Origin of the sequence: Serratia sp. BNK-23 (genome assembly GCF_047456145.1) — a bacterium.
Taxonomy (GTDB): domain Bacteria; phylum Pseudomonadota; class Gammaproteobacteria; order Enterobacterales; family Enterobacteriaceae; genus Serratia; species Serratia nematodiphila.
The window spans coordinates 4,028,547-4,256,478 of record NZ_CP179900.1; the positions used below are offsets into that span (position 1 = coordinate 4,028,547).

Here is a 227,932-nt window from a genome sequence, read left to right on the forward strand (position 1 = left end):
TGCGGCGTCAGGGGGCGTGGTTGCGTCATGGCGATTCCCTACAGTTCGATGTTCATGCCGTCCCAGCTCACTTCGATGCCGGCGGCGGTCAGACTTTGCCGCTCTGCCGAGTCTTCATTGAGGATCGGGTTGGTATTGTTAATGTGGATCAGGATTTTGCGTTTGGCGGGCAAGGCGCTGAGCAGGGCCGCCAGCCCGTGCTCTTCCGCCAGCGCCAGGTGCCCCATGTCCTTGCCGGTATTGCGCCCCACGCCGGCGTTGGCCAGCTCGTTGTCGCGCCACAGCGTGCCGTCGATCAGCAGGCAATCCGCCCGGCGCAGCCAGGGCATCAAGTTCTCGTCCGGCTCGCCGAGGCCCGGTGCGTACAGCAGCCCGGCTCCGCGCGCGGTATCTTCGATGAACAGCGCCACGTTGTGGCCCGGCAGCGGACGATCGCGGTACGGCGAATAGGGGGGCGCGTTGCTGAGCAATGGAATGGCGGTGAAGCGCACGTTTGGGCAGACCGCCGTGTGAAAAGGTTCACCGGGCGTTACCGGGTGGTGAATCAACCCGCCGTTCCAGTGGGAGAGCATGGGAAACACCGGGAAACCGGTGCTGAGATCGTCATGCACTTCAGGGGTGCACCAGACGTGGTGCGGGCAGCCCTCACGCAGATTGAGCAAGCCCGCGCTGTGATCGATCTGGCTGTCGGTCAGCACGATCGCGCCGATGCCGGTGCCGCGCAGCACGTCGGGATTGTTCAATTCGGGCGAGGCCAGCAGCTGATGGCAAATGTCCGGTGAAACGTTGCACAGTACCCAGTTTTTACCGTCATCGCTGACGGCGATGGAAGACTGCGTGCGGCGCGTGGCGCTGATGCTGTGGCTGCGAACGCCCCGGCAGTTGTCGCAGTTGCAATTCCACTGGGGAAAGCCGCCGCCCGCTGCCGAGCCGAGAACTTTTATCTGCATGTCTGAACCAGAAAAAGAAGGAAAGAAATGCCCGCGCGAAAGGCGGGCAGACGGGCGATTAACGGTTGGAAATGTACAGCGTCACTTCCAGCCCCAGACGCAGGTCAACAAACTCAGGTTTTTGCCATAACAGCATGATGTTTACCCTCTTTATGTAAAGTAACGGCAGCTAAGCCAAAAAATCCGTTCTATTCCGGCTCAATTCAGGGAGATATCATCAGATATCTCCCTTATTCACTACTACTGCCCGGTATATTCAAAGACCAGAATCGAACCGGGGTTGCTGTGATCGTGCGTAGGATGGTTGGTTTCATCCATAACGTTGCCAAAATTATCTGTCGCTACATAGATTTTCCGCGTATCAGGGCTCACCAACACCGTACGGTAACGATTCGCGGTGTGGAAATATTTAATCACATCCCCCTGCACATCCTTCTTATCCGCATTTAACGGCACTCGGTACAATGCCCCCATTTTCATGGAAGTGATAATAACCGAGTTGCGCCAAGCTTTTATCACGCCATTCTCAGGATAATACGCAATGCTGGAAGGCGCGATTGTCGGCCAACACATATAGGATGAATCGCCCTGACAACTGGCGTTGTTATAAGTAAACCCTTCTCTTACGGTAAAGAAGGTTTTCAACGGCGCTTTGAAATCAGGTGCGCTCCATTCGGTCTCTTTCTGGATCGGTACGCCCGCCGGGATATGGTTCGGATCCCATTGCAGAGACGGGCAATTTTTAGCCTCGGAGTAGTTCGCGTAAACATATGCTTGATCGTCGCGATAGCCTGCGACATGAGGCCAGCCATAGTTGCCGCCGGCTTCGAGGATATTCAACTCATCGTCGGATGAAGGCCCTTGTTCTGTGGCGTACAGCGTATTGCCGACGAAAACGAGACCTTGCGGATTACGGTGACCGTAGGTGAAAAGATGGCTTTTTATCCCGTGAATCACCGGATTATCACTTGGAACAGTGCCGTCGACATTTAAGCGAATGACTTTACCGGCGTAAGAGGAATAATCTTTTTTAGCCAGCTCGGCTTCGGTCGGGATTCGCTGAGCGTCAATTTTCTTGCAGAAATTGGCACCCTGGTTGTGGCCCTGCTCGCCGATCGTGTAATACAACTTGCCATCAGGCCCAAAACGCAGGCGCCCGCCGTTATGATCGTTGCCTGCCGGGAAACCCGCCAGAATTTCTTTCTCATTCCCCAGTTTTTTGGTTTTCTCGTCGTACTCGAAACGGACGATTTTTGCGTGCTCGTCATTGCCATTCATATAGGTATAGGAGGCGTAGACATAGTTATCCCCTCCCGGCTTCATGAAGTTCGGGGACAGCGCCAGCCCCAATACCCCTTCATGCTGCGGCCCGACATGCACGCCGTCAATCTTGATCGCCACCTGCTTTTCACCCGTTTGCGGGTTGATACGAACGATTGACGCAGCCTTGCGCTCCGTTACCCAGAGGTCGCCATCTGGCCCCCAAATCATGTCCCAGGGCGCATCAAGCCCATTAATCAAAACATGGGCCTTGAAAGGTTCTGCCGTTTGAACAACCGATTGTTCCCCTTTCGGCGAGTGAGAAGCATCCGCCGCATAGGCCATACCGCAGGTCATCAGAGATATGGCAATCGCGTTGAACATCACACTGAATTTGTTATTCATAATTTCCCATCCTATGCCCAGAAACTTTTATGGATGAATATAAAGAAAAAAGGCCTGTCGATTTAAGCTCAATCACAGAGCTCTGCGATAAGGGAAAAAACACTAGCATGATGCAACGCAACACATGCATCATGCCAAATATATGCAAAAAAGAGCGTTAGAAGATTACTTCTCGCTCATTTTATTAAAGCTGGTAATCAGATTTCTGTAATCTGGGATATGTGCTGAGAACAGCGCGCCCAATCCTTCAATATCATTACGCCAATCACGGTGCAATTCACAGGCAACGCCAAACCAGGTCATTAACTGCGCGCCAGCCTGAGACATTCTGTCCCATGCGGAGTCACGCGTAAGTTCATTGAAGGTGCCTGATGCATCAGTCACGACGAATACATCAAAGCCTTCTTCCAGCGCCGACAGCGCAGGGAATGCGACGCAAACCTCCGTAACGACCCCGGCGATAATCAATTGCTTTTTACCGGTAGCTTTGACGGCTTTAACAAAATCTTCATTATCCCAAGCGTTGATATTCCCAGGGCGAGGAATAAATGGAGCATCAGGATGGATCTCTTTTAGCTCCGGCACTAACGGGCCGTTCGGGCCAACTTCAAAACTGGTTGTTAACACCGTAGGCAGCTTGAAATACTTTGCTAAATTAGCCACAGCCAGGACATTATTTTTAAATTTATCGGGATCGATATCACGAACGAGAGAAAGCAACCCCGTTTGATGGTCGACCAATAGCACAGCGGCATCATTTTTATCAAGGCGAACATATTTCTTTGACATATCTCACTCCTTTAAATGGACTGAACGGACCGGGTATAGTACTACAGCGCTAAGACCAGCTGAAAGATGACAAAGCATAGAATAAATTTTAGTCTCTTTCAGCAGAGAAGCAAATTGAAGACACAAAATCGGAATATTAACAAAAAGCTGATTAAATAAGCCACTCCATCAATCATTTACCTCCCCCCTGAAAAAAAAATTGGCTTGTCTTGTGAAAAAAATCTTAAAAGAAATCAACGTTTTCTTATATAACCAGGGGGGTTCTCAGCTCTTAAAACCCGGTAAAAATTGAAAAAAATATTTAAAAATCAAATTTTTACCTTTCCATGATCGCCATGTGCATTCCACTGTTTTCAGTCTAATGGAGAGCGTCCTTTTTAATAGGGTTAAACGTGCCATTTTTTTTGCTCAAAGTGACAAGGCATCAAAAGCAAAAGGGGCAATCACCAGACGCCAATTAAAATTAGAATTTAACTATATTAATAATTTACGCATTCCCTCCATGACAGAGACCCGCATGGTGGGATTCATGGCGGTCGTTGAACAATAGCTGTTATTAATCAATGCCGGAAAAGAAACCGTGCCGTTTCTGCTTAGCCGACGAATAACACCGGGTGAAAGCGTGAATGTTTTATCAATCACTCGGCTAAATGCCTGTTGACTATTGAAGCCTAACATAAAAGCAATATCAATTATTGGTATATCTGTTTCCGTCAAAGCATAGTACGCAAAGAGCGCCCTTCTCTCCCTGACATAACCGCCCAGATTGATACCGGCTCGCATTTTAAACACTCGCTGCAGATGCCATTTAGAATAACCTGACTTTCTGGATATGGCATCAATACTCAAATCCCCACCTAAGTTATTATCAATCCAAATAATAATTTCTCGAACGACGCGCTCGCTGATCTTTCCGTTAAATTCGTCAGACATCTTCTCCCTCCTCATTTAATTAACTTCATTGCACAAATAACCAATGGCAGAAAAAGAATGTGCTGTCAAATTACCCCGCAACCTGTCACTCACAGCCTATTGAGTGGCATCCAAAGCAAATTCCGGTTGAAATAATTATCATCACGGCGGTTTACTTAAGCCCCTTAAAACAATCCCCTTTGTATTACATAAGAGAATTTAATGACATCAGAAACATCATCTGATAAATCCCCGTTCAAGCGATGCAATCAACTATAATTTATGATATTTACATCTTAAGACGGAATTTATCTCTTATCATTATAGGATGATGACTTACGGCACAGAGGAAAAGGGCTGCAACTTTAATAAAAGACAATAGGAACATTCCCAGTCAGGTAGTCATTTTTTAGGCAATGTGAGAAAAATAAACGTTAACGGACAACGTAAAATGGAGAGCGGTGCAATGCGAAAGGACAAGTCCTCCTTATTTAACTGGTCAACTGCCGGCATGCTTGCAGAAGAGCGGCTGAGTGAATTTGATCGCCTGCTGAAACAAAGCCTGATCAGCGTTACAACCACCATCGACGATCACTCCCGCTTCTGGTGCCATCTGTCAACGCTCAAGGCCGGGCAATTCTCCATTACTGACATTAATGGTTCAGCCAAACGCTCACAGCGCGACAGAAAGAATATTCTACGTAGCGCCAGCGACGAATACCACCTCGTGTATGCCGGCGCCACATGGCGATTTATCAATCGATACGGCCAAGAGATCACCGTGCCTGCGGGCAGCGCAATCTTGCTCGATACGCGCAAGGAATATATTTCACTTTTGCCGGAGGGTTTCCTTAACCGCACGCTGGCGTTGCCTGCTGAGTGGCTCAACACCTGGGTCGCCAACCCCGAAAAAATGATCGAACAAAACCTGAGCGAGCTTTCAGGCTGGGGGAAAGTATTAGCCGCCTATCTGGAACAGATTTCTCCGCCTTATCTGAGCACAATCGACTTTCAACCGCCAATGATATTGGATCAAATCGGCATGCTGCTCTCGCTGCTCTATCACGATTTGGTTAGCGAAGATGCCTTGTCCCGCAAATTTAGCCGCGATAGAAATTATCAGAAAATCGTGGAAAGTCTGCATCAAAGACACATGAATTTAGTTCTGACCGCAACGGATATCGCGCGAGAGGTCGGCATTTCAACCAGAACATTACACCGCGTGATGGCCAATCAAGGCACCAGTTTCGGCCAGGCGTTAATCAACTACCGCGCCAACTCCGCATTACGTATGCTCAATACCGAAGAATTTGACGAACTCTCCATCGCAGATATCGCCAAACGGGCAGGCTTTGTCGATGTTTCACACTTCAATCGCGTGTGTAAAACCTATTTTGGCGAGTCTCCCGGCAAGATCAGGAAGAAACGCCCTTAAGCGAATCAAAATGTGAGCATTAACGCGCGCCTTGCAGGCCGGCGAGCTCACCATGTTGCATTACGCCGTAGCGTTGGGCAGGCGCACGGTCACGCGGTTATTGGCCGTGGGCAGCTGCAGCGGCGCTTCCTGCCAGCTCACCGCGATAACCAAGACCGGCGGGGCCGGCACGCGCGGCTCACGCCCGTCGGGCCCCACGCTGTAGGCATCCCATTTAATCACGAACACGCCGCCGTCTTGCGGTTCAACTCGTTCAACGAAAAAGGTGGTGTCTGAACCACGCCCACCTGCAGGTTTGTGCGCATAAGAGAGCAGGCAGAACCACTCGCCGGCGAAATAGAGGTGGTACAGGCCATCCACGATATGCTCGCCGCGGAACTGGCAACCGCCGACGCAGAAAGCATCACCCGCCGGGGATTCCGCCACGCGTTCGAGATCGCACACGAAGCGATCGGTCGGCCGGTTATCCAGCCACAACGCATAAGGCGGTGCGTGCAGCAGCGCGGCGGGATCGTCTGCATAGCGCAGAACGGGCGGCAACATCAAACGCGCCGCCAGCGCGCGGCCGCTGGGCAAGGTGATCTCCAGACGATCCGCCGGTTCCTCTATCCACTGCGGCACCCACAGACCGCGCACCTGCCGCAACGGCGTGGCCTCCACCTGCCGACACTTCGCCCGCAGCCGCGCCAGCGCCTCGGCGGAACCGGCGGCTAAGGCTCCCTGCTCACGATCGGTCAGCACGGGCAGCGCGTACATCACCCGGGCGGCAGGCTCGTACACCGTCAGCCCCTCTCCCTCGCGGCTGCGGGTCGGGATCAGGCGCAACCTGCCGCCGTCCACGTCCTGCGGCTCGGCACAGGCGCCATGCACCATCGCCCCGTCGCGCAGCAGCAGCGTCCAAAAGCTGGGGCCGCCCATGCCCAACTCCCCCACGCCGCCTATCTGCCGGTCACAGTCACCGGCGTGCGCCATTTCAATCGGCTGCGAACGCCAGTCGGTCTTGCGCCACTCTGCCGCCTCTTCGGGGTCTTGCGCGCCTTTAGCGGCGTACTTCGCCCATTGCAGCACGGCAAACAGCGCGATGCACAGCACGCCGACAATCGGCTGATCCTGCCAAATCAACACCCAACCGACGATCAAAAGGGCCCAGGCGGCCATGGCGATATCCTTTTCCAAGAGAAAACCGCCTGATTCTAGCGCAGGCGGTTGGAAGGATTGAAAAAAATATCGCTATCACTCCAGGCGCTATTTGCCCTTGGCCTGGAACAGCTGATTCACCAAAGTCGTCGCCGGCATATCCAGCGCGCCGTACAGCTCGCCGGCTTTGGCATCGCCGTTATCTCCCAGCCACTCTACTCCCACCGTACCGTAATCCGTTGGGATCACTCCGGCCTGCACCAGCCGCGCCATGCCCGCCTCATGCTTGGACTGATTGAACGTGCCGGAAGCGTCGATCACCACATAGGTGTCGTATCCCGCCGCTTTGGCCGTGATCGCCGGGAAGCCGGCGCACACTTCCAGCGATACGCCGGCGATCACGATCTTTTTGCGGCCGGTGGCCTCAACCGCTTTGCGCACGTTCGCGTCGTCCCAGGCGTTGACGCTGTGGCGATCGATAATGTTCACCCCCGGCAACGCAGCCTTAAGTTCCGGAATGATCGGCCCGAACGGACCGTTGGCGCCGGTCGAGGTCACGATCACCGGAATGCCCATCACCTGGGCCGCCTTGGCGAGCGCCACGACGTTATGTTTCAGCGTTGCGCTCTCCATGTCGCGCACGCCGGTGATCAGACCGATCTGATGGTCGACCAACAGCAGCACCGAGTTGTGGCGATCCAACAGCTGCAAGGGGCCGGACGCCGGCTGTGCCTGAGTATGCGGCTGTGGCGCTGCCGGCGCCGCGAAGGCCGGTTGCGCCGCCCCGGCCATGGCGATGGCCAGAGCCAAAGTGCGGTAAAGGTTTTTCATGATGTTTATCCTCGTTTCAACAATGGTGTGCCTGCAGGATAAAACCGCATCGATCAGGGTTAAATAGGCGATAATAGAAGCTATCATTGCAAAAATGATCATGATGGAGTGTGTGATGAAGGTGTTTCCACTCGATCTCAACGCCATGTATTTTTTCACTCAGGTGGTTGAGCACAAAGGTTTTACCGCTGCCGGCACAGCGCTGGGCATCCCGACCTCTCGCCTGAGCCGCCAGGTGGCGCAGTTGGAACGTCAACTCAACCTGCGGTTGCTGCAAAGAACCTCGCGGCGTATTCAGCTCACCGAGGTGGGCCGCGAGGTCTATCTGCACTGCGTCGCCATGATGCAGCAAGCGCATCAGGCGCAGCAGACGGCGCTGCGCACGCTGGCGGAACCGAACGGCACCGTGCGCTTCAGCGCGTCGCCGCTGTTGACGGACGAAGTGATCGCTCCGCTCCTGCCGGCATTTATGGCGCGCTTTCCCAAAGTGAACGTAGAAACGCACGTCACCGCCCGGCGGATAGATCTGTTGGAGGAAGGATTGGACTTCACTGTCCGCGGGCTTGGCATCGCCAACGAGGCCGCAGGGCTTATCCAGCGGCGACTCGGCACCGCCAAATGGCTGTTGGCCGCCAGCCCGGCATGGCTGGCGCGACACGGCGCGCCGTCAACACCACAACAGCTGAGCGATATGCCCTGTTTGCTTTACCCGCCACAACAGGGGGCACCGAGCTGGCGGCTCTACGGGCCGCAAAACGCCGTGGTCACCGTGCCCTTCTCACCCCGCTTAAGCAGCGATAATTTGCAGGTGATCCTGCGCGCCGCCCTTGATGGGCAAGGGATCTGCGGCATTCCCTATTACGCCTGCCGCCAGGCGCTTGCGCGTGGCGATTTGCAAGAGGTGCTGCGCGGGTGGCATCCGCAAAACGGCGAGCTGGTGCTGCTTTATCCCTCGCGCCGCGGAGTGCCACCAGCGGTAAAAGCGCTGATCGACTTTTTTTACCAGGAAATACCGCCGTTATTGAACGATCGATAAACGCGGCTCTCGCCGCGTTATTCTTTAATAACTTCAATAATAAGCCTGGCAATATATAATCACTTATCGCATCGTTTATGTGACCATACCACTCACATAAATAACGCCTCATGTAAAATCTCACGTTAAAAACACAACACACTGTATCGCATGGGATATTTCTCTCAACCTAAAAGCAAAAGGCACAAACAAAGAAAAAAAACTGCAATAATTTGTGCATATTCCAAACATTGACTATGTTTAGACAGACTATTTATATGCAGTTGGACAAAGACACTGACAGCAATTAAAAAGTCCGTTTTTTAGCGGGCGGGGAAATATTTTATCAACAATATTCCGAGGAGGCTTTATCTCCATGGAACGGGTCACTTTGCGTTTTATCAAGCCAATAGGCTACACACCGCAATTAATATCATTATTAGCATTCCGGAGACCGACAATGAAAATCGTTACGGGCATTATCTTTACCTCTGTGGCAGCCTTCAGCGGCGCGGCTTACGCGGCCGATGCGCAACCTACCACCGGCAACGCGGAAGTGACGCTGGAACATGTGCACGCCGTGATGGAAAACGGCAGCCCGGCACCGCAGCACGACGCCGCCTGCAAAAAAGAACTCTCCATGCCGGAATCGAAATATATGGGCATGAAGGTTAAAACCGATTACACCATCAACAGCAGCACCATGATGATGTCGGCCAAATCGATGTTCCCATCGCCGGATTCCATGAAACCGATGGAGCTGACAGTCGATCTCTCCGCGCTGGGCCTGGCGGATGTGTATGCCTTCGGCGCCTTTAAACCGGCGGCGCTGCCGCAGGCGTATATTTATTTCACCATCGACAAGAATTTTAAAGATCCGGTCAGCACCTTTATGGTCATTAACCAAGGCAAGCAATATAACTGCGTCATCTCCAGCTCGAATAAAATGATGAGCAAAGAGATGCGCGGCAAGATGATGATGAAGAAACAGTAACGGAATGAAAAACGGCGCTTCCCTTAACAGGAGGCGCCGTCAGAAAAGCATTAAATCAGACCAGGATTGTATTTCTGGTTGAATTTCTCTTCCGATTGGAACAGATAAATAATACCTTCGATAAAGCCGACAATCGCCGGGATCCCCGTCCAGCAGAACAGCAGGTAGAACAGCCCCCACCACTTCATGCCCAGGTAAAACTTGTGAATGCCCAATCCGCCCAGGAAGATGGCCAGCAGGGCCGCCGCGAGCTTGTCTTTTCTGCTCATAGTGCACTTCTCCTAACTTCTCACCGAACCACCGGCATATCCAAAAACGGATGCCGCTCCACAGAGCGCCGCATCGCACTGCTTGAGGAGGAAAACATTCACCCATCAAGGCTCAACAGGGGTAATTATAACAGTGATTAATTAAACGGTTGTTTAACCGGCGAAAGGATAAGCAGAGGGAAGCATGGGAAGTGAGGTTGCAGATACTCGGTTTCGGCTCAAAAAACACGCACGCTCGCAGGATCTCGTCAGCATAATAGATGAACGAACATTATCCCGCAGCAGTCATTGTAAGAGATAAGGTTAAAACAAATTTTCATTGCCTGATATTGGCATACCGTTCTAATTTTTAGTTTCCCTGGTGAATGCCTGCAGACGGCTAAAAGCGGCTCACTTGCAAGTGTTCAAAAAATGATTATATCACGACGCTAAAGCCCATCGCGTTGAGTATTATGCGCCGCGATCGCATTCGCCATAAGTGCATAATCCTTGATGACACCCGGATGACGACGCCCTGAGCAGAAGATAAAATCACAGCGTTGCTCATCTTCGATCAGTTTTTTTGCCAGATGCCTGACTCGCAACTTGGGTGTTGTATTAATTCTGGTCACCCGCTCTCTTTCAGTTTCATTACTTTGCGGATGAACCTTTTCTTCATACTCGCCGATCATCAAGGTTATTTTATTAACGCTTTCAGCGATTGTTAACTTGCCATCAGGAAGCAACGCCCCATTCCCCCACCAGATCGATGGACTGGCCGCCAGATAATTTTGAAACGCGTCAGGATGGTTCAACAGCGTATAAAGTACAAAATGCCCGCCATGTGAATGACCTGCCAGCGTTTGTTTGTCTGTATTGATTGAGTAGTGTGACTCAATCCAGGGCTTAACGCATGTGGTGATAAACTGATAAAATGCCGGCGCTCCGCCACCGTCAATAAACTCCTTATCATCAGAGGGAACCGTATAGTCGCGGGTTCTTGCTTTTAGTATATCCACCCCATCCTGATAGCCGATGCCGACATAAAGAATATTATCGTTACTTCTGCGCCGATGCTGGTCGGTCAGCTTGGAGAATTGAGTATTGGCATCGAGAAAGTAAAGCGCTTTTAAATCGCCATGCGCTTGCTTGTCATGAGCAATAAAAACTCTATAACGTTGACCATTAAAGTTAAAGTCCTTCGTTCTTGAAATCAAACATCCACACATAACAACCTCACTTTATAAATAAGCCAGTGGTTTAACATTGGCGACAATGTCTTTTTCCAGATAAAAAAAGACGGTGAGGTTCAACCGTAGCAACGTATTATTCTGCTTACGACGCTTGCTGGTTGTGTGAATGATTAAACAAACGCGTTTGTATTATACCTTGCAGCGCATTGCCACGTAGCGATAAGCAGAAATATCAACCGCAAACGTTGCAGACGCAAGTGCTGCGTATTTTTACAAGGAAGGCATTGCGAGACTTGAAATGGTGCCGATAATAGGAGTCGAACCTACGACCTTCGCATTACGAATGCGCTGCTCTACCAACTGAGCTATATCGGCATCGAGCCGGGCCTGCGGGGCAAGCCGGAAGTGCGTTGAACAAGGTAGACCTGCGCGCGAAATGAGTCAAGAGCCGCCGGGGCGTTTGGTCGTTTTACAAGCAACCAGACTGTCGTGCAGTCCCGTTTACAAAAACAATCAGGGCGCAGCATGCTGCGCCCTGACCTCTTTATGACCGCAATCCGGCCTTAGCTGCGCACCAGATCGTCGCCGTAGCCGATCCATTTGTAGGTAGTCAGCGCGTCCAGGCCCATCGGGCCGCGGGCGTGCAGTTTCTGGGTGCTCACCGCCACTTCCGCGCCCAGGCCGAACTGGCCGCCGTCGGTGAAGCGGGTGCTGGCGTTGACGTACACCGCCGAGGAGTCCACCGCGCGCACGAAGTGCTCGGCGCTGCTCAGCGAGCGGGTGAGGATCGCGTCGGAGTGGTTGGTGCCGTGGGTGCGGATGTGGTCGATAGCCTGATCGATATCGTCCACCAGCAACACGTTCAGATCCAGCGACAGCCATTCGTCGTCGTAATCCTCCGCATTCACCGGCACCACCGTCGCCGGGCCGCCCTGCAGCAACGGCAGCGCATTTTCCGCCGCGTGCAGCGTCACGCCCACCGCCGCCATTTTGGCGCTCAGCGCCGGCAGGAACTCGGCGGCGATGCTGCGGTTCACCAGCAGCGTCTCCAGCGAGTTACAGGCGCTCGGGCGCTGGATCTTGGCGTTTTCAATCACCGTCAGCGCCTTGTCGAAATCGACGTCGGCATCCACGTAGGTGTGGCACACGCCGATGCCGCCGGTGATCACCGGGATGGTCGATTGCTCGCGGCACAGCTTGTGCAGGCCGGCGCCGCCGCGCGGGATCAGCATGTCGACATAGCGATCCAGGCGCAGCAGTTCGTTCACCAGCGCGCGATCCGGGCTGTCGATCGCCTGCACCGCCGCCGCCGGCAGGCCGCACTGTTCCAGCGCCTGCTGGATCACTTTCACCGTCGCCTGGTTGGTGTTGTGCGTCTCTTTACCGCCGCGCAGGATCACCGCATTGCCGGTTTTCAGGCACAGGCTGGCGACGTCGATGGTGACGTTCGGCCGCGCCTCGTAAATCACGCCGATCACGCCGAGCGGCACCCGGCGGCGCTCCAGCTTCAGCCCGCTGTCCAGCAGGTTGCCGTCCAGCACATGGCCGACCGGATCGTTCAGGCGGCACACCTGGCGCACGTCGTTGGCGATCGCCGCCAGCCGCGCCGGGGTCAACAGCAGGCGATCGAGCAGCGCTTCGCTCATGCCGGTGGCGCGCGCCTGCGCCATGTCTTGTTCGTTCGCCAGCAGGATCGCTTCGCTGTTGGCTTCCAGCCTGTCGGCCATCACCGACAGCACCTGATTCTTCTTCGCCGTGCTCAGCACCGCCAGCTGCCAGGAGGCCTGCTTGGCGGCCTTCCCCATCTGCTCCAGCATGCTCACTCCTTAACTGACAATCATATCGTCGCGGTGCACTGCCACCGGACCGTATTCGTAACCGAGGATCTCGCTGATTTCCTGCGAGTGGTGCCCGGCGATCATGCGCATCGCGTCGCTGTTGTAGCGGCTGACGCCGTGCGCCAGATCGCGCCCCGCCAGGTTGCGGATGCGGATCACTTCGCCGCGCGAGAAGTCGCCCTTCACTTCGCGGATGCCTTTCGGCAGCAGCGAGCTGCCGCGCGCCATCATCGCTTCCACCGCGCCGTCGTCGACGGTGATCTCACCGGCCGGCGGCGCGCCGAAGATCCAGCGCTTGCGGTTTTCCAGCGGGGTTTCCAGCGCGTGGAAACGGGTGCCCACCGGTTTGCCCTCGATCACGTCCGCCACCACGCCCGGCTTGCTGCCGGCGGCGATCACCACGTCGATGCCGGCGCGGCAGGCCACGTCGGCCGCCTGCAGCTTGGTGCCCATGCCGCCGGTGCCCAGACCGGAGACGCTGTCGCCGGCGATGGCGCGCAGCGCGTCGTCGATGCCGTGCACTTCACGGATCAGTTCGGCCTGCGGGTTGTTGCGCGGATCGGCGGTGTAGAGGCCCTGCTGATCGGTCAGCAGCAGCAGTTTATCGGCCCCGGCCAGAATGGCCGCCAGCGCCGACAGGTTATCGTTGTCGCCCACTTTGATTTCGGCGGTGGCGACGGCGTCGTTCTCATTGATTACCGGCACGATGCGGTTGTCCAGCAGCGCCGTCATGGTGTCGCGCGCGTTGAGGAAGCGCTCGCGGTCTTCCAGATCGGCGCGCGTCAGCAGCATCTGCCCGACGTGGATGCCGTAAATGGAGAACAGCTGTTCCCACAGCTGGATCAGCCGGCTCTGCCCTACCGCCGCCAGCAGCTGCTTGGAGGCGATGGTGGCGGGCAGCTCGGGATAGCCCAGGTGCTCGCGCCCGGCGGCGATGGCGCCGGAGGTGACGATGACGATGCGGTGGCCCGCGGCGTGTTGCTGCGCGCACTGGCGCACCAATTCGACGATGTGGGCGCGGTTCAGACGCAGCGATCCGCCGGTCAACACGCTGGTGCCCAATTTCACAACCAATGTCTGGCTGCCGTTCATAGTATTTCTGCCGTGTGTAATGATGAGAAGAAGAGTGCAGAGGTCTTTGTAACAGGAGAGACGCGTTATGCCAACAGGCACAACGCGAAATCAGCACAATACGTGGTCAAACGGGGTCAGGCGGAGAGTTTGATCAGTTTTTCTTTGAAATCATCGGCGGGTTCCAGCCCCAGTTCCATGGTCGCCAGCAGTTCGCCCAGGCGGCGATGGAAGTCGCGCAGGGTGTCTTCCAGTTTGGCGTTCACTTCATCATCCTTAATGTTTTGCGTCGTCCAGTTGCCTTCCTTGTCGAACAGGCCGAATTGGTACGAATAGGTGAAGCGCGCCTCTTCCGCCTGCAGCTCCATCCACCAGCCCCAGAACTCACGCTTCTCCGGAGCGGGCTTTACATTGACGCAGACGGCCAAACAATCAAAGAAAAACCGGTCGTTCTCACATTGCCCTTCACGCAGGTACGGCCCCAAGCTGGCAAAACGTTTCATTAGTCGGCTTTTAGGGTGACCACTCGGTAACGTCATTCTCTAACCTCCTCAATGTAGACCACTCTTTTTAACAAATTGTTAAAATTTAGCAACTAATTAACGCATTTTATCCTTCAGCCAACCGGACATCTGCAGCAACGCCCGGTGGAAGCTGTCGTAAACCGGGGTGCGCGGGATGGCGATCAGCTTGCCGCTCACCGAGGAGGTGACGATCAGCTGCGACTCCTCTTTCGGGCTGAGCGTATCGCGCTCCCAGTAGCCGGAGATCATCGGCGTCGGGCAGCGGCGCCCCAACAGCCCCTGCATTTTCAGCGAGTAGCTGTTCAGCTCCACCTTCAGCACGTTGTCCGAGGCGTTAGCCATGCCCATGCGGCTGGCCAGCACGTCCATATACATGTCCGGCACGTTCAGCTGGGTGCTGCTGTCGCACAGCAGGCGATGCACCACCGGCCCCAGGCAGGCTACGCCGCGCAGCCGCTGCGGCTCCAGGTAGGCCAATCGCACCGCCACGTTGGCGCCGAAGCGGAAGCCGAAGGCGCTCACCCGCTGATGATCCACCCACGGCACCGAGGCCAGCTGGATCAGCACCTGCTGGTGCAGGTAGCTGGAGTCCTGCGTCAGCTTCCATTTGCAGGAAGAACCGATCGACGGCATGTCGAGCGTCAGCATGGCGATGCCGTGCGGCGCCAGGTAGTCGCGGAACAGGCGATGATAGTCGGTCTGCAGCGTATCGAGGCTGCCGCACATCAGCACCGTCGGGAACGGCGCTTCGCCCTTCTCCGGCATGTGCAGGAACCCGGTGACGCTGCCGCCGCCTTCGATGCGAAACTCCAGCTCTTTCAGCTGATACGGCAGCAGCAGCGCCGCCTCTTCGTACGCGCGGTTGGCGAGCATCTCCGCCTGTTCGGCCAGTTCGTCGCCCTTCAGGTGCGGGTAGCCGGCGATGCTGTACAGGCTCGCGGCCTTCAGCCAGTATTCGCCGCCGAGCAGCGGATCTTGCTGCTCCGTCGCCCGCTGTTGCCACTGCATGCCCTGATGGATCCACTCGTAGATCCAGTTGCCGTTGCGGTAGCCCACCACGGTATCCAGCCGCTGCGGATTGCTGCGCTCGGCGTCGGAGGCGGCGATGCGCGCCAACACTTCGTGGATTTCGATCGGGCTGACGCCGCGCCAGGCCCACAGCAGCGGGTTCAGCATGCGGTACCAGCTGCCGGTGGTGTCGCCTTCCAATGCGGAATGCATGGCGGCGCTGACTTTGTTGCGCGCGCGCAGCACCAGCGTCGAGGTTTCAGGGTGTTTGAATTTGGGCTTGAAAAGAATTTCAGAAAGGTTGGCCTGTGCCATGGTAACAACAGCCTCCGTAAATCTGGCGATAGGCCGCAACAGGCCTACTTAACTGGAGGTAGTGTACCTAACTCTGGCGGGATAAACCAAGATAACGCAAACGCCCGGCATAACCGGGCGTCGGGCGGCTGACAAAGAAGGAAACAGCGTGGTTTTTCCTCCTTTGTGGTCAACGGCCGAAAATCAATAAATTGATTTTCCTTATTTTTTATATCTTGCCTTCGGTAAGCCTGACAACGCCATCACGTTTATCCTTAAGCAAACGCCCGGCATAACCGGGCGTTGACTTGGAACTGGCTGGGCTTAGCGACCGCCGATAGGGGGAACGAAGCTGACGCCCATGTCCCACGGCTGTTCGATCCAGGTATCCTGCGGGATGTCGATCACGTAGTCGTCCACCAGCGGACGGCCCGCCGGCTTGGCGAAGATGGTGACGAAATGCGCTTTCGGGTACATGTCGCGGATCGCTTTTGCGGTGCCGCCGGTATCCACCAGATCGTCTACTACGATGAAGCCTTCACCGTCGCCTTCGGCGCGCTTGAGCACTTTCATTTCGCGCTGGTTGTCATGGTCGTAGCTGGAAATGCAGACGGTATCCACATAGCGAATGCCCAGTTCGCGCGCCAGCAGACCCGCCGGCACCAGGCCGCCGCGGCTGACGGCGATGATGCCGGTCCATTTGTCGGCAGGCAGCAGGCGGTGCGCCAGCTTGCGTGCATGTATTTGCAGCATATCCCAGGTAACAACGTATTTTTCGCTCATAGAATCGTGTCCCAGCCGGCTGGTGAAGCGGCTTACTTTATAGTTCAGGGGAAAAAAGGTTGCGCGAGATTATAGAGACTGGCCGCGTTGAATTCCAGCTGTACCGAGGAAAACCTCGCGATTTCCGCCGCGCGGCTTTTCGGTGATTGATGCTGAAAAAGCGAACGTTCCCGCCGCGAAGCCGTGTGATCAAGCGCTTAAACCGCACAATACGGGGCGCGCGCCGCCGGAAATAAAGTGATATTCTCTAACGATCGTGCCACGACGCACAGATACCCGCTCACCTCAACCGCGCGGCACGCCCGTCCTGTCGGAGCCTGCCGTCACAGGAGACTTATAGTGTCTGAATTGTCTCAGCTTTCGCCACAGCCGCTGTGGGATATTTTCGCCAAGATCTGTTCTATCCCGCACCCTTCTTATCATGAAGAAGCGCTGGCGCAGCACATCCTCACCTGGGCCAAAGAGAAGAACCTGCACGCCGAGCGCGATCAGGTCGGCAATATCCTGCTGCGCAAACCGGCCACCAAAGGCATGGAAAACCGCAAGCCGGTGGCGCTGCAGGCGCACCTGGACATGGTGCCGCAAAAGAATAACGACACCGTGCACGACTTCGCCAAGGATCCGATCCAGCCTTATATCGCCGGCGAGTGGGTGAAAGCGCGCGGCACCACGCTGGGCGCCGACAACGGCATCGGCATGGCCTCCGCCCTGGCGGTGCTGGCCGATGACAGCGTTGAGCACGGCCCGCTGGAAGTGCTGCTGACCATGACCGAAGAAGCCGGCATGGACGGCGCCTTCGGGCTGCAGCCAAACTGGCTGCAGGCAGACATCCTGATCAATACCGATTCCGAAGAAGAAGGCGAAATCTACATGGGTTGCGCCGGCGGTATCGACTTCATCACCACCCTGCCGCTGCAGCGCGAAGCGGTGCCGGCCGGTTATCAAACCCTGAAGCTGACCCTCAAGGGCCTGAAAGGCGGCCACTCCGGCGCCGAGATCCACGTCGGGCTGGGCAACGCCAACAAACTGCTGGCGCGCTTCCTGTTCGCCCATGCGGCGGCGCTGAACCTGCGCGTGCTGGATCTGAATGGCGGCACCCTGCGCAACGCCATTCCGCGTGAAGCCTCCGCGGTGGTTGCGGTGCCGGCGGAAAAAGCCGACGCGCTGAAAGCACTGAGCCAGGAGTTCCTGGCGGTGCTGCAGAACGAACTCTCCGCCAAAGAGAAGAACATCACCGTGCTGCTGGAGCCGGCCACCAGCGCTTCGCAGGCGCTGAGCGCCGACAGCCAGCAACGCTTCCTGGCGCTGCTGAACGGCACGCCGAACGGCGTGATCCGCATGAGCGACGCGGTCAAAGGCGTAGTGGAAACCTCGCTGAACGTCGGCGTGGTCACCACCAGCGAAAACGAAGCGGAAATCATCTGCCTGATCCGCTCTCTGATCGACAGCGGCAAAGATTACGTGGTCGAGATGCTGACCGCGCTGGGCCAGCTGGCCGGCGCCAAGGTGGCGCCGAAGGGCGGCTACCCGGGCTGGCAGCCGGACGCCGACTCGCCGGTGATGCACCTGGTGCGCGAGCTGTATCAGGAGCTGTTCAACAAGACGCCGAACATCATGGTGATCCACGCCGGCCTGGAATGCGGTCTGTTCAAAAAGCCGTATCCAAACATGGATATGGTATCGATCGGGCCAACCATCACCGGCCCGCACTCGCCGGATGAGCAGGTGCATATCGAAAGCGTCGGTCTGTACTGGAAGCTGCTGACCTCGCTGCTGAAAGCGATCCCTGAGCGCGCGTAATCTGCGCGCTTAACGCAAAAAGCCGGCTAATCGCCGGCTTTTTTATTCCCAAGGCAGCGCCAGCTGCCGCTCCAGCTGCGGATCGAGCAGCGTCACATGTAGCCCCACCAGCCGCACGCCGCGCCCTTCACGCCGTTCGCGCCACGCCTGCCGCGCCACCGCCAGCAAATCCTGCTGATTCAGCACCGGGAACACGTGCTCCTGGGTGGTTTGCTGAAAATCCTGAAACTTCAGCTTCACGCCCTGCCGGGCGATATGCAGATCCGGCTTCACCTTACGCAGCCGCATCTCCAGCTCGGGGTAGAGTTTGTCGATAATCAGCGTTTCGCAATCTTCCCAGTCGTGAATGTCCTCCGCCAGCGTGCGCTCCACGCCCACCGATTTACGCAGCCGCTCCGCCGAGATTTCGCGCCGATCGATGCCCTGACACCGCTCCCACAGCACCCGGCCGAACTTGCCGAAGCGCTTGAGCAGCTGCGCCAAATCGTATTGCTGCACGTCGGCGCAGGTGATAAGCCCCACTTCCTCCAGCCGTTTGGCGGTCACCTTGCCGACGCCGGGGATTTTGCTGAGCGGCAGCTGCTGCAAAAACGCCGGCACCTGCGCCGGGGTGATCACGTATTGCCCATTCGGCTTGTTTATCTCGGAGGCGATTTTGGCGAGAAACTTGATCGGCGCGACGCCGGCCGACGCGGTGAGGTTCAGCTCGTCGGCAATCGCTTGACGGATCTCCTGAGCGATCAGCGTCGCCGAGCCGTTGCATTGCGGGCTGTCGGTCACGTCGAGATAGGCTTCATCGAGCGACAGCGGCTCGATCAACGGAGTATAGCGGGCGAAGATTTCACGGATGTGCAGCGAAGCCTCTTTATAGGCCGCCATGCGCCCCGGCAGCAGGGTGAGATGCGGACACAGCTTGAGCGCCATCGCCGTGGACATGGCGCTGTGTACGCCGTAGCGCCGCGCCGGGTAGTTGGCGGTGCTGATCACCCCGCGCCGATCGGCGCTGCCGCCAATCGCCAGCGGGATATCGCGCAGGCTGGGATCGTCGCGCATTTCCACCGCCGCGAAGAAGCAGTCCATATCGACATGAATGATTTTACGCATCGCACCCTCCAGTAACACTGTATAAGTATACAGTCAGATACCGAAAGCTCAAGGCCGCAGGCTTCGATGAAAGCGCCGTTTCCGCCAGATATTTCCGCGTTGTTAAAAAAGCTTAATTTTTCAATAGTATGATTTCCGCCATCCCGTGCAGCTCACCACAACGATAACGACAAGGTACCCTACATGATCAGATTTTCTTATTTGCTGCTGGCTTCCGCGCTGTCGCTGAGCGCGTTGGCGGCCAGCGCCGCCACCGGTCACGCGCCGGCGATCGTCGCCCATCGCGGCGGCACCGCCGATGCGCCGGAAAACACCCGCATCGCCATCGAAACCGCGCTGAAAAACGGCGCCGACGCCGTTTGGATCACCCTGCAAGCATCCAAAGACGGCGTCATCGTGCTGTATCGCCCCTCGGATCTGAAGGCGCTGACCAACCGGCAGGGCCCGGTCTCTGCCTATACCGCCGCGCAATTGGCCGAGACCGATGCCGGCTGGGCCTTCGCCAAAGGCGATGCACATCCGTTCCGCGGCCAGGGCATCGGCATTCCGCGGCTGGACGAGGTGCTAAAGGCGTTCCCGCACGTCACCTTCTATCTGGACATCAAATCCCCGGACGCCGATCCGGCGCAGTTTGGCCAGGCGCTGCTGACGACGCTGGAAAGCACCGACAGCCTGAACCGCACCCGCGTCTACTCTACCGATGCCAAATACCTGCAGGCGCTGCCGCCGGCCATCCCGCGCTTCGAAAGCCGCGACGAGACCCGCACGCTGCTGGCTAACGTCACCATGGCGCACCAGTGTGATGTCAAACCGGACAACCGACAGCCGCGCTGGTATGGGCTGGAGCTGAAGCGTGAGGTGGAAGTGGTAGAGAAGTACACCCTCGGCGAAGGGCGCTCGAAGGCGTTTCTGACCTGGGATAAAGAGTCGATGGATTGTTTCCGCTCGCAGGGCCCGGCGCACATCATTCTGTTCGGCGTCAACACGCCGCAGGAGTATCAGCAGGCGCTGGCGCTGGGGGCCGACGGCGTGATGGTCAACTCACCGGCCGAAGCGAAAAGCTTCCGCAAGGCGAAATAAAAAAACCCGGCCAAGGCCGGGTTTTCGCTTCGCTACAGAATGCGGTGCTTGTCCAACTGCTCGCGCCGCTGTGCCGCTTTGGCTTCGCGCTTTTTGCGCGCATCGCACGGCTCCGGGCAGTCGCAGACTTTCTCCATGCCCAGCGCGGTGATGCCGCCGCAGCTGCCCTGCAGGCTTTTGCGTTTGAACACGTAACCCAGCGACATGCCGCCGACGATCAGCAGAAACAACACGAAGGTAGCGGCGAATACCGTCAACATAGCAACCTCACGAACGCTTTTTCAGATAGGGTTTGAACGCGTCCGAATAACGCTCCTCAAACCCGTCGGCGGTTTTCACGATCATGAACACCGGGATGCCGAGCAGGTTGGCCAGCGCCATGCCGCGCTCCGGCCCCATCACGTTCAGGCCGGTGGACAGGCCGTCGGCGGTCATGCAGGTCGGGCTCAGCACGGTGATCGACACCAACCGATGATGGATCGGGCGCCCGGTGACCGGATCGATGGTGTGCGAATAGCGCACCCCGTCTTGCTCGAAGTAGTTGCGATAGTCACCCGAGGTGGCGATCGACATCTCCCCGGGTTGGATCACCAGCTGCGCCTGCTGCTGCGTACCGGCGGTCGGGCGCTCGATGGCAATGCGCCACGGCTTTTGTTCGCCGTTATGCCCGCGCGTGCGCACCTCGCCGCCGATATCCACCATGTAGTTTTGCACGTGCTGCGATTGCAGGTATTCCGCCACCACGTCCACGCCATACCCTTTGGCGATCGAAGACAGATCGACATACAGCTCGGGGATGCTTTTCACCAGCGCGCTGCCCTGCACCGACAGTTTGTCGGCGCCGGTCCAGGCGCGGCGGTGCGCCAGCTCCGCCTCGCTCGGCACTTTGTCCGGCCGCCCTTCCGGGCCGAAACCCCATAGGTTGACCAGCGGCCCGACGGTCACGTCCAGCGCGCCATCGGTGACGCGGTTGATGCGCAGCGCTTCGCGCACCACTTCGGCGGTGGCCGGCGAAACCGGGAACGGCCGGTCAATGTCGCGGCTGGCGTTGAAGCGGCTTAGCTCGGAATCCGGCCGGTAGGTGGACATCTGATCGTTCACCTGTTCCAGCCGTTTGTCGATCTCCGCCTGCATCTCGCGCGCCGACGGCGTATCGTCGCCGGTCACGTAACGGATCGAATACGAGGTGCCCATGGTTTTACCCGTCAGATCCACCTGTTCCGGCCCGCAGCCGGTCAGCAGCAGGGTGGCGCTCAGCGCCACGCCCGTCAGCCAGTTCTTCGTCGCCAATGCGCGCAATTTAGCCACCAAAGTCATCCAGCATGATATTTTCGTCTTCGACACCCAGATCTTTGAGCATCTTGATCACCGCGGCGTTCATCATCGGCGGCCCGCACATGTAAAACTCGCAGTCTTCCGGCGCCGGGTGGTTTTTCAGGTAGTTCTCCAGCAGAACATTATGGATAAAGCCGGTGTAGCCGGTCCAGTTATCTTCCGGCTGCGGATCCGACAGCGCCACGTGCCAGGTGAAGTTTTCGTTCTCCGCCTGCAGCTGGTTGAAGTCGTCTTCATAGAACATCTCGCGCAGCGAACGCGCGCCGTACCAGAAAGTGATCTTGCGCTTCGAGTTCAGACGCTTGAGCTGATCGAAGATGTGCGAGCGCATCGGCGCCATGCCCGCGCCGCCGCCGATAAAGATCATTTCGGCATCGGTGTCCTTGGCGAAGAACTCGCCGAACGGCCCGGAGATGGTCACCTTGTCGCCGGCCTTCAGCGACCAGATATAGGAAGACATGATGCCCGGCGGCACGTCCGGATTGTTCGGCGGCGGCGTGGCGATACGCACGTTGAGCATGATGATGCCCTTTTCTTCCGGATAGTTGGCCATCGAGTAGGCGCGCACCGTGGTGTCGTTCACCGTCGAGCGGTAGCGGAACAGGTTGAACTTGTCCCAGTCGCCGCGATACTCCTGCGGCACGTCGAAGTCGGCGTAGCTGATGTCGTGCGCCGGCGCTTCGATCTGGATGAAACCGCCCGCGCGGAACGGCACGTCTTCCCCATCGGGGATCTTCAGCTTCAGCTCTTTGATAAAGGTGGCTTTGTTATCGTTGGAGATAACTTCGCATTCCCATTTCTTCACGCCGAAGATCTCTTCCGGCAGCTCGATCTTCAGGTTCTGCTTCACGTTCACCTGGCACGCCAGGCGGCAACCCTCTTTCGCTTCGCGCTTGTTGATGTGCGAGAGCTCGGTCGGCAGGATATCGCCGCCGCCCTCTTTGATCACCACCCGGCACTGGCCGCAGGAACCGCCGCCGCCGCAGGCCGAGGAGACGAAGATCCCCTGGCTGGAGAGCACGTTGAGCAGCTTGTCGCCCGCCGGCGCATGGAAGCTCTTATCCAAATCGCCGTTGATCTCCACCGCAATGTCGCCGGTATTCACCAGCTTCGATTTGGCAAACAGGATCAGCAACACCAGCACCATCACGATGGTGGTGAACATTGCTACGCCTAAAATAATTTCCATAAATTCTTCCCGCCTTTACAACTGAACACCGGAGAAGGACATGAAGCCCAGCGCCATCAGTCCGGTGGTGATAAAGGTAATGCCCAGGCCGCGCAGTCCCGCCGGCACGTTGGCATATTTGAGTTTTTCGCGGATCCCCGCCATGGCGACGATCGCCAGCATCCAGCCGGTGCCGGAGCCGATGCCGTACACCACCGATTCGGCGAAGTTGTAGTCGCGCTGCACCATGAAGGACACGCCGCCAAAGATGGCGCAGTTCACGGTGATGAGCGGCAGGAAGATGCCGAGCGCGTTATACAGCGATGGGAAGAAGCGATCGAGGATCATCTCCAGAATCTGCACCAGTGCCGCGATCACGCCGATGAAGGTGATGAAGTTGAGGAAGCTCAGATCGACGCCTTCCACCAGCGCGCCGTCGCGCAGGATCAGGTTGTAGACCAGGTTGTTCACCGGCACCGAAATGCCGAGCACGATGGTCACCGCGATGCCCAGGCCAAAGGCGGTCGAGACCTTCTTCGACACCGCCAAGAAGGTACACATCCCGAGGAAGAACGCCAGCGCCATGTTCTCAACGAACACCGCGCGCACAAACAGGCTGATATAGTGTTCCATCGGCCTTTACTCCTTTTCGATCTGCGCCGGCTTCAGGGTGCGCAGCACCCAGATCAGCAGGCCGATGATGAAGAACGCGCTCGGCGCCAGCAGGAACAGGCCGTTCGGCTGGTACCAGCCGCCGTTCTGCACCGTTTCCAGCACCGGCACGCCGAACAGCTTGCCGGAGCCGATCAGCTCGCGCAGGAAACCGACCAGCACCAGGATCACCCCGTAGCCCAGCCCGTTGCCGATGCCGTCCATAAAGCTCTCGATCGGCGGCGATTTCATGGCGTAGGCCTCGGCGCGTCCCATCACGATACAGTTGGTGATGATAAGGCCAACAAACACCGACAGCTGCTTGGAGATCTCGAACGCATAGGCGCGCAGCAGCTGATCGACCACGATCACCAGCGAAGCGATAATCGCCATCTGCACGATAATGCGCACGCTGTTGGGAATGTGATGACGGATCAGCGAGATGAAGAAGCTGGAGAACGCCGTCACCAGCGTCACCGCAATGGTCATCACCACCGCCGTCTCCAGCTTGGTGGTCACCGCCAGCGCGGAGCAAACGCCCAGCACCTGCAGGGCGATCGGGTTATTGTCGAACAGCGGCCCCAGCAGGACCCGCTTTATCTCTTTGGAATCAGCCATTTTTCAGCGCTCCTTCACGAACTTTTTTCAGGAACGGGCCGAAGCCGTGCTCGCCCAACCAGAAATCAAACGTATGCTGCACGCCGTTGGAGGTCAGCGTGGCGCCGGACAGGCCGTCCACCCCGTGCACATCTCCCTGGCGCGCGCCGCCTTTCACCACGCGGATCGCCGGCTGGCCGTTGTCGTCGAACAGTTGCTTGCCGACCCACTGCTGGCGCCAGGACGGGTTCTCGACCTCACCGCCCAGCCCCGGGGTTTCCCCCTGGTCGTAGTAGGTGATGCCCTTGACCGTGTTGCCATCGTTATCCAGCGCCACGAAGGCGTACATCATCGACCACAGACCGGTGCCGTATACCGGCAGCACAATCTTGTTCACCTGGCCGCTTTCATTGCGCACCAGATAGATTTCCGCCTGGTTGCTGCGGCGCTTGATGCCGGCTGGATCGTCGCCCGCCGCCAGCGCCACGCTTTTGGCGTCGTCGCGCAGCGCGGCGCCCAGATCGAACGCCGCCGCTTTGCCGGCGACAAACTCGCCGCTGTTCAGATCCACCAGGCGCGGTTCGATGCGCTCGCTGTACAGGCGCTTGACCTGCTCGCTCTCCATTTTCGGCTGCAACAGGCCGGCTACGTCGAGAATATTGCGCTGCTTATCGAGCAGCTTTTGCTCCTGCTGTTTGGACTTCAGGCCGACGGCGGAGCCCGCCACCACCACTGAACACACCAGACACAGCAGCAGCACTACCAGCAGCGTTTTACCGATGCCGTCATTTTTCGCTTCATTCGCCACGGGCTTTTCTCCGCTTGATGTTGGCCTGCACCACCAGGTAATCGAACAGCGGCGCGAACAGGTTGGCGAACAGGATCGCCAGCATCATGCCTTCCGGATAGGCGGGGTTGACTACCCTAATCAGCACGCACATCACGCCGATCAGAATGCCGTACCACCATTTCCCCTTATTGGTGAAGGAGGCGGAAACCGGGTCGGTCGCCATAAAGATCATGCCGAAGGCGAAGCCGCCCAGCACCAGATGCCAGTACCACGGCATGGCGAACATCGGGTTGGTGTCCGAACCGATGGCATTGAACAACAGGGCGGAAGCCGCCATGCCGAGCATTACGCCGGCGACGATGCGCCAGGAGGCCACGCGGCCGAACAGGATAATCGCCCCGCCGATCAGGATCATCAGCGTGGACACCTCACCGATCGAGCCGGGAATGTTGCCGAGGAAAGCGTCCATCCAGCTGATGGACTGGCCGGTGGCGACGTTGCTCAGGCCGTGCGCCCCGCCCGCGCTCCACTGCGCCAGCGGCGTCGCGCCGGAGAAACCGTCTGCGGAAGTCCACACCAGATCGCCGGAGATCTGCGCCGGATAGGCGAAGAACAGGAAGGCGCGGCCGGCCAGCGCCGGGTTGAGGAAGTTGCGCCCGGTGCCGCCGAAGATCTCTTTGGCCACCACCACGCCGAAGGTGATGCCCAGCGCGGCCTGCCACAGCGGCAGGGTCGGCGGCACGATCAGCGCGAACAGGATGGACGTGACGAAGAAGCCTTCGTTGACCTCATGCTTGCGGATAATGGCGAACAGCACTTCCCAGAAGCCGCCGACGACGAACACCACGGCGTAGATCGGCAGGAAGTAACAGGCGCCCAGCACCATTTTGCTGACCCAGCCGGCGTCGGCCGCCAGCGAGGCGCCGAGCCACTGCGCCAGGCGATAATGCCAGTCGCCCGCCAGCACCTGTTGCAGCGCGTCGCCGCTGTACAGATGGTGCAGCGCCGGGATCGCCTGCTGGCCGACGTTGTACATGCCCCAGAACATCGCCGGGAACACCGCCAGCCACACCAGGATCATCATGCGTTTCAAATCGATGGCGTCGCGCACGTGCGAAGCGCCGCGCGTCACCGTGCCGGGGGTATAAAACACCGTGGTGGTCGCTTCATACAGCGGGTACCACTTTTCCAGTTTGCCGCCCGGCGTGAAGTGATGCTCTATCTTCTCGAAATAATTCTTCAGGCCCATCGGTTATCCTTCCTGCTCAATCTTGGTCAGCACCTCGCGCAGCACCGGCGCGTACTCATACTTGCCGGGGCAAACGAAGGTGCACAGCGCCAGATCTTCCTCGTCCAGCTCCAGACAACCCAGCGCCTGCGCGCTGTCGCTGTCGCCCGCCAGCAGATCGCGCAGCAGCAGCGTCGGCAAAATATCCAGCGGCATCACCCGCTCGTAGTTGCCGATCGGCACCATGGCGCGCTCGCCGCCGTTGGTGGTGGTCGAGAAGGCGAACAGTTTGTTCTTCAGGAAATGGCCCAGCGTGGTGCGGGTAATGGAGAACTTGTTCGGCGACGGCACGATCCAGCCGAACAGCTCTTTGTCGCGCCCTTCTTCCAGCACCGACACCTGCGAGTGGAAACGGCCCAGCCAGGCGTTCGGCCCGGCTGCGTGCATGCCGTTCAGCACCGAACCGGAGATCACCCGGTTCTCGCCCTCTTTCAGGCGGCCGGCGGTCAGCTCATCGAGGCTGGCTCCCAGACGAGTGCGCAGCAGCGCCGGCTGCGTCACCTGCGGCCCGGCCAGCGCCACGACCCGGCGGGTGTCGAGCTTGCCGGTGGTGAACAGCGTGCCGATGGCGATCGCGTCCTGGTAACCGATGTGCCAAACGGTTTTCTTCAGGCTGACCGGTTCGAGGAAGTGAATGTGGGTGCCTGCCAACCCGGCGGGATGTGGGCCAGCGAATTCGCTGTAGGCGATCTGCGGGCCGCTCTGCTGGCCAACTGAGGCGCCGGCGGCATGGCACACGTGCACCTTGCCTGCCGTCAGGCGCGCCAGCACCACCAACCCGGCGTTGAACGCCGCCTGCTGCTCGGCGATGATCACCTGCGGATCGGCGGCCAACGGCTGGGTGTCCATAGCGGTGACGAAAATGGCGCGCGGTTCGCTGCCGGGAGCCGGCGTCTTGCTGAACGGACGGGTGCGCAGCGCGGTCCACAGTCCGCTGGCGATCAGTTCGCTTTCGACCTGTTCGCGCGGCAGCTGGCTCAGTTCACCCAGCGGGTAGTGCGCGAACTCGAGCTGATCGTCGCCGCCGTTTTCCAGCGCAATCACCACCGATTGCAATACGCGCCGCTCGCCGCGGTTAATCGCGGCGATGCGGCCGCTGGCGGGTGCCGTGAAGAAAACCCCGGGGTTTTTCTTGTCTTCGAACAACGCCTGGCCTTTCTTAACGGTATCGCCTTCCTGCACCAGCATGGAGGGGCGCATTCCGACATACTCTTCCCCAAGCAGGGCAACATGCTGAATGTTCGGGCCATCTTGGATCGCCTGAACCGGAGCCCCGGCTATCGGCAGATCTAACCCTTTTCTGATCTTAATCATAGGATTTATACGATGTAGTTTGGTTTACATGTCTGACCGGCCCCAGAGGCGGGTGCGGACGATGCCAGGATTGCCGGGCAGTGCGCATGGCGGCACGCCCAACATGAACTTTCTCGCAGTGAATATATGGGGTAACGCGCATTCCCTTGATTCCCCCCTCTCCGTTATTTGCGTGACAATCGATGTGTTAACGGCCTGTAGCCAAATAACCACCAAAACGGCCGGGTTATATGCCATAACCCCTGCCGCTTCAATCGCTACCGCGCGTTAAATTGAAGAGGGAATATTAACATTGTTCGCAACATTGTTCTGCGTTCCGTCGTGACTTGGGTCAAGCAAACGCAATTAAATTTCGCCTGTTTTTCACTACTTATCGTTAAAATCTGCCGGTCATTTCACTTTTATCGAGCTTTGTCGTTTTTTTATACATATCACGTATTGCTAAAAATAAACGCGCTGGTAATCTGGCGGTGTTTTGCAGCAGTAAAAACAATAATCAGTGGCATGCTGGCCAGGTTGATTGCGCCGGCAGATAAATATAAGCAGGAATTATAATGAGCAAAATCGCGCTGTTGTTTGCGATGCTTGTTTCTATGCCGATGATCACGGCCTGCAGCGCCAGCGAGCAGGTACCCGAAGCGCCGGTAGTTAAACAGCAATTATTAGGTTCGCCGGTCTATATTCAGATCTTCAAAGAGGAACGCAAGCTGGAATTGTATGCCAGAATGGGCAATGAATTCCGCTTGGTCAACACGTTCCCGATCTGTAATTTCTCCGGCGGGCTGGGTCCTAAACGTCGTGAAGGCGACTTTAAAAGTCCTGAAGGCTTTTATAGCGTTGACGCGCGCCATCTGAAACCCGACAGCAAGTATTATCGGGCGATCAATATCGGTTTCCCTAACGATTACGATAAGTCGCAGGGCTATTCCGGCGCTTATCTGATGATCCACGGCGAATGTAAATCGATCGGCTGTTACGCGATGACCAACACCTATATGGATGAGATCTATCGCTACGTCGAAGCCGCCTTCGCCTATGGCCAAAGCCGCGTCGACATCAGCATCTACCCGTTCCGCATGACCGAACAGAACCTGAAACGCCATGCGTCATCCAGCTATATCGCCTTCTGGCGCCAGCTGAAGCCGGGCTACGATTACTTCGCGAAGAACCGCCAACCGCCGACAATGGGCGTGGTCAATGGCCAGTACGTCTTGGGTCAACCGCTGATGAGCAGCGGCGGCATGATGAGGCAGTACGCGTCAGCCAGCCCGACGCCCAACACCAACCCCTTCGCTCAGAACAAGCCGCTCACCGAAGTGAAATAACGCGAACTCGCCTGGCTCAATCTTGTGCCAGGTTTCGTTGGCGGTCAGCGGTTGGGTGGCGATCACCGTGACCACATCGTTCGGTGTGGTCTGTTGCTGAAAATCAATCTCCACGTCCTGATCAAGCAGCGTCGCCTTGCCGAACGGCGCGCGGCGCGTGATCCAATACAGGTTGGTGGAGCAATACGCCATCACGAAGCGCCCGTCCGACAACAGCATATTGAATACCCCTTTCTTGCGCAGCTGGCTCGCCAACAGGCCAATGTAGCGGAATACCGCCGGCCACTGGCTCGGGGTGCGCGGATATTTCAGCGCCAGCTGGTGCAGCAGCCAGCAGAACGCATATTCGCTGTCGGTCTGGCCGACCGGGCGGAACGTGCCGGTATCCAGCTGGCGATAGCCTTTCAATTGGCCGTTGTGCGCGTAGGTCCAGTTGCGGCCCCACAGTTCGCGGGTGAACGGATGGGTGTTTTCCAACGCCACTTCGCCGCGGTTGGCCTGGCGAATATGGGACACCACCGCGCAAGACTTGATCGGGTAGTCCTGCACCAGGCGGGCGATCGGCGAGTTGAAGCTCGGCTGCGGATCCTTGAATGTACGGCAGCCGTTCCCTTCATAGAAGGTAATGCCCCAGCCATCCTTATGCGGCCCGGTGCGGCCGCCGCGCTGTACCAGGCCGGTAAAGCTGAAGCAGATATCGGTCGGTACGTTTGCGCTCATCCCGAGCAGTTCACACATCGCCAGCACTCCTTAACCACACTGACACAGGCTGTGCGGGCACGGCATACATGCGGCGCCCGCAGTCTTATTCATGGGGAGCTGCAGCCCCCCGAAGGCTATTACGCCTTAACCATCTCTTTTTCGATCAGCTGAATCAAGATGTGAATCGCTTTAATGTGGATCTCCTGGATGCGATCGGCGTAGCCGAAGTGCGGCACGCGAATTTCCACATCGGCGGAACCCGCCATCTTGCCGCCGTCCTTGCCGGTCAGGGTGATCACTTTCATCCCCTTGGCGCGCGCCGCGTCGATGGCCTTGATGATGTTGCCGGAGTTGCCGGAGGTGGAAATGCCCAGCAGCACGTCGCCTTCGCGGCCCACCGCTTCCACATAGCGCGAGAACACATACTCATAGCCGAAGTCGTTGCTGACGCAGGACAGGTGGCTCACGTCCGAGATGGCAATCGCCGGGTAGCCCGGGCGGTTTTCGCGGTAGCGGCCGGTCAGCTCTTCGGCGAAGTGCATCGCGTCGCAATGGGAACCGCCGTTGCCGCAGGAAATCACTTTACCGCCGGCTTTGAAGGAATCCGCCAGCAGCACCGCAGCGCGTTGGATGGCGTCGATGTTGGCGTCGTCATTGATAAATTTCGCCAGGGTATCAGCCGCTTCGTTCAGTTCACTGCGAATAAGGTCGTGGTACATGAGGAACCTCTTGTTATCGTCAAATCTTCCGTTCCGCAGTGTACCGGATCGCGGAAACAGCGAGAAGCATTCTCAGCCAAACAGCGCGCCGGTTAAGGAAGCGGAGAGGTTTTTGATGATTGGTGCTGTCAGTTTGTGACCTGAGTTGTAATTAAACTGTAAACGCATTGATAAAAATTCTGCCTTGTACTAAAACCTATTACATACACACAACAGGTCAGACCTCTTACTACTTCGGAGCTTCTTATGATGGTTCTTAGTATTGTCGTTTTACTGGCGCTCCTCGGCGTGGTGTTCTACCACCGAGTGAACCTTACCCTCAGCAGCCTGATCCTGGTGGCGTACACCGCCGCCATGGGCGCGATCGGCCTGTGGAGCTTCTGGCTGTTGCTGCCGCTGGCGATCGTGCTGCTGCCGCTGAACCTTTCCTCTGTGCGTCGCTCTCTGCTCTCCGCGCCGGCGCTGCGCGCCTTCCGCAAGGTGATGCCGCCGATGTCCACCACCGAGAAGGAAGCGATCGACGCGGGCACTACCTGGTGGGAAGGCGATCTGTTCCGCGGTGCGCCGGACTGGAACAAGCTGCACAGCTACCCGAAACCGCGCCTGACGGAAGAAGAGCAGGCGTTTATCGACGGCCCGGTGGAAGAAGCCTGCCGCATGGCCAACGACTTCCAGATCACCCATGAACTGGCCGATCTGCCGCCTGAACTCTGGGCGTACCTGAAAGAACACCGTTTCTTCGCGATGATCATCAAGAAAGAGTACGGCGGCCTGGAATTCTCCCCTTACGCTCAGGCGATGGTGCTGCAAAAACTGGCCGGCGTTTCCGGCATCCTGGCGATCACCGTCGGCGTGCCAAACTCCCTCGGCCCGGGGGAACTGCTGCAGCATTACGGTACTGAAGAACAGAAAAACCACTATCTGCCGGGCCTGGCGCGCGGCGACGAGATCCCTTGCTTCGCGCTGACCAGCCCGGAAGCGGGTTCCGATGCCGGCGCGATCCCGGACGTGGGCACCGTGTGCATGGGCGAATGGCAAGGCAAGCAGGTGCTGGGCATGCGCCTGACCTGGAACAAGCGCTACATCACGCTGGCGCCGGTCGCCACCGTGCTGGGCCTGGCGTTCAAACTGCATGACCCGAACCGCCTGCTGAGCGACAACGAATCCCCGGGCATCACCTGTGCGCTGATCCCGACCAGCACGCCGGGCGTGGAAATCGGCAACCGCCACTTCCCGCTGAACGTGCCGTTCCAGAACGGCCCGACCCGCGGCACCGACGTGTTCGTGCCGATCGATTACATCATCGGCGGGCCGAAAATGGCCGGCCAGGGCTGGCGCATGCTGGTTGAATGCCTGTCGGTCGGTCGCGGCATCACCCTGCCGTCCAACTCCACCGGCAGCCTGAAATCCATCGCCCTGGCGACCGGCGCTTACGCGCACATTCGCCGTCAGTTCAAGATCTCCATCGGCAAGATGGAAGGGATCGAAGAGCCGTTGGCGCGCATTGCCGGCAACACCTATGTGATGGACGCCGCCGCTTCGCTGATCACCTATGCACTGGTGCAGGGCGAGAAACCGGCCGTGCTGTCGGCCATCGTCAAATACCACTGTACGCACCGCGGCCAGCAGTCGATCGTTGACGCCATGGACATCGCCGGCGGTAAAGGCATCATGCTGGGCGAATCCAACTTCCTGGCTCGCGCTTATCAGGGCGCACCGATCGCCATCACGGTGGAAGGCGCGAACATCCTGACCCGCACCATGATGATCTTCGGTCAGGGCGCGATCCGCTGCCATCCTTATGTGCTGGATGAAATGGCGGCGGCGCAGAACAACGATCTGAACGCCTTCGATAAATCGCTGTTCGGCCACCTGGGCCACGTCGGTAGCAACAAGGTACGCAGCTTCTGGCTGGGTCTGACCAACGGCCGCACCAGCGCCACGCCAACCAAGGACGCGACCCGTCGTTACTATCAGCAGTTGAACCGCCTGAGCGCCAACCTGGCGTTGCTGTCGGACGTTTCCATGGGCGTGCTGGGCGGCAGCCTGAAGCGCCGCGAGCGCATCTCCGCTCGCCTGGGGGATATCCTCAGCCAGATGTACCTGGCTTCCGCCGTGCTGAAACGCTTTGACGACGAAGGCCGTCAGAAAGAAGATCTGCCGCTGGTACATTGGGGCGTGCAAGACAGCCTGCATAAAGCCGAACAGGCGCTGGATGATCTGCTGCGCAACTTCCCGAACCGCTTTATCGCCGGCGCGCTGCGCTTCGTGGTCTTCCCGTTCGGCCGCGTGCATACCGCACCGTCCGATCGCCTGGATCATCAGTTGGCCAAGATCCTGCAGGTGCCTTCCGCCACCCGCAGCCGTCTGGGGCGCGGCCAGTACCTGACGCCGAGCGAGCATAACCCAATCGGCCTGCTGGAAGCGGCGCTGGCCGACGTGATGGCCGCTGAGCCGATTCACGAACGCCTGTGCAAGGCAGCCGGCAAAAACCTGCCGTTCACCCGTCTGGATCGTTTGGCGGAGCGCGCGCTGGAAGAAGGCAAGATCAGCGCCGACGAGGCGAAGATCCTGGTGAAAGCCGAAGAGAGCCGCCTGCGCTCCATCAACGTAGACGACTTCGCGCCGGACGCGCTGGCGGCCGCCAAGCCGGAAAAGCCGGCGGCGCAGTCTAAGCGCCAGCAGCAGACCGAAGCGGCTTAAGGTTCACTTCACGCATCCAAGGGGCGATCATCATCGCCCCTTTTTCTTTTGCTTTCATGACAAACTGCGCACCGCGCCGCAGGTTGGCGCAACGGCGGATTTAACGGGAAGGAAGTTCGGGTAGACTGCGCCGCGGGTGCTCTGGATCTTTCTGTCCGGCGCCTTGGCAAAGGAGAGAAAGAGAAAGGCCCCGAGTCGATATTATCAACCCGAGGCCACTCTGATGCCAAGCAACATCAGGTTAGCCTCTTACCCGCCGCAAGGCAAGGATAGGGAGGTCAAAAATGCAGCAAAAACGGGTCGTGCTTAAACTGGTGATCGTCTGTATGACGCTGATCGCGTTCATCTGGCTCACCCGCGGTTCGCTGTGCGAACTGCGCATCAGGTTGGGAGACTCGGAGGTTGCGGCCACTTTGGCTTACGAATCCGAACGGTAAGGCAACCCAACGGCGGGGTTCGCCCCGCCCGTTGGCTGATGATGTCAGGCAGGATCCACGAGCACCCGCCTTTTCAGCCTTGCTGACGAATACGCGCCAACAGCGCATCGATATGCTCGATCTGCGGCGCATTGACGATCAGCGTGCGCCCCAAGCCCAGCGCATGACGCTGACAGCCGAGGCGCATGTCGGCGTCGGCGATGCTGTCCAGATCGGCGACGTGCGCCAGGCCGATAGTGCGCCGAATCAGCTCGGTACCGCAGTACCCTATCGCATCAGTCCAGACCTGCAGCAGGAACTGCTCGGCGTAACCCGGCGTCGCCAGCGCCGCATCGCGGCTTTGCTGATGGCACAGCGCCAGGAAACGATCGGCAAAGATCAGCCACAGCTCGCGCACATCCTGCAGACGCTGCTCGCGCCCGGCGGCGGCGTCGCGCGGCCCGAACAGCCCAGGCTGGCCGCAATAGTTGAGCAGCAGGTTGCCTAACGCAGTGCCGACATCAAAACCGATCGGGCCGTAGAAACCGAATTCAGCGTCGATCGCTTTCAATCGCCCTTCCGCCACGAAGATCGAACCGCTGTGGATATCCCCATGCAACAACGCCTCCGCCTTGCTGAGGAAGCGGTGTTTCAGGCCGGCGACCGCCAGCTTCAGCGGCGCATCCTCACGCAGCGCCTGCACCTGCGGCAACAGCGCCGCCTCGAACTGATTGCGCTCATGGTCGATATAGGGATCGGTAAAGAACAGATCTTCGGTGATCTGGCACAGCTCGGGGTTGGTGAAGCGGCTGACTTCCGCCTTTTTCTGCTGCGCCGACTGATAAAAATCGGAGGTGTGGAACAGCGTCTGCGCCAGGTATTCCGCCAGCTGACCGGCCGCCAGCGGATGATAGTTCCCCTGCACCAGTTCGCTGCGCCAGATGCGATGATCGGAGAGATCTTCCTGCACCATCACCGCCAACTCAGGATCGTGATGCAAGACTTTTACCGTATGCCGCGGGCAGAAACCGCCGTGGATCAACAGCGTTTCCGCTTCGATGCGCGCCCGATCCAACGTCAGCGGCCAGGATTCGCCCACGCAGCGCACGTAGGGCAGCGCCTGTTTGACGATCACCCGGCTCACGCCTTCGCGATCGCGGATCTTGAACACCAGGTTCAGGTTGCCGTCGCCGATCTCGTCGGCGCTGACCAGCGCCTGCGGATCGGCCACCTGCCCGTATTGGCGGGCGTATTCAACGGCATCGGCAGCCGTAAACGTACGATAAAGCGACATTCCCCAACCCCTCTGTTCTCTCTCGCTGCCCCCAGCGATTCTGTTTATTTAGACGTAAAAGCATTTGGACGTCTATACATCTGGAAGTCATGTTGGCAGAATAGCGTTTCAGATGCAATAACCTCGCAACAAGGAATTAACCGCCGATGCAAGCGCTTAACACCACCAGTTTGACCCTGCAGGACAACCGCCTTTGGATCCTCGATCAGCAAGCCCTGCCGCAGGAAAAGCGGTGGCGCGCTTGCGACAGCGTGGAGGAGTTGGTCGGGCACATTCACAGCCTGCGGGTGCGCGGCGCACCGCTGATCGGGCTGTCCGCCAGCCTGTTGTTGGCGCTGCTGGCGGAGCGCGGTCTGCCGCGCGCCGAGCTGGAGCAGGCGCTGCACACGCTGCGCGCCGCCCGCCCGACGGCGGTTAACCTGATGAACAATCTGGATCGCATGAAGCTGGCGCTGGCGGAGTCTGACTGGGCGCCGGCGATGGTGAACGAAGCGCTGCGGTTGGTGGAGGAAGATCGCCTGCTGTGCGATCGCATCGCCGATCGCGGCGCTGGTCTGGTCAAGCCCGGCAGCCGCCTGCTGACCCACTGCAATACCGGCGGGTTGGCCACCGCCGGCGTCGGCACCGCCATCGGCGTGCTGCTGCGCGCCCACCAGCAGGGCAAGGTGCAACAGGTATGGGTCGATGAAACCCGGCCGCTGCTGCAGGGCGGCCGTCTGACCGCCTGGGAACTGGGCGAGCTGGGCATTCCCTATCGCCTGATCTGCGATTCGATGGCCGCCAGCCTGATGGCGCAGGGCCAGGTCGATGCGGTGTGGGTCGGCGCGGATCGCATCGCCGCCAACGGCGACGTCGCCAACAAGATTGGCACTTACAGCCTGGCGGTGCTGGCGCACTACCATGGCATTCCATTTTACGTGGCTGCCCCGCATACCACCCACGATCCGCACTGTCCGGACGGCGCCGCCATCCCGATCGAGCAACGCGCGGCGGCCGAAGTCACCGGCGTTTCAGGCAGCTTCGGCGCCTGCCAGTGGGCGCCGGCCGAGGCGCCGGTCTACAATCCGGCGTTCGACGTCACGCCGGCAAAACTCATCAGCGGGTGGGTGTTCGACAGCGGCGTGATCACGCCGCAACAGGTTGAAGCGGGGATCTTCCGGCGGACGCTGGGTTAACGCCCGCCGGTTAACGATCAGTCCAGACGCGGATAGGCATCGGCGATCTTGTCGCCGGTGAAATGCGCCACCCAGCCTTCCGGGTTGTCGAACACCCGGATCGCGGTAAAGTGCGGCGCCGAGCCCATATCGAACCAGTGGCGGGTGTTGGCCGGCACCGAGATCAGATCGTTCTTTTCGCACAGGATCTGGAAGATCTTGCCGTCCAGATGCAGGCAAAACAGCCCCGCCCCTTCAACGAAAAAGCGCACTTCATCCTCGCCGTGCGTGTGTTCGGACAGGAATTTTTCCCGCAGCGCCTGACGCTGCTCGTGGTCCGGCCGCATGCTGATCACGTCCCAACTCTGGTAGCCCTTTTCCGCCACCAGCCGGTCGATCTCATGCTGGTAGGCGGCGATCACCGCCTCCGGCTGCGGGTTGTCGCCCAACTCGCGATCCGCCTGCCAACGCTCAAAACGCACGCCGATCTGCGCCAGCTGGCGCTGGATTTCCTGCGCGTCGCGGCTCTGCCACAGCGGCTGCTGCGGCGCTGTATCACTGAAAATGGTCAATCCACTCATGAGACAAACTCCCCTAAATCGATGTGATCAAAACGGCTGACCTGCGGATGCCGGCTCTGTGCGTCCGCCTCATCGCGGATCAGCTGGCAGGTATGCCAGCCGGCGGCCTGCGCCGCGTCCAGCTCCTGGTGGATATCGGACAGGAACAGCAGTTCGTCGGGCGCGATGCCGATAGCCTGCGCAATGTTGCGGTACGACGCGGTTTCACGCTTGGCACCGACGTGCGTGTCGAAATAGCCGCTGAACAGCGGCTGCAGATCGCCGGCGTCGCTGTGGCCGAACAGCAGCTTCTGCGCCTCCACCGAACCGGAGGAATAGACGTAAAGCTGCAGCCCCTGACGCTGCCAGGCGGCCAGCTGCCCCGCGACCTCCGGGTACAGATGCCCGCGAAAATCCCCTTCGCGATAGCCGCTACGCCAGATGATGCCCTGCAGCGCCTTGAGCGCGGTGGATTTGCGGTCTTCATCCATAAAGCGGTACAGCGCGGCGATCAGCGCGTCGAGATCCGCCTGTGGCTGGTCAATTTCAGCGCGCAGCGCCGCCAGCGGCGCGGCGACTTCGCTCTCCGTGGCGTGACGGCGAACAAAATCCGCCAGCCGTTCACGGGCATAGGGAAACAGCACCTGATGCACGAAGCGAATATCGCTGGTGGTGCCTTCAATATCGGTCACGATAGCGCGGATCATTTCGCCTCCAGCAAGCGACGTTGCAGTTCACACTGGAACAGGAATTCCAGCCCTTCGAGATGGCGGCGGGCTTCCGCCACCTGGCTTCCCCAGCAATAGAGACCGTGGCCGCGCACCAGAAAACCGTACTGCAGCGGCGTGACCTCGGCATAGGCCGCCACGCGCGACGCCAGGCGGGGAATGTCCTGATCGTTATCGAAAATGGGGATCGCCACGCCGTCCAGGTGGCTGCGCTGGCCGGCGAGCGACTTTTGCATTTCGTACCCCTGCAGCACCAACGCATCGCCGCGTTCCACCCGCGACAACACGGTGGCGTTGACGGAATGGGTATGCAGCACCGCACCAAGGTGCGGGTACAAGCGATAGAGCAGCGTATGCAGCCCGGTTTCCGCCGACGGCGTACGGCCGCTCGGCACATGATTGTCAGCAATATCCACCCGCAGAAAATCGGCGGCGCTCAGGCTGCCCTTGTCTTTGCCGGACTCGGTAACCAGGCATTGACGTTTGTCGAGGCGCAGCGACATGTTGCCGCCGGTCGCCGGACACCAGCCTTTGTCGCCAATCCAGTGGCAGGCCGCCAGTAACGCGGCAATTTGCGGATTCTCCGTCATTATTATCGTTTCCCGTTCGCTAAAGCAGTCAGCAGGCAGGCTAAGCACTTTTTCGCATTTAGCCATCTAAGCGTCTTGATTGCCAAATACTAGCATCGTGTTATATTGACGGCAATATAAGCGCCTGGAGTATTCACCTGCTATGAGCACTTCCGCATTGATTCCCGAAAGTAAACTGCCTGCCCTGGGCACCACCATCTTCACCCAGATGAGCGCGCTGGCGCAGCAGCATCAGGCGATCAACCTGTCGCAGGGCTTCCCCGATTTCGACGGGCCGGACTACCTGAAAGCACGCCTGGCCTGGCATGTCGCCCAGGGCGCCAACCAGTATGCACCGATGACCGGCGTGGCGGCGCTGCGCGAAGCCATCGCCGACAAAACCGCCGAGCTGTATGGCTGGCAGCCGGACGCCACCGCCGAAGTGACCGTCACCGCCGGCGCTACCGAAGCGCTGTTCGCCGCCATCACGGCGCTGGTTCGCCCCGGCGATGAGGTGGTCTGTTTCGATCCGAGCTACGACAGCTACGCGCCGGCGGTGACGCTGGCCGGCGGCGTACTCAAACGCCTCGCCCTGCAGCCGCCCGCGTTTGCCGTGGATTGGCAACGGTTCGCCGCCGCGCTGTCGCCGCGCACCCGCCTGGTGATCGTCAATACGCCGCACAATCCGTCCGCCACCGCCTGGCAGGCGGAAGACATGCAGCAGCTGTGGCACGCCATCGCCGAACGCGAGATCTACGTGCTCAGTGACGAAGTCTACGAACACATCTGCTTCGCCAAAGGCGGGCACGCCAGCGTATTGGCCCACCCGCAATTGCGCCAACGGGCGATCGCGGTGTCCTCCTTCGGTAAAACCTTCCACATGACCGGCTGGAAAGTGGGTTACTGCGTGGCGCCCACCACGCTGAGCGCCGAGGTGCGCAAGGTGCATCAATACCTGACCTTTTCGGTTAATACTCCGGCGCAGCTGGCGCTGGCGGATAGCCTGCGCGCCGAGCCGGAGCACTGGCGACAGCTGCCGGCATTCTACCGCGCCAAGCGCGATCGCTTTGTGCAGGCGCTGGCGAGCAGCCGACTGGAAATTTTACCCTGCGCCGGTACATACTTCTTGCTGGCGGACTACAGCGCCATCTCCGATCTGGACGATGTGGCGTTCTGCCATTGGTTAACCGAGCACGTGGGCGTGGCGGCCATTCCGCTGTCGGTCTTCTGTGCCGATCCTTTCCCTCATAAATTGATCCGGCTGTGCTTCGCTAAGCAGGACGCCACGCTGGATGCAGCTGCGGAGCGGTTATGTCGACTTTAAAAATTACCCTGTTGCAGCAACCGCTGGTCTGGCGCGACGGCCTTGCTAACCTGGCCGCCTTCGACGCGTTGCTGGCGCCGATCGTCGGGCGCGATCTCATCGTCTTGCCGGAAATGTTCACCACCGGTTTTGCCATGGATGCCGGCGAGAGCGCCCTGCCCGAACAGCAGGTGATCGACTGGCTGCACGGCTGGGCGGTGAAAAGCCACGCGTTGATCGGCGGCAGCGTGGCGCTGAAAACCGCCGAAGGCGCGGTCAATCGCTTCCTGCTGGTGGAGCCGGGCGGCCAGGTGCATGCCTATGACAAACGCCATCTGTTCCGCATGGCCGGCGAACACCTGCACTACCAGGCCGGCAACCGGCGTGAAATCTTCGAGTGGCGCGGCTGGCGCATCCTGCCGCAGATCTGCTACGACCTGCGTTTCCCGGTCTGGGCGCGCTATCAGCAGGATTACGATCTGGCGCTGTACGTCGCCAACTGGCCGGCGCCGCGCAGCCGCCATTGGCAAACGCTGCTGGCGGCGCGGGCGATTGAAAATCAGGTGTATGTGGCGGGCTGCAACCGGGTGGGCGACGATCCGAACGGCCTGAACTACAGCGGAGACAGCCTGATCATCAGCCCGCAGGGCGAGATCCTGGCGGATGCCGAGCCCGGCGCAGCCGCGCGGCTGGACGCCGAGCTGTCGCTGGAAAGCCTGCAGAGTTACCGCAACGCCTTCCCGGCCTGGCGCGATGCCGACAGCTTTCTGCGTCTTGACTGATCAAACACTCTCCCAGCCGGCGATCATCAGGCAATAGGCCTGGATCGCCAGCGCTACGTCCGCCTGCCGCACCGCTTCGGCCGGATGATGGCTGACGCCGCCGGCGCAACGCACAAACAGCATGCCGACCGGCCAGTGCGCCGCCACGGCGATGGCGTCGTGTCCGGCGCCGCTCGGCAGCGCCAGACTCTGCCCCTGTACCTGCTCGACGGCCGCCTGCCAGCGGCGCTGCAGATCGCTATCGCAGGCGGTGGCGTCGATGCGATAAAACGCCTCGCTGGCGAAGCGCACTCCGCGCCGCGCGCAGATCGCTTGCGCCTGCGCCAGCAACGCCGTCAATAGCGTCGCCAGCGGTGCATCCTGCGGGCCGCGCACGTCGAGCGTCAAGCGCACCTCGCCGGGGATCACGTTGACCGCGCCCGGCAGGCTCTCGATGCAGCCCACGGTGGCCACCAGGTGCGGATCGGCGGCGCAGGTCAGGGTTTCTACCGCCATCATCCATTCCGCCGCGGCCACCAGCGCATCTTTACGCTGCCCCATCGGCACCGTGCCGGCGTGGCCCGCCTCCCCGCTAAAGACACAGTTAAGCCGACGCGCGCCGTTGATCGCCGTCACCACCCCCAGCGCCAGGTCGGCCGCCTCCAGGCACGGGCCCTGTTCGATATGCAGCTCAAAATAGGCGCGGATGTCGTGTGGCACACGGCGCGCCTGTAGAATCGCCGCCGGATCCAGCCCGAAGTCGCGCATGGCCTGCGCGATGCTCACCCCGTCCGCGTCAGTCTGCGCCAGCCATTCTTGCGGCCATTGGCCGGTCAGGCCGCGGCTGCCCAACAGCGTCACGCCGAAGCGCGCCCCCTCTTCATCGGCAAAGCCGATCACCTCCAGCGCCAACGGCAATCGGCGCCCCTGGCGGTGATAGCGCGCCACCACTTCCAGCGCCGTAAGCACGCCGAGCATGCCGTCATAGCGCCCGGCGTTACGCACCGTGTCCAGATGCGAACCGAGCAGCAGCGCGGGGGCGCCGGGCGTTAAACCTTCATAGCGGCCGCAGATATTGCCGACGCTGTCCTGCCAAACCGCCATGCCGCTCTCGCGCATCCATTCGCCAACCAGCCGGTTGGCGCGCCGATGTTCCGCAGAAAGATAAAGGCGCGTGAGCCGATCGGGCTCCGCGCTGATCGCCGCCAGCTCGTCACAGCGCGCCATCACTCGTACGGCGGCCTGCTGCGCCTCCAGCGGCGTCATCCATGATGTCCCGCATCATAAACGTTCCAGGCGGCCTGCAATGCCTCGCCCTGCCTGCTGGCGAAACCGAGGCGGTTCAACACCGCCTCCAGCGCCGCCAGCGTTTGCAGCACGCAATCCTTGCGCGCGTTGTAGCCCATGGTGCCGATGCGCCAGATTTTTCCCTGCAGCGGGCCGAACGAGGTGCCGATCTCGATGGCGAAGTCGTTCAGCATCATCTGCCGCACCTGTTCGCCATGTACCTGCGGCGGGATCATCACGCCGAGCACGTTATTCATGCGGTGTTCAAGATCGCCGAATACCGCCAGCCCCATGCCCCGGATGCCCGCCAGCAGCGCCGCGCCGTGCAGCCGGTGGCGGGCGATGGCGTGCTCCAGCCCTTCTTCGAGGATCACCCGCGCACATTCCCGCGCCGCGAACAGCATGCTGGTGGCTTCGGTATGGTGATTGAGGCGCTCCGGTCCCCAATAATCCATGATCATGCCGATGTCGAAATAGTTGGAGTAGATCATCTCGTCGTCGCCGTCGGCGTGCTCGGCGGTTCGGATCCCCTGCTCCACGCATTTACGGCGGCGCACGATATCTTCAAACTGCGGGCTGAGGGTGACCGGTGAACTGCCGGAGGGGCCGCCCAGGCACTTCTGCAGCCCGGCAGAGACCGCATCCAGCCCCCAGGCGTCGGTCTCCAGCGGGTTGCCGCCGAAGGAAGCGGTCGCATCGGTGTAAAACAGCACGCCGTGGCGGCGGCAGATATCACCCAGCTCATGCAGCGGCTGCAACATGGTGGTGGACGTGTCGCCCTGCACCGTCAGCAGCAGGCGCGGACGCACCCGCTTAATCGCGTCTTCGATGCGATCGGCGCTGAACACCTCACCCCACGGTACCTCGATCGTATGCACCTCGGCACGGCAACGGCGGGCGATCTCGCACAGCAGATGTCCGAAGCGGCCAAATACCGGCACCAGCACCTTATCGCCCGGGCGAATGGCGGAAACCAGCAGCGCTTCGATGCCGGCGCGCGAGGTGCCGTCCACCAGCATCGTCCAGCGGTTTTCGGTGCGGAACAGCGCGCGATACAGCGCCATGACCTGATTCATGTAACCGGTCATCGCCGGATCGTACTGGCCGATCAATTGGCTCGACATGGCGCGCAGCACGCGCGGATCGGCATTGATCGGCCCCGGCCCCATCAACAGGCGCGCCGGCGGGTTAATCTGATCGAATTGCGAGATATCCAACATGTTCATTCCCTGTCAGCTTAGTAAGTTATTGAGTTATGCCTTCAGCGTCGACATGACGTTTGTTTGCTGCCCAACAGCCTACTCCCGATAGGGATTCAGTTGAAACAAAAGATTCTTATGATCAATTAATGAAACAAAAGTAACAAAATGAGGTGACCGATCCGCCTTAAACGGCGGAGGGGGAAGGAAGGAATATGATCTGCCGTGCTTAACGCAGCTCCAGTTCGTCCAGCGTCTGGAACAGTTCAGCGACGTGATGAATGCGCTGTCGCCCCTGCGCCAGCCTCTCATGCAGCAACGCATTGCTGAGCAAACTGGCCAGGCTCATGGCGGCGGCATAGCTGTCGAAGGCCGACACGCTGTCGAGCGGCACGGTCAACTGCCAGCTGGCCAACGAAAACAGCGCCTGCGCCTGCGGTTCGCAGATCAGCAGCGTCGGCACCCCGCGGCTTTGCAACAGCGTCAACACCGCCTTTATCTGGCGCGGCCGGCGGCGGAACGCCACCACCACCGCCATGTCCTGCGGTGTCAGCCCCGCCAGATCTTCCGCCAGCGTCTGCCCCGGCTGCGGCGCCAGCAGCACCTGTTCACGCACCTGCATCAGTTGCTGACGCAGGTGCATCGCCACCGGATAGCTGTTGCGCAGCCCCAACAGCATCACGCCGCGCGCCCGCGCCAGCGCGGCGATGGTCGCACTGAACTGTTCGGCATCGATCTGCTTTACCCAACGGGTGAGATTGGCCATTTCCTGCTTATAGTGCCGCGCCAACAGCGTATCGCCCTGCACCGCATCGCGGCTATCGGTCAGCGGCATGCCGCTCTGGCGCAGGGTGCGCAGCTCATCGCGCATGGCGCGGTAGTTGGGGTAGCCCAGCCGTTTGAACAAGCGGCTGACCGTGGCTTTGGAAACGCCGCTCAGGCGCGCCAGCTCGGCGCTGTTGTAGCCGATCAAATCGTCATAGTGATCGAAGATGAAGTCGGCCACCCGCTGCTCCTGCGGGGTCAGCTGTGGGTAGTCGCGGCGCAGACGTTCGTCGAACCGTTGCATTATCGTTCTCGCTGTAACCTTTGTTTCAGCGGAACATAGCACGGCCGAACTACCCGCTGGCAAGCGATTATTCGTTGATGGGAAATAACCGCGGCCAGCCCCTCTCCGGCAGCGTCGCCGGAAAAGGGCGGCGCATTCAGCACCAATAGGCCATAAAGTTAACGGTAGCGCGGTCCAGATCGCGTTCGCCGATCAGATAACGCCGCAGGGTTTTCACCGCCGAAGACTCGGCCGCCACCCAGGCATAGAAAGCGCTGCCGCCCGCCGCCCGCTCCCACAACACCTCATCGCTCAGGCTGCTTTCCGCCAAAGACTGCGCTTGCGCGCACGCCGAAGCGGGAATATCCACCCGCTGGCGCACCGCTTCCGCCAACAACGTGCCATGCGCCAACTGGCGGCCCACATCGCGCGGCAGCCAGTAAACCTCGGCGAACGGGAAGCGGGTCAAATCCAGGCAATCCCCCGCCTGCGGCACTTCGAAGAATGCCTGCACGCGCGGCGGATTGGTCTGCTGCGCCAATTGCTCCAGAATGCCCATCGCCGCCGGCACGGCCGTTTCATCGGCGATCAACAGCGCCTGCTGCAACTGCGCCGGCGGCGCCCATTCGTAGCCGCCGCTGTCGCCGTCGAAGTCAGCGTTGGGGGCGACGGTCTGAATGGCATCACCCGGCTCGGCGTGAGTCGCCCAGGCGGAGGCCGGGCCGTTCACGCCATGCAGCACGAACTCGACGTCCATCTGATTCTGCTCACGGCGCAGCGCACGCAGCGTATAAGTGCGCATCACCGGGCGCCGCTCTTTGGGGATCGCCATGTAATCGCCATACCAGTCCGGGCTATTGGCCAACTGCGGGATCTGGCCGTCCGCCGCCGGGAACAGCAGTTTGATGCGCTGATCCGGCGCTTCCAACTTCATCCGATGAATATCCGCACCTTCAAACACGCAGCGCACCAGCGAAGGTGAAATCAGCGTTTTGCTTTTCAAGGTGATATCAAAAATTCTGTAGCTGGCGGACATGTTCTCGTTTCTCCGGCAACGGCTGTCGCTTGCACCTATGGCCGATCGGCTGCCGTGTTGACGGTGTGGGTTGCTCGATCGCGCAGCGGGTAAAATGTTAATAAAACTAATTAATTACGTTAATGTATCGCAAAAAATCATATCATGATTTTATTGATAACAAGAAACGTTATTGATAAAAGAATCATTCTCAAAAATAACGCAATAACAATATCACCTGGGAAATAAATAACGATGAAACGCAAACACCTTTGGGTTTTGAATCCTTGTCTGCTGGCGATGCTTGCGCCGACGGCTTGGGCAGAAGGTCAGAAAGCCGGCGCCGAAGAGCAGATGGTGGTCTCCGCCAGCCGTTCACACCGCAGCACGGCGGAAATGGCGCAAACCACCTGGGTGATCGAAAGCCAGGAGATCGAACAGCAGGTTCAGGGCGGCAAAGAGATCAAGGACATGTTGGCGCAGCTGATCCCCGGCATGGACGTCAGCGGCCAGGGCCGCACCAACTATGGTATGAATATGCGCGGCCGCTCAATGATGGTGATGATTGACGGCGTGCGCCTGAATTCATCGCGCAGCGACAGCCGCCAGTTGGATTCGATCGATCCATTCAATATCGATCATATCGAGGTGATTTCCGGCGCGACCTCGCTGTACGGCGGCGGCAGCACCGGCGGCCTGATCAATATCGTCACCAAAAAAGGACAACAGGAACAGCAGGTCGAGTTGCAGGTCGGCGGTAAAACCGGCTTTGGCGGCCATAACGATCACGACGAGAACGTGGCGGCGGCGGTCAGCGGCGGCAACGACAACGCCTCTGGGCGCCTGTCCGTTTCTTACCAGCGCTATGGCGGCTGGTATGACGGCAAAGGCAATGAGGTATTGATCGACAATACCCAAACCGGCCTGCAGTATTCCGATCGCCTCGACGTGATGGGCACCGGCACCCTCAACATCGACGATCATCAACAGCTGCAGCTGACCACCCAATACTACAAAAGCCAATCCGACGGCGATCACGGCCTGTTCCTGGGAGAGAACTTTGCGGCGGTGACCGGCAACGCCAAGGCATATAACAGCGGTAACTTAAATTCCGACCGCATCCCCGGCACCGAGCGCCACCTGATCAACCTGCAATATTCCAACACAGATTTCCTCGGCCAGGATCTGGTGGCGCAGGTCTACTACCGCGACGAAACGTTGACCTTCTACCCGTTCCCGACGCTCGCGGGCAAAGCACCGAACTATTACGTCAGCAGCATTGGCGCTTCGCAGCAAAAAACCGATTTCTACGGTGGCAAGCTGACGTTAAACAGCAAACCTGTCGATGCACTGACGCTGACTTACGGCATTGACGCCGAGCATGAAAGCTTCAACGCCAACCAGCAGTTCTTCAACCTGGCTAAGGCTCAGCAGTCGGGCGGCATGACGCTGGAGAACGCTTACAGCACCGGCCGCTACCCGAGCTATACCACCAGCAACCTGGCGTCGTTCCTGCAGGCCAGCTACGACATCAACCCGATCTTCACCCTGAGCGGCGGCGTGCGTTATCAGTACACCGAAAACAAGATTGATGACTTCGTCGGTTATAACCAGCAGCAGGCAATCGCCACCGGCGCCGCGACGTCCGCCGACGCTATACCAGGCGGGAAAACCGACTACAACAACGCGCTGTTCAATGCCGGCCTGCTGGCACATCTGACCGAGCGCCAGCAAACCTGGTTCAACTTCTCTCAGGGCTTTGAGATCCCGGATCCGGGCAAATATTACGGTAACGGCACCTACGCGTTGAACGGCGGACATTACCAGTTGCTGAAGAGCGTTAACGTCGGCGATTCCAAGCTGGAAGGCATCAAGGTCAATGCCTACGAGCTGGGCTGGCGCTATACCGGCGATAATCTGCGCACGCAAATCGCCGCCTACTACTCGCTGTCCGACAAGAGCATCGCCATCAACAAAACCGACATGACCATTAATGTCAATGCGGATAAGCGCCGCATCTATGGGCTGGAAGGGGCGGTGGACTACTTCTTTGAAGACAGCGACTGGAGCGCCGGCACCAACTTCAACGTTATCCGATCCGAAACCAAGGTCAACGGCGAATGGAAGAAGCTGGTAGTCGATACCGCCAGCCCATCGAAAGTCACCGCTTATGTCGGCTGGGCGCCGGGCGACTGGAATCTGCGTTTACAGTCGCAGCAAACCTTCGACGTGTCGGACGATGGCGATTACACCAAGGCCAATTCCACCCAGGGCCGCAAAATCGATGGCTACAACACCCTCGATTTCCTCGGCAGCTATACCCTACCGGTAGGGAAAATCAGCTTCAGCGTGGAAAACTTGCTGGACAAGGAATACACCACCGTTTGGGGCCAACGCGCGCCGATCCTGTACAGCCCGACCTACGGATCGCCTGAGCTGTACAGCTATAAAGGCCGCGGACGCACCTTCGGCTTGAACTATTCGGTGTTATTCTGAGGATAAGGGGCCGGTCTGCCGGCCCCGTTCATTGGGCCACGCCGTTTTTCAGAGAACGGAAACGACGAAGCCCTGAGTTATCGCTAACTCAGGGCTTCTGAATAGTGGCGGAACGGACGGGGCTCGAACCCGCGACCCCCTGCGTGACAGGCAGGTATTCTAACCAACTGAACTACCGCTCCGCGCCATTCCCTCTTGCGGGGGAACGAGGCGCATATTACGGACGCCTCTCGGTTCCGTCAACGCCTTTTTCTCCGCAAATGAACCGTTTGCACAGTTTTTCAACGAAGATTCATCCAGTGAGGTTTTTTCACGCAAAAACGCCGTTATTCCGCCGGCGCCCCGCGCCACAGGCAGCTACCGCCCTTCTTCGCCACCAGATCCAGACGCGCCTCATGCGCCTTCACTTCTTCGTCGCTGGCGTAGACCACTTTCATCGCCGTCGCCGGGCGGACAATGCGTTGTATCTCTTGCGCGGCGTCATTTTGCTGGGTATCCCCCTCCATCTGGAACGCTATCGAGGTCTGACCGCCGGTCATCGCCAGATAAACTTCCGCCAGGATCTCGGCATCGAGCAATGCGCCGTGCAGCGTACGCTTGCTGTTGTCTATCTCATAACGGCTGCACAAGGCATCGAGGTTGTTGCGCTTGCCCGGGAACAGGCGACGCGCCATCAACAGGCTGTCGGTGATGGTGCAGAAGGTCTCGGTCTTCGGGATGCCCTGCTGCAACATGCGGAATTCGTGATCCATAAAGCCGATATCGAACGCCGCGTTATGGATCACCAGCTCGCCGCCGCGGATAAAGTCGAGGAATTCCTCGGCAACCTGATCGAAGGTCGGCTTGTCGGCCAGGAAGTCGTCGCTGATGCCGTGTACGCCGTAGGCTTCCGGATCCACCAGCCGATCCGGCTTGATGTATACGTGGAAGTTGCGCCCGGTCAGGCGGCGGTTAATCACCTCCACCGCACCGATTTCGATGATGCGGTGCCCTTCGTAGTGCACCCCAAGCTTGTTCATACCGGTGGTTTCGGTATCGAGGACAATCTGTCTGGTGGTTGTAGAGATCATATTGCAGTGCTCACAGCGCTCGTTTATGTCAGACTTGGCTTTTATAAAACTGATAGGAAGAGTCTACCAGAGATGCTCAAACAGGTAGAAATTTTCACCGACGGCTCCTGCCTTGGCAACCCCGGCCCCGGTGGCTACGGCGCGATACTACGCTATAAGCAGACGGAAAAAACCTTCAGCGAAGGATTCCGTCTGACCACCAATAACCGCATGGAAATGATGGCGGCGATCGTGGCGCTGGAAGCGCTGACCGTGCCCTGCGCCGTGACGCTCAGCACCGACAGCCAGTACGTGCGCCAGGGCATCACCAGCTGGATCCATAACTGGAAGAAACGCGGTTGGAAAACTGCCGACAAAAAACCGGTCAAAAATGTCGATCTGTGGCAGCGGCTGGATCAGGCCATTCAGCGCCACGAGGTGAAGTGGGAATGGGTCAAGGGCCACGCCGGCCATCCGGAGAACGAACGTTGTGACGTGCTGGCGCGCGAAGCGGCCGGTAAACCGACGCAGGAAGACGTCGGTTACCAACCGGAAGCCTAAGGCAGCTTGCGATAGCTCTTGGTCGCGCCCACCGCGCGGCTGAGAGACGGCTTTCTCGCCCCCAGTTTCATCGGCGTGGGCGTCAGCGGCAAGGTGCGCTTACGCGCCACAATCACGCTCATGCAGCCCAGCGCCGGCAAATGGGTGCATAAAAATTTGCCGCCCTTGCGGTGCCACGGCAGTACGTGAAAACGCGCCTGGTGCAACACCTCGTAATTCAGCAGGCTGAGCCAATCCAGCAGCCGCATCTGGGTAAACATGCGGCTGACATAGGGCTGGCGACGACGCAACCCGGGCGCCAGCTTGCCCAACCCCAGCAGGCTGAACGGATTGAAACTGCTGATGACCAACCAGCCGTCATCGATCAACACCCTGTCCACCTCACGCAGCATGCGGTGCGGATCGTCCGCATAGGACAGCGTATGTGCCAACAGGCAGGCATCTACCGACTTGGCGGCAAACGGCAGTTGATAAGCGTCGGCGACCACCTGCAGCCCTTCCCCCTCCAACCCTACGTTAACCTGATGGGAGATTGCGCATTTATCCGTGGCCAGCTCGGCGCTGAGCATGCCCATCTTCAGCAGATGGAAACCGAACAGCTTGGGCCACCAGGGTTGCAACTGCCGCTCGAGCGCTTCACGATAGTACTCCCCCCACGGCAGCTCAGCCCAGGACTGCGGGCCGGTGAGCTTTTGTAGAGTATGGGCTGGTTTCATGATTTATTATCTTCTTTCAAGCCGTTGCCAACGAGAGGTACACCATGAATCTTATCAGCATTCCCGCCTTCCAGGACAATTACATTTGGTTATTGGATGACCGACAGGGGCGCTGCATTATCGTCGATCCGGGTGAAGCGCAGCCGGTACTTGAAGCGTTGCAGCGCCTGCAGCTGGCGCCGGCGGCGATCCTGCTGACCCACCATCATCACGATCACGTCGGCGGCGTGGCGCAGATTGTCGCGCAGTACCCCGGCCTGGCCGTCTATGGGCCGCAGGAAACCGCGGACAAAGGCGCCAACCACATCGTCCATGACGGCGACACCTTTGATATCGATGGCCGCCAATACAGGACTATCGCCGTTCCCGGCCATACGCTGGGCCATGTGGCATTCTATAGTGCCCCTTATCTGTTCTGCGGCGACACCATTTTCTCCGCCGGCTGCGGCAGGCTGTTTGAAGGCACCGCCAAACAAATGTACAACTCATTTCAACAACTCGCGCAACTTCCCGATAACACCTTAATTTGCTGCGCGCATGAATATACTCTTTCAAATCTTAAGTTTGCGCGGGCTATTTTGCCGGAAGATCGAGAGATTGAAACATATCAACAACATGTTGAAGCGTTAAGGGCAAAAGGCCAAGCCAGCGTGCCGACTACATTGCAATTAGAGCGCAAAATTAACCTGTTTTTACGTTGCCATGACACTGATTTACAAAAGAAATTAGGCTTTAATTCACCACCGAAAAGCCTTCATTCAGTTTTTTCCGAATTACGCCTGCGGAAAGATAACTTCTAAGCTTTTAGTTGTGTTATTTGGCGAAGCAAAGTATTATTGCTCGTCTTTTAAGCAACTACATTGACACACACATGAAGGCTAAAGCGATATTTCTCGCCTCAGTCTTGCTAGTGGGTTGCCAGTCGTCCAGGCAGGACGCACCGGCGCCAGAACAGCATGCACAGAGTTTGTCTTCGGCTGGTCAAGATGGTGAAGCAGGAGAGTACACAGCAAATGGCCGAGCGAGCTCGGCGCGGTGGTTGGATAACAACAGTCCCGCCGCGCAACAGGACCTGTGGAACTTCATTAGCGACGAGCTGAAGATGGAGGTTCCGGAAAATTCCCGGATCCGTGATCAGAAAAGAAAGTACTTAAAAAGTAAGAGCTATCTCCACGATGTAACATTACGGGCAGAGCCGTACATGTACTGGATAGTCGGGCAGATTAAGAAACGTAATATGCCGATGGAACTGGTACTGCTACCCATAGTGGAGAGCGCTTTTGACCCACACGCCACGTCAAGTGCCAACGCCGCAGGGCTATGGCAAATCGTGCCGCAAACGGGTCGCAATTATGGTTTGAAAAACAATCAGTGGTATGACGGCCGACGCGATGTCGTCGCCTCGACAACCGCTGCGCTTAACATGATGCAGCGCTTGAACCGCATGTTTAACGGCGACTGGTTACTGACCGTAGCCGCCTATAACAGTGGTGAAGGCCGCGTGATGCAAGCGGTGAAGGCAAACAAACGCCAGGGTAAGCCAACCAATTTCTGGGCATTGTCGCTTCCGCGTGAAACGTCAATCTATGTCCCGAAAATGCTGGCGCTGAGCGACATCATCAAGAACAGCAAGAAGTACGGCGTGAAACTCCCGAAAACGGATGAAACCCGTGCGCTGGCGCGTATCGATGTCGGACAGCAGATCCAGCTGACTCAGGCGGCTGAGATGGCAGGGCTTTCAGTCACCAAGATGAAAGCGTATAACCCAGGCTACAAAAAAGGCGTTACGGCACCCAACGGGCCCCATTACATCATGGTTCCCAAAGGACATGCCGAGCAACTGAAAGACTCACTGGCCGATGGCCAGATCGCCGTGACTCAGCCAACGACGCAGTTGGCGAAGAACAGCGGTTTGACCGGTGGCAGTTCGTATAAAGTGCGCTCCGGCGACACCTTATCGGGCATTGCCAAGCGGCTGAACGTTAAAACCAGCGATTTGCAGAGTTGGAACAACTTACGCGCCAAGAGCGCCATAAAAGTTGGGCAAACCCTGCAAGTGGCCAGCAATACTGGCAGTAACAGCAGTATCACCTACCAGGTTCGTAAAGGTGATTCGCTCGCCAGTATCGCACGTCGTCACGGCGTCGATATTAACGACGTGATGCGTTGGAATTCAACGCTCGCCAAAGGCAACCTGCAGCCAGGTCTGAAGCTGACCCTGTTTGTCGGCAACAAGCTAACACCGGATACTTAAATGTTCGGCACAAAAAAAGCACCCTTCGGGGTGCTTTTTTATTAGCTGCGATTCACCATACCGGCGAGTCTTTCTCCGGATGAAACTCCACCAACAGCGGGTTGTGATCCGACGCGCTGGTCACCAGCACCGACGCCTCCACCACCCCCAGATTGCGGTAAAATACGAAATCCAGTGGACGCCCGAAGGCCTTGCGGCGATGGTCGTCGGTGAAGCTCACCTCGCGCAGCGCCATCTCTCCGGCAAAGTCATACAGCGCATTGATGCGCTTGCGGCTCCAGGCGTTGAAATCCCCCGCCATAATCACCGGCCCCCGGTGACTGGCGATCTGTTCGCCTATCGGCCCCAACTGCTTGCTGTAGACGTCGACGCCCAGGCTAAAGTTCACCGCATGGATGTTTACCACCATCAACAGCTCGCCGTTGTACAGCGGATAAACGGTGATCAGGGCCGACTTGGACAGCCGCAGCAGCGGCTCTCGCTCGCGCAGCGGGCAACAGTAAACAGGATGAGCGGCCGCCAGCGTCATCACGCCGGAAGGGTGCTGCGGTAGCACAAAGGCCGGCACCTGATCGGCCGCCAGATAGTTGGCGGTAGCGTAGCTCACCAACTCTGGCGTGGTTTGCGCCTCTTGCAACAATACCAGCTGCGCGTCTTTGCCATGGTTTTTCAGCACCGAAAGCCAGTCGGCTCGCTGCTGTTTGAAAATATTCCACACCATAACGCGCAAGGCGCCGGTCGTCGGCAGCGCCGCCCCTGGCGGCAACGGCTGGTTAACGGCGCCAGGAAAGATTCGCTCAACTGGCTGACCTGCAACATACCTCATTGCATAAGTTCGTTTCGGCACGCGATTCGCCTATTACCCATTAACATGAAAACTGGCGATGAACACTCGCCAACGATGAATTGATTATACGCCTACCCTGCATAGAGGGCATGGCTTTTGCGGGCAATCACCTTTTCAGTTATAGGGGCCGCCTGCAGCGATTTCAATCTTCTGACGGTATAGCTGTGTAAAGGTGAGGGATAATAGGTGAAAAATGCGAAAAGGCCCGCAAAATGCGGGCCAGGCAGCAAGGGTTTTACGAATTAAGCCGTTCGCAGCTGAGACTTTTTATCCAGGCGGCCACTGAGGCTAACCAGCAACAATGCAACCACCACGATCAGCGCGCCAATCCAGGGGGTCTGCGCCAGCCCCAGTGAGGCAACAGTCTGGCCGCCTATCACCGAGCCGAGCGCAATGCCGATGTTGAACGCCGCGATGTTGAGACCGGACGCCACATCCACCGCATTTGGCGTGTATTGCGCGGCTTTCTGCACCACATACACCTGCAGCCCCGGCACGTTGCCGAAAGCGAACACGCCCATCACAATCACCGTCAGCAAAGCGGCAATACTGTGGCTGGCGGTAAACTGGAACACCAGCAACAAAACGGCCAGCGCGGCAAAGATAAAGCTCAACGCACGCACGGCCCCATGACGATCGGCCAGCTTGCCTCCCCAGATGTTACCCACCGCCACCGCGACGCCATAAGCCAACAGTATCCAGCTCACGGTCGGAGCAGAGAAGCCGGCCAGTTCCTGCATCATCGGCGCAAGGAAGGTAAAGGTCGTGAAGACCCCGCCGTATCCCAATGCGGTAATCGCGTAAATCAGCAGCAGACGAGGATGAGTCAGCACTTTCAGCTGTTCCCGCACGCCGGCGCTGCCCTGGTTCTTGATATTGCTCGGCACCAAAATAATGCTGGCCAGCGTGGCGACAGCGCCAATCAGAGAAACGGCCAGGAAGGTCTCACGCCAGCCAAACTGCTGGCCGATGAACGTCCCCAGCGGTACGCCGGTCACCAGCGCCACCGTCAGGCCACCAAACATGATGGCGATGGCGGAGGCCGCCTTCTCTTTCGCCACCAGGCTAGTGGCGATAGTGGAACCGATAGAGAAGAACACGCCGTGCGCCAGGCCGGTCAACAACCGAGCCACTACCAGCGATTCATAACTGGGTGACTGCCAGGCCAGCAGGTTGCCGAGAGTGAACAGCACCATCAGGCCAACCAGCAACAGTTTGCGCGGTATGCGGCTGGTCAGGGCCGTCAGCACCGGCGCGCCGATGGCCACGCCGAGGGCATAGATAGTCACCAGCAACCCAGCGGACGGTACGGTCACTCCCAACTGCTCCGCGATAGTCGGAATCAACCCGACAATCACGAACTCGGTCGTGCCGATAGCAAAAGCGCTGATGGTTAAGGCAAGTAATGCGAGTGGCATTTTTTACTCCGAAATAGCATTCAAGTTGATGACGGCTATTATCGGCCTATGCTTAAATGATAAAAATGCTCAAAATTTCAAATTAACTTTGCCATTGGAGCAAAAATGAAAGCAAACTCAGACGAGCTGATCACCTTTGTCACCGTCGTGGAAAGCGGCAGTTTCAGCCGGGCGGCTGAACGCCTGGAACAAGCGAATTCCGTGGTTAGCCGAACGGTGAAAAAACTGGAAAGCAAACTGGGCGTTACGCTGCTCAACCGCACCACGCGCCAAATCAGCCTGACTCAGGAAGGAGAGAATTACTTTCGCCAGGTGCAGAAGGTACTGAACGATATGGCCGCGGCAGAAAATGCGCTGATGGAAAGCCGTCAACGCCCGCAAGGCCTGCTGCGCGTCGACGCGGCAACGCCGGTGGTGCTGCACATGCTGACGCCTTTAGTGGCGGAGTTCCGCGAACGTTATCCTGAAATGTCGTTATCGCTGGTGTCTTCGGAAAACTTTATCAATTTGATCGAGCGAAAAGTGGATATTGCGATCCGCGTAGGAGAGCTGACCGATTCCACGCTGAAAGCGCGCAAACTGATGACCAGCTACCGGCATGTGCTCGCCTCCCCCGCCTATCTGGCGCAGCACGGCACGCCGCTAACGGTAGAAGATCTTGCACATCACTGCTGCATCGGCTTCAACGACCTGCCCAGTTTGAACCGCTGGCCACTGGCTTGTTCAGATGGCAGCCAGTTGGAAATCACCCCCGGCTTGACCACTAATAGTGGAGAAACCCAGCGCCATCTCTGTCTGCATGGCAACGGTATCGCCTGCCTGTCGGACTTTATGAGCGACGAAGATATCAAACGTGGAGATTTGGTTCCGATTCTGGTGGAAGCGACACTGCCGGTCGCCATGCCGATCAACGCGGTTTATTACAGCGACAGCGCCGTCAGCAACCGTCTGCGCAGCTTTATTGATTTTGTGAGTGAATACCTGAAACGATAAAAAAGGCGCCCTGATGGACGCCTTATGCTGACCACTGCGAGGAAAGATTAATCCCAGTTTGGCGCCAGGCCTTCCGGGCTAACCAGACGGCCGTTGCACTCCAGTACGGCGATCTGCGCCATATCTTCGTCGGTCAGCGCCAGTTGCTGCGCCAACAGGTTGCTCGCCAGGTTTTCTCGCTTGGTCGAGGAAGGAATAACTGCATAGCCCAGCTTCAATGCCCAAGCCAGGACAACCTGTGCTGGAGTTGCATTGTGACGAGCGGCGATGCTTTTAATCGTTTCATCCTGCAGCGCTTTGCCATAGGCCAACGTCATGTAAGAGGTGATGGCGATGCCGTGCTGCTGCGCGAATTCTACCACCTTGCGGTTCTGCAAGAACGGTGACAGCTCGATTTGGTTGGTGGCGATTTCATCGGCGCCAATCGCGTCAATCGCTTGCTGCATCAAGTCGATGGTGAAGTTAGATACGCCAATTTGGCGAGTCAGCCCCAGCTTTTTCGCTTCCAGCAACTCAGCCATAAATTCGGCAACTGGCACTTCGTCGTTGGGTGACGGCCAGTGGATCAGTGTCAGATCAACGTAGGAGGTTTGCAGTTTTTTCAAGCTTTCTTGCAGGCTTGGGATCAGTGTGCCTTTCGCCAGATTCGCGATCCAAATCTTGGTGGTGATGAACAGGTCTTCACGTTTCACGCCGCTGGCAGCGATAGCCTGGCCAACAGCCGCTTCGTTTTCATAGATCTGCGCGGTGTCGATAGTGCGATAGCCCAGCTCAAGTGCAGTGCTGACAGAATCGATAACAACCTGATCCTGAAGGCGGAAAGTACCTAAACCAAATGCAGGGATGCTCATAATGTTTTCTCTCATTAACAGGTAGATGTGGTATGAGGAAGATTATGGCAACTTTTTTATTGATCAAAAACGCCTAGTTCGGCATAAGACTTTTGATCTAAAGGCAATAATATGGAGAAAGGCGAGGCGGTAAAGAGGAACAATTCCAGACTGAAAAGCGCAAAATACAGATATGAAAAAGCCCTGAGTCGAAACTCAGGGCTTATCAATTAAGTGGCGGAACGGACGGGGCTCGAACCCGCGACCCCCTGCGTGACAGGCAGGTATTCTAACCAACTGAACTACCGCTCCACCGATTCTTTTACGTTGTATCTTTCGATACCGGCAATATCGCGCTCTGCGACTTGCGCATTACCAGTCGTCACACTGATAACGTTTATTTGATGCCTGGCAGTGTCCTACTCTCGCATGGGGAGACCCCACACTACCATCGGCGCTACGGCGTTTCACTTCTGAGTTCGGCATGGGGTCAGGTGGGACCACCGCGCTATTGCCGCCAGGCAAATTCGTTTTATTCCAACCGCTTCACTCTCGTGTCGCCATCAGAACCAATCTCGGAACTTCGCTGAAAATCTCTCTAAAAACACCTTCGGTGTTGTAAGGTTAAGCCTCACGGATCATTAGTACTGGTTAGCTCAATGCATCGCTGCACTTACACACCCAGCCTATCAACGTCTTAGTCTTAAACGTTCCTTCAGGGACCTTAAAGGTCCAGGGAAGACTCATCTTGAGGCAAGTTTCGCGCTTAGATGCTTTCAGCGCTTATCTTTTCCGCACTTAGCTACCGGGCAATGCCATTGGCATGACAACCCGAACACCAGTGGTGCGTTCACTCCGGTCCTCTCGTACTAGGAGCAACCCCTCTCAATCTTCCAACGCCCACGGCAGATAGGGACCGAACTGTCTCACGACGTTCTAAACCCAGCTCGCGTACCACTTTAAATGGCGAACAGCCATACCCTTGGGACCTACTTCAGCCCCAGGATGTGATGAGCCGACATCGAGGTGCCAAACACCGCCGTCGATATGAACTCTTGGGCGGTATCAGCCTGTTATCCCCGGAGTACCTTTTATCCGTTGAGCGATGGCCCTTCCATTCAGAACCACCGGATCACTAAGACCTACTTTCGTACCTGCTCGAGCCGTCACTCTCGCAGTCAAGCTAGCTTATGCCTTTGCACTAACCTCACGATGTCCGACCGTGATTAGCTAACCTTCGTGCTCCTCCGTTACTCTTTGGGAGGAGACCGCCCCAGTCAAACTACCCACCAGACACTGTCCTCACCCCGGATCACGGGGCCGAGTTAGAACATCAAACATTAAAGGGTGGTATTTCAAGGATGGCTCCACGCAGACTGGCGTCCACGCTTCAAAGCCTCCCACCTATCCTACACATCAAGGCTCAATGTTCAGTGTCAAGCTATAGTAAAGGTTCACGGGGTCTTTCCGTCTTGCCGCGGGTACACTGCATCTTCACAGCGAGTTCAATTTCACTGAGTCTCGGGTGGAGACAGCCTGGCCATCATTACGCCATTCGTGCAGGTCGGAACTTACCCGACAAGGAATTTCGCTACCTTAGGACCGTTATAGTTACGGCCGCCGTTTACTGGGGCTTCGATCAAGAGCTTCGCCTTGCGGCTGACCCCATCAATTAACCTTCCAGCACCGGGCAGGCGTCACACCGTATACGTCCACTTTCGTGTTTGCACAGTGCTGTGTTTTTATTAAACAGTTGCAGCCAGCTGGTATCTTCGACTGGCTTCAGCTCCATCCGCAAGGGACTTCACCTACATGCCAGCGTGCCTTCTCCCGAAGTTACGGCACCATTTTGCCTAGTTCCTTCACCCGAGTTCTCTCAAGCGCCTTGGTATTCTCTACCTGACCACCTGTGTCGGTTTGGGGTACGATTTAATGTTACCTGGAGCTTAGAGGATTTTCCTGGAAGCAGGGCATCAACTACTTCTGCACCGTAGTGCATCGTCATCACGCCTCAGGGTTAGTATGCAACCGGATTTACCAGGTCACACCCCCTACACGCTTAAACCGGGACAACCGTCGCCCGGCTAGCCTAGCCTTCTCCGTCCCCCCTTCGCAGTAACACCAAGTACAGGAATATTAACCTGTTTCCCATCGACTACGCTTTTCAGCCTCGCCTTAGGGGTCGACTCACCCTGCCCCGATTAACGTTGGACAGGAACCCTTGGTCTTCCGGCGAGCGGGCTTTTCACCCGCTTTATCGTTACTTATGTCAGCATTCGCACTTCTGATACCTCCAGCAACCCTCACAGGCCACCTTCAACGGCTTACAGAACGCTCCCCTACCCAACAACGCTAAGCGTCGCTGCCGCAGCTTCGGTGCATGGTTTAGCCCCGTTACATCTTCCGCGCAGGCCGACTCGACCAGTGAGCTATTACGCTTTCTTTAAATGATGGCTGCTTCTAAGCCAACATCCTGGCTGTCTATGCCTTCCCACATCGTTTCCCACTTAACCATGACTTTGGGACCTTAGCTGGCGGTCTGGGTTGTTTCCCTCTTCACGACGGACGTTAGCACCCGCCGTGTGTCTCCCGTGATAACATTCTTCGGTATTCGGAGTTTGCATCGGTTTGGTAAGCCGGGATGGCCCCCTAGCCGAAACAGTGCTCTACCCCCGAAGATGAGTTCACGAGGCGCTACCTAAATAGCTTTCGGGGAGAACCAGCTATCTCCCGGTTTGATTGGCCTTTCACCCCCAGCCACAAGTCATCCGCTAATTTTTCAACATTAGTCGGTTCGGTCCTCCAGTTAGTGTTACCCAACCTTCAACCTGCCCATGGCTAGATCACCGGGTTTCGGGTCTATACCTTGCAACTAATCGCCCAGTTAAGACTCGGTTTCCCTACGGCTCCCCTATACGGTTAACCTTGCTACAAAATATAAGTCGCTGACCCATTATACAAAAGGTACGCAGTCACACCACGAAGGTGCTCCCACTGCTTGTACGTACACGGTTTCAGGTTCTATTTCACTCCCCTCGCCGGGGTTCTTTTCGCCTTTCCCTCACGGTACTGGTTCACTATCGGTCAGTCAGGAGTATTTAGCCTTGGAGGATGGTCCCCCCATATTCAGACAGGATGTCACGTGTCCCGCCCTACTCATCGAACTCACGACCTGTGCATTTTAGTGTACGGGGCTATCACCCTTTGCTGCGCGACTTTCCAGACGCTTCCACTAACACACAAGCCGATTCAGGTTCTGGGCTCCTCCCCGTTCGCTCGCCGCTACTGGGGGAATCTCGGTTGATTTCTTTTCCTCGGGGTACTTAGATGTTTCAGTTCCCCCGGTTCGCCTCATGCCACTATGTATTCATGACATGATAGTGTGTCGAAACACACTGGGTTTCCCCATTCGGGTATCGCCGGTTATAACGGTTCATATCACCTTACCGACGCTTTTCGCAGATTAGCACGCCCTTCATCGCCTCTGACTGCCTAGGCATCCACCGTGTACGCTTAGTCACTTAACCTCACAACCCGAAGATGTTTCCATCGTTCGCGCTGCAAACATTTGAGAGACTCTATGACAGGTTACTCTTTATCCCAGTACTTCTACGGAGGGACAAATTTCAGCCGTCATGTTTCAATTTTCAGCTTGTTCCAGATTGTTAAAGAGCAATATCTTAAACATGACTCGGAAGTCATCTTTAAGATATGGTGTATCGTCAGATACTGAAGACCGCCGCTTTCACCGGGTGGGTCGGAAGCTTGGCGTCCCCTAGGGGATTCGAACCCCTGTTACCGCCGTGAAAGGGCGGTGTCCTAGGCCTCTAGACGAAGGGGACACGACACCGTACTTTTATGACGCTTTTGCTCGTTACTTTTTCATCAGACAATCTGTGTGAGCACGCCACGCGAACTAATATCTTTAGGTAAGGAGGTGATCCAACCGCAGGTTCCCCTACGGTTACCTTGTTACGACTTCACCCCAGTCATGAATCACAAAGTGGTAAGCGCCCTCCCGAAGGTTAAGCTACCTACTTCTTTTGCAACCCACTCCCATGGTGTGACGGGCGGTGTGTACAAGGCCCGGGAACGTATTCACCGTAGCATTCTGATCTACGATTACTAGCGATTCCGACTTCATGGAGTCGAGTTGCAGACTCCAATCCGGACTACGACGTACTTTATGAGGTCCGCTTGCTCTCGCGAGGTCGCTTCTCTTTGTATACGCCATTGTAGCACGTGTGTAGCCCTACTCGTAAGGGCCATGATGACTTGACGTCATCCCCACCTTCCTCCAGTTTATCACTGGCAGTCTCCTTTGAGTTCCCGGCCGAACCGCTGGCAACAAAGGATAAGGGTTGCGCTCGTTGCGGGACTTAACCCAACATTTCACAACACGAGCTGACGACAGCCATGCAGCACCTGTCTCAGAGTTCCCGAAGGCACCAAAGCATCTCTGCTAAGTTCTCTGGATGTCAAGAGTAGGTAAGGTTCTTCGCGTTGCATCGAATTAAACCACATGCTCCACCGCTTGTGCGGGCCCCCGTCAATTCATTTGAGTTTTAACCTTGCGGCCGTACTCCCCAGGCGGTCGATTTAACGCGTTAGCTCCGGAAGCCACGCCTCAAGGGCACAACCTCCAAATCGACATCGTTTACAGCGTGGACTACCAGGGTATCTAATCCTGTTTGCTCCCCACGCTTTCGCACCTGAGCGTCAGTCTTCGTCCAGGGGGCCGCCTTCGCCACCGGTATTCCTCCAGATCTCTACGCATTTCACCGCTACACCTGGAATTCTACCCCCCTCTACGAGACTCTAGCTTGCCAGTTTCAAATGCAGTTCCCAGGTTGAGCCCGGGGATTTCACATCTGACTTAACAAACCGCCTGCGTGCGCTTTACGCCCAGTAATTCCGATTAACGCTTGCACCCTCCGTATTACCGCGGCTGCTGGCACGGAGTTAGCCGGTGCTTCTTCTGCGAGTAACGTCAATTGATGAACGTATTAAGTTCACCACCTTCCTCCTCGCTGAAAGTGCTTTACAACCCGAAGGCCTTCTTCACACACGCGGCATGGCTGCATCAGGCTTGCGCCCATTGTGCAATATTCCCCACTGCTGCCTCCCGTAGGAGTCTGGACCGTGTCTCAGTTCCAGTGTGGCTGGTCATCCTCTCAGACCAGCTAGGGATCGTCGCCTAGGTGAGCCATTACCCCACCTACTAGCTAATCCCATCTGGGCACATCTGATGGCAAGAGGCCCGAAGGTCCCCCTCTTTGGTCTTGCGACGTTATGCGGTATTAGCTACCGTTTCCAGTAGTTATCCCCCTCCATCAGGCAGTTTCCCAGACATTACTCACCCGTCCGCCGCTCGTCACCCAGGGAGCAAGCTCCCCCGTGCTACCGCTCGACTTGCATGTGTTAAGCCTGCCGCCAGCGTTCAATCTGAGCCATGATCAAACTCTTCAATTAAAAGCTTGATTTGCTTCCACTCGAGAAGCGATGCTCAAAGATTTACTGCATGAATTTTACTTCAGTTAGTCACTCTTCAAGACTTGATATTTTTTTGCATCCGAAGATGCTGGATATCGTCTTGTGGAGTGCCCACACAGATTGTCTGATAAATTGTTAAAGAGCAGTGCCGAGAAACTCATCGGCGCGGGCTGCGTATACTACGCTTTTCGCCCGGAGAGTCAAGCGTTTATTTCGCTTTCTTCTCGCTGACCCGGCGGCTTGTCAGTCGTTGTTCCCGGTCAGTGGAGGCGCATTATAGGGAGTTCTCGGCAGGCCGCAACCCCTAATTGCAAAAAACTTTTCAAGCGTTCAAATAATCACCAAAAATGCCTTTTTAGGATGTTTATTAGTCAAAAAACACCGGTTTTAGCGCAGTAATAGCGGCAAACCCTGTAAACAGGAGCAAACGAAGATAAAGAAAAGGGAGCGGTCACCCGCTCCCTTTCATCTTTAATAGGCTTAATTGCCGTTATTGGCGTGCAACGATATGGTCGTTTTCCACATCCAGCGTCACCAGCTTGCCGGGGATCAGCTTGCCGGACAGGATTTGCTGCGCCAACGGGTTCTCGATCTCCTGCTGAATAGCGCGTTTCAACGGACGCGCACCATACACAGGGTCGTAACCGGTTTTGCTCAACAACGCCAGAGCAGGCTCGGTCATGGTTACTTCGTAACCGCGCTCTTCCAAACGCTTGTACAGACGCGACAGCTGAATCTTGGCGATCGCAGCAATGTGTTTCTCGCCCAGCGGATGGAACACCACCACTTCATCGATACGGTTGATGAATTCCGGACGGAAGTGGTGACTCACCATCTCCATCACCGACTCTTTCATCTGCGCGTAGTTCATCTGACCGAAATGCTCCTGGATCAGATCCGAACCCAGGTTGGACGTCATGATCACCACGGTATTGCGGAAATCGACGGTACGGCCCTGGCCATCGGTCAGGCGGCCGTCATCCAACACCTGCAGCAGGATGTTAAACACGTCTGGGTGCGCTTTCTCGACTTCATCCAGCAGGATCACCGAATAAGGCCGGCGACGCACGGCTTCCGTCAGGTAGCCGCCCTCTTCATAACCGACATAGCCCGGAGGCGCGCCGACCAGACGAGAGACGGAGTGTTTCTCCATAAACTCGGACATATCGATACGCACCATGGCGTCGTCGCTGTCGAACAGGAACGAAGCCAGCGCCTTGCAAAGCTCGGTTTTCCCCACCCCGGTCGGGCCAAGGAACAGGAACGAACCGATCGGCCGGTTAGGATCGGACAACCCGGCGCGGCTGCGGCGGATAGCATTAGAGACCGCGCTGACCGCTTCGTCCTGGCCGATCACCCGCGAATGCAGCTCTTGCTCCAGGCGCAGCAGCTTGTCGCGCTCGCCTTCCAGCATTCTGGCCACCGGGATCCCGGTCGCGCGCGCCAGCACTTCGGCAATCTCCGCATCGGTTACCCGGTTACGCAGCAGCTTCATGCTCTTGCCTTCGGCCTGCGTGGCAGCGGCGAGCTGTTTCTCCAGCTCAGGGATCTTGCCGTATTGCAGTTCCGACATCCGCCCCAAATCGCCGACGCGGCGCGCCTGCTCCAGGGTGATTTTGGCCTGCTCAAGTTCCGCCTTGATGTTCTGAGTACCGGAGAGTGACGCTTTTTCCGCTTTCCACTCTTCTTCCAGCTCCGAATATTCGCGTTCTTTCTGCCCCAGCTCATCGCTGAGCATTTCCAGGCGTTTCTTACTGGCGTCGTCCGACTCTTTATTCAGCGCCTGCTGTTCCAGCTTCAACTGAATGATGCGGCGCTCAAGCCTGTCGAGCGATTCAGGCTTGGAGTCCATCTGCATGCGAATGCTGGACGCCGCTTCGTCGATAAGGTCAATAGCCTTGTCCGGCAATTGACGATCGGCGATATAACGGTGCGAAAGCGTTGCCGCCGCCACGATGGCCGGATCGGTGATCTGCACGTGGTGGTGCAGTTCGTAACGCTCTTTCAGGCCGCGCAGAATAGCGATAGTGTCTTCCACGCTCGGCTCCGCCACATACACTTTCTGGAAACGACGTTCGAGGGCCGCATCCTTCTCTATATATTGACGATACTCATCCAGCGTGGTGGCACCGACGCAGTGCAGCTCGCCGCGCGCCAGCGCCGGTTTGAGCATGTTGCCCGCATCCATTGCGCCATCCGCCTTACCGGCGCCGACCATGGTGTGCAGTTCGTCGATAAACAGGATCACGCTGCCTTCCTGCTTGGCCAGATCGTTGAGCACGCCTTTCAGACGCTCTTCAAACTCGCCGCGATATTTGGCGCCGGCGATCAAAGCGCCCATATCGAGGGACAATACGCGCTTGTGCTTCAACCCTTCCGGCACTTCGCCGTTGATGATGCGCTGCGCCAGGCCTTCGACGATGGCGGTTTTACCCACGCCAGGTTCGCCGATAAGTACCGGGTTGTTTTTGGTGCGGCGTTGCAGCACCTGAATGGTGCGGCGGATCTCTTCGTCACGGCCAATCACCGGGTCAAGTTTGCCCTGCTCGGCACGTTCGGTCAGATCGATGGTATATTTCTTCAATGCTTGCCGTTGGTCTTCGGCGCCTTGGTCTTCCACGCTGTCACCGCCTCTCATTTGTTCAATGGCTTTGCTGATTTTGTCGGCCGTTACGCCGGCCGCTTTCAACAAGTCGGTCAACGAGCCGCGGTCTTCCAGCACCGCAAGCACAAACAGCTCGGAAGAAATGAATTTATCCGCGCGCTTCTGCGCCAGCTTGTCGCACAGGTTCAGGACGCGCACCAGCTCGTGGGACGGTTGAACGTCGCCACCGGTGCCTTCTACCTGCGGTAAACGGGACAGCGCCTGTTCGATTTCGGTGCGCACGCGCCCGGCATCGATACCTGCGGAAGTTAATAGTGGACGAACCGTGCCCCCTTCCTGATTGAGCAGGGCGCTCATCAGATGTAGCGGTTCAATAAACTGGTTGTCGTGCCCAAGGGCTAGTGACTGGGCATCGGCGAGGGCAAGCTGGAATTTGTTGGTAAGACGATCCAGACGCATAACACCTCCAAGATGGGTCGAAATTGCTACTGGAGATTAAATGAGGTCATCCCTCAAATTTTCAAGGTTATCTCGACGCTAAATTTTCGGTACAACGCCATGCGTCGTTGGATCGTCCTAATTCAATAGGTTATATCAGCCAGATTAAACTTGCCATACGTCCGGTTATTCCATCGCGCCGATAGGAGAAAAAATGACTCGTTTCGTTAACCGTACAGCGGTCGCCGCCATAGATGGCCTGCACGCCCGCTCGCAACAAACGTTGGCGAGCCAGCAAGTAGATATTAGCCAAAAACTTATCGCCGTGCGGGGTAAACGCCGCTGCGGCTTCGGCGTCTTCCGCCATGAAAGCGGCGCGCACCTCCGGCCCGACCTCAAACTGCTGTGGGCCGATCGCCGGCCCCAACCAGGCACTAATTTGGCACGGTGCAGCGCTGAACGCCGCCACGGTTTGCTCCAGCACGCCGTGGCACAATCCGCGCCAGCCAGCGTGGGCGGCAGCTACTTCGTCACCGTGCTGCGAGCAGAACAACACCGGCAGACAATCCGCCGTCATCACGGCGCACACCTGCCCCGGCACGTTGCTGTACACCGCATCCGCCCGCAGATCGGCGGGCGCTTTCCCTGTCAACGTCACCACGCGAGTGCCGTGCACCTGCTCGAGCCACACCGGCATCTGCGGCAAACCGGCGGCGGTAACCAAACGTTCCCGATTGCGTGTCACCGCTTGCGCCTCATCACCGACGTGGGTGCCGAGGTTCAGCGAGTCATAAGGCGGCAGGCTAACGCCGCCGCCACGCGTGGTGCTGCAGGCCTTAATGCCGGTAGGCAACGGCCAGTCAGGCAGAATGAGCGAGCTCATTACCAGTCCATCTGATCTTTGAATTCTTCGGTGTCCGCCTTCAGCGCATTGATCAGATCGACCATGTCCTGCGGCAGCGGCGCATGCCACTCCATCTGGATGCCGCTGATCGGATGATACAAACGCAGCATGGTGGCGTGCAGCGCCTGGCGGTCAAAGCCGCGCAGCGTGTTGATGAAGGCTTCCGAAGCGCCCTTTGGTGGACGCGGACGGCCGCCGTACAGCGGATCGCCCACCAGCGGATGGCTGATGTAAGCCATGTGCACGCGGATCTGGTGAGTACGGCCGGTTTCCAGGCGCAGGCGCAGGCGGGTGTGCGCGCGGAAGTGTTCCATGATGCGGTAGTGCGTTACCGCCGGTTTACCCATCGGGTGCACCGCCATATGGGTACGCTTGGTGGAATGACGCGCGATAGGCTCTTCTACCGTGCCGCCGGCGGTCATGGTGCCGATCGCCACCGCTTCATATTCACGGGTGATCTCACGCGCCTGCAGCGCTTCCACCAGCCGGGTTTGCGCCGGCACGGTTTTCGCCACCACCATCAGGCCGGTGGTGTCTTTGTCCAGACGGTGCACGATGCCGGCACGCGGCACGTCGGCAATTTCCGGGTAGTGATGCAGCAGCGCATTGAGCACCGTGCCGTCCGGGTTACCGGCGCCAGGGTGCACCACCAAATCGCGCGGTTTGTTGATCACCAGGATGTCGCTGTCTTCATAGACGATATCCAGCGCGATATCCTGTGGCTCCCAACGCGCCTCTTCTTCAATCTGTGCATCGATGGCGACGGTCTCTCCGCCCAGCACCTTCTCTTTCGGTTTGTTTGACGTTTTGCCATTGACCTTCACCCGATCGCCCAGGATCCACTCTTTTATGCGAGATCGTGAATAATCAGGGAACAATTCGGCCAAAGCCTGATCTAAACGTTGTCCGAGTTGAGATTCGGCCACCGTTGCGGTGAGTTGTACTTGTTGTGCCATATGCAGCTTCTTCGTTAACGTTGGGTTTTCACGGCGATGCCGTTTAATATAATGTGCTATTGTACCTGGTCTTTGTCGGGAGCTTAACGGACAGTCTCCCGGAATAACACCCTGAGGATAATCAAAACGTCATGACGCGTATGAAATATCTGGTGGCGGCAGCCACGTTGAGCCTGGCGCTGGCAGGTTGCTCCACATCCAAGGATGCGGTTCCCGACAACCCACCTTCGGAAATCTATGCTACCGCGCAGCAAAAACTGCAGGACGGTAACTTCAAGGGCGCGATTACGCAACTCGAAGCGTTAGATAACCGCTATCCTTTCGGGCCGTATTCCCAGCAGGTCCAGCTGGATTTGATTTACGCCTACTATAAGGCCGCCGACTTGCCGATGGCTCAGGCATCCATCGATCGCTTCATGCGTCTGAACCCGACGCACCCAAACATCGATTACGTGATGTACATGCGCGGCCTGACCGACATGGCGCTCGATGACAGCGCGCTGCAGGGCTTCTTCGGGGTTGACCGTTCGGACCGCGATCCTCAGCACGCTCGCGCTGCGTTCCGCGACTTCAGCCAGTTGATTCAGCAATACCCGAACAGCCAATACGCGACCGACGCCAACAAGCGTTTGGTGTATCTGAAAGACCGTTTGGCCAAGTATGAGCTTTCGGTGGCGGAATACTACACTAAACGCGGTGCTTACGTCGCGGTCGTTAATCGCGCCGAGCAGATGTTGCGTGAATTCCCGGATACCAAAGCGACGCACGACGTGTTGCCGCTGATGGAAAATGCCTACAAGCAGCTGCAGCTGAACGGCCAGGCTGACAAAGTGGCCAAAGTGATCGCCGCCAACCCGCAATAAGCGCGCGTCGGCAACGGCAGAAAAACCAAACGGCAGCCGAGGCTGCCGTTTTCATTGGCGTCGACCTGGTTTTCACTGGAAAAATACACAAGTAAAAACACGGTGTTAGCTAGTACTCCTCACCGGTCAACTCATCGATAATGCGCCATCCGGCGGCAACTCTCAAGCATTAGATAGCCAATTCAAATGCTGAATCACAGATTGAACTAACTTTGCAAAAAGTGACAAAAAATCGTGATTTACATCACGCATTTAAACAAAAAGCGGGGTATGCTGGATTCACCAAGACGGAAAGACAGAGAGGTAAGTTATATGACATTGAACATTACCAGCAAACAAATGGATATCACTCCCGCAATCCGCAATCACGTCGAAGACCGTCTCACCAAACTGGAAAAATGGCAGACCCAGCTGATTAACCCGCATATCGTCTTATCCAAAGAACCGCAGGGGTTTGTCGCCGATGCTACCATTACCACGCCTAACGGCCCGCTGGTCGCCAGCGCCAAACATGATGACATGTATACCGCCGTTAATGAGCTGATCGCCAAGCTGGAGCGCCAGCTGAACAAAGTGCAGCACAAAGGCGAAGCGCGCCGCTGCAACGCCAGCGTGAAAGACATCGTGCCGGAAGTCATGCAAGAGCAGGAATAACCGTCCGACAGCGATTGCCGCATCAAACGCGCCCGAGGGCGCGTTTTTTGTCGGGTATTTTTGTTGACGGGCTAAAGGCCAGCGGTTACTTTAAAACCTGTTCACATTAACCTTAGGTAGACCATGCCACGCACACCGTTTTTCTTCGCATTCTTTTTTACCTTCCCCTGACTGGGAGGCGTTTCGTCGTGTGAGAAAGAATGCGAAGACGAACAACAAGGCCTCCTGGAGACAGGGGGCTTTTTTTATGGCTGTTTTACAACGAATAAGAACAGAAGGCGGAAGCTGATTATGACTGACAACCCGTTATTGGTGCTGCGCGAGCGCATCAGCGCACTGGACTTGAAACTGTTGGCCCTGCTGGCGGAACGCCGTGAGCTGGCGATCGAAGTCGGCAAGACCAAGCTGCACTCTCACCGCCCGATCCGCGACAAAGAGCGCGAACGCGATCTGCTGGATGCGCTGATCGCCGCCGCCAAACCTTACGACCTGGACGGCTTCTACGTCACCCGTCTGTTTCAACTGATTATCGAAGATTCCGTCCTGACCCAGCAGGCGCTGCTGCAGCACCAGCTCAACCCCGTCAGCCAACACTCCGCCCGCATCGCCTTTCTCGGCCCGAAAGGCTCTTATTCGCATCTGGCGGCACGCCAATACGCCGCCCGCCATTTCGATCGGCTGATCGAATGCGGCTGCCAAAAGTTTCAGGATATCTTCGCCCAGGTGGAAACCGGTCAGGCGGACTATGCCATTCTGCCGATCGAGAACACCAGCTCCGGCTCGATTAACGAGGTGTACGATCTGCTGCAACACACCAGCCTGTCGATCGTCGGCGAACTGACCAACCCGATCGACCACTGTGTTCTGGTGGCCGGCGACAGCGACCTGGGCCAGATTGAAACCGTCTACAGCCACCCGCAGCCGTTCCAACAGTGCAGCCAGTTCCTTAACCGCTTCCCGCACTGGAAAATCGAGTACACCGAAAGCACCGCCGCGGCGATGGAGAAAGTCGCCAAGCTGAATTCGCCGAAGGTGGCGGCGCTGGGCAGTGAGGCCGGCGGCGCGTTGTACGGGCTGCAGGTGCTGGAACACAACCTCGCCAACCAGCAGCAGAACATCACTCGCTTCATCGTCCTGGCGCGCAAAGCGATCGACGTATCTGAACAGGTGCCGGCAAAAACCACGCTGATCATGGCGACCGGCCAACAATCCGGCGCGCTGGTCGAAGCACTGCTGGTTCTGCGCGACAACGGCATCATCATGACCAAACTGGAATCACGCCCGATCAACGGCAATCCGTGGGAAGAGATGTTTTATATCGATGTGCAGGCCAATCTGCGTGCCGACGCGATGCAAAAAGCGCTGCGCGATCTGGCGCCAATCACCCGCTCGCTGAAGGTCCTGGGCTGCTACCCGAGCGACACCGTGGTGCCGGTCAACCCATCCTGAAACCATAAAAAAAGGTTCGGCCAAGCCGAACCTTTTACGTTTACCGCCCGCGTTTTACTGCCGGCTGTCGTTAGCCTGCCGCAACAGCGTGCGGCTCTCCACCAGGAAGCGCTGGGCGTAATCGCCGAACCAGTGCTCCACCTTGCGGAAACTGTCGATAAACGCCTGTTTGTCGCCATGCTCCAACAGCGTTATCGCCTCGCCGAAGCGCTGGTAGTAACGTTTAATCAGCGCCACGTTTTCCTCCGACGACATGATGATATCGGCGTAAAGCTGCGGATCCTGCGCAAACAGGCGGCCAACCATCGCCAGCTCCAGCCGGTAGATCGGCGAGGAGAGCGCCAGCAACTGCTCCAGTTGCACGTTCTCTTCCGCCAGATGCAACCCGTAGGCGAAGGTGGCGAAGTGGCGCAGCGCCTGAATAAACGCCATGTTCTGATCGTGTTCGACCGCGCTGATGCGATGCAGCCGCGCGCCCCACACCTGCAGCTGTTCAAGCAGCCACTGGTAAGCCTCCGGCTGGCGGCCGTCGCAGTAAACCACCACCTGCTTCGCCACGCTGCCCACGTCCGGGCCGAACATCGGGTGCAGCCCTACCACTGGGCCGCTGTGCGCCGCCAACATCGCATGCAGCGGGCGGTTCTTCACCGACGCCAAATCCACCAGAATACAGTCGGCAGGCAGCGTCGGCAGGCGGCTTATCACCTGCTCGGTCACGTGGATCGGCACGCTGACGATCACCATGCCGGCGTCTGCCAGCAGCTGTTCCGCCTGCGGCCAATCTTCCTGATCCAGTACCCTGACCTGATAACCCGACAGCGTCAGCAAGCGGTTGAACAGCCTTCCCATCTGGCCGTTACCGCCGATGATGACGATCGGCCGCAGCTGCGGACACAAAGTTTTAAAGCCTTTATCGTTCTCGCTGACGTAGGATTCGCGCATCACGCGGCGCAAAACGTCCTCGATCAAATCCGGCGGCACCCCGAGGTTTTCCGCCTCCTGGCGACGCGAGGCCAGCATCGCGGCTTCGCGCTCCGGTACGTAAACCGGCAGGCCATGACGGCTTTTGACTTCGCCCACTTCCGCTACCAGATGCAGGCGTTTCGCCAGCAGACCCAGCAGCGCTTTATCCACCTCATCGATTTGATCGCGCAGCGCGGTCAGTTCTGCCACCATAACTTACTTTTCTCCCGTACGGGCCGCCAGCGCAGCGCCGAGTTCCTGATGCATATGGCGCAACAGGGTTTCCGTGCTCTCCCAGTTGATGCAGGCGTCGGTGACGGACACACCGTAACGCATGTCTGCACGCGGCTGTTCGGAAGACTGGTTGCCCTCATGCAGATGGCTCTCCAGCATAATGCCGGTGATTGAGCGGTTGCCCGCCTTGATCTGCTCCACCACGGACTCGGCCACCGCCGGCTGACGGCGATAGTCTTTATTCGAGTTGCCATGGCTGCAATCTATCATCAAGGACGGGTGGAGTCCCGCCTCAAGCATCTGTTTTTCACAGGCCGCGACGTGCTCAGCACTGTAGTTCGGCGTTTTGCCGCCGCGCAGGATCACGTGTCCGTCCGGGTTGCCCTGCGTCTGCAGCAGGCAAACCTGGCCTGCCTGGTTGATGCCGACGAAGCGGTGCGGCATAGCGGCGGCGCGCATGGCGTTGATGGCGGTACCCAAGCTGCCGTCGGTGCCGTTTTTGAACCCGACCGGCATCGACAGGCCGGAGGCCATTTCTCGGTGGGTCTGAGATTCGGTGGTGCGCGCACCGATCGCCGACCAGCTGAACAAATCCCCCAGGTACTGCGGGCTGTTCGGATCCAACGCTTCGGTAGCCAACGGCAAGCCCATGCCCACCAGATCCAGCAACAGGCGACGCGCGATATGCAAGCCTGCCTCAACGTCAAACGAACCGTCCATGTACGGATCGTTGATCAAACCTTTCCAGCCGACAGTGGTTCTGGGTTTTTCAAAGTAGACGCGCATAACGATATACAGCTGATCGCTCAAGTCAGCCGCCAGGGTTTTCAAACGACGGGCATAGTCCAGCGCCGCGTCCGGATCGTGGATCGAACAAGGCCCGCACACCACCAACAGGCGATGATCGCGCCCCTGCAAAATGTTGGCGATAGTGTTGCGCGCAGTGGCGATCTCATTTTCGTCGTCGGCGCTGAGCGGGAACTGGTTTTTCAGCTCCTCCGGCGTGATGAGAACCTGTTCTGCACTGATGTGTACGTTATTGAGCGCGTCTTTTTGCATGATGCTATTCCTGTCGTTTGGCGTTATGCGTTGAAATGGAACATTGAGCGTTTCAGGGCTCTACCCTATCACGATATGTAAAGTTTTCAATCCATTTCCCGTAAATAAAAAATTACCGTAATCATCCCGATTAAATCACATCTGAAAAAGGCTTGTAAAAAACAATTAAAACACAATAAATACATGACATTAATAAATCACAAAGCCCGTCCCCCCACATTAGCCACCCGGTCTAAGAAAAACGAACATTCGTAAATAAATCTGTACATCTAGTTTTACAGCGAAAATACGCCGCCGATCTCGGCACCGACGCCAGTGCGAAGCAGGATCAGCACGAAATGCCGCCAAAAGCGATGATTTTAAGTAGAAGAAAAGCGAATAAATGAGGGATAAAAATTAAAAACTTAAGCTAATGGCGGCTATTTTTGTCGCCGAAATGAACCGATATAATGTGACCGTCATCAACAATAACTCCCCTTAACAACTGGATCCAAGATGCTCTCTTCTCGCGCTCGTCGCGCTTTTCCGCTGTATATTTGCTGCTTAACGACTTTCACCAGTGTTTCAGCCCTTGCCGACAATACGCTTTTCACCGCGATGGACGATCCGGCCACCGCCAAGAAACCGTTCGAAGGCAACGTGCAGGCGGGCTACAACGCCCAGTCAGGCAACTCGCAGAGCTCCACCCTGTTGGCCAACACCAACATGACCTGGTTCAACAGCGACGCGGCGTACAGCCTGTGGGGGGCGGCCAACAACACCACCTCCTCCAACGTGCGCTCGTCCGAAAAATACCAGGCCGGTGGCCGTACGCGCTATAACCTGACCGATCGCAACTACCTGTTCGGTCAGGCCAGCTGGCTGAGTGACCGTTTCAACGGTTACGATTCACGCTCCACGCTGACCGGCGGCTACGGCCGTCAACTCCTTAACGGGCCGCTCAGTGACCTGCGGGTGGAATTCGGTCCCGGCGTGCGCCATGACGAATACCATGGCGGCGGCCGCTCGACCAAGGGGCTGGCCTATGGTGCGGCCAACTATTCCTATCAGTTGACCGACAACACCAAGTTCATTCAGGGCGTTTCCGCGCTGGCGAACGAAGAAACCACGCTGAACTCGGAAAGCGCGTTGAACGTGGCGATCAACGATCGCTTCTCATTGCGCGTTGCTTACACCGTGACCTACAACAGCAAACCGCCGGCCTCAGCGCCGAAGAACACAGATACCACCACCTCGGTCACGCTGGTCTACGGCCTGTAATCTCCCCCCATTATTTCTCGAAGCCCATCATCGATGGGCTTTTTTTATGCCGCCCCCTCCCTCTTTTGCACAATCTGCTAAAAATATTCACCTCACCCATTGACGACTTTAGCAAATAGCTTAATACTGTATGCATATACAGTAATTATCATACAGACCAGGAGCATGATGGATATCGATAGCAAGCTGTCTCACATTGATGCCTCCGGCTCCCGAGATTCTGTAAACGAAGCGAGCATAATGCTATGGAGAAAATAACCTCATTCATCACCTACGCCATGGCGCTGTTTCTCGCCTGGCTCGGCAAGCTGTCTCCGCAGGACATTGCCTTTTTAGTCGGTGCGGCGGTAGGCATCGGCACGTTTCTGGTGAACTGGTACTACCGACGTAAAAGCCTGCAGATCTTGAAGGCCATTGAGCGCAATGCGACATCGCGGAGGAAAATTTACGATGAGTGCAACCGTTAAGCGCTGCAGCGTCGCCGCCGTTTTGGCCATCGCCGTGCTGTTGCCGTCATTTGGCGAGCTGCAAACCTCAGAAGCCGGCCTCAGGCTGATCGCCGATCTCGAAGGTTGCCGCCTGTCGCCGTACCAGTGCAGCGCCGGGGTGTGGACGCAGGGCATTGGGCACACCGCTGGCGTCATCCCTGGTAAAGCGATTGATGAACACAAAGCCGCGATGGATTTGGTCGACGATGTTCGCCGCACCGAGCGCGGCATGGCCGCCTGCCTGCCGGATACGCTCTCGCAACAAACCTATGATGCGGCGATCGCCTTCGCCTTCAATGTGGGCGTCAGCGCAGCCTGCCACTCTACGCTAGTCGCGCTGCTGCAACAGCGCCAGTGGCGGCAGGCCTGCGATCAGCTGCCACGCTGGGTTTACGTAAACGGAAAGAAAAACAAAGGGCTGGAACAGCGACGCGCCATGGAACGCGCACTGTGCTTGCAGGGCATTGCCTCATGATGACGAGTTCGCTCGCCAAAGGTGATGCCACACCAATTTCACTTAATTTGTTCAAGGGGGTTCTTATGATGCACTGTCCACTATGCGGTCACGTGGCCCACACTCGCTCCAGCCGCTATCTGAGCGAGTCGACCAAAGAGCGTTACCATCAATGCCGCAACATCAATTGCAGCTGCACATTCGCCACGCACGAGTCCGTCGCGCGGGTGATCGTCAAACCTGGCGATGACATTATCCCGGCTCAGCCTCACCCGCCGGAGAGTCAGCAGAAACACAGCGCCGCAGCGCTGTAATGCAAAAAGCCTGCTTATGCAGGCTTTATTATGTTGGCGGTGCGCAGACGAAATCTCGCAAATGCAACATGTCGAGGTTTTAAGATAAAAAAAGGGGTTGGCATAGGCCAACCCCTGATAACTATTAACTTTTGGATGCAGCGTTAGTTAACGCGGTTCAGACGCTCTTTGATACGAGCAGCCTTACCAGTACGTTCACGCAGGTAGTACAGTTTAGCTTTACGAACGGCACCACGACGTTTAACAGTAATGCTGTCGATTACTGGGGAGTGAGTCTGGAATACGCGCTCAACACCTTCGCCGTTGGAAATCTTACGAACAGTGAATGCAGAGTGCAGACCGCGGTTACGGATAGCGATAACCACGCCCTCGAATGCCTGCAGACGTTTTTTGCTACCTTCAACGACCCATACCTTCACTTCCACGGAATCACCCGGACGGAATGCAGGTACGTCTTGTTTCATCTGCTCTTGTTCAAGTTGCTTAATAATGTTGCTCATAATATGTCTCTTACCCTAGGTAAACTGATATATCGGTCCCGTCTGATGTCAGACGTTTCCTTCATAGTCCTGTTGCCTGGCCTGATGTTCCCGTTGGAACTCAGCCAGCAACACCGCTTGCTCGTCAGTCAGAGCTAGGCTTTCTAGAAGTTCAGGTCTTCTAAGCCAGGTTCGGCCCAGCGACTGCTTTAAGCGCCAGCGACGTATCTCGGCATGGTTGCCCGACAGCAGAACCGGCGGTACCTCCATCCCTTCCAACACCTCGGGGCGGGTATAGTGCGGGCAGTCCAGCAATCCGTCGGCGAAGGAGTCTTCCTCCGCTGAGGCCTGATGGCCCAGCACACCCGGTATGAAACGGGCGACTGAATCAATCAGGGTCATCGCCGGCAGTTCCCCGCCGCTGAGAACGTAATCGCCGATTGACCATTCTTCGTCAATTTCGGTTTGGATTACGCGCTCGTCTATCCCTTCGTAACGGCCGCACACCAGAATCATCTTCTGATTGGCCGCCAGTTCGCACACGCCAGTTTGATCCAGCTTGCGCCCCTGAGGTGACAGATAAATCACCTTTGCTCCCTCGCCTGCCGCTGCTTTCGCCGCATGAATGGCTTCCCGTAAAGGTTGCACCATCATCAGCATTCCCGGGCCGCCGCCGTAAGGGCGATCGTCCACGGTACGATGCCGGTCGTAGGTGAAGTCGCGCGGACTCCAACACTGCACGCTCAGCAGGCCATTTTTTACTGCCCGGCCAGTCACCCCGTAATCGGTGATAGCGCGGAACATCTCAGGAAACAGGCTTACAATACCGATGAACACAAGCCAATCCCCTTACCGTTATTCCACTTGCTTCGACCGTTTGATCCGGGGGTCAAAAACCAGGATCCCAATCTGCCTCAATCACGCGAGCAGTGAGATCGACTTTCTTGATAACCTGCCCATGAAGAAACGGAATCAACCGCTCCTTCATGCCGAACGCATCTTTCAGGTTCGCTTTCACAACCATCACATCGTTCGAGCCGGTTTCCATCATATCGATGACTTTACCCAGCTCGTAGCCGGCGGAGGTGACTACCTGGCAGCCCATCAGGTCTTTCCAGTAGTAATCATCACCCTCCAACGGAGGAAGTTGATCGGAATCCACCATAATCTCGCGATTAGTCAGCAGATTCGCCGCGTCCCGATCGTCAATGCCTTTGACTTTGATGATCAGATCCTGACTGTGGCGCTTCCAGTCTTCCAACTCGATATGCTGCCACTGACCCGCCTGCTGGATAAACCACGGCTGATAGTCAAAAATGCTTTCGGCGTTCTCGGTGGATGAAAACACTCTGAGCCAACCACGAATGCCGTAAGCGGAACCCATTTTACCGAGTACAATCGGCTGCTTAGGCGCTACCGGTTTGAGTTGCTTGCTCATTGCCACCACCGCGACAGATTAAGCTGCTTTCTTAGCGTCTTTGATCAGCGCGTGAACGCGATCAGAAACGGTTGCACCCAGACCAACCCAGTGCTCGATGCGGTCCAGGTCCAGACGCAGTGCTTCAGCCTGACCGGAAGCGATCGGGTTGAAGAAGCCTACGCGCTCGATGAAACGACCATCACGAGCGTTGCGGCTGTCGGTCACTACTACTTGATAGAACGGACGCTTTTTAGCGCCGCCACGTGCCAAACGAATTGTTACCATAACATCCTCTTTAGTTAATAAAACAGCCGGGCCCCATTGAGGGACGGGGCCCGGTTGCAATATAAAAAGCCCGAAAATTTTACTCATTTTGGCGCAAAAAGCAATCTAAAGCGTCGATCGCAGGGGACAACTTTTGCAGCCTGTCAAATTTCGGACGGTTTTCACCGCGAACGGCGAATGCTGAAAGCGCCCGCACTCGGCGTGCGGAAGCCCGTCAGCGGCCAGGGAAGCCCGGCGGCATCATACCTTTCATGCCGCGCATCATCTTCGCCATACCGCCTTTTTTCATCTTCTTCATCATACGCTGCATTTCGTCGAACTGCTTCAGCAAGCGGTTGACGTCCTGCACCTGCATGCCGGCCCCCATCGCGATGCGGCGCTTGCGCGAGCCCTTGATGATTTCCGGTTTGGCACGCTCTTTCAGCGTCATCGAGTTGATGATCGCCTCCATGCGCACCAGCACTTTGTCGTCCATCTGCGACTTGACGTTGTCCGGCAGTTGGCCGGCGCCCGGCAGCTTGCTCAGCATATTGGCCATGCCGCCCATGTTGCGCATCTGCTTGAGCTGCTCCAGGAAGTCGGTCAGATCGAAACCGTCGCCCTTCTTCAGCTTGTTGGCCAGCTTCTCCGCCTGCTCGCGGTCGACCTTGCTTTCGATATCTTCGATCAGCGACAGCACGTCGCCCATGCCCAGGATGCGCGATGCCACGCGATCCGGGTAAAACGGCTCCAGCGCTTCGGTCTTCTCGCCGACGCCAAGGAACTTGATCGGCTTGCCGGTGATATGGCGGATGGACAACGCGGCACCGCCGCGCGCATCGCCGTCGACCTTGGTCAGCACCACGCCGGTCAGCGGCAGCGCTTCGTTAAACGCCTTGGCGGTATTGGCGGCGTCCTGGCCGGTCATGGCGTCGACCACGAACAGGGTCTCCACCGGCTTGATCGCCGCGTGCACCTGTTTGATCTCGTCCATCATCGCTTCGTCAACGTGCAAGCGGCCGGCGGTATCGACAATAAGGACATCGTAGAACTTCAGCTTGGCCTGTTGCAGCGCGCGATTGACGATGTCGATCGGTTTTTCTTTGACGTCAGACGGGAAGAAGTCGATGCCGACGCCTTCCGCCAAGGTTTCCAGCTGTTTGATCGCCGCCGGGCGATAAACGTCCGCGGAAACCACCAACACTTTCTTCTTCTGTTTTTCTTTCAGGAACTTGCCGAGCTTACCGACGCTGGTCGTTTTACCGGCCCCCTGCAGGCCCGCCATCAGCACCACCGCCGGCGGCTGGGCCGCCAGATTCAGCTCGGTGTTGACTTCGCCCATCGCGGCGATCAGCTCGCCCTTGACGATCTTGACGAACTCCTGCCCCGGCGTCAGGCTTTTGTTGACTTCATGGCCAACCGCGCTCTCTTTGACGCGGTTGATGAAGTCGCGCACCACCGGCAGCGCAACGTCCGCTTCCAGCAATGCCATGCGCACTTCACGCAGGGTTTCCTTGATATTCTCTTCGGTCAGCCGCCCGCGGCCGCTGATATTGCGCAACGTGCGCGACAATCGATCGGTTAAATTTTCAAACATCGTCTCATGCTCAACGTGTAATGACAGGCCGCTCCGGCGACACAATTGCGCCGATGATAACACGAAGCGCGCAGGATCTCTGCCTCAGCGTTGGAGATAGGTTGGAGTGAAACGCGCGCAACGCTATACTGACACTCCAATTAACCACGCCGAAGCAAAATTAAACGTTATGCCAGTTTTCTCCATTGTGGCTTTGATGGCCTACCTGCTCAGCCTTGGACTGATCATTCCCAGCTTGTTGCGGAAGAACAGCGCATACCGTCGGCTCGCCCTCGTCTCGGCGGTGGTGGCGTTGATTTGCCACGCCATCGCGCTGCAGCAGCGCATCTTTGACGTCAGCGCCGGGCAGAATCTCAGCCTGCTGAACATTGGTTCTATCGTCAGCCTGATCATCTGTTCGGTGATGACCTTCGTCGCTTCACGCGATCGCGGCTGGTTCCTGCTGCCAATCGTCTACAGCTTCGCGATGATCAATCTGGCCTTCGCCAGCTTCATGCCCGGCGAGTTCATCACTCACCTGGAAGCCAGCCCGGAATTGATGGTGCATATCGGCCTGGCGCTGTTCTCTTACGCCACCCTTATCATCGCCGCGCTCTACGCCTTACAGCTCGCCTGGCTCGACTACCTGTTGAAAAACAAAAAGCTGACCTTCAGCGCCGACATGCCGCCGCTGATGAGCATCGAGCGCAAGATGTTCCATATCACCCAGATCGGCGTGGTGCTGCTGACGCTCACCCTGTGCACCGGCCTGCTGTACATGGATAATCTGTTCAGCAAAGAGAACGTGCATAAAGCCGTGTTGTCGATCATGGCCTGGTTCGTGTATATCGTGTTGCTGTGGGGCCATTACCATGAAGGCTGGCGCGGCCGCCGCGTCGTCTGGTTCAGCTTCGCCGGCGCCTTCCTGCTGACGCTCGCCTACTTCGGCAGCCGTCTGATTCAACAGGTGATGGTGCGCTGAGCCAGCCCGGTTCAACTTTCCCTCTCTATAAGGAATACTGCATTGGAGCATGTGTCGACGGGGACCCTCATCATTATCCTGGTGATCATGATCGTGGTCTCCGCTTACTTCTCCGCCTCCGAAACCGGCATGATGACGCTCAACCGTTATCGCCTGCGCCACCTGTCCAAGCAGGGTAACCGTTCGGCGCGCCGGGTGGAGAAGCTGCTGCAAAAACCGGATCGGCTGATCGGCCTGGTGCTGATCGGCAACAACCTGGTCAACATCCTCGCTTCGGCGCTGGCGACCATCGTCGGCATGCGGCTGTATGGCGATCTCGGCGTGGCGATTGCGACCGGCGTTCTAACCTTCGCCGTGCTGTTGTTCGCCGAAGTGCTGCCGAAAACCTTCGCTGCGCTCTATCCGGAACGCATCGCCTTCCCCAGCAGCGTCCTGCTGGCCCCGTTGCAAAAGGTGATGTTCCCGCTGGTCTGGTTGCTCAACGGCATCACCAGCCTGACCTTGCGCCTGTTCGGTATCCGCACCAACGTGCGCATCAGCGACGCCGTCAGCAAGGATGAGCTGCGCACCATCGTGCGTGAATCCCAGTCGCAGATCTCCCGCCGCAATCAGGACATGCTGATCTCGGTGCTGGACCTGGAAAAGGTGACGGTCAACGACATCATGGTGCCGCGCACCGAGATCGTCGGCATCGACGTCAACGACGACTGGAAGTCGATCATGCGCCAGCTGACCCATTCGCCGCACGGCCGCATCGTGCTGTATCGCAGCTCGCTGGACGACGCGATCGGCATGCTGCGCGTGCGCGAAGCCTATCGCCTGATGACCGAGAAAAAAGAGTTCAACAAAGAGAACCTGCTGCGCGCCGCCGATGAGATCTACTTCGTACCGGAAGGCACGCCGCTCAACGTGCAGCTGGTGAAGTTCCAGCGCAACAAAGAGAAGGTCGGCATCGTGGTCGACGAGTACGGCGACATTCAGGGCCTGGTTACGGTGGAAGACATCCTCGAGGAGATCGTCGGCGACTTCACCACCTCGATGTCGCCGACGCTGGCGGAAGAAGTCACGCCGCAGAGCGACGGCTCGGTCTTGATCGACGGTACCGCCAACGTGCGGGAGCTGAACAAGGCCTTTAACTGGACTTTACCCGCCAATGAAGCTCGCACCGTCAACGGCATGCTGCTGGAAGAACTGGAAGAGATACCCGAAATCGGCACCCGGGTGCGTATCGGCCATTACGATATCGACATTCTCGACGTGCAGGGCAATATGATCAAACAGGTGCGGGTCACGCCGATCACCTCGCTGCAGTCGAGCGTCGGCCATCATTAACCCTCCGCCAGAACGTAAAAAAGACGCGAAATCGCGTCTTTTTTTATCTCTGCGGGCCACGCACGACTAGATATGCAGTTCCTGCAGCTTCTCTTTCGGCAGCGCCAGTTCGTCGTTGTGGTTCACCACCACGCCGTTATCCAGAATGTGCTTGGCGATTTCCTGCGCTTCTTCCAGCGAGTGCATGTGGTAGGTACCACACTGGTACTCGTTCAGCTCAGGGATCTTGCGCTGGTCGGTCACTTTCAGCACGTCTGCCATCGCCGCTTTCCAGGCATCGGCAACGCGCTGCTCTTCCGGCACGCCGATCAGGCTCATGTAGAAACCGGTGCGACAGCCCATTGGGGAGATGTCGATAATCTCCACGCCCTGGCCGTTCAGGTGGTCGCGCATAAAGCCGGCGAACAGGTGTTCCAGCGTGTGAATGCCGCGTTCGGGCATCACTTCCAGGTTCGGGCGGCAAAAGCGCAGATCAAATACCGTGATGGTATCGCCATGAGGCGTTTTCATGGTTTTCGCAACGCGGACAGCCGGGGCTGCCATACGGGTATGATCGACGGTAAAGCTATCCAGCAATGGCATTTCGCTACCTCCTCGTAAAAGAGCATTTATTTCGAAACTTTTTTTCCTAACCGGGAAACCTTTTCCAACCCTGCGAGTCTGAGTATGTGAAAGACGCGCATTTGTTATCATCATCCCTGTCATCAGAGATGCATATTTGGCCACATTGATGTGGCCTTTTTCTTTTTCAGCTTCCGCCGTTTTGCTTCAGGAACGCTTCAAAGCTTAGCGTATCATTGGCTTCTATGTCGCGTTGACGCTGCCAAGAGGCTTCCCGCTCTTTATCCAGCTCGGCTTCGTTCAGGATTTCCAACGGTTCTTCCAGCAATGTCTGGCGATACTGCTCCGCCAGCTGCAGACCGACGCGTCCGGTGCCTTCCGCCTTCATCGCCTTCAGAATGCGCGCGGAGAAAGTCAGCTCAGGATCGTCAAACGCGGCGACCAGCTCATCGCACACCTGCTGGTATTGACGGTTGCCGGCTTCGCCGTCCAACACTTCTGCTACCCGACGCAGATCGGCGAACAGCGCCTTGCCCACTTTTTCCAGCGGTTCATGGCTGGCGCCACAGCCGATGCCGATGGTCTGGCCCGGCTTGCGCCCTTCCAGAATCACCCGGTTCCAGTTCTTGCGCGTGCACAGCAGTTCATCGCTGCTCATCTCCGGCGCATCGGCCAGCGCGCACCACACAAGGAACAGATCCAGGAAACGCGCCTGCACCGCATCCACGCCGATCGGCGAGAACGGGTTGATATCCAACGAACGCACTTCGATGTATTCGATACCGCCGCGCAGCAGCGCGTCTGACGGCGTCTCGCCGCTTTTGGTCACGCGCTTCGGCCGGATCGGCGCATACAGCTCGTTCTCGATTTGCAGCACGTTGCTGTTCAACTGCAGGTAGCGATCACCCTCTTTCACGCCCAGCTTGGCGAACTCTTCGGAAGGCGTAACGATCGCCCGCTTCAAACCGGCCACATAGCTGTGCAGATCGTTGAAGGTAATGCCCAGATTACTCTGCGATTTGTTGGTGTAACCCAGGTCGCTCAAACGCAGCGAGGTGGCGTACGGCAGGTAGCACATCCCCTGCTCGGTGCGTTCGAACGGCAGAGTGGTCTCGCGCCCTTTGAGGAACGAAGAACAAATGGCCGGCGATGCACCGAACAGATACGGGATCACCCAACCGAAACGGTAGTAGTTGCGGATCAGACGGAAATACCCCGCCGAGATCTGCTCTTTACCACTTTCTGCGTCCTGCACGCCAGCCCAGGCCTGCCAAAACTCCAGCGGCAGCGAGAAGTTGTAGTGCACGCCGGAAATGGTCTGCATCAGCGCGCCATAGCGATTCTTCAACCCTTCGCGGTACAGCGTCTTCATGCGGCCGATGTTCGACGAACCGAACTGCGCCAGCTCAATATCCTGCTCGGCTTCGATAAAGCACGGCATGCTGAGCGGCCACATGCGCTCATCGCCAATGTTGCGCGCCACGTAGCGATGAATATCGCGCAGGAACGTCAGCAAGTGATCGATATTGTCATCAACCGGCGTAATGAACTCTAACAGCGCCTCGGCGAAATCCGTGGTGATCCAGTGATGCGTCAATGCCGCCCCCAGCTTTTCCGGATGCCCGGTAGTCGCCAAGGTGCCGTTCGGCGTGACTCGCAGCGTTTCACGCTCGATGCCGCGACGAATGCCTTTTAATGCCTGAGGATGGGCTTCCAACCAAGAAAGCGCCTGTGATACGTCCGGGATCAAATTGACCTCCCGCTTCTAAAAACAATAACTCGTAAGCATACTGAATCCGCACCCGAGAGAATATTGAGTTATATTCACTTGGTTACTGCCACCAGGCGATGCCCTGTACCGTTATCATAGCCAAAACGATGTAACGCAGCGCTTTTCCGATACACAGAAACAGCGCGACAGAGCCCCAGGGCATGCGCAGCCAACCTGCCAACACGCACAACAAATCGCCCACCACCGGCACCCAGCTGAGCAACAGCGCAGCCGGGCCGAAGCGTTGCAGCCACCCGAGCGCCGTTGCCAGCCCCCGCTGTGGTTTCAACGCCGGTAACAGGCGCCCGATAATGACATTGGTCAAGCCGCCCAGCGTGTTGCCCAGGGTCGCGGCCAGCACCAGCAATTCCGGCGAGACGCGACTCTGGGTCAGCAAAGCGACCAGAACGATTTCTGAATTTCCCGGCAGCAGCGTCGCACTGAGGAAGCTGCTGCCAAATAACGATATTACGGCTAGCGTACTACTCACAGCGTGCGAACGTCTACCACGTCCATACCGGCGCTTTTTGCCGCCTGAATGCCGAACTCGGCGTCTTCAAACACCACGCACTTTTCCGGCGGCACGCCGATAAGTTCGGCGCAACGCAGGAAGGTGTCCGGCTCCGGTTTATGGCGCTGTACGTCGTCCGCACCGACGATCGCGTCGAAGCAGTTGAACAGGCCGAGATGACGCAGCAGCATTTCCGCCATGCGGTGCTCGCTGCCGGTACCGACCGCCATCGGACGGCGACCGTGATAGGATTTTACCACCTCGATCAGCGGCAACGGGCGCACGCTGTCCAACAGCATCGCCTCCACCGCGCGGGTTTTCTCCGCGGCCAAGTGATGGGGATCGAGATCGGCCTGGTGGCTGGCGATAATCGCCTGAGCGATGCGCCAGGTCGGTGAACCGCTCAGCGCCACCATAGCCGCTTCATCAAACGTCATGCCATAACGTGACAGCACTTCACTCCACGCTTTGCGGTGCGTTGGCTCGGTGTCCAGAATCGTGCCGTCCATGTCGAAAATAAGACCCTGATAGCGGTCGTACATCGTTACTCCATGATCGTTGAGGAAAGAAAACTACTTTAGCGTAAAGCCGTTGGGTTGTCGCTGACTGCGTCATAGCGGAATGTGCTGTGATCGATCGGGTACAAAGCAGGAAAGGGGGGAAGAGAGAATGGCTAAATGCTGAAAAGCGAAAAACCCGCCAGGGCGGGTTTCTCTTAGATGGTGTATCCGGGAGGATGATTCGGCGCCAACGCCTCACCCTGCGGGCCGTTGCTAAAGCAACGTTATCCTCCCCAAGGACACTTTCTTTTTACCACCCGCATGACGATTTCTCTTCGCGATACGGGAGGTTAAACATGGTGCATCCGGGAGGATTCGAACCTCCGACCGCTCGGTTCGTAGCCGAGTACTCTATCCAGCTGAGCTACGGATGCATGACTGTTTTTGCCGCTTGTCTGTTTCACGAATAACAGAAAAGCAAAAACCCGCTAAGGCGGGCTTCTTTTAGATGGTGCATCCGGGAGGATTCGAACCTCCGACCGCTCGGTTCGTAGCCGAGTACTCTATCCAGCTGAGCTACGGATGCATTACTATTTTTACCGCGTGCCGGCTTTGCTAATAAAGCCAGACTTGAAGAATGGTGCATCCGGGAGGATTCGAACCTCCGACCGCTCGGTTCGTAGCCGAGTACTCTATCCAGCTGAGCTACGGATGCACAGGAATTCTTTTTTGATACCGTATGGTACGTTGTTACTACCCCACCATACTGCAAAATATGGTGCATCCGGGAGGATTCGAACCTCCGACCGCTCGGTTCGTAGCCGAGTACTCTATCCAGCTGAGCTACGGATGCAAATGGCGGTGAGGCGGGGATTCGAACCCCGGATGCAGCTTTTGACCGCATACTCCCTTAGCAGGGGAGCGCCTTCAGCCTCTCGGCCACCTCACCATACGCTTCTTTCGAATTGTGCCTAACTTGCTTTGGAGAAGCTCATCGGCACTGCGTGGCGCACATATTACTTTCTCCGACTTTTAAGTCAAACAATTTTTCCCAACTCATGCGCGTTTGCACAATTCGCACCCAACATGGGCGATTTCACGGCAAAAAGGGCGTTTAATCAACAGGCAACCGCAACGTCTGCAGCAATAAAGCAGGAAACTCACCGGGAAAATAATCACGAAAAAGAGAGGGGAGAACGAAAGAAGTGGGTAAAACGATGCAGTAGCGTCTCGTCTGGCAACGAGACGCTGCTTCGGAATCAGTAAGTCGTCTGCTGAGACTTCTCTGCCTGAATGCGCTGATAGATTTCTTCACGGTGAACTGAAACCTCTTTGGGGGCGTTCACACCAATACGCACCTGGTTGCCTTTTACCCCTAGCACAGTGACCGTAACCTCATCGCCAATCATGAGGGTTTCACCAACTCGACGAGTCAGAATTAACATTCTTTGCTCCTTGAAAGATTAAAAGAGTCGGGTCTCTCAGTTTCCCCGTCATTATCCATCATATGTGGTGAAAACGTAAGCCGCACAATCCACAATAAGTGTAAGCAGACTTGGTCCCACCTCAGATAATGGTAAGTTTAGCCGACCAGAAAAACTTTGTTCCCGCAATTGTAACTAAATTGTGTTAGCACAGTATGAAAACGCCATAATCAACAAAGTATTATGGCGTTTGTCCGTGCTATTTATTTATGTTCACAGCTTTGAGGCCACCCAGGCTTCTACGCTGTTTAACGCCGCTGGCAGAGCGTTGATATCCGTCCCCCCCGCCATCGCCATATCCGGGCGACCACCGCCCTTGCCGCCGACCTGCTGCGCCACGTTGCCGATCAACTCGCCGGCTTTCACGCGGTCAGTCAGATCCTTGGTCACGCCCGCGACCAGGCTGACTTTGTCATCAGCCGTCGTCGCCAACACGATAATGGCCGAACCCAATTGATTTTTCAGGTCATCCACCATGGTGCGCAGCATTTTGGCTTCGACATTGTCCAACTGGCTGACCAACAGCTTCACGCCGTTAACCAGTTTCGCCTGGCTGGACAGCGACGCGCTTTCCTGCGCCGCCTGCTGATCTTTCAGTTGCTGCAGTTCTTTTTCCAGCGCGCGGGTGCGATCGAGCACCGAGCGCACTTTATCGGTCAGGTTGTTGCTGTCGCCCTTCACCAACTGCGCAACGTCTTGCAACAAATCGCTTTGCTGGTGCAGCGTGGCGATAGCGCCTGCGCCGGTCACCGCTTCAATACGGCGGATGCCCGCCGCGGTGCCCGACTCGCTCAAAATGCGGAACAGGCCGATATCGCCGGTGCGGCTGGCGTGGGTACCGCCGCACAGCTCGGTGGAGAAGTCGCCCATGGTCAGCACGCGCACGTTGTCGTCGTACTTCTCACCGAACAGCGCCATTGCGCCCTTCTCTTTGGCGTCTTCCAACGCCATCAGCTCGGTCTGCACCGGCAGGTTACGACGCACCTGCTGGTTCACCAGATCTTCCACCGCGCGGATTTGTTCCGGCTTCATCGCTTCGAAGTGCGAGAAGTCGAAACGCAGGTATTTGTCGTTAACCAGCGAGCCTTTCTGCGCAACGTGATCGCCCAGCGTTTGGCGCAGCGCAGCGTGCAGCAGGTGAGTCGCGGAGTGGTTCAGGCGAATGCTGTTGCGGCGCTCGGCGTCGATCTGCGCATCCACGCGATCGTTCAGCTTCAGCGAGCCCTGCGCCAGTTTGCCTTGGTGGCCGATAGCCTGACCGTATTTCTGGGTGTCATTGACCACAAACTCGGCGCCGGCGGCTTTCAGCACGCCTTTATCGCCGACCTGGCCGCCGGATTCACCGTAGAACGGCGTCTCGTCCAGCACCACCACCGCCTCTTCGCCGGCGTTGATCTGCTCGACCGGCTGGCCGTCACGGAACAACGCGATCACCGTCGCCTGCTGCTCGTCGTGATCGTAGCCGCTGAACTGGCTGCTGCCATCCACGCGGATCAGGCTGTTGTAGTCGGCGCCGAAGCCGCTGGATTCGCGCGCGCGGCGGCGCTGCGCTTCCATCGCTTCTTCAAAGCCCGCTTCGTCGACTTTCAGACCGCGCTCGCGGCAGACGTCAGCGGTCAGATCGACCGGGAAACCGTAGGTATCGTACAGACGGAAAGCGGTTTCGCCGTCCAGAGTATCACCCTGCAGCTTGGCCAGTTCTTCGTCCAACAACGCCAGACCACGCTCCAGCGTGCGGGCAAACTGCTCCTCTTCGGTTTTCAGCACCTGTTCCACCAGCGATTGCTGGCGTTTCAGCTCGTCGGCCGCCGGGCCCATCACTTCGATCAGTGGCGCTACCAGCTTGTAGAAGAAGGTATCTTTCGCGCCCAGCATGTTGCCATGACGGATCGCGCGGCGAATGATACGACGCAGCACGTAGCCGCGGTTTTCGTTAGACGGGATCACGCCGTCAGACACCAGGAAGGCGCAGGAACGAATGTGGTCGGCGATAACGCGCAGGGATTTGTTATCCAGATCGGTCGCGCCGGTCACTTTCGCTACGGCGGCGATCAGGGTACGGAACAGGTCGATCTCATAGTTGGAGTTCACATGCTGCAACACCGCCGCGATGCGCTCCAGACCCATGCCGGTATCCACCGAAGGTTTCGGCAGCGGCAGCATGGTGCCGTCGGACTGACGGTTGAACTGCATGAAAACGATGTTCCAGATCTCGATGTAGCGGTCGCCGTCTTCTTCCGGGCTGCCCGGAGGGCCGCCCCAGATGTGATCGCCGTGATCGTAGAAAATCTCGGTGCACGGGCCGCATGGGCCGGTATCACCCATCTGCCAGAAGTTATCTGAAGCGAAAGGCGCGCCCTTGTTATCGCCGATGCGGATAATGCGCTCGGCCGGTACGCCGATTTGCTTCTGCCAGATGTCGAATGCTTCGTCATCGGTTTCATACACGGTGACCCACAGTCTCTCTTTCGGCAGGTTGAACCAGTTTTCACCGGTCAGCAGTTCCCACGCGTAGCTGATCGCGTCGTGCTTGAAGTAATCGCCGAAGCTGAAGTTACCCAGCATTTCAAAGAAGGTGTGGTGACGAGCGGTATAACCGACGTTTTCCAGGTCGTTATGCTTGCCGCCTGCGCGCACGCAGCGCTGCGAGGTGGTGGCGCGGGAATAGGCGCGTTTGTCGAGCCCCAGGAAAACATCCTTAAATTGGTTCATGCCGGCATTGGTAAACAGCAATGTCGGATCATTGTTAGGCACCAGGGAGCTGCTTGCTACAACCTGATGACCCTTACTATGAAAGAAATCGAGAAACGCTTGACGGATCTCAGCGGTGCTCTTGCTCATAATTTTCCTGGAAAGGCTAGAATAACGACACGTGAGCCGGTGGCGCGTCATCCCGACGATGACAACCAGCTCACGAACAAAAAGTGGGGATAAGATAAATTTTCTTCAGAGGGAAGTAAAACCCCGTGTGCGCTCATTGCGCAAAATCACGGTAAATTGACTGAATTTCTTCCTGGAAGAAACCGCGATAGAGCAGATAACGCTGCACTTTGGCTTTCTCTTTCCAGTCGGTTGGCAACGCATCGCCAAATTTTCGCTGCGCCACCTGTTTCGCCTGTTCGCACCAGTCGATATCGCATTCCGCCAACGCGTCCTGCACCAGCGCTTTATCCACGCCCTTTTGCATCAGTTCGCTGCGGATGCGCTGCGCGCCATAACCCTTGCGGCTGCGGCTGCCGATGTAGCTGTGTGCGAAACGCTTATCATCCAGCCAGTTGTGCTGGTAACAGTAGGCGATAACCTGATCGATCAGCGCAGGATCCACCGGCTCTTCGGCCACCGGCGGTGATGCCGGTGCTTGTGGCCCCTTACCGCCAAACCGGGCTTTCGCCACAAACGGCTGCGCCGCAAGTTTGCGGCGCAGTTCAGCTTCACTATGATCGCGTTGCGACAGCAGGCGCATGGCGCGGCTTAGCAAGTCATTCATCATTCAAGCCTGAATTCAGAGGATATGCGCCACATATACGGCGGCGCACATCTCAGCGATTAGAACTGCTCGCTGGTTTCCGCTTCGTCGTCTTCGAAGTCGTCACCGGAAGCAGCCACCAGCTCACCGCCGCTGTGCAGCAGCAGGTCGCGCAGCTTCTTGTCCAGCTCGGCGGCGATAGCCGGGTTTTCTTTCAGGAAGTTACAGGCGTTCGCCTTGCCCTGACCAATCTTCTCGCCGTTATAGCTGTACCAGGCGCCGGCTTTTTCGATCATCTTGTGCTTCACGCCCAGATCGACCAGTTCGCCGCGGCTGTTGATGCCTTCGCCGTACATGATTTGGAACTCAGCCTGTTTGAACGGCGCAGCGATTTTGTTCTTCACCACTTTCACGCGGGTTTCGCTGCCCACCACTTCGTCGCCTTCTTTGATGGCGCCGATGCGGCGGATATCCAGACGCACCGAAGCATAGAACTTCAGGGCGTTACCGCCGGTCGTGGTTTCCGGGTTGCCGAACATCACACCAATTTTCATACGGATCTGGTTGATGAAGATCAGCAGGGTATTGGCGTTTTTCAGGTTGCCGGCCAGTTTACGCATCGCCTGGCTCATCATGCGCGCCGCCAGGCCCATGTGCGAATCGCCGATTTCACCTTCGATTTCCGCCTTCGGCGTCAGCGCCGCCACGGAGTCGACGATGATGACATCAACCGCGCCGGAGCGGGTCAGCGCATCACAGATTTCCAGCGCCTGCTCGCCGGTATCCGGCTGGGAGCACAGCAGGTTGTCGATATCGACGCCCAGCTTTTTCGCATAGATAGGATCCAGCGCGTGTTCGGCGTCGATGAACGCACAGGTTTTGCCTTCGCGCTGCGCAGCGGCGATCACCTGCAGCGTCAAAGTGGTTTTACCGGACGATTCCGGGCCGTAGATTTCTACGATGCGGCCCATCGGCAGGCCGCCGGCGCCCAGGGCGATATCGAGTGACAGTGAGCCGGTGGAGATCGTTTCCACGTCCATGGAGCGGTCTTCACCCAGGCGCATGATGGAGCCTTTGCCGAACTGTTTCTCAATCTGGCCCAGTGCCGCAGCTAACGCCTTTTGCTTGTTCTCATCAATAGCCATTTTTGCTCCTTCGTTTCGCAATGCCGGTGTTACCCCCACACTGCCACTGAATGTATGTTGTGCAGGAAATGTCACTAATTATACTGTATAGTCATACAGTATCAAGCCTAATTTACAAAAATTCGTCGATGGCGGTTTGCAGCGCGAAAATCGTCGCCTGCAGCCGCACCGCATCGCGGTCGCCCTCGAATTGCATCTTGCGCGAAAGCCCCCGGCCATCGCTGCTGGCAAAGCCGAACCACACGGTGCCGACCGGCTTTTCCACGCTGCCGCCGTCCGGGCCGGCGATGCCGCTCACCGACAGCGCCAGATCGGCCTGCGCCGCCCGCAGCGCCCCTATCGCCATCTCGCGCACCACCTCTTCGCTGACCGCGCCGTGCGCCATCAACGTCGCTTCGCTCACCCCCAGCAGATCATGTTTCGCCGCATTGCTGTAGGTGACGAAACCGCGATCGAAATAGGCGGAGCTGCCGGCGATATCGGTGATGGCCTTGGCGATGCCGCCGCCGGTGCAGGATTCCGCGCAGGTGATCCAGCGGCCCTGCGCCTTCAGTTTTTCCCCCGCCAGCACGCTGAGCCGGCGCAGTTGGTTTTCACTCATAACCCCTCCCTCGCGAATTCAGGTATATGCGCCCGATAGTAGCATTTATCAAGGCGACGCGGCGGCCGGCGCGCAGAAATGCGCAGCGCCTCGCAGGAGGTGCGGTTTTAAGCGCCCGGCCAAGCTGCTAGTATCAAAAGAAGCGCCCCATTGAGCGGCGGCGCACCAGCACAAGGAACATCACGGAGGCGGCGCGCTGCGGCGGCGGCCTCAGGGCGCACCAGAAGAGATTAGGATGATAGCGTGAAAAAAACGTTGGGCGTATTCTTGCCGTTGTACACCACCACCCTGTTGCTGCTGTTGGGCTCAGGCCTGCTCACCACCTATGTCTCGCTGCGGCTGGCCTCCATCCACGTCAGCAGCGCGCTGATCGGCGCCATCATCGCCGCCAACTACATCGGGTTGGTGATCGGCGGCAAGGTCGGCCACTTTCTCATCGCCCGCGTCGGGCATATCCGCGCCTACGTGGCCTGCGCCGGCATCATCACCGCTGCGGTGCTGGGGCACGGTCTGACGGCGTTCATTCCCGCCTGGGTCGCGCTGCGTCTGGTGATCGGGCTGTGCATGATGTGCCAGTATATGGTGCTGGAAAGCTGGCTGAACGACCAGGCGGAATCCAACCAGCGCGGCATGGTGTTCGGCTTCTATATGGCGGCGACCTATCTCGGCATGTCGCTGGGTCAGATAGTGCTGATGCTGCAAAGCAACCTGGGCATCAGCACGCTGCTGGTGATCGCGCTGTGCTTCGCGCTTTGTCTGGTGCCCATCGCTCTCACCACCCGCACCAATGCGCGCCACATGTCGCCGGCCCCGATGGAGCTGCGTTACTTTGTCGGCGCCATTCCCAAGGTGCTGGCTACCACGCTGGTGATCGGCATGGTGGTGGGCTCGTTTTACGGCCTGGCGCCGGTCTACGCCAGTCTGCAATCCTTAACCACTCAGCAAACCGGCCTGTTCATGGCGCTGGCCATCTTCGCCGGGCTGGTGGCGCAGTTCCCGCTCAGTTGGCTGTCGGATCGCTATAATCGCCCGTTGCTGATGCGCCTCAACGCCATTTTTCTGATCGTGGCGGCGCTGCCGCTGGCGCTGCTGCCGCACATCGATTTCCCGCTGCTGCTGGCGGTCGGGTTCGTCGTCAGCATGTTGCAATTTACGCTCTACCCGTTGGCGGTGGCGCTGGCCAACGATCTGATCGAGCCGGAACGCCGCGTCTCGCTGGCCGCCTGTCTGCTGATGGCGTTCGGCGTCGGCGCCAGCATCGGGCCATTGGCGGTCGGCGCGCTGATCGAGCCGCTGGGCGGCAATATCCTGTACGCCTTTTTCGCCCTGTGCGGCGTGCTGCTGGCGGCCCTCAGCCGCACGGCGAAAGCGGAGGAACCGCAGTTGGCGCAGGACGCGCCGGTGCCGCACATTCCGCTGCCGGACAGCCTCACCAGCTCGCCGCTGTCGCCGGCGCTCAATCCGACCTTCGATGAACAGATCATTCACGACACCATGCCGCCGCCGGAAGCGGCGCCCGAGGTCGACGAGCCGCAGCCCGAAGCACAAGAGGCGGAGCCCTTGCCTCAGGGCGCCGATCCGGAAGAAGACACCGGCCTGAAAAAGGCGCACGCCATGCTGTAAACGGCGGCGTTACAGATCCTGGAAGGAGCCCAACAGAAAACCGCGTTCGGCGATCGCCGCTTTCAGCGTCGGCGCGGTCAACACATCCAGCTCGACGAGGCGCGGATGGCAGTATTGGCTCTGCAGGATCGTCGCGTCGAGGAACGCCGGGTGGCACATCATTTCCAATGATTCTGCGCCCTGCTCGTCGGCGCGCGCCAACCTTTGCAGGAACAACGTTTCGGAAATCGTCTCACCGTAGAATCCCGCGTCAAAAGCGTCAGTGCTATAGGGGGCATGCAGCGTGATGCCACGCCGTTTCGCCTCTTCGCGATCGAGACGCAGCGGCAGACCCTGCGCTTGCGCGAACGCCTCCACCAGCGGATAAATTTGCGGCTGCATATGCACATGGTGGTGGCTGTCGATATGCGTCGGCGGCCGGCCGAACAGCGTCACGAAGCGCGTGAACTGGCGCTGCAGCTCCTCGTGAATTTCGTCCAGCTGCAGCTCGCCGGCCTCGGCGCGGCGCCACAGCCATTTGCCCAGTTCGCCATGTTCGTTGACCAGCGAAGGCATGGCGCCCAGCGGCTTGCCATGGGTCAAAACGAAATGCAGCCCAATCGGCAACCCCGGATATTGCCGGCTGAGCGCCGCCGCGTGCTGCGCGCCGCCGCCGTTCACCATCGCCGTGGTGGAGGAAACGACGCCATGCTGATACGCCTCGATGACGCCATAGTTCTGCCCTTTGCTCAGGCCGAAATCATCGGCATTCACGATCAGTAGTTTTTCCATAGAGGCTCCCGCGGGATGGATTTTTGGCAAGGGAAGGCCGACCGCTCGGCGCGGCATTCCCCCTTGTTAAGGTAAAAATCAAATGATTAACCGACCGGCGCCCTGAAGCTCATCGGCATATCGGCGTTGATACTGATCGGGAGCGGCCCTAAAGAGGGCCGTAACACTTTTTTCGGTAGTTGCCTGGGGTCACGTCGGTGAGCCGCTTGAAGTTTTTAATGAACAAGCTGACGTCGCCATAGCCGGAATCGAAGGCGATGTCAGAGACCGAATAGTTGGTGACCTCCAGCTGCGTCTTGGCGAAGTTGATGCGGATCTCATTGATCACCTGCATCGGCGTCTTCTGGTAGTAGCGCCGCATCGCCCGGGTCAGGTACTCCTGGGTTTTCCCCGACAGCGCCACCATGTTCGCCAACGCCTTTTCGCCGAACATCGCCTTGTCATGCATGCCGGCCAGGGTGTTCTTCAGCCACTGCGGGATATCATCGCCGCCGTCGTTTTCTTCTTTATGGTGACGAATGCGGCTTATCACATAGAAGGTCAGCGTTTCGAGAAACTCGGCGAAATCATCCTCGCGAAACTGCGGCGAACTCACCACCGATTCGATATAGGCCAAAAACTCGCTTCTCAGGCTGTAGGCCTGCGAGGCGACAAAGCAACGCGGCAGCTGTTGCAAGTAATGTTCTTCAAAGAACGCTTTGCTGACCGCCACGTTGAAGATTTTCGTCGCGCCGAACTCGTAAAAGCTCTGGTGGTAGGAACCGATAGGGATAAAGACGAAATCCCCGCGCTCCAGCAGCACCCGCTTGCCGTTGATCTCCTGATAGCATTTGCCGCTCAGCACGATGGTGAACTCGTAATAGTCGTGCTGATGCAGCCCGGTGGCGCTTTCCACCTTGTTGTAGATGAACAGGTGAAAGTCTTTGCAGTTAAAGAAATCCTGCTCGCGAATCAGCTTCACGTCGTTGGCACTCAGCGAAATTCGGTTATCGGACACGGCGCCGGCCTCCCGTTAGTCAAATCCGTTGCGTCTGGCCGCCTCGGCAAACCAGTAACCGCTTTTTTTGATGGTGCGCCGCTGATCCGCCCGATCCAGCCGCACCAGCCCATAACGATTCTTGTAGGCATTCAGCCAGGACCAGCAATCGATAAAGGTCCACAGATGATAGCCCTTGCACTGCGAGCCTTCCGCCAGCGCGCGGTGCAGCCACTTCAGGTGCTCGCGAATAAAGTCGATGCGGTAATCGTCCTCCACCCGCCCATCGGCGCCGATAAACGCTTCTTCGCCCTCGACGCCCATGCCGTTTTCCGAAATATAACAGGGCAGATTGCCGTAGTTCTCTTTCAGATCCATCAGGATGTCGTACAGCCCCTTCTCATAGATCTCCCAGCCGCGGTGCGGATTGATTTTGCGGCCCGGCATTGCATAGTAACTGAACAAATCCTCCGGCGATGCGATCGGCCCCTCGGTGCGCCGTCCCTCTTTCGCCTGCACCCTGCGCGGCTGGTAATAGTTGACGCCAAGGATATCCACCACGCCGCCTTCGATCAGCTGCGCGTCCTGCGGTTCGCAGTAGGGCATCAGCCCATGCCGCTCCAGCAGGTGCAACAATGCGGCCGGGTAACGCCCTTTGGTGACCGGATCGAGGAAACTGCGATTGAGCAGCAGATCGGCGTCGTGTGCCGCCTGCCGATCCTCCGGCGCGTCGGAGCGCGGATAGGTCGGGCTCAGATTTAGAATGATGCCGATGCTCCCCGGCAGCCCCCGCGCTCTGAAACGCTGCACCGCCATGGCGTGCGCCAGTACGCTGTGATACGCCACGGTGACCGCCCGTTTGAAGTCCACCACGCAAGGGTAGTGCAGGTCATTCAGGTAACCGGCTTCCACCGGCACGATCGGCTCGTTGAAGGTGAACCAGTGGGTGACCCGATCGCCAAACAGGCCGAAACAGGTATCGGCGTAACGCGCATAGGCTTCGACCACTGCCCGGCTTTCCCAACCGCCGCGCTGTTGCATGCACAGCGGCATATCGAAGTGATAGAGATTGATAAACGGGGTGATGCCCTGCGCCAGCAGCTCGTCGATCATCGCGTTATAGAACACCACCGCCTGCGGGTTCACTTCACCGTCGCCGTCCGGGATCAGCCGCGACCACGAGATCGACGTTCTAAAGGTATTGTGGCCCAGCGTTTTGAGCAGCCCGATATCGGTGCGGAAATGGTCGTAAAAGGTCGAGGCTTCGGTCGGGCCCACCCGCTCGTGAAAGCGCTCGGGCGCGATCTCGTACCAATAGTCGAAGATGTTGCGGCTCTTGCCGTCCCGCGCGGCCGCCCCTTCAGACTGTGGCGCGGAGGTGGCGCTGCCCCACCAGAACCCGTCGGCAAATTGATATTCCATACTCGCGTCCCTCGCGGGGCGGCCACACCGCCCCGTTCCACAGTTAGAATTTCAGCGCCTTGGCGATGTCTTCTTCGCTTTCCGTCGCCGCGTCGATCTGGCTCTGCGCCTTGTTGGAGATCGCCACGAACGGCAGATAGATCACGGTGGCGACCGCCAGGTTGAACAGGCTCAGCAACATGGCCATGATGCTGCCGTTGGTGTTGAAGAACGCCCCCAGGCCGACCGGCATGGTCCAGGGTGCGATGTTGGTGATCGGCGGGATCAGCCCGGAGTAGTAGGCCAGGGAGGTGATAATGGTCAGCACCGGCTGCACCAGGATGAACGGAATGAACATCACCGGGTTCATGATCACCGGCAGGCCGAACAGTATCGGTTCGTTGATCTGGAAGATGCCGGATGGCGTCGCCAGTTTGGCGACCTGGCGGTAATCTTCGCGGCGCGAGGCGATGAAGATGGCGATGATCAAGCCCAGCGTCGAGCCGGTGCCGCCGAGGTAGATGTAGGAGTCGACGAACGGTTTCGCCCACATGTGGAACTCTTTTCCGGCGGCCACCGCCGCTTCGACCGAACCGTATTTGTTGTACAGCTCCACGTTTTCCAGCGCGAACGGCGTCATGATGCCGCTGTCCAGGGCCGCCAGCGCCATGGAACCGTGCACCCCAAAGAACCACAGCAGCGAGGAGAACAGTACGTACACCCAGCCCACCACGCTGCCCATCTTGGCCAGCGGCGCCGAAATGCCGTCCATGATGATCTGGTGGAAGTTGGTGCCCCAGTGCGCCAGCGCGAACGCCACCAGCCCCATGATGGAGAGGATGATGAAACCGGGGATCAGCGCCGAGAAGGAACGCGACACCGAAGCCGGCACGCTGTCCGGCAGGCTAATCACCCAGTTGCGCCGCACGATGAAGGCAAACATCTCGGCCACCACCAGCCCAATCACCATACCGGAAATGATGTTGGCGCCGCCCAACCAGTTGGCCCCCACCGCATAGGCCTCGCCGACATTGAACGGTGTGACGGTCATAAAGGCCGCCACCGCCAGCAGCGCCGAAGCGAGCGGATCGACCTTTCGCTCTTCCGCCAACGCCATGCTGATAAAGAACGGCGTCATCAGGGACATGATCCCCAGCGTGCCGTTGTAAACGCTGCCGCCGATGCTCTTCAGACTATTCAGCGTCTCGATGGTAGAGGCATCCAACCTTACGCCCAGCGAATAGAAGAACGATCCTTCGCCGAAGCTCAGGAACACGTTGTTGATCAACACGAACATCGCCCCGGTCAAGGTCAGCGGCATCAGGCGGATAAAGCCATTCTTGATGGCGTTGACGTGGGGCTGCTTACCGATTTTTACGGCGAAAGGCAGGATAACCTTCTCGAGCGAGGCAATGAGGGTATTCACGGCGGCCTCCTGTTATTGATTGGCTTTCTTGATAGCGGCCACCGCGGCCTTCAGCACGCCCAGCCCATCGACCTTGCCGTACAGCAGCGGATCGATGACTTCCACAGGTTTGTTGGGCAGCTGTTTTTGCACTTCCGGCAAGGTGTAGGCGATCTGCGGCCCCAGCAGGATCAGATCCGCCTCAACGCCTTTCTCCGCAGCCAGCGCTTCCGGATAGGCGGCGATGATCACCGGCACTTCATATTTCTCGGCCTGCGCCTTCATTTTTGATACCAACAGGGAAGTGGACATACCGGCAGAACAAAACAGATAGATTTTTTTCTTTTCCATACCAAGCACCTCAGATAATCAAAAAAACCCCGTGTTATTTGTATGCCAGATGCAATCACGATTGCTTCACGCACATTCCTTATGAAAATTTCCGTCACGTTGCCCTGGTTACGGACAGTATACGGAGCATGAAAAACGGATCGGTAAGCCAGGAGGAGACATAACCGTCTCTCATTGACCTGACGGATTGACCCCCTTCACATTTCGCACAAAAAAATAGTGTGACCGGGCTCTCAAATAACCGATAAAAACTCGGAATATTCGTAATAAATATTCAAATAACAATTATAAACAGCAAGTTACAAACTCACCGAGAATTTAAGGGTTTATTTGCGCCTGAACAAACGAAAAGGGAATAAAAATAGTTCAAGCTTGATTCACTTACAGCTATCCGAACGCGATAGCCGGTGAAGAGGATTAGGTGGGCAGACGCAGCAACTCGATCACCGTGCTCAGCGCCACGGAATGATTCCTGCGGTTGGGGTAATAGAGGTAAAAACCGGTAAACGGCGCGCACCAGTCGGCCAACACCCGCCGCAGCCGCCCGCTCGCCAGGTGTTCTTCTACCTCTTGTTCGATGGCGAAAGCGATGCCGACGTGCGCCAGCGCCGCCTGCACCATCATCCTGCCGTCATCGAGTATCAACGGGCTGTTAACCGCCACGGAAAACCGCTGCTGGCCCTGCTGAAATGCCCATTTGTAGCGCTCGCCCGAAGAGGCCTTGCGCCAACCGATGCAGCGGTGCTGCAGCAAATCCTGTGGATGCGTCGGTTCGCCGTGACGTTGAAAATAGTCCGGCGTGGCGACGATGGCGAAACGCAGATCCGGCGTCAGACGCACCGCGCGCATATCGTTGTGCAGATCCTCGCCGAGCCTAATACCGGCGTCAAAGCCCTGTTCGACAATGTTGGCAAACCCCTCGTCCGCCACCACTTCCAGCGTAATGCCGGGGTACTCGCAGGCCAACCGCTCCAGATGCGGCACGATGGCAAGATCGATGGCCGAACGCGGCGCGTTGATGCGCACCAGGCCGCGCGGCCCTTCGCGAAACACATTCAGGCTCTCCAGCGCGGCGTCGATGTCGGTAAAAGCGGGCACCAGCTGTGCCAGCAGATGCTCACCGGCCTCCGTCGGCGAGACGTTGCGGGTGGTGCGGTTTAGCAGGCGAATGCCCACCTGCGCTTCCAATTCGCGCAGGGTGTGGGTCAGCGTCGGCGGCGTCACGCCCAATCGGGCGGCGGCGCGGCGGAAGCTGCGTTCACTGGCGATAGCCACAAAGGCCGCCAGGCCGGACAGTTCAGGTTTTTTCATGCTATTGATATAAATTATCTAATAGTGAGATGAATTTTTAGCGGATAGTTATCCGTCATCTAACAACATAGCATTGCGATCGACCCCATTACCAGGTATCGATACGATGATTAATGCTACAGCTCCAACTCATGAAACGCCGCGCCGTCTGGCGGACAAAGTCGTACTGGTGAGCGGCGGCGGCACCGGCATCGGCCGCGCCGCCGCGCTGGCCTATGCCCGCGAAGGCGCCAAAGTCGCGCTGGCCGGCCGACGCGCGGCGGAAATCGAAGCCACGGCGCGCGACATCGCGCTGGCCGGCGGCGACGCCCTGCCCATCGTGGCCGACGTCTCTCAGGAAGGCGATATCCGCCAACTGATCGCCACGGTGACCGCCCATTACGGCCGGCTCGACGTCGCCTTCAACAACGCCGGCATCATCGGCAACTTCGCCCCCATCACCGAGCAGACCAGCGAGGATTTTGACCGGGTTATCGCCATTAACCTCAGGGGCGTCTGGCTGGCGATGAAATATGAGATTGAAACCTTCCTGGCTCAGCGCTCGGGCGGCGTGATCATCAACACCTCCTCCTGGCTGACCCACGGCGCGCTGGCCGGCTCATCCAGCTACTCCGCCAGCAAGGGCGCGCTCGATGCGATGATCCGCGCGGTGGCGCTCGAATACAGCGGCCAGGGCATCCGCGTCAACAACATCAACCCCGGCATCATCGACACGCCAATGGCACGCGGCAGCGTGGCTGACAGCGCGGCCTTCGCGCCCTTTATCGCCCACACGCCCGCCGGCCGCCTGGGTGAATCGGAAGACATCGGCGATGTGGCGCTGTGGCTGGCGACGGACGAAGCTCGCTTCATCACCGGCCAAAGCCTGCTGGTGGACGGCGGTTACACCATCGCCGGCATGCGTTGAGGAGACGAGGCCATGAACTACGTTCGGCTTGGCGACAGCGGCCTGAAGGTGTCCCGCCTCTGCCTGGGTTGCATGACCTACGGCGATCCGGCCTGGCGGCCCTGGGTGCTGAAGGAAGATGAAGCGCGCCCCTTTATCCGCGAGGCGCTGGAGGCGGGTATCAATTTTTTCGATACCGCCAACATTTACTCCGGCGGAGAAAGCGAGCGCATTCTCGGCCGCGCGCTGAGGGCGTTCGCCCGCCGTGAAGACGTGGTGATCGCCACCAAGGCCTACTTTCCAATGGACGCGCAGCCGAACAGCCGGGGGCTATCACGCAAGCACCTGCTGCACAGCGTCGACGCCTCCTTGCAGCGGCTGGGAACGGATTACCTCGATCTGTTCGTGCTGCACCGCTTCGACACCGAAACGCCGATCGAAGAAACCGCCGACACCCTCGATGGCCTGGTGCGGGCGGGCAAGATCCGCTATCTCGGCGCCTCCTCGCTGCACGCCTGGCGCCTGATGAAAATGCTGGCCTTTCAACGTCAGCACCGCCTGGCGCCATTTATTTCGCTGCAAAGCCAATACAACCTGGTGACGCGTGAAGATGAGGAGGAGTTGATCCCGCTGTGCCTGGAGGAAGGTCTTGGTCTGACGCCCTGGTCGCCGCTGGCCCGCGGCGTGCTGGCCGGCTCCGGCAGCGGCGGCACGCTGCGCGCCGCCACCGACGAACAGGCGCCCCGTTGGTACGGCGGCAGAAACGAGGTAGAACGCACCGTCGCGGCGGTCGCGGAGGTGGCGGCCGCGCGCGGCATTCCACCAGCGCAAATCGCGCTGGCCTGGCTGTTGGCCAAACCCGGCGTGGTGTCGCCGCTGGTGGGCATGTCCAAGCCGCATCATCTGCAGGATGCGCTGGCAGCGCTCGACCTCAGGCTATCACCGGAAGACGTGGCCGCGCTGGAGGCGCCAATGGCGCATGCTGTCCGCCCTGAGCGCTGGTAGCCCCTTTTCCGTCATTCCAGGAGAGAAGACATGTCATATGCGCTTACCGCGCGAGCGGTGTTGCTCGCCCTCGCTGCCGCATTCACCCTTAGCGCTCCGGTGCAGGCTGCCGTCAGCGCAGACTGCGCCGCAAACAGCATGACGCTGCCGCCTGGCGCGCTTTACCCCAACGGCATCGCCCGTGCGACGGACGGTACGCTGTATGTCGGCTTTGTCACCAGCGGCAACGTGCTGCGCAAGCGGCCGGGTCAAGCGTGGGAAACCTTTTTCCCCGGCGCTGACACAGTGTTCGCCTCAAACGCGCTGCGGCTGGACGAAAAACGCGGGCTGCTGTGGGGCAATTCGCCGGACTTTCTCTCCGGCGGCAAAACGCGCGCCAACCGCATTTACGCGCTGAACGTCGCGGATGGCACGCTCGACCGCAGCCTGGCGTTGCCGACGGGAGAAATGGGTAACGATATCGTGCTCGGCGCAGACGGTACGGTGTATGTGACGGAAACCCGCGGCGGCGGCATCCTGCGCCTGCGGCCGGGCGAGACGGCATTCCGTACGCTGTTTCAGGATCCGCAGTTAGCGGCCCCCAGCGGGCTGGGCGCCGCCGGCATCGTGCTGCTCGACGATCGGCTGATGGCTGTCGCCAATTTCGGCACCGGTAAGCTCTACACCCTCAGTTATAACGCTCCAAAGCCGCAGCTGACGGAAATGCAGCTGCCGCGCCTCATCGAAAACCCGGACGGAATGGGATTGGCGCCGGACGGCGCGCTGATCGTGCTGGAAAACGGGATCCAGAGCGGCCAAGGGCGGATCCTGCGGATCCCGTCACCCAAGGCGGCAGGCATGCACCAGCTTGAGGTCTTACGCGAAGGCATGGAATCGCCGGTCAACCTGACTATCGCTCCGCAAGGCTGCGCCTTCGTCAGCGAATCGCGCATCCGCCACCGCCTGCTGCCCGGCCATGAAACCGAAGTGCCCGACAGTTTCCGCCTCTATCAACTGCCCTTGCCTCTCACCGCCGCGCAATAACCTCTCCACTACTACTGCGGGCGGCGACACTTGCGTTGTTGCCCGCAGGCGAACGACAATCTCGCTTCGTTGCAAACCGGCCTTGCGCAGCGCTTCCCATTTTTACCTGTGACAGCCGATTGCCCGCTGGGCTAGTATAAGCGTCTGTGCAAACCTCGGGTTTGAGCGCGCCGTTTGGCGTATTGATAATTTGATTTGCGCCGCCCGCCAAGCGCTGAATGGGGTGGCGCCTGCTGAAACAATGTGATAGCGAATGACGACAATGAAAATCACAGTTCCCTTTACATTCAATGGATTGGAAAAATAATCGCATGAATAGCACCGATAAACTCGATTCGCACACGCCGATGATGCAGCAGTACCTGCGCCTCAAGGCCCAGCATCCTGAAATCCTACTGTTCTACCGCATGGGCGACTTCTACGAGCTATTTTACGACGACGCCAAGCGCGCTTCCCAACTGCTGGATATCTCGCTGACCAAACGCGGCGCCTCGGCGGGCGAACCGATCCCGATGGCCGGCGTACCGCACCACGCAGTGGAGAACTACCTGGCCAAGCTGGTGCAGCTCGGCGAGTCCGTCGCCATCTGCGAGCAGATCGGCGATCCGGCCACCAGCAAAGGGCCGGTCGAACGCAAAGTGGTGCGTATCGTCACCCCCGGCACCATCACCGACGAAGCGCTGCTGCAAGAACGCCAGGACAACCTGCTGGCGGCGATCTGGCAGGACGCGCGCGGCTTCGGCTACGCCACGCTGGACGTCAGCTCCGGCCGCTTCCGCGTCGCCGAGCCGCAGGATCTGGAAACCATGGCCGCCGAGCTGCAGCGCACCAATCCGGCCGAGCTGCTCTATCCGGAAAACTTCGAACACATGGCGCTGATCGAACAGCGCCACGGCCTGCGCCGCCGCCCGCTGTGGGAATTCGAGCTTGAGACCGCACGCCAACAGCTCAACCTGCAGTTCGGCACCCGCGACTTGACCGGCTTCGGCGTCGAGCAGGCGCACCAGGCGCTGCGCGCCGCCGGCTGTCTGCTGCAGTACGTCAAAGATACCCAACGCACTTCGCTGCCGCACATTCGCGGCATCACCATGGAACGCCAGCAGGACGGCATCATCATGGATGCCGCCACCCGCCGCAACCTGGAGCTGACGCAGAGCCTGTCCGGCGGCAGCGACAACACGCTGGCGGCGATCCTCGACCGTACGGTCACGCCGATGGGCAGCCGCATGCTGAAACGCTGGCTGCACATGCCGACCCGCGACATCAAGGTGCTGACCGCCCGCCAGCAGGCGATCGGCGCATTACAAGAACTGTTCGCGGATCTGCAGCCTTCGCTGCGTCAGGTAGGCGATCAGGAACGTATTTTGGCGCGTTTGGCGCTGCGCACCGCCCGGCCGCGCGATCTGGCGCGCATGCGCCATGCTTTCCAGCAACTGCCGGACATCCGCGCGCTGCTGCAGGATGTGAAAACGCCGCACGTGCAGCAGCTGCTGTCGCAGGTGGGCCAGTTTGACGAACTGCGCGAGCTGCTGGAACGCGCGGTCATTGAATCACCGCCGGTGCTGGTGCGCGACGGCGGCGTGATCGCCCCCGGTTACAACAGCGAACTGGACGAGTGGCGGGCCCTGGCCGACGGCGCCAGCGACTACCTCGATCGGCTGGAGATCCGCGAGCGTGAAAAGCTGGGTCTGGATACGCTCAAGGTCGGCTTCAACGGCGTACACGGCTATTACATTCAGGTCAGCCGCGGTCAAAGCCACCTGGTGCCGATCCACTATGTACGCCGTCAGACGCTGAAAAACGCCGAGCGCTACATCATCCCGGAACTGAAAGAGTACGAAGACAAAGTGCTCACCTCCAAGGGTAAGGCGCTGGCGATCGAGAAAAGCCTGTACGACGAGCTGTTCGATCTGCTGCTGCCGCACCTGGCGGAACTGCAACAAAGCGCCGCCGCGCTGGCCGAGCTGGACGTGCTGGCCAACCTGGCCGAGCGCGCCGATACCCTGAACTACGCTTGCCCGACCATGAGCGAGCAGCCGGGGATCCGCATTACCGAAGGCCGCCATCCGGTGGTGGAGCAGGTGCTGAGCGAGCCGTTTATCTCCAACCCGCTCACCCTGTCGCCGCAGCGCCGCATGCTGATCATAACCGGTCCGAATATGGGCGGTAAAAGCACCTATATGCGGCAAACGGCGCTGATCGTGCTGATGGCGCACATCGGCAGCTACGTGCCGGCCACCAAGGCCACCATCGGCCCGGTGGATCGCATCTTCACCCGCGTCGGCGCGGCGGACGATCTGGCTTCCGGCCGCTCCACCTTCATGGTGGAGATGACCGAAACCGCCAACATTCTGCACAACGCCACCGAGCACAGCCTGGTGTTAATGGATGAAATCGGCCGCGGCACCTCCACCTACGACGGCCTGTCGCTGGCCTGGGCCTGCGCCGAGAACCTGGCCAACCGCATCAAGGCGATGACGCTGTTCGCCACCCACTACTTCGAGCTAACGACCCTGCCTGAGAAGATGGAAGGCGTGGTCAACGTGCATCTGGATGCGCTTGAACACGGCGACACCATCGCCTTCATGCACAGCGTGCAAGACGGTGCCGCCAGCAAAAGCTATGGCCTGGCGGTCGCCGCACTGGCCGGCGTGCCGCGCGACGTCATCAAACGCGCCCGTCAGAAACTGCGCGAGCTGGAATCCATCTCCAGCCACACCGCGTCGGGCAGCGTCGATGCCACCCAGATGACGCTGCTGCAGGAAGAGACCTCGCCGGCGGTAGAAGCCCTGGAGGCGCTTGATCCAGACTCCCTGTCGCCGCGACAGGCGCTGGAATGGATCTACCGGCTGAAAAATATGGTGTAATCTGGCGCCAAACGCGGGCATAAAAAAACGGTGAGCATCATGCTCACCGTTTTTATTTGATGCGGTTCAACAACCGGCGTTATTCGCGGAACAGCGCCTCAATGCTCAGGCCCTGCATCTGCAAAATCTCACGCAGACGGCGCAGACCTTCTACCTGAATCTGACGGACGCGCTCGCGCGTCAAGCCAATCTCCCGGCCTACGTCTTCCAGCGTCGCCGCTTCATAGCCCAGCAGGCCGAAACGACGCGCCAACACTTCACGCTGTTTGGCGTTCAGTTCGAACAGCCATTTGACGATGCTTTGCTTCATATCGTCATCTTGCGTGGTGTCTTCAGGCCCGTTGTCCTTCTCGTCGGCCAGAATGTCCAGCAGCGCTTTCTCCGAATCCCCGCCCAGCGGCGTATCCACCGAGGTGATGCGCTCATTCAGGCGCAGCATGCGGCTGACGTCATCCACCGGCTTGTCGAGTTGCTCGGCAATTTCTTCAGCGCTCGGTTCATGATCCAGCTTGTGGGAAAGCTCGCGCGCGGTGCGCAGATAGACATTCAGTTCTTTGACGATATGGATAGGCAAACGAATGGTACGGGTTTGGTTCATGATCGCCCGTTCAATCGTCTGACGGATCCACCAGGTTGCATAAGTGGAGAAGCGGAAGCCGCGTTCCGGGTCGAATTTTTCCACTGCGCGAATCAGACCGAGGTTACCCTCTTCGATCAGATCCAGCAGCGCCAGACCGCGGTTGCTGTAGCGGCGGGCGATTTTCACCACCAGCCGCAGGTTGCTTTCAATCATGCGGCGGCGGGACGGCACGTCACCGCGCAGAGCACGCCGCGCAAAATAGACTTCTTCCTCTGCGGTCAGCAGAGGTGAATAACCGATCTCACCCAGATAGAGCTGCGTCGCATCCAATACGCGTTGCGTAACGCCTTGAGACAACAGCTCTTCTTCCGCTAAATCGTTCTCGCTGGTCTCTTCTTCTACCAGCGCTTTTTCATCAAACGACTCGGCCTCAGCTCCATTCTCGTCGAAATCCGCATCATCATGTAACTCGTTAACTTTCAGCGTATTTTGGCTCATATGCTGCTCCTACCCGTGATACCGCGAGCAGAATCTCAGCGTATTCTGCCCAATCTATCGCTGCGGAAGATAACGCAGCGGGTTTACGGATTTCCCCTTGTAACGAATTTCAAAATGCAAACGTACTGAACTGGTACCGGTGCTACCCATGGTGGCTATTTTTTGACCCGCCTTCACTTCTTGTTGTTCCCGGACCAGCATTGTGTCGTTATGAGCGTAGGCGCTCAGGTAATCATCATTATGTTTGATGATGATTAGATTACCGTAACCCCGTAAAGCGTTGCCTGCATACACTACGCGGCCATCGGCGGTAGCGAAGATAGGCTGCCCACGGGAACCGGCGATATCGACACCCTTATTCCCACCTTCTGATGAGGAAAAGTTATCAATAACCTTACCGTCAGTCGGCCATCTCCAGGTACTGACCGGAGCGCTGTTGCTGACGGTGCTGCTCACAGGTGGAGCGGCTTCCGGCGCGGTAACAGGCGCAGTCGCGGTCCCAACCGCTGCGGCACCTGCTGCAGGTAACATCTTACCTACATTCTGTTTACCCGAGTTTTCAGAATACGCGTTAGTTGATTGAGAATCAACCGTTGCCGTCTGGATCTGGGAGCTGGAAGGTGGCTTCGGAACACCGCCTTTGGTCGCATCTGTCGTCGCCAACATGCCGCCGCCGCCGTTGGCAGAACCATTACCAAGCTGAATGGTTTGGCCAACATTCAGGCTGTATGGCTCGGGAATATTGTTGCGCTGCGCCAGGTCGCGGAAATCATTGCCGGTGATCCAGGCGATATAAAACAGCGTGTCGCCGCGCTTGACCGTATAAGTTTCGCCGCCGCTGTAGCTCCCTTTAGGGATGGCGTTATAACTGCGGTTATAGACAATGCGGCCCTCTGGGCTGGCCTGCTGCACTCCGCCATTATTATTGCCGGATGGAGCGGCACCGCCGCCCCCCACGCTGCTGATAGGAGCCGACGTCGAGGCCGTATTCGTACAACCCGCCAACCACAAACTTACCATCGTACACACCGCTACCCGGCGTAACGTAATCATTGGGCTTCCCGTGCTCATGCTTCCCCCATGACAGCAATATCAGTGATATATCCAAAATACCCTTTACATCGTAGCCGAGCTTTTGCCACTTCCCAGTTTCTGCGATGTAAAGGCGCCGCCGGCCGATCCCTGAACGCCAGGTCATCTCGCGCCGGAGCATCAAAACGCGCGCCAATGCTAACCACATTGGCGTTGCCGCACCATAAGACAACTACGTAGAAAGGCCAATTCTAGTGAAAATTAGCCTGATTGGAACGAGAAAACCTTATCCGGCCATGATGAAAGTGCAACAGATTTTGCAGACGGTCGAAAATTCAGACAATCGCTAGGCCAATTCGCCTTTCACCAACGGCACAAAGCGCACCGCCTCTACCGCATCGACAACGAAATCGTTGCCATGACGCTGAATGCGTTTGAGGGTTTGGGCCTGCTCGCCCACCGGCAACACCAAAATGCCGCCGTCGTCCAGCTGCTCCACCAGCGCCTGCGGGATCTCCGGCGGCGCGGCAGTGACGATGATCGCATCGAACGGGCCGCGCGACGCCCAACCCTGCCAACCGTCGCCGTGGCGGGTGGAAACATTGTGAAGATCGAGCTGTTTCAGGCGGCGCTTGGCCTGCCACTGCAGCCCCTTGATGCGTTCGACGGAACAAACGTGTTGCACCAGATGCGCCAGGATAGCGGTTTGATAACCGGAACCGGTACCGATCTCCAGCACCCTTGAGGTAGGTTTCAGATTCAGCAGCTCGGTCATCCGCGCCACCATATAAGGCTGGGAAATGGTCTGACCGGAACCGATCGGCAATGCGGTGTTTTCGTAGGCCTTATGATCCAGCGCTTCATCGACAAAACGCTCGCGCGGCACCGCTTCGATCGCCCGCAGCAGCTTTTCGTCTCGGATCCCCTGCTGCCGCAGCTGCGTCAGCAATGTTTGCATGCGCTTATTCACCATTCCCCGCTAACCTCTGCCTTGGTTAACCATGTTTTCACGACTTCTTGCGCCGCGTAGGCGGTTAAATCCACCTGCAGCGGCGTTATCGCCACATAGCCTTGTTCCACCGCCGCAAAGTCGGTATCCGGCCCGGCATCAAATTTATCACCAGGCGGCCCGATCCAGTAGATATTTTGTCCGCGCGGATCCTGCTGGCAGAAGACCTTGTCGGCGGGATGGCGGCTGCCGCAGCGGGTAACGCGCAGGCCTTTGATCTCAGCCAGCGGCAGATCCGGCACGTTAATATTCAGAATTTTTCCGGTACGTAGCGGTTCGCGCTGCAGCGCGCGCAGGATGCGGCAGGTAATGGCGGCGGCGGTCGCGTAGTGCTGGTGGCCGTTCAGCGACACCGCCAAGGCAGGCAACCCCAGGTGCCGGCCCTCCATCGCCGCCGCGACGGTGCCGGAATAGATAACGTCGTCGCCCAAATTCGGCCCGGCGTTAATGCCGGATACCACGATATCGGGCGCCGGGCGCATCAACGCGTTGACGCCAAGATAAACGCAGTCGGTCGGCGTCCCTTGCAACACCGCAATATCCCCGTTGGCCAGCGTCTGCGTGCGCAACGGCGACTCCAGCGTTAAAGCATTGGAAGAGCCGCTGCGGTTACGATCCGGCGCCACGACCTGCACTTCGGCGAATTCCCGCAGCGCCGCCGCCAGCACCTGAATGCCCGGGGCGCTGACGCCGTCATCGTTACTCAGCAATATCCGCATCACTGTTATCCTGCTGCATGATCTCGCGAACCACGCTGGTAGCAAAGCTGCCCGCCGGCAGCCAGAAGCGCAGTTCCACGGTAACGTCATCCCACCAGTTCCACTGCAAATTTTGCGGCTGCAACAGCAGGGCCCGGCGAGCGGGTTCGATACGCTCGCGCTTTAAAAGCGTAAGCAATTCCGGTTGTTCCGCCAAGCATTGTTGTTCAAAAGCCAAGGCTTGGCCGGCGGTGCCTGGCTCACCGTCGCCCGGCAAGGGAGCCGTGATCGCCAGCTCGCCGGCATCCAGCCGTTGCTGCAACGTCTCCAGCTCATCGGCTTTGGCGACGAACCAGCTGCCGCGCCCACTCAGCTGCAGGGCATCCCCTTCCAGCACGGTGCGCTGCAGCCCGTCAGCCAGGCGTTGGCTCGCGATCAGATTGAACAGCGCGCTGCGGCTGGCGGACAGGTAGAAGCTGCGCTTACTGCGCTCTTTGACACGAATTTCGTCGTTCGCCCAGCGGCGCGCCATCACCAGGTTGTTGCCGCCGCGGCCGAAGCGTTGGCTGCCGAAATAGTTTGGCACGCCCTGCGCGGCGATGGCCTGCAGGCGACGTTCCACGTCCTGCCGATCGGAAATCTGGCGCAGCACCAGCGTAAAGTGGTTGCCCTTCAGATTGCCGATGCGCATTTTGCGCAGGTGGCGGGCGAACGAGAGCACCTCGCAGCCTTCCAGCGTAAACCGGGAGAAATCCGGCGTGTCCTTACCCGGCATATGCAGGCAGAACCACTGTTCGGTCACCGCGTGGCGATCCTTCAAACCGGCATAGCTGACGGAACGGGCGTGAATACCGGCGAAGCGCGCCAGATAGTCGGCCACGAACTGGGTATTGCAGCCGTTTTTACGGATATTTACCAGCACGTGCTCACCTTCACCGTCCGGCGCAAAGCCCAGATCTTCGACCACCACGAAATCTTCCGGATTGGCTTTCAACACCCCGGAACTCTGCGGCCGGCCATGCAGCCAGGTCAGATTCGCCATATCCATGCGGTTATTCCTTGATCAGCAAGGCGACCGCTTCGCACGCGATGCCCTCGCCGCGCCCGGTGAAACCGAGCTGCTCGGTGGTTGTGGCCTTCACGTTGACGTCATCCATATGGCACTGCAGGTCTTCCGCCAGGAAGACGCGCATCTGCGGGATGTGCGGCGCCATTTTCGGCGCCTGAGCGATGATGGTGATATCGAGGTTACCGAGGCGGTAACCTTTGGCGCGGATGCGTTTCCAGGCTTCGCGCAGCAGCTCGCGGCTGTCGGCGCCTTTGAAGGCCGGATCGGTATCGGGGAACAGTTTGCCGATATCGCCCAGCGCCGCCGCCCCCAACAGGGCGTCGGTGGCGGCATGCAGCGCGACGTCACCGTCGGAGTGGGCCAGCAAGCCTTTGTCGTAAGGGATGCGAACACCGCCGATCACCAACGGGCCTTCGCCGCCGAATTTATGTACATCAAAACCGTGACCGATACGCATGATGCGCTCCTTAATTGTCTAACTGGGTCAAATAGAACGCCGCCAGCGCCAAATCCTCCGGCCGCGTTACTTTAATGTTGTCCGCCCGGCCGGCGATCAGCAGCGGATGATAGCCGCAATGTTCCAGCGCCGAGGCTTCGTCGGTGACGTTCGCGCCTTCATCCAGCGCGCGCTGCAGGCACTGCTTGAGCAGCGGCAGCGGAAACAGCTGCGGCGTCAGCGCATGCCACAGATCCTGCCGTTCAACGGTGTGGGCGATGGTGTCGCGGCCGGGTTCGGCGCGCTTCATGGTGTCGCGCACCGGCGCGGCGAGAATGCCGCCCACCTTGCTGTGTGCGGTGATCGCCAGCAGGCGCTCGAGATCGTCGGCGTGCAGGCAGGGGCGCGCGGCGTCGTGCACCAGCACCCAGTCCGCATCACCCGCCAGTTTCAACCCGGCCATCACCGAATCGGCGCGCTGTTTGCCGCCCTCGGTGACGGTTACCCGCGGATCCTGAGCGATGGGTAGCCGTTCGAACTGACGATCTTCGGGGCCGATCGCCACGATCACCCGTTCAATGCGCGGGTGGCGCAACAGGGCGTGGATGGCGTGTTCGACGATGCTGTGCCGGCCAATGGTTAAATATTGCTTCGGGCATTCCGCCTGCATGCGGCTGCCGATACCGGCAGCGGGCAGGACGGCAATCACCGAGGGAAAGGTGCCTGCGGAGTGAGTCATGCGTTATTTTTGTGCGTTATTTTGCGAGGAAGACGCCGCGTTGCGTCTGGATTGGTCAGGAACCAGACGATAGAAAGTCTCACCGGGCTTGATCATGCCCAGCTCATTACGCGCACGCTCTTCGATCGCTTCCTGACCGCCGTTCAAATCATCGATTTCGGCAAACAGCTGATCGTTACGCGCTTTCAACTTGGCGTTGCTACCCTGTTGGACCGCAACGTCTTCATTGACTCGCACGTAATCGTGAATACCATTTTTGCCCAGCCACAGTGAATACTGTAACCAACCGAGCAATGCCAGCAATAGCAGCGTAAGTTTTCCCATCTCCGCCCCCTGAAAAACCGACCAATCATCCCACAACTTCTCGTTGGACTCCACACTGAGAGCGGCATTTCAACGCCAAATTCAGAATACGGATGAAGGGTTCCCGTGTTTATCGCCTAATTCCGCTGCGAAAGCGGCAAAAAACGCCCCTTTGGCTCGGCGCACGCGCCGCGTTTTCCAATGAGACACACTCTATCCTACCTCCATTATGCAGCAAGAATCACTGCATCACCGCTTCCTGACACATCGCTTACGCCAAAGCAAAGCAAAAAGTGAATATTTAACACCATAGAGAGAATAATCGTCATGCAGCGGTTGCACTTTCATTCATTGAAGCTTATTTTTATGCACTCATAGTGCATAAATAATTCCAATATATAACCATTCATTATCGGGGATCGCGATGTTAAAACGTTTAGTTCTGATCGGCGCCTGCCTGGCCGCCACCTTCTCCATCGCTGCGTTGGCGGCTGAACCCACCTACGTCGTCGGCTCCGGCGGCACCTATCGGCCATTCGAATTTGAAAACAGCCAAAAGCAGCTGGAAGGTTTCGACATCGACATCATCAAGGCGGTGGCCAAGGCCGAAGGCTTCCAAATCAAACTGATCAATACGCCGTGGGAAGGGATCTTCGCCACACTGAACTCCGGCGATCGCGATATCATCATTTCCGGCATCACCATCACCGATAAGCGCAAGCAGATGGTTGATTTCTCTGCGCCTTACTTCCCGGCTGAGCAGGCTATCGTGGTGCCGCAAGACTCGAAGGTGGACTCCATCGCCGCGCTGAAAGCGCTGAAGGTCGGCGTGGTGAACTCCAGCACCGGCGACATCGTGGTGTCCGACGCGCTGGGTAAAAACAGTACCGCCATCAAGCGCTTCGACAATACCCCGCTGATGCTGCAGGAGCTGTATGAAGACGGCATCGGCGCGGCGGTCGGCGACGTCGGCGTGGCCAAGTTCTATATCAAGACCCACCCTGAGAAAGCCTTCAAGCTGGTGCCCGACGCCAAGTTCGAGCGCCAGTATTTCGGCATCGCCGTCGCCAAAGGCAACGATGAGCTGCGCAACAAGATCAACGCCGGCCTGAAGAAAATCGTCGCCGACGGCACCTACGCCAAGATCTACCAAACCTGGTTCGACAGCAACGTACCGACGCTGCCGGCGGAATAATCCCCTGTCGCCGGCACCCGCAAGGGCGTCGGCGCACCACCGTTTCAGCCTACCAAGAAGGAATACCCCTTGAACTTCCGCTGGGAGATCATCCAGGAATACGCGCCGCTGTTTATGGAAGGCGCCTGGATGACCATCAAATGCACCATTATCTGCGTGCTGCTGGGCACCACCTGGGGCTTGATCCTCGGGCTGGGCCGTTTGGCGCAGGCGCCGCACGGCATCTGGAAACCCATCCTGCATTACGGCGTTCAGTGGCCGGTACGCATCTACATCAGCGCCTTTCGCGGCACGCCACTGTTCGTGCAGATCATGGTGGTGCACTTCGCGCTGGTGCCGCTGTTCATCAACCCGCGTGACGGTCTGCTGGTCACCAGCGGTCTGATGAGCGTCGATTTCGCTCGCGCGCTGCGCGCCGACTACGGCGCCTTTCTCTCCTGCGTGGTGGCGATCACGCTCAACGCCGGTGCCTATGTGTCGGAAATCTTCCGCGCCGGGATCCAGTCTATCGACCGCGGCCAGATGGAAGCCTCACGCTCGCTGGGCATGAGCTATGGCAAGACCATGCGCCAGGTGATCCTGCCGCAGGCCTTCCGCCGCATGCTGCCGCCGCTGGGCAACAACGCCATCGCCATCGTCAAGGATTCGTCGCTGGCCTCCGCCATCGGCCTGGCGGATCTGGCCTATGCCGCCCGTACCGTCTCCGGCGCCTACGCCACCTACTGGGAGCCCTATCTGACCATTTCGCTGGTCTATTGGGTCATCACCTTCCTGCTCTCGCTGCTGGTGCAGCATATGGAAAAGAGGTTCGGTAAAAGTGATTCGCGTACATAACCTGCAAAAACAGTTCGGCGAAAGCCACGTGCTGCGCGGCATTTCTTGCCAGATCGCCGCCAACGAAGTGGTGTGTGTCATCGGCCCCTCCGGCTCGGGCAAAAGCACCTTCCTGCGCTGCATCAACGCGCTGGAAACGCTCTCCGGCGGCGAGATCGAGGTGAACGGCTTCGCCGTCCACGATCAGAAAACCGACCTGAACAAAATGCGGGAAAGCGTGGGCATGGTGTTCCAGCGTTTCAATCTGTTCCCGCACATGACGGTGTTGGAAAACATCATTATGGCGCCGGTGAGCGTGAAGAAACAGCCGCGCGCCGAAGCCATCGCGCAAGCAGAACAGCTGCTGCTCAAGGTCGGCCTGCTCGACAAGATCGACGCCTACCCCAACAGCCTGTCAGGCGGCCAGCAGCAGCGGGTAGCGATCGCCCGCGCGCTGGCGATGGAGCCAAAGATCATGTTGTTCGATGAACCGACCTCCGCGCTCGATCCTGAGCTGGTGGGCGAAGTGTTGGCGGTGATGAAATCACTGGCCCACGAGGGCATGACCATGGTGGTGGTGACGCATGAGATGGGCTTTGCCCGCGAGGTGGCCGACCGGGTGCTGTTTATCGATCAGGGGATCATTCAGGAGGAGGGTGCGCCGCAGCAGATCTTCAGCCAGCCGGCCAATCCGCGCACGCAGGCGTTTCTAAGCAAAGTTTTGTAACCTTCGGCCCCGCTCTACTCCCCTTCGGGCGCCGGCATCGGCGCCCGCTCTCTCACCACCCGGTCAGGAAGCTGAACACCAGCCAGAACAGGCACAGCACAACGGCGCCGGTCAGCAACAGCGTCAAGATCAGACGGCCGCGCAGCAGCATGCTGAGGGTGATGCCGATCAGCACCGACAGCGGCATCAGCGCCAGGAAGAACGGCCAGGTATAGAGCAGGAAAAACAGCGTGTTGGAACCGTAAACCAGAAACGGCAACGCGAACGCCAGCCAGTAGAAAACAAAGCCGCTGACGCCGCCCAGGAAAGAATAAGAAGGCTCCTCTCTCTCCTGTTTTGACTGCTTGGAGTCGATCAAGATAGGCGTGACATTTTGCATAGTGATCCCTGGTTATTCGGCTCGCTCTGCGGCGGCTTAGAGTAAAAAGCGCATGGCGAAAAACGCCACACGCTTTTTTTGAATTCAGGGTTTGATAATAGCCTGACCACGTAACACGTCTAACAATTGCGCAATCAAATTTGTTACCAATTGTTGGCCGTCGAGGTGGATTTCCGGCTGCTGCGGCGCCTCATAAACCGCGTCGATACCGGTGAAATTGCGCAGCTCGCCGGCGCGCGCTTTTTTATACAACCCTTTCGGATCGCGCGCCTCGCAGATCTCCAACGGCGTGTCGACGAACACCTCGATAAAGCGATCGTCGCCGAGCATCTCGCGCACCATTTGCCGCTCGGCGCGGTGCGGCGAAATGAATGCGGTCAGCACCACCAGCCCGGCATCCACCATCAGCTTGGCCACTTCCCCCACCCGGCGGATGTTCTCGCGCCGATCCTCGTCGGAAAAACCGAGATCGCGGCACAGACCGTGACGCACGTTATCGCCGTCCAGCAGATAGGTGCTGACGCCAAGCCCATGCAGCGCCTGCTCCAGCGCGCCGGCGACGGTGGATTTTCCCGAGCCGGACAGCCCGGTAAACCACAGCACCGCGCCGCGGTGGCCGTTGCGCGCTTCGCGATCCGCACGCGTCACCGCATGCGGATGCCAAACCACGTTCTCATCGTCCGGCCCGGTCGCCCTCAGTTCAGCGGCCACCTTATCGGCCACCGAGCAGATCGCGTGCGCCCCAGTGCGGGAAGTGCTTGCGCACCAGCGCATTCAGCTCCAGCTCGAAGGCGCTGAATTCGCCGCGCGCCGCCGGGGCATCCTGCAGCGTTTCACGCACCAGACCGGCGCCAACCGTCACGTTGCTCATGCGATCGATGAAGATCAGCCCGCCGGTGTCGTGATTGCTCTGATAGCTGTCCAGCACCAGCGGTTCGTCGAAGGTCAGCTCCACCAACCCGATGCCGTTGAGCGGCAATGTGTCGGCCGGGTGTTGCGCCAGCGTGTTTATCTCCACCTGATGGCGGATGCTCTCCACGCGGGCGCGGGTCTTTTTGCCGGCGATCTTGATGTCGTAGCTCTGGCCCGGCACCAGCGGCTGCTCGGCCATCCATACCACGTCCACCCGCGCGCTCTGCGCCGCCTGCAGGCTTTCGCCGGCGTCGACCAGCAAATCGCCGCGGCTGATGTCCACTTCATCTTTCAGCACCAGCGTAATCGCCTCGCCCGGCACCGCTTCTTGCAGATCGCCGTCGAAGGTCACGATACGCGCCACGCTGGACTCCACGCCGGAAGGCAGCACTTTGATGCGTTGACCCACCCGCACTACGCCGGCGGACAGCGTGCCGGCATAGCCGCGGAAATCGAGGTTCGGGCGGTTGACGTACTGCACCGGGAAGCGCAGCGGCTGGTTTTCTCGCTCGCTGATCACGTCAACGCTCTCCAGCACTTCCAGCAGCGTCGGGCCGCTGTACCACGGCATATGGGCGCTTTCGCTCGCCACGTTGTCGCCGTCCAGCGCCGACAGCGGCACGAACTTGATGTCCAGATCGCCAGGCAGCTGCTGGGCGAAGGTCAGGTAATCCTGTTTGAACTGCTCGAACACCGCTTCCTGATAGTCCACCAGATCCATTTTGTTTACCGCGACCACCAGATGGCGAATGCCCAGCAGGGTCGCGATAAAGCTGTGGCGGCGAGTCTGATCCAACACCCCTTTGCGCGCGTCGATCAACAGGATCGCCAGATCGCAGGTCGAGGCGCCGGTGGCCATGTTGCGGGTGTACTGCTCGTGCCCCGGGGTATCGGCGATGATAAATTTACGTTTTTCGGTCGAGAAATAGCGATAGGCCACGTCGATGGTGATGCCCTGCTCGCGCTCGGCCTGCAGGCCGTCCACCAGCAGCGCCAGATCGAGCTTTTCGCCCTGGGTGCCGATGCGTTTGCTGTCGCTGTGCAGCGTCGACAGCTGATCCTCGTAGATCTGGCGGGTATCGTGCAGCAGGCGGCCAATCAGGGTGCTTTTGCCGTCGTCGACGCTGCCGCAGGTCAGAAAGCGCAGCAGGCTCTTGTGCTGCTGCGCGTGCAGATAGGACTCGACGCCGCCCTGGTCAGCGATTTGTTGTGCAATTGCGTTGTTCATCCGGCGGCTCCTTAGAAATACCCTTGACGCTTTTTCAGCTCCATCGAGCCGGACTGATCGCGATCGATCATCCGCCCCTGGCGTTCGCTGGTGGTGGAGACCAGCATCTCTTCGATGATCTCCGGCAGGGTTTGCGCCTGCGAATCCACCGCGCCGGTCAGCGGCCAGCACCCCAGAGTGCGGAAACGCACCATGCGCTGGCTGATCACTTCACCCGGCTGCAGATCGATGCGATCGTCGTCCACCATCATCAGCATGCCGTCGCGCTCCACCACCGGGCGCGGTTTCGCCAGGTACAGCGGCACGATGTCGATCTTTTCCAGGAAGATGTACTGCCAGATATCCAGCTCGGTCCAGTTCGACAGCGGGAAGACGCGGATGCTCTCCCCTTTGTTGATCTGGCCGTTGTAGTTGTGCCACAGCTCCGGCCGCTGATTTTTCGGATCCCAGCGGTGGAAGCGATCGCGGAACGAATAGATGCGCTCTTTGGCGCGCGATTTCTCCTCATCGCGCCGCGCACCGCCGAAGGCGGCGTCAAAACCGTACTTGTTCAACGCCTGCTTCAGGCCCTCGGTCTTCATGATGTCGGTATGCTTGGCGCTGCCGTGCACGAACGGGTTGATGCCCATCGCCACCCCTTCCGGGTTTTTATGCACCAGCAGCTCGAAGCCGTACTCCTTCGCGGTGCGATCGCGGAATTCGTACATTTCGCGGAATTTCCAGCCGGTATCGACGTGCAGCAGCGGGAACGGCAGCGTGCCGGGGAAGAACGCCTTGCGCGCCAAATGCAGCATCACGGAAGAGTCCTTGCCGATGGAATACAGCATCACCGGGTTGGCGAATTCAGCGGCGACTTCACGGATGATATGGATACTCTCCGCCTCCAATTGCCGCAAATGAGTGAGTCGTTTTTCGTCCATAACAGGTCCTTAAAAGCCTTGCCTATGCCAAATTCACGACGGCCGGGCGCACGGCCCCTTCCGTCTGCGATTGATGCCCGAACCAGGCGATTTGGTGGTGCAGTTCCACCACCTCGCCGATCACCAACAGCGCCGGCAACGGCGCCCGTTGGGCCAGGTGTTCCAATTGATCCAGCGTGCCGATCTGCACCTGCTGATCGGCGCGCGTGCCGCGGCTGATCACCGCCACCGGCGTCGCAGCGTCGCGGCCGTGGGCGATCAGGCGTTGGCTGATGTCCGCCGCCTTCATGGTGCCCATGTAGATAGCCAGCGTTTGCCGCGTCCGGGCCAGATCGGCCCAGTCCAGGCCATCGCCGTCCGGGCGGCAGTGGCCGGTGATAAAGGTCACGCTCTGCGCGTGATCGCGATGCGTCAGCGGAATGCCGGCGTAGGCGGTCGCCCCCGCGGCGGCCGTGACGCCCGGCACCACCTGGAACGGAATGCCGGCGGCGGCGGCCACCTGCAGCTCTTCGCCGCCGCGGCCAAAGATGAACGGATCGCCGCCCTTGAGGCGCACCACCCGTTTGCCCTGCTGCGCCAGCTCCACCAGCAGCCGGTTGGTCTCTTCCTGGATCACCGAGTGCGCGCCGGCGCGCTTGCCCACGCAGATGCGCTCGGCGTCGCGCCGCACCAGATCGAGGATCTCGCCGCTGACCAGATGGTCATACAGCACCACGTCCGCCTGCTGCATCACCTGCAACCCGCGCAGGGTCAACAACCCCACGTCGCCCGGCCCGGCGCCCACCAGGGCGATCTCGCCCTGTGCGCCTTCATCGCCTGCGGCGAAGCGGTGTAAATCCTGCTCCAGCTGCCGTTCCGCCTGCGCCGTCTGGCCGTTGGCCACCAGCGTGGCGAAACGGCCGCCGAAGGTTTTCTCCCAGAAACGGCGACGTTCGCCGATCGAAGCCAACCGCTGTTTGACCTGGCCGCGCCAGCGGCCCGCGACCTGCGCCATCTGCCCCAAACTGGCGGGCAATAAAGCCTCCAGCTTTTCGCGCAGCAGTCGCGCCAGCACCGGCGCCTGGCCGCTGGACGACACCGCCACCACCAGCGGCGAGCGATCGATGATCGACGGGAAGATGAACGAGCAGCGCGGCTGATCGTCCACCACGTTGGCTAACACCCGGCGTTTATCCGCCTCGGCGAACACCGCGGCGTTCAGCGCGTTGTCGTCCGTGGCGGCGATCGCCAGAAACACGTCGTCCAACTGCTGCGGATCAAAGGTTTTCCCCAGCCAGAGCACCCGCCCTTGCTGACGTTGTTGTTCCAGTTCCGGTGAGAGCGACTGCGCAACTATCCGTATTTCAGCCCCGACGCGCTGAAGCAGGGAGACTTTGCGCGCCGCCACGTCACCACCGCCAACGACCAGCACCGGGCGTTGTTTCAGGTCGGCGAATATTGGTAGATAGTCCACAACAGCCTTTTCATATAACAGAAAGATAGTGTGACTATACGGGCTGAGATTTAGCCTCTGAAATGACGAAAAGGAATGATTAGTTCCTTTATGGAATATAGGCCGCAACGCAGGAGGCAAACGGTAATACTCACGGCGGCGGTTTGCGCGTTCGCGCGAAAATTAAGAGACAGGGAAATTGTGTAATGCCGTCCGGCGTCTCATACTGGGTGCCGAAGAAAAATGATCGGCAGCGCCGATAGCAAAGAAGGATTTTTCGGTATGTTTTCCCGTTTTTACCTGAAGACCAGCCTGCTGGCCCTCGCACTCGGCGGCGTCTTCAGCGTTTGTGCCGCACAGCCCGTAAAAGACGCGCCAATGGGCCGTTTCGCCGCCGAACAGACCCGCCACATCGCCACTTACTTCCCCGGCCGCATGGCGGGCAGCCCGGCCGAATTGCTCACCGCCGACTACCTGAAGCAGCAATTCAGCAAGATGGGTTACCAAAGCGACATTCGCAGCGTCAATACGCGCTATCTCTACACCAGCAAAGACGGCAAGAAGAACTGGAACAACGTCACCGCCAGCTCGGTGATCGCCGCCCGCAACGGCGACAACCCAAAACAGATCGTGGTCGTCGCCCACTTCGACACCTATACGCCGCAGAGCGACGAGGATCTGGATAACAACCTCGGCGGCTTGACGCTGCAGGGCGTCGACGACAACGCCTCCGGCATCGGTGTGATGCTGGAACTGGCGGAACGCCTGAAGAACATCCCCACTGCCTACGGCCTGCGCTTCGTCGCCACCAGCGCCGAAGAGATCGGTTCACTGGGGGCGCAGAACTACCTGCAACGCATGAGCGCGGAAGAGAAAAGCAACACCGTGCTGGTGATCAACCTCGACAGCCTGATCACCGGCGATCGTCTGTATTTCAACGCCGGGCGCAATACGCCGCCGCAAATGGCGAAGCGTTCCCGCGATCGCGCGCTGGATATCGCCCACCGCTACGGCATCGCCGCCGCCACCAATCCGGGCAGCGCACAGCATCCGCAGGGCACCGGCTGCTGCTCCGATCAAGAGGTGTTCGACGCCGCGGGCATCCCGGTGCTGTCGGTGGAGGCCACCAACTGGTCGCTGGGCGACAAAGATGGCTACCAGCAGCGCGCCGTCAGCCCGCACTTCCCGCAGGGCATCACCTGGCACCGTCCGCAGTATGACAATCTGCAGTATCTGGATCGCTACCTGCCGGGGCGGATCGACAAACGCAGCCGCGACAGCGTGCAGATCCTGCTACCGCTGATCAAAGAGCTGGCGCAGGCGCACCCGCCGAAAGCACAGAAGAAAAAGTAGCCCGCAAAAAAACAGGGCCCAGCATTGCTGAGCCCTGTCATGTCAATCACGCCGTTTAGCCTTCGTGCAGGCCACACTCGCGCTTCAGGCCGAAGAAACGCGTCTCTTCCTCGCTCATGCCCGGCTCCCACTTCTGGGTGGTGTGTGTATCACCTACCGACAGGTAGCCCTGCTCCCACAGCGGGTGATAACTCAGCCCGTGTTCGGTCAGATACTGGTAAATCTTGCGGTTGTCCCAGTCGATGATCGGCAGGATCTTGAACACCCCACGCTGCACCGCCAGGACCGGCAGATTGGCGCGGCTGCCGGACTGCTCGCGCCGCAGGCCGGCGAACCAGCTCTGCGCGCCCAGCGTCTCCAGCGCGCGGTTCATCGGCTCGACCTTGTTGATCTGGTTGTATTTTTCAATCCCTTCTACGCCCTGCTCCCACAGCTTGCCATAGCGCGCCTCTTGCCAGGCGGGAGACTGCTCCGCGCGGAACACCTGCAGATTCAGCTTCAGCTGGTCGGCCAGTTGATCGATAAAGCGATAGGTTTCCGGGAACAGATAGCCGGTGTCGGTCAGGATCACCGGGATATCCGGCCGGATGCGCGTCACCAGGTGCAGGCATACCGCCGCCTGAATGCCGAAACTGGACGAGAGTACGAACTCGCCGGGCAGATGCTCCAGCGCCCATTCAACGCGCTGTTCGGCGCTGAGGGTCTCCAGTTGGCCGTTGACCACCGCCAATGCCAGCGCCTGCCCGGATTTGGGCAACGCGTTCAGCGCCGCCAGATCGAATTCAGCCATGTTGTCTCTCCTGATACTTGAAATTATCTGTGCGGCCCCTCTGCCCAGGGGCCGCCCGGCCTCACTCCCAGAAATCTCGCGCCGGATCCAGCACCGGTTTGACGACGCCCGCGCGCACGGTGAAGTCGCCGAAACCTTCGCCAGCGTTGCGCTCCTTCGCCCAGCGCCCCACCAGCAGATCGATCTCGCTCAGGATCTCATCTTCGTTGATGTTCTCGCGGTACATGCGCGGAATGCGCGTGCCTTCGCGGTTGCCGCCCAAATGCAGGTTATAGCGGCCGACCGCCTTGCCCACCAGCCCCAGCTCCGCCAGCAGCGCGCGGCCGCAGCCGTTCGGGCAGCCGGTGATGCGCAGCACGATATGCTCGTCGCCCACCCCGTGCCGATGCATGATCCCTTCCACCTTGGTGACGAACTGCGGCAGGAAGCGCTCGGCCTCCGCCATCGCCAGCGGGCAGGTCGGGAACGACACGCAGGCCATCGAGTTTTTGCGTTGCTCGCTGATCTGATCGTCGATCAGGCCATGATCGCGCGCCAAGGCTTCGATCTTCGTCTTCTCGCTTTCCGGCACGCCGGCGATGATCACGTTTTGGTTCGCCGTCAGACGGAAGTCGCCTTTATGGATCTTGGCGATCTCCGCCATGCCAGTCTTCAGCGGGCGCCCCGGATAGTCCAGCAGGCGGCCGTTCTCGATAAACAGCGTTAGATGCCACTGATCGTCGATGCCCTTCACCCAACCGATGCGATCGCCGCGGCCGGTGAATTCATACGGCCGGATCGGCGCAAAGGTGATGCCGGCGCGCTTTTCCACTTCGGCACGGAAAACGTCCACCCCAACGCGCTCCAGCGTGTATTTGGTTTTGGCGTTCTTGCGATCGGTACGGTTGCCCCAGTCGCGCTGCGTGGTCACCACCGCTTCCGCCACCGCCAGCGTATGCTCGAGCGGAATGTAGCCGAACTCGCTGGCCTGGCGCGCGTAGGTTTTCTTGTTGCCGTGCTCAATGGACAGCCCGCCGCCCACCAGCAGGTTGAAGCCCACCAGCTTGCCGTTTTCGGCGATCGCCACAAAGTTCATGTCGTTGGCGTGCAGATCGACGTCGTTCTGCGGCGGGATCACCACCGTGGTTTTAAATTTACGCGGCAGGTAGGTCGGCCCCAGAATCGGCTCTTCGTCGGTGGTGGCCACCTTCTCCTGATCCAGCCACACCTCTGCGTAGGCGCGGGTGCGCGGCAGCAGGTGTTCGGAGATCTTCTTCGCCCACTCGTAGGCTTCCTGATGCAGCTCGGACTCCACCGGATTGGAGGTGCACAGCACGTTGCGGTTCACGTCGTTGGCGGTCGCCAGCGCGTCCAGCCCCAGGCGGTTCAGCAGCTGGTGCACCGGTTTGACGTTGCCTTTCAGAATGCCGTGAAACTGGAACGTTTGGCGGTTGGTGATGCGAATGCTGCCGTACAGCGTGCTCTCCTGCGCGAACTTGTCGATGCCCAGCCACTGCTGCGGGCTGATGATGCCACCCGGCAGGCGACAGCGCAGCATCATGGCGTGGCGCGGCTCCAGCTTCTGCTCGGCGCGTTCGGCGCGAATGTCGCGGTCATCCTGCTGGTACATGCCGTGAAAACGGATCAGCAGGAAGTTGTCGCCGTTGAAGCCGCCGGTCAGGCCGTCGTTCAAATCATCGGCGATGGTGCCACGCAAGAAGTTACTCTCCTTCTTCATGCGCTCCGCATCGGCCAGTTTGCCTTCGACTACCAAAGGCCCGGGGTGTTTATCACTCATCAGTAAACATCTCGCTGATAACGGCGCTCAAGGCGCAGCTCACTTAAAAATTCATCCGCCTGCTCGGTATCCATGCCACCGTGCTCGGCCACCAGTTCCAGTAATGTGTTTTCCACGTCTTTTGCCATGCGATTGGCATCGCCGCAGACGTAAATGTGCGCGCCTTCCTGAATCCAGCGCCACACTTCCGCGCCCTGTTCGCGCAGTTTGTCTTGTACGTATATTTTATGTTGTTGGTCTCGGGACCAGGCCAGATCGATGCGGGTGAGCAGGCCGTCTTTCACGTAGCGCTGCCATTCGACCTGATACAGGAAATCTTCGGTAAAGTGCGGGTTGCCGAAGAACAGCCAGTTTTTGCCGCCGGCGCCGTCGGCGTCGCGCTGCTGCATAAAGGCGCGGAACGGCGCGATGCCGGTGCCCGGGCCGATCATGATAACCGGCGTTTCCGGGTTGGCCGGCAGGCGGAAGTTATCGTTGTGTTCGATAAACACCCGCACGTCGCCGTCTTCCTCCAGACGATCCGCCAGGAAGCCGGAGGCGCCGCCGCTGCGGGCGCGCCCGTCGATGTCGTAACGCACCACGCCCACGGTGATGTGTACTTCGCTTTCGTTCTCCGCCTGCGAAGAGGCGATGGAATACAGGCGCGGCGTCAGCGGGCGCAGCAGGCCGACCAGCTGTTCGGCGCTCAGATCCGCCGGCGCCTGGCGCACCATGTCGACGATCGGCGTGTTGTGCGCGTACTGCTGCAGCGCGGCTTTATCCGCCAGCAGGCCGATCAGCGTTTCGTCGCGCGACAGCGCGGCGTATTTATCGACGATCGGCGTGGTGTTCTGCGTCAGCTCGAAATGGCTGCGCAGCGCCTGCGCCAGCGGCAGGGTTTGCCCTTCCACCTCGACCGGCTCGTCGCCTTTCAGCCACAACAGCTGCACCAGTTCGTCCACCAGCGCCGGATCGTTATCGAACCATACGCCGAGCGCATCGCCCGGCTGATAGCGCAGGCCGGAGTCGCCCAGATCGATCTCGATATGGCGCACGTCTTTATCCGACGCGCGGCCGGTAATTTTCTGCTTGACCGCCAGTTGGGCGGTGAGCGGCTGTTCCTTGCTGTACGGGCTGCTGTCGATCAGATCGACCGCGCCGCTGGCCAACACGCCCGGCGCGGCGCTTTCCGCCGGCGCGCGCGCCTTCAGCACCGACACCACCTGTTTGCGCCAGGCGGCGGCCAGCTCCTGGTACTCCACGTCGGCGTCCACGCGCTCCACCAGGCGCTCGGCGCCCAGCTCGGCCAGCTTGCCGTCGAAATCCTTGCCAGACTGGCAGAAATTCTCATAAGAGGTGTCGCCCAGCCCGAACACCGCAAAAGCGGTATCATTCAGCTTCGGCGCCTTTTTCGAGAACAGGAATTTATGCAGCGCCACCGCTTCTTCCGCCGGCTCGCCTTCCCCTTGCGTGGAGGCGACGATCACCAGCAGGCGCTCTTGAGCTATCTGCTTGAACTTGTAGTCGCCGGCGCTGATCAGCGTGGCGCTCAGATTGGCGGCCAGCAGATCGTCGCGCAGCTGCTCCGCCAGGCGGCGCGCATTGCCGGTCTGCGAAGCGGAAATGATGGTGATGCCGGCGGCAGCCGCAGGGGCAACAGGCGCAATGGCCACGGCTCCGGGCTGTTGATTGACCATGCCCCAAAAATAACCGGACAGCCACGCCAGCTGCGTCGGCGAATAGTCGCCGATCGTCGCCTGCAGGCGCGCCAGCTGTTCGGGCGTCAGCGGGAGCAAAGATGTTGGAGGAGCCTGAGTCGTCATTGCTGTACTTATTTCCTATACTTAGCGCCTTTCCTGCCAGGCGCGCGCCAGTGTCAGTCGCTGTCTCTTCGCTGCGTCGGGTGTGCGGAAAAGATCAGGAGAGTTTGTAAGGTTACCGAGCAGAATAGCAACGATTAAATAAGGGATAGCAATAAATCATAACCAAAATGACTAAGCTGTTTTTCTGGTAAGGCATAACGCTTAAACCGTTAAACAAAGTTTTTTATCCAGATGAAATTAAAGCGCTTTTTTTCATCGTTTTTTCACCGTTCAACATTTCGGCTCATAACCCCAGCCGATAGGTGCCGCAAACACCAAACAAAAAAAGTGTTAAACGGGCGCGTTGGCCGTGGCGGTAGACCATAACGGTATAAATGGCAAGCAGACGCGCTTTCCGGTACTATGCGGCGGTTTTTGAGTCAATGAGGCCGTAATAATGGCAACCACGCTGTTTAAAGATTTTCAGTTTGAAGCCGCACACCGCTTGCCGCACGTGCCGGAGGGCCATAAATGCGGCCGTCTGCATGGGCATTCGTTTATGGTGCGTCTGGAAGTGACCGGTGAAGTGGATCCCCACACCGGTTGGGTGATGGATTTCGCCGAGCTCAAGGCTGTGTTTTCCCCGATCTGGGAACGGCTGGATCACCATTATCTGAACGATATTCCAGGATTGGAAAATCCCACCAGCGAAGTGCTCGCCGCCTGGATTTGGCAGCAGCTCAAGCCCCAGCTGCCGGAATTGACGGCGGTGATGGTGAAAGAGACCTGTACGGCGGGATGCGTATATAAAGGTTAAAAGAAAGGGCGCCGCAATGGCGCCCTGATTTTAGGCGATGTTCAAATACTTGTGGGTCTGCATCGACAGCCGCCAATTGCGCGCGATACAGGTTTCAATACACAGACGGGTCGCCTCTTCTTTCTGGCTGATCGGCTGCAGTGCGATAATGCGCGCCTTGTCATCCTGCAACGTCGCCAGCAGCGCATCCAGCGCCTCGATGTCGCGCTCGCGCGCCACCGGATGCTTCACCTCGTCGGCGCGCCGCAGCGCCTGATCCAACACCTTCATGCCGCCGCGCATATTCACCTTGGGCGAAACCGTCACCCAGGTGTTGGCGGAACAGCGAATTTCGTGGGTGCCGCTGGTTTCAATCTGGCAACGGTAGCCGTGCTGTTCGAACAGCTCGGTCAGCGGCGCCAGATCGTAGATGCAGGGTTCGCCGCCGGTGATCACCACATGACGCGCGGTGTAGCCTTGCTGACGCATCACCGCCAGCAGCTGCTCGGCGCTGGCATTGCCCCAGGCGTCGCTCTCTTCTGTTTTGACCAGGATCCGTTGCAGGTCGACTTCCCGATGGGCTTCCTTTTCCCAGGTATGTTTGGTGTCGCACCAGCTGCACCCTACCGGGCAGCCCTGCAGGCGGATGAAAATAGCCGGCACGCCGGTGAAAAAGCCTTCGCCCTGCAAGGTTTGGAACATCTCGTTGATCGGGTACTGCATCGGTTTCTCAATCTGGAAAAGTAAAAAACGATTATCGCAGATTCCGGCTCGGCGACCAAACGGCCAAAATTGTATTAAATTTTTTCCTCCGCGCCGCCGCCAGCATATCTCACCGCCAATGGCGTTCATTTAATTTGTTAACCGGTCTTAGGCCTTTCATCCACGGTGCAACCTGCTCCACAGAAAACAACACGAAGTTAACAAATAAGATAATTATATTTGACATAAAGCGCCGACGCGCAGATGTATATACAAGCAAACACAAGCCGAGCATCAGTTTCGGCCACGTACTATTCATCACGACTACATCTGCGTTTAGAGGGTGCCATGACTCATTCCACCAGCGAGTTAAACATTCAACAGGCCATCGACGACAGCAAGTTTTCGCTGTTTCACTGGACACTGATCATTCTCGGATTCCTGATCCTCGCCATCGACGGTTTCGATACCGCCGCCATGGGCTATATCGCCCCCTCGGTCGCCAAAGACTGGGGCATCGTGAAGCAGGATCTGGGGCCGGTGCTGAGCGCCGCGCTGTTGGGGCTGTCGCTCGGCGCGCTGATAGCCGGGCCAATCTCCGACCGCATCGGCCGCAAGCGCGTGCTGGTGTTTTCCTGCCTGTTCTTCGGCCTGTCGAGCCTGGCCACCGCCTACGCCGGCTCGCTCAATAGCCTGACGCTGTGGCGTTTCCTCACCGGCCTCGGGCTGGGAGCGGCGATGCCCAACGCTATCACGCTGATCTCCGAATACGCGCCGCAGCGCTGCCGTTCGCTGGCGATCAATACCATGTATTGCGGCTTTCCGCTGGGCGCGGCCGGCGGCGGCGCCATTTCATCGTGGCTGATCCCGAGCTACGGCTGGCACAGCGTGCTGTTGCTCGGCGCCATTGCGCCGCTGGCGTTGACGGTGTTGCTGATCCTGCTGCTGCCGGAATCGGTCAAATATATGGTCAACCGCGGGCAGGATGCGGCGAAGATCAAACGCATTGCGCAACGCTTCGTCAGCCAGAGCCTCGACGGCGTGACGCGTTTTTACCTGTATGAAGAGAAGCTGACGCAGGCCAAGACCAGCGTCGGGCTGCTGTTCAGTCGCCCTTACCTGCTCGGCACGCTGATGCTGTGGGTGACCTACTTCATGGGGCTGGTGATCTACTACGTGTTGCTGAGCTGGATGCCGATCCTGATGCAGGGCTTGGGCTATCAGCTGGAGCAATCGGCGATGCTCACCTCGCTGTTCACCTTCGGCGGCACGCTCGGCATCCTGGTGGCCGGCTGGCTGATGGACCGCTGGAATGCGCACAAAGTGGTCTCGAGCGGCTTTGTCGTCACCGCCCTGCTGATCGTGGCGATGGCCACCGAAGACAAGCAGATCGTGCTGCTGGGCGCCTTCATCTTCCTGATGGGCGTCACCATGAACGGCGCGCAGTCCGGGCTGCAAACGCTGGCGGCCACCTTCTACCCGACCCACAGCCGCGCCACCGGCATCGCCTGGATGCAGGGCATCGGCCGCTTCGGCGGCGTCGCCGGCACCATGATGGGCGCCCAACTGCTGGCGATGCAGTGGGAAGTGCAGAGCATCCTGATGTTCCTGTGCGTACCGGCTCTGATCGCCGCCATCGCCACGGTGTGCAAGATGAGCCGCAAGCCGATGCTGCAACCGGCTGCCTGAGCCTGGCAAGCCCGCCCACGGCGGGCTTTCTTCCTGCGGTGATAGGGCTTGTTTATCCTCCGCCGCCAACTGTAATCAGTCTGTAAAAATATTGTGACTAGCCGCCCAAAAATGAGTCAATTTTAATTCATTTTTGCCGAACAGCTCACTTTTCTCCGGCTTTCCGTATCTGAGACCGGCGATAAAAAATCGCATATCAACCTGATATAAAAAGAAAATAACTTTTTCTTATGCCACTTTTCAGCGGCAACTGGTCAGTGTTGCATATGCTTGTACATACAAGTATATGTTAATAAGCCCTACGCATTGTTATGCCGTGGTACTCATCCCCACCGCGGCATGGAATCTGCACCGATACTGTTTGAGGAAAATGCTGTGACTACAAATAACAAAGTTCGCAATGTCGATGTACGCGCGCCACGCGGCACACAATTAAACGCAAAAAGCTGGCTGACCGAAGCGCCGTTACGCATGCTGATGAACAACCTCGATCCTGAAGTTGCGGAGAACCCACACGAGCTGGTGGTGTACGGCGGCATCGGCCGCGCCGCGCGCGACTGGGATTGTTACGACAAGATCGTCGAAACCCTGAAAACGCTGGAAGAAGACGAAACCCTGCTGGTGCAGTCCGGCAAGCCGGTCGGCGTGTTCAAAACCCACAGCAACGCGCCGCGCGTGCTGATCGCCAACTCCAACCTGGTGCCGCACTGGGCGACCTGGGAACACTTCAACGAGCTGGACGCCAAAGGCCTGGCGATGTACGGCCAGATGACCGCCGGCAGCTGGATCTACATCGGCAGCCAGGGCATCGTTCAGGGCACCTATGAGACCTTCGTCGAAGCGGGCCGCCAGCACTACGACGGCAGTCTGCAGGGGCGTTGGGTGCTGACCGCCGGTCTGGGCGGCATGGGCGGCGCGCAACCGCTGGCTGCGACGCTGGCGGGCGCCTGCTCGCTGAACATCGAATGTCAGCAGAGCCGCATCGATTTCCGTCTGAAAACCCGCTACGTCGATGAGCAGGCCAAAGATCTGGACGACGCGCTGGCCCGCATCAAAAAATACACCGCAGAAGGCAAAGCCATCTCCATCGCTCTGTGCGGCAACGCGGCGGAAATCCTGCCTGAGCTGGTGCGCCGCGGCGTGCGCCCGGACATGGTCACCGACCAGACCAGCGCCCACGATCCGCTGAACGGCTACCTGCCGAAGGGCTGGAGCTGGGAAGAGTATCGCCAGCGCGCGCAAACCGAGCCGGCCAAAGTGGTCGCCGCCGCCAAGCAATCGATGGCCGATCACGTCAAAGCCATGCTGGCGTTCCAGCAGATGGGCGTGCCGACCTTCGACTACGGCAACAACATTCGCCAGATGGCGAAAGAAACCGGCGTCGACAACGCCTTCGACTTCCCAGGCTTCGTGCCGGCCTACATCCGTCCGCTGTTCTGCCGCGGCATCGGGCCGTTCCGCTGGGCGGCGCTGTCCGGCGATCCGCAGGACATCTACAAAACCGACGCCATGGTGAAAGAGCTGATCCCGGATGACGAGCACCTGCACCGCTGGCTGGACATGGCGCGCGAGCGCATCAGCTTCCAGGGCCTGCCGGCGCGCATCTGCTGGGTTGGCCTCGGCCAGCGCGCCAAGCTGGGCCTGGCGTTCAACGAGATGGTGCGCCGCGGCGAACTGTCCGCCCCGATCGTCATCGGCCGCGACCACCTGGATTCCGGCTCCGTTTCCAGCCCGAACCGTGAAACTGAAGCGATGAAAGACGGCTCAGATGCGGTCTCCGACTGGCCGCTGCTGAACGCCCTGCTGAACACCGCCAGCGGCGCCACCTGGGTTTCCCTGCACCACGGCGGCGGCGTCGGCATGGGCTTCTCCCAACACTCCGGCATGGTGATCGTCTGCGACGGCACCGATGAGGCCGCCGAGCGCATCGCCCGCGTGCTGCACAATGACCCGGCTACCGGGGTCATGCGTCACGCCGACGCCGGCTACGATATCGCTATCGACTGCGCCCGCGAGCAAGGCCTGAACCTGCCGATGGTTGCCGCCACCCAAGGAGAAAAAGCATGAAAGCGCTGACTATTCGCCCAGGCAAACTGACGCTGGCCCAGCTACGCGACGTCTATCAACATCCGGTGACGCTGACGCTGGACGACAACGCCTACGGCCCTATCCAGCAGAGCGTGGCCTGCGTAGAGCGCATCGTTGAAGAAAACCGCACCACATACGGCATCAACACCGGATTTGGCCTGCTGGCTTCGACGCGCATCGCCCGCGACGATTTGGAAAATCTGCAGCGCTCGATCGTGCTGTCACACGCCGCCGGCGTGGGCGAGCCGACCGACGACAATCTGGTGCGCCTGATCATGGTGCTGAAGATCAACAGCCTGTCGCGCGGCTTCTCCGGCATTCGCCTGGAAGTTATCCAGGCGCTGATCGCGCTGGTCAACGCCGAAGTCTATCCGCATATTCCGCTGAAAGGCTCCGTCGGCGCCTCCGGCGACCTGGCGCCGCTGGCGCACATGAGCCTGGTGCTGCTGGGCGAAGGTAAGGCACGCCATCAGGGCCAATGGCTGCCGGCGACCGAAGCGCTGGCCAAAGCCGGCCTGAAACCGCTGACGCTGGCGGCGAAAGAGGGCCTGGCATTGCTGAACGGCACCCAGGTCTCCGCCGCCTTCGCGCTGCGCGGCCTGTTCGATGCCGAAGATCTGTTCGCGGCCGCCACCGTGGCGGGCAGCCTGACGGTGGAAGCGGCGCTGGGCTCTCGCAGCCCGTTCGATGCGCGTATCCACGAGGTGCGCGGCCAGCGCGGCCAGATCGACGCCGCCCTCGCCTACCGCCACCTGCTCGGCGCGCGCAGCGAAGTCTCCGACTCGCACCGCAACTGTGAAAAAGTGCAGGATCCTTACTCCCTGCGCTGCCAGCCGCAGGTCATGGGCGCCTGCCTGACGCAGATCCGTCAGGCCGCCGAGGTGCTGGAGATCGAAGCCAACGCCGTCTCCGATAACCCGTTGGTGTTCGCCGAACAGGGCGACGTGCTGTCCGGCGGCAACTTCCACGCCGAACCGGTGGCGATGGCCGCCGATAACCTGGCGCTGGCATTCGCCGAAATCGGTTCGCTGTCCGAGCGCCGCATCTCGCTGATGATGGACAAACACATGTCGCAGCTGCCACCGTTCCTGGTGGAGAACGGCGGCGTGAACTCCGGCTTCATGATCGCTCAGGTCACCGCCGCAGCGCTGGCCAGCGAAAACAAAGCGCTGGCGCATCCATCAAGCGTCGACAGTATTCCGACCTCCGCCAACCAGGAGGACCACGTTTCCATGGCGCCGGCCGCCGGCCGCCGCCTGTGGAACATGGCGGACAACGTACGCGGTATTCTGGCGGTCGAGTGGCTGGCCGCCTGCCAGGGCCTGGATTTCCGCAACGGCCTGAAGACCTCGGAAGGTCTGGAGCAGGCGCGCCGTCTGCTGCGCGAGCATGTCAGTTTCTACGACAAGGATCGTTTCTTCGCCCCCGACATTGAAGCCGCCAGCCAACTCTTGGCGGCCGGTCACCTGACATCGCTGCTGCCTGCGGCGCTGCTGCCTAGCCAGGCATAATCATCACATACTGAATCACGCAGTTTGTTCTGCCCCGCCGGGTGCGTTCCACCCGGCGCGGGCAGCGCGTGCCTGTTCGGCAAACACTTAACGGGAAGCAACATGCGTAACGAAACAACACAACTCAGACGCGGACTAAACGCGCGACATATCCGTTTCATGGCTCTCGGCTCGGCGATCGGCACCGGCCTGTTCTACGGCTCCGCCGGCGCCATCCAACTGGCCGGCCCGGCGGTGCTGCTGGCCTACCTGGTGGGCGGCGCGGCGGTATTCATGGTGATGCGCGCGCTGGGCGAAATGGCGGTGCACCAGCCAGTTTCCGGTTCGTTCGGCCACTACGCCAGCCACTATCTCGGCCCGCTGGCCGGGTTCCTCACCGGCTGGACCTACACCTTTGAAATGGTGATCGTCGCCCTGGCGGACGTCACTGCCTTCGGCATCTATATGGGGCTGTGGTTCCCGGACGTCGCCCAATGGGTCTGGGTGCTCAGCATCATCCTGTTTATCGGCGCGCTCAACCTGTGCAGCGTCAAGGTTTTCGGCGAGCTGGAGTTCTGGCTGTCGCTGGTCAAGGTCGCCGCCATCGTGGCGATGATCGTCGGCGGTGCGGCGGTAATGCTGTTCGGTTTCGGGCAAGCCCAGCACGCCACCGGCATCAGCAACCTGTGGCAGCACGGCGGCTTTATGCCTAACGGCATCGGCGGCGTGGTCGCGTCATTAGCGGTAGTGATGTTCGCCTTCGGCGGCATCGAGATCATCGGCATCACCGCCAGCGAAGCGAAAGACCCCGCCAAAGTGCTGCCGAAGGCGATCAACGCCGTACCGGTGCGCATCCTGCTGTTTTACGTGCTGACGCTGACGGTGCTGATGGCGATCTATCCGTGGAACAGCATCGGCCAGAACGGCAGCCCGTTCGTTGAGATCTTCAGCAACCTCGGCATCAGCTCCGCCGCCAACGTGCTGAACGTGGTGGTGATCACCGCGGCCATTTCGGCCATCAACAGCGACATCTTCGGCGCCGGCCGCATGATGTACGGCATGGCGCAGGACGGCCAGGCGCCGCGCAGCTTCACCAAGCTGACCGCCAGCGGCGTACCGTGGATGACAGTGCTGGTGATGTCGGTCGCCCTGCTACTGGCGGTGGTGCTCAACTACCTGATCCCGGAGAAGGTCTTCATGATCATCGCCTCAATCGCCACCTTCGCCACCGTCTGGGTGTGGCTGATGATCCTGCTGTCGCAGATCGTCATGCGCCGCACGCTGTCGCCGGAAGAAACGCGTCAGTTGAGCTTCCCGGTGCCGTGGTGGCCGGTGGCGCCGGCATTGGCGACCGCCTTTATGGCGTTCGTCATCGGCCTGCTCGGCTACTTCGAAGAGAGCCGCATCGCCCTGTACGTCGGGCTGGTGTGGATCGCGTTCCTCACCGCGGCTTACTGGCTGTGGGTACGCAAAAAAGGCGGCGGTTCGCCGGTGACCACAGCGACGCAACAGATGTAACGCTCGCTTCGGCTAAAACCCGCTGCGGCGGGTTTTTTTATTGCGCCTGCGCCAGCGCTTGCAGGATATCCGCCTGCAGATCGTCAAACGCCTCCAGCCCGGCGGACAGCCGCACCAGCCCCTCGCTGATATGGTGCCGTTTCCGCTCTTCCGGCGTGTAGGCCGAGTGCGTCATGCTGGCCGGGTGTTGCGCCAGGCTTTCGCAATCGCCCAGGCTGACCGCGCGCAAGATGAGCTGCAGCGCGTTGAGGAAGCGAATGCCCGCACGCAGGCCACCCCGCAGCTCAAACGCCAGCATGCCGCCGGGGCGCGCCATTTGCCGCTGCGCCAACGCATGCTGCGGGAAGTTCGCCAGGCCGGGGTAATACACCCGCTCGACCGCCGGATGCTCCGCCAACATCTCCGCCAGGCGCTGCGCATTATCGCAATGACGATCCATGCGCAGCGGCAAAGTTTTCATCCCGCGCAGCACCAGCGCGGCATCCTGCGCCGACAGTACCGCCCCATTCATGTCCTTTAGCCCCTCCAGACGGATCGCCTCGGCCAACGCCTGACGCGTCACCGCGATCCCGGCCAGGAGATCCCCGTGCCCGCCGAGGTACTTGGTCGCCGAGTGCACCACGATATCGGCGCCTAGCGCCAAAGGCCGCTGCAGATAGGGCGTACAGTAGGTGTTGTCCACCAGCAACAGCGCCTGATGCCGATGGGCGATCTCCGCCACGGCGGCGATATCGATCAAACGCATATTGGGATTGGCCGGCGTTTCGCAATACACCAGGCGGGTACGCGGTCCAATGGCCGCCGCCAACCGCTCCGGCCGGGTCAAATCAACGTGGGTTATCTTGACGCCAAAGCGCGCCAGACCATGATGAAAGTAGCTGAAGGTGCAACCATAGACGGTTTCGTCGACAATCAGCTCATCACCCGGTCTGAGCAGCGTCCAACAACACGCGGTGATCGCCCCCATGCCGGAAGCGAACGCCACCGCCGCCTCCCCCTCCTCCAGGTTGGCGATGCGTTGCTCGAGCAGGTTTAACGTCGGGTTGGCGATGCGCGAGTAAAAGTACCCCGGCTCGGTGCCGGCAAAGCAGGCGCCGCCGTATTCCGCCGTGGGAAAAGCAAACGTAGAGCTCATAAACACCGGCGGAGACAGTGCCCCCTGATACCGCTGAGGATCGTAGCCGTAATGAATAGCCCGGGTGGCAAAGTCGTGGCCAACTGCTGTAGCGGACATAACACAACTCCTTACCTGAGTGAGTGAAGCTTAATTCGACGATTCATCTGGCAGGGCTGACGGCAACGCGCTGTCTCGCGTGCGCCGGCCGATGATTTGTAAAGTACGCAGCAGCAACGTTAACCCCAGCAGGGTATCCGGCTGCTTCAGCAAGGCGTACAGCGCGCGAAAACTGGCCGGTGGTGGATTCAACTGCAGCTCGCTGTGCGCCATCTGCAGCGCCGTTCCGCCTTCCCAGCCGAGGGTCACCAAACCTTCAAAGACGCCGGCTAATTTCTCCACCAGCGCGTTGTCGGCAATATCCACCACGTCCGACAACAGCGACAACAGATCGACCACGTTATCCAACCGGCCACCCGCCAGCAGCGGCTGCAGTTTCTCGAGCAACGCCGCCAATGATTGCAGGTCAGCCGCATGCACCGTGCTTTCCGTCATATCAGCCCCCTTACCGTGGCCCAGTAAAGGCCGCGGTTAAACCCATTGCGCAGCATGCCGCCCACCTTGGTGGCGGGCGTCGGCAGCACGTCGTGACGGTAGTCGTACACCAGCGGCATGCCGGCATTCAGCCCCATTTGCGCGACCGCCTGCACCTTGCCGTCATAATGGCTCACGGTTTGGCCCAGCCGCATTTCCGCCACGATGTTGTCGGCAATGACCGGCGCCTGATTATGGCAAGAGCCGCCGGCCTTGCTGACCGGCAAATCCACGGTATCGCCTATGACATACACGCCCTGTTGGCCGTAGACCTGCAGCGTTTGATGATCGGTCGGCAGCCAGCCTTCACCGTTTTGACTCTCGCTCAACCCGGTATTGCGCACCGCCTCGACTGCGCGAATCGGCGGCGTTGCCATCAGAATGTCGAACGGCTGCTCTTCCCCCTCAGCGGAATAGGCGATGTTACGTTGGGCGTCTACCCGGCTGAGGGTAAACCCACGCTGGTGGAGAATGTCACGTGCGGCAAAAATGGCGGGCAGCGCTTCGCCGGTCGGGCGCTGTAAAAACAGGCAGTTACGCAGCAGTTGAGAAATGGTTGGGTAGGTATAAACGATCTCCACCGCCTTGCGCACGCCGCGCCGCCGCAGGTAGTCGTCCAGCATCAGGGTGGTTTCGATCGGCGCGATGCCGCACTGATGGGGCACGTTGGGCGTTTCAGGGAAGGACACGGTGATGAAAATGCGGCCTTTCTCGATCGTCGCCAGCTTATGCGCCAACTGCCGCGCGGCCTGATACTGGTAGAAATGATCGCCCGCCTGCGCCAACCCTTCGATGCGCTCTGGCCAAGGTACGCAGCCGGTGGCGAAAACCAGAAAGTCATAGGAGTAAAGCTTACCGCTTTGCGTCGCTATACTTCGCTGTTTTAAATCGAAAGATTCCGCTTTATCAATAATAAACTGTATTTCAGGCCGCAATAAACTCCGCTGTGAACGCGTGAGCTCCTGCTTGAAAAAAGTATTGAATGCCACATACATAAACGCCGGTTTGTAATAATGCAGCGGTGAATCCGATATCATTAATAACTCAACTTTATTATTAATAATTTCCCGGTGCAATTTTGCGGCCAATAAATTGGCCAATATGGTGCCGCCGGTTCCGCCGCCGACAATGATGATTCGCTGTCGCATCAAGCCCTCGCTCAACCGGCCAGCAAGCCGGCAGTATTAAGGTATGGTGATGTTCAAGGTCTACGGCAGAACGGCGAGAAATAAACTGCCTTATTGGCAGTCTAGTAACGAATAGTTATAAAGCAAACAAAATTGGAATATAAAATAAGCGCGTTTACTATCTTTAATGAAATTATCGGGTTAAACAAAACCACGCTTTCAATAAAAAACTTATTATTAAAATGACAATCATCACGAATTTAAAACATAAAAAAACCCGCCGCGGCGGGTTTTTATTTAGCAACCGAATCGGTCGAACTTACTGGCCTTTAACTTCTTTCAGGCCGTTGAACGGCGCACGGTCACCCAGCGCTTCTTCGATACGGATCAGTTGGTTGTACTTGGCAACGCGGTCAGAACGGCTCATGGAACCGGTTTTGATCTGACCAGCCGCAGTCCCTACCGCCAGGTCAGCGATGGTCGCGTCTTCGGTTTCACCGGAACGGTGAGAGATCACCGCAGTGTAACCGGCGTCTTTCGCCATCTTGATAGCTGCCAGGGTTTCGGTCAGAGAACCGATCTGGTTGAACTTGATCAGGATGGAGTTAGCGATGCCTTTCTCGATGCCTTCTTTCAGGATCTTGGTGTTGGTCACGAACAGATCGTCGCCAACCAGCTGGATTTTGTCGCCCAGTACTTTGGTCTGGTAAGCGAAGCCCGCCCAGTCGGATTCATCCAGGCCGTCTTCGATAGACACAATTGGGTACTGTTTGGTCAGCTCTTCCAGGAAGTGAGTGAACTCTTCGGAAGTGAAGGCTTTGTTACCTTCGCCGGCCAGCACGTATTTACCGTCTTTGTAGAATTCGGAAGCCGCGCAGTCCATCGCCAGAGTGACGTCTTTGCCCAGCTCGTAGCCCGCCGCTTTTACCGCTTCAGCGATAACCGCCAGCGCTTCGGCGTTGGAACCCAGGTTTGGCGCATAGCCGCCTTCGTCGCCCACGGCGGTGTTCATGCCTTTGGCTTTCAGAACTTTCGCCAGGTGGTGGAACACTTCAGAACCGATGCGCACCGCTTCTTTCAGGGTCTTCGCGCCAACCGGCTGAATCATGAATTCCTGAATGTCGACGTTGTTGTCAGCGTGCTCGCCGCCGTTGATGATGTTCATCATCGGCAGTGGCATGGAGAATTTGCCTGGGGTGCCGTTCAGTTCAGCGATGTGCTCGTACAGCGGCATGCCTTTAGAGGCTGCGGCCGCTTTCGCTGCTGCCAGGGAAACCGCCAGAATGGCGTTGGCGCCGAAGTTGGATTTGTTTTCGGTGCCGTCCAGCTCGATCATGATCTTGTCGATGTTCGCCTGGTCTTTGGCATCTTTACCCAGTACTGCCTGAGCAATCGGACCGTTTACTGCAGCAACGGCTTTCAGTACGCCTTTACCCAGGAAACGAGACTTGTCACCGTCACGCAGTTCCAGCGCTTCGCGGGAACCGGTAGAAGCACCTGACGGCGCAGCAGCCAGGCCGACGAAACCGCCTTCCAGATGAACTTCGGCTTCAACAGTCGGGTTACCGCGGGAGTCGATGATTTCACGACCGATGACTTTAACGATTTTGGACATTAGGTTTTCCTCAGTACAAGTTAAACTAAAACTCCAGACAAACAGCGCGCGGTTCTCACCGCGCGCCGCCTACCAAATATGTTATTTCACCTGGCGCTTCTGATGCTCGCCAGCGGCTTTCACGAAGCCGGCGAACAGCGGATGCCCATCACGCGGCGTAGACGTAAATTCCGGGTGGAACTGACAGGCTACAAACCACGGGTGATTCGGCAGTTCAATGATCTCAACCAGCTTGTTGTCGGCGGAACGACCGGCGACACGCAGCCCTGCGGCTTCGATCTGCTTCAACAGCATGTTGTTAACTTCGTAACGGTGACGATGACGCTCGACAATGGTCGGTTCGCCGTACAGCTGGCGCACCAGGCTGTTGTCGCTCAGGTTGCACTGTTGGCCACCTACGCGCATCGTGCCGCCCAAATCGCTTTCTTCGCTGCGCACTTCGACGTTGCCGTCTTCGTCGCGCCATTCGGTGATCAACGCCACCACCGGGTACTTACAGTCTGGCATAAACTCGGTGGAGTTGGCGTTCTCCATCCCCGCCACGTTGCGAGCGAACTCCATCAACGCCACCTGCATGCCCAGGCAAATGCCCAGATAAGGAATGTTGTTCTCGCGCGCATAGCGTGCGGTCATCACTTTGCCTTCCACGCCGCGGTAACCGAAGCCGCCCGGGATCAGGATCGCATCCAGCCCTTTCAGCACTTCCACGCCGCGGGTTTCCACGTCCTGCGAGTCGATCAGCTTGATGTTCACGGTCAGACGGTTTTTCAGCCCGCCGTGCTTCAGCGCTTCGATCACCGACTTGTAAGCGTCCGGCAGCTCAACGTATTTGCCGACCATACCGATGGTCACTTCGCCGCCCGGATTGGCTTCTTCGTAGATCACCTGTTCCCATTCGGCCAGGTTGGCTTCCGGCGCGTTCAGGCTGAATCGTTTACAAATATAATCGTCCAGCCCCTGAGATTTCAATAGGCCTGGGATTTTATAAATAGAATCAACGTCTTTCAGAGAGATAACCGCTTTTTCCGGCACGTTGCAGAAAAGCGCGATTTTAGCGCGTTCGTTAGCAGGAACCGCGCGATCGGAACGGCAAATCAGCACATCAGGCTGGATACCGATGGAAAGCAGCTCTTTTACGGAATGCTGGGTCGGCTTGGTTTTCACTTCGCCCGCCGCCGCCATGTACGGCACCAGCGTCAGGTGCATGTACAGCGTGTGCTCGCGGCCCACTTCCACCGCCATCTGACGGATGGCTTCGAGGAACGGCAGCGATTCGATATCGCCGACGGTGCCGCCGATTTCCACCAGCACCACATCGTGGCCTTCGCCGCCTTCGATGATGCGTTCTTTGATCGCGTTGGTGATGTGCGGAATGACCTGCACGGTCGCGCCCAGATAGTCGCCGCGGCGTTCTTTACGCAGCACGTCGGAGTAGATGCGGCCGGTGGTGAAGTTGTTGCGACGCGACATTTTGGTGCGAATGAATCGCTCGTAGTGACCCAAATCCAGATCGGTTTCTGCGCCGTCTTCGGTGACGAAAACTTCCCCATGCTGAATCGGGCTCATGGTGCCCGGATCCACGTTGATGTACGGGTCCAGTTTCATGATGGTAACGTTGAGGCCACGGGCTTCAAGAATAGCCGCCAGAGAGGCTGCGGCAATGCCTTTACCCAGAGAGGATACGACCCCGCCGGTCACAAAAATATAATTAGTTGTCATGCTGAACCTGAGAGTTTAGGTTTAAAGACGATGGAAGAACCAGGACGGGAAAGTAGTATACCCGAACCTCTCCTGACCTACAAACGATCGTTTTGCTGTCCATCATCTCGGCCGCCCTCCCGTGTTCATCAGGGTTTACTCCGCCGGCGCTCCGCAAACCCTCCAGGAAATACAAAGAGTTAGCGGAGAAAATTTCTTTTTACCGCCCCTCAGGAGCGATAAAACGCCTTAGATTTCAGTTTGTTGGCCTTTTGCTGCCGACGGCAGCCATGCGCCTGTGACCTGACTGCAAGCTTAACCGTTTCAGCTTTCGTGAACCTTGTCGGCGATCAACATTGTCGTCGCAGCGATTCAACTTTCCTGGCGTTTCACCTGCTGCCAGGCGTCCTCCATCTGCTCCAGCGTGGCGTCTTCAAGCCGCAGCCCGCGTTGCTGGACGATCGCTTCCACCTGGCGGAAGCGGCGCTCGAACTTGCGGTTCGCCGCCTGCAGCGCGTTCTCCGCCTTGTGCCCCAGATGGCGCGACAGGTTCACCGTGGCGAACAGCAGATCGCCGATCTCCTCTTCCAGCTTGCTCTCATCGACCACCGCCTGGCGGGCTTCGTGCATCACTTCATCGATCTCTTCGTACACTTTGTCCAGCACCGGCCCCAGGGTGTTCCAGTCGAAGCCGACCGAGGCGCAGCGTTTTTGGATTTTGTGCGCCTTCATCAGCGCCGGCAACGCCTGCGGAATGTCGTCCAGCACCGAGTGCAGCGCTTTTTCGGCGCGCTCGCCGGCCTTGAGCTGCTCCCAGCGCGCGGCCACGGCTTCGCTGTCTCCGCCCTCGGCGTCGCCGAAGATATGCGGGTGACGGCGCTCCAGCTTATCGCTGATGGCGGTGCACACCTCATCGAAATCGAACAGCCCCTGTTCCTGCCCCATCTGGGCGTAGAACACCACCTGGAACAGCAAATCGCCCAGTTCGTCGCGCAGATCGGCGTAGTCCTGCCGCTCGATGGCGTCCAGCACTTCGTAAGTCTCTTCCAGCGTGTAGGGCGCGATGGTGGCGAAAGTTTGCTTGCGGTCCCACGAGCAACCGACCTGCGGATCGCGCAGCGTTTTCATGATGTTCAGCAGGCGCTGCAGCGGAGTGGATTGGGTCATAAAAAATCTCTGAGAAAGAATGGGGGCGCATGGGAGCGCCCACCGAATGCATGGACCTCGGGCCGTATCGATAGCGCATACGGCCCGAAAGGCGATGTGAGCTTAATTGCCGTGCAGACGCTTGGCGTCTATCACGTCCGGCAGCTGGTTCAGCTTCGCCAGCACCCGGCTCAGCACCTGCTGGTTGTAGATTTCGATATCCATGTCGATGGTGGCCAACTGTTTCTTGGTGTCGCTGCGGCTGGCAACCCCCAGCACGTTGACCTTTTCGTTGGCCAAAATGGTGGTAATGTCGCGCAGCAACCCGCTGCGATCGTTGGCCATCACGCGCACCACCAGCGAATAACCGCTGGAGTAGCTTTCACCCCATACCGCATCGACGATGCGCTCCGGCGCGTGCGATTGCAAATCGACCAGCTGATCGCAGTCCGCACGGTGGATCGAGATACCGCGCCCCTGGGTGATAAAACCGACGATGTCGTCGCCCGGGATCGGCTGGCAGCAGCGGGCAATGTGGTGCATCAGGTTGCCCACGCCCTCCACCACCACTCGGCCGTTGTCCTTGTTGCGGGCCGGCGGCGGCGCTTTCTGCTGCACCAGCTGGCGCAGCGCCTCGCGATCCTGTTCTTCGGCGCTCGGCTTGTTGAACTTGCCCTGCAGGTAATTCACCATCTGATTCAGGCGAATGTCCCCGCCGCCGATCGCCGCCAATACCTCGTCCAGCGAGTTCATGTTGTAGCGCGGGATCAGCAGCTTTTCGGCCTCTTTCAGGCTGATGCCGAGGTGTTCCAGTTCGTTGTCCAGCATCTGGCGGCCGGCGAGAATGTTCTTGTCGCGATCCTGCTTGCGGAACCAGTTGTGGATCTTCGAGCGCCCGCGGCTGGTGGTGACATACCCCAGGTTTGGGTTCAGCCAGTCGCGGCTCGGGTTCGGCTGTTTCTGGGTGATGATCTCAATCTGATCGCCCATCTTCAGCTGATAGGTAAACGGCACGATGCGGCCGCCGATCTTGGCGCCGATACAGCGGTGACCGACGTCGCTGTGAATGTGGTAGGCGAAATCGAGCGGCGTGGAGCCGGCCGGCAGATCCACCACGTCGCCTTTCGGGGTAAATACATAGACCCGATCGTCGAACACCTGGCTGCGCACTTCGTCGAGCATCTCGCCGGAGTCCGCCATTTCTTCCTGCCAGGCGATCAGCTTGCGCAGCCAGGCGATGCGTTCTTCGTAGCCGGAGCGCACGGTCACGCCTGCGCCCTCTTTGTACTTCCAGTGCGCGGCCACGCCCAGTTCGGCGTCTTCGTGCATTTGGCGCGTGCGGATCTGAATCTCTACGGTTTTGCCGCGCGGCCCCAGCACCACGGTGTGGATCGACTGGTAGCCGTTCGGTTTCGGGTTAGCGACGTAGTCGTCGAACTCATCCGGCAAATGGCGGAAGTGGGTATGCACGATGCCCAACGCCGCGTAGCAATCCTGCAGGCGCTCCGCCACGATGCGCACCGCACGCACGTCGAACAGTTCGTCGAACGCCAGGTGTTTTTTCTGCATCTTGCGCCAGATGCTGTAGATGTGTTTCGGCCGGCCGTAGATCTCCACCCGAATGCCTTCGTTGGCCATCTCGGCGCGCAGCCCGGCGACGAAATCGTCGATGAACTGTTCGCGATCGATGCGGCGCTCATGCAATAGCTTGGCGATGCGCTTATATTCTTCCGGATGCAGGTAGCGGAAGCAGAAATCCTCCAGCTCCCACTTCAGTTGGCCGATGCCGAGCCGGTTGGCCAGCGGGGCGTAGATGTTGGAACACTCTTTCGCCGCCAGCACGCGTTCGTCTTCCGGCGCGTCTTTCACCTCACGCAGGTGGGCGATGCGCTCCGCCAGCTTGATGACCACGCAGCGGAAATCCTCCACCATCGCCAACAGCATGCGGCGCACGTTGTCGACCTGTTCGGAGGCCATCGAGTCGTTTTGGGTGGCTTTCAGTTGGCGAATGGCGTCCATGTCACGCACGCCGTGCACCAGCGCGACGATGCCCTTGCCGAACGCTTCGGTCAGGGTCTCTTCCTGCACGATGCCGGCGTCCACCAGCGGGAACAGCAGCGCGGCGCGCATGCTGTCATTGTCCATGCTCAGCGTCGAGAGAATTTCCACCATCTCCAGGCCGCGCCACAGCAGCAGCGAGGCGTCAGGATGGTTTTGGGTCTGCTGCTCACAATAACGCCAGGTTGCGGCCAATCGCTCACATGACTGCGGGTTAGGTAGCCCCAAGCCGGCGATCCACTCATCAAGAGCGAACTCACCCGCCGTATTCAGATGTGCACTTCTTACCGCAACCATAACTTCTCCCTACTTTGCAGCGACCTCTGGCGCACGCTCGTTGATAAACAGCGCCATTGATTCAAGATGCCCCGTGTGCGGAAACATATCCAACATCCGCACGCGCGCAAGACGATAACCGGCGTTCAACAGCACGTTGCTGTCGCGAGCCAGCGTGGTGGGGTTACAGGAAACATACACCACCCGCGCCGGCGCCAGTTTTACAATGTGTGACATCACCCCGGCCGCACCAGCGCGGGCGGGATCCAGCATCACCTTATCAAACCCTTGTGCTGCCCAAGGTTGCCGCGCAACGTTGTCCTCCAGATTCTCATGGAAGAACGACGCATTATTCAGCTTATTCTTATGTGCATTATATTGCCCATTCGCTACCAGCGTGGCAACACCTTCGATGCCCACCACCGCGGCGGCGCGGCGCGCCAGCGGCAGGGTGAAATTACCCATGCCGCAGAACAGGTCCAGCACCCGATCATTGGGTTGAATGTCGAGCCATTCAAGGGCCTGCGCCACCATTTGTTGGTTTACGACGTCATTGACCTGAATAAAGTCGCGCGGACTGAAGTCTAAGCGTAGCCCGTCAACCTGATAATACGGCGTTTCACCGCACAGTTTTTCCACCCGTTCGCTGTCCGGCGCCAGATAAACGGCGACCTTTTCCCGCTCGCCAAACGCCAACAGCGCCTGCCGATCCGCCTCTTTCAGCGCGTCGAGATGACGCAGCACCAGCAGCGGGCCGTTATCCGCCAGCACCAGCTCCACATGCCCCAGCCGCCGCACCGCCTGCAGCCCGCTCAGGCAGGCGCGCACCGGCGCCAGCAGCTGCTCCAGCTCCGGCCGCAGCACCGGGCAGTGCTCCACCGCCACCAGCTCGCTGGAGGCCGCCTGCCGAAAGCCCATCATCAGGCGCTGCAGCTTCGGCTGCCATGCCAGGCTCAGGCGGGCGCGGCGGCGATAGCCGTATTCCGGGCCGGCGATCACCGGTTCCTGTTGCGGGGTTACTCCGGTTTCGCGGGCGATCATGCGCACCAGCGCCGCCGCCTTGCTCTGCTGTTGCAGCGCCTCATCCGCATGTTGCTGCTGGCAGCCGCCGCACACGCCGAAATGCGGGCAGCGCGGTTCTACCCGCTGCGGGCTGCGGCTCAGCAGGCGTTTGAGCTTGCCTTTGGCGAACTGACGCTTGTCTTCGGTCAGCTGGATTTCCGCCTGCTCGCCCGGCAAGACGCCCGGCACGAACACCGCTTTGCCGTCGTGGCGCGCCACGCCCTGGCCGAAAGGATCGAGATCGCTCACCGTCACGGTGAAGATTTGTGAGCTCTGCCGGGTCGTCACGCGGCGTTTGGGAGAGTAGAATTGCGCCATATTTGTCGATTGTGTGCTGGTTCATTAAGCTAGTGTCAGCTGTCAATTCTCCCACATTGGAATCCCATGACCAAATACAGCCTGCGTGCGCGCATGATGATCCTGATTCTGGCACCGACCTTGCTGATTGGTTTGCTGCTCAGCACCTTCTTCGTGGTGCACCGCTATAACGAGCTGCAGGAACAACTGGTCGACGCCGGCGCCAGCATCATCGAGCCGCTGGCGGTGGCCAGCGAGTACGGCATGACGTTCCGCAGCCGCGAATCGGTCAGGCAGTTGGTCAGCCTGTTGCACCGCCGCCATTCGGACATCGTGCGTTCGATCACCGTGTTCGATGCGCAGAACAATTTGTTCGTCACCTCCAATTATCATCACAACTTCGCTCAGCTGCAGCTGCCGAAAGGCGTGCCGTTGCCCACCGATCTGATGCTCACCCGACGCGGCGATTCGCTGATCCTGCGCACGCCGATCCTGTCGGAAAGCCAGTATCCGGATGAAACCGCCGACGGCGGCAGCCATCCCGACAACAACCTGGGCTATGTGGCGATCGAGCTGGATCTGCAGTCGGTGCGGCTGCAGCAATATAAAGAGGTCTTTGTCTCTACCCTGCTGTTGCTGCTGTGCATGTGTATCGCCATCCTGTTCGCTTACCGGCTGATGCGCGACGTGACCGGCCCGATCCGCAATATGGTGAACACCGTCGACCGCATCCGCCGCGGCCAGCTCGACAGCCGCGTGGAAGGCTACATGCTCGGCGAGCTGCACATGCTGAAAAACGGCATCAACTCGATGGCGATGTCGCTCACCGCCTATCACGAAGAGATGCAGCAGAACATCGATCAGGCCACGTCAGACCTGCGCGAAACGCTGGAGCAGATGGAGATCCAGAACGTCGAACTGGATCTGGCGAAAAAACGTGCGCAGGAGGCGGCGCGCATCAAGTCCGAATTTCTGGCCAACATGTCGCATGAGCTGCGTACTCCGCTCAACGGCGTGATCGGCTTCACCCGCCAGATGCTGAAAACCGATCTGAGCGCAACCCAGACCGACTATTTGCAGACCATCGAGCGCTCGGCCAACAACCTGCTGACCATCATCAATGACGTGCTGGACTTTTCCAAGCTGGAGGCCGGCAAGCTGGTGCTGGAGCATATTCCGTTCGCCCTGCGTGAAACGCTGGACGAAGTGGTGGTGCTGCTGGCGCCCAGCGCCCACGACAAGGGCCTGGAGCTGACGCTGGATGTGCACAACGACGTGCCGGAGCAGGTGATCGGCGACTCGCTGCGCCTGCAGCAAATCATCACCAACCTGCTGGGCAACGCCATCAAATTCACCGAAACCGGCAATATCGACATTCGCGTCGAGCTGCGCAAACAGCTGGATCGCCGGGTGGAAGTGGAAGTGCAGATCCACGATACCGGCATCGGCATCTCCGAACGCCAGCAGTCGCAGCTGTTCCAGGCATTCCGCCAGGCGGACGCCAGCATCTCCCGCCGCCACGGCGGCACCGGGCTGGGGCTGGTGATCACACAAAAGCTGGTGAAAGAGATGGGGGGCGATATCTGCTTCCACAGCCAGTTGAACCGCGGCTCGACCTTCTGGTTCCATATCACGCTGGATCTGAACGAGGGCATGCTGTCGCTGGCGCCGAGCCTGCCGGATCTGAACGGCAAAACGCTGGCCTATATCGAGTCCAACCCGACGGCGGCGCAGGCGACGCTCAACATGCTCAGCGTCACGCAGCTGGTGATCACCCACTCGCCGACGCTGGGCCAGCTGCCGCCAAGCCACTATGACTTCCTGCTGGCCGGCGTGCCGATCCCGTTCCGCGACAACATGGCGCAGCATCAGGACAAATTGCTGGCCTCGCTGAAGCTGGCCGATAGGGTCATTCTGGCGCTGCCGTGCCAGGCGCAGATCGATGCCGAGCTGCTTAAACAACAAGGCGCGCTCGGCTGCCTGATCAAGCCGATCACCAGCACGCGTCTGTTCCCTCTGCTGAGAATGGAGACGCCCGATCGGCTCGCCGCCCCGCCTGAGCGTAAACGTCTGCCGCTGACGGTGATGGCGGTCGACGACAACCCGGCCAACCTGAAGCTGATCGGCACGCTGCTGGGCGAACAGGTGGAAAAAACGCTGCTGTGCGAGAGCGGTGAGGAAGCGCTGGCGCTGGCGCGCAACAACGTGCTGGATCTGATCCTGATGGACATTCAAATGCCGAAGATGGACGGCATTCACGCCAGCGAACTGATCCGCCAGTTGCCGCACCACAACTCCACGCCGATCGTCGCCGTCACCGCCCATGCAGCCAGCGGCGAGCGCGAGCACCTGCTGCAGGCCGGGATGGACGACTACCTGGCCAAGCCGATCGACGAGAAAATGCTGACCCGCGTGCTGTCGCGCTATCACAGTGGCGAAATGGAAAACGCCGTCGCCGACGACGCGCCGCTGTCGCTCGACTGGCCGCTGGCGCTGCGTCAGGCGGCCAATAAGCCGGATCTGGCGCGCGATCTGCTGCAAATGCTGCTCGATTTCCTGCCGCAGGTGCGCGAACGAGTGCAGGCGCTGCTCGAAGGGCAACACGACGACGAGATCCTCGACCTGGTCCATAAGCTGCACGGCAGCTGCAGCTACAGCGGCGTGCCGCGCCTCAAGCAGCTGTGTTTCTACCTCGAGCGGCAGCTGCGCCAGGGCATCACCAACGACGAACTGGAGCCGGAGTGGCTGGAGCTGTTGGATGAGATTGAACTGGTGATCCACGCGGCGCGCGTGCATCTGGCGCAACCGGCCTGAATCCTCAGGCCATAATGCAAAAAGGCACGCCATAGCGTGCCTTTGTTGCTTTTAGCGCCTGACGTTTATCACTGCGCCAGCAGGTACAGCTGGCTATCGCCGCGCTGAATATTCAACGCCAGCACCGACGGCTTGCTGTCGAGGATTTTACGCAACTCGCCCAGGTTCTGGATCGGCTGTTGGTTCACGCCCAGGATTACGTCGCCCTTTTTCAGGCCGATGCGCGCGGCGGCGCTGCCGGCTTTCACGCTGTCGACCTTGACGCCTTTCTGGTTGCCGACCTGGGCATTGCTCAGCTCGGCGCCTTCAATGCCGGTGTAGATATTGCCCGAGGCCACCTGGGTCTGCGCGCTTTGCTCCAGCGTGACGTCAATGGTCACCGGTTTGCCGTCGCGGATAATGCCCAGCGACATCTTGCTGCCGACCGGCAGCGTGCCGATCTCCGCCCGGAACGAGGCGAAGCTGGAGATGGCCTTGCCGTTCATGGTGACGATCACGTCACCGGCTTTGATGCCCGCCTTCGCGGCGGAAGACTTCGGCACCACCTGGCTGACGAAAGCGCCGCGCTGCGCGTCGACCTTCATCGCCTTGGCCAGCTCAGAGTTAAGCTCGGTGCCCATGATGCCGAGCTCGCCGCGTTTCACTTGGCCATACTCGACCATTTGCGCCGTCAGGTTTTTCACCATGTTGCTCGGAATGGCGAAGCCGATGCCGATGTTGCCGCCGTCCGGCGCCAGGATCGCGGTGTTGATGCCGATCAGCTCGCCGTTCAGGTTAACCAGCGCGCCGCCGGAGTTGCCGCGGTTGATCGCCGCATCGGTCTGGATAAAGTTTTCGTAGTTTTCGATATTCAGGCCGCTGCGCCCCAGGGCGGAAACGATGCCCGAGGTGGCGGTTTCGCCCAGCCCGTAGGGGTTGCCGATCGCTACGGTGTAATCGCCGACGCGCAACTGATCGGAATCCGCCATCTTGATCGCCGTCAGATTCTTGAAGTCTTTCAGCTGGATCAGGGCGATGTCGGAACGCGGATCCTTGCCGATCACCTTGGCGTCGAAACGGCGGCCGTCGCTCAGCTGCACCTGGATCTTGTTGGCGTTATCCACCACGTGGTTATTGGTCACCACATAGCCCTTGGCGGCATCGATGACCACCCCGGCGCCCAGCGCCTGGAATTTCTGCTGCGAGCCCTGCGGCTGGCCATCCGGCCCAGGCTGTTCACCGCCCTGACACATCGGCGAGCCCTGGAACGGCGAACCGTCCTGGCAGAACGGCGAATCTTCACCGAAGAACTGTTGGAACTGCTGCGGCATGCGCGGCGTATTGACCGTGGTGCTGCCCTCAACGTTAATGCTCACCACGGAAGGCATTACCTTTTCCAGCATCGGCGCCAGGCTCGGCAACTGCTGGGTGCTGGAAGACGCGGTTTCAGCGGCGCTGGCCGTTACCGGGCCCATCGCCATACCGATGCTGAATGCCAGTGCGCTCAGAACTAATGCGGTTTTTTTCATCTGTGTGTCTCTTATAAAGTCGTTCAAAAAAGAATGGCCGTCTTGCGTGCTTATTCAGAGTTAATTAATAGCCTGAAGTTCCGGCACAGATGATTGGCAATAGTAAACAAATATTGTCCGTCTTTACAAAAATCAAGACAGCCAACCGGTTGGAATTGCTGATAATTATTCCTCAGCTTAATTATTCCGCCGCCATTAATCGACGATATTCATCATAGGCATAAAGGTCGGTCATTCCGCTGATATAGTCCTGCAATAAACGCGCGCGGAAATAATATTCCCGAATGGCTTGCTGCTCCGGCGATAAATGCTGCAGCCCTTCTACCGCCTCCGCATACGCCAGCCGATGCTTGGTGGACAGCTTGTGGAACAGGCGCGTTTCGATCGGGTAAGCGCGGTGGCTGTCCTCACGCACCAGCAGGCTGAAGTCCGCCAGCGACATCGCCAACAGCGGGCTGTAAATGTCCAGCAGGCCGCTGATCACCCGGTAGCCTTGCAGCTCGAGCTGTTCGACCTCCGGGTGGTTGAACACATGCTTGAACGCCACATTTTTAAATATTTTCAGCAGCCGGTAGGCCGGGCTGGAATCCTCCAGCAGCGCCTGATTGAAGCTGCCCTGATAAACCGCGTCCAGATTGTCGATAAAGCGCTGCGCCGCGTGCGGCACCAGCCGCGCCACGGTAAACACCCGCAGATACATGAAGAACTGATCTTCCGCGCTGCGCCGCGCGCCACCGCGATCGATCTTGCGAAACGCGCTGGCGACGGTCTTGTCGAACAGATCGCCCGGCGCCACCTCGCCCCACTCCTGAATCAGGTGCTGATACAGTTGCTCGACGGTGAAAATGCTCTTCTCCACCGCGTCTTCCAGATCGGCCACACAGTACGAGATATCGTCGGCGGCCTCCATAATGTAGGTCAGCGGGAAACGATCGAACTCGCCCATATGCAGCTCACGCCGCAGCCGATCGACGAAGGCCTCTTCCGCCAGATAGTAGCCGGGCTTTTTCATCAGATAACTGTGGCTGGCGGGGATGTCGCTCGCCCAGTAGGCCGGGCGGGTGTATTTCAGAATGCAGCCGACCTGCGCGTAGGTCAGGTTGAGCTTGAGCAGGCTGTACACCATGCGGATCGCCTGGGCGTTGCCCTCGAAGTGGCTGAGATCCTGACGGATCCGGCTGCGCAGCCGGTTCAGATCGCTCTCCCCTTCATGCAGGCGCAGCGTCGCCACCTGGCAGCGATCGTGGCTGCCCGGCTCGCTGCCGCAGCTGGCGGGATCGAGCCGCTGGGAAAACCAGTCATTGATCGCCGATTCGCCGAAGTGACCGAACGGCGGATTGCCGATGTCGTGCATCAGGCAGGCCATTTCCACGATGCTTTCAAACGGATCGAGCAACCGGGTCAGGCCGAGTTCGTCGATCTTCCCCGCCTGTTTGAAGCGGTTGAGGATCTCTTTGGCGATATGGCGCCCGACCTGCTGCACCTCCATCGAGTGCGTCAGGCGGCTGCGCACCGCCGCGTTGCGCTCCAGCGGAAATACCTGAGTTTTTTGCTGCAGACGGCGAATGGCCGCCGAGTTGACGATGCGCCCGCGATCGCTCTCGAACTGCCGCACGATGTCGTACTCTTCCTCGGCCTCGATCGGTTTGCTGAAAGGCCGTTGGAAGCTGATTTTTTGCTTGAAGTCGATCCCGGACATCTGTTTCTCCGCCGTTGCGCCCTGCCCCCGTGATAACAATTCCCGGCGGCGGATGCAACGCATTATCTCTCTTACACAGCCATGATAGACTATGCCGCAATTCTCACGGCCAATCAGCGAGTGTTATTTATGAAAGTAGGCATCATCGGCGCAATGGAGCAGGAAGTCACCCTGCTGCGCGATCAAATCGAAAACCGTCAAACCATCCAGCGCGCGGGCTGCGAAATCTACACCGGCCAGATCGGCGGCGTTGACGTGGCCCTGCTGAAATCCGGCATCGGCAAAGTCTCTGCGGCCATGGGCACCACCCTGTTGCTGGAGCACTGCAGCCCGGACGTGGTGATCAATACCGGCTCCGCCGGCGGCCTGGCCAGCACGCTGCGCGTGGGCGATATCGTGGTGTCGGAAGAAGTGCGCTACCACGACGCCGACGTCACCGCCTTCGGCTACGAGCCGGGCCAGATGGCCGGCTGCCCGGCGGCGTTCGTCGCCGACGACGCGCTGATCGCGCTGGCGGAAAGCTGCATCAAACAGCTGGATCTGCACGCGGTGCGCGGCCTGATCTGCAGCGGTGACGCCTTCATCAACGGCGCCGAACCGCTGGCGCACATCCGCGCCACCTTCCCGAGCGTCGCCGCCGTGGAAATGGAAGCAGCGGCGATCGCCCACGTCTGCCATCTGTTCGGCACGCCGTTCGTGGTGGTGCGCGCCATTTCCGACGTCGCCGACAGCGAATCGCACATGAGCTTTGACGAGTTCCTGGTGGTAGCGGCCAAGCAGTCCACGCTGATGGTCAACGCCATGCTGCAAACCCTGGTCAAGCGCGGTTGATGTGAGACTGTGCTTCACCTCGATGTTCTGCCTGTTGGCGCTCTGGCTGGCTCTGCCGGCCGGCGCCGCGCAGCGGGTGATCAGCCTGGCGCCCAACGCCACCGAACTCGCCTATGCCGCCGGCATGGGCGATGTGCTGGTGGCGGCGAGCGCCTATTCCGATTACCCGCCGCAGGCCGCCAGGCTGGAGCAGGTGGCCTCCTGGCAGGGCATCAATCTGGAGCGGGTGCTGGCGCTCAAGCCGGATCTGATCCTCGCCTGGCGCGGCGGCAATCCGCAACGCGCGTTGGATCAGCTCGCCGCGTTCGGCATCCCGATCTTCTATGCGGACGCCGACAATCTCGAAGGGATCGCCGGCTTGCTGGACAAGCTGGCGCGCTACAGCCCGCACCCGGACCAGGCGCATCAGGCCGCAGAAGGCCTTCGCCGCCAGTTCGCCGCTCTCAGGCAACAGTACGCCACTAACGTGCCACGCCGCGTGTTGCTGCAGTTCGGCACCCAGCCGCTGTTCACCAGCTCCGGCGCCACGCTGCAAAGCCAGGTGCTGGCGCTGTGCGGCGGGCAGAACGTCTTCGCCGACAGCCGCACCCCTTGGCCGCAGATCAGCCGCGAGCAGGTACTGGCGCGTCAGCCGCAGGCCATCGTCATCACCGGCGGCGCGAAAGAGGCCGCCAATGTGAAAGCCTTCTGGGCGCCGCAGCTGCAGGTGCCGGTGATCGCGCTGAATGAAGACTGGTTCAATCGCGGCGGGCCGCGCCTACTGTTGGCGGCGCAGCAGCTGTGCCGCCAGCTGGCGGAGATCCGCTGATGCTGGTGTTCTGGCTGGATATTCTCGGCACGGCGGTGTTCGCCGTCTCCGGCGTGCTGCTGGCCGGCAAGTTGCGCATGGATCCGTTCGGCGTGCTGGTATTGGGCGTGGTCACCGCGGTCGGCGGCGGCACCATCCGCGACATGGCGCTGGCCAACGGCCCGGTATTCTGGGTCAAGGATCCCACCGATCTGGTGGTGGCGATGATCACCTGCGTCTTGACGCTGCTGCTGGTGCGCCAGCCGCGCCGCCTGCCGAAGTGGGTGCTGCCGGTGCTGGACGCCGTCGGGCTGGCGGTGTTCGTCGGCATCGGCGTCAACAAGGCCTTCGCGGCCGGCACCGGCCCGCTGGTGGCGATCTGCATGGGGGTGATCACCGGCGTCGGCGGCGGCATTATCCGCGACGTGCTGGCGCGCGAGATCCCGATGATCCTGCGCACCGAAATTTACGCCACCGCCTGCATCATCGGCGGCATCGCGCACGCCACGGCGTTTTACACCTTCAACATGCCGCTACAACAGGCCATGATGCTGGGTATGGTCATCACGCTGGCCATTCGGCTGGCGGCCATCCGCTGGCACCTCAAGCTGCCCGCCTTTATTCTCGAACGCTGAGCCGCCGCACATCACTCACGGCCGGCCGGCCGGCCGGCGCAGGAGAACGGCACGGCAGTGATCCTCGTGGAAGGGTAGGCATAAAAAAACCCGCCGGCCGTAAGGCGAGCGGGTTGATATTCTGGCAGGCAAACTCAGATGCTGAACGACGAACCGCAACCGCAGGTGGTTTTGGCATTCGGGTTGGTCACCACAAAGCGCGATCCTTCCAGCCCTTCGGTGTAGTCCACCGAACCGCCGACCAGGTACTGCAGGCTCATCGGATCGACCACCAGCGCCACGCCCTGCTTCTCGATGGTCATGTCGCCATCGTTGACCTTGTCGTCAAAAGTGAAGCCGTACTGGAATCCGCTGCAGCCGCCGCCGGTAATATAAACCCGCAACTTCAGGTTCGGGTTTTCTTCGTCAGCAATCAGGAACTTCACCTTGTTTGCTGCTGCCTCGGTAAATTGCAGGGGCAGTGCCGTTTGATCACTCATACTCTTTACTCCCAACATTGTTCAGCATCAGATCGCGACTATGGCTGCCTGATTAATATTAACGATTATCCGATACCTGAGTGTTGCGTTCAAGTATTCACCGCATTTGTTGTATTTTCCTTACTTGTTTTCTGCGCCGCCTCCCGCGCCAGCTGCGCCTCCTGCTTTTGCAGCGTGCGGGCCAGGATCGACGAATACAGCGGCTTGCCGCCGAGCAGCTGCGCCACCACCGTGGCGCCGAGGCAGGTGATGATCATCGGTAAAATAAGTTGGTAGTTGTCGGTCATTTCCAGCACCAGCACGATGCCGGTCAGCGGGGCGCGCACCGTGGCGGCGAACAGCGCCCCCATGCCGGCGATGGCGAAGGTGCCCGCCTCAATGCCGTACTGCGGGAACAGATGCGCCCCCGCCAGCCCGAAGGCGGTGCCGAACAGCGTGCCCAACGCCAGCATCGGCGCGAAGATGCCGCCCGGCGCGCCGGAACCGAAACACAGCAGCGTGGTGAAGATGCGGGTGATAAAGATAAACATCAACATGCCGACGCTGTAGTTGCCCGCCGCGGCGATCGGGATCAGCCCAAAGCCGCCGCCCGCTGCCTCCGGCTGGATCAGCCCCAGAATGCCGCACACGCCGCCGAGCAGCCCGCCCATCAGCAAGACATTGCGCATTCTGCCGCCGTGCAGGCGCGCGAACATGTCCTGGGTGCGGAAAATCAGCGCGTTGAACCCCACGCCCACCGCGCCGAAGATTGCCCCCAACACCAGATAGAGCCACAGGGTATTGATGGGCGCCGAAGAAAGTTTGTCGACCGCGATCACCGCCCCCTGGCCGTTAAACAGCTGGAACACCACGCTCGACATGATCACGCCGATAAACACCGCTTTAATCGAGATCAGGTTGTAGCGGAACTGCGGCCGCATCTCTTCGATGATGAACAGGATGCCGGCCAGCGGCGCGTTGAACGCGGCGGACAACCCGGCGGCGGCCCCGGTCGCCAGCAATGTATGACGCGCCTCGGCGCCGCGAATGCGCAGCACGTCCAATACCATGCGCCCGACGTTGCCGCCCATCTGCACCGTGGGCCCTTCACGCCCCAGCACCATGCCCGCCCCCAGCGTGCCCATGCCGCCGATGAATTTCACCGGGATCACGCGCCACCAGCGTACCGGCCGCAGCTCTTCCAGCGCGCCTTCGATTTCCGGAATGCCCGAGCCGCCCGCCTCAGGCGCAAAGCGCCGCACCAGGTAATAACCCAGCGCCGCCAGCGCGGCGGACAGGATAAACGCCAGGGGCCACACCAGAAGCCAGGAGTCGGCGACCTGCGCCAGCGATGCCAGCCGCTGCTGCTGCACCCACTCCACCGCTTTATCGAAGGCCACGCCGAGCAAACCGGCCAGCGCCCCCACCAGCGCGGCCATCACCAGGATCGCCACCGGGGTTTTATCGCGGCGAATAAACTGACGCACCGCATCGCTGCGGCTAAGACGCGGGCTCAACGTCCCGACGGGCTGTGATTGTGATTCTGTCATCGCGAGTGATTCGTCAGGTAATTTGTAATACAAATAGGCAGAGCGATAATTCTACCCCAACCTGGCGGCGGACGCTGCCGTTAATGGTATCTGACTGTGATCGTTTCATAACGCGGCGCTCTCCTCTAGAATAGCGCGGTCAAATCATTCAAAAGAGAATCCAGGAGCCGATTTATGAGCCTACACAGCAAGTCCGAAAGTCTGTACGCCCAGGCGCAACAGTTGATCCCCGGCGGGGTAAACTCTCCGGTGCGTGCATTCACCGGCGTGGGCGGTGTGCCGCTGTTTATCGAGCGGGCAGACGGGGCTTACCTGTTCGATGCCGACGGCAAGGCCTATATCGACTATGTCGGTTCCTGGGGGCCGATGGTGCTGGGGCATAACCACCCGGCGATCCGCGACGCGGTAATCGAAGCGGCGCAGCGCGGCCTGAGCTTCGGCGCGCCGACCGAGATGGAAGTCAAAATGGCGCAGCTGGTCACTGAGCTGGTGCCGACGATGGATATGGTGCGCATGGTGAACTCGGGCACCGAAGCCACCATGAGCGCCATCCGCCTGGCGCGCGGCTACACCAACCGCGATAAAATCATCAAGTTCGAAGGCTGCTATCACGGCCACGCCGACTGCCTGCTGGTGAAAGCCGGCTCCGGCGCGCTGACCCTCGGCCAGCCGAACTCACCGGGCGTGCCGGCCGACTTCGCCAAGCACACTCTGACCTGCACCTATAACGATCTGGATTCGGTGCGCGCCGCCTTCGAACAGTACCCGTCCGAAATCGCCTGTATCATCGTCGAGCCGGTCGCCGGCAACATGAACTGCGTGCCGCCGCTGCCGGAATTCCTGCCGGGCCTGCGCGCCCTATGCGACAAGTACGGCGCGCTCTTGATCATCGACGAAGTGATGACCGGCTTCCGCGTCGCGCTGGCCGGCGCGCAATCCTATTACGGCGTTGAGCCGGATCTGACCTGCCTCGGCAAAATCATCGGCGGCGGCATGCCGGTGGGCGCCTTCGGCGGCCGTCGCGAAGTAATGGACGCGCTGGCGCCGACCGGCCCGGTCTACCAGGCCGGTACCCTGTCCGGCAACCCGATCGCCATGGCGGCGGGCTACGCTTGTTTGACCGAAGTCTCACAGGTCGGCGTGCACCAGACGCTGACCGAACTGACCGAGATGCTGGCCGCAGGCCTACTGCATGCGGCGCAGGAGGAGAATATTCCGCTGGCGGTCAACAACGTCGGCGGCATGTTCGGCCTGTTCTTCACCGACGCGCCGGCGGTCACCTGCTACCAGGACGTGATGCAGTGCGACGTGGAACGCTTCAAGCGCTTCTTCCACCTGATGCTGGAAGAAGGGGTGTATCTGGCACCGTCCGCCTTCGAAGCGGGCTTCATGTCCGTGGCGCACAGCAAGGAAGACATCCAGCGCACCATCGACGCCGCGCGTCGCTGCTTCGCCAAGCTGTAATCCCGGCCGAATGGCCAAAAAAAAACGGGCGCCTCGGCGCCCGTTTTTTTTCTCTGCGGCTTAAAGCAGCGTGCCGTAAATGGTCAACAGCGCCACCACCACCACGATGATCATCGTCACCTTGCGCGCCAGCGTCACCGCCGCCCGCGGCGTTTGCACCGGATCCATATGCGGATCGCGCGCCAGCGAGAACTGGGCCAACCGCGTCAGCACCTGATACGACGACGAATGCCGATCCCCGAGCGAGGCGAACCAGGCCGGCAACGCGCGTTCACCGTGGCCAAACAGCGCGTAGGCCACTCCAGCCAAACGCACCGGGATCCAGTCCAGCCAGTTCAGCAGGTGATCGATGCCCGATTGCGAACGCTCCAGCGGCGTATTGTGGCGCGCCAGCCAGGTTTGATAGGCGCGCAGAAAGGCATACCCCGCCAGCGCGATCGGCCCGTACGGCCCAAAGACCACAAACCAGAACAGCGGCGCCAGGTAATAACGGAAGTTAATCCACAGCAGCGCGTTTTGCAGCTCGCGCAGGCGCAGCTCTTCGCTGCAGTCCACCGGCAAGCCGTGGATCAACGCCAGCTCTTCCGCCATCTGATCGCTGGCGTGGATATCCCCCTGCCGCGCCGCTTTCAGGTAGGCGCGGTAGTGTTTGCGCTTGATGCCGGCGCCGACGCACAGCAGATCGATGACGATCCACAGCAGCAGCGTCACCACGCCGAAGAACAGCCCGTGCGACAACCACAGAACGCCCCAGACGATCACCATCCAGGCGGCGGTCATCGCCAGCGTCTGTGCCAGCGAAACCCGATGCAGCCGCTGAAATACCACTTCGAGGCGATGATCCAGCTGCCAGTGTTCTCCCAGCTTGAACAGGCGCTCCCAGGCCAAAACCAGCAACAGCGTAAACAGCGTCATTAGCGATTCCTCTCCCTTTTTCTTGTCTCAAGCATAGCGTCGGCGGGCGCGCCGCGTTGTTCCAGAGATGCCAGATAGCGATCCCAATCGAACGCCGGCCCGGGATCGGTCTTGCGGCCGGGGGCGATATCGCAATGCCCGGCGATATTGGCCGCCAGCGGCGGATAATGTTCGGCCAGCAGCACGGTGACCGCCTGCAGCGTGCGATATTGCGCTTCGGTGTAGGGTAACTGGTCAGTCCCTTCCAGCTCGATGCCGATGGAGAAATCGTTGCACCGATCGCGCCCCTGATACAGGGAAACGCCCGCGTGCCAGGCGCGCTGGTCAAAGGGCACATACTGCACGATCGCCCCGTCGCGGCGAATCAGGCAATGCGCCGACACCCGCAGCTGATGGATATCGGCGAAATAAGGGTGCTGCGCAGGGTCGAGCGTGCCGGTGAACAGTTGGTCGATATAGGGGCCGCCGAACTCGCCGGGCGGCAAGCTGATGTTGTGGATGACCAGCAGCGAGGGCGGCTCGTCATCCGGGCGCCGATCGCAGTGCGGCGAGAGCACTCGCGTCGCCCCGACAATCCAGCCATTTTCCAACTGCATCAGACACCTCTCTGCGGTGGTACTTATTCCTGCAACAGAGTAGCATGTTCCCCTACGATCTAACCGTCCATTTCGGAGTTTTCCATGCCGACACGCCGCTACAGTGCCGACAGTCGCCGCACCGAGCTTCTTGAACGAATTGAAAGTGATATTCCCTATGCCGTCGCCCAGGCGCTGCGCGAAGACCTGGGGGGTGAAGTCGACGCCGGGCGCGATATTACCGCGCAATTGTTACCGGCAGACAAACAGGCCGAAGCCACCGTCATCACCCGCGAAGCCGGCGTGTTCTGTGGCCGCCGCTGGCTGAACGAAGTCTTTATTCAGTTGGGCAATCAGGTGCAGGTGGAGTGGCTGGTGGCGGACGGCGACCGTCTGACGCCGAACCAACCGCTCTGCCGGCTGCGCGGCCCGGCGCGGGTGATGCTGACCGGCGAGCGCACCGCGCTGAACTTCGTGCAGACGCTTTCCGGCGTGGCGACCGAGGTCAGCCGCTATGTGGCCCTGCTGGAAGGCACCCGGACTCGCCTGCTCGATACCCGCAAGACCTTACCCGGCCTGCGCACCGCGCTGAAATACGCCGTGCTGTGCGGGGGCGGCAGCAACCACCGGCTGGGGCTGTCCGATGCCTTCCTGATCAAGGAAAACCACATTATCGCCTCCGGCTCGATCAAGAACGCGGTGGAAAAAGCCTTCTGGCTGCACGCCGACGTGCCGGTGGAAGTGGAAGTCGAGTCGCTCGATGAACTGCAGCAGGCGCTGGATGCCGGCGCCGATATCATCATGCTGGACAACTTCAGCGTAGAGATGATGCGTCAGGCGGTCGCCCAAACCCAGGGCCGCGCCCAGCTGGAAGTGTCCGGCAACGTCACCCGCGAGACGCTGCGCACCTTCGCCGAAACCGGCGTGGATTACATTTCGGTCGGCGCGCTGACCAAGCATGTGACCGCGCTCGATCTGTCGATGCGCTTCAAATGATCCCCTCGCCCCCGGCCGCTGCCGGGGGCGTTACCGTAAAATTGCGAACCCCCTCTCACCGTTTTTTTCACCGCTGCAAACCACATCATTACTGATGGAAGCGCGCCGAGAAACGCGTAACCGCCCCTCGCCGTTCCCCCGCGCAAACCGCTACCGTTGTTTTCCACACCCTTATGGAGGAAACAACGCATGGAAACACAACGCGGCTTTAGCCTGATCGAACTGATGGTGGTGATCGCCATCATCGCCATCCTCAGCGCCATCGGCATTCCCGCCTACCAGCGCTACATCCAGAAAGCGGCGATGACCGACATGCTGCAAACCATGGCGCCGTATAAAATGGCGGTCGAGCTGTGCGTGCTGGACGAAGGCGCGCCCGCCGGCTGCGAGTCCGGCAGCAAAGGCATTCCCACCGGCGGCACGTCGCGCTATGTCAGCGGGGTGAAAGTCGTCAAAGGCGTGATCACGCTGACCGGCAGCCAAACGCTACAGGGCCTGGCGGTGGCATTAACCCCCAAGTCGAACGCCGATGGGCTGACCCGCTGGACCCGGCTGTGCAGCAGCGAAAACGCGACGTTGGTTGAGGTGTGCCAGGAAGTCTTCCGCTTCGACAACGCGGCGGAGTAATGGCGATGAACGCGCAAATCAGCGAAGAGGTTCACGCCCTGTGCCGGCGCTATCAGGCGCTGGCGCTGAGCGAAGACCCGACCACCCTGACGGTCGCGCTCAGCGAAGAAGCGCCGCAGGGGCTGCTGGCGGCGCTGCGTTTCGCCACCGGCAAGCGCATCCATTTGGAACAATGGCCGGCGGCCAGGCTGGAGATGGCGCTGAACCAGCACCACGAGCCGCTCCCGGCGCCGTTGACGGCCGAAGAGGACACGACCGACATCGCCTACCCCGACGACGGCGATGCGCCGGTGGTACAGTTCATCAACCAGACGCTGCGCCTGGCCATTCAGCGCCGCGCCTCGGACATTCACTTTGAGCCCTTTCGGCAGCATTTTCGCATTCGCCTGCGCATCGACGGCGTGCTGCAAACCCTTGCCTCACCGCCGCCGCAGCTGGCTGCGCGCCTCATCGCCCGGCTGAAGATCCTCGGCCAACTGGATATCGCCGAGCGCCGTCAACCTCAGGACGGGCAGCTCAGCCTGACGCTGGACAGCGCGCGCTATGCCATGCGCATCGCCACCCTGCCGACGTTGCACGGCGAAAAGGTGGTGCTGCGCGTTCAGCAGGGCGAGCAGCAAGAGCTACCGCTGGATCAACTGGGCATGAGCCGGACGGATCTGGCGCGCTACGCGGCAGCGTTGGCCTGCCCGCAAGGTTTGATCCTGGTGACCGGCCCGACCGGCAGCGGCAAGACGGTAACGTTGTACAGCGGGCTGCGCCAGTTGAATGATGCGCAAAGCAACCTGTGCAGCGTCGAGGATCCGGTCGAGATCCCGCTGTTCGGCGTCAATCAGACCCAGATCAACGCCAAAACCGAGCTGAACTTCACCCGAGTGCTGCGTGCCCTGCTGCGCCAGGATCCGGACGTCATCATGATCGGCGAGATCCGCGATGCGGAAACCGCCGAGATCGCGGTCAAGGCCGCGCAAACCGGCCACCTGGTGCTGTCGACGCTGCATACCAACTCCACGGCTGAAACCCTGACGCGGCTGATGCACATGGGTATCCCCGGCTACCTGCTCGCCGGCTGCCTGAAGCTGGTCGTCGCCCAGCGGCTGGTGCGCAGGCTGTGTCGCCACTGCCGCTACCCGCAAAGCCAGCCGGCGCATTTTCCCACCGCGCTCTGGGCGGAACCGTTGCTCGCCTGGCGCGCCGACGGCTGCGAGCACTGCTTCGGCGGCTATTATGGGCGCATCGGCGTGTATGAACTGTTGGCCATTACGCCGGAAATTCAGGCGGCATTGCTGGCGAACGCCGCTCCCAGTCTGCTGGCGGATATCGCCCGCGAACAGGGGCAGCTTTCGCTGCTGCAGGCGGGTCTGGCGCTGGCCGCCGAAGGCACGACCTCGCTGGAAGAACTGTACCGCGTGATCGACTTCGTCCAGCCCGGCGTAACCACGCCATGAAAGCGCGCCGGTTGTTTCTGTGGCAGGCTTTCGACGCTCAGGGCACCTTACGCCGCGGCGAACTGATGAGCGAGGAAAAACGGCAGGTGAGCCGGCTGCTGATCGAACAAGGCCTGCAACCTTGGCGGATCGGGCACGGCAAACGCGTCACGCCCGGCCAATGGCGCGGAGAACCCTTAATCCACTTCACCCGCCAGCTCGCTACCCTGTTGCAGGCCGGGCTGCCGCTGGTCAATACGCTGCAGTTGCTGGCAGCAGAGCATCCTTCGGCAGCCTGGCGCTGCCTGCTGCGCCAGCTGGTCGACCAGGTGCGCGAAGGGCAGCCGCTCTCCGAAAGCCTTGCCGCACAACCAAGCGTTTTTCCACTGATCTATCGCCAACTGATCGCCATCGGCGAACTGACCGGCAACCTCGATCGCTGCTGCCTGCAGTTGGCGCAACAACAGGAGGCCCAGTTGCTGCTGCGCCGCAAGGTGACCAAAGCGCTGCGGTATCCCCTCTTCATCTGCGCGGTGGCGCTACTGGTCAGCGTGCTGATGCTGGTGATGGTGCTGCCGGAATTTGCCAAGGTTTATCAGTCGTTCGATGCGCCGCTGCCCTGGTTTACCCAAGGATTATTGGGGTTGTCCGCGCTGCTGATCGCCGTTGGCCCCTATTTGGCGCTGCTGCTCGGCGCGTTGCTGTTCGGCTACTGCCGCTGGCTGCATCCGCGCCCTCCGTGGCGCCAACGCGAACAGGCCGCCTTGCTGCGCCTGCCGCTGATTGCCCGGCTGGTGAGCGGCGGCGCGCTGAGCCAAACATTTCGTATCCTGACCATGACCCAACGCGCGGGGCTGACGCTGGTGGAAGGCTTGAACGCGGCGGCGCTGGCGGCGGATCATCCGCTGTACCGGCAGGCGCTGGAGCAGGTGCAACGGCAGATCGCCGAAGGCGAAGCGTTTCATCAGGCCCTGGGTTTGCAACCGCTGTTTCCGCCACTGTGCCGGCAGCTGGTGCGGGTGGGCGAGGAGTCCGGTTCGCTGGACGCCTTGCTGGATAAGTTGGCGCAGTGGTATGAACGGCAGACGCACGAGCTGGCCGATACGCTGGCGCAAACGCTGGAGCCGCTGTTGATGCTGGTGGTGGGCGGGATTGTCGGCGCTTTGGTGATCGCCATGTATCTGCCTATCTTTCAACTGGGCAGCGTGCTGGGATAAAGAAGAGGATAGCGGGCACCGCGGTGCGCGGCGCCCGAATGCAAGCTGCGGCTTATTTGCTGCCGAAGACGCGGTTTTCCTGCTCCGCCACACGGATAAAGGTGGTGCGCTTGGTCAGCTCTTTCAGACGCTCGGCGCCGACGTAGGTGCAGGCGGAACGCAAGCCGCCGAGGATATCACGCACGGTAAACTCCACCTCGCCGCGCAGCGGCAGCTTGACGGTTTTGCCTTCGGCCGCGCGATACTCTGCTACGCCGCCGACGTGGCGCTTCATCGCCGATTCAGAGCTCATGCCGTAGAACAGCATGAACTTCTCGCCGTTCTCTTCCACCACGGTGCCTTCGCACTCGTCGTGGCCGGCCAGCATGCCGCCCAGCATCACGAAGTCCGCGCCGCCGCCGAAGGCTTTGGCGACATCGCCCGGCACCGAGCAGCCGCCGTCGCTGACGATTTGGCCGCCCAGCCCATGGGCCGCGTCGGCGCATTCGATCACCGCCGACAGCTGCGGATAGCCCACGCCGGTCTTCACGCGGGTGGTGCATACCGATCCCGGGCCGATGCCGACTTTAACGATGTCGGCGCCGGAGAGGATCAACTCTTCCACCATCTCGCCGGTCACTACGTTGCCGGCGCAGATGACGTGATTCGGGCAGGCTTCGCGCGCTTTCTGCAGGAAGGCGACGAAGTGTTCGGAGTAGCCGTTGGCCACGTCGATACAGATGAATTTCAGCGCCGGAGACAGCGCCAGGATTTGCTGCATTTTGGCGAAGTCGGCTTCGGAGGTGCCGGTGGACACCATCACATGGCGCAGCACCGATTCCGGCATGCGCTGCACGAAGTCAGCCCATTGCTCGACGCTGTAATGTTTGTGTACGGCGGTGAGAACGTCGAAAGAAGCCAGGGCCTCGGCCATGCGGAAGGTGCCCACCGTGTCCATGTTGGCTGCGATAATCGGCACGCCGGACCAGCTGCAACCTGAATGCTTGAAGGTAAACTGACGTTCCAGTTCAACCTCGGAGCGGCTTTTCAGCGTGGAACGCTTAGGGCGGATCAACACGTCTTTAAAGCCCAACTTCAAATCTTCTTCAATACGCATGACTTATGATTTCCTGGTTAATGGCGACGGATCGCAAGGAGGATATTCGAACCTCTACCCGACGGCTTTCCAGTGGCGCAAAAAGACGGCGGCGAGATTAATGCCAGTTCCAGTGACGTTATAATACGCGCTAATAATCGCCGAACAAGACTGCGAATTCGCCTTTATTTACGCTACAATCCGACAAATTTACCTGCATAATCGCAGTGTGATTGCCCGCTCATTTTTGCCGTGCCGCTGCGTTTTTTCTCGCCACCCAATCGGTGCCGATGCGCAAGCGCCGCCTGCCGACTTGCACTTCTGCGCGATCGCTTTATGATTCGACTATTATTTTTTTATGAACATCGGATGCACCTAACACCATGGCCTACATTGTTGCGTTGACCGGGGGCATAGGCAGCGGCAAGACGACCGTCGCGAACGCCTTTGCGCGCCACGGCGCAACCCTTGTCGATGCCGACGTGATCGCCCGTCAGGTCGTCGAGCCGGGCACCCCTGCCTTGGCCGCGATCGCCGAACGATTTGGTAATGAAATGTTGCTGCCGGACGGTGCGTTGGATCGCGCTGCGCTGCGTCAGCGCATCTTCAGCCATCCCGATGACAAAACCTGGCTGAACCAGCTGCTGCACCCGCTGATACACCGAGAAACCCAGCGCCAACTGGCGCAGGCCACCAGCCCGTACGCGCTGTGGGTGGTGCCGCTGCTGGTGGAAAACCGCCTGCAGGATCGCGCCGATCGGGTGCTGGTGATCGACGTCGACGCCGAAACCCAGCTGGCTCGCACCATCGCGCGCGACGGCGTAAGCCGTGAGCAAGCGCAGAGCATTCTCGCCGCCCAGGCCACGCGCCAGCAGCGCCTCGCCGTGGCGGATGACATTATTGACAACAGCGGCGCCGCTCAGGGGATAGAGCCACAGGTCGCCGCTCTGCATCGTCGCTACCTTGAACTGGCGGCAACAGCGCCCCAACAGGATTAAACTGCATGAGTGATGTTTCCCCAACCGTTCTCTTTGAACACCCGCTGAACGAGAAGATGCGCACCTGGCTGCGCATCGAATTCCTGCTGCAACAGCTGCACGGCCAACGCGCCCTGAGTGAAACCGCCATCGCCCTCACCTTCTTTCGCACCGTCTCCGACTTGCTGGACGTGCTGGAGCGCGGCGAAGTGCGCACCGAACTGCTCAAAGAGCTGGAGCGCCAGCAGCAGAAACTGTTGGCCTGGGCCGATGTGCCGGGCGTGGATATGGCGCTGATCGACCAGCTGCGCGGCCAGCTGAAGTCGCGCTCATCGGCGCTGATGGCGGCGCCGCGCCTCGGCCAGGCGCTGCGCGAAGATCGGCTGATCGGCCTGGTGCGTCAGCGGCTGAACATTCCTGGCGGTTGCTGCAGCTTCGATCTGCCGACCCTGCACATGTGGATGCACGCGCCGCAGCAAGATCGCGATGCCGACGTCGCCGCCTGGCTGCAGTCGCTGGATCCGCTGAACCAGGCGCTGATCATGGTGTTGGATCTGATCCGCCAATCCGGGCCGTTCCGCAATCAAATCAGCCTGAACGGTTTTTTCCAGGACAACGCCGAAGGGGCGGATCTGCTGCGCCTGCGCCTCCATCTGGCGCCGCAGCTTTATCCGCAGATTTCCGGCCATAAGACGCGTTATGCTATTCGTTTCCTGCCGCTGGACAGCGAACATGGCGCGGTGCCTGAACGCCTGACGTTCGAACTGGCCTGTTGTTGAACTTATGAAAGAAAGCCTTCTCAGCACCGCAAGAAGGCGTAAGGAACCGTTATGACGACCGTAGTAAAATGCCCAACCTGTGGCACCGGCGTGGTTTGGGGTGAAGTCAGCCCATTCCGGCCGTTTTGCAGCAAACGCTGCCAGCTGATCGATCTCGGCGAGTGGGCCGATGAAGAGAAGCGCATTCCGAGCAACAGCGATCTGTCGGAAAGCGAAGACTGGAGCGAAATGGACGATCGCTGATCGCCCGCTGTTGGCCTGGCGGACGCCAGGCCAAACTGGTTATTGCGCGGCGTTCGCCTGTGCCACCAGCAGCTGAATAATGCCGACGTTGGCTTCCGGGAACTCGTCTTCACGCAGGTCCACCTGTTTTACCCAGCGCATCGGTTGCCCCTCGCGGCCGAACGGCTCACCCGCCCAGGCTTCTACCAGATAAAAATTCAGCGTCACGATGCGATCGCTGAAGCGGTGCTCCACCACCTCCAGCAGTTCGGCGCGTTCGGTTTCGATACCGGTCTCTTCCCGCAGCTCGCGGCTCAACGCCTGTTCCGGCGTTTCACCCTGTTCGATCTTACCGCCGGGAAACTCCCAAAAGCCGGCCATGTGCGCATCGGCGGCGCGGCGGGTAATAAAGATCTCCTGTTGAGCATTGCGGATAATGCCCACGGCGATATTCAGATGTTTCATCTCACCCTCCTGATGGGTGCCAAAAAACAGGGGCTCAGCAAGCTGAACCCCTGGGTGTTATCGGTTAACCGCGGCCGGCATTACTGCAGGCGGCCGTGGCACTGCTTGTATTTCTTGCCGGAACCGCATGGGCAAGGATCGTTGCGCCCCACTTTACGCTCGGCGGTCGCCGGCGCGTTCGGATCTTCAGTCACCAGCGCGTTCTCGTCGTGGTGGCTCAGCTGTTGCTGCTGCGCCAGACGCTCGGCCTCTTCACGGCGCTGCTGTTCCAGCGCTTCCACCTCTTCCGGCATCCGCACCTGTACCTTGCTCAGCACGCTGATCACTTCATATTTCAGCGATTCCAGCATGGTGGCGAACATGTTGAAGGATTCACGCTTGTACTCCTGCTTCGGATCCTTCTGCGCGTAACCGCGCAGGTGGATACCCTGGCGCAGGTAGTCCATCGCCGCCAGATGCTCTTTCCACAGAGAATCCAACGTCTGCAGCATCACGCCCTTCTCGAAGTTGCGCATCATCTCGCTGCCGACCACTTCTTCCTTACGCTGATACTGCTCTTTGGCGTTCTCCAGAATGCGTTCGCGCAGCGTCTCTTCGTGCAGCTCCGGCTCTTTGTCCAGCCACTGGGCGATCGGCATCTCCAGATCGAAGTCGTTCTTCAGGCGCTCTTCCAGCCCCTGAATATCCCACTCTTCTTCCAGCGACTGCGGCGTGATGTAGTTGTCGATGGTGCTCTTGAACACGTCCTCGCGGATGCTGGCGATGGTTTCGCTCACGTCGGACACGTCCAGCAATTCGTTGCGTTGGCTGTAGATGGCGCGGCGCTGATCGTTGGCGACGTCATCGTACTCCAGCAGCTGCTTACGGATGTCGAAGTTGCGGCTCTCTACCTTACGCTGGGCATTGGCGATCGCCTTGGTCACCCACGGGTGCTCAATCGCTTCGCCTTCTTTCATGCCCAGTTTACGCATCATGCCGGATACGCGATCCGAGGCGAAGATACGCATCAGGGCATCTTCCATCGACAGATAGAAGCGGGATGAACCGGCGTCGCCCTGACGACCGGAACGGCCGCGCAGCTGGTTATCGATACGGCGCGATTCATGGCGCTCGGTGCCGATGATATGCAGGCCGCCCGCCGCCAGCACCGCGTCGTGGCGCTCTTTCCAGGCGGCTTTGACGGCTTCGATCTGCTCTTCGGTCGGTTCTTCCAGCAGCGCCACTTCGGCCTGCCAGCTGCCGCCCAGCACGATATCGGTACCACGACCCGCCATGTTGGTGGCGATGGTTACCGCACCGCTCTGGCCGGCCTGGGCGACGATGTCCGCTTCCATGGCGTGGAATTTGGCGTTCAGCACCTTGTGGTCGATGCCCGCTTTGGTCAGCTCACGGGACACCACTTCGGATTTCTCGATCGAGATGGTACCCACCAGCACCGGTTGGCCTTTGGCGGTACGCTCGCGGATGTCCTCGATGATGGCGCCGATCTTCTCTTTCTCGGTCATGTACACCAGATCCGGCATGTCCTTACGGATCATCGGACGGTTGGTTGGCACCACGATGGTGTCCAGCTTGTAGATCGAGCTGAATTCGAAGGCTTCGGTATCGGCGGTACCGGTCATCCCGGCCAGCTTCTCGTACAGACGGAAGTAGTTCTGGAAGGTGATCGAAGCCAGCGTCTGGTTCTCGTTCTGGATCTCCACGCCTTCTTTGGCTTCCACCGCCTGGTGCAGACCGTCGGACCAACGGCGGCCCTGCATGGTACGGCCGGTGTGTTCATCGACGATGATCACTTCGCCGTCTTTCACGATGTAGTCAACGTCGCGGGTGAACAGCACGTGGGCGCGCAGCGCGGCGGTAACGTGGTGCATCAGCATGATGTTGGTCGGCGAGTACAGCGATTCGCCTTCATCCATGATGCCGGCTTCCACCAGCATCTCTTCGATCAGGATCAGGCCGCGTTCGGTCAGGTGGACCTGGCGCGCCTTCTCATCCACCGAGAAGTGCCCTTCACCCTTGAAGGTGTCGGAGTCTTCTTTTTCCTGGCGGATCAGTTTAGGGATCAGCTTGTTGACCTTGATGTACATCTCGGAGCTGTCTTCGGCCGGGCCGGAGATGATCAGCGGCGTACGCGCTTCATCGATCAGGATGGAGTCCACCTCATCCACCAGCGCATAGTGCAGTTTGCGCTGCACGCGCTCTTCCGGGCTGAACGCCATGTTGTCGCGCAGGTAGTCGAAGCCGTATTCGTTGTTGGTGCCGTAGGTGATGTCGGCGGCGTAAGCTTCACGCTTGGCCGGCGCCGGCATGCCCGGCAGGTTGATGCCGATGCTCAGGCCGAGGAACTCGAACAGCGGGCGGTTGTTTTCGGCGTCACGCTGCGCCAGATAGTCGTTGACGGTCACCACGTGCACGCCGCGGCCGCTCAGGGCGTTCAGGTAGGCCGGCAGCGTCGCGGTCAGGGTTTTACCTTCACCGGTACGCATCTCGGCGATGCAGCGGTCGTTCAGCACCATGCCGCCCAGCAGCTGCACGTCGAAGTGACGCATGCCGAACACGCGCTTGCTCGCCTCGCGCACCACGGCGAAGGCTTCCGGGATCAGGCTTTCCAGCGACTCACCTTTTTCCAGGCGTGCGCGGAACTCGTTGGTTTTCGCTTTCAGCTCGTCATCGGACAGTTTTTCCATGTCCGGTTCCATGCGGTTGATCTGCTCAACCACTTTGCGCATGCGGCGCAGGGTACGATCATTACGGCTGCCAAAAACTTTGGTTAATAATTTCACTAACATGATGTTTGATATCTCTGTCATGACGGCCGAAGGCGGCAGTCAACTTGCTATTATTTATGGTTTTTGTGCCCTAAGGGCGGAGTCAGACGAGAACGACGGGCCCGGCGCGAATGCCCTGCACCTGAGCCACCCACAGGCCGGTCTGGTGCCGCGCCAGCGTTGGCAGCACCTCGAGGTGGGTGTGGCGAATAATGGTCGGCGGCTTCGGCTCATGCGTCAGCAGCGCATTGAGGGTAGACAGCAGCGCCAGTTGCGCTACCTGCAAAGGCGGTTCCGCTTCGGCTTCGCTCTCCTGTACCCGCGCATAAACCGCCTGCGGCGCCAGCGCGAAAGAGAGGTGACGAATGACGGTGCGCAGTGCATGCTGCTGCCAATAATCTACGCTGAAGGTAGGGCGGCGGTGCGCGTCCTGCAGCAGGGCCAGGCTGGTGAAGGTGCCGTTGGCCGAATTTTGCCGGTTAAGGCTGGACGACGTATTCGGCAGTGCGGCCTGATCGGGAGCGCCGGACAAATTGGAAGACGCGCCAAGCGTGGCCGCAACCATCCCTAACAGGAGATGGGGCCAGAAATAACGTCTGCCAAATTGTCGCCAACGATTTAGAATACCGATCACGAGTTTATAATCCGCCGGAGCCCATTATGCGCGATAGCCGTCCACAATTATTAGATGTCCTGTTCGACGACGCGTCTGCCGGCAGCAAAGGGCCGCTGCATAACGTCCAGCAACGCGCGGTGGCGCTGCTCAAGCTTAACCGTGCAGTGAAGGGCCTGTTGCCCGCTCCCCTGCATCCCTGGTGCCGCGTCGCGAATTTCCGACAGGGTATTTTAGTGCTCGAAACGGCAAATGCCAGTTGGATGATGCGCTTGCGCTACGAACAACCCGCTTTGCTGTCTGCACTACGAGCGCAAATTCTACCATCATTGTCGTCGATCGACATCAGGATTAATCCGGCCTTGATGGCGAAAGGCAGCAACCAGGTGCAAAACGCCGAGAAAGCGCCGGAAAAACCCGTGCCGATGCGGCATTTGAGTCTGGAAAGTGCGGAAGAGCTGAGAGGATTGGCGAGCCGTAGCCCGGAGAAACTGCGCAAGATATTGGAACGGCTGGCTGCATTGGCCGGAGAGGGTACCAACACAACCAGTCGTGATAAGTAATCAGCGACACAACTGCAAAACATCAGACGGCATCACGAGCCTGAATTCTCAGGCTCTCAGAGGATGCGCCTGCCATTATTCGCAGCAGGCGAGGAATTCAGACCTTACGCCAATACGGTAGACGGTGCCTTGAATGCCAACGGCATTTCGGCTTCGTCCTGGAAGGTCACGTATTCCCACGCTTCCTGCTTGGCCAGTACGGCCTGCAGCAGTTTGTTGTTCAGCGCGTGCCCAGACTTGAACGCGGTGAACGCGCCAATGATGTTGTGGCCGCACATGAACAGGTCGCCGATGGCGTCCAGCATTTTGTGACGTACGAACTCGTCTTCGAAACGCAGACCGTCTTCGTTCAGCACGCGGTAGTCATCTACCACGATGGCGCAATCGAAGCTGCCGCCCAGGGCCAAGCCGCGGGACTGCAGATATTCGATATCGCGCATGAACCCGAAGGTGCGCGCGCGGCTGATTTGACGCACGAACGACTCAGCCGAGAAATCAAGACGGTAGCGCTGAGAGCTGGCGTCGATAGCCGGGTGGTTGAAGTCGATGGTGAAGTCCAGGCGGAACCCGTTATGCGGGGACAGCTCGGCCCATTTGTCGCCATCTTCAACACGCACGGTCTCTTTCAGACGCAGGAATTTCTTCGCCGAGTTCAGTTCTTCGATGCCGGCATCCAGCAGCAAGAACACGAACGGACTGGCGCTGCCGTCCATGATTGGGATTTCAGCGGCGTCGACTTCGATGACGATATTGTCGATGCCCAGCCCAGCCAGCGCGGCGTTGAGGTGCTCAACGGTCGAAATACGCACGTCATGCTCATTCACCAGGCAAGTACAGAGCATGGTATCACGCACGGATTTTGCATCAGCCGGAAAATCAACCGGTGGATTCAAGTCAGTGCGACGATAGATGACCCCGGTATTAGCCGGCGCTGGGCGCATTGTCAGCGTGACTTTCTTGCCGGTATGCAAACCGACGCCAGTCGCCTGAACAATACGTTTTAATGTCCTTTGTTTGATCATCGTTTTATCTCGCAATGTTATCCATCCTACCAGCCAAGCATACAGCATGGCCGGCGGGACAGTTTAGCACAAAGAGCGGAGATTCCAAATTCTCAGGATATTCTTAGTCTGCCTGTTTACGCAGGAAGGCTGGAATATCAAGATAGTCGGGCTCTTTATTCGGCTGCGCAGCTTGGTCGTTGACCACCTTGGCGGCAGGTTTCACTTCCTGCGGCAGAGGCGACATGCCGTGCTGCTGATAACGGTGATCCATCACTGGCTGGCTGGCCTGCTTATTGGTCACCAGAGTGATTTCAGGACGCTTGTCCATACCGATACCGGTTGCAACCACGGTAACGCGCAGTTCGTCGTTCATTTCCGGATCCAGCGAGGTACCGATAACCACGGTAGCGTTGTCGGAAGCGAACGCACGGATGGTGTTACCCACAGTTTCGAACTCATCCAGACGCAGATCGAAGCCAGCGGTAATGTTGACCAGCACGCCGCGCGCGCCGGACAGGTCGATGTCTTCCAGCAGCGGGCTGGAGATCGCCATTTCGGCCGCTTCTTCGGCGCGGTCTTCACCGCAAGCCACGCCGGAACCCATCATCGCGTAGCCCATTTCGGACATCACGGTGCGCACGTCGGCGAAGTCGACGTTCATCAGGCCCGGACGGGTGATCAGCTCGGCGATACCCTGCACCGCGCCTTTCAGCACGTCGTTGGCCGCGCCGAACGCGTCCAGCAGAGAGATGCCGCGCCCCAGAACTTTCAACAGCTTGTCGTTCGGGATGGTGATCAGCGAGTCCACGTGTTTGGACAGTTCAGCGATACCCTGCTCCGCGAATGCCATGCGCTTCTTGCCTTCGAAGTTGAAAGGCTTGGTCACCACGGCCACGGTCAGAATACCCAAATCTTTAGCCACTTCAGCCACCACTGGCGCCGCACCGGTACCGGTACCGCCGCCCATGCCGGCCGCGATGAAGACCATGTCTGCGCCGTCCAGCGCTGCGCGCAGGGCTTCGCGGTCTTCTTCCGCTGAATTGCGACCCACCTCAGGGTTCGCGCCCGCACCCAGACCTTTGGTAATACCGCTACCAATCTGGATGGTTTGGCCAACCGCCGTTTTGCGGAGCGCCTGGGCGTCCGTGTTCACAGCGAAGAATTCAACACCTTCGATGCGCTCGCGCACCATGTGTTCAACGGCGTTGCCACCGCCGCCGCCGACGCCGATGACTTTAATCACCGCGTCATTGGTTAGTTCCATTGGTTCAAACATAGTTTCTCTCCGTTTTGTGCCTGTCGCTGCGAGATCATAAAAAGATTACTCAGCATGATCTCTTTGTTGAAACATTAAAACTCTTTTCTCAGCCAGCTATTGATGCGTTTAAACCAATTGCCCACCGAGGCGCGTTTTTCTACTTCTGTCTCACCGCTCAGGTGAGACTCTTTTCCATAGTGCAGCAGACCTACCGCCGTCGAGTAGTAAGGCTCCTGCGCATAATCCGTCAGCCCCGTGATGTTCAAGGGTTGGCCGATGCGTACCTGAGTGTGGAACACCCGTTGCGCACAGGCTGCCAGGCCATCAATCTGGGCGGCGCCACCGGTCAGCACGATACCTGCCGCCAGATGATGCTTCACCCCTTGCTGACGCAGTTGCTCCTGCAATTGCAAAATTTCATCGTTAACCAGATTCAACAGTTCGGTGTAGCGTGGCTCAATGACTTCAGCCAGCGTCTGTCTTTGCAGACTGCGCGGAGGACGTCCCCCGACGCTAGGCACCTCTACATTCTCATCCTTGCTAACAATCGACCCAAGCGCACAACCGTGTCGAACTTTAATCGCTTCCGCATCGGTCGGCGGCGTGCCGAAGGCGTAGGCGATATCGCTGGTGACCACGTTCCCGGCATAAGGGATCACTTTGGTGTGGCGCAGCGCACCGCCGGTATACACCGCCATATCCATGGTGCCGCCGCCGATATCCACCACGCAAACGCCGAGTTCGCGTTCATCTTCGGTCAGCACCGCGTAGCTCGCGGCCAGACCGGCGAAAATAAGTTGGTCAACTTTCAGGCCGCAACGTTCCACGGCCTTGACGATGTTCTTCGCCATATCGTTATGGCAGGTAATCAGATGCACCTTGGCCTGCATGCGCACGCCGGACAGCCCAACCGGGTTTTTGATGCCTTCCTGATAATCGATGGCGTATTCCTGAGGAATCACGTGCAGGATACGGTGTTCGTCGCGCACGCGCACCGATTTGGCGGTGTGCACCACATTCTCCACGTCGTCCTGCGTCACTTCCTCTTCCGAGATCGGCACCATGCCGATTTCGTTCTGGCAGCTGATGTGTTTGCCCGACAGCGCCAGGTACACCGAAGAGATCTGGCAGTCCGCCATCAGCTCGGCCTGATCGATGGCGCGCTGTACGCACTTCACCACCGATTCCAGGTCGTTTACGCCACCCTTATCCATACCGCGAGACGGGCAGCTGCCCACCCCGATAATGTTGACCATGCCATCGGGCAGAACTTCCCCTACCAACGCGGAGACTTTTGCAGTACCGATCTCCAGTCCAACTACCAGTTTTCTGTCCGTCGACTTGATCATTGTTGTTTTGCCTGTGCCTGATTCTGTTGCTGATTACTGTTTTGCTGACCGCCAAGCGCCTGCGGATCGACCAACACCGGAGCCCACCCTACCGAAGCGCCGGACTCGTAGCGCAGATCGACATAGCTGACACGCTTGCTCTCCGCCTGACCCTGCTGCTGCAATACCGGGTAAAGCTCGATAAACCGCTGCAAACGCCCGTTGCGGTCATCGCGCCCCAGCTCAAGCCGGACATCGTTGTCCAGCGCCAGCTGCCAGGAATGGCGCGCGGTCATCGCCGCCATTTTCAGCGTATATTTGCTGGCCGCCAACGTGGCGCTCATCGCCCGATAGCCTTCCAGCACATCCTGCTCGCTCCCTTCCGGCCCGTAGAGCAGCGGCAACTTCTGCTTGCCCGCCCGCTCCGCCGGCACGCTGAACGCTTTGCCCTCGGCGTCCACCATGTGCAAATCGTTCCAGCGCGCCACCGGGACGTACTCCACCAGATGGATCTTCAGCTCATCCGGCCATTGTTTGCGCACGCTGGCCTGCTTGATCCACGGCAGACGTTCGATCTGCTGCTGGATGACGTCCACATCCTGCGTCATAAAGGTGCCGGGTGCGCCCAGCGCCAGGATCGCCTGACGAATATCATCGTTGGTGGTGTAATGGCGTTCGCCGGTCACCACCAGCCTTGAGAGCGGCAGGCGGCTGGCGTCTTTCATCCAGCCAAGCACCGCCCAACCGCTCCACACGACCGTTCCCAACACCATCAGCAGGAAAATCATTCCCGCCAACTGGGTTCCATTGCTGCGGCGCGGGCCGTTATCCACCTCGCGATCGCGCGCATTCAGGGCAGCTTGCGACATATCAGTCGGCCAACTCCAAAATTCTCGCCACCAACTGCGAGAAGCTTAATCCAAACTGGCGCGCCGCCATCGGCACCAGGCTATGACTGGTCATGCCCGGAGAGGTGTTCACCTCAAGCAGATAGAAGCGGCCATCGCTGTCTTGCATCACGTCGACGCGGCCCCAGCCGCTGCAGTCCAGACCGCGGTAGGCGCGCAGCGCCAACGCCGCCATCTCGGCTTCCTGCTCGGCGCTCAAACCGCTCGGGCAGAAGTACTGCGTGTCGTCCGAAATGTACTTGGCCTGGTAGTCGTAAAACACGCCGGCCGGCTGGATGCGGATTGACGGCAGAACCTGGTCGCCCAGCATCGCCACGGTGTATTCCGGGCCGCTCAACCACTTCTCCACCAGCACATCGTCGTCATGGCGGAAGGCTTCTTCCAGCGCCGCTGCCAACGCCGCGCTTTCGGTGACCTTGCTCATACCGACGCTGGAGCCTTCACGGCTCGGCTTGACGATCAGCGGCAAACCGAGATCCGCCACGCGCGCCAGCAGCGCCGCTTTTTCGGCGCCGAGGTACAGCTGGCGATTCAGCGCCACGTAAGGCGCTACCGGCAAGCCCATCGACTGCCACACCATCTTGGTGCGCCATTTGTCCATGGTCAGCGCCGAGGCCATCACGCCACTGCCGGTATAAGGCAGTTCGAGGAACTCCAGCAGCCCTTGCAGGGTGCCGTCCTCGCCGCCGCGCCCGTGCAGCGCGATAAACACTTTGGTGAACCCTTGATCTTTCAGCTGGGTCACCGGGAAATCGCGGGTATCGACACCGTGCGCATCGATACCGGCTTCGCGCAACCCAGCCAGCACCGCGGCGCCGGATTGCAGAGAAACTTCGCGTTCGGCGGAGGTGCCGCCCAGCAGAACTGCAACTTTATCAGCCATGGTGCTCCTCCTCTTTCTTCGGCGGCTGCAGCTTCAGCTCGGCCAGTTTACGGGCGATTTTGCCCACGTTGCCGGCGCCCTGCACCAGCACCAGGTCTTCATCCTGCAGCAGCTGCGCCAGGGTTTCCGGCACGCTATCGGCATCGGAAACCAGGATCGGATCCAGCTTGCCGCGGCTGCGGATGGTGCGGCACAGCGAACGGCTGTCCGCGCCCGGGATCGGCGCTTCGCCGGCGGCGTACACGTCAAGCATCAGCAGCACATCCACCTGCGACAGCACGTTGGCGAAATCGTCGTACAGATCGCGGGTGCGCGTATAACGGTGCGGCTGGAAGATCATCACCAGACGCTTGTCCGGCCAGCCGGCGCGCGCCGCTTTCAGCGTGGCGTCCACCTCGGTCGGATGGTGGCCGTAATCGTCCACCAGCATCGCGCTGCCCGCTTTGCCGTTGACCGGTTCCAGCGGGAACTCGCCGAGGAAATCGAAGCGGCGCCCGGTGCCCTGGAAGCCCGCCAGCGCGCGCAGGATATCTTCGTCGTCGATGCCTTCTTCGGTCGCTACCGCCACCGCCGCCGCTGCGTTCAACGCATTGTGGCGGCCCGGCGCGTTCAGCATCACCGTCAGCAACGGTTTGTCCTGACGGCTCAGGGTAAAGTGCCCCTGCGGCCCAATCTGCCGGTAGTCTTCGATGCGCACATCGGCATCCTCACTGAAGCCGTAGGTGGTGATATGGCGCCCCACGCGCGGCAACAGCTCACGCACCACCGGATCGTCAATGCACATCACCGCACGGCCGTAGAACGGCAGGTTGTGCAAGAAATTGATAAACGTCTGCTTCAGGTTCTCGAAGTCGCCCTGGTAGGTGTCCATGTGGTCGGCTTCAATGTTGGTGACCACGGCCACCATCGGCTGCAGATGCAGGAACGACGCATCGCTCTCATCCGCTTCCGCGATCAGATAACGGCTGGACCCCAGTCGTGCGTGGGTACCCGCCGCCTTCACCAGCCCGCCGTTGACGAAGGTCGGGTCCAGGCGGGCTTCGGCATAAATGCTCGAGACCATCGCCGTGGTGGTGGTTTTGCCGTGCGTGCCGGCAATAGCGATGCCGTGACGAAAACGCATCAGCTCCGCCAGCATTTCAGCGCGGCGGATCACCGGGATGCGCGCTTCACGAGCGGCGACGATCTCCGGGTTGTCGGCGGAGATGGCGGTAGAGACCACCACCACGCTCGCATCCAGCACGTTTTCCGGACGGTGATTGAAATAAATCGTCGCTCCGAGCGCGCTCAGCTGTTGGGTCACCGGATTCGGCGCCAGGTCGGAGCCGCTGATCTGATACCCTTCGTTTGCCAACACTTCGGCGATACCACCCATGCCGGCGCCACCGATGCCGACAAAGTGAATGTGCCGGACGCGACGCATCTCGGGCACGATAGTACGTAGTTTCGCCAGTTGTTGTGTATTCATCACTCTCTCTAATCCGGATCCGGTACCCCGGCCCTACATCACATTGCTTTTATTCAGGTTCGGCGCACCGAACCCCTGCACTCGTTACTTGGCGAGCCGCACCAGCTCCGCCGCCACGCGCTCGGTGGCGTCCGGAATGGCGACCGCGCGCGCTTTCTCGGCCATGGCCAGCAGCGTCTTGCGATCCCAGCTCGCCAGCAGTTCGGCCACCACATCGGCGTTGAACTGCGGCTGTTCGATAATCTTCGCCGCGCCGGCTTCTTCCAGCGGACGCGCATTCCAGTACTGCTGGCGGTCCTTGTGCATGAACGGCACGAAAATCGCCGGCAGCCCCGCCGCCGCGATTTCGCTGACGGTCAACGCGCCGGAGCGGCAGACCACCACGTCGGCCCAGGCATAGGCGGCGGCCATGTCGTCGATGAACTCGGTCACCTTGTGCTGCGTCTGCCCTACCCTTTCGTAATCGCGCAGCACCGTTTCCAGCGCGCCCTTGCCAACCTGATGCCAGAGCGTAATTCTATCGCCCAAACGCGCCGCGACTTCAGGAACTGTCTGATTCAGCACGCGCGCGCCCTGACTTCCGCCAATCACCAGCACGCGGATCGGGCCTTCGCGCCCCTGCAACCGCTCCGCCGGCAACGGTAGCGCCAACACGTCGGTACGTACCGGGTTGCCCACCACCTCGGCGTTCGGGAACGCGCCGGGGAAGGCCTGCATCACTTTGGCGGCGATGCGCGCCAGCCAGCGGTTGGTCAAGCCGGCAATGCCGTTCTGTTCGTGCAGCACCACCGGGATGCCACACTGCCAGGCCGCCAGGCCGCCGGGGCCGGAAACGTAGCCCCCCATCCCCAGCACCACATCCGGCTGATAACTGCGCATGATGGCTTTCGCCTGCCGCACTGCCTGCCAGATCCGCAGCGGCGCCGTCAACTGGGCCTTCAGGCCCTTGCCGCGCAGGCCGGAGATGCGGATAAAATCAATCTCGATCCCGTGCTTCGGCACCAGATCGGCTTCCATTCGGTCTGCGGTTCCGAGCCAGCGCACCTGCCAGCCCTGCGCCATCAGATGATGCGCGACCGCCAGCCCCGGGAACACGTGCCCGCCGGTACCGCCTGCCATCACCATTAAACGCTTAGGTTTCCCGCTCATCCCTTACCTCTTCACAAACGCCTGAGCCTTGGTCAGGCGCGTTTCATAATCAATTCGCAGCAACAGCACGATCGCCGTCGACATAATCAGCAAGCTCGAGCCGCCGTAACTGATCAGCGGCAGCGTCAGACCTTTGGTCGGCAGCATGCCTGCGGCGGCGCCGACGTTAACCAGCGCCTGGAAGCTGAACCACACGCCGATCGCGCAGGCCAGGAAGCCGGAGAAGCGTTGGTCGATCTCCAGCGCGCGGCGCCCGATGGACATCGCGCGAAAAGCGACGAAGAATACCATTAACAGGGCTAAAACCACACCGATATAGCCCAGTTCTTCACCCAAAATGGAGAAGATGAAGTCGGTGTGCGCTTCCGGCAAATACTCCAGTTTCTGCACCGAGTTGCCGAGCCCCTGCCCCCAGAACTCGCCGCGACCGAATGCCATCAGCGACTGGGTCAGCTGGTAGCCGCTGCCGAACGGGTCGGCCCACGGGTTCCAGAACGAGGTCACGCGGCGCATACGGTAGGGTTCCGCGATAATCAGCAGCACCACGGCGAACACGCCGGAGCCGATGATCGCCAGGAACTGCCACATTTTCGCGCCGGCCAGGAACAGCATCGCCAGCGTGGTGATGAACAGCACCACCACGGTGCCGAGGTCCGGCTGCGCCAGCAGCAGCACCGCCAGCACCACCATCACGCCCATCGGCTTGCAGAAGCCCCAGAAGTTGCTGCGCACCTCTTCCACCTTGCGCACCAGATAGCTCGCCAGATAGCAGAACAGCGACAGCTTGGACAGCTCCGCCGGCTGAATACGCAGCGGGCCGAGCGCGATCCAGCGCGAGGCCCCGTTCACCGAGCTCCCCACCACCAGCACGATCAGCAGCATCACGATCGACATCAGCAGCATCACGTTGCTGTAGCGCTGCCAAACTTCCATCGGGATGCGCAGCGTCACCAGAGACAAGCCGAACGCCAGGCCGAGGTACAGCGCATCGCGTTTGGCGAACAGGAACGGATCGTCCGCCAGGCGTTGGCCGATCGGCATCGACGCCGAGGTCACCATCACGAAGCCGATGATCGCCAACCCGAAGGTCAGCCACAGCAGGGTGCGATCGTACAGCACCATGTTGACCGCGTCGTTGTCGCGCGCGCCGGTCACCCAGTCTTTCAGCCGTTCTGTCAGCCCGAAGTTCGGCAAGCGTAGTTTCATCCGCCAAGCTCCTGCGCCAGGCGGGCGAACTCATCGCCGCGCACTTCAAAATTACGGAACTGATCGAGACTGGCGCAGGCCGGCGACAACAGCACCATATCGCCGGGCTGTACGCGGCCGGCGATGGTGCGCATCGCCTGCTCCATGGTCTCGGTCAGCGTCGCCACTTCCGGCCGCAGCTGCGCCAGCTGGGCGCCGTCGCGGCCAAAGCAATACAGCCGCACGTTGTCGCCCTGCAGATAGCGCGCCAGCGGCGAGAAATCGGCGGACTTGCCGTCGCCGCCCAGCAGCAGATGCAGCGTGCCGTCCACCTGCAGGCCGTTCAGCGCCGCTTCGGTGCTGCCGACGTTGGTGGCTTTGGAATCGTTGATCCAACGCACGCCGTTGTTCTCCCAGGCCAGCTGGAAGCGGTGCGCCAGGCCGGTGAAGGTGGTCAACGCCTTCAGGCTGGAGGCACGCGGGATATTGACCGCATCCGCCAACGCCAGCGCCGCCAGGGCGTTGGTGTAGTTGTGGCGACCGGTCAGCTTCATCTCGCGCGTATTCAGCACCTTCTCACCGCGCACCCGCAGCCAGGTTTCGCCCTGCTGACGGTTCAGGTGATAGTCACCCACATCCGCCCCGAAGCTGACGCAGCGTTCGTCGGCGCCGCGCACCGGCATGGTCAGCGCATCGTCCGCGTTCACCACGCACACCGCGGCGTTTTCATACACGCGCAGCTTGGCGCCGCGATACTGCTGCAGGCCGAACGGATAGCGATCCATATGATCTTCGGTCACGTTCAGGATGGTCGCCGCCGCCGCCCGCAGGCTATGCGTCGTTTCCAGCTGGAAGCTGGACAGCTCCAGCACGTAAAGCTGACATTCCTGGCGCAACAGGCTCAGCGCCGGCAGGCCGATATTGCCGCCCACGCCCACCGCCCAACCGGCGGCTTTCGCCATCTCACCCACCAGGGTGGTGACGGTGCTCTTGCCGTTGGAGCCGGTAATCGCCACGATCGGCGCCTGCGCCTCGCGGCAGAACAGTTCGACGTCGCCGACGATTTCCACGCCGGCTTCCGCCGCGGCGCTCAATGCCGGGGTCGCCAGCGCGACGCCCGGGCTGGCGACGATCAGATCCGCCGCCAGCAGCCAGTCCTGGTTCAGATCGCCCAGATGGCGCTCCACGCTTTCAGGCAGTTTGTCCAACCCTGGCGGCGCGATACGGGTATCCATCACGCGCGGCGTCACGCCGCGCGCCATGAAGAAATCGACACAGGACAGGCCGGTGAGGCCCAACCCGATGATGACGACTTTTCTACCCTGATAGTCTGCCATGATTAACGCACCTTCAGCGTTGCCAGGCCAATCAGCACTAGCATCAGCGAAATGATCCAGAAGCGCACGATCACGCGCGGCTCCGGCCAGCCTTTCAATTCATAGTGGTGGTGAATCGGCGCCATGCGGAAAATGCGTTGTCCGCGCAGCTTGAACGATCCCACCTGCAGGATCACCGACAGCGTCTCTACCACGAACACGCCGCCCATGATCACCAACAAGAACTCCTGGCGCAGCAGCACCGCGATGGTGCCCAGCGCGCCGCCCAGCGCCAGCGAACCGACGTCGCCCATAAACACCTGAGCCGGGTAGGTGTTGAACCACAGGAACCCGAGGCCGGCGCCGACGATGGCGGTGCAGACAATCACCAACTCACCGGCATGACGCAGATACGGAATATGCAGGTAGTTGGCGAAGTTCATGTTACCGGTCGCCCAGGCCACCAGCGCGAAACCGGCCGCCACGAATACCGTCGGCATAATCGCCAGGCCGTCCAGGCCGTCAGTCAGGTTGACCGCGTTGCTGGTGCCGACGATGACGAAATAGGCCAGCAGGATGTACAGCAGGCCCAGCTGCGGCATCACGTCCTTAAAGAACGGCACAACCAGCTCGGTGGCTGGCGTGTCTTTTCCTACGGCGTACATGGCGAATGCGACAATCAGCGCAATCACCGACTGCCAGAAATACTTCCAGCGGGCGATCAGCCCTTTGGTGTCCTTACGCACCACCTTGCGGTAGTCGTCGACGAAACCGACAATACCGTAACCCACCAGCACGAACAGCACGCACCAGACATACGGGTTGGACGGGTAGGCCCACATCAGCACCGAAATGGTGATGGAGGTCAGGATCATGATGCCGCCCATGGTCGGCGTGCCGCGCTTGCTGAAGTGCGACTCGGGGCCGTCGTTGCGCACCACCTGCCCGAAGGACATTTCTTGCAGACGCTTGATCACCCGCGGGCCCATCCACAGTGACAGGAACAGCGCGGTCAGCAGGCTGACAATGGCTCGGAACGTCAGATAAGAAAAGACGTTGAAGCCTGAGTAATACTTGACCAAATGCTCGGCCAGCCAAACTAACATGGTGCTTTCTCCTGTAACGCGCGTACTACCTGCTCCATTGCGGCACTACGTGAACCTTTGATTAACACGGTGATGACCGCATGTTCCGACAGTAATTCCGCCACGCGCGCGATCACTGCTGTCTTGTCCTGATAATGTTCGCCATTGCCGGAGGCTTCGCTCAGCACGCGGCTCAACCCGCCGACGCTGATGACTTTGTCGACCCCGGCCAGACGGGCGGCTTCGCCCACCTGACGGTGGCACTCTTCCGCCTCTGCGCCCAGCTCGGCCATATCGCCGACCACCATCACGCGGTAGCCCGGCATCTCCGCCAGCACCTGCGCCGCCGCGGTCATCGACCCGACGTTGGCGTTGTAGCTGTCGTCCAGCAGCAGCTTGCCTTCGGCCAGCGCCACCGGGAACAAACGCCCCGGCACCGCCTGCAATTGTTTTAACCCCTGACGCACCGCTTCCAGGGTGGCGCCTACCGACATCGCCAGCGCCGTGGCCGCCAACGCGTTGGCCACGTTGTGGCGCCCCGGCAGCGGCAGTGCGATCTCGGCGCTGCCGAACGGGCTGTGCAGCGTGAACTGCGTGCCTGCGCCGTTCACCCGCACGTCGTCCGCGAAGAAGTCCACGCCTTCGGCCGCCTGCGGCGAGAAGCGCCAGACGGTTTTGCCGCCCAGCATGCTCTGCCAGTGCGGCCAGTCGTTGTTATCGGCGTTGATGATCGCCACGCCGTCGGCCGGCAGGCCGGTAAAGATTTCACCTTTCGCCTGGGCGACGCCGGCCAGCGAGCCGAAGCCTTCCAGGTGCGCGGCCGCCAGGTTGTTCACCAAAGCGGTCTGCGGACGCGTCAATGCGGTGGTGTAAGCAATTTCGCCAATGTGGTTAGCGCCCAGCTCTATCACGGCAAAATCATGCTGCGGCGCCAGACGCAACAGCGTCAGCGGCACGCCGATGTCGTTATTGAAGTTGCCGGCGGTATACAGCACTTCGCCGCATTCACGCAGAATGGCGGCGGTCATTTCTTTCACCGATGTCTTGCCCGAGGAACCGGTCAGCGCTACCACGCGCGCCGGCACCTGTTGACGCACCCAGGCGCCAAGCTGGCCCAGCGCCAAACGGGTGTCTTGCACCACCAGCTGCGGCGCGTCCACTGATAAGCGCTTACTGACCAGCAGCGCCCCGGCGCCTGCGGCTACGGCATCCGCCGCGAAGTCGTGCGCGTCGAAACGCTCGCCTTTCAGCGCCACAAACAGGCAACCGGCGGTCACCTTGCGGGTGTCTGTCGTCACCTCGACAATTTGGCAATCGGCGCCCACCAGTTCAGCGCTCAATACCTCAGCCAGTGTCTGAAGAGAGACAGGGATCATGCCAGCACCCCCAGCAGTCGGGCGACCGTCGTGCGGTCGGAGTAATCCAGGCGGCGGTTGCCCACCAGCTGATAATCTTCGTGGCCTTTGCCCGCCACCAGCACCACATCCTGCTCCTGCGCCTGCATGATGGCGCTGGTCACCGCTTCGGCGCGGCCGTGGATCACCAGCGCCTGCCCGGCGTCCAGCAATCCGGTCAGGATGTCGTTGATAATCGCGCGCGGCTCTTCGGTGCGCGGGTTGTCATCGGTGATCACCACGCGATCGGCGAACTGCTCGGCGATGCCGCCCATCAGCGGACGCTTGCCCTTGTCGCGATCGCCGCCGCAGCCGAACACACACCACAGCTGCCCCTGGCAGTGCAGACGCGCGGCTTCCAGCGCTTTCTCCAGCGCATCCGGCGTGTGGGCGTAATCCACCACTACCGTCGGTTTGCCCGGCGCGTTAAACACTTCCATGCGGCCGCAGACCGGCTGCAGACGGCTGCCGGTTTCCACCAGCGCCTCCAGCGGGTAGCCCAACGACAGCAGCGTCGCCAATGCCAACAGCAGGTTGCTGACGTTGAACGCGCCCATCAGGCGGCTTTCGATCTCGCCGTCGCCCCAGCTGGAGCTGAAACGAACAGTCGCGCCGTTGTCGTGATAGTCGACCGCCGTGGTTTTCAGCCAGCGGCCGTGGCAGCCCGGCTGCAGGTTGTCCTGCATCGTCACCGCTACCGCATCCGGCAATTTGCCGAGCCAGCGCTGACCGACTTCATCGTCGGCGTTGATGATCGCCTGCCCCACGTTGTGGGCGGCGAACAGCGACCATTTGGCCGCTTCGTAATTGGCCATATCACCGTGGTAATCCAGGTGATCGCGGCTCAGGTTGGTGAAGACCGCCGCAGCGAACGGCAGCGCCGCTACCCGGTGTTGCACCAAACCGTGGGAAGAAACTTCCATGGCGGCGAAGGTCGCGCCCTGTTCCGCCAACTCGTTTAATACGTGTTGAACATCCACCGCAGAACCGGTGGTATTCTCGGTCGGACACACCTGGCCCAGCAGGCCGTTGCCGACGGTGCCCATCACCGCGCTGGTTTCGCCCAGCAGTTGGCTCCACTGCGCCAGCAGCTGCGTGGTGGTGGTTTTGCCGTTGGTGCCGGTCACGCCGACCAGGCGCAAGCGCTCGCCCGGCTGATGGTAAAAACGCCCGGCCAGCGCGGAAAGGCGCTGGTTCAGTTGGCTCAGGTAGATCACCGGCACGCCGTGCATCTCAACGATGGCGCCGTCTTCGGCCTGACCGTCAGCCTCGGCGATCACAGCGGCGACGCCCTGCGCGATGGCCTGCGGAATATAGCGGCGCCCATCCGTTTGATGGCCGACCACGGCGACAAACAGATCCCCGGCAGCCGCCACACGGCTGTCTAATGTCATTTCCCGCAGCGCGCGCCCGGGTGCCGTCGGCACCCACGGGGCGAGTAAGTCGCGCAAATTACGATCTGCCACCTGAACCCTCTTTCTTGTTAATCACTAATTCGCTTTTGTCACCGGTGGGCAACGCGTCAGGCTCGACGTTCATGGTGCGCAATACGCCGCCCATGATGGCGCCGAACACCGGCGCGGAGATTGCGCCACCATAGTATTTCCCACCCTGCGGGTCGTTGATGACGACCACCAGGGCAAAACGGGGGTTACTTGCCGGCGCGACGCCGGCGGTATAAGCGATGTATCGGTTGACGTATTTGCCGTCCGGGCCCACTTTTTTCGCGGTACCGGTTTTGATGGCGATACGGTATCCCTTGATGGCGGCTTTTACGCCGCCGCCGCCCGGCAAGGCCACGCTTTCCATCATGTGCACCACGGTGCGCACCAGAGGTTCAGGGAAAACGCGCTCGCCGGCGACCGGAGGGTCAACCTTGGTGATCGACAATGGGCGATACACGCCCAGGCTGCCGATCGTTGCATAGACTCGCGCCAACTGTAACGGAGTTACCATCAGCCCGTAGCCGAAAGAGAAGGTGGCCCTCTCTATGTCAGACCACCGTTGTTTTTTTGGGTATATGCCACTGCTTTCTCCGACCAGCCCCAAATTGGTCGCTTTTCCCAGCCCAAAACGAGAGTAAGTATCTACTAACGCTGAGGACGGCATCGCTAACGCCAGCTTTGAAACACCGACGTTACTCGACTTCTGCAAGATCCCGGTCAATGACAGCTCCGAGTACCGCGCCACGTCTTTGATCTCGTGGCCCTGAATGCGATACGGGATGGTGTTCAGCACGCTGTTTTCTCTCACCACGCCGTTTTGCAGCGCGGTCATCACCACCATTGGCTTCACGGTTGAACCGGGTTCAAAAATATCGGTGATGGCGCGGTTACGCATGGTTTCTTTCGGCGTACCGGCCATGTTGTTCGGGTTGTAAGACGGGCTGTTGGCCATCGCCAGCACTTCGCCGGTGTTCACGTCGATCAGCACCGCAGTGCCCGATTCGGCCTTGTTGAACGCCACGGCGTTGTTCAGCTCGCGATACACCAGCGCCTGCAGGCGCTCATCGACGCTCAGCACCAGGTTGTGCGCCGCCTGGCTGTCGACGGAGGAGATGTCTTCGATCACCCGGCCGAAACGATCCTTACGCACCGTTCTCTCGCCCGGTTGCCCGGTCAGCCAGCGGTCGAAGCTCTTCTCGACGCCTTCGATGCCTTGCCCGTCGATGTTGGTCACGCCGATGATGTGCGACGTCACCTGCCCCGCCGGATAGTAACGGCGCGACTCCTGCCGCAGGTAGATCCCCGGCAGCTTGAGTTTGTGGATGTAGTCGCCGATCGCCGGGTTAACCTGGCGCGCCAGATAAACGAAGCGCCCTTTCGGGTTGGCGTTGATGCGGTTGGAGAGTTGGTCCAGCGGGATGTTCAGCGCATCGGAAAGCGCTTTCCAGCGGCTATCCAGCGTGATGCCGCCGCGCTCGTTCAGCTCTTTCGGATCGGCCCACACCGCATTCACCGGCACGCTGACCGCCAACGGACGGCCGGCGCGATCGCTGATCATGCCGCGCGCGGTCGGCACTTCCTGCACGCGCAGCGAACGCATGTCGCCTTCTTTCACCAGACGATCGGGGTTGATGACCTGCAGGTACGCGACGCGCAACATCAGGCCAACCATCGCCAGCAAAATGCAGCCGCACAGCAACGCAAAACGCCAGCTGACAAAGCTGGCCTGATCTTCCTGGCGTCTCAACTTACCGGGGCGCGCTGCTTTCATGCGTTTCCTTTCTACTCCGTGTCATTATTCCGGTTAAACCATTCATTGTTTAACGATGATATTTTCCTGCGATGGATCAACGTGTTGCATCTGCAGTTTTTCTGTCGCGATACGTTCAACCCGGCTGTGATCGCCGAGGGCGTTCTCTTCTAAAATCAGGTTGCGCCACTCGATGTCCAGCGCATCGCGCTCCAGAACCAGCTGTTCGCGCTCGGCGGTCAGCAGGCGGGTGCGGTGCGCGGTAGTCACCACGAAAATCGCGGAGACCAGTGACGCAATCAGTAAAATCAGGGGGATCTTGGCGTTGCGCAGCAGATCGCCGCCAATGACCCCAACCAGACCGTGACGTTCGTTGCCGATCACGCGGGCATCCTCTCAGCAATGCGCAGCACCGAGCTGCGCGCACGCGGGTTGTCCGCCACTTCCGCTTCCGACGGCATCATTTTGCCCAGCGCTTTCAGCGTCCGGCCGCCCATGCCGCGCAGCTGCTCTTCGGTCAACGGAATGCCGGCCGGCACTTGGGCGCCGCGGCTATGGTGACGCATAAAGCGTTTGACGATGCGGTCTTCCAGCGAGTGGAAGCTGATTATCGACAAACGGCCCTGTGGGGCCAGCACTTCCAGCGCGCCGTCGAGCGCACGCTCGATCTCTTCCAGCTCGCTGTTGATATAGATGCGGATCGCCTGGAAGCTGCGCGTCGCCGGGTGCTTGTGCTTTTCCCGGAACGGACTGGCATCGGCGATCAGATCCGCCAGCTCTTTGGTGCGCGTCATCGGCTCCACGCGGTTTCTTTCCACGATGGCGCGCGCGATGCGCTTGGCGAAACGCTCCTCGCCAAAGGTTTTCAGCACCCAGGCGATGTCGTCCGCTTCGGCCTTCATCAGCCATTCCGCGGCGGACAGGCCGGTGGACGGATCCATGCGCATGTCCAGCGGGCCATCGCGCATAAAGGAGAACCCGCGCTCCGCGTCGTCAAGCTGCGGCGAGGAAACGCCCAGATCGAGCAGAACGCCGTCGATCTTGCCCACCAGCTCGCGCTCCCGCACATAGTGCGACAACTCGGAAAATGGGCCGTGTACGATGGTAAAACGAGGATCTTCAATAGATTTGGCGGCTGCAATCGCCTGAGGGTCACGGTCAATCGCCAGCAAGCGCCCTTCCGGCCCCAGCTGGGACAGAATCAGACGAGAATGGCCACCGCGACCAAAAGTACCGTCGATATATATGCCGTTGCTGCGGATGTTGAGGCCGTTGACGGCTTCGTCCAGCAGGACGGTGGTGTGTTTATAGTTTTCCAACATGCTTATAGCGACAAGTCCTGTAGCCGCTCAGACAACGGTTCCTGAGCCGACTGTTCAGCGTCAATATCATCCTTGACTTGTTGATACCAGGTCTGTTCATCCCACAGTTCAAACTTGTTGAACTGACCGACCAGCATCACTTCTTTCGTGAGCCCGGCGTGTTGCCGCAGCGTACTGGCTAACAGCAAACGACCGGCACTATCCATCTGACACTCACTGGCATGCCCCAACAGCAGGCGCTGAACGCGGCGCTCGGCGGGATTCATGCTCGACAGACGTGATAATTTTTGTTCAATAATTTCCCATTCGGGCAAAGGATAAAGCAGCAGACAGGGCTGATGGAGGTCAATGGTACAGACCATTTGGCCTTGCGATTCCTCGTTGAGCAATTCCCGATATCGGGTAGGTACGGCGAGCCGCCCTTTGCTGTCGAGGTTGACCATCGTCGCTCCACGGAACATTCCTGAGCTACCCCTTAGTGACCGTTTTCACCACTTTACCCCACAAATTCCCACACAATGGAGTTTACGGAGGGTATGAAAACCTTGTCAAGCCAGAGCGCCAGCGCTTTGGCAATATTTCTCTGGTCATTTTGGGAGCTGACTCGCGAAAGAAACTCTGATTATTCGACGATTAAAAATTAACACCATGATAAACGGAGAGAATTTTCTAAGCGGAAAGAATCTGATTAAAAACCTGACGAACTGGCGATTAATTAACTCATTACTTCCTTCTGCAAGCCATGTCTCATTTTTCAGCTCGGCAATCTCAGGGCGGTAACCGCTGGCGAGCCGCGCCCGCCAAGGCTCGGCGCCAGGCGAACCGATCGCGGAATAAGGCCATAACTCCTTGAGTTAATAACGCTCAATCGTTATTCACCGTAAAACCGGGCGCTATTTTACTTCAATTTGCACCGCCGTGATGAGGCCGCGATAAAAATAAATGGCTCGGATATTACGAGCAGAAGTAATTTCGATTCAAATCAACTTGGTAAGATTATTCCCAAAATACCTGTTTACAATTATGGTTTCATTTTCTTACACCTTTATTTCCACAATTTTTGCCGGAAAAAATCCCCTTCAAAAACGAAAAATCGCAACCTTATGTTTTTAATCGATTTATTTAAAAACGCCGATTTTAATCTCTCCGCTCCATCCTACGCCCCTGTTCTGCGGGACAAAAAGCGAACAAATGTTAAAAATAAAAATATAAACCTAGTTAAAAAACATAATCCAGATGAGTACACTATAAAAAAGGCAAAAAACCAGCCTTAACATCCAACAACGAATGATTTAACAGAGTTTTAACCATAAGGGGTGACACATGCTTTCGCCCGCTACTCACTGGCGTAGCGCCGCTGCCGATACGTTCGCACTGGTGGTGTATTGCTTTATCGCCGGCATGGCGATAGAAGTGTTGATCTCAGGCATGAGCTTCCAGCAATCCCTCTCTTCACGCCTGTTGTCGATCCCGGTCAACATCCTGATCGCCTGGCCTTACGGCCGCTATCGCGATCTGTTTATCCGCACGGCGCGCCGCTGCCCGCGCGGCCAGTTCCTGCTGCGCAACCTCGCCGATCTGCTGGCCTACGTCAGCTTCCAGTCGCCGGTTTATGCCGCCATTCTATGGAGCGTAGGCGCCGACGGCCAACAAATGCTGGCGGCGGTAACCAGCAATGCGCTGGTATCCATGGCGATGGGCGTGGTGTATGGCTATTTCCTGGAATACTGCCGGCGGCTGTTCCGGGTGGCGGACTACGTCTAAAGCAGGAGCCCGCCAACGCGGGCCCCTGTCAGGCAAACTACTTGCGGCTCAGGCTGCCGCGGCGGAACAGATTGCGGCGAATGCGCGTCAGCCCCGGCTTGGGTTTACGCGGTTCGTCCAGGCTGGCCAGCACCAGTTCCAGCACGCGCTCGGCCACGTCGCGATGGCGCTGCGCTACCGCCAATACCGGGCACTCCAGGAAATCCAACAGTTCATGATCGCCGAAGGTGGCGATCGCCAGATCGGTCGGCAAGCGGCCGAGTTGCTTCAGCGTCACGTCCATCACGCCCTGCAATAAAGAGAACGACGTGGTAAACAGCGCCTGCGGCATCGGGTGCGTTTTCAGCCATTCGGCAAACAGCGCGCCGGCGGCTTCGCGTTCATAGCTGTTGGCGTACAGGTAATCGACGTGGCGGGGATCCTCTTGCCAGGCCTGACGGAAGCCCTGCTCACGCAGGAAGCTCACCGAAAGCTCCGGCAAGGCGCCCAGATACAGCACCGATTCAGCCGGGAAGGTGCGCAGCTCCTGCGCCAGCGCAAAGGCATCTTCCTGATCGGCGCCCACAACGCTGATGAAATGCTCGCGATCCAGCGCACGGTCCAGCGCGATGATCGGCAGCGGATCGTTGGCCCAGCGTTGATAGAAAGGATGTTCCGGCGGCAAGGCGGTGGAGACGATAATGGCATCCACCTGACGCTGCAGCAGGTGCTCAATGCAGCGCATTTCGTTATCCGGCTGATCTTCGGAACAGGCGATCAGCAATTGGTAACCCCGCTGGCGCGCCTGGCGCTCCAGGTAGTTGGCGATGCGGGTATAGCTGGTATTTTCCAGATCCGGGATCACCAGGCCGATAGAACGGGTGCGCCCGGCGCGCAGCCCCGCCGCGACGGCATTCGGGTGATAGTTATGCTCCCTGACCACGGCCATCACTTTCTCGACGGTTTTATCGCTGACACGATACTGCTTCGCCTTGCCGTTGATGACATAACTGGCCGTCGTGCGCGAAACGCCCGCGAGACGCGCGATTTCATCCAGTTTCACATTAACCCCTTAATGACGCTGAAAATAGAAGTGAAGGCTGTGCTCGGATTAACCATGACATCCCGTACGGTTATTCAATCCAGCCTCTGCGATCTAACAGCAGAAAACACTGCCTAGCAACCGCTTTTGCCGAAAGGTGCCAGCAATCGGGCAAAAAATACCGAAAAACAAAGGGCGCAGCCACGCCGCGCCCCGATTATTCGCCGCCAGATCGCGCTCAGCGCATGATTTTGTCGCCGCGCGACACGCCGACCACGCCGGAACGCGCCACTTCCACGATCTCCGCCACTTCACGCACCGCGCTCAGGAAGGCGTCGAGCTTGTCGCTGGTGCCGGCCAGCTGCACCGTATACAGCGTCGCCGTCACATCAACGATCTGGCCGCGGAAAATGTCGGCGCAGCGCTTCACCTCTTCACGGCCGTAGCCGCTGGCCTGCAGCTTCACCAGCATGATCTCGCGCTCGACGTGGGCGCCCTGCACCAGTTCGCTGACGCGCAGCACGTCCACCAGCTTGTGCAACTGCTTCTCAATCTGCTCCAGCACTTTCTCGTCGCCGACGGTCTGGATCGTCATGCGCGACAGCGTCGGATCATCGGTCGGCGCCACCGTCAGGCTCTCGATGTTGTAACCGCGCTGGGAGAACAACCCCACCACGCGCGACAGGGCGCCGGATTCGTTTTCCAGCAAGACAGATAAAATACGGCGCATGATCAGGTCCTCTCCGTTTTGCTAAGCCACATTTCGTCCATGCTTCCGCCGCGGATCTGCATCGGGTAGACATGTTCGGTTTCATCGACGGTCACGTCGACGAACACCAGCCGCTCTTTTTCCGCCAGCGCCTGCGCCAGCTTGCTTTCCAGCTCATCCGGCGTGCGGATGGCAATGCCGACATGGCCGTAAGCCTCGGCCAGCTTGACGAAGTCCGGCAGCGAATCCATGTAAGACTGCGAATGACGGCCGGAATAAATCATGTCCTGCCACTGCTTGACCATGCCCAGATAGCGGTTGTTGAGGTTCACCACCACCACCGGCAGGTTATATTGCAGCGCAGTGGACAGCTCCTGAATATTCATCTGAATGCTGCCGTCGCCGGTCACGCACACCACGGTTTCCTCCGGCAGCGCCAGCTTGACGCCCAATGCCGCCGGCAGGCCGAAGCCCATGGTGCCAAGGCCGCCGGAGTTGATCCAACGGCGCGGTTTGTCGAACGGATAATAGAGCGCGGCGAACATCTGGTGCTGCCCCACGTCGGAGGTCACATAGGCGTCGCCTTTGGTCAGGCGATGCAGGGTTTCAATCACCGCCTGCGGCTTGATGGTGCCGCTGTTTTTGTCGTAGCCCAGGCAGTCGCGGGCGCGCCACTGTTCGATAGACTGCCACCAGTCGCGCAGCGCATCGTGATCCTGCGCCTTGTCATCCTGCGCCAGCAGCTCCAGCATCTGCACCAGCACCTGTTTGGCATCGCCGACGATCGGGATATCGGCGTCCACCGTTTTGGAGATCGAGGTCGGATCGATATCGATGTGCAGCACGGTGGCGTCCGGGCAGTATTTGGCCAGATTGTTGGTAGTGCGATCGTCGAAACGCACGCCGACGGCGAAGATCACGTCGGCATGGTGCATGGTTTTATTGGCTTCATAGGTGCCGTGCATGCCGAGCATGCCGACACTCTGGCGATGGGTGCCGGGGAAAGCGCCCAGTCCCATCAGGCTGCTGGTCACCGGCAGGTTCAGCTGCTCCGCCAACGCCAGCAGTTCGGCTTCACAACCGGCGTTGATCGCGCCGCCGCCGACGTACATCACCGGCTTTTTGGCCGCCAGGATGGTTTGCAACGCGCGTTTGATCTGCCCGCGGTGGCCCTGCACCGTCGGGTTGTAGGAACGCATGCTCACGTCCTGCGGATAGGCATAAGGCATCCGCACCGCCGGGCCGACGATGTCTTTCGGCAGATCGATCACCACCGGGCCGGGGCGGCCGCTGGAAGCCAGGTAAAAGGCCTTCTTCAACACCGCCGGGATGTCTTCGGTACGTTTCACCAGGAAACTGTGTTTCACCACCGGCCGAGAAATCCCCACCATATCGCACTCCTGGAAGGCGTCGTAGCCGATCAGCGAGCTGGGCACCTGCCCCGACAGGACGACCATCGGGATCGAGTCCATATAGGCGGTGGCAATGCCGGTAATGGCGTTGGTGGCACCGGGGCCGGAGGTCACCAGCACCACGCCCACTTCGCCGGTGGCGCGCGCGTAGCCGTCGGCCATGTGCACCGCCCCTTGCTCGTGGCGCACCAGAATATGATCGATCCCTCCGACCGTATGCAGGGCGTCGTAGATATCGAGCACCGCCCCGCCGGGGTAGCCGAATACATGTTTAACGCCCTGATCGATCAACGATCGGACGACCATCTCGGCTCCTGACAACATCTCCATGGGTTTGCCTCCAGGCTTGCTTATTCTTCTCTGGCGCCGGAACGTAGCGCCTGCTGCGGGGCAATGCCCCAAAGTTTTTATGGGTTGTCGCTATCGAATTAACATAACGTCAGAATTTGGGGCAGGCAAACGGCAAAATGGCTTAACGGTGGCGGGGTTATTGCCAAGCGGCTGGAGATCGCAGCTTTATAAAAACAATGCGCTAGCCTCAGGGTTGTCGGGCTAGGCATTGTTTCGAACAGGAGGGAAATTACAGAACTAAATCAGGTGATGGATATGCCGCTTTTTTTCGCCGGGCACATGGCCCGGCGGCGGCGTCAGGCCTGTTCCTGGTACATCGAGTCGATTTCGCGCTGATAGCGCTGCAGGATCACTTTGCGGCGCAGCTTCAGCGTGGGCGTCAGCTCCCCCAACTCCATGGAAAAAGCCGCCGGCAGCAGCGTGAACTTCTTCACCTGCTCGAAACGCGCCAGCTCCTTTTGCATCTCGCGCAGGCGCTTTTCGAACATCGCGAGGATCTCGCCGTTGCGCAGCAGCTCCAGGCGATCCTGGTATTTCAGGTTGACTGACTTCGCGTACTCTTCCAGCGACTCAAAGCACGGCACGATCAGCGCGGAAACGAACTTGCGCGCATCGGCGATGATCGCCACCTGCTCGATAAAGCGGTCCTGCGCCAGCGTGCCTTCCAGCATCTGCGGCGCTATGTATTTGCCGCCGGAGGTTTTCATCAAATCTTTCAGGCGCTCGGTGATGAACAGATTGCCCTCTTCATCGATCGCCCCGGCGTCGCCGGTTTTCAGCCAGCCGTCGGCGGTAAAGGTCGCGGCGGTTTCCAACGGTTTGTTGAAATAGCCGCGCATCACGATCGGCCCGCGCACCTGAATTTCATTTTCTTCACCGATGCGCACCTCGACCTCCGGCAGCGGTTTACCGATAGAGCCGAAGCGGAAATGCCCCTCTTCCCAGCAGGACACGGTCGCACAGGTTTCGGTCATGCCGTAGCCGTACTTGATGTTGACGCCCATCGCCTGGAAAAACAGGATCACATTGTCATCCAGCTTGGCGCCCGCCGCCGGCAAGAAACGCACCCGGCCACCGAGAATGCCGCGCAGCTTGCTCAATACCAGCTTGTCGGCCCAGCGGTGAGAGAGTTCGAACAGTTTGCCCAACGGTTTGCCGGCCCGCTCTTGCAGGAACTTGCGCTCCCCGCAGACGATCGCCCAGTGGAACAGCGCACGGCGCAGCCAAGGGGCACGCGCCACTTTTTCATGCACCGCGCTGAAAATCTTCTCGTAGAAACGCGGTACCGCGCACATTAACGTCGGCCGCACCTGCCCCATCGCTTCCCGTACCCAGTCGGTGTTCGGCAGGAAAACATTCTGCGCGCCGGAATGCATGACAAAGAAGCTCCAGGCACGCTCGAACACGTGCGACAGCGGCAGGAAACTGAGCGACACATCCTCTTCGCCGACCGTCAGTCTCTCATCATGCAGGTAGAGCTGCGCCGCCAGGTTGCGGTAGTCCAGCATGACCCCTTTCGGTTCGCCGGTGGTGCCCGAGGTATAGATCAGGGTAAAGAGATCCTGCAGGTCGCACTCTTCAATGCGCTGCCGACGTTGAGCGATAAAAGCCGCCGGATCGGCAGCGCGCTCGAAGGCGCTCAGGTGTTGTGCGATCTCGCAGCCGCGCAGATCGGCGTCCTCGTCGAACACGATGATATGACTCAGCTGTGGGCAGACGCCACGCAGTGCGATGGCGGCATCCAGCTGCGCCTGCTCGCCGACGAACAGGATGCGAATGTCAGCGTCGTTGATGACGAAGGCCGCCTGCGCCGGCGTATTGGTGGAATAGAGCGGTACGCTGACGCCACGCAGGTGCAGGATCGCGAGATCGGTCAACGACCAGGCCATCGTGTTATTGGCGAAGATACCGATACGTTCTTGCACTTCGGCGCCCAGCGCCAGCAGCCCGGCAGCAATGCGATCAATGCGGGCAGCCGCAGCTCCCCAGGTCAGTTGAAACTCGCCGTTGGGCGACCATTGGCGAAATGCTGTGCGATCGGCTCGGTGGGTGATTTGATGCTGTATACGATGGATCAAATGGTATTGCAGCAGATTAGTGATCATAGTGCTCTAAGCCTGAAATGAATCATACAGTTAAGCCTGAACGATGCCTTGCGGCCCTCATCTCAGCTTACACGTGTTTACTTTTTTCCGCGCAGTCTACCTACTCTCAGGCAGGGGGAAAAGCGATTTCAGCGTAGAAGTGTGAGCCAAAACTCAGGCCGGCTTTCGCGCTTTCATGGGTTGGACAAAACGGGAAGGAAAAGGTTTGATGGCTGCCATAAAACGCGGCCCGTTCGGGCCGCCACATCGAGTTAGTTTAAAATTCCAGCTGGAAAGTAAAAATCAGAATATTAATTTATATTAATTGTTTTCGCTAAATGAACAAATTTATCCTGAGAATAAGTTATTCTATCGCCGCAAAACCAAGAAATATCTTAATAAAAACGCAGATAGCTCTTAGTTTTTATCATGAGAAAAAAACGCTCAGTTGAATATTATCTTTATATGGTTCCCATCTTTATCGCTTTACTTTGGGTTACCCGCCTCAATCAGGACAGATTTCATCCACTGGTGGCCTTTATCCCGCTCTGAGGATTCATGCCAGGAGAGGTAACAGGTGGCTTTATTATCGTTGCCACATAAAGGAACCGCCTTTATTTTCAACGCCTCCGTCTGCTGTCGCACCAACCAGGCGGGCGCAATCGCTACCATTTCCGTTTGCGACACCATATTCAACACGCTGTAAAGATCCGTGCACTGCTGCGTCACGGCGCGCAGCATCGGCTCGTCTAAATAAAAAGGTTTACTGAACGATCCAAAACTTTCCAGGGAAACCGCAGCATGCTGCTCGGCCAGCATGTGTTCCGGCGTCACCTCCTCGCCTATTCTCGGGTGCGCCTGCGCAACCGCCAGCACTAATTCGTCGTCGAACATCGCCAGGCTGCGAAACTCCGCCGACTCGAAACGGCTGTAGCCGATGACAAACTCCACGTCCTGATAACGCAATTGACGTTCAATATTATTGTTAATGTATGACTTTATTTGCAGGTTAAGCTGCGGCGCTATCTGTTTGACGTGATTGATTATCCCGGCGCCCAGACGCAAATCGAGCGGGCTGCACAGCGACAGGGAGAACGCTCGCGTGCTGGTCAGCGGCTCAAACTCAGATCCCGGCAACTCATTCTGCACCAGCTGCAGCGCTTGCCGCACCGGCCCGAACAGCTGCCTGGCCCGCATGGTGGGCTGGATCCCGCGGCCGCAGCGCACGAACAGTTCGTCGTTGAACATCACCTTCAGGCGCGCTACCGCGTTGCTCACCGCCGGCTGCGACATCCCTAACGAATTAGCGGCTCGCGTAATATTTTGCATTTGCATCACGGCGTCAAACACCGTCAGTAAATTAAGATCGACGCTGCGCAAATGGATGTCCGCCGGCTCTTTGACCATGGCGATTTCTGAATCATATTCAGCCATATTTCACTCCACTAAATCCTGTGTAAATAATCTAATCCTTATGCTCGACAAACAATGAAACGCCGCATTGTCTTATCTTTGCACGACAAATCCTGCCATTACCGTCATCAATCGATAAAAAACCTCGTGTTATCTACACGATATAAGTCGTATATGGAATACATGTCAGCAGCTTTCCCCGTCAGCGAGAAGAATGCCACCTGGGTAGTACTAATAATTAGGTATCAACAATGATTAATACAATTGAACAACGTCGCCGCACTGTATGAGACAAACTATAAAAACACATCATAAGCAATCAAACCATCTAAAAACACCGCTCACTTTGTGTAAAAACGCATTATTTTGTTATATTATGACTAAAACAATCAATTATTCATATGAGTTAAATTTAAACCATTTGTATTGAAAATGTTATTTTATTGCTCCCCGTGATTAATCCCTCTTGCTTTTTTCATCACAAATCTTAACGCAACGAAATCCAGAAGCAATTAGCGCAGTATATATTCGATTCGTTTATGCTAAGCAGCACGCAAACTGGCCCCATTTTTTTCTCTAAGACGTCGTTTTTTTGCCGAATGATCCTCTGTTTAGTTAATGGGCTGATGCATTGTTCCCGCATTCAATCAGGTGTTGACATCGCCAGGCCAATCACGTATCAAATTAGGCAGACACCCAATTTAAGAGAAGCTGAACCCTTATGATCCGTACTCACCGTCTACTAGGCCTACTACTCAACGCATCTTGTTTGCGCGGTATGCCTGTGGACGACGTTCGGAGCTGACTCAGCCGATCACCCATAAGAAACCCGCGCTACTGCGCGGGTTTTTTTTTGCCCGCTTAGCGTGAAATCAACACGATAAGGAATGCACCGATGAGCCAACAAGTCATTATTTTCGATACCACGCTGCGTGATGGCGAGCAGGCGCTGCAGGCCAGCCTGAGCGTAAAAGAGAAGATTCAGATTGCGCTGGCGCTGGAAAGAATGGGCGTTGACGTGATGGAAGTCGGCTTCCCGGTCTCTTCGCCGGGCGACTTCGAGTCGGTGCAAACCATCGCTCGCCAAATCAAAAACAGTCGCGTCTGCGGCCTGGCCCGCTGCGTGGACAAAGACATCGACGTGGCCGCCGAAGCGCTGCGCGTCGCCGAAGCGTTCCGCATCCACGTATTCCTGGCCACCTCAACCCTGCACATCGAATCGAAGCTGAAGCGCTCGTTCGACGAAGTGCTGGAGATGGCGGTGCGCTCGGTAAAACGCGCCCGCAACTACACCGACGACGTGGAGTTCTCCTGTGAAGACGCCGGCCGCACGCCGATCGACAATCTGTGTCGCGTGGTCGAAGCCGCCATCAACGCCGGCGCTACCACCATCAATATCCCGGATACCGTCGGCTACACCACCCCGAACCAGTTCGGCGGCATCATCACTACCCTGTATGACCGCGTGCCGAACATCGACAAAGCCATCATCTCCGTGCACTGCCACGACGATTTGGGCATGGCGGTCGGCAACTCCATCGCCGCAGTGCAGGCCGGTGCCCGCCAGGTGGAAGGCACCCTGAACGGCATTGGTGAACGCGCCGGTAACTGTTCGCTGGAAGAAGTGATCATGGCGATTAAAGTGCGCCAGGACATCATGAACGTGCACACCAACATCAACCACCAGGAAATCTTCCGCACCAGCCAGATCGTCAGCCAGCTGTGCAACATGCCGATCCCGGCCAACAAGGCGATCGTCGGCTCCAACGCCTTCGCCCACTCCTCCGGCATTCACCAGGACGGCGTGCTGAAGAACCGCGAAAACTACGAAATCATGACCCCGCAGTCGATCGGCCTGAAGGACGTGCAGTTAAACCTGACCTCCCGCTCCGGCCGCGCAGCGGTGAAACACCGCATGGAAGAGATGGGCTACCAGGAGCAGGATTACAACCTGGATACCCTGTACGCCGCCTTCCTGAAGCTGGCCGACAAAAAGGGCCAGGTGTTCGACTACGATCTGGAGGCCTTGGCCTTCATCAACAAACAACAGGAAGAGCCGGAGCACTTCAGCCTGGGTTACTTCAGCGTACAGTCCGGCAGCAGCATCATGGCCACCGCCTCGGTGAAACTGATCTGCGGCGGCGAAGAGAAAGCCGAAGCCGCCACCGGCAACGGCCCGGTCGATGCGGTTTATCAGGCGATCAATCGCATCACCGACTACCCGATCGAGCTGGTGAAGTACCAGTTGACCGCCAAGGGCCATGGCCGCGACGCGCTGGGCCAGGTGGATATCGTGGTCTCTTACAACGGCCGCCGCTTCCACGGCGTGGGGCTGGCGACCGACATCGTCGAATCCTCCGCCAAGGCGATGGTGCACGTGTTGAACAATATTTGGCGCTCACAGCAGGTAGAAAAAGAAAAGCAGCGCCTGCAGCAAAACAAACATCAAAATAATCAGGAAACGGTGTGAACATGACGAAGACTTATCACATTGCCGTCTTGCCCGGAGACGGCATCGGCCCGGAAGTAATGGCTCAGGCGCGCAAAGTGTTGGACGCGGTGCGTCAACGCTTTGACATTCGCATCACCACCGCCGAGTACGACGTCGGCGGCATCGCCATCGATCGCCACGGCAGCCCGCTGCCGGCGGCGACCGTCACCGGCTGCGAGCAGGCCGACGCCATCCTGTTCGGATCGGTGGGCGGCCCGAAATGGGAACACCTGCCGCCGGCCGAGCAGCCGGAACGCGGCGCGCTGTTGCCGCTGCGCAAGCACTTCAAACTGTTCAGCAACCTGCGCCCGGCGCGCCTGTATCAAGGGCTGGAGGCGTTCTGCCCGCTGCGCGCCGATATCGCCGCCCGCGGCTTCGACATTCTGTGCGTGCGCGAATTGACCGGCGGCATCTACTTCGGCCAGCCGAAGGGCCGTGAAGGCCAGGGCATGCAGGAGCGCGCCTTCGATACCGAGGTGTATCACCGTTTCGAGATTGAACGCATCGCGCGCATCGCCTTCGAATCCGCCCGCAAGCGCCGCCACAAGGTGACGTCGATCGACAAGGCCAACGTGCTGCAAAGCTCCATCCTGTGGCGTGAAGTGGTCAATCAGGTCGCCAGGGATTACCCGGACGTGTCGCTGTCGCACATGTATATCGACAACGCCACCATGCAGCTGATCAAAGATCCGTCCCAGTTCGACGTGCTGCTGTGCTCCAACCTGTTCGGCGACATCCTGTCCGACGAGTGCGCGATGATCACCGGCTCGATGGGCATGCTGCCATCCGCCAGCCTGAACGAACAAGGCTTCGGCCTGTACGAACCGGCGGGCGGTTCCGCGCCGGATATTGCAGGCAAAGGCATCGCCAACCCGATTGCGCAGATCCTGTCCGCCACCCTGCTGCTGCGTTACAGCCTGGGCGCCGATGAAGCGGCCGACGCCGTAGAACGCGCCATCAACCAGGCGTTGGAACAGGGCTACCGCACCGCCGATCTGGCCGGTGACGGCAAAGCCGTCAGCACCGATGAAATGGGCGACATCATCGCTCGCTTTGTAGCTCAGGGGGCATAACATGGCCAAGACCTTATACCAGAAGCTGTACGACGCCCACGTGGTGCACGAAGCGCCGAACGAAACGCCGTTGCTGTATATCGACCGTCACCTGGTGCACGAAGTCACGTCGCCGCAGGCGTTCGACGGCCTGCGCGCCATGGGCCGCAAGGTGCGCCAACCCGGCAAAACCTTCGCCACCATGGATCACAACGTGTCGACCCAGACCAAAGACATCAACGCCAGCGGCGAAATGGCGCGCATCCAGATGCAGGAGTTGATCAAGAACTGCGCGGAATTCGGCGTTTCGCTGTATGACCTGAACCACCCGTTCCAGGGCATCGTGCACGTAATTGGGCCTGAACAAGGCATGACGCTGCCGGGCATGACCATCGTCTGCGGCGACTCGCACACCGCCACCCACGGCGCTTTTGGCTCGTTGGCGTTCGGCATCGGCACCTCCGAAGTGGAACACGTGCTGGCGACCCAGACCCTGAAACAGGGCCGCGCCAAGACCATGAAGATTGAAGTCACCGGCGACGCCGCCGAGGGCATTACCGCCAAAGACATCGTGCTGGCGGTGATCGGCAAAACCGGCAGCGCCGGCGGCACCGGCCACGTGGTGGAATTCTGCGGCAAGGCGATCGAAGCGTTGAGCATGGAAGGCCGCATGACCCTGTGCAACATGGCGATCGAAATGGGCGCTAAAGCCGGGCTGGTGGCGCCGGACGACACCACCTTCGCCTACCTGAAGGGGCGTCAGTTCGCGCCAACCGGCGAAAACTGGGAGCAGGCGGTCGCTTACTGGCGCACGCTGAAGACCGACGCCGACGCCCAATTCGATACCGTAGTGACGCTGCACGCCGAAGAGATCGCGCCGCAGGTCACCTGGGGCACCAACCCCGGCCAGGTGATCGCCGTCAATCAGGCGATCCCGGCGCCGGAATCGTTCAGCGATCCGGTTGAGCGCGCTTCCGCCGAGAAAGCGTTGGCCTACATGGATTTGAAACCGGGCATCAAATTGACCGAGGTGCCGATCGACAAAGTGTTCATCGGCTCCTGCACCAACTCACGCATCGAAGATCTGCGCGCGGCGGCGGCTATCGCCAAGGGGCGCAAGGTCGCCAGCGGCGTGCAGGCCATCGTGGTGCCCGGCTCCGGCCCGGTGAAGGCCCAGGCGGAAGCCGAAGGGTTGGACAAAATCTTTATTGAAGCCGGCTTCGAATGGCGCTTGCCGGGTTGCTCGATGTGCCTGGCGATGAACAACGACCGTCTGAATCCGGGCGAGCGCTGCGCGTCCACCAGCAACCGTAACTTCGAAGGGCGCCAGGGCCGCGGTGGGCGCACCCACCTGGTCAGCCCGGCAATGGCCGCCGCGGCCGCCGTCGCCGGTCACTTCGCTGACATCCGTGATATTCACTAAGGGGCTAACGTGGCTAAATTTACTCAACATACCGGCTTAGTGGTGCCTTTGGATGCGGCCAACGTCGACACCGACGCCATTATTCCCAAGCAGTTTTTACAGAAGGTGACCCGCACCGGTTTCGGCCAGCACCTGTTCAACGACTGGCGCTTCCTCGACGACGCCGGCCAGCAGCCGAACCCGGCGTTCGTGCTGAACAAACCGCGCTATAAAGGCGCCAGCATCCTGTTGGCGCGCGAAAACTTCGGCTGCGGCTCTTCACGCGAACACGCCCCCTGGGCGCTGACCGACTACGGTTTCAAAGTGGTGATCGCGCCGAGCTTTGCCGATATCTTCTATGGCAACTCGTTCAACAACCAGCTGTTGCCGGTGACGCTGAGCGAGCAGCAGGTGGATGAGCTGTTCAAGCTGGTGGACGCCAACGAAGGGACGGAGTTCGTGGTGGATCTGGAGAACCAGACGGTCAACGCCGGCGGCAAAAGCTATCCGTTCGAAATCGACAGCTTCCGCCGCCACTGCATGATCAACGGGCTGGACAGCATCGGCCTGACGCTGCAGCACGAAGCGGACATCTCCCGCTACGAAGCGCAGCAGCCGGCGTTTCTGAATTAATCCCCTTCACCCGCCGCCCGGCGGGTGAATTTTTTCCTCACCAGTAGCCCAGCAGCTTCCACCATGCGCCGCCGATCACTATCCAGATCAGCAGGTTAATTACACTCATCACCCATCCCGCTTTCCACCACTCCCCCAGCGTCACGTAGCCGGAGCCAAAGATGATCGGCGCGGTGCCGGTGCCGTAATGCGTCAGCGACATCATCAGCGAGGAAGAAAACGCCAGGATCAGGCCCAGCAGTGCCGGTGGCGCGCCAAGCGCGATGCCGGCAGCGAAGAAGGCGGCGAACATCGCCGTCACGTGCGCGGTGGTGCTGGCGAAGAAATAGTGTGAATACAAATAGATGAGGGTCAGCAAGATCGTGCCGCCCACCCAACTCATGCCCATACGGTCGATGCCGTTGCCGACGGTTTGCGACAGCCAGCCTATTAGCCCCAGCTTGCCGAGGAAGCTGGCCATCATCACCAGCGCCGAGAACCACACCACGGTGTCCCAGGCGCCTTTATGCTTCAGCACATCCTCCCAGCTCAGCACGCCGGTGGCCAGCAATACCGCCAGGCCGATCAGCGCCGCGGTGGTGGGATTGACCGCCAGCGCCGGGCCGAAGATCATCGCCGGTATGCCGGCCCACAACACCAGCAACAGCGCGAACACCCCGAGGGTAATTTTCTCCGGCAGCGTCACCGGCCCCAGCGCCTGCAGCTTTTCGCGGGCGAAACGCGGCGCATCCGGCGTACTTTTCACCTCCGGGGGGTACAGCAGATAAATCACCAGCGGCATCACGATCAGCGAGCACAGCCCTGGCACCAGGGCGGCGATCGCCCACATTGACCAGGACAATTCAAAGCTGCCGTGGGTGCCTTTGGCGATCAGGCTGACAATCAGCGGGTTAGGCGCCGTGGCGGTGATAAACATCGCCGAGGTGACCGGGTTAATGTTGTAGTTCACCAGCGACAGATAGCGGCCGATCTTGCCGGCGGTATTAAGCTCGGGTTTGGAACCAAAGCTGTCGGCGATCGATTTCATGATCGGGTGAATGATGCCGCCGCCGCGCGCGGTGTTGCTCGGCGTCACCGGCGCCAGCGTGGTTTCCGCCAGCGTCAGCGCGTAGGCGATGCCCAGCGTCTTCTTGCCGAACAGCGAGATGAAATAGTAGCCGATGCGCGCGCCCAGCCCGGTTTTGTTCAGGCTGAGGGAGATCATAATAGAAAAGCCGATCAGCCAGATCAGCTGGTTGGAAAAGCCGCTGAGCGCGTCGTCCAGCGCGGCGCCCGGCTTGCCGGGGTTGGTGACGCCGGTTACCGCCACCAGAGCGATGGCGATCACCGAGACCGCGCCGATCGGCATCGCCTTGCCGATGATGGCGATGATGGTGCCGATAAACAGCGCCAGCAGCTGCCAGGCGTTGGGCGCAACGCCCTCCGGCACGGGAATGAGGAACCAGATAATCAGCGTGGCGCCAAGGGCGCACAGGGAAGGAAGCGGTTTGAGCGGTGTGAGTTTATCCATAACGTTCCCACTGTTCTAAACGACAGGGCGGCATCTCAATAGCGAGACGGGCGTGGGCGCAACGATCGCGCGCCATATGCCTTCAGCTTGAGCGCCCGGTTTAGCCTTCTCAATGACTTGCATCAAGAATGCCGTCGTTTAACCTCACACTTCACGCACTTTGGCGCTCATCCCGAGCGCCGCCAGCGCCAGCAGCGCCGCCATCCAATACACCGAACCATGACCGAAATTCTCCACCAGCACGCCCTGCAGCACCCCGGCCAGGATCACCCCGGTAGAGATGCTGTTGGTGAACAGCGTGGTGGCGGCGCCCGGCCGGCCCGGCATCAAATCCTGAAAATAGAGCATGCCGATACCGGCGACGATGCCGATAAACACCGCGTTGAGCAGCTGCAGCGCGATCAGGGCCGGCTTGGTCGCCAACACCGTCAGCCCGAGATAAAACAGCACGCCCGCCGCCACCGCCAGCAGCATCATGTTGCGCTTGCCGAAGCGTTTGACGTAATAACCGGCCAGCAGCATTGCCGGGATTTCCAACCCGGCGGCGGTGCCCATCAGCACCCCGGCCAGCCCTTCCGGCAGCCCGAGATCGGCGGTGATATACAGCGGCATATCGATGATATACAAGGTATTGCAGGTCCACATCAGCATCGAAGCGATGAACAGCAGCCGCACATCGCGATTGCGCCAGGCACTGGCGGGCGCGATCGGCGCAGACATCCCGCCCTGCAGCTCCTTATTCTCCGCCGCACGCGGCACCGAAGGCAGCATAAACCCTACCAGCAGTACGCAAACCGCGAAGGTGGCGGCGGCGATCAGGAACATCACGGTGAACCCATAGTTCAGCGCCAGCGCAAACGACAGCGGCGGGCCGATCACCCACGCCAGCGAAAGCTGGGCGCGCATCACCGAGCTGAACATCACCACCTCACGCGCCTCGCTGTCGGCATATTCCCGCGCCAACGCGAAAATCTGCGGCATGGCGGTGTTGGCAACGGCGGACATCAGCACCCCGGCGGTGATCAGCGTCAGGTAATCGCGGTTAAAGGCGAACAGCAGGCAGTTGCCGACCGCCATCAGGCAGCACAGCAGGATCAACCGGCGCCGATCGCCGCGGGTGTCGGAGCGCTTGGCCAGCAGAAAACTGACCACGATGCCGGCCACGGCGTTGGCGGTGTAAAACAGCCCTACCCACAGCGGCCGCACTTTGACCTCGGTGGTCAGAAACAGACTGAGCGTCGGCGTCAGCAACGCGCCGGCGATGCCGGAGAGAAAAGCGATCAGCAGGAATGCGGCAAAGATGGGGTTAATGCGCAGTGACAACCGGCTCATGCGTTGCATATCGTCTTCCCTGACCTCAAAGCAGAAGAAAGAACCTTAAGCCACGGCGAGAAAAATGCAAGCGCATCGCCATGACCGCGCATAAAAAAACCAGTGGGTCACCCCACTGGCTGGTGAAACAGCACCATTACTCAGAAACTTGTTGCCGCAGCCCCTACAGGTGCTCGCGATACTGCTTATCGGTCATCTCTTTAATGTCCCATTGCGTCAGGTGCGCCAGCATCGCCAGCCGCGCCTGTTCGGGCACCACGCTCAGCCAGTCGGCTCGCTGGCGGCGCACCGCGCTGAAATAGCGCTGATAGAACTGCCTGGATAAGAAAGCTTTCATGATTACGCCCTCCCCTTTCATTGATGAAAATTATCGGCGTAATATAGGGAAAGAAAAATTGACGAGTTGAAGCAGGAGCGTTCCTCTTTTATGTCCACGTCCAGATTGCAGCAGCAGTTCATCCGCCTGTGGCAGCGCTGCCACGGTGAAACCACCGACACCACGCTGCAGGATCTGGCGGAGGTGCTCAGCTGCTCGCGGCGCCACGTGCGCTCCCTGCTGAGCGCCATGCAGCGGGAAGGCTGGCTCACCTGGCAGGCGGAATCGGGGCGCGGCAAGCGTTCGCGGCTAACCTTCCACTACACCGGCCTGGCGCTGCAGCAACAGCGGGCCGAGGAGCTGCTGGAACAGGATCGCATCGATCAGCTGGTGCAACTGGTGGGCGACAAAAACGTGGTGCGCCAGATGCTGCTGTCACAGCTGGGGCGTAGCTTCCGCCAGGGGAAACACATCCTGCGGGTGCTCTACTACCGGCAGTTGTACAACCTGCTGCCCGGCTCGGCGCTGCGGCGTTCGGAAACCCATCTGGCGCGCCAGATCTTCAACGGTCTGACGCGCATAAATGAGGAAAACGGGGAACTGGAGTCCGATCTGTCTCACCATTGGCAGGCGTTGACGCCACTGCACTGGCGATTTTACCTGCGCCCGGCGATCCATTTTCATCACGGCCGCGAGCTGGAGATGGCGGACGTCATTACTTCTCTTTCGCGTCTGACCTCGCAACCGCTGTTCTCGCATATCGAGAGCGTCACCTCGCCGACGCCATTCGTGATTGACGTGCATCTGCGCAGCCCCGACCACTGGCTGCCCTGGCTGCTGGGCAGCGTGCACGCCATGATCCTGCCGCGCGAATGGCGCGAACTACCAGATTTCGCCCGCCATCCGATCGGCACCGGCCCCTATCGCGTAGTGCGCAATCTCCCCAGCCAGATGAAGATCCACGCCTTCGACGACTATTTTGGCTACCGGGCGCTGATCGACGAGGTGAATATCTGGGTGCTGCCGGAGTTCTCCGAAGAACTGGTGCATTCCGGCGTACAGCTGCAGGGCGATGAAACCGGCAACAACGAACTGGAAAGCCGGCTGGAAGAGGGCTGCTATTTCCTGCTGTTCGACCGGCGCTCCCCGCTGGCCGCCGATCCCGCCATTCGCAGCTGGCTGTGCGAATTGATCAATCCCATTTCGCTGCTGAGCCACGCCGGGCCGCTCTACCAACGCTACTGGTCGCCGGCGTACGGCCTGCTGCCCCGTTGGCACCACAACCGCGCGCTGGCGCAGCAGCCCAAACCGGCGGGGCTGACCGAACTGACGATGACCCACTTCAATGAGCATTCGGAGTTTCACGCCATCCGTCAGGCGATCGAGCCGCTGCTGGCGCAGCACGGCATCCGCCTGATCGTGCAAAGCGTGGATTACGCCACCTGGCACCAGGGCGACGCGCGCAGCGATCTGTGGCTTGGCAGCGCCAACTTCTATCTGCCGCTGGAGTTTTCGCTGTTCGCCACGCTGTACGAACTGCCGCTGATGCAGCATTGCATGAACGAAGATCTGGCGCAGGACGCGGCGCTGTGGCGCGCCAACCGTCTGCCGCTGGCGGAGTTCTGCCAGCGTCTGGTCAGCAACCACCAGCTGCATCCGCTGTTCCACCACTGGCTGCAGCTGCACGGCCAGCGCAGCATGCGCGGCGTGCGGATGAACACCCTCGGCTGGTTCGACTTCAAGTCCGCCTGGTTTGCCCCGCCGGAGACATAAGCGCCTTTCGCCCAAGTCGGTTAATCTTTACAATAGCGCCGTCTCAACGGGGTGCGGAGAGCCGGGCCGCGTAATAAGCCTGATTTTCCGCTGAGAGCACACCCGTCGAACCTGATCCGGTCAATACCGGCGGAGGGATTTGAGCCCAGCGAACCGGCGACGCCGCCTCGCCCCCTCAGATGCCCTTGCCCCCTTATTTTTCAGGAGTGCAACGTGGTCAAAAAATATCTGCCCTGCTTATTGCTGCTGTGCGCCGCGCCGGCGTTCGCCAAGCCGACGCTGACGGTTTACACCTACGATTCCTTCGCCGCCGACTGGGGCCCTGGCCCGGCGGTGAAAAAAGCCTTCGAGGCCGAATGCGACTGTGAACTGAAGTTCGTGGCGCTGGAAGACGGCGTCTCGTTGCTGAACCGCCTGCGCATGGAGGGCAAGAACAGCGCCGCCGACGTGGTGCTGGGGCTGGACAACAACCTGCTGCAGGCGGCGCAGCAAACCGGCCTGTTCGCGCCGAGCGGCGTCGATACCGCCAGGCTGACGGTGCCGGGCGGCTGGCAGGACGCGACCTTCGTGCCTTACGACTACGGGTACTTCGCCTTCGTCTACAACAAAGAAAAACTGAAGAACCCGCCGAAAAGCCTGCAGGAGCTGGTCAGCGGCGACCGCAACTGGAAAGTGATCTACGAAGATCCGCGCACCAGCACGCCGGGGCTCGGCCTGCTGCTGTGGATGCAAAAAGTGTATGGCGACAAGGCGCCGGCCGCCTGGCAGCAGTTGGCGAAGAAGACCGTCACCGTCACCAAAGGCTGGAGCGAAGCCTACGGCCTGTTCCTGAAAGGCGAAGGCGATCTGGTGCTCAGCTATACCACCTCTCCCGCCTACCACCTGATCGAAGAGAAAAAAGACCTTTACGCCGCCGCCACGTTCAGCGAAGGCCACTACCTGCAGGTGGAAGTGGCCGGCAAGCTGAAAGCCGCCAAACAGCCTGAGCTGGCCGAGCGTTTCATGCGGTTCATGGTGACGCCGGCATTCCAGAACACCATCCCGACCGGCAACTGGATGTACCCGGTGATCAACACCCCGCTGCCCGTCGGCTTTGAGCAGATGAACGTGCCGCAGACCGCGCTGCAATACAGCGCCGAAGAGGTGGCCACACAACGCGGCGGTTGGATCCGGGCATGGCAAACCGCCGTCAGCCGCTGATCCCCCGCTGGCTCTGGCCGGGGCTGCTGGCCGCCGGCCTGATCCTGCTCATCGCCGCGCTGGCGCTGGGGTCACTGTGGCGTCACGCGCCGGACAGCGACTGGCGCAGCCTGTGGCAGGACAGTTACCTGTGGCACGTGGTGCGCTTCACCTTCCTGCAGGCGCTGCTGTCGGCGCTGATTTCGGTGCTGCCCGCCATTCTGCTGGCGCGCGCGCTCTATCGCCGCCGTTTCCCCGGCCGGCAGTTGTTGCTGCGGCTGTGCGCCATGACGCTGGTGCTGCCGGTGCTGGTAGCGGTATTCGGCCTGCTCAGCGTCTATGGGCGCCAGGGCTGGCTGGCGACGCTGTGCGGCTGGCTGGGCGTCGAGTATGGTTTCTCGCCCTACGGTCTGCAGGGCATTCTGCTGGCGCACCTGTTCTTTAATCTACCGCTGGCCACCCGCCTGTTGCTGCAGGCGCTGGAGAACATTCCGGTAGAGCAGCGCCAGCTGGCCGCCCAACTGGGCATGAGCGGCTGGCAGCAGTTCCGCTTCGTCGAATGGCCGGCGCTGCGCCGCCAAATCCTGCCGAGCGGCGCGCTGATCTTCATGCTGTGCTTCGCCAGCTTCGCCACCGTACTGTCGCTGGGCGGCGGGCCGCAGGCCACCACCATTGAACTGGCGATCTACCAGGCGCTGAGTTACGACTACGATCTGGGGCGTGCCGCCATGCTGGCGCTGATCCAGCTGGGCTGTTGTCTCGGGCTGGTGTTGATCAGTCAGCGCCTGAGCCAGGCATTGCCGGTGGGGCATACCCACGCCCAGCGCTGGCGCAATCCGGATGACAGCCTGTGGCGACGCGTCGGCGATTTTCTGCTGATCGCCGCCGCACTGTTGCTGCTGCTGCCGCCTCTGCTGGCGGTGATCGCCGACGGCGCCAATCAGGCCATGGTCAGCGTGCTGCGCCAGCCGGTGCTGTGGCAGGCGCTGTTCACGTCGCTGCGCATCGCCCTCGGCGCAGGGCTGCTGTGCGTGGCGCTCACGATGATGCTGCTGTGGAGCAGCCGTGAGCTAAAACTGCGGCAACAGCTGCGCGGCGGCCAGGCGCTGGAGCTCAGCGGCATGGTGATCCTGGCGATGCCGGGCATCGTGCTGGCCACCGGCTTCTTCCTGCTGCTGAGCGATACCGTGGGGTTGCCGCAGTCGCCCTATGCGCTAGTGATCCTCACCAATGCGCTGATGGCGGTGCCCTATGCGCTGAAGGTATTGGAGAACCCAATGCGCGACCTCGCCGAACGTTACAACCCGCTGTGCCTGTCGCTGGATATCCGCGGCTGGCGACGGCTGCGGCTGATTGAGCTGCGCGCCCTGCGCCGCCCGCTGGCACAGGCGCTGGCCTTCGCCTGCGTGCTGTCGATCGGCGACTTCGGCGTGGTCGCCTTGTTTGGCAACGAGCATTTCCGTACCCTGCCTTTTTACCTGTATCAGCAGATTGGCGCCTACCGCAGCAACGACGGGGCGGTGACCGCGCTGCTGTTGCTGCTGCTGTGCTTCCTGTTGTTTACCCTGATTGAACGCTTACCGGGCCGCCATGCTGACGCTTGAAAAACTGACCTACCTGTATGACCACCTGCCGATGCGCTTTGATCTGCGCATCCAGCCGGGCGAGCGCGTCGCGGTGCTCGGCCCCAGCGGCGCCGGTAAAAGCACCTTGCTGAGCCTGATCGCCGGTTTTCTGCCGGCGGCCAGCGGCCGGCTGCTGCTGAACGGCGAAGACCACACCGCCACGCCGCCGGCCAAGCGGCCGGTGTCGATGCTGTTTCAGGAAAACAACCTGTTCGCGCACCTGACGGTGGCGCAGAACATCGGGTTGGGGTTGGATCCCGGTCTGCGCTTGACTGCGCAGCAGCGTCAACAGCGAGAACACATCGCCCGTCAGGTCGGCCTGGAAGAGCATCTGGAGCGCCTGCCGTCGCAACTTTCCGGCGGCCAGCGTCAGCGCGCCGCGCTGGCGCGCTGTTTGATTCGCCAACGGCCGATCCTGCTGCTCGACGAACCCTTCTCGGCGCTCGATCCGGCGCTGCGCAACGAGATGTTGCAACTGCTGCAGACGGTATGCGAACAGCGCAACCTGACGCTGCTGATGGTGTCGCACAACCTCGACGACGCCGCACGCATCGCACCGCGCACGCTGCTGGTGGTCGACGGCCGCATCTATTACGATGGCCCGACGCAGGCCCTGCTGGACGGCAGCGCGCCCGAAGCGCGCGTGCTGGGCATTTCGGGCAAAGCGTGATCTGACGCGCGTTTTTTATGCTGCGCCAATAAACCTGTTGTGCGAATTTTGCGCCTGTGTTTTTATAAAAACCTGACTTTTTTTACTGATGATAAGGTTCCCTGTGATCGCATCCTCGCTGACTTCGACCCTACTAGTTACCGCGCTACCAGCCGCGGTGGTCGTCGTGCGTGTGGTGGTGGTCGTCGGCAATGCGCCGTAGGGTCCGAATCAACGCATCGATTCCCAAACCCCGCCGGCGCAAACCGGGCGGGGTTTCTTGTTTTAGCACCCTGCCCAGCAAAGCTCACCGGCCTTGAGAAAGGACAGGAACATGGCAACTTCGGGCACGCCTCAACCGGGCACCAGCTTCACCGGCGCACAATTGATCGTTCATCTGCTGGAGCGTCAGGGCATCACCACCGTCGCCGGCATTCCCGGCGGCGCCGCGCTGCCGCTGTATGACGCGCTGAGCCAAAGCACCCGCATTCACCACGTGCTGGCGCGCCACGAACAGGGCGCGGGCTTTATGGCGCAAGGCATGGCGCGCGCCAGCGGCAAGGCGGCGGTGTGCATCGCCTCCAGCGGGCCGGGCGCCACCAACCTGGTCACCGCCATCGCCGACGCCAAACTCGACTCCATTCCGCTGGTGTGCATCACCGGTCAGGTGCCCTCCTCGATGATCGGCACCGACGCCTTCCAGGAAGTGGACACCTACGGCATTTCCATCCCGATCACCAAGCACAACCATCTGGTGCGCGATATCCGCGAACTGCCGCAGGTGATTGGCGACGCCTTCCGCATCGCCGAGTCCGGCCGCCCCGGCCCGGTCTGGATCGATGTGCCGAAAGATGTGCAAACCGCCACCATCACGCTGGAAGAGCTGCCGCCGATCGCCGTGCCGGACGCCGCTCCGAGCTTCGATCCGGCGCTGGTTTCGCAGGCCGCCGCGATGATCAACCGGGCAAAGCGCCCGATCCTCTATCTGGGCGGCGGCATCATCTGCGCCGACGCCCACCGGCAAGCGGTGGAACTGGCCGAACGCGCCGGTCTGCCCACCACCATGACGCTGATGGCGCTGGGCGCGATGCCGGTGGAACACCCGCTGTCGCTGGGCATGCTGGGCATGCACGCGGCGCGCAGCACCAACTTCATTCTGCAGGAAGCCGATCTGCTGATCGTGCTGGGCGCGCGCTTCGACGATCGGGCAATCGGCAAAACCGAGCAGTTCTGCCCTAACGCCGCCATCATTCATGTGGATATCGACCGCGCCGAGCTGGGCAAGGTCAAACAGGCCAACGTGGCGATCCATGCCGACGTCGGCCAGGTGCTGCAACAGCTGCTGCCGCAGATCGACACGCAGCCGCGCAGCGAATGGCTGAACACCGTCAATGACCTGAAGCGCGAATTCCCGTTCAACATGCCGAACGCCGACGATCCGCTGAGCCATTACGGCCTGGTGCTGGCCGCCGCGCGCTGCGTGGACGACAGCGCTATTATCACCACCGACGTAGGCCAGCATCAGATGTGGGTGGCGCAAGCCTATCCGCTGAGCCGGCCTCGCCAGTGGCTGACGTCGGGCGGCCTGGGCACCATGGGCTTCGGTCTGCCGGCGGCGATCGGCGCGGCGCTGGCGGAGCCCAAGCGCAAAGTGCTGTGCTTCTCCGGCGACGGCAGCCTGATGATGAACATTCAGGAAATGGCCACCGCGGTCGAGCACGATCTGGACGTGAAAATCATTTTGATGAACAACCAGGCGCTGGGGCTGGTGCACCAGCAGCAAACCCTGTTCTACCAACAGCGCATCTTCGCCGCCGCCTATCCGAAGCGCACCGACTTCCTGAAGATCGCCGCCGGATTCGGGTTGGATACCTGCGATCTGAACGCCGCGGAAGATCCGCAGGCGGCGCTGGCCGAGGCGATCCAACGCCCGGGCCCCTGCCTGATCCACGCGCTGATCGATATCAACGAAAAAGTATTCCCGATGGTGCCGCCGGGCGCCGCCAACATCGACATGATTGGAGAATAAGCCATGCTGCAACCACAAGATAAACCCCAGGTGATCCTGGAGCTGGCGGTGCGCAACCATCCCGGCGTGATGTCGCACGTTTGCGGGCTGTTCGCCCGCCGCGCGTTCAACGTCGAAGGCATTTTGTGCCTGCCATTGAAAGACGGCCAGCAAAGCCGCATTTGGCTATTGGTCGCCGACGATCAGCGGCTGGAGCAGATGATAAGCCAGGTGGAAAAGCTGGAGGATGTGCTGCAGGTGAAGCGCCACAGCGAAGACGTGCGGGTATTTGAACAGCTGGAAGCGTTCTTCCAGTAAGGCGAACGGGGGCTTTCGCCCCCTTTTGTCATTGCCCGGACAACACCTGCCACAGCAGGTGGCGATACACCGGCATCAGAGGCTGCTGGCTCAGCGCATAACCGGCCGCCAGTGCCGCCAGCCAACTCAATCCGCACACCACGCGCAGCCGCAGCGGTGTCAGCCAACGGCTCAGCCGATCGGCGCTGCGCTTGCCCTCGCGCCACCAGCGCCAGCTCAACCATACCGCCAGCCAGACCAGCAGCGCCGCCGCAAGCAGCAGCCACTTGAACATCGCGCTGTCGGCGCCGGCGGGAATATCGATCGCCACGCCCGCCAGAATGCCGGGGAAGAAATAGACCGGCGGCCAGGTCAGGCAACCGATGATGTTCGGCAGCGCGAACTTGTACGGCGGCAGATCGAGCATGCCAGCCACCATCGGCACCAACGGGCGCGTCGGGCCGACGAAACGGCCGATCAGAATGGTCGCCATGCTGTGCTGGTGCAAGGCGTGCTCGGTTTTGTCTAGCAGCGCCTTGTTTTTCTTCAGGAAAGACCAACGGTGTAATGGCCCCTTGAACGCGCGGCCGACGAAATAAGAGATCCAGTCACCGAGCAGGCAACCGACGATGCCCGCCGCCCAGGCGTAGTAAAAGTCCACCTTGCCGCTGCCGATCAACGCGCCGATGCTGGCCATCATCACCGTGCCGGGCAACAGCAGCCCCACCAGCGCCAGCGACTCCAGAAAAGCGACCAGCAGAACGACCATCAGGGTGAAAGCCAGTGACTGGGTGATCAAATCTTGTAAATAGGCTTCCATTACACCTCTGTGGATTATTCGGGCCAAACGGGCGGAGGATTTTCCAGTGCCGCCGCAGACGAGTCAATCGATCAATTGTATGCGTATTTGGCAACGCCGCGCGGCGATGGACAATCACTGTATAAAAACCCATACTATAATTTATCTATATTAGCGCCAAAACCGACATCTCGCTGAATGTCGCGCCCGCCGCCCGGCGGAAGACGAAGGGGTTATGACAGCACTGCAACAGGGTTTCCTGCTCACTCGCCACTGGCGCGACACGCCCGCCGGCACCGAGGTCGAATTCTGGCTGGCGACCGACGCCGGCCCGCGTCAGCTACGCCTGCCGCCGCAAACCTCGGTGGCGTTTATCCCCGCCGAACAAAGGCAGCGCGCGGAACTGCTGCTGCGGGAAGAGCGGCAAGTCGAACTGAAACCGCTGGCGCTGACGGATTTTCACCATCGCCCGATGCTGGGGCTGTACTGCCGCCAGCACCGTCAGCTCATCAAGCTGGAAAAACTGCTGCGGGAAGGCGGCGTTGCGGTCTACGAGGCCGACATTCGCCCACCGGAGCGCTACCTGATGGAACGCTTCATCACAGCGCCGGTGTGGTTCAACGGCCAGGGCGACGGCAATGGGCCGTTGCTCAGCGGCCAAATGAAGCCGGCGCCGGAGTACCGCCCAACGCTAAAACTGGTGTCGCTGGATATCGAAACCACCGCCCACGGCGAGCTTTACTCCATCGCGCTGGAAGGCTGCGGCCAGCGGCAGGTCTACATGCTGGGACCGGCCAACGGCGGCGATGAGCCGCTGGATTTCGATCTGGAATACTGCGCCAGCCGCCCCCAGCTGCTGGAACGGTTGAACGCCTGGCTGGAGCGCCACGATCCTGACGCCATCATCGGCTGGAACCTGGTGCAGTTCGATCTGCGGGTGCTGCAAAAGCACGCCGAGCGCTACCAAATCCCGCTGCGGCTGGGGCGCGGCGGCAACCTGCTGGAGTGGCGCGAGCACGGCTTCAAGCAGAATCACTTTTTCGCCGCCGCCGCCGGCCGCCTGATCATCGATGGCATCGAGGCGCTGAAATCCGCCACCTGGAACTTTCCCTCCTTCAGTCTGGAATACGTTTCGCAGGAACTGCTGGGCGAAGGCAAGGCGATCGACAATCCTTATCAACGCATGGCGGAGATCGACCGGCGCTTCGCCGAAGACAAGCCGGCGCTGGCTCGCTACAACCTGAAGGACTGTGAGCTGGTGACGCGCATCTTCGCCAAGGCCGACCTGCTCAACTTCCTGCTGGAGCGCGCCACCGTCACCGGGCTGGCGGCCGACCGCAGCGGCGGATCGGTGGCGGCCTTCAGCCACCTCTATATGCCGCGCATGCATCGCCTGGGCTTTGTCGCCCCCAACCTCGGCGAACAGCCGGAGGAACACAGCCCCGGCGGCTTTGTGATGGATTCCCGGCCCGGCCTGTACGATTCGGTGTTGGTGCTGGACTATAAAAGCCTGTACCCGTCGATCATCCGCACCTTCCTGATCGATCCGGTCGGGCTGGTGGAAGGCATGCGCCACCCAAGCGACGCCGACTCGGTGCCCGGCTTTCGCAACGCCCGCTTCTCGCGCAGTAAACACTGCCTGCCGGCGATCGTCGAACAGATCTGGCAGGGGCGCGAGGCCGCCAAACGCCAGCACAATAAGCCGCTGTCGCAGGCGCTGAAGATCATCATGAACGCGCTGTACGGCGTGCTGGGATCGAGCGGCTGCCGCTTCTTCGATCCGCGGCTGGCGTCGTCGATCACCCTGCGCGGCCACGAGATCATGCGCCAAACCCGCGAGCTGATCGAAGCCGAAGGCTATCAGGTGATTTACGGCGACACCGACTCCACCTTCGTGTGGCTGAAACAGCCGCATGACGAGCAGCAGGCGGCGCAGATCGGCCGGGCGCTGGTGCAGCGGGTCAACGCCTGGTGGCAACAGCATCTGCAGCAGTTCGGGCTGGAGAACGCGCTGGAACTGGAGTTCGAAACCCACTATTCCCGCTTCCTGATGCCGACCATTCGCGGCGCCGAACAGGGCAGCAAAAAACGCTACGCCGGCCTGATCGCGCGCGCCGACGGCGAGGAAGAGATGGTGTACAAAGGGCTGGAAACGGTGCGCACCGACTGGACGCCGCTGGCGCAGCAGTTCCAGCAGCAGCTCTATCAGCGTATCTTCAAACAACAGCCCTACCAGGACTATGTGCGCGATTACGTCGGCAAAACCCTGAACGGCGACTTCGACGATCAACTGGTGTACCGCAAACGGCTGCGCAGAAAGCTCGATGACTATCAGCGCAACGTGCCGCCGCACGCCCGCGCCGCGCGCATCGCCGACGACTACAACCGCAGCCAGGGGCGGCCGCTGCAGTATCAGAACGGCGGCTGGATCAGCTACGTGATGACCGTGGCCGGGCCGGAACCGCTGGAAACCCGCCATTCGCCCATCGATTATCAGCACTACCTTGAACGGCAGCTGCAACCGGTGGCAGACGCTATACTCCCTTTCTTGCACGACGATTTCACCACGCTGGTCACCGGGCAGATGGGGCTGTTTTGAGATTGCGCCAGGTTAAGAAAAATCATCCGGTTTTGCAGGTGACGAACGCGCCGCCTTCCATTACCATAGCGCCCTTCCCAAAACTGAACCACGCTTAGCCCTGCCGTCTCGCGACGTCTGCATGGCGTGAACGGCTATTGCCCGCCAAATTTAAAACAAACCGGGATTAGCAGACGTTCAGTACAGGTGCCGCGGCCCTTCCCGCCCGGTAACAAGACTTACTTACAAAGAATCGAGCCGACAATATATGCCTTTTACTCTTGGTCAACGCTGGATCAGCGACACGGAAAGCGAATTAGGACTGGGCACCGTCGTGGCGCTGGACGCGCGCATGATTACCCTGCTTTTCCCCGCCACCGGTGAAAACCGCCTCTATGCCAGAAACGATTCGCCGATCACCCGCGTGATGTTCAACCCGGGCGATACCGTCAGCAGCCACGAGGGGTGGCAGCTGCAGGTGGAAGAGGTGAAAGAGGAAAACGGTCTGTTGACCTATATCGGCACCCGCCTGGACACCCAGGAAAGCGGCGTGGCGATGCGCGAAGTGCTGCTGGACAGCAAGCTGACCTTCAGCAAACCGCAGGATCGCCTGTTCGCCGGCCAAATCGACCGCATGGACCGTTTCGCGCTGCGTTTTCGCGCCCGCAAATACCAGAGCGAGCAGTATCGCCTGCCGTTCGCCGGCCTGCGCGGCATGCGCGCCAGCCTGATCCCGCACCAGCTGCACATCGCTCATGAAGTCGGCCAGCGCCATGCGCCGCGCGTTCTGCTGGCGGACGAAGTCGGCCTCGGCAAAACCATCGAAGCCGGCATGATCATCCACCAGCAGCTGCTGGCGGGGCGCGCCGAACGCGTGCTGATCGTGGTGCCGGAAACGCTGCAGCACCAGTGGCTGGTGGAGATGATGCGCCGCTTCAACCTCTACTTCTCGCTGTTCGACGACAGCCGCTACGCCGAAGCCAAACTCGACAGCAGCAACCCGTTTGAGACCGAACAGTTGGTGATCTGCTCGCTGGACTTCGTGCGCCGCAACAAGCAGCGCCTGGAAGAGCTGGCGGACGCCCAGTGGGATCTGCTGGTGGTCGATGAAGCGCACCACCTGGCCTGGAGCGAAGAGGCGCCAAGCCGCGAATATCAGGTGATCGAACAGCTGGCCGAGCATATCCCCGGCGTGCTGCTGCTGACCGCCACCCCGGAACAGCTCGGTCAACAGAGCCACTTTGCGCGCCTGCGCCTGCTCGACCCGAACCGTTTCCACGACTACGGCGAGTTCGTCGCCGAGCAGCAGAAATACCGTCCGGTGGCCGACGCCGTCACCCTGCTGCTGAGCGGTGAACGCCTGGCCGACGACAAGCTTAACCTGCTGGGCGAGCTGATCGACGAGCAGGACATCGAGCCGCTGCTCAAGGCCGCCAACAGCGAAGGCGACAACGCCGAGCAGGCGCGTCAGGAGCTGGTTTCGATGCTGATGGATCGCCACGGCACCAGCCGCGTGCTGTTCCGCAACACCCGTAACGGCGTGAAGGGCTTCCCGCACCGCAACCTGCACCAGATCAAGCTGCCGTTGCCAACCCAATATCAGACCGCGATCAAAGTGTCCGGCATCATGGGCGCCAAAAAGTCCGTCGAAGCCCGTGCGCGCGACATGCTGTACCCGGAGCAGATCTATCAGGAATTCGAAGGCGAAAACGCCACCTGGTGGAACTTCGATCCGCGCGTCGAGTGGCTGCTGGATTACCTGCTGGCCAACCGCAACGAAAAAGTGCTGGTGATCTGCGCCAAAGCCGACACCGCGCTGCAGCTGGAGCAGGTGCTGCGCGAGCGTGAAGCGATCCGCGCCGCGGTGTTCCACGAAGGGCTGTCGATCATCGAGCGCGACCGCGCCGCCGCCTACTTCGCCTCCGAAGAAGAAGGCGCGCAGGTGCTGCTGTGTTCCGAGATCGGTTCCGAAGGCCGCAACTTCCAGTTCGCCAGCCAGCTGGTGATGTTCGATCTGCCGTTCAACCCGGATCTGCTGGAGCAGCGTATCGGCCGTCTGGACCGTATCGGCCAGATGCACGATATCCAAATCATGGTGCCTTACCTGGAGCACACCGCGCAGGCGGTGCTGGGCCGCTGGTTCCACGAAGGGCTCGACGCCTTCGAACACACCTGCCCGACCGGCCGCACCATCTACGACAGCTGCTACGAGCAGTTGATCGGCTATCTGGCCGCGCCGACCGAGCAGGAAGGCCTGGACGAATTCATCCACGCCTGCCGCCAGCAGCATGACCAGTTGAAAGCGCAGCTGGAACAGGGCCGCGATCGCCTGCTGGAGATGCACTCCAACGGCGGCGACAAAGCCCAGGCGCTGGCCGCCGCCATCGCCGAGCAAGATAACGACGTCAACCTGGTGGGCTTCGCGCTCAACCTGTTCGACATCGTCGGCATCAATCAGGAAGATCGCAGCGACAACCTGATCGTGCTCACGCCGTCCGACCATATGCTGGTGCCGGACTTCCCGGGCCTGCCGCAGGACGGCTGCACCGTCACCTTCGATCGCGATCGGGCGCTGTCGCGCGAAGACGCGCAGTTCGTCAGCTGGGAACACCCGATCATCCGCAACGGTCTGGATCTTATCCTGTCCGGCGATACCGGCAGCTGTGCGGTGTCCCTGTTGAAAAACAAAGCGTTGCCGGTCGGCACCTTGCTGGTTGAGCTGGTGTACGTGGTGGAAGCCCAGGCGCCGAAGCACCTGCAGCTGACCCGCTTCCTGCCGCCGACGCCGATCCGCATGCTGATGGACCGCAAGGGCACCAACCTGGCGGCGCAGGTCGAGTTCGAAAGCTTCAACCGCCAGTTGAACGCGGTCAACCGCCACACTTCCAGCAAGCTGGTCAATGCCGTGCAGCAAGACGTGCACGCCATGCTGCAGCAGGCGGAAAGCCTGGTGGAAACGCAGGCGCGCACGCTTATCGAACAAGCGAAGCAAGAGGCGGACGACAAGCTGAGCGCCGAGCTGGCGCGTCTGGAAGCGCTGAAGGCGGTCAACCCGAACATCCGCGACGACGAAGTCGAAGCGCTGGAGTTCAACCGCCGTCAGGTGCTGGCCAACCTCAATGAAGCCGGCTGGCGCCTGGACGCCATTCGTCTGGTGGTGGTCACCCACCAGTAACCGGCGCGACATGGGGAGGCCACCGTCTCCCCGGTCGGCCCTTTTCGCGGAGCCAAGATGGAACCCTACAATCCCCCGCAGGACCCGCTGCACATCCTGTATCAGGATGAACACATCATGGTGGTCAACAAGCCCAGCGGCTTGCTGTCGGTGCCCGGCCGCGCGCCGGAAAACAAAGACAGCCTGATGACCCGCATTCAGGCCGATCATCCGGCCGCCGAATCGGTGCACCGGCTGGACATGGCCACCAGCGGGGTGATCGTGGTGGCGCTCAACAAGGCCGCCGAGCGTGAGCTGAAGCGTCAGTTCCGCGAACGCGAGCCGAAGAAATCCTATATCGCCCGCGTTTGGGGGCATATGGAACATGACGAAGGACTGGTGGATTTGCCGCTGATCTGCGATTGGCCGAACCGGCCGCTGCAAAAGGTGTGTTTTGACACCGGCAAAGCGGCGCAAACCGAGTATCTGGTGCTGTCGCGAGACGCCGATGGCAGCACGCGCGTGAAGCTAACGCCGATCACCGGCCGTTCACATCAGCTGCGGGTGCACATGCTGGCGCTGGGGCACCCGATCCTCGGCGACGGTTTCTACGCCCCACCGGAGGCTAAGGCGATGGCGCCACGGCTACAGCTGCATGCACAAGAGTTGCGCATCACCCACCCCGCTTTCCAGACGCCGATGCACTTTCGCGCCGAACCGGATTTCTGAGCTCATCACCCAGGGATACCCTAAATAATTCGAGTTGCAGGAAGGCGGCAACTAAGCGCAGCCCCGGGAGCATACAAAAAGTACGTGACCGGGGTAAGCGCGGGCAGCCAACACACCTGCAGATCGAAGTATGACGGGTATCGTTATTTAAAACCTTTCTCGCGTTTGATCAGGTCGTACGCCGCCTGGATCTCCTGCGCTTTCTGCTTGGCCATTTCCATCATCTGCGGCGGCAAGCCTTTCGCCACCAGCTTATCCGGATGGTGTTCGCTCATCAGCTTGCGGTAGGCGCGTTTGATGGTGGCGGCATCGTCGCTGCTGCGCACGCCGAGCACCTTGCACGCATCGTCGAGCGTCGGGCCGCGCTGAGCCTGCTGATAGCCGCCCTGCGAATACCCGCCCTGCTGACCGCCGCCGAACTGACGCCCGCCCTCCATCATGCTGAGGAACTGATCGAACTGCGCGCGCGAAATGCCCAGCTCTTCGGCGATGACATACAGCACCTGACGTTCTTTCGGGTGCAGCGAGCCGTCGGCGAACGCCGCCTGAATCTGAATTTCCAGAAACATCCGAATCAGATCGAAGCGGCCGAAACAGATGCTGCGAAACTGCTGCAGCGTCTCACGCAGCGGGAACTGGCTCTGTTTGCCCTCGCGGAACGCCTGCTGCGCCGCGGTGCGCGCTTCGCCGTGCAGCTGCAGGCGATCCATAAACAGGCTGGCGATCTGGATATCCGCCTCGGTGACGCGCCCTTTGGATTTGGTCAGGTGGCCCATCACCTGAAAAGTGGTGCGGAAAAACAGCGTTTGCCGCGTTTGCTGGTCGGTGAAAAACCCCCGGCTGCGCTTGTTGCTGCGCGCCGTATCGATCATATGACCGATAATCAGCCCCAGAACTACACCCCAGAATCCCGCGCCAGACCAGATGGCGACGATGACGCCGAGCAGTTTTCCCCAATACTGCATATACTCCTCAATTATCATGCCGAAAGCCGCCCGCTCTCCTTCGCTTCAGGAAAGGGCGCAGGCGATTTTTCCTAGAATTTGGATTATCATACCTGTCATTTATCTTTGCGCCTAACGACGACGCAAGTAAACGGCTGGATTTAGCACTAGCGCAACGCAGATGAGTAATATAGTCTCTGACCGTTTGCCGGACACGACGCCTCTGATGACGGAACACCAAAACCGCGTATGAAAAAAAGTTTCCCAACACTGCTGGCCACGATGATTTGGACGGCACTCTACAGTCAGCATGCGCTGGCTGATCTGGCCGAGCAATGCATGCTTGGCGTTCCTGTTTACGACAAGCCTTTGGTCAGCGGCGATCCGAACAGCCAGCCGGTGACCATCAATGCCGATGACTCGCGCGCCGACTACCCGAAAAGCGCCCTGTTCAGCGGCAACGTGCATATCGAGCAGGGCAACAGCACCCTGACCGCCAAAGAAGTTGAGCTGAATCAGACGCAAAACCCCGGCCAGACGGAACCGGTGCGTACCGTCACCGCCACCGGCGACGTGCACTACAGCGACAATCAGATCAAACTGAAAGGCCCGAAGGCCTGGTCTAACCTGAATACCAAAGATACCGACGTCTATGAAGGCGACTACCAGATGGTAGGCCGTCAGGGGCGCGGCGACGCCGACAAGATGAAAATGCGCGGCGCCAACCGTTACACCATCCTGGAAAACGGCACCTTTACCTCCTGTCTGCCGGGCGACGACAGCTGGAGCGTGGTCGGTTCCGAAGTGATCCACGATCGCGAAGAGCAGGTGGCGGAAATATGGAACGCCCGCTTCCGCATCGGCGGCGTGCCGGTGTTCTACAGCCCGTACCTGCAGCTGCCGGTCGGCGACAAGCGCCGTTCCGGCTTCCTGATCCCGAACGCCAAGTACGGCAGCAACAACGGCTTCGAGTTCATGTTGCCGTACTACTGGAACATCGCGCCGAACTACGACGCCACCATCACGCCACACTATATGTCCAAGCGCGGCCTGCAGTGGCAGACCGAGTTCCGTTATCTGGTGCAGCCGGGCCTCGGCCTGATGGAGTTCGACTGGTTGCCGGACGACAAGGAATACGGCAAAGATCATGACGACAACAAACGCTGGCTGTTCTACTGGAACCACAACGGCGTTATGGATCAGGTGTGGCGCTTCAACGTCGATTACACCAAGGTCAGCGATTCCAAGTACTTCACCGATCTGGACTCCAAATACGGCTCCACCACCGACGGCTACGCCACGCAGAAATTCAGCCTCGGCTACGCCAACGAGAACTGGAACGCCACGCTGAGCTCCAAGCAGTTCCAGATTTACGACGATACCGATCGCTCACAATCAGACTCGTATAAAGTCCAGCCGCAGTTGGATCTGAACTACTACAAGAACGACCTCGGTCCGTTCGATTTCCATATCTACGGCCAGGCGGCCAAGTTCACCAGCGTCAACCCATACAGCCCGGACGCCACCCGTCTGCATATGGAGCCGACGCTGAGCCTGCCGCTCACCAATGGCTGGGCCAGCCTGAACACCGAAGCCAAGGTGATGGCGACCCATTACCAGCAGGATATTCCTGACGGTTTCGCCGCCAACTACCAGAGCCGCAAAAACGCTGCCGCGCCGGAGCTCGATGATTCGGTCAACCGCGTACTGCCGCAGTTCAAGGTCGACGGCAAGCTGGTGTTCGAGCGGCCGATGATCTGGGCCGAAGGCGCCACCCAGACGCTGGAGCCGCGCGTGCAGTACCTGTACGTGCCGTACCGTGACCAGAGCAACATCTACACCTACGACACCACGCTGCTGCAGACCGACTACTCCGGCCTGTTCCGCGATCGCACCTACAGCGGCCTGGATCGCATCGCTTCGCAGAACCGCGTGTCTACCGGTTTGACCACCCGCATTTATGATGACGCGCTGGTTGAACGTTTTAACGCTTCCGTGGGTCAAATCTACTACTTCAGCCGTTCGCGCACCGGCGATCGGGTAACCGGGTACGACAACAACGACGATACCGGTAGCGTGGCCTGGGCCGGCGATACCTATTGGAAAATCGACGATCGTTGGGGCCTGCGCGGCGGCCTGCAGTACGACACCCGCCTGAACAGCGTCTCGCTGGGCAACGGCGTGGTGGAATACCGCCAGGATGCCGAGCGCGTAGTGCAGCTGAACTACCGTTACGCCACGCCGGAATATATCCAGACGGCGTTGAACACCAAAACGGTTCCGGCCTTCCAGGACGGCATCTCGCAGGTGGGCATCACCGGCAGTTGGCCGATCGCCGATCGTTGGGCAGTGGTCGGGGCGTACTACTACGACACCCGTGCCAAACAATCCGCCGATCAGCTGGTGGGGCTGAAGTACAACACCTGCTGCTGGGCGGTGACGCTGGGCTATGAGCGCAAGATCACCGACTGGAACAACAGCAACAATACCAGCGTTTACGACAACAGAGTTTCGTTCAACGTCGAACTGCGCGGCCTGAGCAGCGATCATAGTCTCGGCTCCGCAGAAATGCTGCGCTCCGGCATTCTGCCGTATCAGCGCGCATTCTGACGCTTTGCAACACTTTGAAAACGAGAACTTTCACCCGCATTTGCGGATTACATAATGGGAAATGTATGAAGAACTGGAGAACGCTTATTCTCGGATTGGTGGTTTGCGCCAATGCCGCGTTCGCAGCACCCCAAGAAGTGGATAAAGTCGCCGCCGTCGTGGATAACGGCGTGGTACTCGAAAGCGACGTCAACGGACTGTTGCAGTCGGTGAAGCTCAACGCCCAGCAGGCCGGTCAGCAACTGCCGGACGACAAGACGCTGCGCCATCAGATCATCGAACGTCTGATCATGGATAACATCCAGCTGCAGATGGCCAAGAAAATGGGCATCACCGTCTCCGACGCCGAGCTGGACAAAGCGATCGCCAACATCGCCGCGCAGAACCGCATGAACGTCGATCAGCTGCGCAGCCGCCTGTCGTACGAAGGGTTGAACTACAACACCTACCGTTCGCAGATCCGTAAAGAGATGCTGATTTCCGAAGTGCGTAACAACGAAGTGCGCCGCCGCGTCACCATCCTGCCGCAGGAAGTGGACGCGCTGGCCAAACAGGTGGGCGCGCAGAACGGCAGCGACACCGAAATGAACATCAGCCACATCCTGATCCCGCTGCCGGAAAACCCGTCGCAGCAGCAGGTCGACAAAGCCGAAGAGCTGGCCAAACGCCTGGTGGGTGAGATCAACAGCGGCGCCGACTTCGGCAAGCTGGCGATCACTTACTCCGCCGACTCTCAGGCGCTGAAAGGCGGCAACATGGGCTGGGGCAAGCTGCAAGAGATCCCGACCCTGTTCGCTGAACGTCTGGTGAGCGCCAAGAAAGGCGACGTCGTCGGCCCAATCCGTTCCGGCGTCGGCTTCCACATCCTGAAAGTGAACGATATCCGCGGCGCCAGCCAGTCGGTGTCGGTCACCGAAGTGCACGCCCGTCACATCCTGCTGAAGCCTTCGGTGGTGCTGACTGACGATCAGGCGCGCGCCAAGCTGCAATCCGTTGCGGAAGCCATCAAGAGCGGCCGCGCCAAATTCGCCGACGAAGCCAAACAGCTGTCGCAGGATCCGGGTTCCGCCATGCAGGGCGGCGATCTGGGCTGGGCCTCCCCGGACATCTACGATCCGGCCTTCCGCGATGCGTTGCTGAAGCTGAGCAAAGGTGAAATCAGCGCACCGGTGCACTCTTCCTTCGGTTGGCACCTGATTCAGCTGCTGGATACCCGTCAGGTGGATAAAACCGACGCCGCGCAGAAAGATCGCGCTTACCGCATGCTGTTCAACCGTAAATTCGCCGAAGAGGCGCAGACCTGGATGCAGGAACAGCGCGCCCAGGCTTACGTGAAGATCCTCGATGGCAGCGATGCGCAGCAATAAACGCGTCGTCATTACCCCCGGCGAACCCGCCGGGGTGGGGCCGGATTTGGTAGCTGCCCTGGCGCAACAGGATTGGCCTGTTGAGCTGGTGGTGTGCGCCGATCCGGCCCTGCTGCTTGAACGCGCCAAGCGTTTGGGCCTGCCGCTGACGCTGCGCGACTACCAACCGCAGCAACCGGCCGAGGCGCAACGCGCCGGCACGCTGACCGTACTGCCGGTGTCGCTCGCTCAGCCGGTCACCGCCGGTGAACTGAACGTCGGCAACAGCGCCTACGTGGTGGAAACCCTGGCGCGCGCCTGCGACGGCTGCCTGAACGGCGAATTTGCCGCGCTGATCACCGGCCCGGTGAACAAAGGCGTGATCAACGACGCCGGCGTGCCGTTTATCGGCCATACCGAATTCTTTGCCGATCGCAGCCGCTGCGATCGCGTGGTGATGATGCTCGCGACCGAAGAGCTGCGCGTGGCGCTGGCGACCACCCACCTGCCGCTGCTGGCGGTGCCGGGCGCCATCACGCAGCAGAGCCTGTTCGAAGTCATTCGCATTCTCGACCACGATCTGAAAACCAAATTTGGCATCGCTCAGCCGCACATTTACGTCTGCGGTCTGAATCCCCACGCCGGGGAAGGCGGCCATATGGGGCGCGAAGAGATAGACACCATCATCCCGGCGCTCGACGCGCTGCGCGCTGACGGTATCCATCTGATCGGCCCGCTGCCGGCGGACACCCTGTTCCAGCCCAAATATCTGCAAGATGCCGATGCGGTGCTGGCGATGTATCACGATCAGGGGCTGCCGGTGCTAAAATACCAAGGGTTCGGCCGCGCGGTGAATATCACCCTCGGTTTGCCTTTCATACGCACCTCGGTCGACCACGGTACCGCTCTGGAACTGGCCGGCACCGGCACCGCCGATGTCGGCAGTTTCCAAACGGCCCTGAATCTCGCCATTAAAATGATAATTAATTGTAATGAATAACAGAGTCCACCAAGGGCACTTTGCCCGCAAACGCTTTGGACAAAACTTTTTAACCGATCAGTTTGTCATCGATAGCATTGTCTCCGCCATTCACCCGCAGCCGGGCGAAGCGGTGGTCGAGATCGGCCCCGGCCTCGGCGCCTTGACCGAGCCGGTTGGCGCGCGCATGGACCGCATGACGGTGATCGAACTGGACCGCGATCTAGCCACCCGGTTGGAGAACCATCCGCGGCTGAAAGACAAGCTGACCATCCGCCAGCAGGACGCCATGACGGTGAATTTCGCCGAACTGGCCGAGGAAGCTGGCCAACCGCTGCGCGTATTTGGTAACCTGCCGTACAATATTTCGACGCCGCTGATGTTCCACCTTTTCAGCTATACTCAGGCAATCCGCGACATGCACTTTATGTTGCAAAAAGAGGTGGTCAACCGTCTGGTGGCCGGCCCGAACAGCAAGGCCTACGGGCGTTTGACCGTGATGGCGCAGTACTACTGCAACGTCATTCCGGTGCTGGAAGTGCCGCCGACCGCGTTCGCGCCGCCGCCGAAAGTCGATTCCGCCGTGGTGCGCCTGGTCCCGCACACCGAGCTGCCGAACCCGGTGGGCGACGTGCGCATGCTGAGCCGCATCACCACGCAGGCGTTCAACCAGCGGCGGAAAACCATCCGCAACAGCCTGGGCGACCTGTTCACGCCGGAGCAGCTGACGGAGCTGGGCGTCGATCCTTCGCTCAGAGCAGAAAATATTTCTGTGGCGCAGTACTGCAAGCTGGCGAACTGGCTGTCAGCCAATCCGGCGCCGCAGCAATAAGGAGTTGTTGTCATGATTGATTCGCCCCGCGTGTGTATTCAGGTTCAGAGCATCTATGTGGAATCACAGTCGATCCCTGAAGAAGAGCGTTACGTCTTCGCCTATACCATCACCATCCGCAATCTGGGGCGGACCAACGTGCAACTGCTGGGTCGTTACTGGCTGATCACCAACAGCAACGGCCGCCAAACCGAAGTCCAGGGCGAAGGCGTGATCGGCGAACAGCCCGTCATTCCGCCCGGCGGAGAGTTTCAGTACACCAGCGGCGCCATTCTGGAAACGCCGCTGGGCACCATGGAAGGCCATTACGAAATGGTTGACCATCAGGGTCAGCCGTTCCGCACCGCTATTCCCGTGTTTCGCTTAGCCATTCCAACGCTGATCCATTAATTATGTCGACATACCTTATCGGCGACGTTCACGGCTGTTTCGATGAACTGAAGTCGCTGCTGGCTCAGGTTGCGTTCGATCCCGAGCGCGATCAACTGTGGCTGACCGGCGATCTGGTGGCGCGCGGCCCCGCCTCGCTGGACGTGCTGCGCTACGTGCGCTCGCTCGGTCCGGCGGTGCGCATGGTGCTGGGCAACCACGATCTGCACCTGCTGGCGGTCTACGCCGGCATCAGCCGCAACAAACCCAAAGATCGCATCACCCCGCTGCTGGAAGCGCCGGACGCCGACGAGCTGATCAACTGGCTGCGCCGCCAACCGGTGCTGCAGGTGGATGATGAGCAAAAGCTGGTGATGGCGCACGCCGGCATCACCCCGCAGTGGGATATCGACACCGCGAAAATGTGCGCGCGCGAAGTGGAAGCGGTATTGAGCAGCGACAGCTATCCGCTGTTCCTCGACGCCATGTACGGTGACATGCCGAACAACTGGGCGCCGGAGCTGAGCGGCCTGGCGCGCCTGCGTTTCAGCACCAATGCGTTCACGCGCATGCGCTACTGCTTCCCCAACGGCCAGCTCGACATGATCTGCAAAGATGCGCCGGGCAGCGCGCCGGCGCCGCTGAAGCCGTGGTTCGAACTGCCGCGCCTGGTGGACCCGGAATACACCATCATCTTCGGCCACTGGGCCTCGCTCGAAGGCAAGGGCACGCCGGAAGGCGTGATCGGGCTGGATACCGGCTGTTGCTGGGGCGGCGACTTGACGATGCTGCGCTGGGAAGACCGCCGTTACTTCACGCAGCCCGCCAATCGCGGCGAGGCGTCTGACCACGCCGGCAGATTAGCCGCATCCTGAAAATACAAAGGCGGCCCCGTGGCCGCCTTTGTTTTCTATATTATCGCCTTACGCCCCAATCACCCCGCCATTTTCACGCGTGATCATCAATACCGATGAGCGCGGGCGCGGGCTGTTGTTCGGGAAGTGCGAATCGCCCTCTTCTCCCGGATGCTGCACGTTGACGAACATCGTCTTGTAGTCCGGGGTGAAAGTGATGCCGGTCAGTTCGCAGGACTTCGGCCCCACCATGAAACGGCGGATCTCACCGCTGACCGGATCGCCCACCAGCATCTGGTTGTTGCCCTGCCCGACATAATCGCCCTTGTTGCTGTACTTGCCGTCGGTGAGGATCCACAGGCGGCCGGCGCGATCGAAGCCCAGCCCGTCCGGGCTGTTGAAGGTATTTTCCGCCGTGATGTTCGGCGTGCCGCGGTTGACGCCTTCGGGGTGGGCGATCGGGTTGCCGCACAGCGCATAGATGTCCCAGGCGAAGACGTCGGCGGTGGCGTCGCCGCCCTCGTCCCAGCGAATGATTTGGCCATAGATATTGTTAGGCCGCGGGTTGGCGGCGTTCAGCGGCATCCCTTCCTCACCGCGCTTGCTGTTGTTGGTCAGCGTACAGTACGCGCGGCCGTCATGCGGGTTCACCGCGATCCACTCCGGGCGATCCATTTTGGTGGCGCCGACCTGCTGCGCCGCCTTGCGGGCGAAGATCAGCACTTCGGCCTCATCGCGGAAACCGTTCTCCGGCGTCAGGCCGTTCTTGCCGAACTCAAGCGCAATCCAGCGCCCTTTGCCCTTCAGCGGTGTGCCGGCTTCATCGCCGTCGAACTGCGCCACGTATAGCGTCCCCTCGTCCAACAGCGTGCGATTGTTGGCCGGATTGGCGGCGTCGACCACGCCTTTGGAGACGTACTTATAGATATGTTCGCCGCGCTCGTCGTCGCCCATATACACCACCAGACGGCCGTCTTTGGCCACGGTCACCGCCGCGTTTTCATGTTTGAAACGGCCGAGCGCAGTGTGCTTGATGGGCGTCGAGGTCGGATTCAACGGATCGATCTCGACAATCCAGCCGTGGCGGTTGAATTCGTTGGGATTCTTCGCCACATCAAAACGCTCGTCATAGTCCGGCCAGTTGCGCTCCGGTTCGCTGGCCTTCAGCGTGTAGCGCTTCTGTTCTGGCGTGGTGCGATAATCGGCCTGACGGGTACCGAAATAGGTATCGAAGTTTTCCTCGCAGGTCAGATAGGTGCCCCACGGCGTCTTGCCGTTGGCGCAGTTGCCGAAGGTGCCCAACACCTTGCGGCCACTCGGATCGGCGGCGGTCTGCAGCAGCGAGTGCCCGGCGGCCGGGCCGCTGAACTGCATTTCGCTGTTGGCGGTGATGCGGCGGTTATAGCGCGACGGGCGCTCCACCTCCCAGCGCTGGCCGTCGCCAACCCGCTTGACCGCCACAATGGAGACGCCGTGCGCCGCCTGCGATTTGCGCACCTCTTCCAGGCTGGTGGCTTTGGCGCCGCCGTGGGCGAACAGATACTGTTCGTTGACGTATTCGTTATTGATGGCCATCACGCCGTGATTGTCATCAATAGGGAAGAAGCTCATGCCGTCATTGTTGTCGCCAAACTGTTTTTCCTGATCGGCGGCGCTGTTGTTGCCCTGCGGATCGAAGGCCGGCGCGCCGTCCACCAGCGGCTCGCCCCAGGAGATCAGCACCTCCGCGCGGTAGCCCGGCGCGATGGTCACCTCGTCGGCGATAGATGCGGCGATGCCCTGAAAGCCCAGCAGCCTGTTCGGTGGCAGATCCTCGGCCAACGCCTCGGCGGAGACCGACCAGATGCCACCGCCGAGAAAGCCGGCCAGGCCGACGGCGCCGGCGCTGCCGAGCAACAGCTTGCGGCGAGTGGGATCGATCAGGCGGTCGGCGTCTAATTGCTCAATTTGCTTGGTCATAACGTGGTTACCTTTTTAGTTATGGCGCCGCGGTCAAGATTCACCAGAGTTGCCGTGGCGCTCGGAGTTGGGCTTCATACTAATCAGGTAATGTGACGGAAAGGTTACGAATGACCGGCGTAAAAAGACCGGGGGCGCAATTGCTTGCGCCCCCGGGGATAACTGGCTAACGCGCTGAGATCAGCGGCGCTGCAGGATTTCGAAACAGTAGCTGTGCGAGTTCAGATTGTCGGCGTCGTGGAACTCGCTGAACGTGGTTTCCCACTCGTCCGGCTCGTAATCCGGGAAGTGGGTATCGCCGCCGACTTCGGCGTCGATGTGCGTCAGGTACAGACGGTCGGCGCGCGGCAGCAACTGGGTATAGATGCGCCCACCGCCGATCACCATCACTTCCTCCACGTCGCCCGCGGCGGCCAGCGCCTCATCCAGCGAGGTTACCCAGGTCACCCCGGCTTCGCTGCCCGGGCGGCTGCTCAAAACGATATTGTGGCGGCCCGGCAGCGGGCGGCCGATGGACTCGAAGGTCTTGCGGCCCATAATAACCGGCTTATTCAACGTGTTGCGTTTAAACCACGCAAGGTCCGCCGGCAGGTGCCACGGCATGGCGTTTTCCATGCCAATAACGCGATCCGCCGCCAAGGCAGCGATCAGGCTGATAATCATTGTTTAACCCTGTGTAGGCAGCAAAATTGGTGACACTATACGTAAAGGCCTGAGTGCCGTCGATAGGCTAATCAAGCAAGATGAATAT

General features: G+C 59.5%; 202 protein-coding genes, 9 tRNA genes, 3 rRNA genes, 1 riboswitch and 1 other annotated feature (1 of these 216 running past the window's edge). Of the genes, 75 read left to right on the forward strand and 139 right to left on the reverse strand.

Features of this window, described 5'->3' with window-relative positions; genetic code table 11:
* The 6 genes from pqqC to ACMGF9_RS19220 form a co-directional block, all read right to left on the reverse strand.
* A protein-coding gene (pqqC, locus tag ACMGF9_RS19195) for a pyrroloquinoline-quinone synthase PqqC (RefSeq protein ID WP_130054977.1) crosses the window boundary here: on the reverse strand, positions 1-29 show its 5' end (the start). Its footprint begins 727 nt before the window's first position; only the first 29 of its 756 coding nucleotides appear in the window; its start codon is at positions 27-29; its stop codon lies off the left edge, out of view.
* A gap of 9 nt (positions 30-38) precedes the next feature.
* Positions 39-950, reverse strand: a complete 912-nt coding sequence (gene pqqB, locus ACMGF9_RS19200; protein WP_021505285.1) for a pyrroloquinoline quinone biosynthesis protein PqqB — start codon at positions 948-950, stop codon at positions 39-41.
* 58 nt (positions 951-1,008) lie between these two features.
* Positions 1,009-1,086, reverse strand: a complete 78-nt coding sequence (gene pqqA, locus ACMGF9_RS19205; RefSeq protein WP_004930284.1) for a pyrroloquinoline quinone precursor peptide PqqA — start codon at positions 1,084-1,086, stop codon at positions 1,009-1,011.
* A 104-nt stretch (positions 1,087-1,190) separates the two neighbouring features.
* Entirely contained in the window at positions 1,191-2,615 is a 1,425-nt protein-coding gene (locus ACMGF9_RS19210) for a glucose/sorbosone family PQQ-dependent dehydrogenase (RefSeq protein WP_015376767.1), read from the reverse strand.
* A 165-nt stretch (positions 2,616-2,780) separates the two neighbouring features.
* Positions 2,781-3,404, reverse strand: coding sequence for an isochorismate family cysteine hydrolase YcaC (gene ycaC, locus ACMGF9_RS19215; RefSeq protein ID WP_015376766.1), 624 nt, complete (start codon positions 3,402-3,404; stop codon positions 2,781-2,783).
* A 474-nt stretch (positions 3,405-3,878) separates the two neighbouring features.
* Positions 3,879-4,337: a helix-turn-helix domain-containing protein gene (locus ACMGF9_RS19220; protein WP_015376765.1), complete on the reverse strand. Its 459-nt coding sequence runs from the start codon at positions 4,335-4,337 to the stop codon at positions 3,879-3,881.
* A 445-nt stretch (positions 4,338-4,782) separates the two neighbouring features.
* Between ACMGF9_RS19220 and ACMGF9_RS19225 the strand changes: the two genes are divergently transcribed.
* The gene (locus tag ACMGF9_RS19225) at positions 4,783-5,751 is read left to right on the forward strand and encodes a helix-turn-helix domain-containing protein (protein ID WP_004930273.1); all 969 of its coding nucleotides are present in this window, start codon (positions 4,783-4,785) and stop codon (positions 5,749-5,751) included.
* Positions 5,752-5,811: 60 nt separating this feature from the next.
* Here ACMGF9_RS19225 and ACMGF9_RS19230 read toward each other — a convergent pair whose 3' ends face one another.
* Both ACMGF9_RS19230 and ACMGF9_RS19235 read right to left on the reverse strand, forming a co-directional pair.
* A complete protein-coding gene (locus ACMGF9_RS19230) occupies positions 5,812-6,909 on the reverse strand; it encodes a hypothetical protein (protein WP_118892711.1) in 1,098 nt (365 codons plus the stop codon).
* Between the two features lie 87 nt (positions 6,910-6,996).
* Positions 6,997-7,719: an isochorismatase family protein gene (locus ACMGF9_RS19235; protein WP_004930270.1), complete on the reverse strand. Its 723-nt coding sequence runs from the start codon at positions 7,717-7,719 to the stop codon at positions 6,997-6,999.
* Between the two features lie 115 nt (positions 7,720-7,834).
* Here ACMGF9_RS19235 and ACMGF9_RS19240 point away from each other — a divergent pair, with 115 nt between their 5' ends.
* Positions 7,835-8,755, forward strand: a complete 921-nt coding sequence (locus ACMGF9_RS19240; RefSeq protein WP_118892417.1) for a LysR substrate-binding domain-containing protein — start codon at positions 7,835-7,837, stop codon at positions 8,753-8,755.
* A 439-nt stretch (positions 8,756-9,194) separates the two neighbouring features.
* Positions 9,195-9,728: a hypothetical protein gene (locus ACMGF9_RS19245; RefSeq protein WP_015376762.1), complete on the forward strand. Its 534-nt coding sequence runs from the start codon at positions 9,195-9,197 to the stop codon at positions 9,726-9,728.
* 50 nt (positions 9,729-9,778) lie between these two features.
* Here the strand turns inward: ACMGF9_RS19245 and ACMGF9_RS19250 are convergent, their stop codons facing one another.
* The 8 genes from ACMGF9_RS19250 to gpt all read right to left on the reverse strand — a co-directional run bounded on the left by ACMGF9_RS19250 (position 9,779) and on the right by gpt (position 16,687).
* Positions 9,779-9,997 (reverse strand): TM2 domain-containing protein, encoded by a 219-nt coding sequence (locus tag ACMGF9_RS19250; RefSeq protein ID WP_015376761.1) that lies wholly within the window; start codon positions 9,995-9,997, stop codon positions 9,779-9,781.
* 428 nt (positions 9,998-10,425) lie between these two features.
* Positions 10,426-11,205, reverse strand: coding sequence for an alpha/beta hydrolase (locus ACMGF9_RS19255; RefSeq protein ID WP_015376760.1), 780 nt, complete (start codon positions 11,203-11,205; stop codon positions 10,426-10,428).
* A gap of 263 nt (positions 11,206-11,468) precedes the next feature.
* A tRNA-Thr gene (locus ACMGF9_RS19260) sits at positions 11,469-11,544 on the reverse strand.
* Between the two features lie 188 nt (positions 11,545-11,732).
* Positions 11,733-12,986 carry a glutamate-5-semialdehyde dehydrogenase gene (gene proA, locus ACMGF9_RS19265; RefSeq protein WP_019454296.1) on the reverse strand — a complete coding sequence of 418 codons (1,254 nt, stop codon included), beginning with the start codon at positions 12,984-12,986 and terminating at the stop codon, positions 11,733-11,735.
* Between the two features lie 9 nt (positions 12,987-12,995).
* Complete coding sequence (gene proB / locus ACMGF9_RS19270) at positions 12,996-14,099, reverse strand: glutamate 5-kinase (protein WP_015376738.1); 1,104 nt, start codon at positions 14,097-14,099, stop codon at positions 12,996-12,998.
* Between the two features lie 116 nt (positions 14,100-14,215).
* Entirely contained in the window at positions 14,216-14,617 is a 402-nt protein-coding gene (gene crl, locus ACMGF9_RS19275; protein WP_033651027.1) for a sigma factor-binding protein Crl, read from the reverse strand.
* Between the two features lie 60 nt (positions 14,618-14,677).
* A complete protein-coding gene (frsA, locus tag ACMGF9_RS19280; protein WP_049241373.1) occupies positions 14,678-15,925 on the reverse strand; it encodes an esterase FrsA in 1,248 nt (415 codons plus the stop codon).
* Positions 15,926-16,228: 303 nt separating this feature from the next.
* Complete coding sequence (gene gpt, locus ACMGF9_RS19285) at positions 16,229-16,687, reverse strand: xanthine phosphoribosyltransferase (protein ID WP_004930253.1); 459 nt, start codon at positions 16,685-16,687, stop codon at positions 16,229-16,231.
* A gap of 339 nt (positions 16,688-17,026) precedes the next feature.
* Here gpt and pepD point away from each other — a divergent pair, with 339 nt between their 5' ends.
* Positions 17,027-18,487, forward strand: coding sequence for a beta-Ala-His dipeptidase (gene pepD, locus ACMGF9_RS19290; protein ID WP_049241371.1), 1,461 nt, complete (start codon positions 17,027-17,029; stop codon positions 18,485-18,487).
* A 42-nt stretch (positions 18,488-18,529) separates the two neighbouring features.
* Here pepD and dinB read toward each other — a convergent pair whose 3' ends face one another.
* Positions 18,530-19,591: a DNA polymerase IV gene (dinB, locus tag ACMGF9_RS19295; RefSeq protein ID WP_049189007.1), complete on the reverse strand. Its 1,062-nt coding sequence runs from the start codon at positions 19,589-19,591 to the stop codon at positions 18,530-18,532.
* A 183-nt stretch (positions 19,592-19,774) separates the two neighbouring features.
* Between dinB and ACMGF9_RS19300 the strand changes: the two genes are divergently transcribed.
* A complete protein-coding gene (locus ACMGF9_RS19300) occupies positions 19,775-20,671 on the forward strand; it encodes a glycerophosphodiester phosphodiesterase family protein (protein WP_118892418.1) in 897 nt (298 codons plus the stop codon).
* A 32-nt stretch (positions 20,672-20,703) separates the two neighbouring features.
* On the opposite strand, the gene nqrM is transcribed toward ACMGF9_RS19300, so the two are convergent.
* Genes nqrM through ACMGF9_RS19340 form a run of 8 tightly spaced genes read right to left on the reverse strand, consistent with a single transcriptional unit; the run spans position 20,704 to position 27,814 of the window.
* The gene (nqrM, locus tag ACMGF9_RS19305) at positions 20,704-20,931 is read right to left on the reverse strand and encodes a (Na+)-NQR maturation NqrM (protein ID WP_004930244.1); all 228 of its coding nucleotides are present in this window, start codon (positions 20,929-20,931) and stop codon (positions 20,704-20,706) included.
* 7 nt (positions 20,932-20,938) lie between these two features.
* Entirely contained in the window at positions 20,939-21,988 is a 1,050-nt protein-coding gene (locus ACMGF9_RS19310) for an FAD:protein FMN transferase (RefSeq protein WP_088381263.1), read from the reverse strand.
* Positions 21,972-23,195, reverse strand: a complete 1,224-nt coding sequence (gene nqrF / locus ACMGF9_RS19315; RefSeq protein WP_118892419.1) for an NADH:ubiquinone reductase (Na(+)-transporting) subunit F — start codon at positions 23,193-23,195, stop codon at positions 21,972-21,974. Before nqrF ends, ACMGF9_RS19310 begins: the two co-directional genes overlap by 17 nt.
* Positions 23,196-23,210: 15 nt before the next feature.
* Positions 23,211-23,807, reverse strand: coding sequence for an NADH:ubiquinone reductase (Na(+)-transporting) subunit E (gene nqrE / locus ACMGF9_RS19320; protein WP_015376732.1), 597 nt, complete (start codon positions 23,805-23,807; stop codon positions 23,211-23,213).
* 6 nt (positions 23,808-23,813) lie between these two features.
* Positions 23,814-24,443 (reverse strand): NADH:ubiquinone reductase (Na(+)-transporting) subunit D, encoded by a 630-nt coding sequence (locus ACMGF9_RS19325; protein WP_004930232.1) that lies wholly within the window; start codon positions 24,441-24,443, stop codon positions 23,814-23,816.
* Complete coding sequence (locus ACMGF9_RS19330; RefSeq protein ID WP_019454306.1) at positions 24,436-25,230, reverse strand: Na(+)-translocating NADH-quinone reductase subunit C; 795 nt, start codon at positions 25,228-25,230, stop codon at positions 24,436-24,438. Before ACMGF9_RS19330 ends, ACMGF9_RS19325 begins: the two co-directional genes overlap by 8 nt.
* The gene (locus ACMGF9_RS19335; protein ID WP_118892420.1) at positions 25,220-26,461 is read right to left on the reverse strand and encodes an NADH:ubiquinone reductase (Na(+)-transporting) subunit B; all 1,242 of its coding nucleotides are present in this window, start codon (positions 26,459-26,461) and stop codon (positions 25,220-25,222) included. The genes ACMGF9_RS19330 and ACMGF9_RS19335 overlap by 11 nt, the downstream gene beginning before the upstream one ends.
* 3 nt (positions 26,462-26,464) lie before the next feature.
* The gene (locus tag ACMGF9_RS19340) at positions 26,465-27,814 is read right to left on the reverse strand and encodes a Na(+)-translocating NADH-quinone reductase subunit A (protein ID WP_118892421.1); all 1,350 of its coding nucleotides are present in this window, start codon (positions 27,812-27,814) and stop codon (positions 26,465-26,467) included.
* 554 nt (positions 27,815-28,368) lie between these two features.
* On the opposite strand from ACMGF9_RS19340, the gene dpaA reads away from it, so the two are divergent.
* A complete protein-coding gene (gene dpaA, locus ACMGF9_RS19345; protein ID WP_021505007.1) occupies positions 28,369-29,139 on the forward strand; it encodes a peptidoglycan meso-diaminopimelic acid protein amidase in 771 nt (256 codons plus the stop codon).
* On the opposite strand, the gene ACMGF9_RS19350 is transcribed toward dpaA, so the two are convergent.
* Both ACMGF9_RS19350 and lpcA read right to left on the reverse strand, forming a co-directional pair.
* On the reverse strand, positions 29,074-29,877 hold the full coding sequence (locus ACMGF9_RS19350; protein WP_004930222.1) for a class II glutamine amidotransferase: 804 nt from the start codon (positions 29,875-29,877) through the stop codon (positions 29,074-29,076). The two genes, dpaA and ACMGF9_RS19350, sit on opposite strands and share 66 nt — an antisense overlap.
* Before the next feature lie 101 nt (positions 29,878-29,978).
* Positions 29,979-30,560: a D-sedoheptulose 7-phosphate isomerase gene (lpcA, locus tag ACMGF9_RS19355; protein WP_004930220.1), complete on the reverse strand. Its 582-nt coding sequence runs from the start codon at positions 30,558-30,560 to the stop codon at positions 29,979-29,981.
* Between the two features lie 246 nt (positions 30,561-30,806).
* On the opposite strand from lpcA, the gene fadE reads away from it, so the two are divergent.
* A complete protein-coding gene (fadE, locus tag ACMGF9_RS19360) occupies positions 30,807-33,263 on the forward strand; it encodes an acyl-CoA dehydrogenase FadE (RefSeq protein WP_004930218.1) in 2,457 nt (818 codons plus the stop codon).
* A 284-nt stretch (positions 33,264-33,547) separates the two neighbouring features.
* Positions 33,548-33,700, forward strand: coding sequence for a Hok/Gef family protein (locus ACMGF9_RS19365; protein WP_004930217.1), 153 nt, complete (start codon positions 33,548-33,550; stop codon positions 33,698-33,700).
* Positions 33,701-33,773: 73 nt separating this feature from the next.
* Here ACMGF9_RS19365 and mtnK read toward each other — a convergent pair whose 3' ends face one another.
* Positions 33,774-34,973, reverse strand: coding sequence for an S-methyl-5-thioribose kinase (mtnK, locus tag ACMGF9_RS19370; RefSeq protein WP_118892423.1), 1,200 nt, complete (start codon positions 34,971-34,973; stop codon positions 33,774-33,776).
* Between the two features lie 146 nt (positions 34,974-35,119).
* Here mtnK and mtnA point away from each other — a divergent pair, with 146 nt between their 5' ends.
* A complete protein-coding gene (mtnA, locus tag ACMGF9_RS19375; RefSeq protein ID WP_118892424.1) occupies positions 35,120-36,148 on the forward strand; it encodes an S-methyl-5-thioribose-1-phosphate isomerase in 1,029 nt (342 codons plus the stop codon).
* A 17-nt stretch (positions 36,149-36,165) separates the two neighbouring features.
* Here the strand turns inward: mtnA and ACMGF9_RS19380 are convergent, their stop codons facing one another.
* The 3 genes from ACMGF9_RS19380 to ACMGF9_RS19390 are packed head-to-tail and all read right to left on the reverse strand — an operon-like array spanning position 36,166 to position 38,005.
* Positions 36,166-36,708 carry a 1,2-dihydroxy-3-keto-5-methylthiopentene dioxygenase gene (locus tag ACMGF9_RS19380; protein WP_015376726.1) on the reverse strand — a complete coding sequence of 181 codons (543 nt, stop codon included), beginning with the start codon at positions 36,706-36,708 and terminating at the stop codon, positions 36,166-36,168.
* Positions 36,705-37,394: an acireductone synthase gene (gene mtnC / locus ACMGF9_RS19385; protein WP_021505012.1), complete on the reverse strand. Its 690-nt coding sequence runs from the start codon at positions 37,392-37,394 to the stop codon at positions 36,705-36,707. Before mtnC ends, ACMGF9_RS19380 begins: the two co-directional genes overlap by 4 nt.
* Positions 37,391-38,005, reverse strand: coding sequence for a methylthioribulose 1-phosphate dehydratase (locus tag ACMGF9_RS19390; RefSeq protein WP_021505013.1), 615 nt, complete (start codon positions 38,003-38,005; stop codon positions 37,391-37,393). The genes mtnC and ACMGF9_RS19390 overlap by 4 nt, the downstream gene beginning before the upstream one ends.
* Before the next feature lie 142 nt (positions 38,006-38,147).
* Here ACMGF9_RS19390 and ACMGF9_RS19395 point away from each other — a divergent pair, with 142 nt between their 5' ends.
* A complete protein-coding gene (locus ACMGF9_RS19395) occupies positions 38,148-39,308 on the forward strand; it encodes a pyridoxal phosphate-dependent aminotransferase (protein WP_049241350.1) in 1,161 nt (386 codons plus the stop codon).
* Entirely contained in the window at positions 39,296-40,069 is a 774-nt protein-coding gene (locus tag ACMGF9_RS19400; RefSeq protein ID WP_118892426.1) for an amidohydrolase, read from the forward strand. Before ACMGF9_RS19395 ends, ACMGF9_RS19400 begins: the two co-directional genes overlap by 13 nt.
* On the opposite strand, the gene hpxK is transcribed toward ACMGF9_RS19400, so the two are convergent.
* The 4 genes from hpxK to ACMGF9_RS19420 form a co-directional block, all read right to left on the reverse strand.
* On the reverse strand, positions 40,070-41,314 hold the full coding sequence (gene hpxK / locus ACMGF9_RS19405; RefSeq protein WP_118892427.1) for an allantoate amidohydrolase: 1,245 nt from the start codon (positions 41,312-41,314) through the stop codon (positions 40,070-40,072).
* Complete coding sequence (locus ACMGF9_RS19410; RefSeq protein WP_031300190.1) at positions 41,311-42,555, reverse strand: pyridoxal-phosphate-dependent aminotransferase family protein; 1,245 nt, start codon at positions 42,553-42,555, stop codon at positions 41,311-41,313. Before ACMGF9_RS19410 ends, hpxK begins: the two co-directional genes overlap by 4 nt.
* Positions 42,556-42,763: 208 nt before the next feature.
* Positions 42,764-43,603: a MurR/RpiR family transcriptional regulator gene (locus ACMGF9_RS19415; RefSeq protein WP_015376719.1), complete on the reverse strand. Its 840-nt coding sequence runs from the start codon at positions 43,601-43,603 to the stop codon at positions 42,764-42,766.
* 136 nt (positions 43,604-43,739) lie between these two features.
* A complete protein-coding gene (locus ACMGF9_RS19420) occupies positions 43,740-44,618 on the reverse strand; it encodes a siderophore-interacting protein (protein WP_015376718.1) in 879 nt (292 codons plus the stop codon).
* 234 nt (positions 44,619-44,852) lie between these two features.
* Between ACMGF9_RS19420 and ACMGF9_RS19425 the strand changes: the two genes are divergently transcribed.
* Positions 44,853-47,093, forward strand: coding sequence for a TonB-dependent siderophore receptor (locus ACMGF9_RS19425; RefSeq protein ID WP_021505018.1), 2,241 nt, complete (start codon positions 44,853-44,855; stop codon positions 47,091-47,093).
* Between the two features lie 105 nt (positions 47,094-47,198).
* Here the strand turns inward: ACMGF9_RS19425 and ACMGF9_RS19430 are convergent.
* Both ACMGF9_RS19430 and dnaQ read right to left on the reverse strand, forming a co-directional pair.
* Positions 47,199-47,275, reverse strand: a tRNA-Asp gene (locus ACMGF9_RS19430).
* A 144-nt stretch (positions 47,276-47,419) separates the two neighbouring features.
* Positions 47,420-48,163: a DNA polymerase III subunit epsilon gene (gene dnaQ / locus ACMGF9_RS19435; protein ID WP_004930195.1), complete on the reverse strand. Its 744-nt coding sequence runs from the start codon at positions 48,161-48,163 to the stop codon at positions 47,420-47,422.
* A gap of 72 nt (positions 48,164-48,235) precedes the next feature.
* On the opposite strand from dnaQ, the gene rnhA reads away from it, so the two are divergent.
* Positions 48,236-48,703, forward strand: a complete 468-nt coding sequence (rnhA, locus tag ACMGF9_RS19440; RefSeq protein ID WP_004930193.1) for a ribonuclease HI — start codon at positions 48,236-48,238, stop codon at positions 48,701-48,703.
* Here rnhA and ACMGF9_RS19445 read toward each other — a convergent pair.
* Complete coding sequence (locus tag ACMGF9_RS19445; protein WP_004930191.1) at positions 48,700-49,419, reverse strand: class I SAM-dependent methyltransferase; 720 nt, start codon at positions 49,417-49,419, stop codon at positions 48,700-48,702. The genes rnhA and ACMGF9_RS19445 overlap by 4 nt on opposite strands.
* 44 nt (positions 49,420-49,463) lie before the next feature.
* Between ACMGF9_RS19445 and gloB the strand changes: the two genes are divergently transcribed.
* Entirely contained in the window at positions 49,464-50,219 is a 756-nt protein-coding gene (gloB, locus tag ACMGF9_RS19450) for a hydroxyacylglutathione hydrolase (protein ID WP_118892428.1), read from the forward strand.
* Positions 50,220-50,290: 71 nt separating this feature from the next.
* Positions 50,291-51,673 (forward strand): murein transglycosylase D, encoded by a 1,383-nt coding sequence (gene mltD, locus ACMGF9_RS19455; RefSeq protein WP_004930188.1) that lies wholly within the window; start codon positions 50,291-50,293, stop codon positions 51,671-51,673.
* A 52-nt stretch (positions 51,674-51,725) separates the two neighbouring features.
* Here mltD and ACMGF9_RS19460 read toward each other — a convergent pair whose 3' ends face one another.
* Positions 51,726-52,520, reverse strand: coding sequence for an endonuclease/exonuclease/phosphatase family protein (locus tag ACMGF9_RS19460; protein WP_025160092.1), 795 nt, complete (start codon positions 52,518-52,520; stop codon positions 51,726-51,728).
* A gap of 242 nt (positions 52,521-52,762) precedes the next feature.
* A complete protein-coding gene (locus ACMGF9_RS19465; RefSeq protein ID WP_118892429.1) occupies positions 52,763-53,938 on the reverse strand; it encodes an MFS transporter in 1,176 nt (391 codons plus the stop codon).
* A 105-nt stretch (positions 53,939-54,043) separates the two neighbouring features.
* Between ACMGF9_RS19465 and yafC the strand changes: the two genes are divergently transcribed.
* Positions 54,044-54,931 carry a DNA-binding transcriptional regulator YafC gene (gene yafC / locus ACMGF9_RS19470; protein ID WP_004930183.1) on the forward strand — a complete coding sequence of 296 codons (888 nt, stop codon included), beginning with the start codon at positions 54,044-54,046 and terminating at the stop codon, positions 54,929-54,931.
* A 47-nt stretch (positions 54,932-54,978) separates the two neighbouring features.
* On the opposite strand, the gene dkgB is transcribed toward yafC, so the two are convergent.
* The 9 genes from dkgB to rluD form a co-directional block, all read right to left on the reverse strand.
* On the reverse strand, positions 54,979-55,782 hold the full coding sequence (dkgB, locus tag ACMGF9_RS19475; RefSeq protein ID WP_076740200.1) for a 2,5-didehydrogluconate reductase DkgB: 804 nt from the start codon (positions 55,780-55,782) through the stop codon (positions 54,979-54,981).
* A gap of 214 nt (positions 55,783-55,996) precedes the next feature.
* Positions 55,997-56,073 (reverse strand) — tRNA-Asp (locus ACMGF9_RS19480).
* A 94-nt stretch (positions 56,074-56,167) separates the two neighbouring features.
* Positions 56,168-56,283 (reverse strand): 5S ribosomal RNA (gene rrf, locus ACMGF9_RS19485).
* 98 nt (positions 56,284-56,381) lie between these two features.
* A 23S ribosomal RNA gene (locus ACMGF9_RS19490) occupies positions 56,382-59,288 on the reverse strand.
* Between the two features lie 239 nt (positions 59,289-59,527).
* Positions 59,528-59,603: transfer RNA gene (locus tag ACMGF9_RS19495), tRNA-Glu, on the reverse strand.
* Positions 59,604-59,691: 88 nt separating this feature from the next.
* Positions 59,692-61,233 (reverse strand): 16S ribosomal RNA (locus ACMGF9_RS19500).
* Together the 16S, 23S and 5S rRNA genes with 2 tRNA genes alongside form the textbook arrangement of a ribosomal RNA operon.
* 511 nt (positions 61,234-61,744) lie before the next feature.
* Entirely contained in the window at positions 61,745-64,318 is a 2,574-nt protein-coding gene (gene clpB / locus ACMGF9_RS19505) for an ATP-dependent chaperone ClpB (protein ID WP_118892430.1), read from the reverse strand.
* 130 nt (positions 64,319-64,448) lie between these two features.
* Positions 64,449-65,180 carry a purine nucleoside phosphorylase YfiH gene (yfiH, locus tag ACMGF9_RS19510; protein WP_118892431.1) on the reverse strand — a complete coding sequence of 244 codons (732 nt, stop codon included), beginning with the start codon at positions 65,178-65,180 and terminating at the stop codon, positions 64,449-64,451.
* Positions 65,180-66,157: a 23S rRNA pseudouridine(1911/1915/1917) synthase RluD gene (gene rluD, locus ACMGF9_RS19515; protein WP_004932452.1), complete on the reverse strand. Its 978-nt coding sequence runs from the start codon at positions 66,155-66,157 to the stop codon at positions 65,180-65,182. Before rluD ends, yfiH begins: the two co-directional genes overlap by 1 nt.
* A 131-nt stretch (positions 66,158-66,288) precedes the next feature.
* Here rluD and bamD point away from each other — a divergent pair, with 131 nt between their 5' ends.
* From bamD to pheA, 4 genes are all read left to right on the forward strand, one after another.
* A complete protein-coding gene (gene bamD / locus ACMGF9_RS19520; protein ID WP_004932456.1) occupies positions 66,289-67,020 on the forward strand; it encodes an outer membrane protein assembly factor BamD in 732 nt (243 codons plus the stop codon).
* Positions 67,021-67,332: 312 nt separating this feature from the next.
* Positions 67,333-67,674, forward strand: a complete 342-nt coding sequence (gene raiA, locus ACMGF9_RS19525; protein ID WP_414160376.1) for a ribosome-associated translation inhibitor RaiA — start codon at positions 67,333-67,335, stop codon at positions 67,672-67,674.
* Positions 67,675-67,796: 122 nt separating this feature from the next.
* Positions 67,797-67,923: a sequence feature (Phe leader region), on the forward strand.
* Positions 67,798-67,845: a hypothetical protein gene (locus ACMGF9_RS19530; protein ID WP_101428074.1), complete on the forward strand. Its 48-nt coding sequence runs from the start codon at positions 67,798-67,800 to the stop codon at positions 67,843-67,845. (Overlaps the previous feature by 48 nt.)
* A 42-nt stretch (positions 67,924-67,965) precedes the next feature.
* Positions 67,966-69,123, forward strand: coding sequence for a bifunctional chorismate mutase/prephenate dehydratase (gene pheA, locus ACMGF9_RS19535; RefSeq protein WP_004932460.1), 1,158 nt, complete (start codon positions 67,966-67,968; stop codon positions 69,121-69,123).
* Between the two features lie 54 nt (positions 69,124-69,177).
* Here the strand turns inward: pheA and tyrA are convergent, their stop codons facing one another.
* Together tyrA and ACMGF9_RS19545 are read right to left on the reverse strand one after the other, a co-directional pair.
* Positions 69,178-70,299, reverse strand: coding sequence for a bifunctional chorismate mutase/prephenate dehydrogenase (gene tyrA, locus ACMGF9_RS19540; protein ID WP_004932463.1), 1,122 nt, complete (start codon positions 70,297-70,299; stop codon positions 69,178-69,180).
* Positions 70,300-70,302: 3 nt separating this feature from the next.
* A complete protein-coding gene (locus ACMGF9_RS19545; protein ID WP_004932466.1) occupies positions 70,303-71,379 on the reverse strand; it encodes a 3-deoxy-7-phosphoheptulonate synthase in 1,077 nt (358 codons plus the stop codon).
* A gap of 495 nt (positions 71,380-71,874) precedes the next feature.
* On the opposite strand from ACMGF9_RS19545, the gene ACMGF9_RS19550 reads away from it, so the two are divergent.
* The 4 genes from ACMGF9_RS19550 (at position 71,875) to ACMGF9_RS19565 (ending at position 73,895) form a co-directional block, all read left to right on the forward strand.
* Positions 71,875-72,639, forward strand: a complete 765-nt coding sequence (locus tag ACMGF9_RS19550; RefSeq protein ID WP_004932469.1) for a YdiY family protein — start codon at positions 71,875-71,877, stop codon at positions 72,637-72,639.
* A 245-nt stretch (positions 72,640-72,884) separates the two neighbouring features.
* Positions 72,885-73,106: an HP1 family phage holin gene (locus ACMGF9_RS19555; RefSeq protein ID WP_004932472.1), complete on the forward strand. Its 222-nt coding sequence runs from the start codon at positions 72,885-72,887 to the stop codon at positions 73,104-73,106.
* Positions 73,090-73,602 (forward strand): lysozyme, encoded by a 513-nt coding sequence (locus ACMGF9_RS19560; RefSeq protein ID WP_015376709.1) that lies wholly within the window; start codon positions 73,090-73,092, stop codon positions 73,600-73,602. The genes ACMGF9_RS19555 and ACMGF9_RS19560 overlap by 17 nt, the downstream gene beginning before the upstream one ends.
* 65 nt (positions 73,603-73,667) lie before the next feature.
* Complete coding sequence (locus ACMGF9_RS19565; RefSeq protein WP_021505301.1) at positions 73,668-73,895, forward strand: ogr/Delta-like zinc finger family protein; 228 nt, start codon at positions 73,668-73,670, stop codon at positions 73,893-73,895.
* A 143-nt stretch (positions 73,896-74,038) separates the two neighbouring features.
* Here the strand turns inward: ACMGF9_RS19565 and rplS are convergent, their stop codons facing one another.
* The 5 genes from rplS to ffh all read right to left on the reverse strand — a co-directional run bounded on the left by rplS (position 74,039) and on the right by ffh (position 77,655).
* Positions 74,039-74,395, reverse strand: a complete 357-nt coding sequence (rplS, locus tag ACMGF9_RS19570) for a 50S ribosomal protein L19 (RefSeq protein ID WP_015376707.1) — start codon at positions 74,393-74,395, stop codon at positions 74,039-74,041.
* Between the two features lie 48 nt (positions 74,396-74,443).
* Complete coding sequence (trmD, locus tag ACMGF9_RS19575) at positions 74,444-75,211, reverse strand: tRNA (guanosine(37)-N1)-methyltransferase TrmD (protein WP_004932485.1); 768 nt, start codon at positions 75,209-75,211, stop codon at positions 74,444-74,446.
* Between the two features lie 52 nt (positions 75,212-75,263).
* Positions 75,264-75,812, reverse strand: a complete 549-nt coding sequence (gene rimM, locus ACMGF9_RS19580) for a ribosome maturation factor RimM (protein ID WP_015376706.1) — start codon at positions 75,810-75,812, stop codon at positions 75,264-75,266.
* Between the two features lie 18 nt (positions 75,813-75,830).
* A complete protein-coding gene (gene rpsP, locus ACMGF9_RS19585) occupies positions 75,831-76,079 on the reverse strand; it encodes a 30S ribosomal protein S16 (RefSeq protein ID WP_004932501.1) in 249 nt (82 codons plus the stop codon).
* A 214-nt stretch (positions 76,080-76,293) separates the two neighbouring features.
* Positions 76,294-77,655, reverse strand: coding sequence for a signal recognition particle protein (gene ffh / locus ACMGF9_RS19590; protein ID WP_004932504.1), 1,362 nt, complete (start codon positions 77,653-77,655; stop codon positions 76,294-76,296).
* Positions 77,656-77,824: 169 nt separating this feature from the next.
* On the opposite strand from ffh, the gene ACMGF9_RS19595 reads away from it, so the two are divergent.
* Positions 77,825-78,616: an inner membrane protein YpjD gene (locus ACMGF9_RS19595; protein ID WP_004932506.1), complete on the forward strand. Its 792-nt coding sequence runs from the start codon at positions 77,825-77,827 to the stop codon at positions 78,614-78,616.
* Positions 78,617-78,658: 42 nt separating this feature from the next.
* Complete coding sequence (locus ACMGF9_RS19600) at positions 78,659-79,948, forward strand: HlyC/CorC family transporter (RefSeq protein ID WP_053091190.1); 1,290 nt, start codon at positions 78,659-78,661, stop codon at positions 79,946-79,948.
* Positions 79,949-80,014: 66 nt separating this feature from the next.
* Here ACMGF9_RS19600 and luxS read toward each other — a convergent pair whose 3' ends face one another.
* From luxS to alaS, 11 genes are all read right to left on the reverse strand, one after another.
* Entirely contained in the window at positions 80,015-80,530 is a 516-nt protein-coding gene (gene luxS, locus ACMGF9_RS19605) for an S-ribosylhomocysteine lyase (RefSeq protein WP_004932513.1), read from the reverse strand.
* A 166-nt stretch (positions 80,531-80,696) separates the two neighbouring features.
* A complete protein-coding gene (gshA, locus tag ACMGF9_RS19610) occupies positions 80,697-82,259 on the reverse strand; it encodes a glutamate--cysteine ligase (protein ID WP_015376703.1) in 1,563 nt (520 codons plus the stop codon).
* An 82-nt stretch (positions 82,260-82,341) separates the two neighbouring features.
* Positions 82,342-82,770, reverse strand: a complete 429-nt coding sequence (locus ACMGF9_RS19615) for a YqaA family protein (RefSeq protein WP_004932520.1) — start codon at positions 82,768-82,770, stop codon at positions 82,342-82,344.
* Positions 82,767-83,333, reverse strand: a complete 567-nt coding sequence (gene yqaB, locus ACMGF9_RS19620) for a fructose-1-phosphate/6-phosphogluconate phosphatase (RefSeq protein WP_004932523.1) — start codon at positions 83,331-83,333, stop codon at positions 82,767-82,769. Before yqaB ends, ACMGF9_RS19615 begins: the two co-directional genes overlap by 4 nt.
* Before the next feature lie 315 nt (positions 83,334-83,648).
* A tRNA-Arg gene (locus tag ACMGF9_RS19625) sits at positions 83,649-83,725 on the reverse strand.
* 75 nt (positions 83,726-83,800) lie between these two features.
* Positions 83,801-83,877: transfer RNA gene (locus ACMGF9_RS19630), tRNA-Arg, on the reverse strand.
* A 52-nt stretch (positions 83,878-83,929) separates the two neighbouring features.
* Positions 83,930-84,006, reverse strand: a tRNA-Arg gene (locus tag ACMGF9_RS19635).
* 61 nt (positions 84,007-84,067) lie between these two features.
* Positions 84,068-84,144 (reverse strand) — tRNA-Arg (locus tag ACMGF9_RS19640).
* A gap of 3 nt (positions 84,145-84,147) precedes the next feature.
* Positions 84,148-84,240: transfer RNA gene (locus tag ACMGF9_RS19645), tRNA-Ser, on the reverse strand.
* A 310-nt stretch (positions 84,241-84,550) separates the two neighbouring features.
* Positions 84,551-84,736, reverse strand: a complete 186-nt coding sequence (gene csrA / locus ACMGF9_RS19650; protein WP_004091602.1) for a carbon storage regulator CsrA — start codon at positions 84,734-84,736, stop codon at positions 84,551-84,553.
* A gap of 252 nt (positions 84,737-84,988) precedes the next feature.
* Complete coding sequence (alaS, locus tag ACMGF9_RS19655) at positions 84,989-87,616, reverse strand: alanine--tRNA ligase (protein WP_004932534.1); 2,628 nt, start codon at positions 87,614-87,616, stop codon at positions 84,989-84,991.
* Here alaS and ACMGF9_RS19660 point away from each other — a divergent pair.
* Positions 87,566-87,709: a hypothetical protein gene (locus ACMGF9_RS19660; protein WP_162180460.1), complete on the forward strand. Its 144-nt coding sequence runs from the start codon at positions 87,566-87,568 to the stop codon at positions 87,707-87,709. The two genes, alaS and ACMGF9_RS19660, sit on opposite strands and share 51 nt — an antisense overlap.
* 40 nt (positions 87,710-87,749) lie before the next feature.
* Here the strand turns inward: ACMGF9_RS19660 and recX are convergent, their stop codons facing one another.
* The 3 genes from recX to pncC all read right to left on the reverse strand — a co-directional run bounded on the left by recX (position 87,750) and on the right by pncC (position 89,987).
* A complete protein-coding gene (gene recX, locus ACMGF9_RS19665; RefSeq protein WP_076740952.1) occupies positions 87,750-88,262 on the reverse strand; it encodes a recombination regulator RecX in 513 nt (170 codons plus the stop codon).
* 59 nt (positions 88,263-88,321) lie between these two features.
* The gene (gene recA, locus ACMGF9_RS19670; RefSeq protein WP_004932541.1) at positions 88,322-89,386 is read right to left on the reverse strand and encodes a recombinase RecA; all 1,065 of its coding nucleotides are present in this window, start codon (positions 89,384-89,386) and stop codon (positions 88,322-88,324) included.
* Positions 89,387-89,498: 112 nt separating this feature from the next.
* Positions 89,499-89,987 (reverse strand): nicotinamide-nucleotide amidase, encoded by a 489-nt coding sequence (gene pncC / locus ACMGF9_RS19675; protein ID WP_015376700.1) that lies wholly within the window; start codon positions 89,985-89,987, stop codon positions 89,499-89,501.
* 243 nt (positions 89,988-90,230) lie between these two features.
* Between pncC and ACMGF9_RS19680 the strand changes: the two genes are divergently transcribed.
* Complete coding sequence (locus ACMGF9_RS19680; RefSeq protein ID WP_015376699.1) at positions 90,231-91,610, forward strand: MFS transporter; 1,380 nt, start codon at positions 90,231-90,233, stop codon at positions 91,608-91,610.
* A gap of 9 nt (positions 91,611-91,619) precedes the next feature.
* On the opposite strand, the gene chbG is transcribed toward ACMGF9_RS19680, so the two are convergent.
* The 6 genes from chbG to ACMGF9_RS19710 form a co-directional block, all read right to left on the reverse strand.
* A complete protein-coding gene (gene chbG, locus ACMGF9_RS19685; protein WP_021505307.1) occupies positions 91,620-92,381 on the reverse strand; it encodes a chitin disaccharide deacetylase in 762 nt (253 codons plus the stop codon).
* A gap of 148 nt (positions 92,382-92,529) precedes the next feature.
* Entirely contained in the window at positions 92,530-93,378 is an 849-nt protein-coding gene (gene chbR / locus ACMGF9_RS19690) for a transcriptional regulator ChbR (RefSeq protein WP_015376697.1), read from the reverse strand.
* 15 nt (positions 93,379-93,393) lie between these two features.
* The gene (locus ACMGF9_RS19695) at positions 93,394-94,779 is read right to left on the reverse strand and encodes a glycoside hydrolase family 1 protein (RefSeq protein WP_118892433.1); all 1,386 of its coding nucleotides are present in this window, start codon (positions 94,777-94,779) and stop codon (positions 93,394-93,396) included.
* 43 nt (positions 94,780-94,822) lie between these two features.
* Complete coding sequence (gene chbC, locus ACMGF9_RS19700; RefSeq protein ID WP_004932557.1) at positions 94,823-96,184, reverse strand: PTS N,N'-diacetylchitobiose transporter subunit IIC; 1,362 nt, start codon at positions 96,182-96,184, stop codon at positions 94,823-94,825.
* Between the two features lie 12 nt (positions 96,185-96,196).
* Positions 96,197-96,514, reverse strand: a complete 318-nt coding sequence (locus ACMGF9_RS19705; protein WP_004932561.1) for a PTS sugar transporter subunit IIB — start codon at positions 96,512-96,514, stop codon at positions 96,197-96,199.
* A 417-nt stretch (positions 96,515-96,931) separates the two neighbouring features.
* On the reverse strand, positions 96,932-97,825 hold the full coding sequence (locus tag ACMGF9_RS19710) for a LysR family transcriptional regulator (protein WP_015376695.1): 894 nt from the start codon (positions 97,823-97,825) through the stop codon (positions 96,932-96,934).
* Positions 97,826-97,931: 106 nt separating this feature from the next.
* Here ACMGF9_RS19710 and ACMGF9_RS19715 point away from each other — a divergent pair, with 106 nt between their 5' ends.
* The 4 genes from ACMGF9_RS19715 to mutS all read left to right on the forward strand — a co-directional run bounded on the left by ACMGF9_RS19715 (position 97,932) and on the right by mutS (position 103,606).
* Positions 97,932-98,732 carry an SDR family NAD(P)-dependent oxidoreductase gene (locus ACMGF9_RS19715; protein ID WP_015376694.1) on the forward strand — a complete coding sequence of 267 codons (801 nt, stop codon included), beginning with the start codon at positions 97,932-97,934 and terminating at the stop codon, positions 98,730-98,732.
* A gap of 12 nt (positions 98,733-98,744) precedes the next feature.
* Entirely contained in the window at positions 98,745-99,716 is a 972-nt protein-coding gene (locus tag ACMGF9_RS19720; RefSeq protein ID WP_118892434.1) for an aldo/keto reductase, read from the forward strand.
* Positions 99,717-99,746: 30 nt separating this feature from the next.
* Complete coding sequence (locus ACMGF9_RS19725) at positions 99,747-100,739, forward strand: hypothetical protein (protein ID WP_226883042.1); 993 nt, start codon at positions 99,747-99,749, stop codon at positions 100,737-100,739.
* 311 nt (positions 100,740-101,050) lie between these two features.
* On the forward strand, positions 101,051-103,606 hold the full coding sequence (gene mutS / locus ACMGF9_RS19730; RefSeq protein WP_118892713.1) for a DNA mismatch repair protein MutS: 2,556 nt from the start codon (positions 101,051-101,053) through the stop codon (positions 103,604-103,606).
* A 79-nt stretch (positions 103,607-103,685) separates the two neighbouring features.
* On the opposite strand, the gene rpoS is transcribed toward mutS, so the two are convergent.
* The 8 genes from rpoS to ftsB all read right to left on the reverse strand — a co-directional run bounded on the left by rpoS (position 103,686) and on the right by ftsB (position 109,991).
* Complete coding sequence (gene rpoS, locus ACMGF9_RS19735; RefSeq protein WP_004932578.1) at positions 103,686-104,684, reverse strand: RNA polymerase sigma factor RpoS; 999 nt, start codon at positions 104,682-104,684, stop codon at positions 103,686-103,688.
* Between the two features lie 54 nt (positions 104,685-104,738).
* On the reverse strand, positions 104,739-105,737 hold the full coding sequence (nlpD, locus tag ACMGF9_RS19740; RefSeq protein ID WP_015376692.1) for a murein hydrolase activator NlpD: 999 nt from the start codon (positions 105,735-105,737) through the stop codon (positions 104,739-104,741).
* A gap of 325 nt (positions 105,738-106,062) precedes the next feature.
* Positions 106,063-106,689, reverse strand: a complete 627-nt coding sequence (locus tag ACMGF9_RS19745) for a protein-L-isoaspartate(D-aspartate) O-methyltransferase (RefSeq protein WP_004932585.1) — start codon at positions 106,687-106,689, stop codon at positions 106,063-106,065.
* Positions 106,683-107,444 carry a 5'/3'-nucleotidase SurE gene (surE, locus tag ACMGF9_RS19750; RefSeq protein WP_015376691.1) on the reverse strand — a complete coding sequence of 254 codons (762 nt, stop codon included), beginning with the start codon at positions 107,442-107,444 and terminating at the stop codon, positions 106,683-106,685. Before surE ends, ACMGF9_RS19745 begins: the two co-directional genes overlap by 7 nt.
* Positions 107,425-108,471: a tRNA pseudouridine(13) synthase TruD gene (truD, locus tag ACMGF9_RS19755; RefSeq protein ID WP_015376690.1), complete on the reverse strand. Its 1,047-nt coding sequence runs from the start codon at positions 108,469-108,471 to the stop codon at positions 107,425-107,427. Before truD ends, surE begins: the two co-directional genes overlap by 20 nt.
* Before the next feature lie 4 nt (positions 108,472-108,475).
* Entirely contained in the window at positions 108,476-108,949 is a 474-nt protein-coding gene (ispF, locus tag ACMGF9_RS19760; protein ID WP_004932594.1) for a 2-C-methyl-D-erythritol 2,4-cyclodiphosphate synthase, read from the reverse strand.
* Between the two features lie 10 nt (positions 108,950-108,959).
* A complete protein-coding gene (gene ispD / locus ACMGF9_RS19765; RefSeq protein WP_031300375.1) occupies positions 108,960-109,667 on the reverse strand; it encodes a 2-C-methyl-D-erythritol 4-phosphate cytidylyltransferase in 708 nt (235 codons plus the stop codon).
* A 3-nt stretch (positions 109,668-109,670) separates the two neighbouring features.
* Positions 109,671-109,991 carry a cell division protein FtsB gene (ftsB, locus tag ACMGF9_RS19770; protein ID WP_021505314.1) on the reverse strand — a complete coding sequence of 107 codons (321 nt, stop codon included), beginning with the start codon at positions 109,989-109,991 and terminating at the stop codon, positions 109,671-109,673.
* A 403-nt stretch (positions 109,992-110,394) separates the two neighbouring features.
* Between ftsB and ACMGF9_RS19775 the strand changes: the two genes are divergently transcribed.
* From ACMGF9_RS19775 to ACMGF9_RS19785, 3 genes are all read left to right on the forward strand, one after another.
* Entirely contained in the window at positions 110,395-111,165 is a 771-nt protein-coding gene (locus tag ACMGF9_RS19775; protein ID WP_033631812.1) for a basic amino acid ABC transporter substrate-binding protein, read from the forward strand.
* A 114-nt stretch (positions 111,166-111,279) separates the two neighbouring features.
* Positions 111,280-111,999, forward strand: coding sequence for an amino acid ABC transporter permease (locus tag ACMGF9_RS19780; RefSeq protein WP_042706788.1), 720 nt, complete (start codon positions 111,280-111,282; stop codon positions 111,997-111,999).
* On the forward strand, positions 111,983-112,705 hold the full coding sequence (locus tag ACMGF9_RS19785; protein WP_015376686.1) for an amino acid ABC transporter ATP-binding protein: 723 nt from the start codon (positions 111,983-111,985) through the stop codon (positions 112,703-112,705). The genes ACMGF9_RS19780 and ACMGF9_RS19785 overlap by 17 nt, the downstream gene beginning before the upstream one ends.
* Before the next feature lie 52 nt (positions 112,706-112,757).
* Here the strand turns inward: ACMGF9_RS19785 and ACMGF9_RS19790 are convergent, their stop codons facing one another.
* From ACMGF9_RS19790 to cysG, 5 genes are all read right to left on the reverse strand, one after another.
* Positions 112,758-113,084 carry a DUF3561 family protein gene (locus tag ACMGF9_RS19790; protein ID WP_016929047.1) on the reverse strand — a complete coding sequence of 109 codons (327 nt, stop codon included), beginning with the start codon at positions 113,082-113,084 and terminating at the stop codon, positions 112,758-112,760.
* Positions 113,085-113,168: 84 nt separating this feature from the next.
* Positions 113,169-113,858 carry an adenylyl-sulfate kinase gene (gene cysC / locus ACMGF9_RS19795; RefSeq protein WP_226883041.1) on the reverse strand — a complete coding sequence of 230 codons (690 nt, stop codon included), beginning with the start codon at positions 113,856-113,858 and terminating at the stop codon, positions 113,169-113,171.
* Positions 113,797-115,224, reverse strand: coding sequence for a sulfate adenylyltransferase subunit CysN (gene cysN, locus ACMGF9_RS19800; protein WP_049242652.1), 1,428 nt, complete (start codon positions 115,222-115,224; stop codon positions 113,797-113,799). The genes cysC and cysN overlap by 62 nt, the downstream gene beginning before the upstream one ends.
* Before the next feature lie 11 nt (positions 115,225-115,235).
* Positions 115,236-116,144: a sulfate adenylyltransferase subunit CysD gene (gene cysD, locus ACMGF9_RS19805; protein ID WP_004932620.1), complete on the reverse strand. Its 909-nt coding sequence runs from the start codon at positions 116,142-116,144 to the stop codon at positions 115,236-115,238.
* A gap of 22 nt (positions 116,145-116,166) precedes the next feature.
* The gene (cysG, locus tag ACMGF9_RS19810; RefSeq protein ID WP_085337438.1) at positions 116,167-117,597 is read right to left on the reverse strand and encodes a siroheme synthase CysG; all 1,431 of its coding nucleotides are present in this window, start codon (positions 117,595-117,597) and stop codon (positions 116,167-116,169) included.
* A 261-nt stretch (positions 117,598-117,858) separates the two neighbouring features.
* Here cysG and ACMGF9_RS19815 point away from each other — a divergent pair, with 261 nt between their 5' ends.
* Positions 117,859-118,929 carry an aminopeptidase gene (locus ACMGF9_RS19815; RefSeq protein ID WP_076740960.1) on the forward strand — a complete coding sequence of 357 codons (1,071 nt, stop codon included), beginning with the start codon at positions 117,859-117,861 and terminating at the stop codon, positions 118,927-118,929.
* 55 nt (positions 118,930-118,984) lie between these two features.
* Here the strand turns inward: ACMGF9_RS19815 and ACMGF9_RS19820 are convergent, their stop codons facing one another.
* The 3 genes from ACMGF9_RS19820 to cysJ form a co-directional block, all read right to left on the reverse strand.
* Positions 118,985-119,719: a phosphoadenylyl-sulfate reductase gene (locus ACMGF9_RS19820; protein ID WP_015376681.1), complete on the reverse strand. Its 735-nt coding sequence runs from the start codon at positions 119,717-119,719 to the stop codon at positions 118,985-118,987.
* Between the two features lie 61 nt (positions 119,720-119,780).
* Entirely contained in the window at positions 119,781-121,496 is a 1,716-nt protein-coding gene (gene cysI, locus ACMGF9_RS19825) for an assimilatory sulfite reductase (NADPH) hemoprotein subunit (protein WP_044029664.1), read from the reverse strand.
* The gene (gene cysJ, locus ACMGF9_RS19830; protein WP_015376679.1) at positions 121,496-123,298 is read right to left on the reverse strand and encodes an NADPH-dependent assimilatory sulfite reductase flavoprotein subunit; all 1,803 of its coding nucleotides are present in this window, start codon (positions 123,296-123,298) and stop codon (positions 121,496-121,498) included. Before cysJ ends, cysI begins: the two co-directional genes overlap by 1 nt.
* A gap of 436 nt (positions 123,299-123,734) precedes the next feature.
* On the opposite strand from cysJ, the gene queD reads away from it, so the two are divergent.
* A complete protein-coding gene (gene queD / locus ACMGF9_RS19835; RefSeq protein WP_004932638.1) occupies positions 123,735-124,094 on the forward strand; it encodes a 6-carboxytetrahydropterin synthase QueD in 360 nt (119 codons plus the stop codon).
* Between the two features lie 30 nt (positions 124,095-124,124).
* Here the strand turns inward: queD and queE are convergent, their stop codons facing one another.
* Complete coding sequence (gene queE, locus ACMGF9_RS19840) at positions 124,125-124,796, reverse strand: 7-carboxy-7-deazaguanine synthase QueE (protein ID WP_004932641.1); 672 nt, start codon at positions 124,794-124,796, stop codon at positions 124,125-124,127.
* A 327-nt stretch (positions 124,797-125,123) separates the two neighbouring features.
* Between queE and ACMGF9_RS19845 the strand changes: the two genes are divergently transcribed.
* From ACMGF9_RS19845 to ACMGF9_RS19860, 4 genes are all read left to right on the forward strand, one after another.
* Positions 125,124-126,464, forward strand: coding sequence for an MFS transporter (locus tag ACMGF9_RS19845; RefSeq protein ID WP_015376678.1), 1,341 nt, complete (start codon positions 125,124-125,126; stop codon positions 126,462-126,464).
* A gap of 375 nt (positions 126,465-126,839) precedes the next feature.
* A complete protein-coding gene (hutU, locus tag ACMGF9_RS19850) occupies positions 126,840-128,531 on the forward strand; it encodes a urocanate hydratase (protein WP_015376677.1) in 1,692 nt (563 codons plus the stop codon).
* A complete protein-coding gene (hutH, locus tag ACMGF9_RS19855; RefSeq protein WP_015376676.1) occupies positions 128,528-130,063 on the forward strand; it encodes a histidine ammonia-lyase in 1,536 nt (511 codons plus the stop codon). Before hutU ends, hutH begins: the two co-directional genes overlap by 4 nt.
* 102 nt (positions 130,064-130,165) lie before the next feature.
* The gene (locus ACMGF9_RS19860; RefSeq protein ID WP_015376675.1) at positions 130,166-131,560 is read left to right on the forward strand and encodes an amino acid permease; all 1,395 of its coding nucleotides are present in this window, start codon (positions 130,166-130,168) and stop codon (positions 131,558-131,560) included.
* A gap of 37 nt (positions 131,561-131,597) precedes the next feature.
* On the opposite strand, the gene ACMGF9_RS19865 is transcribed toward ACMGF9_RS19860, so the two are convergent.
* The 8 genes from ACMGF9_RS19865 to rlmD all read right to left on the reverse strand — a co-directional run bounded on the left by ACMGF9_RS19865 (position 131,598) and on the right by rlmD (position 142,568).
* On the reverse strand, positions 131,598-132,794 hold the full coding sequence (locus tag ACMGF9_RS19865; RefSeq protein WP_031300382.1) for a methionine gamma-lyase: 1,197 nt from the start codon (positions 132,792-132,794) through the stop codon (positions 131,598-131,600).
* Between the two features lie 30 nt (positions 132,795-132,824).
* Positions 132,825-133,229 (reverse strand): hypothetical protein, encoded by a 405-nt coding sequence (locus ACMGF9_RS19870; RefSeq protein WP_015376673.1) that lies wholly within the window; start codon positions 133,227-133,229, stop codon positions 132,825-132,827.
* Positions 133,226-134,416: an NAD(P)/FAD-dependent oxidoreductase gene (locus ACMGF9_RS19875; protein ID WP_075684532.1), complete on the reverse strand. Its 1,191-nt coding sequence runs from the start codon at positions 134,414-134,416 to the stop codon at positions 133,226-133,228. The genes ACMGF9_RS19870 and ACMGF9_RS19875 overlap by 4 nt, the downstream gene beginning before the upstream one ends.
* Positions 134,417-134,714: 298 nt before the next feature.
* A complete protein-coding gene (eno, locus tag ACMGF9_RS19880) occupies positions 134,715-136,010 on the reverse strand; it encodes a phosphopyruvate hydratase (protein WP_004932670.1) in 1,296 nt (431 codons plus the stop codon).
* Positions 136,011-136,091: 81 nt separating this feature from the next.
* The gene (gene pyrG / locus ACMGF9_RS19885) at positions 136,092-137,729 is read right to left on the reverse strand and encodes a glutamine hydrolyzing CTP synthase (RefSeq protein ID WP_004932674.1); all 1,638 of its coding nucleotides are present in this window, start codon (positions 137,727-137,729) and stop codon (positions 136,092-136,094) included.
* Positions 137,730-138,080: 351 nt separating this feature from the next.
* Positions 138,081-138,875, reverse strand: a complete 795-nt coding sequence (gene mazG, locus ACMGF9_RS19890; protein WP_033631803.1) for a nucleoside triphosphate pyrophosphohydrolase — start codon at positions 138,873-138,875, stop codon at positions 138,081-138,083.
* 102 nt (positions 138,876-138,977) lie between these two features.
* The gene (gene relA / locus ACMGF9_RS19895) at positions 138,978-141,209 is read right to left on the reverse strand and encodes a GTP diphosphokinase (RefSeq protein WP_004932686.1); all 2,232 of its coding nucleotides are present in this window, start codon (positions 141,207-141,209) and stop codon (positions 138,978-138,980) included.
* 9 nt (positions 141,210-141,218) lie between these two features.
* Positions 141,219-142,568 carry a 23S rRNA (uracil(1939)-C(5))-methyltransferase RlmD gene (gene rlmD, locus ACMGF9_RS19900; RefSeq protein ID WP_044029673.1) on the reverse strand — a complete coding sequence of 450 codons (1,350 nt, stop codon included), beginning with the start codon at positions 142,566-142,568 and terminating at the stop codon, positions 141,219-141,221.
* Positions 142,569-142,634: 66 nt separating this feature from the next.
* On the opposite strand from rlmD, the gene barA reads away from it, so the two are divergent.
* Positions 142,635-145,361 carry a two-component sensor histidine kinase BarA gene (barA, locus tag ACMGF9_RS19905; RefSeq protein ID WP_015376668.1) on the forward strand — a complete coding sequence of 909 codons (2,727 nt, stop codon included), beginning with the start codon at positions 142,635-142,637 and terminating at the stop codon, positions 145,359-145,361.
* Positions 145,362-145,429: 68 nt separating this feature from the next.
* Here the strand turns inward: barA and degP are convergent, their stop codons facing one another.
* Both degP and dgt read right to left on the reverse strand, forming a co-directional pair.
* Complete coding sequence (gene degP / locus ACMGF9_RS19910; protein WP_166444847.1) at positions 145,430-146,869, reverse strand: serine endoprotease DegP; 1,440 nt, start codon at positions 146,867-146,869, stop codon at positions 145,430-145,432.
* Positions 146,870-147,050: 181 nt separating this feature from the next.
* Positions 147,051-148,568 carry a dGTPase gene (gene dgt / locus ACMGF9_RS19915; protein WP_099982107.1) on the reverse strand — a complete coding sequence of 506 codons (1,518 nt, stop codon included), beginning with the start codon at positions 148,566-148,568 and terminating at the stop codon, positions 147,051-147,053.
* Positions 148,569-148,697: 129 nt separating this feature from the next.
* On the opposite strand from dgt, the gene mtnN reads away from it, so the two are divergent.
* From mtnN to ACMGF9_RS19930, 3 genes are read left to right on the forward strand one after another with little or no spacing between them, the layout of a single operon-like run.
* Positions 148,698-149,399, forward strand: a complete 702-nt coding sequence (mtnN, locus tag ACMGF9_RS19920) for a 5'-methylthioadenosine/S-adenosylhomocysteine nucleosidase (RefSeq protein WP_414160378.1) — start codon at positions 148,698-148,700, stop codon at positions 149,397-149,399.
* A 22-nt stretch (positions 149,400-149,421) separates the two neighbouring features.
* Positions 149,422-150,207, forward strand: a complete 786-nt coding sequence (btuF, locus tag ACMGF9_RS19925) for a vitamin B12 ABC transporter substrate-binding protein BtuF (protein ID WP_015376664.1) — start codon at positions 149,422-149,424, stop codon at positions 150,205-150,207.
* Positions 150,207-150,821: a TRIC cation channel family protein gene (locus tag ACMGF9_RS19930; protein WP_033641866.1), complete on the forward strand. Its 615-nt coding sequence runs from the start codon at positions 150,207-150,209 to the stop codon at positions 150,819-150,821. The genes btuF and ACMGF9_RS19930 overlap by 1 nt, the downstream gene beginning before the upstream one ends.
* Positions 150,822-150,955: 134 nt before the next feature.
* Here ACMGF9_RS19930 and erpA read toward each other — a convergent pair whose 3' ends face one another.
* Both erpA and clcA read right to left on the reverse strand, forming a co-directional pair.
* Positions 150,956-151,300, reverse strand: coding sequence for an iron-sulfur cluster insertion protein ErpA (gene erpA, locus ACMGF9_RS19935; RefSeq protein WP_004932708.1), 345 nt, complete (start codon positions 151,298-151,300; stop codon positions 150,956-150,958).
* Positions 151,301-151,389: 89 nt separating this feature from the next.
* On the reverse strand, positions 151,390-152,829 hold the full coding sequence (gene clcA / locus ACMGF9_RS19940; protein WP_033631797.1) for a H(+)/Cl(-) exchange transporter ClcA: 1,440 nt from the start codon (positions 152,827-152,829) through the stop codon (positions 151,390-151,392).
* 174 nt (positions 152,830-153,003) lie between these two features.
* On the opposite strand from clcA, the gene hemL reads away from it, so the two are divergent.
* The gene (hemL, locus tag ACMGF9_RS19945) at positions 153,004-154,293 is read left to right on the forward strand and encodes a glutamate-1-semialdehyde 2,1-aminomutase (RefSeq protein WP_118892440.1); all 1,290 of its coding nucleotides are present in this window, start codon (positions 153,004-153,006) and stop codon (positions 154,291-154,293) included.
* Positions 154,294-154,353: 60 nt separating this feature from the next.
* Here hemL and ampE read toward each other — a convergent pair whose 3' ends face one another.
* Both ampE and ampD read right to left on the reverse strand, forming a co-directional pair.
* Positions 154,354-155,208 (reverse strand): beta-lactamase regulator AmpE, encoded by an 855-nt coding sequence (gene ampE, locus ACMGF9_RS19950; RefSeq protein ID WP_004932714.1) that lies wholly within the window; start codon positions 155,206-155,208, stop codon positions 154,354-154,356.
* Positions 155,208-155,804 (reverse strand): 1,6-anhydro-N-acetylmuramyl-L-alanine amidase AmpD, encoded by a 597-nt coding sequence (gene ampD / locus ACMGF9_RS19955; RefSeq protein ID WP_118892441.1) that lies wholly within the window; start codon positions 155,802-155,804, stop codon positions 155,208-155,210. Before ampD ends, ampE begins: the two co-directional genes overlap by 1 nt.
* 84 nt (positions 155,805-155,888) lie before the next feature.
* Here ampD and nadC point away from each other — a divergent pair, with 84 nt between their 5' ends.
* From nadC to hofC, 4 genes are all read left to right on the forward strand, one after another.
* Entirely contained in the window at positions 155,889-156,779 is an 891-nt protein-coding gene (nadC, locus tag ACMGF9_RS19960; RefSeq protein WP_004932717.1) for a carboxylating nicotinate-nucleotide diphosphorylase, read from the forward strand.
* A gap of 189 nt (positions 156,780-156,968) precedes the next feature.
* Positions 156,969-157,406, forward strand: coding sequence for a prepilin peptidase-dependent pilin (ppdD, locus tag ACMGF9_RS19965; protein ID WP_015376659.1), 438 nt, complete (start codon positions 156,969-156,971; stop codon positions 157,404-157,406).
* A 5-nt stretch (positions 157,407-157,411) separates the two neighbouring features.
* On the forward strand, positions 157,412-158,854 hold the full coding sequence (gene gspE / locus ACMGF9_RS19970) for a type II secretion system protein GspE (protein ID WP_414160379.1): 1,443 nt from the start codon (positions 157,412-157,414) through the stop codon (positions 158,852-158,854).
* On the forward strand, positions 158,851-160,050 hold the full coding sequence (gene hofC, locus ACMGF9_RS19975) for a protein transport protein HofC (RefSeq protein ID WP_118892442.1): 1,200 nt from the start codon (positions 158,851-158,853) through the stop codon (positions 160,048-160,050). Before gspE ends, hofC begins: the two co-directional genes overlap by 4 nt.
* A 52-nt stretch (positions 160,051-160,102) precedes the next feature.
* Here hofC and ACMGF9_RS19980 read toward each other — a convergent pair whose 3' ends face one another.
* The gene (locus tag ACMGF9_RS19980; protein ID WP_015376656.1) at positions 160,103-161,146 is read right to left on the reverse strand and encodes a GMP reductase; all 1,044 of its coding nucleotides are present in this window, start codon (positions 161,144-161,146) and stop codon (positions 160,103-160,105) included.
* Between the two features lie 362 nt (positions 161,147-161,508).
* Here ACMGF9_RS19980 and coaE point away from each other — a divergent pair, with 362 nt between their 5' ends.
* The 3 genes from coaE to yacG are packed head-to-tail and all read left to right on the forward strand — an operon-like array spanning position 161,509 to position 163,124.
* Positions 161,509-162,123: a dephospho-CoA kinase gene (coaE, locus tag ACMGF9_RS19985; RefSeq protein ID WP_004932729.1), complete on the forward strand. Its 615-nt coding sequence runs from the start codon at positions 161,509-161,511 to the stop codon at positions 162,121-162,123.
* 5 nt (positions 162,124-162,128) lie between these two features.
* On the forward strand, positions 162,129-162,881 hold the full coding sequence (zapD, locus tag ACMGF9_RS19990; RefSeq protein ID WP_004932732.1) for a cell division protein ZapD: 753 nt from the start codon (positions 162,129-162,131) through the stop codon (positions 162,879-162,881).
* A gap of 51 nt (positions 162,882-162,932) precedes the next feature.
* Positions 162,933-163,124, forward strand: coding sequence for a DNA gyrase inhibitor YacG (gene yacG, locus ACMGF9_RS19995; protein ID WP_004932737.1), 192 nt, complete (start codon positions 162,933-162,935; stop codon positions 163,122-163,124).
* A gap of 39 nt (positions 163,125-163,163) precedes the next feature.
* Here the strand turns inward: yacG and mutT are convergent, their stop codons facing one another.
* From mutT to secM, 3 genes are all read right to left on the reverse strand, one after another.
* Positions 163,164-163,568: an 8-oxo-dGTP diphosphatase MutT gene (gene mutT / locus ACMGF9_RS20000; RefSeq protein WP_015376655.1), complete on the reverse strand. Its 405-nt coding sequence runs from the start codon at positions 163,566-163,568 to the stop codon at positions 163,164-163,166.
* Positions 163,569-163,648: 80 nt separating this feature from the next.
* Positions 163,649-166,357 carry a preprotein translocase subunit SecA gene (gene secA / locus ACMGF9_RS20005; RefSeq protein WP_021505333.1) on the reverse strand — a complete coding sequence of 903 codons (2,709 nt, stop codon included), beginning with the start codon at positions 166,355-166,357 and terminating at the stop codon, positions 163,649-163,651.
* 82 nt (positions 166,358-166,439) lie between these two features.
* Complete coding sequence (gene secM, locus ACMGF9_RS20010) at positions 166,440-166,970, reverse strand: secA translation cis-regulator SecM (RefSeq protein ID WP_076740942.1); 531 nt, start codon at positions 166,968-166,970, stop codon at positions 166,440-166,442.
* A 26-nt stretch (positions 166,971-166,996) separates the two neighbouring features.
* Between secM and ACMGF9_RS20015 the strand changes: the two genes are divergently transcribed.
* Positions 166,997-167,512, forward strand: coding sequence for a DUF721 domain-containing protein (locus tag ACMGF9_RS20015; RefSeq protein WP_004932751.1), 516 nt, complete (start codon positions 166,997-166,999; stop codon positions 167,510-167,512).
* 104 nt (positions 167,513-167,616) lie between these two features.
* On the opposite strand, the gene lpxC is transcribed toward ACMGF9_RS20015, so the two are convergent.
* The 16 genes from lpxC to mraZ all read right to left on the reverse strand — a co-directional run bounded on the left by lpxC (position 167,617) and on the right by mraZ (position 185,468).
* Positions 167,617-168,534 (reverse strand): UDP-3-O-acyl-N-acetylglucosamine deacetylase, encoded by a 918-nt coding sequence (gene lpxC / locus ACMGF9_RS20020; RefSeq protein WP_004932754.1) that lies wholly within the window; start codon positions 168,532-168,534, stop codon positions 167,617-167,619.
* 103 nt (positions 168,535-168,637) lie between these two features.
* Positions 168,638-169,792 (reverse strand): cell division protein FtsZ, encoded by a 1,155-nt coding sequence (gene ftsZ / locus ACMGF9_RS20025; protein ID WP_004932757.1) that lies wholly within the window; start codon positions 169,790-169,792, stop codon positions 168,638-168,640.
* Between the two features lie 74 nt (positions 169,793-169,866).
* Positions 169,867-171,123 (reverse strand): cell division protein FtsA, encoded by a 1,257-nt coding sequence (gene ftsA / locus ACMGF9_RS20030; protein ID WP_004932758.1) that lies wholly within the window; start codon positions 171,121-171,123, stop codon positions 169,867-169,869.
* Positions 171,120-171,971, reverse strand: a complete 852-nt coding sequence (ftsQ, locus tag ACMGF9_RS20035) for a cell division protein FtsQ (protein WP_004932761.1) — start codon at positions 171,969-171,971, stop codon at positions 171,120-171,122. The genes ftsA and ftsQ overlap by 4 nt, the downstream gene beginning before the upstream one ends.
* 1 nt (position 171,972) lies before the next feature.
* On the reverse strand, positions 171,973-172,893 hold the full coding sequence (locus ACMGF9_RS20040) for a D-alanine--D-alanine ligase (protein ID WP_021505336.1): 921 nt from the start codon (positions 172,891-172,893) through the stop codon (positions 171,973-171,975).
* Positions 172,886-174,361 carry a UDP-N-acetylmuramate--L-alanine ligase gene (gene murC, locus ACMGF9_RS20045; RefSeq protein ID WP_414160380.1) on the reverse strand — a complete coding sequence of 492 codons (1,476 nt, stop codon included), beginning with the start codon at positions 174,359-174,361 and terminating at the stop codon, positions 172,886-172,888. Before murC ends, ACMGF9_RS20040 begins: the two co-directional genes overlap by 8 nt.
* 84 nt (positions 174,362-174,445) lie before the next feature.
* The gene (gene murG / locus ACMGF9_RS20050) at positions 174,446-175,510 is read right to left on the reverse strand and encodes an undecaprenyldiphospho-muramoylpentapeptide beta-N-acetylglucosaminyltransferase (RefSeq protein ID WP_004932773.1); all 1,065 of its coding nucleotides are present in this window, start codon (positions 175,508-175,510) and stop codon (positions 174,446-174,448) included.
* A gap of 3 nt (positions 175,511-175,513) precedes the next feature.
* A complete protein-coding gene (gene ftsW / locus ACMGF9_RS20055) occupies positions 175,514-176,716 on the reverse strand; it encodes a cell division protein FtsW (RefSeq protein WP_015376649.1) in 1,203 nt (400 codons plus the stop codon).
* A complete protein-coding gene (murD, locus tag ACMGF9_RS20060) occupies positions 176,713-178,032 on the reverse strand; it encodes a UDP-N-acetylmuramoyl-L-alanine--D-glutamate ligase (RefSeq protein ID WP_015376648.1) in 1,320 nt (439 codons plus the stop codon). The genes ftsW and murD overlap by 4 nt, the downstream gene beginning before the upstream one ends.
* 2 nt (positions 178,033-178,034) lie before the next feature.
* The gene (mraY, locus tag ACMGF9_RS20065) at positions 178,035-179,117 is read right to left on the reverse strand and encodes a phospho-N-acetylmuramoyl-pentapeptide-transferase (protein WP_004932782.1); all 1,083 of its coding nucleotides are present in this window, start codon (positions 179,115-179,117) and stop codon (positions 178,035-178,037) included.
* A complete protein-coding gene (gene murF / locus ACMGF9_RS20070; RefSeq protein WP_076740941.1) occupies positions 179,111-180,472 on the reverse strand; it encodes a UDP-N-acetylmuramoyl-tripeptide--D-alanyl-D-alanine ligase in 1,362 nt (453 codons plus the stop codon). The genes mraY and murF overlap by 7 nt, the downstream gene beginning before the upstream one ends.
* On the reverse strand, positions 180,469-181,956 hold the full coding sequence (gene murE / locus ACMGF9_RS20075; protein WP_015376646.1) for a UDP-N-acetylmuramoyl-L-alanyl-D-glutamate--2,6-diaminopimelate ligase: 1,488 nt from the start codon (positions 181,954-181,956) through the stop codon (positions 180,469-180,471). The genes murF and murE overlap by 4 nt, the downstream gene beginning before the upstream one ends.
* Complete coding sequence (locus tag ACMGF9_RS20080; RefSeq protein WP_004932790.1) at positions 181,943-183,706, reverse strand: peptidoglycan glycosyltransferase FtsI; 1,764 nt, start codon at positions 183,704-183,706, stop codon at positions 181,943-181,945. Before ACMGF9_RS20080 ends, murE begins: the two co-directional genes overlap by 14 nt.
* Positions 183,707-183,748: 42 nt before the next feature.
* On the reverse strand, positions 183,749-184,069 hold the full coding sequence (ftsL, locus tag ACMGF9_RS20085) for a cell division protein FtsL (RefSeq protein WP_015376645.1): 321 nt from the start codon (positions 184,067-184,069) through the stop codon (positions 183,749-183,751).
* Positions 184,066-185,007 carry a 16S rRNA (cytosine(1402)-N(4))-methyltransferase RsmH gene (rsmH, locus tag ACMGF9_RS20090; protein ID WP_004932794.1) on the reverse strand — a complete coding sequence of 314 codons (942 nt, stop codon included), beginning with the start codon at positions 185,005-185,007 and terminating at the stop codon, positions 184,066-184,068. The genes ftsL and rsmH overlap by 4 nt, the downstream gene beginning before the upstream one ends.
* 2 nt (positions 185,008-185,009) lie before the next feature.
* Positions 185,010-185,468 (reverse strand): division/cell wall cluster transcriptional repressor MraZ, encoded by a 459-nt coding sequence (gene mraZ, locus ACMGF9_RS20095; RefSeq protein WP_031300396.1) that lies wholly within the window; start codon positions 185,466-185,468, stop codon positions 185,010-185,012.
* Between the two features lie 862 nt (positions 185,469-186,330).
* Here mraZ and ACMGF9_RS20100 point away from each other — a divergent pair.
* Positions 186,331-186,771, forward strand: a complete 441-nt coding sequence (locus ACMGF9_RS20100; RefSeq protein ID WP_004932798.1) for an L-alanine exporter AlaE — start codon at positions 186,331-186,333, stop codon at positions 186,769-186,771.
* A 37-nt stretch (positions 186,772-186,808) separates the two neighbouring features.
* On the opposite strand, the gene cra is transcribed toward ACMGF9_RS20100, so the two are convergent.
* From cra to leuO, 5 genes are all read right to left on the reverse strand, one after another.
* Positions 186,809-187,813: a catabolite repressor/activator gene (cra, locus tag ACMGF9_RS20105; protein ID WP_044029694.1), complete on the reverse strand. Its 1,005-nt coding sequence runs from the start codon at positions 187,811-187,813 to the stop codon at positions 186,809-186,811.
* A 217-nt stretch (positions 187,814-188,030) separates the two neighbouring features.
* Positions 188,031-188,522, reverse strand: coding sequence for an acetolactate synthase small subunit (gene ilvN / locus ACMGF9_RS20110; protein ID WP_004932806.1), 492 nt, complete (start codon positions 188,520-188,522; stop codon positions 188,031-188,033).
* A gap of 2 nt (positions 188,523-188,524) precedes the next feature.
* Positions 188,525-190,243: an acetolactate synthase 3 large subunit gene (ilvI, locus tag ACMGF9_RS20115; RefSeq protein ID WP_033641254.1), complete on the reverse strand. Its 1,719-nt coding sequence runs from the start codon at positions 190,241-190,243 to the stop codon at positions 188,525-188,527.
* A gap of 317 nt (positions 190,244-190,560) precedes the next feature.
* The gene (locus ACMGF9_RS20120) at positions 190,561-192,369 is read right to left on the reverse strand and encodes an AMP-dependent synthetase/ligase (RefSeq protein WP_075684601.1); all 1,809 of its coding nucleotides are present in this window, start codon (positions 192,367-192,369) and stop codon (positions 190,561-190,563) included.
* Between the two features lie 465 nt (positions 192,370-192,834).
* Positions 192,835-193,782, reverse strand: coding sequence for a transcriptional regulator LeuO (leuO, locus tag ACMGF9_RS20125; RefSeq protein ID WP_004932811.1), 948 nt, complete (start codon positions 193,780-193,782; stop codon positions 192,835-192,837).
* Between the two features lie 874 nt (positions 193,783-194,656).
* Here leuO and leuA point away from each other — a divergent pair.
* From leuA to leuD, 4 genes are read left to right on the forward strand one after another with little or no spacing between them, the layout of a single operon-like run.
* On the forward strand, positions 194,657-196,231 hold the full coding sequence (gene leuA / locus ACMGF9_RS20130; RefSeq protein ID WP_004932820.1) for a 2-isopropylmalate synthase: 1,575 nt from the start codon (positions 194,657-194,659) through the stop codon (positions 196,229-196,231).
* A gap of 2 nt (positions 196,232-196,233) precedes the next feature.
* Positions 196,234-197,325 (forward strand): 3-isopropylmalate dehydrogenase, encoded by a 1,092-nt coding sequence (gene leuB / locus ACMGF9_RS20135; protein WP_085337448.1) that lies wholly within the window; start codon positions 196,234-196,236, stop codon positions 197,323-197,325.
* A 1-nt stretch (position 197,326) separates the two neighbouring features.
* A complete protein-coding gene (leuC, locus tag ACMGF9_RS20140; protein ID WP_414160381.1) occupies positions 197,327-198,727 on the forward strand; it encodes a 3-isopropylmalate dehydratase large subunit in 1,401 nt (466 codons plus the stop codon).
* Positions 198,728-198,736: 9 nt separating this feature from the next.
* Entirely contained in the window at positions 198,737-199,339 is a 603-nt protein-coding gene (gene leuD / locus ACMGF9_RS20145) for a 3-isopropylmalate dehydratase small subunit (RefSeq protein WP_004932829.1), read from the forward strand.
* A 37-nt stretch (positions 199,340-199,376) separates the two neighbouring features.
* On the opposite strand, the gene ACMGF9_RS20150 is transcribed toward leuD, so the two are convergent.
* The 3 genes from ACMGF9_RS20150 to sgrT all read right to left on the reverse strand — a co-directional run bounded on the left by ACMGF9_RS20150 (position 199,377) and on the right by sgrT (position 202,518).
* Positions 199,377-200,849, reverse strand: a complete 1,473-nt coding sequence (locus ACMGF9_RS20150) for a DASS family sodium-coupled anion symporter (protein WP_015376639.1) — start codon at positions 200,847-200,849, stop codon at positions 199,377-199,379.
* 144 nt (positions 200,850-200,993) lie between these two features.
* Positions 200,994-202,190 carry a sugar efflux transporter gene (locus tag ACMGF9_RS20155; RefSeq protein WP_414160382.1) on the reverse strand — a complete coding sequence of 399 codons (1,197 nt, stop codon included), beginning with the start codon at positions 202,188-202,190 and terminating at the stop codon, positions 200,994-200,996.
* A gap of 154 nt (positions 202,191-202,344) precedes the next feature.
* On the reverse strand, positions 202,345-202,518 hold the full coding sequence (sgrT, locus tag ACMGF9_RS20160) for a glucose uptake inhibitor SgrT (protein WP_004932838.1): 174 nt from the start codon (positions 202,516-202,518) through the stop codon (positions 202,345-202,347).
* Positions 202,519-202,608: 90 nt separating this feature from the next.
* Between sgrT and sgrR the strand changes: the two genes are divergently transcribed.
* The 7 genes from sgrR (at position 202,609) to ilvN (ACMGF9_RS20195) (ending at position 210,049) form a co-directional block, all read left to right on the forward strand.
* A complete protein-coding gene (gene sgrR, locus ACMGF9_RS20165) occupies positions 202,609-204,270 on the forward strand; it encodes an HTH-type transcriptional regulator SgrR (protein ID WP_015376637.1) in 1,662 nt (553 codons plus the stop codon).
* Between the two features lie 37 nt (positions 204,271-204,307).
* Positions 204,308-204,426, forward strand: a riboswitch (TPP riboswitch).
* Positions 204,427-204,483: 57 nt separating this feature from the next.
* Positions 204,484-205,470 (forward strand): thiamine ABC transporter substrate binding subunit, encoded by a 987-nt coding sequence (thiB, locus tag ACMGF9_RS20170; RefSeq protein WP_015376636.1) that lies wholly within the window; start codon positions 204,484-204,486, stop codon positions 205,468-205,470.
* A complete protein-coding gene (gene thiP / locus ACMGF9_RS20175; protein ID WP_312425381.1) occupies positions 205,446-207,053 on the forward strand; it encodes a thiamine/thiamine pyrophosphate ABC transporter permease ThiP in 1,608 nt (535 codons plus the stop codon). Before thiB ends, thiP begins: the two co-directional genes overlap by 25 nt.
* Positions 207,040-207,744, forward strand: a complete 705-nt coding sequence (gene thiQ / locus ACMGF9_RS20180; protein ID WP_076740937.1) for a thiamine ABC transporter ATP-binding protein ThiQ — start codon at positions 207,040-207,042, stop codon at positions 207,742-207,744. The genes thiP and thiQ overlap by 14 nt, the downstream gene beginning before the upstream one ends.
* An 88-nt stretch (positions 207,745-207,832) precedes the next feature.
* Positions 207,833-207,946: an ilvB operon leader peptide IvbL gene (ivbL, locus tag ACMGF9_RS20185; RefSeq protein ID WP_154747116.1), complete on the forward strand. Its 114-nt coding sequence runs from the start codon at positions 207,833-207,835 to the stop codon at positions 207,944-207,946.
* A gap of 111 nt (positions 207,947-208,057) precedes the next feature.
* Positions 208,058-209,752 (forward strand): acetolactate synthase large subunit, encoded by a 1,695-nt coding sequence (gene ilvB / locus ACMGF9_RS20190; protein WP_118892447.1) that lies wholly within the window; start codon positions 208,058-208,060, stop codon positions 209,750-209,752.
* Positions 209,753-209,755: 3 nt separating this feature from the next.
* Entirely contained in the window at positions 209,756-210,049 is a 294-nt protein-coding gene (gene ilvN / locus ACMGF9_RS20195; protein WP_016929110.1) for an acetolactate synthase small subunit, read from the forward strand.
* Between the two features lie 28 nt (positions 210,050-210,077).
* Here ilvN (ACMGF9_RS20195) and ACMGF9_RS20200 read toward each other — a convergent pair whose 3' ends face one another.
* Positions 210,078-210,848 carry a DedA family protein gene (locus ACMGF9_RS20200; RefSeq protein WP_015376631.1) on the reverse strand — a complete coding sequence of 257 codons (771 nt, stop codon included), beginning with the start codon at positions 210,846-210,848 and terminating at the stop codon, positions 210,078-210,080.
* 214 nt (positions 210,849-211,062) lie between these two features.
* Between ACMGF9_RS20200 and ACMGF9_RS20205 the strand changes: the two genes are divergently transcribed.
* The 3 genes from ACMGF9_RS20205 (at position 211,063) to rluA (ending at position 217,288) form a co-directional block, all read left to right on the forward strand.
* The gene (locus ACMGF9_RS20205; RefSeq protein ID WP_015376630.1) at positions 211,063-213,426 is read left to right on the forward strand and encodes a DNA polymerase II; all 2,364 of its coding nucleotides are present in this window, start codon (positions 211,063-211,065) and stop codon (positions 213,424-213,426) included.
* A gap of 247 nt (positions 213,427-213,673) precedes the next feature.
* Positions 213,674-216,580 (forward strand): RNA polymerase-associated protein RapA, encoded by a 2,907-nt coding sequence (gene rapA / locus ACMGF9_RS20210; RefSeq protein ID WP_414160383.1) that lies wholly within the window; start codon positions 213,674-213,676, stop codon positions 216,578-216,580.
* 57 nt (positions 216,581-216,637) lie between these two features.
* Positions 216,638-217,288: a bifunctional tRNA pseudouridine(32) synthase/23S rRNA pseudouridine(746) synthase RluA gene (rluA, locus tag ACMGF9_RS20215; RefSeq protein WP_004932866.1), complete on the forward strand. Its 651-nt coding sequence runs from the start codon at positions 216,638-216,640 to the stop codon at positions 217,286-217,288.
* A 143-nt stretch (positions 217,289-217,431) separates the two neighbouring features.
* On the opposite strand, the gene djlA is transcribed toward rluA, so the two are convergent.
* Positions 217,432-218,253: a co-chaperone DjlA gene (gene djlA, locus ACMGF9_RS20220; RefSeq protein WP_118892449.1), complete on the reverse strand. Its 822-nt coding sequence runs from the start codon at positions 218,251-218,253 to the stop codon at positions 217,432-217,434.
* A gap of 228 nt (positions 218,254-218,481) precedes the next feature.
* On the opposite strand from djlA, the gene lptD reads away from it, so the two are divergent.
* The 6 genes from lptD to apaH all read left to right on the forward strand — a co-directional run bounded on the left by lptD (position 218,482) and on the right by apaH (position 225,243).
* On the forward strand, positions 218,482-220,842 hold the full coding sequence (gene lptD / locus ACMGF9_RS20225) for an LPS assembly protein LptD (protein ID WP_021505352.1): 2,361 nt from the start codon (positions 218,482-218,484) through the stop codon (positions 220,840-220,842).
* A 65-nt stretch (positions 220,843-220,907) separates the two neighbouring features.
* The gene (gene surA, locus ACMGF9_RS20230) at positions 220,908-222,209 is read left to right on the forward strand and encodes a peptidylprolyl isomerase SurA (RefSeq protein WP_004932876.1); all 1,302 of its coding nucleotides are present in this window, start codon (positions 220,908-220,910) and stop codon (positions 222,207-222,209) included.
* Entirely contained in the window at positions 222,196-223,188 is a 993-nt protein-coding gene (gene pdxA, locus ACMGF9_RS20235) for a 4-hydroxythreonine-4-phosphate dehydrogenase PdxA (protein WP_015376625.1), read from the forward strand. Before surA ends, pdxA begins: the two co-directional genes overlap by 14 nt.
* Complete coding sequence (gene rsmA / locus ACMGF9_RS20240) at positions 223,181-223,999, forward strand: 16S rRNA (adenine(1518)-N(6)/adenine(1519)-N(6))-dimethyltransferase RsmA (protein WP_004932881.1); 819 nt, start codon at positions 223,181-223,183, stop codon at positions 223,997-223,999. Before pdxA ends, rsmA begins: the two co-directional genes overlap by 8 nt.
* Before the next feature lie 12 nt (positions 224,000-224,011).
* Positions 224,012-224,389 (forward strand): Co2+/Mg2+ efflux protein ApaG, encoded by a 378-nt coding sequence (apaG, locus tag ACMGF9_RS20245; RefSeq protein WP_015376624.1) that lies wholly within the window; start codon positions 224,012-224,014, stop codon positions 224,387-224,389.
* Positions 224,390-224,391: 2 nt separating this feature from the next.
* On the forward strand, positions 224,392-225,243 hold the full coding sequence (gene apaH, locus ACMGF9_RS20250) for a bis(5'-nucleosyl)-tetraphosphatase (symmetrical) ApaH (RefSeq protein ID WP_015376623.1): 852 nt from the start codon (positions 224,392-224,394) through the stop codon (positions 225,241-225,243).
* 48 nt (positions 225,244-225,291) lie between these two features.
* Here apaH and ACMGF9_RS20255 read toward each other — a convergent pair whose 3' ends face one another.
* A complete protein-coding gene (locus ACMGF9_RS20255; protein WP_015376622.1) occupies positions 225,292-227,181 on the reverse strand; it encodes a PhoX family protein in 1,890 nt (629 codons plus the stop codon).
* A 180-nt stretch (positions 227,182-227,361) separates the two neighbouring features.
* Positions 227,362-227,844: a type 3 dihydrofolate reductase gene (gene folA, locus ACMGF9_RS20260; RefSeq protein WP_016929122.1), complete on the reverse strand. Its 483-nt coding sequence runs from the start codon at positions 227,842-227,844 to the stop codon at positions 227,362-227,364.
* Positions 227,845-227,932 lie beyond the last annotated feature (88 nt).

What these genes read in the sequence shown, in the direction of transcription:
- pqqB (WP_021505285.1), bottom strand. Translation starts at nt 950, where the DNA reads ATGCAGATAAAAGTTCTCGGCTCGGCAGCGGGCGGCGGCTTTCCCCAG.
- pqqA (WP_004930284.1), bottom strand. Translation starts at nt 1,086, where the DNA reads ATGCTGTTATGGCAAAAACCTGAGTTTGTTGACCTGCGTCTGGGGCTG.
- ACMGF9_RS19210 (WP_015376767.1), bottom strand. Translation starts at nt 2,615, where the DNA reads ATGAATAACAAATTCAGTGTGATGTTCAACGCGATTGCCATATCTCTG.
- ycaC (WP_015376766.1), bottom strand. Translation starts at nt 3,404, where the DNA reads ATGTCAAAGAAATATGTTCGCCTTGATAAAAATGATGCCGCTGTGCTA.
- ACMGF9_RS19220 (WP_015376765.1), bottom strand. Translation starts at nt 4,337, where the DNA reads ATGTCTGACGAATTTAACGGAAAGATCAGCGAGCGCGTCGTTCGAGAA.
- ACMGF9_RS19225 (WP_004930273.1), top strand. Translation starts at nt 4,783, where the DNA reads ATGCGAAAGGACAAGTCCTCCTTATTTAACTGGTCAACTGCCGGCATG.
- ACMGF9_RS19230 (WP_118892711.1), bottom strand. Translation starts at nt 6,909, where the DNA reads ATGGCCGCCTGGGCCCTTTTGATCGTCGGTTGGGTGTTGATTTGGCAG.
- ACMGF9_RS19235 (WP_004930270.1), bottom strand. Translation starts at nt 7,719, where the DNA reads ATGAAAAACCTTTACCGCACTTTGGCTCTGGCCATCGCCATGGCCGGG.
- ACMGF9_RS19240 (WP_118892417.1), top strand. Translation starts at nt 7,835, where the DNA reads ATGAAGGTGTTTCCACTCGATCTCAACGCCATGTATTTTTTCACTCAG.
- ACMGF9_RS19245 (WP_015376762.1), top strand. Translation starts at nt 9,195, where the DNA reads ATGAAAATCGTTACGGGCATTATCTTTACCTCTGTGGCAGCCTTCAGC.
- ACMGF9_RS19250 (WP_015376761.1), bottom strand. Translation starts at nt 9,997, where the DNA reads ATGAGCAGAAAAGACAAGCTCGCGGCGGCCCTGCTGGCCATCTTCCTG.
- ACMGF9_RS19255 (WP_015376760.1), bottom strand. Translation starts at nt 11,205, where the DNA reads ATGTGTGGATGTTTGATTTCAAGAACGAAGGACTTTAACTTTAATGGT.
- proA (WP_019454296.1), bottom strand. Translation starts at nt 12,986, where the DNA reads ATGCTGGAGCAGATGGGGAAGGCCGCCAAGCAGGCCTCCTGGCAGCTG.
- proB (WP_015376738.1), bottom strand. Translation starts at nt 14,099, where the DNA reads ATGAACGGCAGCCAGACATTGGTTGTGAAATTGGGCACCAGCGTGTTG.
- crl (WP_033651027.1), bottom strand. Translation starts at nt 14,617, where the DNA reads ATGACGTTACCGAGTGGTCACCCTAAAAGCCGACTAATGAAACGTTTT.
- frsA (WP_049241373.1), bottom strand. Translation starts at nt 15,925, where the DNA reads ATGGCACAGGCCAACCTTTCTGAAATTCTTTTCAAGCCCAAATTCAAA.
- gpt (WP_004930253.1), bottom strand. Translation starts at nt 16,687, where the DNA reads ATGAGCGAAAAATACGTTGTTACCTGGGATATGCTGCAAATACATGCA.
- dinB (WP_049189007.1), bottom strand. Translation starts at nt 19,591, where the DNA reads ATGCGTAAAATCATTCATGTCGATATGGACTGCTTCTTCGCGGCGGTG.
- ACMGF9_RS19300 (WP_118892418.1), top strand. Translation starts at nt 19,775, where the DNA reads ATGATCAGATTTTCTTATTTGCTGCTGGCTTCCGCGCTGTCGCTGAGC.
- nqrM (WP_004930244.1), bottom strand. Translation starts at nt 20,931, where the DNA reads ATGTTGACGGTATTCGCCGCTACCTTCGTGTTGTTTCTGCTGATCGTC.
- ACMGF9_RS19310 (WP_088381263.1), bottom strand. Translation starts at nt 21,988, where the DNA reads ATGACTTTGGTGGCTAAATTGCGCGCATTGGCGACGAAGAACTGGCTG.
- nqrF (WP_118892419.1), bottom strand. Translation starts at nt 23,195, where the DNA reads ATGGAAATTATTTTAGGCGTAGCAATGTTCACCACCATCGTGATGGTG.
- nqrE (WP_015376732.1), bottom strand. Translation starts at nt 23,807, where the DNA reads ATGGAACACTATATCAGCCTGTTTGTGCGCGCGGTGTTCGTTGAGAAC.
- ACMGF9_RS19325 (WP_004930232.1), bottom strand. Translation starts at nt 24,443, where the DNA reads ATGGCTGATTCCAAAGAGATAAAGCGGGTCCTGCTGGGGCCGCTGTTC.
- ACMGF9_RS19335 (WP_118892420.1), bottom strand. Translation starts at nt 26,461, where the DNA reads ATGGGCCTGAAGAATTATTTCGAGAAGATAGAGCATCACTTCACGCCG.
- ACMGF9_RS19340 (WP_118892421.1), bottom strand. Translation starts at nt 27,814, where the DNA reads ATGATTAAGATCAGAAAAGGGTTAGATCTGCCGATAGCCGGGGCTCCG.
- dpaA (WP_021505007.1), top strand. Translation starts at nt 28,369, where the DNA reads ATGAGCAAAATCGCGCTGTTGTTTGCGATGCTTGTTTCTATGCCGATG.
- ACMGF9_RS19350 (WP_004930222.1), bottom strand. Translation starts at nt 29,877, where the DNA reads ATGTGTGAACTGCTCGGGATGAGCGCAAACGTACCGACCGATATCTGC.
- lpcA (WP_004930220.1), bottom strand. Translation starts at nt 30,560, where the DNA reads ATGTACCACGACCTTATTCGCAGTGAACTGAACGAAGCGGCTGATACC.
- fadE (WP_004930218.1), top strand. Translation starts at nt 30,807, where the DNA reads ATGATGGTTCTTAGTATTGTCGTTTTACTGGCGCTCCTCGGCGTGGTG.
- ACMGF9_RS19365 (WP_004930217.1), top strand. Translation starts at nt 33,548, where the DNA reads ATGCAGCAAAAACGGGTCGTGCTTAAACTGGTGATCGTCTGTATGACG.
- mtnK (WP_118892423.1), bottom strand. Translation starts at nt 34,973, where the DNA reads ATGTCGCTTTATCGTACGTTTACGGCTGCCGATGCCGTTGAATACGCC.
- mtnA (WP_118892424.1), top strand. Translation starts at nt 35,120, where the DNA reads ATGCAAGCGCTTAACACCACCAGTTTGACCCTGCAGGACAACCGCCTT.
- ACMGF9_RS19380 (WP_015376726.1), bottom strand. Translation starts at nt 36,708, where the DNA reads ATGAGTGGATTGACCATTTTCAGTGATACAGCGCCGCAGCAGCCGCTG.
- mtnC (WP_021505012.1), bottom strand. Translation starts at nt 37,394, where the DNA reads ATGATCCGCGCTATCGTGACCGATATTGAAGGCACCACCAGCGATATT.
- ACMGF9_RS19390 (WP_021505013.1), bottom strand. Translation starts at nt 38,005, where the DNA reads ATGACGGAGAATCCGCAAATTGCCGCGTTACTGGCGGCCTGCCACTGG.
- ACMGF9_RS19395 (WP_049241350.1), top strand. Translation starts at nt 38,148, where the DNA reads ATGAGCACTTCCGCATTGATTCCCGAAAGTAAACTGCCTGCCCTGGGC.
- ACMGF9_RS19400 (WP_118892426.1), top strand. Translation starts at nt 39,296, where the DNA reads ATGTCGACTTTAAAAATTACCCTGTTGCAGCAACCGCTGGTCTGGCGC.
- hpxK (WP_118892427.1), bottom strand. Translation starts at nt 41,314, where the DNA reads ATGACGCCGCTGGAGGCGCAGCAGGCCGCCGTACGAGTGATGGCGCGC.
- ACMGF9_RS19410 (WP_031300190.1), bottom strand. Translation starts at nt 42,555, where the DNA reads ATGTTGGATATCTCGCAATTCGATCAGATTAACCCGCCGGCGCGCCTG.
- ACMGF9_RS19415 (WP_015376719.1), bottom strand. Translation starts at nt 43,603, where the DNA reads ATGCAACGGTTCGACGAACGTCTGCGCCGCGACTACCCACAGCTGACC.
- ACMGF9_RS19420 (WP_015376718.1), bottom strand. Translation starts at nt 44,618, where the DNA reads ATGTCCGCCAGCTACAGAATTTTTGATATCACCTTGAAAAGCAAAACG.
- ACMGF9_RS19425 (WP_021505018.1), top strand. Translation starts at nt 44,853, where the DNA reads ATGAAACGCAAACACCTTTGGGTTTTGAATCCTTGTCTGCTGGCGATG.
- dnaQ (WP_004930195.1), bottom strand. Translation starts at nt 48,163, where the DNA reads ATGATCTCTACAACCACCAGACAGATTGTCCTCGATACCGAAACCACC.
- rnhA (WP_004930193.1), top strand. Translation starts at nt 48,236, where the DNA reads ATGCTCAAACAGGTAGAAATTTTCACCGACGGCTCCTGCCTTGGCAAC.
- ACMGF9_RS19445 (WP_004930191.1), bottom strand. Translation starts at nt 49,419, where the DNA reads ATGAAACCAGCCCATACTCTACAAAAGCTCACCGGCCCGCAGTCCTGG.
- gloB (WP_118892428.1), top strand. Translation starts at nt 49,464, where the DNA reads ATGAATCTTATCAGCATTCCCGCCTTCCAGGACAATTACATTTGGTTA.
- mltD (WP_004930188.1), top strand. Translation starts at nt 50,291, where the DNA reads ATGAAGGCTAAAGCGATATTTCTCGCCTCAGTCTTGCTAGTGGGTTGC.
- ACMGF9_RS19465 (WP_118892429.1), bottom strand. Translation starts at nt 53,938, where the DNA reads ATGCCACTCGCATTACTTGCCTTAACCATCAGCGCTTTTGCTATCGGC.
- yafC (WP_004930183.1), top strand. Translation starts at nt 54,044, where the DNA reads ATGAAAGCAAACTCAGACGAGCTGATCACCTTTGTCACCGTCGTGGAA.
- dkgB (WP_076740200.1), bottom strand. Translation starts at nt 55,782, where the DNA reads ATGAGCATCCCTGCATTTGGTTTAGGTACTTTCCGCCTTCAGGATCAG.
- clpB (WP_118892430.1), bottom strand. Translation starts at nt 64,318, where the DNA reads ATGCGTCTGGATCGTCTTACCAACAAATTCCAGCTTGCCCTCGCCGAT.
- yfiH (WP_118892431.1), bottom strand. Translation starts at nt 65,180, where the DNA reads ATGAGCTCGCTCATTCTGCCTGACTGGCCGTTGCCTACCGGCATTAAG.
- rluD (WP_004932452.1), bottom strand. Translation starts at nt 66,157, where the DNA reads ATGGCACAACAAGTACAACTCACCGCAACGGTGGCCGAATCTCAACTC.
- bamD (WP_004932456.1), top strand. Translation starts at nt 66,289, where the DNA reads ATGACGCGTATGAAATATCTGGTGGCGGCAGCCACGTTGAGCCTGGCG.
- raiA (WP_414160376.1), top strand. Translation starts at nt 67,333, where the DNA reads ATGACATTGAACATTACCAGCAAACAAATGGATATCACTCCCGCAATC.
- pheA (WP_004932460.1), top strand. Translation starts at nt 67,966, where the DNA reads ATGACTGACAACCCGTTATTGGTGCTGCGCGAGCGCATCAGCGCACTG.
- tyrA (WP_004932463.1), bottom strand. Translation starts at nt 70,299, where the DNA reads ATGGTGGCAGAACTGACCGCGCTGCGCGATCAAATCGATGAGGTGGAT.
- ACMGF9_RS19545 (WP_004932466.1), bottom strand. Translation starts at nt 71,379, where the DNA reads ATGCAAAAAGACGCGCTCAATAACGTACACATCAGTGCAGAACAGGTT.
- ACMGF9_RS19550 (WP_004932469.1), top strand. Translation starts at nt 71,875, where the DNA reads ATGCTCTCTTCTCGCGCTCGTCGCGCTTTTCCGCTGTATATTTGCTGC.
- ACMGF9_RS19555 (WP_004932472.1), top strand. Translation starts at nt 72,885, where the DNA reads ATGGAGAAAATAACCTCATTCATCACCTACGCCATGGCGCTGTTTCTC.
- ACMGF9_RS19560 (WP_015376709.1), top strand. Translation starts at nt 73,090, where the DNA reads ATGAGTGCAACCGTTAAGCGCTGCAGCGTCGCCGCCGTTTTGGCCATC.
- ACMGF9_RS19565 (WP_021505301.1), top strand. Translation starts at nt 73,668, where the DNA reads ATGATGCACTGTCCACTATGCGGTCACGTGGCCCACACTCGCTCCAGC.
- rplS (WP_015376707.1), bottom strand. Translation starts at nt 74,395, where the DNA reads ATGAGCAACATTATTAAGCAACTTGAACAAGAGCAGATGAAACAAGAC.
- rimM (WP_015376706.1), bottom strand. Translation starts at nt 75,812, where the DNA reads ATGAGCAAGCAACTCAAACCGGTAGCGCCTAAGCAGCCGATTGTACTC.
- rpsP (WP_004932501.1), bottom strand. Translation starts at nt 76,079, where the DNA reads ATGGTAACAATTCGTTTGGCACGTGGCGGCGCTAAAAAGCGTCCGTTC.
- ffh (WP_004932504.1), bottom strand. Translation starts at nt 77,655, where the DNA reads ATGTTTGAAAATTTAACCGATCGATTGTCGCGCACGTTGCGCAATATC.
- ACMGF9_RS19595 (WP_004932506.1), top strand. Translation starts at nt 77,825, where the DNA reads ATGCCAGTTTTCTCCATTGTGGCTTTGATGGCCTACCTGCTCAGCCTT.
- luxS (WP_004932513.1), bottom strand. Translation starts at nt 80,530, where the DNA reads ATGCCATTGCTGGATAGCTTTACCGTCGATCATACCCGTATGGCAGCC.
- yqaB (WP_004932523.1), bottom strand. Translation starts at nt 83,333, where the DNA reads ATGTACGACCGCTATCAGGGTCTTATTTTCGACATGGACGGCACGATT.
- csrA (WP_004091602.1), bottom strand. Translation starts at nt 84,736, where the DNA reads ATGTTAATTCTGACTCGTCGAGTTGGTGAAACCCTCATGATTGGCGAT.
- ACMGF9_RS19660 (WP_162180460.1), top strand. Translation starts at nt 87,566, where the DNA reads ATGAAAGAAATCGAGAAACGCTTGACGGATCTCAGCGGTGCTCTTGCT.
- alaS (WP_004932534.1), bottom strand. Translation starts at nt 87,616, where the DNA reads ATGAGCAAGAGCACCGCTGAGATCCGTCAAGCGTTTCTCGATTTCTTT.
- recX (WP_076740952.1), bottom strand. Translation starts at nt 88,262, where the DNA reads ATGAATGACTTGCTAAGCCGCGCCATGCGCCTGCTGTCGCAACGCGAT.
- recA (WP_004932541.1), bottom strand. Translation starts at nt 89,386, where the DNA reads ATGGCTATTGATGAGAACAAGCAAAAGGCGTTAGCTGCGGCACTGGGC.
- pncC (WP_015376700.1), bottom strand. Translation starts at nt 89,987, where the DNA reads ATGAGTGAAAACCAACTGCGCCGGCTCAGCGTGCTGGCGGGGGAAAAA.
- chbG (WP_021505307.1), bottom strand. Translation starts at nt 92,381, where the DNA reads ATGGAAAAACTACTGATCGTGAATGCCGATGATTTCGGCCTGAGCAAA.
- ACMGF9_RS19695 (WP_118892433.1), bottom strand. Translation starts at nt 94,779, where the DNA reads ATGGAATATCAATTTGCCGACGGGTTCTGGTGGGGCAGCGCCACCTCC.
- ACMGF9_RS19705 (WP_004932561.1), bottom strand. Translation starts at nt 96,514, where the DNA reads ATGGAAAAGAAAAAAATCTATCTGTTTTGTTCTGCCGGTATGTCCACT.
- ACMGF9_RS19710 (WP_015376695.1), bottom strand. Translation starts at nt 97,825, where the DNA reads ATGAAAAAACCTGAACTGTCCGGCCTGGCGGCCTTTGTGGCTATCGCC.
- ACMGF9_RS19715 (WP_015376694.1), top strand. Translation starts at nt 97,932, where the DNA reads ATGATTAATGCTACAGCTCCAACTCATGAAACGCCGCGCCGTCTGGCG.
- ACMGF9_RS19720 (WP_118892434.1), top strand. Translation starts at nt 98,745, where the DNA reads ATGAACTACGTTCGGCTTGGCGACAGCGGCCTGAAGGTGTCCCGCCTC.
- ACMGF9_RS19725 (WP_226883042.1), top strand. Translation starts at nt 99,747, where the DNA reads ATGTCATATGCGCTTACCGCGCGAGCGGTGTTGCTCGCCCTCGCTGCC.
- mutS (WP_118892713.1), top strand. Translation starts at nt 101,051, where the DNA reads ATGAATAGCACCGATAAACTCGATTCGCACACGCCGATGATGCAGCAG.
- rpoS (WP_004932578.1), bottom strand. Translation starts at nt 104,684, where the DNA reads ATGAGCCAAAATACGCTGAAAGTTAACGAGTTACATGATGATGCGGAT.
- nlpD (WP_015376692.1), bottom strand. Translation starts at nt 105,737, where the DNA reads ATGATTACGTTACGCCGGGTAGCGGTGTGTACGATGGTAAGTTTGTGG.
- ACMGF9_RS19745 (WP_004932585.1), bottom strand. Translation starts at nt 106,689, where the DNA reads ATGGTGAATAAGCGCATGCAAACATTGCTGACGCAGCTGCGGCAGCAG.
- surE (WP_015376691.1), bottom strand. Translation starts at nt 107,444, where the DNA reads ATGCGGATATTGCTGAGTAACGATGACGGCGTCAGCGCCCCGGGCATT.
- truD (WP_015376690.1), bottom strand. Translation starts at nt 108,471, where the DNA reads ATGGATATGGCGAATCTGACCTGGCTGCATGGCCGGCCGCAGAGTTCC.
- ispF (WP_004932594.1), bottom strand. Translation starts at nt 108,949, where the DNA reads ATGCGTATCGGTCACGGTTTTGATGTACATAAATTCGGCGGCGAAGGC.
- ispD (WP_031300375.1), bottom strand. Translation starts at nt 109,667, where the DNA reads ATGACTCACTCCGCAGGCACCTTTCCCTCGGTGATTGCCGTCCTGCCC.
- ftsB (WP_021505314.1), bottom strand. Translation starts at nt 109,991, where the DNA reads ATGGGAAAACTTACGCTGCTATTGCTGGCATTGCTCGGTTGGTTACAG.
- ACMGF9_RS19775 (WP_033631812.1), top strand. Translation starts at nt 110,395, where the DNA reads ATGTTAAAACGTTTAGTTCTGATCGGCGCCTGCCTGGCCGCCACCTTC.
- ACMGF9_RS19780 (WP_042706788.1), top strand. Translation starts at nt 111,280, where the DNA reads ATGGAAGGCGCCTGGATGACCATCAAATGCACCATTATCTGCGTGCTG.
- ACMGF9_RS19790 (WP_016929047.1), bottom strand. Translation starts at nt 113,084, where the DNA reads ATGCAAAATGTCACGCCTATCTTGATCGACTCCAAGCAGTCAAAACAG.
- cysC (WP_226883041.1), bottom strand. Translation starts at nt 113,858, where the DNA reads ATGCGCTGGTGCGCAAGCACTTCCCGCACTGGGGCGCACGCGATCTGC.
- cysN (WP_049242652.1), bottom strand. Translation starts at nt 115,224, where the DNA reads ATGAACAACGCAATTGCACAACAAATCGCTGACCAGGGCGGCGTCGAG.
- cysD (WP_004932620.1), bottom strand. Translation starts at nt 116,144, where the DNA reads ATGGACGAAAAACGACTCACTCATTTGCGGCAATTGGAGGCGGAGAGT.
- ACMGF9_RS19815 (WP_076740960.1), top strand. Translation starts at nt 117,859, where the DNA reads ATGTTTTCCCGTTTTTACCTGAAGACCAGCCTGCTGGCCCTCGCACTC.
- ACMGF9_RS19820 (WP_015376681.1), bottom strand. Translation starts at nt 119,719, where the DNA reads ATGGCTGAATTCGATCTGGCGGCGCTGAACGCGTTGCCCAAATCCGGG.
- cysI (WP_044029664.1), bottom strand. Translation starts at nt 121,496, where the DNA reads ATGAGTGATAAACACCCCGGGCCTTTGGTAGTCGAAGGCAAACTGGCC.
- cysJ (WP_015376679.1), bottom strand. Translation starts at nt 123,298, where the DNA reads ATGACGACTCAGGCTCCTCCAACATCTTTGCTCCCGCTGACGCCCGAA.
- queD (WP_004932638.1), top strand. Translation starts at nt 123,735, where the DNA reads ATGGCAACCACGCTGTTTAAAGATTTTCAGTTTGAAGCCGCACACCGC.
- queE (WP_004932641.1), bottom strand. Translation starts at nt 124,796, where the DNA reads ATGCAGTACCCGATCAACGAGATGTTCCAAACCTTGCAGGGCGAAGGC.
- ACMGF9_RS19845 (WP_015376678.1), top strand. Translation starts at nt 125,124, where the DNA reads ATGACTCATTCCACCAGCGAGTTAAACATTCAACAGGCCATCGACGAC.
- hutH (WP_015376676.1), top strand. Translation starts at nt 128,528, where the DNA reads ATGAAAGCGCTGACTATTCGCCCAGGCAAACTGACGCTGGCCCAGCTA.
- ACMGF9_RS19860 (WP_015376675.1), top strand. Translation starts at nt 130,166, where the DNA reads ATGCGTAACGAAACAACACAACTCAGACGCGGACTAAACGCGCGACAT.
- ACMGF9_RS19865 (WP_031300382.1), bottom strand. Translation starts at nt 132,794, where the DNA reads ATGTCCGCTACAGCAGTTGGCCACGACTTTGCCACCCGGGCTATTCAT.
- ACMGF9_RS19870 (WP_015376673.1), bottom strand. Translation starts at nt 133,229, where the DNA reads ATGACGGAAAGCACGGTGCATGCGGCTGACCTGCAATCATTGGCGGCG.
- ACMGF9_RS19875 (WP_075684532.1), bottom strand. Translation starts at nt 134,416, where the DNA reads ATGCGACAGCGAATCATCATTGTCGGCGGCGGAACCGGCGGCACCATA.
- eno (WP_004932670.1), bottom strand. Translation starts at nt 136,010, where the DNA reads ATGTCCAAAATCGTTAAAGTCATCGGTCGTGAAATCATCGACTCCCGC.
- pyrG (WP_004932674.1), bottom strand. Translation starts at nt 137,729, where the DNA reads ATGACAACTAATTATATTTTTGTGACCGGCGGGGTCGTATCCTCTCTG.
- mazG (WP_033631803.1), bottom strand. Translation starts at nt 138,875, where the DNA reads ATGACCCAATCCACTCCGCTGCAGCGCCTGCTGAACATCATGAAAACG.
- relA (WP_004932686.1), bottom strand. Translation starts at nt 141,209, where the DNA reads ATGGTTGCGGTAAGAAGTGCACATCTGAATACGGCGGGTGAGTTCGCT.
- rlmD (WP_044029673.1), bottom strand. Translation starts at nt 142,568, where the DNA reads ATGGCGCAATTCTACTCTCCCAAACGCCGCGTGACGACCCGGCAGAGC.
- barA (WP_015376668.1), top strand. Translation starts at nt 142,635, where the DNA reads ATGACCAAATACAGCCTGCGTGCGCGCATGATGATCCTGATTCTGGCA.
- degP (WP_166444847.1), bottom strand. Translation starts at nt 146,869, where the DNA reads ATGAAAAAAACCGCATTAGTTCTGAGCGCACTGGCATTCAGCATCGGT.
- dgt (WP_099982107.1), bottom strand. Translation starts at nt 148,568, where the DNA reads ATGTCCGGGATCGACTTCAAGCAAAAAATCAGCTTCCAACGGCCTTTC.
- mtnN (WP_414160378.1), top strand. Translation starts at nt 148,698, where the DNA reads ATGAAAGTAGGCATCATCGGCGCAATGGAGCAGGAAGTCACCCTGCTG.
- btuF (WP_015376664.1), top strand. Translation starts at nt 149,422, where the DNA reads ATGTTCTGCCTGTTGGCGCTCTGGCTGGCTCTGCCGGCCGGCGCCGCG.
- ACMGF9_RS19930 (WP_033641866.1), top strand. Translation starts at nt 150,207, where the DNA reads ATGCTGGTGTTCTGGCTGGATATTCTCGGCACGGCGGTGTTCGCCGTC.
- erpA (WP_004932708.1), bottom strand. Translation starts at nt 151,300, where the DNA reads ATGAGTGATCAAACGGCACTGCCCCTGCAATTTACCGAGGCAGCAGCA.
- clcA (WP_033631797.1), bottom strand. Translation starts at nt 152,829, where the DNA reads ATGACAGAATCACAATCACAGCCCGTCGGGACGTTGAGCCCGCGTCTT.
- hemL (WP_118892440.1), top strand. Translation starts at nt 153,004, where the DNA reads ATGAGCCTACACAGCAAGTCCGAAAGTCTGTACGCCCAGGCGCAACAG.
- ampE (WP_004932714.1), bottom strand. Translation starts at nt 155,208, where the DNA reads ATGACGCTGTTTACGCTGTTGCTGGTTTTGGCCTGGGAGCGCCTGTTC.
- ampD (WP_118892441.1), bottom strand. Translation starts at nt 155,804, where the DNA reads ATGCAGTTGGAAAATGGCTGGATTGTCGGGGCGACGCGAGTGCTCTCG.
- nadC (WP_004932717.1), top strand. Translation starts at nt 155,889, where the DNA reads ATGCCGACACGCCGCTACAGTGCCGACAGTCGCCGCACCGAGCTTCTT.
- ppdD (WP_015376659.1), top strand. Translation starts at nt 156,969, where the DNA reads ATGGAAACACAACGCGGCTTTAGCCTGATCGAACTGATGGTGGTGATC.
- gspE (WP_414160379.1), top strand. Translation starts at nt 157,412, where the DNA reads ATGAACGCGCAAATCAGCGAAGAGGTTCACGCCCTGTGCCGGCGCTAT.
- hofC (WP_118892442.1), top strand. Translation starts at nt 158,851, where the DNA reads ATGAAAGCGCGCCGGTTGTTTCTGTGGCAGGCTTTCGACGCTCAGGGC.
- ACMGF9_RS19980 (WP_015376656.1), bottom strand. Translation starts at nt 161,146, where the DNA reads ATGCGTATTGAAGAAGATTTGAAGTTGGGCTTTAAAGACGTGTTGATC.
- coaE (WP_004932729.1), top strand. Translation starts at nt 161,509, where the DNA reads ATGGCCTACATTGTTGCGTTGACCGGGGGCATAGGCAGCGGCAAGACG.
- zapD (WP_004932732.1), top strand. Translation starts at nt 162,129, where the DNA reads ATGAGTGATGTTTCCCCAACCGTTCTCTTTGAACACCCGCTGAACGAG.
- yacG (WP_004932737.1), top strand. Translation starts at nt 162,933, where the DNA reads ATGACGACCGTAGTAAAATGCCCAACCTGTGGCACCGGCGTGGTTTGG.
- mutT (WP_015376655.1), bottom strand. Translation starts at nt 163,568, where the DNA reads ATGAAACATCTGAATATCGCCGTGGGCATTATCCGCAATGCTCAACAG.
- secA (WP_021505333.1), bottom strand. Translation starts at nt 166,357, where the DNA reads ATGTTAGTGAAATTATTAACCAAAGTTTTTGGCAGCCGTAATGATCGT.
- ACMGF9_RS20015 (WP_004932751.1), top strand. Translation starts at nt 166,997, where the DNA reads ATGCGCGATAGCCGTCCACAATTATTAGATGTCCTGTTCGACGACGCG.
- lpxC (WP_004932754.1), bottom strand. Translation starts at nt 168,534, where the DNA reads ATGATCAAACAAAGGACATTAAAACGTATTGTTCAGGCGACTGGCGTC.
- ftsZ (WP_004932757.1), bottom strand. Translation starts at nt 169,792, where the DNA reads ATGTTTGAACCAATGGAACTAACCAATGACGCGGTGATTAAAGTCATC.
- ftsA (WP_004932758.1), bottom strand. Translation starts at nt 171,123, where the DNA reads ATGATCAAGTCGACGGACAGAAAACTGGTAGTTGGACTGGAGATCGGT.
- ftsQ (WP_004932761.1), bottom strand. Translation starts at nt 171,971, where the DNA reads ATGTCGCAAGCTGCCCTGAATGCGCGCGATCGCGAGGTGGATAACGGC.
- ACMGF9_RS20040 (WP_021505336.1), bottom strand. Translation starts at nt 172,893, where the DNA reads ATGGCTGATAAAGTTGCAGTTCTGCTGGGCGGCACCTCCGCCGAACGC.
- murC (WP_414160380.1), bottom strand. Translation starts at nt 174,361, where the DNA reads ATGAATACACAACAACTGGCGAAACTACGTACTATCGTGCCCGAGATG.
- murG (WP_004932773.1), bottom strand. Translation starts at nt 175,510, where the DNA reads ATGAGCGGGAAACCTAAGCGTTTAATGGTGATGGCAGGCGGTACCGGC.
- ftsW (WP_015376649.1), bottom strand. Translation starts at nt 176,716, where the DNA reads ATGAAACTACGCTTGCCGAACTTCGGGCTGACAGAACGGCTGAAAGAC.
- murD (WP_015376648.1), bottom strand. Translation starts at nt 178,032, where the DNA reads ATGGCAGACTATCAGGGTAGAAAAGTCGTCATCATCGGGTTGGGCCTC.
- mraY (WP_004932782.1), bottom strand. Translation starts at nt 179,117, where the DNA reads ATGTTAGTTTGGCTGGCCGAGCATTTGGTCAAGTATTACTCAGGCTTC.
- murF (WP_076740941.1), bottom strand. Translation starts at nt 180,472, where the DNA reads ATGATCCCTGTCTCTCTTCAGACACTGGCTGAGGTATTGAGCGCTGAA.
- ACMGF9_RS20080 (WP_004932790.1), bottom strand. Translation starts at nt 183,706, where the DNA reads ATGAAAGCAGCGCGCCCCGGTAAGTTGAGACGCCAGGAAGATCAGGCC.
- rsmH (WP_004932794.1), bottom strand. Translation starts at nt 185,007, where the DNA reads ATGTTGGAAAACTATAAACACACCACCGTCCTGCTGGACGAAGCCGTC.
- mraZ (WP_031300396.1), bottom strand. Translation starts at nt 185,468, where the DNA reads ATGTTCCGTGGAGCGACGATGGTCAACCTCGACAGCAAAGGGCGGCTC.
- ACMGF9_RS20100 (WP_004932798.1), top strand. Translation starts at nt 186,331, where the DNA reads ATGCTTTCGCCCGCTACTCACTGGCGTAGCGCCGCTGCCGATACGTTC.
- ilvN (WP_004932806.1), bottom strand. Translation starts at nt 188,522, where the DNA reads ATGCGCCGTATTTTATCTGTCTTGCTGGAAAACGAATCCGGCGCCCTG.
- ilvI (WP_033641254.1), bottom strand. Translation starts at nt 190,243, where the DNA reads ATGGAGATGTTGTCAGGAGCCGAGATGGTCGTCCGATCGTTGATCGAT.
- ACMGF9_RS20120 (WP_075684601.1), bottom strand. Translation starts at nt 192,369, where the DNA reads ATGATCACTAATCTGCTGCAATACCATTTGATCCATCGTATACAGCAT.
- leuO (WP_004932811.1), bottom strand. Translation starts at nt 193,782, where the DNA reads ATGGCTGAATATGATTCAGAAATCGCCATGGTCAAAGAGCCGGCGGAC.
- leuA (WP_004932820.1), top strand. Translation starts at nt 194,657, where the DNA reads ATGAGCCAACAAGTCATTATTTTCGATACCACGCTGCGTGATGGCGAG.
- leuB (WP_085337448.1), top strand. Translation starts at nt 196,234, where the DNA reads ATGACGAAGACTTATCACATTGCCGTCTTGCCCGGAGACGGCATCGGC.
- leuC (WP_414160381.1), top strand. Translation starts at nt 197,327, where the DNA reads ATGGCCAAGACCTTATACCAGAAGCTGTACGACGCCCACGTGGTGCAC.
- ACMGF9_RS20150 (WP_015376639.1), bottom strand. Translation starts at nt 200,849, where the DNA reads ATGGATAAACTCACACCGCTCAAACCGCTTCCTTCCCTGTGCGCCCTT.
- ACMGF9_RS20155 (WP_414160382.1), bottom strand. Translation starts at nt 202,190, where the DNA reads ATGCAACGCATGAGCCGGTTGTCACTGCGCATTAACCCCATCTTTGCC.
- sgrT (WP_004932838.1), bottom strand. Translation starts at nt 202,518, where the DNA reads ATGAAAGCTTTCTTATCCAGGCAGTTCTATCAGCGCTATTTCAGCGCG.
- sgrR (WP_015376637.1), top strand. Translation starts at nt 202,609, where the DNA reads ATGTCCACGTCCAGATTGCAGCAGCAGTTCATCCGCCTGTGGCAGCGC.
- thiP (WP_312425381.1), top strand. Translation starts at nt 205,446, where the DNA reads ATGGCAAACCGCCGTCAGCCGCTGATCCCCCGCTGGCTCTGGCCGGGG.
- thiQ (WP_076740937.1), top strand. Translation starts at nt 207,040, where the DNA reads ATGCTGACGCTTGAAAAACTGACCTACCTGTATGACCACCTGCCGATG.
- ivbL (WP_154747116.1), top strand. Translation starts at nt 207,833, where the DNA reads ATGATAAGGTTCCCTGTGATCGCATCCTCGCTGACTTCGACCCTACTA.
- ilvB (WP_118892447.1), top strand. Translation starts at nt 208,058, where the DNA reads ATGGCAACTTCGGGCACGCCTCAACCGGGCACCAGCTTCACCGGCGCA.
- ilvN (WP_016929110.1), top strand. Translation starts at nt 209,756, where the DNA reads ATGCTGCAACCACAAGATAAACCCCAGGTGATCCTGGAGCTGGCGGTG.
- ACMGF9_RS20200 (WP_015376631.1), bottom strand. Translation starts at nt 210,848, where the DNA reads ATGGAAGCCTATTTACAAGATTTGATCACCCAGTCACTGGCTTTCACC.
- ACMGF9_RS20205 (WP_015376630.1), top strand. Translation starts at nt 211,063, where the DNA reads ATGACAGCACTGCAACAGGGTTTCCTGCTCACTCGCCACTGGCGCGAC.
- rapA (WP_414160383.1), top strand. Translation starts at nt 213,674, where the DNA reads ATGCCTTTTACTCTTGGTCAACGCTGGATCAGCGACACGGAAAGCGAA.
- rluA (WP_004932866.1), top strand. Translation starts at nt 216,638, where the DNA reads ATGGAACCCTACAATCCCCCGCAGGACCCGCTGCACATCCTGTATCAG.
- djlA (WP_118892449.1), bottom strand. Translation starts at nt 218,253, where the DNA reads ATGCAGTATTGGGGAAAACTGCTCGGCGTCATCGTCGCCATCTGGTCT.
- lptD (WP_021505352.1), top strand. Translation starts at nt 218,482, where the DNA reads ATGAAAAAAAGTTTCCCAACACTGCTGGCCACGATGATTTGGACGGCA.
- surA (WP_004932876.1), top strand. Translation starts at nt 220,908, where the DNA reads ATGAAGAACTGGAGAACGCTTATTCTCGGATTGGTGGTTTGCGCCAAT.
- pdxA (WP_015376625.1), top strand. Translation starts at nt 222,196, where the DNA reads ATGCGCAGCAATAAACGCGTCGTCATTACCCCCGGCGAACCCGCCGGG.
- rsmA (WP_004932881.1), top strand. Translation starts at nt 223,181, where the DNA reads ATGAATAACAGAGTCCACCAAGGGCACTTTGCCCGCAAACGCTTTGGA.
- apaG (WP_015376624.1), top strand. Translation starts at nt 224,012, where the DNA reads ATGATTGATTCGCCCCGCGTGTGTATTCAGGTTCAGAGCATCTATGTG.
- apaH (WP_015376623.1), top strand. Translation starts at nt 224,392, where the DNA reads ATGTCGACATACCTTATCGGCGACGTTCACGGCTGTTTCGATGAACTG.
- ACMGF9_RS20255 (WP_015376622.1), bottom strand. Translation starts at nt 227,181, where the DNA reads ATGACCAAGCAAATTGAGCAATTAGACGCCGACCGCCTGATCGATCCC.
- folA (WP_016929122.1), bottom strand. Translation starts at nt 227,844, where the DNA reads ATGATTATCAGCCTGATCGCTGCCTTGGCGGCGGATCGCGTTATTGGC.